The organism is Flavobacterium sp. XS2P24, assembly GCF_030010285.1.
Taxonomy (GTDB): domain Bacteria; phylum Bacteroidota; class Bacteroidia; order Flavobacteriales; family Flavobacteriaceae; genus Flavobacterium; species Flavobacterium algoritolerans.
In genome coordinates this window covers 230,686-402,764 of the sequence record NZ_JASCRU010000001.1, presented here as the reverse complement: position 1 = coordinate 402,764, position 172,079 = coordinate 230,686, and the positions used below count along the sequence as shown (strand labels likewise).

At 34.7% G+C, this 172,079-nt stretch carries 158 protein-coding genes, 1 tRNA gene and 1 pseudogene (1 of these 160 running past the window's edge); 78 read left to right on the top strand and 82 right to left on the bottom strand.

Annotated elements, in window-relative coordinates; all coding sequences use genetic code 11:
- Positions 1-139 precede the first annotated feature (139 nt).
- A complete protein-coding gene (gene dusB / locus QLS31_RS01835) occupies positions 140-1,132 on the bottom strand; it encodes a tRNA dihydrouridine synthase DusB (protein WP_282742143.1) in 993 nt (330 codons plus the stop codon).
- Positions 1,133-1,314: 182 nt separating this feature from the next.
- On the opposite strand from dusB, the gene QLS31_RS01830 reads away from it, so the two are divergent.
- From QLS31_RS01830 to lepA, 5 genes are all read left to right on the top strand, one after another.
- Positions 1,315-2,520 (top strand): helix-turn-helix domain-containing protein, encoded by a 1,206-nt coding sequence (locus QLS31_RS01830; protein ID WP_282742142.1) that lies wholly within the window; start codon positions 1,315-1,317, stop codon positions 2,518-2,520.
- A 120-nt stretch (positions 2,521-2,640) separates the two neighbouring features.
- Positions 2,641-2,997, top strand: coding sequence for a hypothetical protein (locus QLS31_RS01825; protein ID WP_282742139.1), 357 nt, complete (start codon positions 2,641-2,643; stop codon positions 2,995-2,997).
- Between the two features lie 44 nt (positions 2,998-3,041).
- A complete protein-coding gene (locus QLS31_RS01820; protein WP_282742137.1) occupies positions 3,042-3,524 on the top strand; it encodes a DoxX family protein in 483 nt (160 codons plus the stop codon).
- A 2-nt stretch (positions 3,525-3,526) separates the two neighbouring features.
- Positions 3,527-3,886, top strand: a complete 360-nt coding sequence (locus tag QLS31_RS01815; protein WP_282742135.1) for a hypothetical protein — start codon at positions 3,527-3,529, stop codon at positions 3,884-3,886.
- 111 nt (positions 3,887-3,997) lie between these two features.
- On the top strand, positions 3,998-5,794 hold the full coding sequence (gene lepA, locus QLS31_RS01810) for a translation elongation factor 4 (protein ID WP_099714145.1): 1,797 nt from the start codon (positions 3,998-4,000) through the stop codon (positions 5,792-5,794).
- A 78-nt stretch (positions 5,795-5,872) separates the two neighbouring features.
- On the opposite strand, the gene QLS31_RS01805 is transcribed toward lepA, so the two are convergent.
- On the bottom strand, positions 5,873-6,805 hold the full coding sequence (locus QLS31_RS01805; RefSeq protein ID WP_282742132.1) for a 1-phosphofructokinase family hexose kinase: 933 nt from the start codon (positions 6,803-6,805) through the stop codon (positions 5,873-5,875).
- 108 nt (positions 6,806-6,913) lie between these two features.
- On the opposite strand from QLS31_RS01805, the gene thiL reads away from it, so the two are divergent.
- Positions 6,914-7,960 carry a thiamine-phosphate kinase gene (gene thiL / locus QLS31_RS01800; protein WP_099714143.1) on the top strand — a complete coding sequence of 349 codons (1,047 nt, stop codon included), beginning with the start codon at positions 6,914-6,916 and terminating at the stop codon, positions 7,958-7,960.
- A 60-nt stretch (positions 7,961-8,020) separates the two neighbouring features.
- Here thiL and QLS31_RS01795 read toward each other — a convergent pair whose 3' ends face one another.
- The 5 genes from QLS31_RS01795 to QLS31_RS01775 form a co-directional block, all read right to left on the bottom strand.
- Positions 8,021-8,707 carry a response regulator gene (locus QLS31_RS01795; RefSeq protein ID WP_282742130.1) on the bottom strand — a complete coding sequence of 229 codons (687 nt, stop codon included), beginning with the start codon at positions 8,705-8,707 and terminating at the stop codon, positions 8,021-8,023.
- A gap of 19 nt (positions 8,708-8,726) precedes the next feature.
- Positions 8,727-10,490 carry a tetratricopeptide repeat-containing sensor histidine kinase gene (locus QLS31_RS01790; protein ID WP_282742128.1) on the bottom strand — a complete coding sequence of 588 codons (1,764 nt, stop codon included), beginning with the start codon at positions 10,488-10,490 and terminating at the stop codon, positions 8,727-8,729.
- 365 nt (positions 10,491-10,855) lie between these two features.
- Positions 10,856-11,140, bottom strand: coding sequence for a 3-oxoacyl-ACP reductase (locus QLS31_RS01785; protein WP_282742126.1), 285 nt, complete (start codon positions 11,138-11,140; stop codon positions 10,856-10,858).
- 177 nt (positions 11,141-11,317) lie between these two features.
- Entirely contained in the window at positions 11,318-12,130 is an 813-nt protein-coding gene (locus tag QLS31_RS01780; protein WP_282742123.1) for a LytTR family DNA-binding domain-containing protein, read from the bottom strand.
- 362 nt (positions 12,131-12,492) lie between these two features.
- Complete coding sequence (locus QLS31_RS01775; RefSeq protein WP_282742121.1) at positions 12,493-14,034, bottom strand: glycine--tRNA ligase; 1,542 nt, start codon at positions 14,032-14,034, stop codon at positions 12,493-12,495.
- Between the two features lie 97 nt (positions 14,035-14,131).
- Here QLS31_RS01775 and QLS31_RS01770 point away from each other — a divergent pair, with 97 nt between their 5' ends.
- Positions 14,132-14,815, top strand: a complete 684-nt coding sequence (locus QLS31_RS01770) for a ComF family protein (protein WP_282742119.1) — start codon at positions 14,132-14,134, stop codon at positions 14,813-14,815.
- Between the two features lie 285 nt (positions 14,816-15,100).
- On the top strand, positions 15,101-15,709 hold the full coding sequence (locus QLS31_RS01765) for a superoxide dismutase (protein ID WP_282742116.1): 609 nt from the start codon (positions 15,101-15,103) through the stop codon (positions 15,707-15,709).
- 298 nt (positions 15,710-16,007) lie between these two features.
- On the opposite strand, the gene QLS31_RS01760 is transcribed toward QLS31_RS01765, so the two are convergent.
- The 4 genes from QLS31_RS01760 to QLS31_RS01745 form a co-directional block, all read right to left on the bottom strand.
- Positions 16,008-17,906 carry an amidophosphoribosyltransferase gene (locus tag QLS31_RS01760; protein WP_099714135.1) on the bottom strand — a complete coding sequence of 633 codons (1,899 nt, stop codon included), beginning with the start codon at positions 17,904-17,906 and terminating at the stop codon, positions 16,008-16,010.
- A gap of 130 nt (positions 17,907-18,036) precedes the next feature.
- Positions 18,037-18,960, bottom strand: a complete 924-nt coding sequence (locus tag QLS31_RS01755; RefSeq protein ID WP_099714134.1) for a PfkB family carbohydrate kinase — start codon at positions 18,958-18,960, stop codon at positions 18,037-18,039.
- Between the two features lie 105 nt (positions 18,961-19,065).
- The gene (rnhA, locus tag QLS31_RS01750; protein ID WP_099714133.1) at positions 19,066-19,545 is read right to left on the bottom strand and encodes a ribonuclease HI; all 480 of its coding nucleotides are present in this window, start codon (positions 19,543-19,545) and stop codon (positions 19,066-19,068) included.
- Between the two features lie 121 nt (positions 19,546-19,666).
- On the bottom strand, positions 19,667-20,239 hold the full coding sequence (locus tag QLS31_RS01745; RefSeq protein WP_282742114.1) for a phosphoribosylglycinamide formyltransferase: 573 nt from the start codon (positions 20,237-20,239) through the stop codon (positions 19,667-19,669).
- A 176-nt stretch (positions 20,240-20,415) separates the two neighbouring features.
- On the opposite strand from QLS31_RS01745, the gene QLS31_RS01740 reads away from it, so the two are divergent.
- From QLS31_RS01740 to QLS31_RS01715, 6 genes are all read left to right on the top strand, one after another.
- Positions 20,416-20,652 (top strand): acyl carrier protein, encoded by a 237-nt coding sequence (locus QLS31_RS01740; protein WP_007137004.1) that lies wholly within the window; start codon positions 20,416-20,418, stop codon positions 20,650-20,652.
- Between the two features lie 181 nt (positions 20,653-20,833).
- Entirely contained in the window at positions 20,834-22,087 is a 1,254-nt protein-coding gene (fabF, locus tag QLS31_RS01735) for a beta-ketoacyl-ACP synthase II (protein ID WP_099714131.1), read from the top strand.
- Between the two features lie 9 nt (positions 22,088-22,096).
- Entirely contained in the window at positions 22,097-22,837 is a 741-nt protein-coding gene (locus QLS31_RS01730) for a ribonuclease III domain-containing protein (protein ID WP_099714130.1), read from the top strand.
- Positions 22,838-22,951: 114 nt separating this feature from the next.
- Positions 22,952-23,440, top strand: coding sequence for an IPExxxVDY family protein (locus QLS31_RS01725; protein ID WP_282742112.1), 489 nt, complete (start codon positions 22,952-22,954; stop codon positions 23,438-23,440).
- Between the two features lie 5 nt (positions 23,441-23,445).
- A complete protein-coding gene (gene pyk, locus QLS31_RS01720; protein WP_099714128.1) occupies positions 23,446-24,876 on the top strand; it encodes a pyruvate kinase in 1,431 nt (476 codons plus the stop codon).
- A 176-nt stretch (positions 24,877-25,052) separates the two neighbouring features.
- Positions 25,053-25,823 (top strand): Bax inhibitor-1/YccA family protein, encoded by a 771-nt coding sequence (locus QLS31_RS01715; protein ID WP_282742109.1) that lies wholly within the window; start codon positions 25,053-25,055, stop codon positions 25,821-25,823.
- 56 nt (positions 25,824-25,879) lie between these two features.
- Here QLS31_RS01715 and QLS31_RS01710 read toward each other — a convergent pair whose 3' ends face one another.
- The 3 genes from QLS31_RS01710 to QLS31_RS01700 all read right to left on the bottom strand — a co-directional run bounded on the left by QLS31_RS01710 (position 25,880) and on the right by QLS31_RS01700 (position 29,718).
- Positions 25,880-26,395: a PAS domain-containing protein gene (locus QLS31_RS01710; protein WP_282742107.1), complete on the bottom strand. Its 516-nt coding sequence runs from the start codon at positions 26,393-26,395 to the stop codon at positions 25,880-25,882.
- A 95-nt stretch (positions 26,396-26,490) separates the two neighbouring features.
- Positions 26,491-27,573 carry a DNA polymerase IV gene (gene dinB / locus QLS31_RS01705; RefSeq protein WP_099714125.1) on the bottom strand — a complete coding sequence of 361 codons (1,083 nt, stop codon included), beginning with the start codon at positions 27,571-27,573 and terminating at the stop codon, positions 26,491-26,493.
- 54 nt (positions 27,574-27,627) lie between these two features.
- Complete coding sequence (locus QLS31_RS01700) at positions 27,628-29,718, bottom strand: recombinase (RefSeq protein ID WP_282742104.1); 2,091 nt, start codon at positions 29,716-29,718, stop codon at positions 27,628-27,630.
- Between the two features lie 429 nt (positions 29,719-30,147).
- Here QLS31_RS01700 and QLS31_RS01695 point away from each other — a divergent pair, with 429 nt between their 5' ends.
- A complete protein-coding gene (locus QLS31_RS01695; RefSeq protein WP_282742101.1) occupies positions 30,148-30,615 on the top strand; it encodes a CYTH domain-containing protein in 468 nt (155 codons plus the stop codon).
- A gap of 1 nt (position 30,616) precedes the next feature.
- Here the strand turns inward: QLS31_RS01695 and QLS31_RS01690 are convergent, their stop codons facing one another.
- From QLS31_RS01690 to uvrC, 11 genes are all read right to left on the bottom strand, one after another.
- On the bottom strand, positions 30,617-31,099 hold the full coding sequence (locus QLS31_RS01690) for a septal ring lytic transglycosylase RlpA family protein (protein ID WP_282742099.1): 483 nt from the start codon (positions 31,097-31,099) through the stop codon (positions 30,617-30,619).
- A gap of 81 nt (positions 31,100-31,180) precedes the next feature.
- Positions 31,181-31,615 (bottom strand): hypothetical protein, encoded by a 435-nt coding sequence (locus QLS31_RS01685; protein WP_282742097.1) that lies wholly within the window; start codon positions 31,613-31,615, stop codon positions 31,181-31,183.
- 93 nt (positions 31,616-31,708) lie between these two features.
- On the bottom strand, positions 31,709-34,951 hold the full coding sequence (locus QLS31_RS01680; RefSeq protein WP_282742095.1) for a carboxypeptidase regulatory-like domain-containing protein: 3,243 nt from the start codon (positions 34,949-34,951) through the stop codon (positions 31,709-31,711).
- Between the two features lie 374 nt (positions 34,952-35,325).
- On the bottom strand, positions 35,326-36,969 hold the full coding sequence (pgi, locus tag QLS31_RS01675; protein WP_282742093.1) for a glucose-6-phosphate isomerase: 1,644 nt from the start codon (positions 36,967-36,969) through the stop codon (positions 35,326-35,328).
- Between the two features lie 187 nt (positions 36,970-37,156).
- Positions 37,157-38,377 (bottom strand): peptidoglycan DD-metalloendopeptidase family protein, encoded by a 1,221-nt coding sequence (locus QLS31_RS01670; protein ID WP_282742091.1) that lies wholly within the window; start codon positions 38,375-38,377, stop codon positions 37,157-37,159.
- A 20-nt stretch (positions 38,378-38,397) separates the two neighbouring features.
- Positions 38,398-39,333 (bottom strand): tryptophan 2,3-dioxygenase family protein, encoded by a 936-nt coding sequence (locus tag QLS31_RS01665; protein WP_282742089.1) that lies wholly within the window; start codon positions 39,331-39,333, stop codon positions 38,398-38,400.
- Entirely contained in the window at positions 39,333-40,103 is a 771-nt protein-coding gene (locus QLS31_RS01660) for a DUF3108 domain-containing protein (protein ID WP_099716243.1), read from the bottom strand. Before QLS31_RS01660 ends, QLS31_RS01665 begins: the two co-directional genes overlap by 1 nt.
- Positions 40,104-40,398: 295 nt before the next feature.
- Positions 40,399-41,559, bottom strand: a complete 1,161-nt coding sequence (gene hppD, locus QLS31_RS01655; protein ID WP_282742086.1) for a 4-hydroxyphenylpyruvate dioxygenase — start codon at positions 41,557-41,559, stop codon at positions 40,399-40,401.
- 204 nt (positions 41,560-41,763) lie between these two features.
- On the bottom strand, positions 41,764-42,921 hold the full coding sequence (locus QLS31_RS01650; RefSeq protein WP_282711061.1) for a homogentisate 1,2-dioxygenase: 1,158 nt from the start codon (positions 42,919-42,921) through the stop codon (positions 41,764-41,766).
- 188 nt (positions 42,922-43,109) lie between these two features.
- Positions 43,110-45,308 carry a patatin-like phospholipase family protein gene (locus tag QLS31_RS01645; protein WP_282742084.1) on the bottom strand — a complete coding sequence of 733 codons (2,199 nt, stop codon included), beginning with the start codon at positions 45,306-45,308 and terminating at the stop codon, positions 43,110-43,112.
- A gap of 74 nt (positions 45,309-45,382) precedes the next feature.
- The gene (gene uvrC, locus QLS31_RS01640; RefSeq protein ID WP_282742082.1) at positions 45,383-47,182 is read right to left on the bottom strand and encodes an excinuclease ABC subunit UvrC; all 1,800 of its coding nucleotides are present in this window, start codon (positions 47,180-47,182) and stop codon (positions 45,383-45,385) included.
- Positions 47,183-47,309: 127 nt separating this feature from the next.
- On the opposite strand from uvrC, the gene QLS31_RS01635 reads away from it, so the two are divergent.
- The 5 genes from QLS31_RS01635 to QLS31_RS01615 all read left to right on the top strand — a co-directional run bounded on the left by QLS31_RS01635 (position 47,310) and on the right by QLS31_RS01615 (position 51,086).
- The gene (locus tag QLS31_RS01635) at positions 47,310-48,293 is read left to right on the top strand and encodes a succinylglutamate desuccinylase/aspartoacylase family protein (protein ID WP_282742080.1); all 984 of its coding nucleotides are present in this window, start codon (positions 47,310-47,312) and stop codon (positions 48,291-48,293) included.
- Positions 48,283-48,861 carry a 5-formyltetrahydrofolate cyclo-ligase gene (locus QLS31_RS01630; protein ID WP_282742078.1) on the top strand — a complete coding sequence of 193 codons (579 nt, stop codon included), beginning with the start codon at positions 48,283-48,285 and terminating at the stop codon, positions 48,859-48,861. Before QLS31_RS01635 ends, QLS31_RS01630 begins: the two co-directional genes overlap by 11 nt.
- Before the next feature lie 43 nt (positions 48,862-48,904).
- Positions 48,905-49,099: a hypothetical protein gene (locus QLS31_RS01625; RefSeq protein ID WP_099714110.1), complete on the top strand. Its 195-nt coding sequence runs from the start codon at positions 48,905-48,907 to the stop codon at positions 49,097-49,099.
- 293 nt (positions 49,100-49,392) lie between these two features.
- Entirely contained in the window at positions 49,393-50,883 is a 1,491-nt protein-coding gene (locus tag QLS31_RS01620; RefSeq protein ID WP_282742077.1) for an RHS repeat-associated core domain-containing protein, read from the top strand.
- A complete protein-coding gene (locus QLS31_RS01615; protein ID WP_282742075.1) occupies positions 50,883-51,086 on the top strand; it encodes a hypothetical protein in 204 nt (67 codons plus the stop codon). The genes QLS31_RS01620 and QLS31_RS01615 overlap by 1 nt, the downstream gene beginning before the upstream one ends.
- Before the next feature lie 30 nt (positions 51,087-51,116).
- Here QLS31_RS01615 and QLS31_RS01610 read toward each other — a convergent pair whose 3' ends face one another.
- A complete protein-coding gene (locus QLS31_RS01610; protein WP_282742073.1) occupies positions 51,117-51,338 on the bottom strand; it encodes a hypothetical protein in 222 nt (73 codons plus the stop codon).
- 274 nt (positions 51,339-51,612) lie between these two features.
- Between QLS31_RS01610 and QLS31_RS01605 the strand changes: the two genes are divergently transcribed.
- A complete protein-coding gene (locus tag QLS31_RS01605) occupies positions 51,613-51,873 on the top strand; it encodes a hypothetical protein (protein ID WP_282742070.1) in 261 nt (86 codons plus the stop codon).
- Positions 51,860-52,402, top strand: coding sequence for a hypothetical protein (locus QLS31_RS01600; RefSeq protein WP_282742068.1), 543 nt, complete (start codon positions 51,860-51,862; stop codon positions 52,400-52,402). Before QLS31_RS01605 ends, QLS31_RS01600 begins: the two co-directional genes overlap by 14 nt.
- A 377-nt stretch (positions 52,403-52,779) precedes the next feature.
- Here QLS31_RS01600 and QLS31_RS01595 read toward each other — a convergent pair whose 3' ends face one another.
- The 8 genes from QLS31_RS01595 to gdhA all read right to left on the bottom strand — a co-directional run bounded on the left by QLS31_RS01595 (position 52,780) and on the right by gdhA (position 63,061).
- Complete coding sequence (locus QLS31_RS01595) at positions 52,780-53,379, bottom strand: lipoprotein signal peptidase (RefSeq protein WP_282742066.1); 600 nt, start codon at positions 53,377-53,379, stop codon at positions 52,780-52,782.
- 85 nt (positions 53,380-53,464) lie between these two features.
- Complete coding sequence (locus tag QLS31_RS01590) at positions 53,465-53,845, bottom strand: TraR/DksA C4-type zinc finger protein (protein ID WP_099714108.1); 381 nt, start codon at positions 53,843-53,845, stop codon at positions 53,465-53,467.
- A gap of 7 nt (positions 53,846-53,852) precedes the next feature.
- On the bottom strand, positions 53,853-57,323 hold the full coding sequence (gene ileS, locus QLS31_RS01585; RefSeq protein WP_282742064.1) for an isoleucine--tRNA ligase: 3,471 nt from the start codon (positions 57,321-57,323) through the stop codon (positions 53,853-53,855).
- 253 nt (positions 57,324-57,576) lie between these two features.
- The gene (locus tag QLS31_RS01580; RefSeq protein WP_282742062.1) at positions 57,577-57,783 is read right to left on the bottom strand and encodes a helix-turn-helix transcriptional regulator; all 207 of its coding nucleotides are present in this window, start codon (positions 57,781-57,783) and stop codon (positions 57,577-57,579) included.
- On the bottom strand, positions 57,773-58,234 hold the full coding sequence (locus QLS31_RS01575; RefSeq protein WP_282742060.1) for a hypothetical protein: 462 nt from the start codon (positions 58,232-58,234) through the stop codon (positions 57,773-57,775). The genes QLS31_RS01580 and QLS31_RS01575 overlap by 11 nt, the downstream gene beginning before the upstream one ends.
- A gap of 110 nt (positions 58,235-58,344) precedes the next feature.
- Positions 58,345-59,058 (bottom strand): DNA repair protein RecO, encoded by a 714-nt coding sequence (recO, locus tag QLS31_RS01570; RefSeq protein ID WP_282742058.1) that lies wholly within the window; start codon positions 59,056-59,058, stop codon positions 58,345-58,347.
- A 73-nt stretch (positions 59,059-59,131) separates the two neighbouring features.
- Complete coding sequence (locus QLS31_RS01565; RefSeq protein ID WP_282742056.1) at positions 59,132-61,420, bottom strand: T9SS type A sorting domain-containing protein; 2,289 nt, start codon at positions 61,418-61,420, stop codon at positions 59,132-59,134.
- Between the two features lie 297 nt (positions 61,421-61,717).
- Positions 61,718-63,061: an NADP-specific glutamate dehydrogenase gene (gene gdhA / locus QLS31_RS01560; RefSeq protein ID WP_099714104.1), complete on the bottom strand. Its 1,344-nt coding sequence runs from the start codon at positions 63,059-63,061 to the stop codon at positions 61,718-61,720.
- A gap of 276 nt (positions 63,062-63,337) precedes the next feature.
- Here gdhA and QLS31_RS01555 point away from each other — a divergent pair, with 276 nt between their 5' ends.
- Positions 63,338-64,141, top strand: a complete 804-nt coding sequence (locus QLS31_RS01555) for a glutamate dehydrogenase (protein ID WP_282742053.1) — start codon at positions 63,338-63,340, stop codon at positions 64,139-64,141.
- A gap of 80 nt (positions 64,142-64,221) precedes the next feature.
- Here QLS31_RS01555 and QLS31_RS01550 read toward each other — a convergent pair whose 3' ends face one another.
- Complete coding sequence (locus QLS31_RS01550) at positions 64,222-65,367, bottom strand: cystathionine gamma-synthase (protein WP_282742051.1); 1,146 nt, start codon at positions 65,365-65,367, stop codon at positions 64,222-64,224.
- A 103-nt stretch (positions 65,368-65,470) separates the two neighbouring features.
- On the opposite strand from QLS31_RS01550, the gene QLS31_RS01545 reads away from it, so the two are divergent.
- A complete protein-coding gene (locus QLS31_RS01545; protein WP_282742049.1) occupies positions 65,471-66,214 on the top strand; it encodes a DUF3298 and DUF4163 domain-containing protein in 744 nt (247 codons plus the stop codon).
- A gap of 161 nt (positions 66,215-66,375) precedes the next feature.
- Here QLS31_RS01545 and QLS31_RS01540 read toward each other — a convergent pair whose 3' ends face one another.
- Positions 66,376-66,834 carry a DinB family protein gene (locus QLS31_RS01540; RefSeq protein WP_282711074.1) on the bottom strand — a complete coding sequence of 153 codons (459 nt, stop codon included), beginning with the start codon at positions 66,832-66,834 and terminating at the stop codon, positions 66,376-66,378.
- A gap of 77 nt (positions 66,835-66,911) precedes the next feature.
- Between QLS31_RS01540 and QLS31_RS01535 the strand changes: the two genes are divergently transcribed.
- From QLS31_RS01535 to nadD, 5 genes are all read left to right on the top strand, one after another.
- Positions 66,912-67,268: an ArsC/Spx/MgsR family protein gene (locus tag QLS31_RS01535; RefSeq protein ID WP_282711075.1), complete on the top strand. Its 357-nt coding sequence runs from the start codon at positions 66,912-66,914 to the stop codon at positions 67,266-67,268.
- The gene (locus QLS31_RS01530) at positions 67,261-68,148 is read left to right on the top strand and encodes a DMT family transporter (protein WP_282711076.1); all 888 of its coding nucleotides are present in this window, start codon (positions 67,261-67,263) and stop codon (positions 68,146-68,148) included. Before QLS31_RS01535 ends, QLS31_RS01530 begins: the two co-directional genes overlap by 8 nt.
- A gap of 175 nt (positions 68,149-68,323) precedes the next feature.
- Complete coding sequence (locus QLS31_RS01525; protein WP_282742047.1) at positions 68,324-69,184, top strand: YicC/YloC family endoribonuclease; 861 nt, start codon at positions 68,324-68,326, stop codon at positions 69,182-69,184.
- 116 nt (positions 69,185-69,300) lie between these two features.
- A complete protein-coding gene (gene gmk, locus QLS31_RS01520) occupies positions 69,301-69,873 on the top strand; it encodes a guanylate kinase (protein ID WP_282742045.1) in 573 nt (190 codons plus the stop codon).
- A 77-nt stretch (positions 69,874-69,950) separates the two neighbouring features.
- The gene (nadD, locus tag QLS31_RS01515; protein ID WP_282742043.1) at positions 69,951-70,562 is read left to right on the top strand and encodes a nicotinate (nicotinamide) nucleotide adenylyltransferase; all 612 of its coding nucleotides are present in this window, start codon (positions 69,951-69,953) and stop codon (positions 70,560-70,562) included.
- Here nadD and QLS31_RS01510 read toward each other — a convergent pair whose 3' ends face one another.
- A complete protein-coding gene (locus QLS31_RS01510) occupies positions 70,563-71,459 on the bottom strand; it encodes a LysR family transcriptional regulator (protein WP_282715287.1) in 897 nt (298 codons plus the stop codon).
- 86 nt (positions 71,460-71,545) lie between these two features.
- On the opposite strand from QLS31_RS01510, the gene QLS31_RS01505 reads away from it, so the two are divergent.
- From QLS31_RS01505 to QLS31_RS01490, 4 genes are all read left to right on the top strand, one after another.
- A complete protein-coding gene (locus tag QLS31_RS01505; protein ID WP_282742040.1) occupies positions 71,546-72,310 on the top strand; it encodes a type 1 glutamine amidotransferase domain-containing protein in 765 nt (254 codons plus the stop codon).
- 4 nt (positions 72,311-72,314) lie between these two features.
- A complete protein-coding gene (locus tag QLS31_RS01500) occupies positions 72,315-73,478 on the top strand; it encodes an iron-containing alcohol dehydrogenase (RefSeq protein WP_282742038.1) in 1,164 nt (387 codons plus the stop codon).
- Positions 73,479-73,789: 311 nt separating this feature from the next.
- On the top strand, positions 73,790-74,785 hold the full coding sequence (locus QLS31_RS01495) for an NAD(P)H-dependent glycerol-3-phosphate dehydrogenase (protein WP_282711083.1): 996 nt from the start codon (positions 73,790-73,792) through the stop codon (positions 74,783-74,785).
- Positions 74,786-74,822: 37 nt separating this feature from the next.
- On the top strand, positions 74,823-75,041 hold the full coding sequence (locus QLS31_RS01490; protein WP_121343036.1) for a hypothetical protein: 219 nt from the start codon (positions 74,823-74,825) through the stop codon (positions 75,039-75,041).
- Positions 75,042-75,264: 223 nt separating this feature from the next.
- On the opposite strand, the gene QLS31_RS01485 is transcribed toward QLS31_RS01490, so the two are convergent.
- From QLS31_RS01485 to QLS31_RS01475, 3 genes are all read right to left on the bottom strand, one after another.
- Positions 75,265-75,672: a hypothetical protein gene (locus tag QLS31_RS01485; protein ID WP_099714088.1), complete on the bottom strand. Its 408-nt coding sequence runs from the start codon at positions 75,670-75,672 to the stop codon at positions 75,265-75,267.
- Positions 75,673-75,778: 106 nt separating this feature from the next.
- The gene (pheS, locus tag QLS31_RS01480; RefSeq protein ID WP_099716240.1) at positions 75,779-76,798 is read right to left on the bottom strand and encodes a phenylalanine--tRNA ligase subunit alpha; all 1,020 of its coding nucleotides are present in this window, start codon (positions 76,796-76,798) and stop codon (positions 75,779-75,781) included.
- 160 nt (positions 76,799-76,958) lie between these two features.
- Positions 76,959-77,315 (bottom strand): hypothetical protein, encoded by a 357-nt coding sequence (locus QLS31_RS01475; RefSeq protein ID WP_282742036.1) that lies wholly within the window; start codon positions 77,313-77,315, stop codon positions 76,959-76,961.
- A gap of 142 nt (positions 77,316-77,457) precedes the next feature.
- Between QLS31_RS01475 and QLS31_RS01470 the strand changes: the two genes are divergently transcribed.
- Entirely contained in the window at positions 77,458-77,961 is a 504-nt protein-coding gene (locus QLS31_RS01470; RefSeq protein ID WP_282711085.1) for a CvpA family protein, read from the top strand.
- A 21-nt stretch (positions 77,962-77,982) separates the two neighbouring features.
- On the opposite strand, the gene QLS31_RS01465 is transcribed toward QLS31_RS01470, so the two are convergent.
- The 9 genes from QLS31_RS01465 to QLS31_RS01425 form a co-directional block, all read right to left on the bottom strand.
- Positions 77,983-78,726 carry a tetratricopeptide repeat protein gene (locus QLS31_RS01465; RefSeq protein ID WP_282742034.1) on the bottom strand — a complete coding sequence of 248 codons (744 nt, stop codon included), beginning with the start codon at positions 78,724-78,726 and terminating at the stop codon, positions 77,983-77,985.
- 79 nt (positions 78,727-78,805) lie between these two features.
- Complete coding sequence (locus QLS31_RS01460) at positions 78,806-80,560, bottom strand: BatD family protein (RefSeq protein WP_282742033.1); 1,755 nt, start codon at positions 80,558-80,560, stop codon at positions 78,806-78,808.
- A 20-nt stretch (positions 80,561-80,580) separates the two neighbouring features.
- Complete coding sequence (locus QLS31_RS01455) at positions 80,581-81,312, bottom strand: tetratricopeptide repeat protein (RefSeq protein ID WP_282742031.1); 732 nt, start codon at positions 81,310-81,312, stop codon at positions 80,581-80,583.
- A gap of 71 nt (positions 81,313-81,383) precedes the next feature.
- Positions 81,384-82,421 carry a VWA domain-containing protein gene (locus QLS31_RS01450; RefSeq protein WP_282742029.1) on the bottom strand — a complete coding sequence of 346 codons (1,038 nt, stop codon included), beginning with the start codon at positions 82,419-82,421 and terminating at the stop codon, positions 81,384-81,386.
- Between the two features lie 99 nt (positions 82,422-82,520).
- Positions 82,521-83,522, bottom strand: a complete 1,002-nt coding sequence (locus tag QLS31_RS01445; protein WP_282742027.1) for a VWA domain-containing protein — start codon at positions 83,520-83,522, stop codon at positions 82,521-82,523.
- Entirely contained in the window at positions 83,522-85,153 is a 1,632-nt protein-coding gene (locus QLS31_RS01440) for a hypothetical protein (protein ID WP_282742025.1), read from the bottom strand. Before QLS31_RS01440 ends, QLS31_RS01445 begins: the two co-directional genes overlap by 1 nt.
- A gap of 103 nt (positions 85,154-85,256) precedes the next feature.
- Positions 85,257-85,616: a four helix bundle protein gene (locus QLS31_RS01435; protein ID WP_282742023.1), complete on the bottom strand. Its 360-nt coding sequence runs from the start codon at positions 85,614-85,616 to the stop codon at positions 85,257-85,259.
- 96 nt (positions 85,617-85,712) lie between these two features.
- Entirely contained in the window at positions 85,713-86,576 is an 864-nt protein-coding gene (locus QLS31_RS01430) for a DUF58 domain-containing protein (RefSeq protein WP_282742021.1), read from the bottom strand.
- Positions 86,577-86,657: 81 nt separating this feature from the next.
- Positions 86,658-87,662, bottom strand: coding sequence for a MoxR family ATPase (locus tag QLS31_RS01425; RefSeq protein WP_282714165.1), 1,005 nt, complete (start codon positions 87,660-87,662; stop codon positions 86,658-86,660).
- Positions 87,663-87,874: 212 nt separating this feature from the next.
- On the opposite strand from QLS31_RS01425, the gene QLS31_RS01420 reads away from it, so the two are divergent.
- The 4 genes from QLS31_RS01420 (at position 87,875) to QLS31_RS01405 (ending at position 91,188) form a co-directional block, all read left to right on the top strand.
- Positions 87,875-88,747 (top strand): aldo/keto reductase, encoded by an 873-nt coding sequence (locus QLS31_RS01420; RefSeq protein WP_282742019.1) that lies wholly within the window; start codon positions 87,875-87,877, stop codon positions 88,745-88,747.
- Positions 88,748-88,796: 49 nt separating this feature from the next.
- Positions 88,797-89,549 (top strand): SDR family NAD(P)-dependent oxidoreductase, encoded by a 753-nt coding sequence (locus QLS31_RS01415; protein WP_282742017.1) that lies wholly within the window; start codon positions 88,797-88,799, stop codon positions 89,547-89,549.
- Between the two features lie 46 nt (positions 89,550-89,595).
- Positions 89,596-89,814 carry a four helix bundle protein gene (locus QLS31_RS01410; RefSeq protein WP_282742015.1) on the top strand — a complete coding sequence of 73 codons (219 nt, stop codon included), beginning with the start codon at positions 89,596-89,598 and terminating at the stop codon, positions 89,812-89,814.
- A gap of 234 nt (positions 89,815-90,048) precedes the next feature.
- Positions 90,049-91,188, top strand: coding sequence for an ATP-binding protein (locus QLS31_RS01405; protein ID WP_282742012.1), 1,140 nt, complete (start codon positions 90,049-90,051; stop codon positions 91,186-91,188).
- 20 nt (positions 91,189-91,208) lie between these two features.
- Here QLS31_RS01405 and QLS31_RS01400 read toward each other — a convergent pair whose 3' ends face one another.
- Complete coding sequence (locus QLS31_RS01400) at positions 91,209-92,000, bottom strand: alpha/beta hydrolase (RefSeq protein WP_282742009.1); 792 nt, start codon at positions 91,998-92,000, stop codon at positions 91,209-91,211.
- 404 nt (positions 92,001-92,404) lie between these two features.
- On the opposite strand from QLS31_RS01400, the gene QLS31_RS01395 reads away from it, so the two are divergent.
- Both QLS31_RS01395 and QLS31_RS01390 read left to right on the top strand, forming a co-directional pair.
- Positions 92,405-93,130 (top strand): metallophosphoesterase family protein, encoded by a 726-nt coding sequence (locus QLS31_RS01395; RefSeq protein ID WP_282742007.1) that lies wholly within the window; start codon positions 92,405-92,407, stop codon positions 93,128-93,130.
- A gap of 43 nt (positions 93,131-93,173) precedes the next feature.
- Entirely contained in the window at positions 93,174-93,671 is a 498-nt protein-coding gene (locus QLS31_RS01390) for a DUF6646 family protein (RefSeq protein WP_099714072.1), read from the top strand.
- A 92-nt stretch (positions 93,672-93,763) separates the two neighbouring features.
- Here the strand turns inward: QLS31_RS01390 and QLS31_RS01385 are convergent, their stop codons facing one another.
- The 3 genes and pseudogenes from QLS31_RS01385 to QLS31_RS01375 form a co-directional block, all read right to left on the bottom strand.
- Positions 93,764-95,311 (bottom strand): aldehyde dehydrogenase family protein, encoded by a 1,548-nt coding sequence (locus tag QLS31_RS01385; RefSeq protein ID WP_282742005.1) that lies wholly within the window; start codon positions 95,309-95,311, stop codon positions 93,764-93,766.
- A 232-nt stretch (positions 95,312-95,543) separates the two neighbouring features.
- Complete coding sequence (locus QLS31_RS01380; RefSeq protein WP_282742003.1) at positions 95,544-96,083, bottom strand: 3-hydroxyanthranilate 3,4-dioxygenase; 540 nt, start codon at positions 96,081-96,083, stop codon at positions 95,544-95,546.
- A 40-nt stretch (positions 96,084-96,123) separates the two neighbouring features.
- Positions 96,124-97,233 (bottom strand): annotated as a pseudogene (locus tag QLS31_RS01375) (endonuclease/exonuclease/phosphatase family protein).
- A 267-nt stretch (positions 97,234-97,500) separates the two neighbouring features.
- On the opposite strand from QLS31_RS01375, the gene QLS31_RS01370 reads away from it, so the two are divergent.
- The 3 genes from QLS31_RS01370 (at position 97,501) to QLS31_RS01360 (ending at position 99,599) form a co-directional block, all read left to right on the top strand.
- On the top strand, positions 97,501-98,397 hold the full coding sequence (locus tag QLS31_RS01370) for an LD-carboxypeptidase (protein WP_199074826.1): 897 nt from the start codon (positions 97,501-97,503) through the stop codon (positions 98,395-98,397).
- A gap of 69 nt (positions 98,398-98,466) precedes the next feature.
- Positions 98,467-98,826 carry a YraN family protein gene (locus QLS31_RS01365; RefSeq protein ID WP_099714068.1) on the top strand — a complete coding sequence of 120 codons (360 nt, stop codon included), beginning with the start codon at positions 98,467-98,469 and terminating at the stop codon, positions 98,824-98,826.
- Between the two features lie 116 nt (positions 98,827-98,942).
- Positions 98,943-99,599 carry an aspartate kinase gene (locus QLS31_RS01360; RefSeq protein WP_099714067.1) on the top strand — a complete coding sequence of 219 codons (657 nt, stop codon included), beginning with the start codon at positions 98,943-98,945 and terminating at the stop codon, positions 99,597-99,599.
- Between the two features lie 102 nt (positions 99,600-99,701).
- Here the strand turns inward: QLS31_RS01360 and QLS31_RS01355 are convergent, their stop codons facing one another.
- The 5 genes from QLS31_RS01355 to QLS31_RS01335 form a co-directional block, all read right to left on the bottom strand.
- Positions 99,702-100,469, bottom strand: coding sequence for an SDR family oxidoreductase (locus QLS31_RS01355; RefSeq protein ID WP_282742000.1), 768 nt, complete (start codon positions 100,467-100,469; stop codon positions 99,702-99,704).
- Between the two features lie 101 nt (positions 100,470-100,570).
- On the bottom strand, positions 100,571-101,500 hold the full coding sequence (locus QLS31_RS01350; protein ID WP_282741998.1) for a helix-turn-helix transcriptional regulator: 930 nt from the start codon (positions 101,498-101,500) through the stop codon (positions 100,571-100,573).
- An 86-nt stretch (positions 101,501-101,586) separates the two neighbouring features.
- Positions 101,587-101,946, bottom strand: coding sequence for a VOC family protein (locus QLS31_RS01345; RefSeq protein WP_121343057.1), 360 nt, complete (start codon positions 101,944-101,946; stop codon positions 101,587-101,589).
- Positions 101,947-102,037: 91 nt separating this feature from the next.
- Positions 102,038-105,430, bottom strand: a complete 3,393-nt coding sequence (gene mfd, locus QLS31_RS01340; RefSeq protein ID WP_282741995.1) for a transcription-repair coupling factor — start codon at positions 105,428-105,430, stop codon at positions 102,038-102,040.
- Positions 105,423-106,028 carry a hypothetical protein gene (locus QLS31_RS01335; RefSeq protein ID WP_282741993.1) on the bottom strand — a complete coding sequence of 202 codons (606 nt, stop codon included), beginning with the start codon at positions 106,026-106,028 and terminating at the stop codon, positions 105,423-105,425. The genes mfd and QLS31_RS01335 overlap by 8 nt, the downstream gene beginning before the upstream one ends.
- A 313-nt stretch (positions 106,029-106,341) precedes the next feature.
- Here QLS31_RS01335 and QLS31_RS01330 point away from each other — a divergent pair, with 313 nt between their 5' ends.
- Positions 106,342-107,280 carry an L-threonine 3-dehydrogenase gene (locus QLS31_RS01330; RefSeq protein ID WP_282741992.1) on the top strand — a complete coding sequence of 313 codons (939 nt, stop codon included), beginning with the start codon at positions 106,342-106,344 and terminating at the stop codon, positions 107,278-107,280.
- 72 nt (positions 107,281-107,352) lie between these two features.
- Here the strand turns inward: QLS31_RS01330 and QLS31_RS01325 are convergent, their stop codons facing one another.
- The 5 genes from QLS31_RS01325 to QLS31_RS01305 all read right to left on the bottom strand — a co-directional run bounded on the left by QLS31_RS01325 (position 107,353) and on the right by QLS31_RS01305 (position 114,071).
- A complete protein-coding gene (locus QLS31_RS01325) occupies positions 107,353-109,227 on the bottom strand; it encodes a M1 family metallopeptidase (RefSeq protein ID WP_282741990.1) in 1,875 nt (624 codons plus the stop codon).
- Between the two features lie 62 nt (positions 109,228-109,289).
- Entirely contained in the window at positions 109,290-110,918 is a 1,629-nt protein-coding gene (locus QLS31_RS01320; RefSeq protein ID WP_282741988.1) for a S8 family peptidase, read from the bottom strand.
- A 75-nt stretch (positions 110,919-110,993) separates the two neighbouring features.
- Positions 110,994-111,854, bottom strand: coding sequence for an MBL fold metallo-hydrolase (locus QLS31_RS01315; protein ID WP_282741986.1), 861 nt, complete (start codon positions 111,852-111,854; stop codon positions 110,994-110,996).
- Between the two features lie 185 nt (positions 111,855-112,039).
- Positions 112,040-113,107, bottom strand: coding sequence for a M48 family metallopeptidase (locus tag QLS31_RS01310; protein ID WP_282741984.1), 1,068 nt, complete (start codon positions 113,105-113,107; stop codon positions 112,040-112,042).
- 4 nt (positions 113,108-113,111) lie between these two features.
- The gene (locus QLS31_RS01305; protein ID WP_282741982.1) at positions 113,112-114,071 is read right to left on the bottom strand and encodes a DUF898 family protein; all 960 of its coding nucleotides are present in this window, start codon (positions 114,069-114,071) and stop codon (positions 113,112-113,114) included.
- Positions 114,072-114,254: 183 nt separating this feature from the next.
- On the opposite strand from QLS31_RS01305, the gene QLS31_RS01300 reads away from it, so the two are divergent.
- The 5 genes from QLS31_RS01300 to sufD all read left to right on the top strand — a co-directional run bounded on the left by QLS31_RS01300 (position 114,255) and on the right by sufD (position 118,762).
- Positions 114,255-114,584: an iron-sulfur cluster assembly accessory protein gene (locus QLS31_RS01300; RefSeq protein ID WP_099714058.1), complete on the top strand. Its 330-nt coding sequence runs from the start codon at positions 114,255-114,257 to the stop codon at positions 114,582-114,584.
- A gap of 79 nt (positions 114,585-114,663) precedes the next feature.
- Positions 114,664-116,112 carry a Fe-S cluster assembly protein SufB gene (gene sufB / locus QLS31_RS01295; RefSeq protein ID WP_282741980.1) on the top strand — a complete coding sequence of 483 codons (1,449 nt, stop codon included), beginning with the start codon at positions 114,664-114,666 and terminating at the stop codon, positions 116,110-116,112.
- A gap of 69 nt (positions 116,113-116,181) precedes the next feature.
- Positions 116,182-116,571 (top strand): four helix bundle protein, encoded by a 390-nt coding sequence (locus QLS31_RS01290; RefSeq protein ID WP_282741978.1) that lies wholly within the window; start codon positions 116,182-116,184, stop codon positions 116,569-116,571.
- 40 nt (positions 116,572-116,611) lie between these two features.
- Positions 116,612-117,364 carry a Fe-S cluster assembly ATPase SufC gene (gene sufC / locus QLS31_RS01285; protein ID WP_282711122.1) on the top strand — a complete coding sequence of 251 codons (753 nt, stop codon included), beginning with the start codon at positions 116,612-116,614 and terminating at the stop codon, positions 117,362-117,364.
- An 81-nt stretch (positions 117,365-117,445) separates the two neighbouring features.
- Positions 117,446-118,762, top strand: coding sequence for a Fe-S cluster assembly protein SufD (gene sufD, locus QLS31_RS01280; RefSeq protein WP_282741976.1), 1,317 nt, complete (start codon positions 117,446-117,448; stop codon positions 118,760-118,762).
- A gap of 53 nt (positions 118,763-118,815) precedes the next feature.
- Here sufD and QLS31_RS01275 read toward each other — a convergent pair whose 3' ends face one another.
- The 3 genes from QLS31_RS01275 to QLS31_RS01265 all read right to left on the bottom strand — a co-directional run bounded on the left by QLS31_RS01275 (position 118,816) and on the right by QLS31_RS01265 (position 121,365).
- Positions 118,816-119,412, bottom strand: a complete 597-nt coding sequence (locus tag QLS31_RS01275) for a mobile mystery protein B (protein WP_282741974.1) — start codon at positions 119,410-119,412, stop codon at positions 118,816-118,818.
- The gene (locus QLS31_RS01270) at positions 119,403-119,864 is read right to left on the bottom strand and encodes a helix-turn-helix domain-containing protein (protein ID WP_113636259.1); all 462 of its coding nucleotides are present in this window, start codon (positions 119,862-119,864) and stop codon (positions 119,403-119,405) included. Before QLS31_RS01270 ends, QLS31_RS01275 begins: the two co-directional genes overlap by 10 nt.
- Positions 119,865-120,012: 148 nt before the next feature.
- The gene (locus QLS31_RS01265) at positions 120,013-121,365 is read right to left on the bottom strand and encodes a serine hydrolase (RefSeq protein WP_282741971.1); all 1,353 of its coding nucleotides are present in this window, start codon (positions 121,363-121,365) and stop codon (positions 120,013-120,015) included.
- A gap of 232 nt (positions 121,366-121,597) precedes the next feature.
- On the opposite strand from QLS31_RS01265, the gene QLS31_RS01260 reads away from it, so the two are divergent.
- The 8 genes from QLS31_RS01260 to QLS31_RS01225 all read left to right on the top strand — a co-directional run bounded on the left by QLS31_RS01260 (position 121,598) and on the right by QLS31_RS01225 (position 126,889).
- Entirely contained in the window at positions 121,598-122,812 is a 1,215-nt protein-coding gene (locus tag QLS31_RS01260) for a cysteine desulfurase (RefSeq protein ID WP_282741969.1), read from the top strand.
- Between the two features lie 96 nt (positions 122,813-122,908).
- Positions 122,909-123,343 carry a hypothetical protein gene (locus tag QLS31_RS01255; RefSeq protein ID WP_282741967.1) on the top strand — a complete coding sequence of 145 codons (435 nt, stop codon included), beginning with the start codon at positions 122,909-122,911 and terminating at the stop codon, positions 123,341-123,343.
- Positions 123,344-123,763, top strand: a complete 420-nt coding sequence (locus QLS31_RS01250) for a SufE family protein (RefSeq protein ID WP_282741965.1) — start codon at positions 123,344-123,346, stop codon at positions 123,761-123,763.
- A gap of 71 nt (positions 123,764-123,834) precedes the next feature.
- Entirely contained in the window at positions 123,835-124,242 is a 408-nt protein-coding gene (locus QLS31_RS01245; protein ID WP_282741963.1) for a GxxExxY protein, read from the top strand.
- A gap of 128 nt (positions 124,243-124,370) precedes the next feature.
- Positions 124,371-124,694 carry an SUF system Fe-S cluster assembly protein gene (locus QLS31_RS01240; RefSeq protein ID WP_282727672.1) on the top strand — a complete coding sequence of 108 codons (324 nt, stop codon included), beginning with the start codon at positions 124,371-124,373 and terminating at the stop codon, positions 124,692-124,694.
- A gap of 67 nt (positions 124,695-124,761) precedes the next feature.
- Positions 124,762-125,274: a DUF2480 family protein gene (locus QLS31_RS01235; RefSeq protein ID WP_282741961.1), complete on the top strand. Its 513-nt coding sequence runs from the start codon at positions 124,762-124,764 to the stop codon at positions 125,272-125,274.
- A 48-nt stretch (positions 125,275-125,322) separates the two neighbouring features.
- Complete coding sequence (locus QLS31_RS01230; protein WP_282741959.1) at positions 125,323-126,171, top strand: DUF3078 domain-containing protein; 849 nt, start codon at positions 125,323-125,325, stop codon at positions 126,169-126,171.
- A 328-nt stretch (positions 126,172-126,499) separates the two neighbouring features.
- Complete coding sequence (locus QLS31_RS01225) at positions 126,500-126,889, top strand: hypothetical protein (RefSeq protein ID WP_282741956.1); 390 nt, start codon at positions 126,500-126,502, stop codon at positions 126,887-126,889.
- A 263-nt stretch (positions 126,890-127,152) separates the two neighbouring features.
- Here the strand turns inward: QLS31_RS01225 and QLS31_RS01220 are convergent, their stop codons facing one another.
- The 3 genes from QLS31_RS01220 to hflX form a co-directional block, all read right to left on the bottom strand.
- Positions 127,153-128,052 carry an alpha/beta hydrolase gene (locus QLS31_RS01220; protein WP_282741954.1) on the bottom strand — a complete coding sequence of 300 codons (900 nt, stop codon included), beginning with the start codon at positions 128,050-128,052 and terminating at the stop codon, positions 127,153-127,155.
- Positions 128,053-128,254: 202 nt separating this feature from the next.
- Complete coding sequence (locus tag QLS31_RS01215) at positions 128,255-129,154, bottom strand: DUF6602 domain-containing protein (protein ID WP_282729449.1); 900 nt, start codon at positions 129,152-129,154, stop codon at positions 128,255-128,257.
- Positions 129,155-129,517: 363 nt separating this feature from the next.
- The gene (gene hflX, locus QLS31_RS01210) at positions 129,518-130,768 is read right to left on the bottom strand and encodes a GTPase HflX (RefSeq protein ID WP_282741952.1); all 1,251 of its coding nucleotides are present in this window, start codon (positions 130,766-130,768) and stop codon (positions 129,518-129,520) included.
- A gap of 313 nt (positions 130,769-131,081) precedes the next feature.
- Here hflX and QLS31_RS01205 point away from each other — a divergent pair, with 313 nt between their 5' ends.
- Positions 131,082-132,728, top strand: coding sequence for a DUF6377 domain-containing protein (locus QLS31_RS01205; RefSeq protein WP_282741950.1), 1,647 nt, complete (start codon positions 131,082-131,084; stop codon positions 132,726-132,728).
- A 314-nt stretch (positions 132,729-133,042) separates the two neighbouring features.
- Positions 133,043-135,160, top strand: coding sequence for a glycoside hydrolase family 97 protein (locus QLS31_RS01200; RefSeq protein ID WP_282741947.1), 2,118 nt, complete (start codon positions 133,043-133,045; stop codon positions 135,158-135,160).
- Positions 135,161-135,218: 58 nt separating this feature from the next.
- On the opposite strand, the gene QLS31_RS01195 is transcribed toward QLS31_RS01200, so the two are convergent.
- From QLS31_RS01195 to QLS31_RS01170, 6 genes are all read right to left on the bottom strand, one after another.
- On the bottom strand, positions 135,219-135,680 hold the full coding sequence (locus QLS31_RS01195) for an FKBP-type peptidyl-prolyl cis-trans isomerase (RefSeq protein ID WP_282741945.1): 462 nt from the start codon (positions 135,678-135,680) through the stop codon (positions 135,219-135,221).
- 60 nt (positions 135,681-135,740) lie between these two features.
- Positions 135,741-137,090 carry a DUF5689 domain-containing protein gene (locus QLS31_RS01190; protein ID WP_282741943.1) on the bottom strand — a complete coding sequence of 450 codons (1,350 nt, stop codon included), beginning with the start codon at positions 137,088-137,090 and terminating at the stop codon, positions 135,741-135,743.
- A gap of 10 nt (positions 137,091-137,100) precedes the next feature.
- Positions 137,101-139,938, bottom strand: coding sequence for a carboxypeptidase-like regulatory domain-containing protein (locus QLS31_RS01185; RefSeq protein WP_282741941.1), 2,838 nt, complete (start codon positions 139,936-139,938; stop codon positions 137,101-137,103).
- A gap of 483 nt (positions 139,939-140,421) precedes the next feature.
- On the bottom strand, positions 140,422-141,633 hold the full coding sequence (locus QLS31_RS01180) for an MFS transporter (RefSeq protein WP_282741939.1): 1,212 nt from the start codon (positions 141,631-141,633) through the stop codon (positions 140,422-140,424).
- A 181-nt stretch (positions 141,634-141,814) separates the two neighbouring features.
- Entirely contained in the window at positions 141,815-142,855 is a 1,041-nt protein-coding gene (locus QLS31_RS01175) for a Gfo/Idh/MocA family oxidoreductase (RefSeq protein WP_282741937.1), read from the bottom strand.
- Positions 142,856-142,959: 104 nt separating this feature from the next.
- The gene (locus tag QLS31_RS01170; RefSeq protein ID WP_282741935.1) at positions 142,960-144,030 is read right to left on the bottom strand and encodes an NADH:flavin oxidoreductase/NADH oxidase; all 1,071 of its coding nucleotides are present in this window, start codon (positions 144,028-144,030) and stop codon (positions 142,960-142,962) included.
- Between the two features lie 231 nt (positions 144,031-144,261).
- Here QLS31_RS01170 and rseP point away from each other — a divergent pair, with 231 nt between their 5' ends.
- The 4 genes from rseP to QLS31_RS01150 all read left to right on the top strand — a co-directional run bounded on the left by rseP (position 144,262) and on the right by QLS31_RS01150 (position 147,466).
- A complete protein-coding gene (gene rseP / locus QLS31_RS01165) occupies positions 144,262-145,605 on the top strand; it encodes an RIP metalloprotease RseP (protein WP_282741933.1) in 1,344 nt (447 codons plus the stop codon).
- Positions 145,606-145,744: 139 nt separating this feature from the next.
- A tRNA-Asn gene (locus QLS31_RS01160) sits at positions 145,745-145,818 on the top strand.
- A 211-nt stretch (positions 145,819-146,029) separates the two neighbouring features.
- Complete coding sequence (locus QLS31_RS01155) at positions 146,030-146,362, top strand: type II toxin-antitoxin system RelE/ParE family toxin (RefSeq protein ID WP_282741932.1); 333 nt, start codon at positions 146,030-146,032, stop codon at positions 146,360-146,362.
- A 12-nt stretch (positions 146,363-146,374) separates the two neighbouring features.
- Positions 146,375-147,466, top strand: a complete 1,092-nt coding sequence (locus tag QLS31_RS01150; RefSeq protein WP_282741930.1) for an ImmA/IrrE family metallo-endopeptidase — start codon at positions 146,375-146,377, stop codon at positions 147,464-147,466.
- A 311-nt stretch (positions 147,467-147,777) separates the two neighbouring features.
- Here QLS31_RS01150 and QLS31_RS01145 read toward each other — a convergent pair whose 3' ends face one another.
- Complete coding sequence (locus tag QLS31_RS01145) at positions 147,778-148,122, bottom strand: helix-turn-helix domain-containing protein (protein WP_099714018.1); 345 nt, start codon at positions 148,120-148,122, stop codon at positions 147,778-147,780.
- Positions 148,123-148,220: 98 nt separating this feature from the next.
- Between QLS31_RS01145 and QLS31_RS01140 the strand changes: the two genes are divergently transcribed.
- The 8 genes from QLS31_RS01140 to QLS31_RS01105 all read left to right on the top strand — a co-directional run bounded on the left by QLS31_RS01140 (position 148,221) and on the right by QLS31_RS01105 (position 156,671).
- Entirely contained in the window at positions 148,221-148,742 is a 522-nt protein-coding gene (locus QLS31_RS01140; RefSeq protein WP_282741928.1) for a DinB family protein, read from the top strand.
- A 9-nt stretch (positions 148,743-148,751) separates the two neighbouring features.
- Positions 148,752-149,858, top strand: a complete 1,107-nt coding sequence (locus tag QLS31_RS01135; RefSeq protein WP_282741925.1) for a hypothetical protein — start codon at positions 148,752-148,754, stop codon at positions 149,856-149,858.
- Positions 149,859-150,719 carry an alpha/beta hydrolase gene (locus QLS31_RS01130; RefSeq protein ID WP_282741923.1) on the top strand — a complete coding sequence of 287 codons (861 nt, stop codon included), beginning with the start codon at positions 149,859-149,861 and terminating at the stop codon, positions 150,717-150,719.
- A gap of 11 nt (positions 150,720-150,730) precedes the next feature.
- Positions 150,731-151,426, top strand: a complete 696-nt coding sequence (locus QLS31_RS01125) for a hypothetical protein (RefSeq protein ID WP_282741921.1) — start codon at positions 150,731-150,733, stop codon at positions 151,424-151,426.
- Positions 151,427-151,687: 261 nt separating this feature from the next.
- Positions 151,688-152,746 carry a histidine kinase gene (locus QLS31_RS01120; protein ID WP_282741919.1) on the top strand — a complete coding sequence of 353 codons (1,059 nt, stop codon included), beginning with the start codon at positions 151,688-151,690 and terminating at the stop codon, positions 152,744-152,746.
- Positions 152,743-153,495 carry a LytTR family DNA-binding domain-containing protein gene (locus QLS31_RS01115; protein ID WP_282741917.1) on the top strand — a complete coding sequence of 251 codons (753 nt, stop codon included), beginning with the start codon at positions 152,743-152,745 and terminating at the stop codon, positions 153,493-153,495. Before QLS31_RS01120 ends, QLS31_RS01115 begins: the two co-directional genes overlap by 4 nt.
- 149 nt (positions 153,496-153,644) lie before the next feature.
- Positions 153,645-156,131 (top strand): TonB-dependent receptor, encoded by a 2,487-nt coding sequence (locus QLS31_RS01110; protein WP_282741915.1) that lies wholly within the window; start codon positions 153,645-153,647, stop codon positions 156,129-156,131.
- Between the two features lie 147 nt (positions 156,132-156,278).
- Positions 156,279-156,671 carry a Dabb family protein gene (locus QLS31_RS01105; RefSeq protein ID WP_199074759.1) on the top strand — a complete coding sequence of 131 codons (393 nt, stop codon included), beginning with the start codon at positions 156,279-156,281 and terminating at the stop codon, positions 156,669-156,671.
- Positions 156,672-156,774: 103 nt separating this feature from the next.
- On the opposite strand, the gene QLS31_RS01100 is transcribed toward QLS31_RS01105, so the two are convergent.
- The 3 genes from QLS31_RS01100 to QLS31_RS01090 all read right to left on the bottom strand — a co-directional run bounded on the left by QLS31_RS01100 (position 156,775) and on the right by QLS31_RS01090 (position 159,125).
- Positions 156,775-157,842, bottom strand: coding sequence for an SDR family oxidoreductase (locus QLS31_RS01100; protein ID WP_282741913.1), 1,068 nt, complete (start codon positions 157,840-157,842; stop codon positions 156,775-156,777).
- A gap of 95 nt (positions 157,843-157,937) precedes the next feature.
- The gene (locus tag QLS31_RS01095) at positions 157,938-158,501 is read right to left on the bottom strand and encodes a Crp/Fnr family transcriptional regulator (protein ID WP_282741911.1); all 564 of its coding nucleotides are present in this window, start codon (positions 158,499-158,501) and stop codon (positions 157,938-157,940) included.
- A 204-nt stretch (positions 158,502-158,705) separates the two neighbouring features.
- Positions 158,706-159,125, bottom strand: coding sequence for a DUF2452 domain-containing protein (locus QLS31_RS01090; RefSeq protein ID WP_282741910.1), 420 nt, complete (start codon positions 159,123-159,125; stop codon positions 158,706-158,708).
- A 581-nt stretch (positions 159,126-159,706) separates the two neighbouring features.
- On the opposite strand from QLS31_RS01090, the gene QLS31_RS01085 reads away from it, so the two are divergent.
- From QLS31_RS01085 to QLS31_RS01065, 5 genes are all read left to right on the top strand, one after another.
- On the top strand, positions 159,707-160,339 hold the full coding sequence (locus QLS31_RS01085) for a hypothetical protein (RefSeq protein ID WP_282741908.1): 633 nt from the start codon (positions 159,707-159,709) through the stop codon (positions 160,337-160,339).
- A gap of 173 nt (positions 160,340-160,512) precedes the next feature.
- Entirely contained in the window at positions 160,513-161,253 is a 741-nt protein-coding gene (locus QLS31_RS01080) for a DUF1080 domain-containing protein (RefSeq protein WP_282741906.1), read from the top strand.
- Between the two features lie 324 nt (positions 161,254-161,577).
- Positions 161,578-163,908 (top strand): glycoside hydrolase family 3 N-terminal domain-containing protein, encoded by a 2,331-nt coding sequence (locus QLS31_RS01075; RefSeq protein ID WP_282741904.1) that lies wholly within the window; start codon positions 161,578-161,580, stop codon positions 163,906-163,908.
- A gap of 207 nt (positions 163,909-164,115) precedes the next feature.
- Entirely contained in the window at positions 164,116-165,240 is a 1,125-nt protein-coding gene (locus QLS31_RS01070) for a PQQ-dependent sugar dehydrogenase (protein WP_282741902.1), read from the top strand.
- Positions 165,241-165,243: 3 nt separating this feature from the next.
- Positions 165,244-165,687: a cytochrome c gene (locus QLS31_RS01065; protein WP_282741900.1), complete on the top strand. Its 444-nt coding sequence runs from the start codon at positions 165,244-165,246 to the stop codon at positions 165,685-165,687.
- 22 nt (positions 165,688-165,709) lie between these two features.
- On the opposite strand, the gene QLS31_RS01060 is transcribed toward QLS31_RS01065, so the two are convergent.
- Positions 165,710-167,788, bottom strand: coding sequence for a TonB-dependent receptor (locus QLS31_RS01060; protein WP_282741897.1), 2,079 nt, complete (start codon positions 167,786-167,788; stop codon positions 165,710-165,712).
- A 296-nt stretch (positions 167,789-168,084) separates the two neighbouring features.
- Between QLS31_RS01060 and QLS31_RS01055 the strand changes: the two genes are divergently transcribed.
- Together QLS31_RS01055 and QLS31_RS01050 are read left to right on the top strand one after the other, a co-directional pair.
- On the top strand, positions 168,085-169,107 hold the full coding sequence (locus tag QLS31_RS01055) for a hypothetical protein (protein WP_282741894.1): 1,023 nt from the start codon (positions 168,085-168,087) through the stop codon (positions 169,105-169,107).
- 14 nt (positions 169,108-169,121) lie between these two features.
- The gene (locus tag QLS31_RS01050) at positions 169,122-169,970 is read left to right on the top strand and encodes a polysaccharide deacetylase family protein (protein WP_282741892.1); all 849 of its coding nucleotides are present in this window, start codon (positions 169,122-169,124) and stop codon (positions 169,968-169,970) included.
- A 194-nt stretch (positions 169,971-170,164) separates the two neighbouring features.
- Here QLS31_RS01050 and QLS31_RS01045 read toward each other — a convergent pair whose 3' ends face one another.
- Together QLS31_RS01045 and QLS31_RS01040 are read right to left on the bottom strand one after the other, a co-directional pair.
- Entirely contained in the window at positions 170,165-171,382 is a 1,218-nt protein-coding gene (locus QLS31_RS01045) for a peptidoglycan DD-metalloendopeptidase family protein (protein WP_282741889.1), read from the bottom strand.
- Between the two features lie 59 nt (positions 171,383-171,441).
- A protein-coding gene (locus QLS31_RS01040; protein WP_282741887.1) for a DUF4292 domain-containing protein crosses the window boundary here: on the bottom strand, positions 171,442-172,079 show its 3' portion. It continues 151 nt past the right edge of the window; only the last 638 of its 789 coding nucleotides appear in the window; the start codon falls outside the window, past its right edge — the gene reads right to left on this strand; the stop codon is at positions 171,442-171,444.

The window sequence follows — 172,079 nt, the reverse complement described above, 5'->3', positions numbered from 1 at the left end:
TCTATTATAACAACGAAAGAATTAAATCAAATTTAAACAAAATGAGCCCGATAAAATATCGAGCTCATTATTATCAAAATTAATTATAAATTTGTCTAACTTTTTGGGTGCAGTCTACAATTGTTAGGCCTTTTTTATTTTAAACAACTTCATATCCTGCATACGCTTCTTCAATCTCATTCAAAGCAGCAAATAATTCTTCAGGACGATCCAGCGTTACTAATTTTTGTTTGTAAGGTTTAAAAGAATGAATTCCTTTAAAATAATTGGTATAATGAGGGCGCGTTTCAACAATTCCTAGTCTTTCGCCTTTCCATTCCATTGCCCATGTGAGGTGATTTCTGACAGCTTCAACCCTATCAATAACTGTAGGTTTTGGCAAATGTTCTCCTGTTTTGAAATAATGTTTGATTTCATTAAAAATCCAAGGATAACCAATAGCAGCGCGACCAATCATGATTCCGTCGATACCATATTCATTTTTGTATTGTAATGCTTTTTCCGGAGAATCGATATCGCCGTTACCAAAAATTGGCATTGTGATTCTTGGGTTATTTTTTACTCGGGCAATGTGCGACCAGTCGGAATGACCTTTATACATTTGGGCACGGGTTCTGGCGTGGATGCTTAAAGCGGCTACACCAATATCTTGCAAACGCTCCGCAACCTCATCAATATTAATGGAATTATCGTCCCAACCCAAACGCGTTTTTACGGTTACCGGCAAATGGGTACTATCAATTACAGCCTGAGTCAAACGAATCATTAAATCTACATCTTTCAAAACACCTGCACCGGCGCCTTTGCAAACGACTTTCTTAACGGGACAACCAAAATTAATATCTATTAAATCTGGGTTTACTGCGGAAACAATTTTGGAGGACATGGCCATTGCTTCTTCGTCACCACCAAAAATTTGGATTCCAACTGGTCGTTCGTAATCGAAGATGTCTAATTTCATTCGGCTTTTGATAGCGTCACGAATTAATCCTTCGGAAGAAATAAATTCCGAATACATTAAATCAGCACCATGAGCTTTACACAATCTGCGGAAAGGCGGATCGCTCACATCTTCCATAGGTGCGAGAAGTAAAGGGAATTCGGGTAATATTATGTTGCCAATCTTGACCATCAATTTATTTTTTTGCAAAGATAGTTAAGAAAGTTCGGTTATAAAATTGCTACTAATCAAAAGTTGTGGCAAATAAACGCTATTTAGAAAATTAAAGCCTAAACAAATAATTTTTATGAAAAATTCAATCTCATGAATAACAATCATTTAAAATTAATAATTATTTTTACGAAAACTTAGTAATGCTTTTTCAATTTGGGTTTTATAGTTCGGTTTTACTTATTTCTTTTACACAAGGAATAATTTATAGTGTTTTGTTACTTGCAAAAGCAGTTAAGACTGAAAACAAATCTAATTATTGGTTAAGTATTTTTGTATTTCTTTGTTCTCTTTATATTGCACCTTGGATGCTTGGTTTTGCTGGCTGGTACGACAATCAACCTTATAGAGATTTATTATTTTATACGCCTTTTCAGCATTTGCTTTTTGTTGGTCCGATTATCTTTTTTTACACGCAAAGTCTTTTAAATCCATCTTTCAAATTTTCAAAAAAAAAATCACTTCATTTACTTCCTGGGGGTTTTTACCTTATCTATATTGTAGCCATTTGGATTTATGATAAGTTCATTTTAGGCGAAAATTATTTCTATAAAAACGGAATGGACAAGGATTTTGACGAATGGTATCAAAAGCTGGGTTTACTTTCTATGATTGTTTATTTTATTTTGAGTATCCGATATTATAATGTGTACAAAAAACTAATGTTTCAAGTAGTTAGTTATGCCGATTCTATTTTATTTAAATGGGTAAAAACCTATCTGATGGCTTTTTTAATTATGCTTCTTTTACCAATTTTTTTTGATATTATAGGCATTTTATATCCCGAAATAAAATCCTATCAAGGCAGTTGGTGGTTTTTTCTTTTCTTTTCAATTATTATGTATTATATAGCAATTACTGGATATTCAAATCCTATAAATGCTACAATACCATTTAAGATGTCTTTTTTTAATAAAAATCCGATGTTATTATTGAATGAAAATCCAACTAATGAAACCGAAAATTGTATTGACATTCAACACGAAACATTTGAAGAATCAAATTCGCCAGAAATTGAATACTGGAAATCTAAAATTGAAACCTTAATTCAAGAGGAGAAATGGTATCAAAATTCTGAATTGACACTTCTAGATTTGGCAAAAAAATTAGGAACAAATGTTTCTGTAATTTCCAAAACTATCAATCAAGGTTTCCAAATGAATTTTAATGATTGTATTAATAGCTACCGAATTGAAGCTGTGAAAAATAGTCTTGTGGGTGGTGAACATAAAAATTCTACCTTGTTAGGAATAGCCTTTGATAGTGGATTTAACTCAAAAGCCACTTTCAACCGAGCTTTCAAAAAAAATACTGGAAAAACGCCAAAAGAATATATCGAAACGATTTAACTTACTAATCTACAATACTTACCAAATACAAAATAGTTAGTCTCAAATCATAATTTGAAGCGATTAGCTGTAATTTATAGCGCAATTTTGCCCTGTTATTAATCCTTTAAAAACAGCAACATGAAAACAATCATTGCAATTTTCGCTATTTTATTTATTACCACTTCCTGTGGTATTATTGGCTCTTTGAATTCTAATACCTCGATTAAGCCTAAAGAAAGTTTTGTTCTTGGCAACAATAAGCACGGTTCTTTTAAAACCCATTTAAAAAATGAAGGCGTAACGATATTAAAAGTATATCAAGCACCAATTGATGGCGGAACGCATTCTCCAGTTTTAATAAACCCGCAAGAATCAGTAACGGTTAAAACCGAAAAAAATACCGCTTTAATTATAGAAAACACAGGAGGTGAATATGCTTCTGTAAGTTTAAAAGTAAAAGGCGATTTAAACTTAGGCATGACATACAAGAACTAATGCAGATTTCAATATTGGAATCCATTTTTAAAAATCAAATTATTATGAAACTGACAATCAAAATCACAAAACCAATTTTGTTGCCACATTGGTCACAAGATTTATGTATCACTATTCCGCGAATCGTTTGTGGCTATCTACTCGCATTTAACTTTGGGGCTGCAAAATTTGGAATGCCTTGGTCGCCAACCGATGCTAATTTAGGATTTTTTGAAGTCGCTTTTTGGTTTCCAAATGATGTTGCTCACTATGGTGGAATTTTTGCAATTACTCCGGGATTTTTTGCTTGGATGGGTGCCTTTTCAGAAGCCATTGGCGGATTATTGTTATTGTTTGGATTTCAAACTCGAATTGCTTCTTTTCTTATTATTTGTACTATGCTGGTTGCTATTTTTATGCAACAAATCAACAACGGATTATGGAATTGTCTTGCCGCCATGGGATTTCTTTGGGTAGCAATTTTCTATTTAATTCTAGGCTCAGGAAGATTTGGAATTGATTATCTACTAACTAAAAACAAAATATAATTATGAAAACCCCAGTAGCAATAATCGTATTATTACTTACTTTATTAGTAACAAGTTGCATGCAGAAATCGTATAAAAAGACTATTGTTTTTACTTTGGATACATCCGAATTAAAAAATAGTAAAAAAGTGGGAATAAGAGGAAACGACAAACCTTTATCTTGGGATTATAACACCAAAATGAAAGAGATTAAAAAAGACAGTCTTTATGAAATAGCAGTAACTTTTAAAACTGGATATAAATTTACCGAAGTGAAATTTGTCGTAAATGACACTATTGAATTTAAAGATAAAGACAACAGAAGGATACTATTTTCTGAAAAAGACACCACTTTTTACAATGCAAAATATAATATGAGGTAAAATATAATTTTTTAAAATATCTGAAAATGAATTCCAATTCAACTGTCAAACTTTTACCCTATATTTGCAGATTAAATGCGAAAGCATTAGTAAAATTGACAGATACAGAAGATGAAGCATATTAGAAATTTTTGCATTATTGCACATATTGACCACGGAAAAAGTACGCTTGCTGATAGACTTCTTGGCGCAACACAAACTGTTACCGCTCGTGAAGAAAAAGCGCAATTGCTTGACAACATGGACTTGGAACGTGAACGTGGGATTACAATTAAGAGTCACGCGATTCAGATGGAATACACGTATAAAGGACAAGAATATATCCTGAATTTGATTGATACTCCGGGACACGTGGATTTTTCGTATGAAGTTTCTCGTTCGATTGCAGCTTGTGAAGGCGCACTTTTGATTGTAGATGCAGCGCAAAGTATCCAGGCACAAACGATTTCGAATTTATATTTGGCTCTTGAAAATGACTTGGAAATTATTCCAGTTTTGAATAAAGTAGATTTACCAAGTGCCAATCCCGAAGAAGTAAGCGATGATATAGTGGACTTATTGGGATGCAAATTAGAGGAAATTATTCATGCATCAGGTAAAACTGGTTTGGGTGTAGAAAATATTTTGGCAGCCATTATTGAAAGAATTCCTCCTCCATCAGGAAATGTTGACGAACCTTTACAAGCCTTAATTTTTGACTCGCATTACAATCCGTTTCGAGGAATCGAAGTTATTTTTCGTGTGAAAAATGGACAGATTAAAAAAGGTCAGAAGATAAAATTCATGGCTACCGGAAATGAATATTTTGCAGATGAAATTGGTACTTTGAAATTAAACCAAGTTCCGAAACAAGTTATTTCAGCTGGTGATGTTGGGTATTTGATTTCGGGAATTAAAGAAGCAAAAGAAGTAAAAGTGGGTGATACGCTAACCGATGCGAAAAACCCAACTACCAATATAATTACTGGTTTTGAAGATGTGAAACCAATGGTTTTTGCGGGAATCTATCCTGTAGATACCGAAGATTATGAGGAGTTGAGAAACTCTATGGAAAAACTGCAGTTGAATGATGCTTCGTTAGTATTTTTGCCGGAAAGCTCAGCAGCTTTAGGATTTGGTTTCCGTTGTGGATTCTTGGGAATGTTACACATGGAAATTATTCAGGAGCGCTTGGAGAGAGAGTTTAACATGACTGTGATTACTACCGTTCCCAACGTTTCATATTTAGCTTACACCAAAAAAGATCCTACAACACCGCTTATCGTAAATAATCCTTCGGACTTGCCGGAGCCTTCTCGTTTGGATCATGTTGAAGAACCTTTTATAAAAGCAACTATCATTACCAAATCTGATTATGTTGGAAATGTAATGAGTTTGTGTATCGAAAAACGTGGATTGATTACCAATCAAACATATTTGACTACAGAACGCGTAGAGTTGACTTTTGACATGCCGTTGGCAGAGATTGTATTTGATTTTTACGACCGTTTGAAAACAGTTTCTAAAGGATATGCTTCCTTTGATTATACGCCTATTGGAATGCGAACTTCTAATTTGGTTAAAGTTGATATCTTATTGAACGCGACGATTGTTGATGCTTTGTCATCCTTAATGCATGCCGACAATGCGTATTCTATTGGAAAAAAAATGTGTGAGAAGTTGAAAGAATTAATACCACGTCAGCAATTTGACATTCCTGTTCAAGCAGCAATTGGGGTAAAAGTAATTTCACGTGAAACGATAAAAGCGTTACGTAAAGACGTTACCGCTAAATGTTATGGTGGAGATATTTCCCGTAAACGTAAATTATTAGAAAAACAGAAAAAAGGTAAAAAACGTATGAGACTGGTTGGAAATGTTGAAATTCCACAAGAAGCATTTATGGCTGTTTTGAAATTGAATGATTAATTTTTTTAGAGAACAGAAGAAAGAACAGAGAATAAAGAGAAAACCTGACGATGTAAAAATTGTCAGGTTTTTTTGTTTTTATTTATTCTTCAACCACTCGAACAATCGTTTTGCATCTTCGAATTTAAACAATTGGGTTCCTTCATTCATTGTTGCTGCCGATCCACAGGCAACGCCCCAACGAATAACTTCTTTCAGGCTTTTATTTTGCGAAAGTGCCCAAACCATCCCACCAACCATACTGTCACCGGCACCAACAGTACTTTTTTTGGCTACATTGGGAGCTGGGACAAATTCATAGGAATCTTTGGTAACCAAAACTGCGCCTTGCGGACCAAGTGAAACAACTACGATTTCGGCTCCGCCTTTTGCAATGATTTGTTTTGCAGCTTCGTTTACTTCTTCCAGTTCCAATCGCTCCACACCTATTAATTTTGCCAATTCTCCAACATTGGGTTTGATCATATAAACACCAATTTCTAATGCTTTTTTTAAGGATTCACCAGAGGTGTCCACAATTAACTTAGCATCTGATTTTTTTGCGATTTCAGCAATTTTTTGATAAAAATCTATTGACAAACCTTCATTCAAACTTCCACTGGCTACTAGAAATTTTAGATCAAAATTAGCTATGGTTTCTAATATTCTTTTGCTTTCTTCTTCTAAAATTTTTCCGCCTGTAAATCCAAATCGGTATTGTGAATTGGTATTATCATCCACAGCGACGAAACTTTCTCTCGTCCAAGTTTGGACTTCGATTGCTTTAAATTCAACAGATTCTTTACTAACCAATTCCTCAAGCATTTTACCCATTGGTCCACCTGAAGTAAATACCGCTAAAGATGACCCTCCTAGACGGGAGATTGCCTTAGAAACATTGATTCCTCCTCCTCCCGCATCATAACGTGGTTCATTACATCGTATTTTTTGTTCCGGGACTAAGCCTTTAAAATGCGTGCTCTTATCTAAAGCCGGATTAACTGTAAGCGTAACTATATCAAATGATTTCATCTTTCACAAATTTTACTACTCTAAAGGTCGGATAAAATTCATAAAAATTGGTACAAATCAAGGCGAATATTTCTTCGTATATTTGCAACCTCAAAAACAATTAAAATAATGATTGAAGATAAAAACCCACAACGAACAAGTATTGCTCAATTAGGAGAATTTGGATTGATAGACCATTTGACAAAAAACTTTGAAATCAACCAACCTTCTACTTTAAAGGGAATTGGGGATGATGCTGCCGTTTTGGATTTCAAAGATAAAAAAGTAGTTGTTTCTACAGATTTATTGATAGAAGGCGTACATTTTGATTTGGCTTACATGCCCTTAAAACATTTAGGCTATAAAGCAGTCGTAGTCAATGTTTCCGACATTTGTGCCATGAATGCCAAACCAACGCAAATCACGGTTTCTGTTGCAGTATCCAATCGTTTCCCATTAGAAGCATTAGATGAATTATTTGCAGGAATTACACATGCAGCGCGTGAATATAATGTAGATGTTATAGGTGGCGATACTACGTCATCGCAAAAAGGATTGATCATCAGTATAACTGCTATTGGTGAAGCTGATGAAGAGGAAATCGTGTATAGAAATGGCGCTAAACAAACTGATTTATTAGTGGTTACTGGCGATATCGGAGCTGCTTATATGGGATTACAAGTTTTAGAAAGAGAAAAGCAAGTTTTTCAGGTTAATCCAAATTCACAACCAGATTTAGATGCGTATACCTATTTAATTGAACGTCAATTGAAGCCGGAGGCACGCAAAGATGTCCGCACTTTATTACACGCTTTAGAAATAAAACCAACTTCAATGATTGATATTTCTGATGGATTGTCATCGGAAATTATGCATTTATGCAAACAGTCCAAAGTGGGTTGTAATTTATATGAAGACAAATTACCAATCGATCCAACATTTATTAATGTTTGTGAAGAATTCAATATCGATAGCACAACGGTTGCCATAAATGGCGGAGAAGATTACGAATTACTCTTCACTATTGCCATGGAAGATTTTGAAAAAATCAAAGCAAATCCAAATTTCACTATTATTGGTCACATGACACAAGAAAGTGAAGGCATTCATTTAGTAACTCGTGCCAATACAAAAATTGCTTTAAAAGCCCGTGGCTGGGATGCTTTGACACAATAAAATTTCTTTAAATAAAACAAAAAATGACACTTAATAAGTGTCATTTTTTATTTAAGAAATTTAAAAAAGTAATCCTTTGTTTTTGGCTTCTCGGACTAAGTCGATATCGCTACCTTCTTCTATCTTTAATAGTTCTTTTAATTTTATTTTTCGCCTCTCAATTGCTCCTAATGAAATTGGAATGTATTGAGGAATATCACTTAGCTTAGTTCCTTTAGAAATATGAAATAAAATTTCTTTGTCAAATTGATCAATTTCTATACTATCTACCTCGGATTGGTTTAGCATTTTTAGAACCGACTGACTATAATATTTTTCATTTTTTATAACTTTATCAAAAGCGAAAAGTAATTCATCAAATGTTAAATCATTTTTTATGACCAATCCATTAGGATTTATAGTTTTGATAATGGTTTTTATTTTTAATAATTCTGTATACATTGTAAGCAAAATTATTTTACAGTTTGGCATAAATTCCGATATTAATCTTGCCAAATCCTCCCCTGAATAAATATTTTTTTCTTCATAAGGCGGCATACTAATATCTAAAAAGGCAATGTCAAACAACAAAGCATCCGGATTTGTAATAATGCCATAAGCCGATTCACAGTCTTTAGCTTGTGTTATAAAAAACTCAAACTCATTAGGATTATATCTAGTAATTGCATTTTTGTATCCTTCTATAATAAAAGGGTGGTCATCAACGATTAATATATTATTTTTTTTTGTTGATTGGTCAATTATCATTTCTGTATAAGTTTTTTTATTATTCTATTGGGACTGTAATTGTTATAATTGTGCCTTCTCCTTTTTTTGATTTTATATCAACAACTCCATCACATTCATTGGTTCGAAAAAATATATTCTGCAAGCCAATTCCTTTTTTAGCTGTCTTAACATTGAAGCCAACTCCATCATCACTCATCATTAAAATGAGATGATCATCTTCTTTTTTAAGTTCAATTTTAATATTATCTGCTGTAGCATATTTATTGACATTTTGAAGTACTTCCTGAAGAATTCGATATAAATTAATTTTGACTGAATTACTTACCAATTCCCATTTTATACCCGAATCAATAATTGAAACTAATTTTGATTTAAATGTCTTTTTTTGATCCTCAAACAGATTGTCAACAATAGCGACGAAGTTATTAATTAATTCTGATTTTTCTCTATTTAAATCATGAGAAATTTCACGAATATCCTGCTCAATACTTTTTAACTCTGTTAAGTAATTATTTCTTTTTTCAACAGCAGTTCCATCATCAATTTTATTTAAGCTGTCTAAGTTAATTCGAACACCAAACATCCTTCCTAAAACTCCATCGTGTAATTCACGAGCGACTCTTTTTTTCTCCTTAATTCTAATCCCTTCAATCGTATTCTGTTGTGAAATCATTAAATTATAGATTTCTTCATTTGCTTTTTGCTGCTGTTGTTTGAATAACAACTCTCTATTTTTAGCTTTTTGAGTTTTAATTACAAATGTAAACAAACCTAACATTGCCAATCCACTGAAAATATAAACTAAATTCCTGTTTTGCTCTGTTAAACTAGTATTCTCCTCTTGTATCTTATCTGTTTCATACTCTATGCGTAAGAATTTCTCCCCCATTTTTCGTTCGCCTTTCTGCAGACTGTCGTTGATATGGATGTATTGTTTGTTATAAACAGCTGCTTTTTTTGGTTCTATCACGGCTAATTGCTTAAGGGAAGCTAAGACATTTCGGGAGTTTTTGGAACTCCGGGCTATTGTAAGAGCTTCCTTGGAATATTGTACCGCTTTTACAGTGTCCTTTCTAGACGCAAAATATTCTGACAGATGGATTTTATTAGTAATAATGCCAGCCGTCAATTGCAAACTATCTCTTAGCTTCAATGATTGATAAAATAGCTCGGGCAGCTCCTCAGATTCACTCAGCTTAAATTTTGAATACGCTAAATTATCCAAAATCATCGCATATAATGATGGCTTATCAATTAATAAATTTTTTTGATCCAGTCCTTGTCGAAAATAAGACATTGCCTGTTTGTGATTGTTCATGTTTTGATAAACAAACCCAAGATTGTTCAATGATGTAGCCTTCGACTGAAATACAGATGGTAATACCTCATTATCTATACTAGCTAAGGCTTTAGTGTGAAATTCTACAGCCCTGTCATATTCTTCCCGTTCATTATATAAAACCCCTAAAAAGTTATAGGAATCGTATAGAATATCATTGGCCTTTTCCCCTTTTATAACACGTAAAGCATTAAATACAGCTATTTCGCTACCCGAAAAATCACTTTCACTGTATTGCAATAGTGCTTTATTTAATCGTGTTTTAGCTAAATTGTAATTATCGTGGCTATACATTTTTTCTGCTTTGGAATAGTATAGGAAAGCACTATCCGAAACAGCTTGAGCACCGTAATAATCTCCCAGATAAGTGTAAGCTTTAGCCATGTTTACACTGTCTTTACTACTTTTTGAATTTTCTAAAACAAGGTGTACAGTTTCTTTGTACCCATTCCAATCATTCATGTTATAATACCGATTGGCAACTCTGAACAAATTCACCTTATTCATCGAATCATTTGGCTGATTAATGATAATGGCAAACGCTTTTTGGTTGTATTCTTGTTTTTTGATAAGTGGTAGAGTATCTTCATTTGCTAGCAAAAGATATGAAGTCAAACTATCCTTTGAAGATACTTCATCAGGATTTACTTTTGTTTTCTTGGTGCAACCAAAAAACACAAACAATATAAAAAAAAATATGTAGTAAATGTTTTTCAATAGGTATTCTTAAATTTTACCAAAAATAGTAAAATAAAACTATTAACATAAAAAAAGGCTATCAAAAATTTGATTGCCTTTTTTTTGAAATATCCTAAATATTAATTTACTTAGTCAACTTTCTTATTTCCTCCTACTGATTGATTACCATTCAAGTCAACTTTCTTATTTCCTCCTACTGATTGATTACCATTCAAATCAACTTTCTTATTTCCTCCTACTGATTGATTACCGTTCAAGTCAACTTTCTTATTTCCTCCTACCGATTGATTACCATTCAGTTCTACAATTGTGTTGTTATCACTTCTAAGTACTTTAGAAGTCTCAGGTGTAGTAAAAGATGTTAATATCATTACTAAAGAGAATAATCCGATTGTTAAGATTGCTTTTTTCATAATTTGGGGTTTTTATGTTGTTGTTTTGTTTTGTCTTATTTTGGAACCACATCTACATGAGATTCTTTTGTAAAACTACAGAGACAACTTCAAAAATTCCTACAAAAAAAGGCATTTATGGTAGAATGTAGCAGTTTGATAGTGAATGACCATCAAATTAAAGTGAATGACTGTTTTTTAAATTTCCAGATAATTTCCATTGGAAAAATCAGAAATAATTAGGTCGATATTTACTTTATATGATTTAGAGAAAGGAAGTTTTACAGCACTGTTTTTAATATAACACACTGAATTCCCACTATGAATCCTAGAAATATAATTACGATTGACTATATAACTGTTATGGATTCTAATAAAAGGAAACGATAAGACGCCTTCAAAATGCTTCAATGTTTTGAAAGCAGTTATCATCTCACCATTATTTAGATATATATCCGTAGAATTATTATCGGCTTGAAAATAGCAAATATCTTTAGCATCAATATATCTGTAATCACCATAGGATTTGATACACAGAATTAGAGGCTGATCTTGATTTTGGATTTCTTGTCTGACTAAAACTGTCGGTTCTTTATCAGCAACTGATGACTGCTCTAAAAAAATTTCTTTCGGAACAATTGATTTGTTTAATTTTAAAACCGATTTTACAACATCTATTCGTGCCAATGGTTTTATTAAATAATCAAAAACCTCATACTTTATAGCATCAAAAGCTAAATCTTTCCTAGCCGTTGTGATGATAATTTTAGGAATTACTTTCAAATATCTGTATAACTCATTAATTAGAGTCAACGACAAATTACTGGCCGGATTAACTGGGTCGATTTCCAAAAAAATTATTTGTGGAGTATGTTCTAATATTAGATTTAAACCCTCTTCATAATTATTAGCCGATGCTACAAAATCAAGTTCTGAAAAACTATCAGCTATGGCTTTAGTTTTCAAAACACTTTCTTGATCGTCGTCAATAATAATGTACGAATAATTCATCAATGGTTTTTCGTGGAATTGTTAGGCATTACATTATACGTCCAAAGTAAAACATACTTCAAATTATTAAGTAACAATGGTAGTTTTGGGAAACTAATTAAACAAAAAATGCTTATTTAACATTCTAAAAATAAGCATTTAACCTTTTTTCCATATATGTTGTTAATATGTTCTTAACAAATGTTGACATGTTAAGATGAAGTGCAAATAAATCCGATAAAGAGCGCAAATCTATCGCGCAAAAGAAACTAATAACTCCGTTTATTCTAATTAATTGCGTATCAAAAAAAATCATTTGATACTATCCTAAAAACAAAAAGCCTTCCTATTCGGAAAGCTTTTCTTATATAAAAATTTTTTAATTACATTTTCATCAACCAATTTTTCATCGAAACTTCATTCTCTATTATTGATTTCAAATCACTAATATTTACACGATCTTGTTTCATCGTATCTCTATGACGAATTGTTACCGTTTGATCTTCTATTGTTTGATGATCGACTGTAATACAAAACGGAGTTCCTAGTGCATCTTGCCTTCTATAACGTCTTCCTACCGCATCTTTTTCATCATAGGCAACATTGAAATCCCAACGCAAATCATCAATGATTTTATGTGCTATTTCTGGCAATCCATCTTTTTTTACTAATGGTAAAATTGCTGCTTTTGTTGGCGCTAAAACTGCTGGTAATTTCAGCACTGTTCTTGTAGATCCATCTTCTAAAGTTTCTTCTTTTAATGAAGTAGCAAAAACAGCTAAAAACATTCTATCCAATCCTACTGAAGTTTCCACTACATAAGGAACGTAATTCTGATTCAATTCGGCATCAAAATACTGTAATTTTCTACCTGAAAATTGTTCATGTGCTTTCAAATCAAAATCAGTTCTTGAGTGAATTCCTTCCAATTCTTTGAACCCAAAAGGGAAATTAAACTCAATATCAGCAGCTGCATTCGCATAATGTGCTAATTTTTCGTGATCGTGAAAACGGTAATTTTCTTTTCCTAAACCAAGTGACAAGTGCCAATTAAGTCTAGCTGTTTTCCAATGTTCGTACCATCTCATTTCATCGCCTGGACGTACAAAAAATTGCATTTCCATTTGTTCAAACTCACGCATACGGAAAATAAATTGTCTCGCAACAATCTCATTTCTGAAGGCTTTTCCAGTTTGTGCAATTCCAAAAGGAACTTTCATTCTTCCTGATTTTTGAACATTCAAGAAGTTAACAAAAATACCTTGAGCTGTTTCCGGACGCAAATATAAATCCATTGCAGAATCCGCTGAAGCTCCAAGTTTTGTTCCAAACATCAAGTTGAATTGACGTACTTCGGTCCAGTTTCTTGAACCTGATTCCGGGCAAGCAATTTCTAATTCTTCAATTAATGCTTTTACATCTTCCAAATCTTCGTTACCAAGAGAGCGAGCCATTCTTTCGAGAATTTCTCTTTCTTTGGCTTTGTACTCCATCACACGGGCATTTGTTGTTACAAATTCCTGTTCGTTGAATGCATCTCCAAAACGAGCACGCGCTTTTTCGATTTCTTTGATTGCTTTTTGATTTAGCTTTTCGGCATAATCTTCAATCAAAACATCCGCTCTATATCTTCTTTTTGAATCTTTGTTATCAATCAATGGATCATTGAAGGCATCTACGTGACCCGATGCTTTCCAGGTCGTTGGATGCATCAATATTGCCGCGTCAAGACCAACAATATTATCGTTCATTTGAACCATTGCTTTCCACCAATATTCGCGTATGTTCTTTTTTAATTCTACTCCGTTTTGTGCATAATCATAGACTGCACTTAAACCATCGTATATTTCGCTTGACGGAAAAATAAATCCGTATTCTTTTGCGTGCGAAACTACATTCTTAAATAAATCTTCTTGTTTTGCCATAATGATGCAAAAATATAAAAAGTGAACTTAAAAAAAAGAAAATTGTTAAAGATTGAAGCATTGATTTGTCTATTTTTATAAATAAATCCCTGATTACATGTTTGAAAGCATTATTAATCTGTTTTTTCCAAAAGTCTGTTCCGGTTGCAGCTCGTTTTTATTGTCTAATGAAAATGTAATTTGTACGGTTTGCAGACACGATATTCCATTGACGAACCATCATTTGAATCCAGAGAATGATGCTTTCAAAAAGTTTTATGGGCGAATTCCCGTACTTCATACATCGGCATTATTTTATTTTCATAAAAAAGGAATTGTACAGGAGCTCATTCATAATTTAAAATACAAAGGACATGAGGAAATAGGGGCAATTCTTGGCGAATGGTACGCAGAAGATTTAAAAACCATCAAATTATTACAATCTGTAGATGAAATTATTCCGGTTCCATTGCATCGAAGAAAACTAAAAGAAAGAGGATACAATCAAGTTACTGCTTTTGGAACAGCACTTTCATCGAGTTTAAATATCGATTATAATGATTCGCTTTTGATTCGGAATGTGTATTCAAAAACGCAATCCAAGAAAAACTTATTAGGAAGAACAGAAGGAATTGAAAGCACTTTTGATGTTTCCTTTACTGAAAAAGACCACAACAAACATTTCCTTTTAATAGATGATGTTATCACAACAGGATCAACACTGGAAGCTTGTTCCAGAGCTTTACTAAAAATTCCCGGTTCAAAAATTAGTATTGTTTGTATGGCAATGGCGCAATCATAATTTGGATATTTCGGCTACAAAACTGGTAATTAAAACAGAATGGTAATTTAAAGCACAGCCGTTTTTTAGCCCTGATTGAAGTGGAAATCCTTTTTATACGCCTTTTCGGCGGATAAAAAGATTATAACGGAAAGCAGGAAATAGCTCCTGAAAACAAGTCTGTTACAATCCCAAAGAGCACACTATCAATTAATTTAATGAAATTATAACGAAATAGAATTTCCGTTTCCAAAGTTTAATGTTTAAATTTGAATAAATATTTATAAATCATTAAACAATCATATTATGGCTTTTGAATTACCACAATTACCTTATGCGTACGACGCATTAGAACCTTATATTGATGCGCGCACGATGGAAATTCATCATACGAAACATCACAACGCTTACATTACCAACGTGAACGCTGCAATTGCAGGGACGGATCTGGAAGGTAAGACGATTGAAAATATTTTGATTAATCTTGATATGAAAAACATGCCAGTTCGTAACAACGGTGGTGGTTTTTACAATCACAACTTGTACTGGACTGTAATGACACCAAACGGTGGCGGACTTCCAACTGGAGATTTATTGGCTGCGATTGAAGCTGCTTTTGGAACTTTTGAAGAATTTAAAGCAAGTTTCAGCAAAGCTGGAGCAACACAATTTGGTTCTGGATGGGCTTGGCTTTGTGTTCATAAAGGTGGAAAAGTAGATGTTTGCGGTACTCCAAACCAAGATAATCCATTAATGCCAGGTGTAGGCTGTGGCGGAACTCCAATTTTAGGAATGGATGTTTGGGAACATGCTTATTATTTAAATTATCAAAACAGAAGACCAGATTATATTGAAGCTTTTTTCAATGTAATTAACTGGACTGAAGTGGCAAGAAGATACGCTTTAGAGAAATAAAAAGAGAGTCAGATGAAGAATAAAGACTTCAAAAATTACTGTTGTCTTTATTCTTATTTCTTTTATCTTAAACAAAAGCGCCGATTTCTACGTTTAGAAATCGGCGCTTTTTTATGTCATTTTTTCACTTTATTCCAATAAAAAAGGTGGAATCTCTTCCACCCTTTTTGCCCCAAATCTACCATAAACTTAACCTACTAATGTTATGGTGATTCAAATTTATGCTAGTTCTTCGTTGCCACCAAATAAATTAGATGAACAACTTAGAAAACCGATTAAAAACCCATAGACTCAATTATTAGTATGCCCTGGCATCTTTTCCTTCATAGAAATTCATGAATGCTCGGTTTACTACTCGGTTACCTCCAGGTGTTGGATAGTCTCCGGTAAAATACCAATCTCCTAGATTTTTAGGACAAGCAATATGCAAATCTTCTACCGTTTGAAAAATAATTTTCACTTCGGCTTTTATCTCCGGAGAACTCAACATTTGTGCTATTTTATCTGAAATCTCTTGTGGTTGAAAAGGCGCATATATTGCCGTTACGTAATTTACAACTTCGATGTCCTTAAAGTTTTCCTGTGCTTTACATTTCAGATATACTTCATCAACAATATGATATAAATTTCTTTCTTTAAGCAATTCTAATGCCGCTTTAAAAGCCACTAAACCTTCCAGTTTAGCCATGTCAATTCCGTAACAATCCGGGTAGCGTATTTGTGGTGCCGATGAAACGATAACTATTCGCTTTGGATTCAAACGATCCATCATTTTGATAATACTCATTTTCAAGGTAGTACCTCGAACAATACTATCATCTATAATTACCAAATTATCCGTCGGCTTTATAACACCATACGTCACATCGTATACGTGAGCCACTAAATCATCTCGGCTACTATCTTCTGTAATAAAGGTTCTTAATTTAGCATCTTTGATGGCTACTTTTTCGGTACGTATTTTTACTGAAAGCAATTCTTGCAACGATTCCTTTGTTAAGGTATTTCTATTTTGAAGAATGTAATTATTCTTTCTTTGATTCAAGAAATCCTGTGCCGCTTCAACCAATCCGTAAAATGAAGTTTCAGCTGTATTTGGAATATAAGAGAAAACGGTATTGTCTGTATCTTCGTCTATTGACTCTAAAACGGCAGGCAAAATAAGTTTTCCTAAATTTTTTCTTTCTTGATATATTTCGGCATCACTTCCTCTGGAGAAATAAATTCGTTCAAAAGAACATGCTTTTTTAACCGTTGGCGGAAGAATTTCCTGCATAGAAACCGTTCCGTTTTTCTTGATGATTAATGCATTTCCAGGTTCAATTTCTTGAACTTTTTCGAAAGGAACATTAAAAACAGTTTGGATTACCGGTCTTTCTGAAGCCACTACCACTATTTCATCATCTTGATAAAAATAAGCGGGACGAATTCCTGCCGGATCTCTAAATACAAATGAATCACCATGACCCAGAAGTCCTGCCATAGCATAACCTCCATCTAAATTTTTAGACGCACGAGTCAAAATCTTAGCAACATCCAGCTTTTCAGCAATTACAGGTGATGCTTCTCTTTTTGTCAACCCATTAATTTTACATTCTTGGTACAAATCAGTTACTGCACCATCCAGAAAATGACCAATTTTTTCCATTACGGTAACTGTATCCGCCATTTCTTTTGGATGCTGACCTAGTTCCACTAAACTTTGAAAAAGTTCTTTAACATTCGTCATGTTAAAGTTTCCTGCCAAAATCAAGTTTCTGTGCATCCAGTTATTCTGACGTAAAAAAGGATGAACACTTTCAATACTGTTTTTTCCAAAAGTTCCATAACGAACGTGTCCTAAAAACAATTCTCCTAAATAAGGAATCTTCTGTTTTTGTAAAGCAACATTGTCAGCATATTCTGGATGAGAAGCCATTTCCTCATTTATTCTGTCGTTTATTTGGGCAAAAACATCTTGAATGGGTTGTGCATGATTCGAACGCACTCTACTGATGTAACGTTCTCCTGGCTCTACATCTAATTTTATGCTTGCAAAACCTGCTCCGTCCTGCCCGCGATTGTGCTGCTTTTCCATAAGAAGATACATTTTTTGTATTCCGTAGAAAGCAGTTCCGTATTTCTCTTTATAAAATTCAAGCGGTTTGAGTAGTCTAATTAAGGCTATACCACACTCGTGTTTTAAAGCATCGCTCATTGTAAGGTTGTTTGTGTTGTTGTGTTATTCTAAAAATAAATTGAACTGATTTAAAAAAATCGATAAATCAGATGTAATTCCCTGCTAATTTTATTTAACAAAAAAACCTCGTTTCCGAGGTTTCAGTGCATTATAATTCTATGTCGAATTGTGTCAGTGATTTGAATTGTTGTAATCTGGACACAACTTCCTCTTTATCTAAATTAACCATCCTTTCTGTTCCAAATTTTTCCACACTGAATGAAGCTAAATTAGAACCGTATATAACGGCATTTTTCATGTTCTCAAAAGAGATGTTTTCACTCTGGGTTATAAATCCGGCAAATCCGCCTGCAAAAGTATCTCCAGCTCCTGTTGGATCAAAAACTTCTTCTAATGGTAATGCTGGCGCAAAAAACACTTCTTTTTTATGAAACAAAAGTGCTCCGTGCTCTCCTTTTTTTATCACTACGTATTCTGGTCCCATTTCATGAATTTTAGCAGCTGCTTTTACCAAAGAATACTCTCCGGAAAGCTGTCTTGCTTCTTCATCATTAATCGTGATTACATCAATACGTTTCATTACATCAAGTAATTCCGGTAAAGCGCAATCCATCCAAAAATTCATAGTGTCTAAAACTACTAATTTTGGCTTACTTTCCATTTGATCCAAAACACTGCTTTGTACCAATGGATGTAAGTTTCCTAACATCACTACATCAGCATTTTTAAAATTTTGAGGAACTTTTGGTTGAAAATCACCCAAAACATTAAGTTCTGTAGCCAATGTATCTCTTGAATTTAAATCATTATGGTAAAGACCGCTCCAGAAAAACGTTTTCCCACCTTTAACAACTTCAAGTCCTGAAATGTCAATATTTCTTGCTGTTAATAAATCTAAATATTCTTGTGGAAAATCATCGCCAACTACAGAAACTATGGCAGATTGTAAATTAAAAAAAGAAGCCGAAAGTCCTATATAAGGTGCAGCTCCACCTAAAATTTTATCAGTTTTGCCAAAAGGCGTTTCTATGGCATCAAAAGCAACGCTTCCAACAATCAATAATTTATTCATTTTCTGAGTTTCGAATTAAGGCGCAAAGATAGTTTATAACTTGTAAAGTTGCAAAGGGTCTTTATTGTAAAGTTTTGCCAATTTATTTCACTGAATTACATCGTTTTACAACAATTTTTCTTCTTCCTTTTCGTAAAAAGCATCAACTGAAAGTTGCTTTTGCATCGAAGCCATAACGGCTAATTCATCACATCTTTCATTTTGGACATGATTGTTATGTCCTTTGATCCATTTGAAATTAACTTTATGCTTTCTATACACCACTAAAAAACGTTTCCACAAGTCGGAATTTTTCCTGTCAACAAATCCTTTTTTCTCCCAACCTAAAACCCATTTTTTCTCTACTGAATCTACCACATATTTAGAATCCGAAACAACCAGAACTCTAGTGTTTGGATTTTTTAATTTTTCGAGACCTACAATAACCGCCAACAGTTCCATTCTATTATTAGTCGTACGACGAAACCCCTCATAGAATTCTTTCTTATACGGTTTTCCTACCCATTCCATAACAACGCCATAACCACCGTTCCCAGGATTCCCCTTGGCAGCACCATCAGTATATATATGTACGTCGTGTTCCATTTTAGATTTCTTAGATTTTTGGATATTTTAGACTGGTTAGAGAGATAAAACTATAATTGATTTAGGCTTTTCTAAAATTTTAAGTATTGAACAAGTTTTATTTTATGTACAACAGAAAAATCTAACTCATCTTACCTTCTAATAATCTCTCAATTACTTCCGGGAAATGTTTTTGTTCTAATTCATGTATTTTACCGGCCACTTCTTCTGGAGTTTCATCACCCGATAAGGCTACCTTTTTTTGAAAAATAATATTCCCTTCATCATAATTTTCATTAACGAAATGAATGGTAATTCCAGTTTCTACTTCTTTATTCCCAACAATTGCTCTATGAATATACATACCATACATTCCTTTTCCACCGTATTTTGGCAACAATGCCGGATGAATATTTATGATCTTATGAGGGTAGACTGCAATGATATTTTCAGGAAATTTTAATAAAAATCCTGCCAAAACAATCATATCAGGTTGGATTTCATTTATTTTTTGTAATACAATTCCCTCAATTAATTCTTCTTTTGAGAAAATAACCGATGGAACTCCATAGTTTTTTGCTCTTTCAATCACTTGAGCACTTTGGTTATTTGTAAACACCGCTTCGACAGTTCCGATTTCTGTTTTTGCAAAATACTTTATGATATTTTCAGCATTAGTCCCCGATCCAGAAGCAAAAACCACAATTTTTTTCATAACCTATCCTATTTTAATTGCACAAAAAAAGGCATAAAAATTGAAAATAAATAACATTGCGACAGCTTTGTTAAAATAAATTTCATAAATTAGATGTCACATTTATTAACTTATTCGTTGTTTTAAAATAAAGTTTTTTATTTTTGCCAACAAATTAAATTCTAAAATTAAAGATTATGTCAGACATTGCATCAAGAGTAAAAGCGATTATCGTAGACAAATTAGGTGTTGACGAAAACGAAGTTGTAACAGAAGCAAGCTTCACTAATGATTTAGGAGCTGACTCATTAGACACTGTTGAGCTTATTATGGAATTCGAAAAAGAATTTGACATTCAAATTCCAGACGATCAAGCAGAAAACATCGCTACTGTAGGTCAAGCAATCTCTTACATCGAGGAAGCTAAAAAATAATAAATTACACACCCGTTTGCAATCTTGCTTACGGGTGTTATTATTTTTTTTAAAATTAAATTCGAGATTGAATTTCAATCAAAACTATATTTATTGTAATACCCATGGCTCTTTCGTAATAGTAATACAGTAAAGAAAGCATGGGTTTTATTTGTTTAAAGATAACAAAAATAAAGAATTTATGGTATTAAGACGAGTTGTTGTAACAGGTTTAGGCGCTCTTACACCCATTGGAAATAACATTGAAGAGTATTGGAACGGACTTATTAACGGCGTTAGTGGAGCTGCTCCAATCACTTATTTTGACGCTTCAAAATTTAAAACTCAATTTGCATGCGAATTGAAAAATTTTAATGCTGAAGATTTCTTAGACAGAAAAGAGGCTAGAAAAATGGACCGTTATGCACAATACGCAATGGTATCATCAGACGAAGCTGTAAATGATGCCGGTTTCAATTTTGAAAAACTAGATAAAGACAGAGTTGGTGTAATATGGGGATCTGGAATTGGAGGATTAGAAACTTTTCAAATAGAGGTTCTTAATTTTGCTGCTGGTGACGGTACCCCAAAATTTAATCCTTTCTTCATTCCTAAAATGATTGCCGATATAGCTGGTGGTCATATTTCAATAAAATATGGCTTTAGAGGACCAAATTTTACAACTGTTTCAGCTTGTGCTTCTTCTACAAATGCTATTATTGATGCTTTCAATTATATCAGATTAGGTCATGCAGATGCTATGGTAACCGGAGGATCTGAAGCCGCTGTAACTATAGCAGGTATGGGTGGATTTAATGCCATGCATGCTTTATCAACAAGAAATGACGACCCAAAAACAGCTTCCAGACCTATGGACAAAGACCGTGATGGATTTGTTTTAGGAGAAGGTGCTGGTGCTCTTGTTCTTGAAGAATACGAACATGCAATTGCTCGTGGCGCAAAAATATATTGCGAAATTGGTGGTGGTGGTATGTCAGCAGATGCTCATCATATAACCGCTCCACATCCTGATGGATTGGGTGCTAAAAACGTAATGTTGAACTGTTTGAGAGACGCTGGTTTAAAACCAACTGATGTAGACGGGGTAAATATGCACGGAACTTCAACACCTTTAGGTGATATGGCAGAATCTAAAGCAATACTTCATGTTTTTGGCGAACATGCTTATACAATGAATCTAAATTCAACTAAATCAATGACGGGTCATTTACTTGGCGCAGCAGGTGCTGTTGAAACAATTTCTTCTATTCTTTCCATGAAACATGGAATTGTACCACCTACAATAAATCATTTTACAAATGATGAAAGCATTGATGCTAAATTAAATTTTACTTTCAACAAAGCTCAAAAAAGAGAAATGAATGTTGTTATGAGTAATACTTTTGGTTTTGGCGGTCACAATGCTTGTGTATTGGTAAAAAAATTAGAAATCTAATACTTATATATGCGTATAATCAGAAAAATATTTTCAAAATCCCGTTCTCCAGAAGACGGGATTTTTTTTGATTCTATTCAGAAAATATTGGGTTTCAACCCAATAAACTTAGATTATTACAAGAAAGCCTTTACGCATCGTTCCTCAAATCGCTTGGATGTTTTAGGAAATCCAATTAATTACGAACGATTAGAGTTTTTAGGTGACGCTATGCTGAGTTCTGTAATTGCAGCACATTTATTTAGCAAAGCACCTGCTGGAGATGAAGGTTACCTAACTAAAATGCGTTCAAAAATTGTAAGCAGAGAACATTTGAACGAATTAGGGAAAGACCTAAATTTAGTACAATATATTGAAAGCAAAGTGCCGATACAGCATTTTGGAGAAAACATACATGGCAATATCTTTGAATCACTCGTAGGAGCAATTTACCTGGATAGAGGCTATATCTATTGTGAAAAATTCATTCAAAAAAGAGTTATTGTTCCTTACGTAGATATCGCAAGACTCGAAGGAAAAGTAATAAGTTATAAAAGTTTGGTAATAGAATGGTGCCAAAAAGAAAAGAAAATATTTCATTATGATATTTTCGAAGACAACGCAATTGACGGGCAACGTTTGTTTGGCGTAAAACTAAGTATTGATGACAAAGTGATTGCAAGAGCAAGAGCAACCTCAAAGAAGAAGGCGGAAGAAAAAGCGTCCCAACGCGCTTATTTTGCATTTCAAGAAAAAATGGACCGAAAATAATATCAATTTTCATAAAACTATAACGTTTTCGTTCATAAATTAACAAAAACATCTTATTTTGAGAGGTCTACGCTTCAATAGAAATACTATATTTACATCTTATTTTTTCATGAAATGGCAATTCATAAATTGGATCTTGGCGAATTTGACGAAATAGATTACTATCTCATCGCAATTCATACTTCATTAGAAGACTATAGATTGGCTTATTTTATTAATCAAAAGCTGCCTATAAATTTGAGTAAAAGCAAAAATGAAATTCAAATTAATATAAAAGAAGGAGAAACAAATTTTTCGAGATTCTACTATAATGACGCCGAAAAAGAGATCTCTTGGAATTTGATTCAAAATAAAAACGAAGTAATTCAATATAAAAAAGGAAGTACTCAAAATTTATTTTCAAATGTAACAATGGAAGTTTCAACAAAAGTTTTTTTGCTTCCAGAATTTAAAAAAGTAGATTACTTTTTAAAAATAGAAAATAATGAGGATACTATGAATGTATCAAAAATACAGATACTATTAAATACCATAGATAACGTATCAACAGTTTATACAGTAGATACAAATCGAATAAAATCAAAAAACAATTTAATTTTTTAATACAAATGCTTACAAACAAAAAAACAAAAATTGTAGCCACACTTGGGCCCGCATGTAGTACAAGAGAAATCATAAAAGACATGATTGATGCCGGTGTAAATGTATTTAGAGTGAATTTTTCACATGCTGACTACAATGATGTAAAAGAAAAAATTAATATCATACGAGGTCTTAATGAAGAATTTGGCTATACAACTGCAATCCTAGGTGATTTACAAGGACCTAAACTTCGTGTAGGAGTTATGGAAGAAGGCGTAGTTGTACATGACGGTGATTTAATTACATTTACGACTGCCGAAGACATTCTTGGGACAGCAAAGAAAGTATTCATGAAATACCAAAACTTTCCAAATGATGTAAATCCTGGAGAAAGAATTTTGCTTGATGATGGAAAACTTATCTTTGAAATCGTTGAAACTGATAAAAAATCAGAAGTTATAGCAAGAGTAATTCAAGGTGGTGAATTGAAATCTAAAAAAGGAGTAAATTTACCTAATACAAAAATTTCTCTTCCTGCAATGACTGAGAAAGATATAGCAGATGCTATTTTTGCTATTGGACAAAACGTTGATTGGATTGCATTATCTTTTGTGAAAACACCAAGAGACTTACAAGATTTACAGGAATTAATTGCACAACATTCTGAATATAAAATTCCAATTGTTGCCAAAATAGAGATGCCGGAAGCATTAGAAAATATTGACAAAATTGTTGCGTATTGTGATGCGTTAATGGTTGCCCGTGGAGATTTAGGAGTTGAACTTCCTGCACACGAAGTACCTTTAGTTCAAAAAGAATTGATTCGTAGAGCTAAAACAGCTCGTATTCCTGTTATCGTTGCTACGCAAATGATGGAAACAATGATCACAAGCTTGACGCCAACTCGTGCAGAAGTAAATGATGTTGCGAACTCAGTTATGGATGGTGCAGATGCTGTAATGCTTTCTGGAGAAACTGCTACTGGAAATTATCCTGTTCAAGTTATCCAAAAAATGACTCAAATCATTGAAGCAGTAGAAGATTCTCCGCTAATTCAAGTACCACAAAACACCCCACAAATTAAAACAAAACGTTTTATCACTAAAACAATTTGTCACCATGCTGCAACTATGGCTAACGTTATCAAAGCAAAAGCTATCTGTACATTGACAAATAGTGGTTATACTGCTTTCCAAATTTCGGCTTGGAGACCTAATGCACATATTTTAGTTTTTACCTCTAATAAAAGAATCCTTACACAGCTTAATTTATTATGGGGTGTAAAATCTTTCATGTACACTAAAGATGTAAGCACAGATGATACTGTAACTGACATAAACGAAATTGTAAAACAAAAAGGTTTTGTACAAAAAGGAGATTTCCTTATCAATTTAGCAGCAATGCCAATTAAAGATAAAGGAATGGTTAACACCTTGAGAGTATCCGAAATAGAATAGTTTAAAACTACCTAAAATACTTATCCGTCTTGTCTCGTTTTTAAAACGAAATAAGACGGATTTTTTTATGCATCAATCAATGTAATAGGATTTTTCTCTTAAAAAATTTTAAGACTATTTAAACAATCTTCTGCAAAATAAAATTTATATTTGAGCAACAAATAACCCTACAAATTATGAGTTTCAATTCTAAAAATCCATTTTTAAACAACAAAACTTTTTCAACTGCAGTTTCAAAAAATGACGAAGTACATCAAGCTACTATCATTGACTATAACGATGAGATGACTTTGTCTGGCACCATCAATAAAAGTTTAATCTTGTTTTTACTCCTTACCGCTTCTGCTACAGTAATCTGGTGGTTGACATTCAACGGAATGAATCCGATGGTTCCTGCAATTGGCGGTGCTATTGTTGGATTAGTTTTAGTGCTTATTTCTGCTTTCAAACCACAATACTCTCCATATTTAGCTCCTGGATATGCTTTGTTCGAAGGACTATTTATCGGTGGAATTTCAGCAATATTTGAAGCAATGTATCCTGGAATCGTGATTCAGGCAGTAGGTGCAACTTTTGTTACTTTTATGGTTTGCTTGGGATTGTATAAATATAAAATTGTAAAAGTAACAGAGCAATTCAAATCGGTTATTGTGGCAGCGACACTTGCTATAGCAACATATTATCTTATATCTTGGGTATTTTCTATGTTTACGAGCTTTGTTCCCGTGCATTATGGGAATTCAATGATGAGCATTGGAATCAGTATTTTTGTTATTGTAGTTGCTGCTTTAAATTTATTTTTAGATTTTGACCGAATAGAAAAAGGAGCAGAACAGAAAATGCCAAAATACATGGAATGGTATGGCGCAATGGGATTAATGATTACACTTGTTTGGTTGTATATCGAGTTTTTAAGATTGCTGTCTAAATTGAACAGTAAAAATTAAAACCATCTAAGTTTTATAAAAGAGAAAACCTTTCCAAATTGGAAAGGTTTTCTCTTTTATGCCGCTTTCTCAAAAGCTATATAGTGGCTTAATTGCCCTTTAGTATTGAAGACTGGAAATCCTTTGATCAAACAGGCATAAACATCTCCATTTTTTTTATAATTCATTACCGTTTTTTCAAAAGGTTGTTGAAGCGATATAGCAGTACGTATTTCACTTGAAACCGTTAAATCGGTTGCATCACCTTGAAAAATCTTTGGGTTTTTACCTAAAACTTCTGCTTCAACATAACCATTCATCTTTATCATATTATGCGATGCAAAAACAATATTCAATTTAGTGTCTGTCAAAATTATTACCTCTTCCCTCAATCGAGTTTTTAAATCCCAATTATTTTGAATCCATTTATTTTGAGAAGATAACGCATGCAACTTGCTTAAATCCACAAAGATATTCTTCATCAATCCTAAAAAATCATTATGGAAATTCCAAGATGAAACGGGAACCGTCTTTACACTTAAACCGTTGTGATACTTGGCAATAGCCTCTTCATATTGTCTAAAATTATTCATGCCCTTTTGTATTTAAAACCAAATATAATTTTATTTATAAAAAGAAAACAACATATTCCAGACTTTAACCATTGTTGAACGAGTGAATTAGCTCATCAAAAATCAAATTTTAACTGCACAACAACAAACTTTTTCTCTTCAGTGTTTAAATTACTGAGTGAAATTCCAAGTAATCTCACAGAATCCTTCATGCGTTCTTGATACAACAACTCCTTTACAATTTCTACAATCAAACCTTTATCTGAAATAAAATAAGGCAACGTCTTACTACGAGTTTGTTGTGTAAAATCACTGTATTTTATTTTTAAAGTAATTGTTTTACCGGCTACATTGTATCTTTTTAGTCTTTTTTCCAATGCAGCGGCAATAACCTCTAATTTCTCAATCATGAAAATTTCTGAAGACAGATTGACGTCAAAAGTATGTTCGGCAGCAACTGATTTTGTAATTCGGTTTGATTTCACTTCGCTGTTATGAATTCCTCTTACAACATTGTAATAAAAGTTTCCCGATTTCCCGAAATGTTTCTCCAGGAATTCCAATGTTTTGCTTTTCAATTCCACTCCCGTAAAAATCCCCAGTTGGTACATTTTTTCGGTGGTTACTTTTCCAACACCATGAAATTTCCGAATAGGCAATTCTTCCAAAAAAGAAATAACTTCATCTGGATTCACCGTTTTTTGACCATTGGGTTTGTTGTAATCACTGGCAATTTTAGCCACAAACTTATTCACTGATATTCCTGCCGAAGCTGTCAAGCCCACTTCATCAAAAATACGCTGTCTTATTTCCTGTGCCAATAACGTAGCACTGGGATTCCCTTTTTTATTATTGGTTACGTCTAAATACGCTTCGTCAAGGGACAATGGCTCAACTAAATCCGTATATTCATAAAAAATCTTTTGAATTTTACTCGAAATTTCCTTGTATCTGTCAAAACGTGGTCGTACAAAAATAAGTTCCGGACAATTTTTTTTGGCCATAACACCACTAATAGCGCTTCGAACTCCAAATTTTCTGGCTTCATAACTTGCCGCAGCAACAACACCTCGGTTTTCTGAGCCACCTACAGCAATAGGCTTCCCACGCAATAATGGATTATCCATTTGCTCTACTGAAGCATAGAAAGCGTCCATGTCAACGTGTATGATTTTTCTATTTGGAATTAATTCCTGCATCTAAACTGGTTGAATAAGCACTATTTTTTTCGAATGATTTAGTAACGCTAAAAATTATTTTTGATCTTCCACATGTAAATAGTTTTCTACAACTTCCGATTTATTTTTCTTTTCTGTTGGAAAAAAGAAACTAATGGGCCTCGACTTGAAATGATTCCAAATGGAAACTGTGACAAATCGCAATTCGAATAATGAAATAGCTCTAGAACGAAATGCAAGCCCTAGTGAAAGACTAAAACTTACTATAAAGTTAACCAATCCTATAATACCAATCCCAAAAATACCCCAAAATAACATGGAGTTACTTACCGCATAATTAGCACCGTATAAAGCCAGAGCGAGATTTCCGCTTCCAAAAGTGATGTGTCGAATATCAAGATTCAATCCTAAAAACAAACCTATAGAGGCAGTACTTCCCATGAATATTCCAAACCAGAAATTTGAAATAATCCCAGCCCATCTTTTTCTATATAATTTGGCTAATTTAACCGTTCTTTCTTTTCCAAAACTCCTTTTCAGCAAAGGATGTTCTGTGATTCGGAAATATACTTGGTTGTGTTTGTCCCTGTTTGCAATACTTCCGGAGATGATTCCTGATAAAAATAAAAACACTCCGGCAATAGCCGCATGAAGTATGGCTAACGAGTGAATAGGGCTCAAATCAATAAGCAAACCTTCCCATTTAGTTGCAGCAATATTGTATTGTAATGTATAATCAATAGCCCAGATTCCAAGTAGCGAAACCGGAAAAGCCATAATTACATTCCCCACAAAAGCGATAAACTGAGAACGAAATACACGTGCAAAAAGAATAGCAAAAGCTTTGTACTTTTCAGTATCTTTCCCTTTTTTCATAACACCTTCCTCCAGTGCTTTTATTAAAGCTGAAGCTGTCATGGCCGGTTGTTTTGTCGCCAGCGTAAAGCCTAAAAGATAAATTGCAATGAATCCAAAAGCATAATTCATGCTATAAAGAAAAGCATGTCCAAAAAAACTGGTATCAGCTTTAGAAAGCAAAACTTTAATAATGCATAAAATCCCTACTATAAATCCTCCTCCTAAAGCAGTTCTAAACATTTTTAAATACTCCTTACGGCTTTCAGTAATATAATGCTCACCCGTTTTAGCGGTATGTTGCGTTATTTCATAGGAAATGAGTTGGGTGCTTTCGCCAATGAATTTCCTGACATTATTCTTATAGCAATTGTACTTAATTAAGTGTAGAGCCAATGCAATTCCGTTATTTTTTTTATCATTCCCTTTTTCTATAATCAACAACGAAATTAAAAACTTAAGCCGAACTAATTGCTGTCTAATTTTTAATAAATTCTGATTTACACGAAGCGAAATTCCATATTTTGAACTGTTATGAAATGCTTTCTCCACAAAGTCTTCGCATTGCTTATGCAAAACCAATACCTGAGCATAGGACAAATCATCAGACTTAATAAAATGGTTTTCGGAATTTCTAATTCTGTCTTCAATTAGGAATAATTCCTTTTCAAAAGCCGTAAAAGGACTTTCATAATCATCAAATTCCGGCACCATTTTGATAACATCAGTTTCCAAGGCTCGACCACTAATGCGTTGCGTGATTAAATCCATTGCAACTAATACTTCCGATAAAACTGAATTAGGTTCAACACTTTCATAAATTGATTTAAATTTTAAAAGTCCGTATAATTCTTCCAATTGATTAGATGGAATTTTGTTAATCCAAATGGTATCATTCGCTAAATGGAAAACCTGATTCAGTATGTATTCTAAAGTATCTTTTTGAGGCTGGTAGGGTAAAAATTTAGCGAATATTCTTTTTTTTACTTCAAAAATAAAGTCCACATCCTGCAGAATAGCTGCGTCAGAAAGTATTTTATTGAATTTTTTGTCTTTTACTATTTCTTTGAGATAGATTAAAAATTGTTCTCTGCAAGAATCATTTTCATTAAAAAAGGAAATGATTTCCTGTAAATCAACCGTTTCCAGATTTTTAATTTTCAAAGGTCTAATCAGCCTGATTAATTCGATTAAAGGTTCTAAGTTATCCTCTGTTTCACGCCAGGATTGGCTTTCTCCGAAAAACTTAATCAGTAGTGTTGCAGGTGTTGGCTTAGATTTTACTTTGAAAATTGGCATATTAAAATTCATTCGGTTTTTGTAAAAATACAAATCGACGCAATAACTTCCATTAACTTATTCATAAAATAACTGTCATATCGTTTGAACATAGAATTTACTGGATTCCGTTGTTGTGGTTTTGTCATTTCGACGAAGGTGAAATCTCATTAGTTGCTCTCGTTGTGTGATTTCTCCTTCGTCGAAATGACAAATAGACACTGTTTTTATTTCATTACAAAGAAAGCTTAAATGGCATAAGCACGAAAAATAGAAATATTTGATACCTTTGAGTTTCTGGATTAGCCCAGATAGAAGTGGAAATCTTCGATTGAAAAAAACTATTTTTTCTTTTTAAAAAAGAGCGACCCAAGAAGCTCCTTTTTTAAAAATAGGAAAAAAGTTATATGATTGAGAAATTGAAACGAATAGCTGGATAAAGCTCCAAAATATTTATAAAAAATGATTGAAATAGAAAGAAAATTTTTGGTTTTAAACGATTCATTCAAAGCTGAAGCTTTTGCACAAAATCATATTGCGCAAGGGTATTTGAGTTCTGCACCAGAACGCACTGTGCGTGTACGCATAAAAGGCGACAAGGGATATTTGACCATAAAAGGGATTTCGAATGATTCCGGCATGTCCCGTTTTGAGTGGGAAAAAGAAATTCCTGTTGCTGAAGCAAAGGAATTACTATTGTTATGCGAGAAAGGTGTTATTGCTAAAACCCGTTTTGAGATAAAGCGAGGCGAACATATTTTTGAGGTTGATGAATTTTATGGCGAAAATGAAGGCTTGATTGTCGCTGAAATTGAGCTTGATTCTGAAATAGAAACTTTTGAAAAACCAAGTTGGCTAGGTAAAGAAGTGACAAATATCAACCGTTATTACAATGCTTATTTAAGCACTAATCCATACAAAAATTGGTGATTTAATTACTTAATACCGCTATTGTCACTTGCATTCCTCCACTACTTTTATTGGAGGCTATATCCATAAATGCTCGTTTTGAAAGATCAATTTCTCTAGATTTTACAAATGGTCCTCTATCAGTAATTTCCACAATTACAGACTTTCCATTTTTTTCATTGGTCACTTTTACTTTTGTACCAAAAGGAAGTTTTTTGTGTGCTGCAGTATATTTATTATTATCAAATTTCCTCCCGCTTGTAGTCCGTCTTCCATTAAATTTATCAGCATAATAAGATGCATGTGCTTCTTTTTTATAGATTTTAAATTTTCCTAATGAGGTTATTAAAGAATCTATTTTATTTTCTTGCAATTCAATAGTTGCTTTACCCTTCTTGAGTGTATCTTTTTGTGTTGCTGCTTTTTGTTTTTCTGTGATTGAACTTTGGCTGCTGACTAAGCTAATAATTGCAAGTAAAAAAAATAATGTTATTGCTTTTTTCATATATATCGTATTAATTAAATCTATTTTACAAAAACCATACCTAGATAAAAAAAGCCCTATTTCTAGAGCTTTAATTGGTTTTTAAAACCAAATTTTCCATGGAATTCTACTTAAAATAAGCACTAATCCTAAACCATAAAAAATAGAGAAAGTTTTGAATTTTGATTCACTAGCTATTAATTTTTTATGTTTTGACCAACCTATAGTGATTAAAACTATTGCAATAATATTTATTAAAGGATGCTCTAGAGCCAGTAATCTGCTCTCAGTTGTTAATCCTCCCATTCCAACTGCTTTTATCATATTTAATCCATTAGGAGACACGAAATATAAAATCAACCCAACTAATAATTGAGTATGTATTGCTATTAATGCAAACAATGCAATTTTCCTGTCTTTTGAAGTAAAATCTTTTTTAAAAGACATTCCAATAAAGGAATTAACAACTGCAATCACTAATACTAAAAGTGCTAAATAAGCCCAACCTGAATGGAATTTTTGAATAAAATCGTACATAAATAATGTTTTTGTTTTAACAAATATAAGAAAAAAAGGCATAAAAAAAACCCTCATTTCAATGAAATGAGGGTTCCAATATTTTAAACTAAACTAGTTGAACGTATAACGAACACCAGTTTGCATTTGCCATCTTGAAGAGTTAAGACCAACATCATCAACTTGGTTAATACTATTTCCTACAGTAGGATTATAACTAAATGTAGGAGTGTTAGTACCTGTTAATAAACCAACTTGTGTTAACAATTGTACTTGGTCATTACTTGTAAAATATCTTTTACCCCAATTTTTATTTAAAAGATTGGTGAAGTTAAAAATATCAGCAGTAAACTCTAATGTATGTTTCTTTTTACCAATGTTAAAAGTAAATTCTTGAGCGAATTTTAAATCTACAACATGGCTTGTTTTTAAACGGTCACCATTACGCTCAGCATAACCACCTTTTCTACCTCTTAAATACTCATTCCCTTCAATAAAAGCACTTAAAGCATCCCATTGTTGTTGTGGAGTTAAAGTATTTGCAGTAGTAGAAACAAGTCTAATTTCACTTTGAGCAGCTGGAATATAAATTAACGCTGAATTAGAGAAAGTATCCTGCAATAAACGACCAGAATCATTATAAACATAACTGATTGGAGTTCCTTGAGCACCCTCGTAGAATACACCTAATCTAGACTTAGTGAATTTACTCCATTTGAATGTTGCATTACCGTTAGAAATAACTCTTCTTCCAGGATCGAAATCAGATCTTGAGAGCGCTAAATAGTTTGCACCATTAACTGTTTCAGTATTATTCCATTGTGAACTGTTTTGAGAAGAAGTTGCATCAAGTAGAACAGTAGATTTACCGTAAGAATAAGTTCCAGAAATGTTAGCATCAATGAAATCAGATCTGAAGTTTTTAGATAATGTGAAAGCAAGATTGTAAGCAGTACCTTCATCTGTATTTGAAGCAAGATATATTCCTAAATAAGAAGGATCTACTCTGCTGTTTCCATTATAACGAGGTCTTGTATCTGCTCCTGTTAAAGCGCTTGAAGCAGCTTTAATGTTCAAGTTCTCATAAGTGATTGCACTAATGTTGTCATTGTAAGTGATTTCAGATGTCAAAACAAAACCTAATGGTAATTTTTGATCAACAGCAAAACTTGCTTTGAATACCTGAGGTAATTTGAAATCTTTTGCAAATAAATCAACATTACCTCCAGTACGTCCTGAACCTGGACGTGGGAATGATGCCGGAAGCGGTGCAATTTGACTAGCAACACTTGGATTTGGATTGAATGTAGGCATTCCTGTAGGACTTGTTATAGAAATAGCTCCCTGAGAAACACCATTGTTATTGTAAGTACCACCTGGCCACACTAAAGGTAGTCTAGAAGTAAATATACCAAATCCACCTCTAAACTGAGTAGATTTTTTCCCATTAAGGTCGTAATTAAATCCAAAACGAGGTGCAAAGTGAGCAGAATTTCTGATTCCTTTTCCAACAGTCGCTCCTTGTAAATTTTTACCAGCAGCCTGTAACAAAGGTATTGTTCTGTTATTAAAATCAACATTTCCTACTCCGTCTTCCCATACCGGAATATCTACCCTAACACCATAAGAAACTCTAAGACTACTGTTAAGTTTCATATCATTTTGAATGTAGAATCCGAATTGTTTTGTACCAAATTCAGCTGCTCCTTGAGAATCATCACCTTCACCACCAATTAAAGAATAGTTTAATTGAAATCTATTCGGTTTTGCATTGTTTAAGAAATCATTTAAAGTTGCATATCTGTATGATCCAAAATTGTTACCGAAGAAAACATTTCTAGAAGATGAAAATTCATTGTGAGTACCAATAGTTATTTTACTCATTCCAGCATTAATTTCAAAATTATCTGAAATAGTCAATGTTTTTTGACTTAAGAAATTTGCTGTTGAAAAACCTTCAGCTCCAAAGAAAATACTTTGATTAGCACCATCAAAAATCTGTACAGAAGGAAATGGATCTCCAGCTGCATCTCTATCGTCGATTACATTAGTGTAAGCAACAACTAAATTATTTGAAAATTTATTCCCAAATCTTGAATTTAATTCTAAAGCTGTAGAATTAGTTGTAGAATTAAACAACTGACTACCATTTATAAAACTTATTGAAGTTGCAGAAGATCTATTTGGTGAAAAATTCTCCGCCTTTACATAACTGTGTTTTAAAGACAATTTGTGATTGTCATTAATATTCCAGTCTAATTTACCAATGATTTTATCACTTACAAGTGTTCTTACATTATTCTCAAAAGAACCCGGATCATAGCCATAAGAAGCTAGTTTAGTTCTTAATTCTCCAAGTCTATTTAATGATAATCCTGTATAAGTGGAAGGATCAAAAGGCTGTGGTGTTTCATTGTCTTGTTTTTCATAATTGATGAAATAAAACAATTTATCTTTTACTATTGCTCCACCTGCACGAACTCCATAAGTCTGTGCTGAGAAATCAGCTAATTTTTGTCTTCCATTTGCTCCCGCTAACGAAGGAGGTGTTTTTGCTGCTAAATTTTCGTCTCTGTTAAAAAAGTAAGCAGATCCTTCAAAATTATTAGTTCCTGAACGAGTGATGGCACTAATTGCTCCACCAGCAAAACCAGATAATTTTACATCATAAGGAGCAACACTTACTTGAAATTGCTCAATTGCATCAATAGAGATTGGACTTACTCCTGTTTGACCTCCATTAGTTCCATTTGCAGCTAATCCAAAAACGTCATTACTTACAGCCCCATCAATGTAAATAGCATTGAATCTGTTGTTTTGACCTCCAATAGATAACACATCATCACCTCTTAATTGAGCTTGTGGTGTTAGTCTGGCAAAATCTGAAATATTTCTAGATAAAGAAGGCAATGCTTTAATTTTATCTGAATTAATTACTGTTTGAGCTCCAGTTCTTTGTGAATTAAAAGTATTATCTCTTGAAGTTCTTACTACAACTTCTTGTAATTCATTTGACTCTTCTTGCAATACAACTTTAAAATCTTTAGTATCACCTAATTGAAGATAAACATCACTATCTTCAAAAGTTTTAAATCCAACAAAAGTAATTACAATTTTGTACGGACCTCCAACTCTCATATTCGAGATTCTGAAGTTACCTGTACCATCTGTAGATGCAGTGTATCGAGTACCTGATGGAGTGTGGGTTGCAAGAATTGATGCTCCTGGTAAGGTTTGAGAGTCCTTATCATAAACATTACCACTAATAGAAGAGGTAGTGTTACCCTGAGCATAAGCTCCAGAGTTAGCAAACATTAGTACAACTAGAATTAAAAATAATTTTAATAATTTTTTCATATTGTTTAGTTTATTAATATTTGGCAAAAATATAACATTTTTGGTTTAAAAAGTTAACACAACGTTAAGAAAAGCATCTTTTCAAGTAGGATTTTTTGCTTAAATTTATTTTGGGTTTTTTTTAATAAAAAATGTAATTATCATTTATTTTATTAGTTTTTTGTTAATATTTTAACAAAAAAGGCAGAAATAAATTTGAGCAAAAAATAAGGCTATTTTTTAAAAAATTACTAAAACAGAGTAACTTATAAACAAAAAGCCCTGATTTAGGTAAAATCAGGACTTTTGACTTCTTTTAAATATTAAAAAAAGCAATAAATTTTTAAACTATAAAAAATCTTATGAAATTGTAAAAACAAACAGCATAATTTACTCTATTTATTCATCAGAAAATGATTCAATAAATAAGTGGTTGAACTGTCATGATTTTTGACTGTTTTTGTATTAATTTCATCCAAAATAGAATTAGCTAATTGTTTTCCTAATTCCACTCCCCATTGATCAAAACTAAAAATATTCCAGATAATTCCTTGTACAAAAATCTTGTGTTCATACAAAGCAATCAAAGAACCCAACGTTTTTGGAGATAGTTTCTGGATTAAAATGGTATTGGTAGGCTTATTACCTGTAAAAACTTTAAACGGTAAAAGAAATTTAGCTTTCTCCTCTGAAATACCTTGTTTATCAAATTCAGCTTGAACTTGTTCTCCATATTTTCCATGCATCAACGCTTCCGTTTGTGCAAAAAAGTTAGACATTAGTTTATCGTGATGATCATTATCACCATATAAAGGAGTTATAAACCCAATAAAATCTGCAGGAATTAATTTTGTTCCTTGGTGAATTAACTGAAAAAAGGCATGTTGCGCATTCGTTCCAGGCTCACCCCAAATGATAGTTCCTGTTTGATAGTTTACCGGCTTTCCATCACGACCCACACTTTTACCATTGCTCTCCATTGTTCCTTGCTGTAAATAAGGAGCTAATTTCTGCAAATATTGCGTGTAAGGAATTAGAGCTTCACTTTCGGCACCAAAAAAATTATTGTACCAAACGCTCAATAAAGCCAATGTTACCGGCATATTTTTGTCGAAATCAGCTGTTTTAAAATGTTCATCCATTTCATTGGCTCCTTGCAACAATTCATCAAAATTATCGTATCCAACAGCTAAGCTTATTGTAAGTCCAACAGCACTCCACAAAGAGAACCTTCCACCAACCCAATCCCACATAGGGAATACATTATTTGGATTTATCCCAAACTCTGTTACCTTTTGGATATTGGTTGAAACCGCAACAAAATGTTTAGCAATATCTTCTTGAGTAGCTGATTCTAAAAACCATTTTCTGATAGTTTCAGAATTAGTAAGCGTTTCTTGTGTTGTAAATGTTTTAGAAACAATCACAAAGAGAGTCGTTTCTGGATTTAATTTTTTTATAATCTCATTCACATGATCGCCATCCACATTTGAAACAAAATGAACGTTAAGATGATTTTTATAAAATTGTAAAGCCTCAACAGCCATAGCAGGACCTAAATCAGAACCTCCAATACCTATATTAACAACATCCGTGAACGGTTTTCCCGTGTAACCAGTTCTTTCACCCGAAGTAACTTCATTAGTAAATGCTTTTATTTTACTTTTTACTTCATAAACTTCAGAAACCACATTATCTCCATCAACATTAATAACTGCTGATTCTTTGGCTCGCAATGCAGTATGAAGCACCGCTCTATTTTCGGTTTGATTGATTATTGCACCATCAAAATAATCAGCAATAGCACTTTTAAGTCCCACCTCATCCGCTAATTCTAATAATAACTGAAGCGTTTCTTGAGTGATAATATTTTTTGAATAGTCAATTAAAAAATCATTCCATTTCAAATTGAATTTTTCAGTTCTGGTTGCATCCAATTGAAATAATTCTTGCATTGAAGCTTTTTGCATTTCGTTGTAATGCATTTCAAGTTTCTTCCAAGCGCTCGTTTCTGTTGGGTTTATTGTATTTAAAGCCATTTATTAGGTAGTTTGTAGTATTATTTGAATTTGGCAAAAATACTGAAATTAGTTTTAATGCTAAATGAGTTTACGATTATATAACAATTTAGCAGGAAAAACACTAAATAGTGACCATCCCACAATCACCTAAGTGTTTCTATTTTACTGTCAAATAAGTCTTTTCAACTTATTTATAGTTGCAGAATTATAAATTAGCAACACTATCCAATTGAAATTTTAACGGAGTTATCGTTTTAATGTATCGCTCTTTATTTCTTCCGCTCATGGGTTCTCCGGTAGGCAATTTTAATCGCAAAGCATCAACCTGAACACCATTTTTCCAAAATCGATAACATACATGCGGGCCTGATGCCAAACCTGTGCTTCCCACTAAACCGATAACCTGTCCTTGACTTACACGTTGCCCTCGTCTCACTAATATTTTAGACATGTGCAAGTATTGTGTCGAATAGGTTCCGTTGTGTTTCACTTTTACAAAATTCCCGTTTCCGGCAGTAAAACCACTTTGCTCTACAACTCCGCCAGCCGTTGCAGAAATTGGCGTACCGCGTGGCGCTGCATAATCCGTTCCTTTATGCGCTTTCCATCTGTGTTGAACAGGATGAAATCTACTGGTTGAAAATCGAGAGGATATTCTGCTGAATTTTATTGGAGACTTAAGAAAGAAATTTTTTAAGGTTTTCCCATCTTCATCGTAATATTCTATTTTATCTGAGTCTGGATTTTGGGCAAAAGGAAATGCATAAATAATTTTCCCCTTGTATTCAAAAAAGGAAGCTTCCAGTTCTTCCACACCGTCATAAACAGTATCATTTATGAATCGTTCCGTAAAAGTTATCGCAAAACGATCTCCTTTTTTGAGTTTCATAAAATCGATGGAGTAGGCGTAAATTTTAGAGATTTTACTCGCCAATGCTCCTTCAATCTTGGCATTACCTAAGGTTTCTGACAATGACTCTTTCAAAACTCCGCCAATGGTGCGTCGTTTAATCGTAATGGGTTTCGTTTTTTTATAAACAACAACAGCCGTATCACGTAAATCAACTACATAATAGTTTAATGCATCCGGCTGATAGATAAAAACCTGTAAATCATTCTTCTTATTTTTTGACCGAAGCATTGTAAAAGGCTTATCTATTCTGATGGTTCTCACATCAAAAGTATCTTTTACTTTAGCGATAATATCATATACTTCTCGCTCTCCAATATTTTGTCCTTCTAGTAAAGTCCCAAAAGTGTCTCCCTTTTTTATAGTATCCTGAACAACATTAAAATCAGAATATTTAAACCCAAACTCTATCTTTTTAACTGCTGGTTTAATAATTTCTTTTTCTAGAATCTCATCAGATTTATTACAAGAAATCAAAGAAAATAATACTATAATTGCTAATAATACTTGTTTCAAACTATGTTTTTTTATTCAAATTATTTTCCTCCTCCCCAATGCGCCAGTTCTTCTGCCGACCATAATTCCGGAAAAAATATCCTGCGTTGGTATTTTGGATGCATGTACTTTTTCCAGTCACTTCCTCCTGTCGCTTCACCATCACCTTTACCGCTCTGATCTATATATTTCTTTGCAGTATTCAAATGTTGCATTACCCAAGTAATATTCACCGTATGGTCATAATGACGCATTGCTAAAATTAACTCTGGATTTTTTTGATCTAAATCTGGAAGTTGTTTGAATTTTTGCCAAATGTTTATGGTGTTATATTCTTCCATATGATTCAGAAACATCTTCTTATATTTTCTTTCGAATTCCTCTAATAAATACGATTTTTTACCCGTATGATAATCTTTTCCGGCTGCTTGCCAATACAAATGCTCCAATGCAAATTCATAAGGTGTATTCCTGTCTATTGACTCTCTATAACGGTGATCGATAAGATTTATTAGGTCTGTAGAGGAAAATTCTATTAAACGGTATTGTGCGCTTTGAAAACCACTGGCAGGAGTTAGCGTATTTCTAAATTTCATATATTGATCTACTTCCATTCCATCTCCCATAATGCTGAAAGAAGTCGTTAGCATATCAAAATATCGGCTGATTCTCATTAATCTTTCAGTGAAAAAATCAGTTTGAATATTTTCACAATAGGAAATTTGGCGCATTTCCCAAAGTATCATCTTAAATATCAATTCATTCACCTGATGGTACATAATAAAAACCATTTCATCAGGAAGTGTTGTTCTTTGAACTTGAAGACTTAACAATGCATCTGTTTGTATATAATCCCAATACGTAATTGGTTTTGACCATAATAATCCTTCCAGTTGCGTCTCTGTTTTTTGATTTATTGCTTGGTATTTTATTTCAATTTCTTTTAAAATCGCTTCTGAACTATCAATATTATTCATTATTTATTTGTTTTAAAAGGATACTTCAATCCTCTATATGCATCTATATCTGCTTTTATAGAACCTACTGCCAAGCTGGCTTTTATTCTGATTGGTAATTTATTATCGTCATCTGAAATCCAAACGGTAAGACTTTCTTGTTCTTTAAAAACACGTCCCGATTGTACCAAAGGTCTAAAAACCATCGTTGACACCACCCCAAATTTAGTGGTAATATTTTCACGGCCCATAAACTTTAGCTTGAATTTAGTAGTTTCATCATCAAAAAACATATCAATCGCAACTGACTCTCCTATTTTTAACTTATCAATTCCAGGATAATTCCTTAGATAATAGAAAGTAGACAAAATGTCTTGTGTGTTTTTAGGAACGTAAAGTGTTTTCTCTGTTTTATGCTTGTAATCTTTAACAAGGACTTTATTTGTAGACTGATTAAAAAAGCCTTCTTGGTTTTTAGTATACCCGCCTTCATTAATTTTTCGGACAAACTGGTATGGATTTCTGGTATCCTTATCAATATAGCTTTCGTATAAGTCATCTACTTTAAAGAAAAATCGAGACATTCCGGTAGTATATCCTCTACCTACGACATGAAACGTCTTTCTGTTATTTACTGTGGCGTCTTTTACTTCCAATGTGGCATAGCCGGCATTTACTATTCCATAATGAATTCGAAATTTAAACCACTCCCCCACATCATAAGCATCCTCTTTTGGAGAATCAAAACTTACGGTCAATATCACTACAAAGAATAGTATTATTTTTTTCATCATTACTTTATTCGTCAATTTATTGACTCTAATAGCAAATTTTGTTCCAAATATATTAAAACAAAAAAACTCAGTCAAATAATGACTGAGTTTTTATGCTATTAACTAACCAAAAAACTATAAACTATGAAATTTATATGAAATCAGGAAGGAAACCACCCCTTCCCTTTTTGCGAGTGCAAAGGTAGCTAACAAATTCAGTTATTTTAGTGAAAAATAAAGTTTAACACAACATTTACAAAAAAACACGCTGTTCATCGGTTATTTTTTCACAATATGTAAAAATAATGCTTTTTTACAGCGTTCCTCGTAATTGCTGTTCTCTCTCGATTGATTCAAATAGCGCTTTAAAGTTACCTGCACCAAATCCTTTGGCTCCCATTCTTTGAATAATTTCAAAAAACAAGGTTGGTCGGTCTTGTACCGGTTTTGTAAATATTTGCAGTAAATATCCTTCTTCATCGGCATCAACCATAATGGCCAGTTTTTCTATTTCGTTTAGATCCTCTTTCATCATTTTCATGTGGTCTCCCAATCTTTCCGGAATTGCTTCGTAATAGGTATGCGGAGGAGCAGATAAGAATTCGATTCCTCTTGCTTTCAATTGCGATACGGTTTTGATAATATCATCTGTTGCAATAGCGATATGCTGAATTCCAGGTCCGCCATAAAAGTCCAAATATTCCTCTATTTGTGATTTTTTCTTTCCTTCAGCAGGTTCGTTGATTGGAAATTTGATTCTTCCGTTTCCATTAGACATCACTTTACTCATCAACGCTGAATATTCGGTATTGATTTGTTTGTCATCAAAAGAAAGGAAATTCACAAATCCCATGACGTCTTCATAGAACTTAACCCAAGTATTCATTTCGTTCCAACCCACATTTCCTACCATGTGATCTATGTATTTTAAGCCAGTTGGTTCTGGATTGTAATCAGATTTCCACTCCTTATAACCAGGCAAGAAAACACCAGTATAGTTTTTGCGCTCTACAAAAATGTGAACTGTTTCGCCGTAAGTATAAATCCCCGAACGTATCACTTCTCCAAATTCATCTTTCTCCACTGTAGGTTCCATGAAAGAACGGGCGCCACGTTTCATTGTTTCTTCGTACGCACTTGTGGCATCTTCTACCCAAAGTGCCGCTACTTTTACTCCATCACCATGTTTTCTCAAATGATCCTGTATAGGAGAATCTTGTGTTAATGGCGTGGTTAATACGATGCGGATCTTATCTTGTTTTAGCACATAAGATGTTCTGTCTTTTACTCCTGTTTCTAATCCGGCATACGCCAATGACTGGTAACCAAAAGCAGTTTTATAATAATGTGCCGATTGTTTTGCGTTTCCTACGTAGAATTCTACATAATCGGTTCCTAATAACGGAAGGAAATCTTGTGCTCCTTCAAATATTTTTTCTAGTCCGTATTCTACTGATTTTACTTCTTTTGACATGGTATTTATTTTTTGATTCGGTAACTCTAATTCTGTAACGCCGTTGGTGGTACTACATTAGATTTACGCGGATTTATTAATTTTAAAAAATATTGTTATTTACTCTAAAGTCCTAGCCCTGATAGAAGCGGCATCCTTTTTCTGGTCTCGTTTTTTTAACCAGACCAGAAAAAGATAAAGCGTACAGCAGGAAATAGCTCCTTATTACTCTACCCAAGATTTGTAATACTGACCATCGTCTAATCCCATAGCTTCTTCGGTTACCATTAATGGGCGAAAAGTATCGACCATTACGGCTAATTCGTGAGTTTCTGTATGACCAATGCTACGCTCCATTGCTCCAGGTGCGGGTCCGTGCGGAATCCCTTTTGGATGCAATGTAATGTGTCCTTGCTCGATATTGTTGCGGCTCATAAAATCGCCATCTACGTAATACAAAACCTCATCACTATCAATATTACTGTGATTATAAGGTGCCGGAATTGCTTTTGGGTGGTAATCATATAATCGTGGACAGAACGAACAAACTACAAATGTTGACGTTTCAAATGTTTGATGAACCGGCGGCGGCTGGTGCACGCGGCCTGTTATAGGCTCAAAATTGTGAATGCTGAATCCGTAAGGAAAATTATATCCGTCCCAACCTACTACATCAAAGGGATGCGTGGCGTAAACGAATTCATGAATCATTCCTTCTTTTTTGATTTTGATTAGAAAATCTCCTTTTTCATCGTGCGTTTCTAATTCTGTTGGCAAAATAAAGTCGCGCTCGCAAAATGGTGAATGCTCTAAATGTTGACCTGATTCATTCTTATAACGTTTTGGCGTATAAAATGGCGCAAATGATTCGACATAGAAAAGTCTGTTCTCGGTTGTTTCAAAATCAATTTGATAAATCATTCCGCGAGGAATAATCAAGTAATCCCCATATTCGAAAGGAATATTTCCCATCATGGTACGCAATTTTCCTTTTCCTTTGTGAATGAAAATCATTTCATCGGCATCGGCATTTTTATAGAAATAGTTGCGCAACGATTGTCTTGGCGCAGCCAATCCTATCGTACAATCTTTATTGACTAACATCGGTTTGCGACTGTCCAGAAAATCATCTTCGGGTTTTAACTCAAATCCTTTTAATAACAATGATTTTATGTTTTTCCCAATAGCAATTTTCGGCTCAACCGAATAGGATTTTAGAATTTCCTTTACCTGTGTTGGTCTGTGAACATGATATAATAATGAGGAATGGCCGTGAAAACCTTCTGTTCCAAAAAGCTGTTCGTAGTATAAACCGCCATTTGGTTTTTCAAATTGTGTGTGTCTTTTTTGGGGGAAATTCCCCAATTTATGGTATAAAGGCATGATTTTTTTGCTTAAAAGTTAAAGTTTAAAAGTTTAAAGTTGTATTGAACTAAACTTATTTAATTAAATCAAAAAAATGCAATTTATTCAGGATTCCTCTTGATGAGAAATTGCAGATATCCTAATAAACCGCTCCAAGTTGTTTTCATGATAACAAATATCGGAATTATTATTGAATTAAATTACAATTAAAACATAAACCCAATGCTAAACCAAGTATATCCTTTTGCGTTTTCCGGAGACCAGGAATGTTTTATTTCTATAGGCCCAATTCTTGTTTCTAAACCATAACCTACTGCATAACCTGAATATTTTGGGATTGAAATCCAATCTACCGTTTCGAAAATCCTGTCTCCAACATTAGCAAAGTTTGCCGAAAAATTGAAATGATTGTTCTTATAAAATTCATAATCAATAGTTCCTGTTGATTTTATATAGCTGTTCGCCGCAATGCTCAAATAATCATACCCATAAAAATATTTGAAATTATTTATAGGATTGTATCCGTAACCTCCCAAAATAAAATTAAAAAAAGAAACACTTTCATTCCCAAAAGAGAAACCAGCATCTGTATGAAATTTAACCGTTGCATTTTTAAAAAGTGTCGCAGCTACTCCAAAATCAGCTTTTGCAATAGAAAAAGGCTGAAAATCTCCTGTATAATTTGAAGACACCAAATACGATTGTATATCTCCTGAAAAATACCATCCTTTTTTGGGGAAATATTTGTTATCAAAAGAGTCAAATTTCATATAACCAAAAAGACTTAAGTAATTACTGTTGTCAATTATTGGATTTGCATTCGCTAATGTCTCGGACTTTATTTTTAGATATTTCAATTCAATTCCTCCTCCAACTAAAAATTTCTGAACAAACAGCGATTGAAAATAAGCCTGATTTGTCAAGTCGTGAAAATCTACATTAATCGCATTTATACCCAAAGCGCCTAAATCTAAACTGCTTATTTCTTTGGCAACATTTCTATTAAATTGATTGAACTGCGATTTGAAACCAAAACTCAAATTAAATCCATTCTCTATATAATAATCTAAATTATACCTGATATTATCTCCCAAAACTATATCCAGCGAAGTTCTGTCATTCTTGAAAAACGTTTTTTTATGGGTTAGATTAATCAAAACGGCACTCTTGAATAAATTGTCATAATGCAATCCAAATTTCAAATACGTTTTTGAAGGGTTTTCTTTTAACGTTAAATTTAAATCATCCCCATTTTTATTTTCATCTAATGAATAAGATATAGCACTGAAGTTTTGAGTTGCGTTTATATTATTTATTCCCTTCAACAAATCATTGTAACGGGTTTTTACACCTGGCTTAAACCTTAATTTACCAATCACATATTCTTTGGTATAATTATCTAATTCATTGCTATTGATATCTACAATCTGCAAGCTATCTGATGCTAGTTTTAGATTCGGTTTCCTGTACGGATTGGAATCATCAACCAATAATTTAATTTTTTCATAAACGGAGAATGTAGCTTCTTCTCCTTTTCTAATGATTTCCTTTCCTTTATCGAAAGATACTACGCCATAATTTTTAATATCCGGCTTAATATAGACGTCAGTTTCTTTTACATTTTTCTTCATCCTTTCAATAGATTGAAGATTTGTAATTTGAACCAAAATTCTCGTTGCATCTTTGAGTTGATTTCTGTCTAATAAATCGTCTTGAACATCAACTCCTATGATAATATCCGCGCCTAATTTTCGAACCTCCTCAATTGGATAATTATTAATGACACCACCATCCACAAGCAGTTTTCCGTCAATTTCCACAGGAGAAAATAAAGATGGAAATGCGGAACTGGCAATCATTGCTTGCGCCAAATTCCCTTTATTCAACAGCACTTGTTCTCCGGTTTCAATATTAGTTCCAATACACAAAAAAGGAATCGGAAGCTTATTGAAATCTTTGATATGCCTTACGTTTCTAGTAATCCTGCTCAATAAATTATAATTGTACATTCCTTTAGACAATGCTTCCGGAATTCCAATTTTCATTTTATTAAACGGCAAAACGAGCGCGTATAATTCGTCATTTCTTTTTTCGTAAAAATTTTTAGAAGATCTGGGAATGAAATCGTTTAGTAATTCATTGAAATTTGTGGCTTGAAAAATAGAATCAATTTGACTGGCATTATAACCAGAAGCATAAAGACCACCTATAACGGCTCCCATACTTGTTCCGCCGATGTAATCAATCTTGACACCAGCTTCTTCCAACACTTTCAAAACTCCAATATGCGCAAATCCTTTTGCTCCGCCACCACTTAAAACTAAACCAATTTTTGGTTTCTTTTGCTCCTGCGAAAACACAGTCAAACTAGCAAAAACAAGGAGTAACAGCGCAATTTTATTCATAAACAGCAATTTGGTAGTAATAGAATTTGGCAAGATCAGATAGTATTTGCCCAAATATCAATAATCTAAATTAATCATTCATTTGTAGCCTTGTAAAATTCGGTAATTTTTTTGGCTTTAGACATACCTATAACGTCCGAAATTTCTTTTTCTGTCGCTAATTTCAATCTTTTAACACTTTTAAAATGTTGAATCAGAGTCAACATGGTTTTTTCTCCAATACCAGGAATGGATTCTATCGAGGAATTCAGCGCTGCTTTACTCCTTTTATCTCTGTGATGCGTAATCCCAAAACGGTGTGCTTCGTTTCGCAATTGCTGGATAACTTTCAGTGTTTCTGATTTTTTATCTAAATATAAAGGAATAGAATCGCCCGGATAAAATAGCTCCTCCAGTCTTTTTGCAATACCAATTATTGCAATTTTTCCACGAAGCCCTAATTCATCAATACTTTTTAATGCTGATGATAATTGTCCTTTTCCACCATCAATAATGATTAAATTCGGCAGCGGTTGATTTTCATCCAGCAATCGTTTGTATCTTCTATAAACTACTTCGGTCATCGATGCAAAATCATCCGGTCCTTCGACCGTTTTTATATTAAAATGGCGGTAGTCTTTCTTGCTTGGTTTCCCATCTTTAAAAACCACACAAGCTGCCACAGGATTTGTTCCCTGGATATTTGAGTTATCAAAACATTCTATGTGTCTAGGCTCCACCGGCAATCGCAAATCTTTTTGCATTTGCGCCATAATCCTTTTCGTATGTCGATCCGGATCTACAATTTGCAGTTGTTTCAACTGTTCGATTCGGTAAAATTTAGCATTCCGAATGGACAAATCCAAAATTTGCTTTTTGTCTCCCAATTGTGGAACGGTAATTTTTATGTTTTCACCCAAATCAACGTGAAACGGAACAATCACTTCTCGTGACAACAATTGAAAACGTTCTCTCAATTCGACAATCGCCAATTCTAATAATTCTTCGTCGGTTTCGTCGAGTTTCTTTTTGATTTCCATCGTGTGCGAACGAATAATCGAACCGTGAGAAATTTGCAGGAAATTCACATACGCCGCACTTTCATCTGAAACTATCGAAAAGACATCAATATTGGTGATTTTTGGATTTACTATTGTAGAACGCGATTGGTAGTTTTCAAGAACTTCTATTTTCTCTTTTATTTTTTGGGCTTCCTCAAAATGCATATCGGCGGCCAAATTCGTCATGACACGCTTGAAATCTTTCATGCTTTCCTTGAAATTCCCTTTGAGAATTTCGCGAATCGCATCAACTTGCTTTTGGTAATTTTCTAAGGTTTCGTGACCTTCACAAGGCCCCATGCAATTCCCAATATGGTATTCGAGACAAACCTTGAATTTCCCACTTTCGATATTGCTTTTACTCAAATCATAGTTGCAAGTTCGCAGCGGATACAACTCTTTAATCAATTCTAAAATAGTGCTTACCGTTTTAAAACTGGTGTACGGTCCAAAATATTCCGAGCCGTCTTTGACCATTCTTCGGGTAGCAAAAATACGCGAAAAAGGTTCTTTCTTGATACACAACCACGGATAACTTTTATCATCCCGCAGTAACACGTTGTACCGCGGTTGCAAGGTTTTAATCAGGTTATTTTCCAATAAAAGGGCATCTGTTTCCGTAGGAACCACAATATGTTTTATAGAGACAATTTTCTTTACGAGCACATTAGTTTTGGCCGTATCATGAATTTTATTAAAATAAGAAGAGACTCTTTTTTTTAGGTTTTTGGCTTTGCCTACGTACAGAATTTTTCCTTCCTTATCGTAATATTGATATACGCCGGGACCATCAGGCAAGGTTTGGATTTGTAAGGCTAAAGTAGTTGGATTCATGTAACAAAGTTAATCTCAAAAATCACGAAATACAAATCAATACTCTTGAAATCTTTCTTGCGAAATTTTTATCAGAATTTTAGTTTCTAATTCGTTATTATCGTTATTTTTATCTTTTCAAGAATCTATGATAAAAACCAATACCACACCAATCGTAATTTTCGGCGAAAGCATTATTCCCGGAGAGAGCAAAACTATCAATGTCGAAATTGCCAGACTACACACCACAACAAAACTGAACATCCCCGTTATTGTTAGACGGTCTAAAATTGATGGTCCCGTGGTACTTTTCTCAGCAGGAATTCATGGAGATGAAATTAACGGCGTCGAGATCGTAAGACAACTCATTCACAAAAAAATAAACCGACCAAAAAAAGGTACAATCATTTGTATTCCAATAATAAACGTGTACGGATTTGTCAACAAATCAAGAGAATTTCCAGACGGTCGGGATTTAAACCGAGTTTTTCCGGGTAGTAAAACCGGTTCATTGGCCAGTCGATTTGCGTTCCATATTTTAGCCGAAATCATGCCAATTGTGGAATATGCCGTTGACTTTCATGCCGGTGGCGCAAGCCGTTTCAACGCACCACAAATTAGAATAGCTCATAGCAATGCCGAATTAAAAATACTGGCAGATGTATTTAATGCTCCATTTACCTTATATTCCAGAAATATAATCGGGTCATTTAGAAGTTCCAGTGAAAAATTGAATGTAAAAATGCTGCTTTTTGAAGGCGGAAAATCACTTGACATTAATAATTCCGTTGCAGATGAAGGGGTTAATGGCGCAAAACGCCTATTGTCTCACCTTGGTATGTTAGATCCAAAACATACTGTAATCAAACCAAAATCGCCTTCCATCTATATTGAAAAATCAGGCTGGATCAGAGCCAAATGTTCCGGATTGTTGCACGATTATAACACTATTGGTAATTTTGTAAAAAAGGGAACAATTCTAGCCACCATAACTGATCCATACGGAAAGTTTGAGCGAAAAGTTAAAGCGCCAAATGATGGTTACGTAATTAACGCCAATCATTCCCCTATTGTTTACGAAGGCGATGCTATTTACCACATGTCAAACACTAATGAAGAGGATGAAGAATAAAAAAGAATTGCGGCTCAAATCCAAAACCTTACGAAATGCACTTTCCGAAAATGAAATTGAGGAAATGAGTTTGGCTGTAGCCAATAAAATACTGACACTGCCTATTTGGGAGAAAACCTATTTTCATATTTTCTTACCTATTACAGAACAAAAAGAAGTCAATACCGAATTCATTCTTCACTTATTATCCGGAAAAGACAAAGAGATTATTGTTTCCAAAGCTGATTTTGAAACCCGAAAGATGACTCATTTTCTATTGACTGACAACACCCGAATCAAGAAAAACGCATATAATATCCCAGAACCCATAGACGGTCCCGACGCTTCGGGAGAAGTTCCTTCGCATAAAATTGATGTGGTTTTTGTACCGCTTTTGGCTTTCGACAAAAAAGGACATCGCGTGGGGTACGGCAAAGGATTTTACGATAAATTTTTATCAGAATGTAAACCGGATGTAATCAAAATTGGTCTTTCCTTTTTTGACCCCGAAGAATTGATTACTGATGTTTTTGAAGGTGATGTAAAACTGGATTATTGTGTGACTCCGAATGAAGTTCACTCATTTTAATTTTTAATCCGTACTTTAGTAACAGATAAAATCTAATCAAGTTATGAGAACATTTAAAAATTCAAGATTTGCCGTAAGCGTTATGGTTATTCTATTTGCAGTTTCATTTTCAAACTGTAGCATTCACACCGGAACCAGCAGATCTACTTATAAAGCTAAAAAACTTCCTCCGGGTCAAGCTAAAAAAATATACGGCGGAAAAAGCGCTAAACGTTATGCTCCTGGGCAAAACAAATAAATCCAATAAAAGAAAAAGACCTGTTCAAATTATGAACAGGTCTTTTCCCGCTCCTGTGCGAAGTCTCCCGATTTCGTACCCATTCCTAAATGCCATTACAACTTTATCAGACTCAATATTCATTATATCTAGTAAAATTATTCATATTCAAAACATCAACAATTGGAATATCTGCTTTTTTCGATTTTTAACAAGCCTGTATCAGAAATCCAATTCCTAATTATCTCGTAAAACAATACTTTATTTGATTCCAAATAGGTTATTAATCCCCGCCTCCTACACAGATAGACGATTTGACCTATACCTACAAACCCAACTCTAACCAATTGCTAAAAGTTGCTGACAATCCAGTAACAGCAACCAGCGGTTTTAAAGATCGTACAAATACTGGCGATGATTATACCTATGATGCCAACGGGAATTTAGTAACAGACAAAAACAAAAAAATCACCGCCATAATTTACAACCACCTCAACTTACCTACCAAAATAACATTTGGTGCAACAGGGAACATTGTGTATATTTACAACGCAGTAGGTCAAAAATTAGAAAAAATGGTCAACCAGTTATTGCCAACAGCAACCGTTACTACTACCAATTATTTGTGTGGTTTTCAGTATCAAGGTGTGGGTGCAGCAACACCAACATTACAATTTTTCCCAACGGCAGAAGGATATGTAAAGAATACGGTAGTAAATAGTACAAACAATTACAGTTACGTTTTTAATTATACGGATCATTTGGGGAATGTACGATTGAGTTACAGCGACAATATAACTAAAGATGGTATAATTACCAACAATGAAATAGTAGAAGAAAACAACTATTATCCGTTTGGACTAAAACACCAAATGTACAATAATACTAATTCGCAACCGAATTACAAGTATAAGTACAACGGAAAAGAACTGCAAGACGAGAATATTGGAGGGCAGCAGCTAAACTGGTACGACTTCGGCGCAAGAAATTACGACCCTGCTTTAGGGCGTTGGATGAATGTGGACCCACTAGCGGAGAAAACACCAAGCGTTAGTCCTTATACTTATGTACTTAATAATCCTGTAGGAATGATTGACCCAGACGGTAGATATGCTGTATCTGTACATTATCGTATTACAGTTAATGCAATGCTGAAAATGGGTTACAGTTCTGCTGATGCACAAAGAATTGCACACGGGGCAAGTGTATATGCAGATCACCCTACATCAAAAGTATTAAGTATGGATAAGTGGTTTCACGGAGGAATAGTGGAAAATCATTACAGAGATGATATTGATTATTCAGCTACTGCGGGATCTCAAGATGAAAGTAATAGTCAATGGCATTCAATGATGTCAAATGCCGAGCAAAAAAAAGGTATGAAGCATTCCTATGCAATGGGAAGAGGGTTGAAATTTGGATGGTCAAACATTATGAGCCAACAAAACGGATTAAATGAAGGCACGCTAGAACAAGGTCTTCACGCATTGCAAGACGCTTATGCTCACAATGGAGCAAGTACAGACGAACACATTGCAGTCAATTTGTCATCAGTTCTTATGCTTAAAAATGACTTATATGGAGATACCTCTAAAGCAGAACTGATTACAGATTCAGCAGTTACTGTTTTGAGTTTGTTTAATAAAAGTAATAATGGTGCTAATCTAAAGAACGGTATGCAATTAGACTTTAGTGGTATGTCAAAAAAACAATTATCAACAGTTGGTGGATTATTCTATGATAACGGATTTACACTTCAAGCATCGAAAGAAAAAGGACATTATACTCTTAAACAAAATTTCTAATGAAAATATTAATTTATATATCAATAGTAACTTTTTGTATATTATTTATTGCTCTGTTTTTTATTTGGGGAATGTACTATGCAAGTGGACATAATATACCAGTTAGTATTGATAGATGGTTTTTATCTGCAATAATCATAGACGTTGGAATAATTGGCATTTTAATATTTATACTAAAGAAAAAATATAAAAAAGAAAGTTAAGAAAAGCAAAAGCCCGATTTGGGGCTTTTTTTATTGTGCTAACTGCTGAATTTTCTTTTTAGTAATAAAGGCATCAATCAAAATTTTAATTACAGATTTATCATTTTCCTGCATTTTTTCGATGGCTTTAAATTGATTGAGTAGTTCTTTGTCGGTTAGAGAACTATCTGCTAAACCCGCTCTCCGAAGTGTTCTGAAAAAAATGTTGTTAGATACTGGATGCTGTGCGAAGTCTCCCGACTTCGTACCCATTCCTAAATGCCATTACAACTTTATCAGACTCAATATTCATTATATCTAGTAAAATTATTCATATTCAAAACATCAACAATTGGAATATCTGCTTTTTTCGATTTTTAACAACCCGACGTACTAGATATGCAATAAATATCTCGTTTTGGATAGCGCAGTTTTGCAAACTGTGCCCACAAAGTTGGGCAGGTAATACAAGTCAAAAAGAGCTATATCAATAAAAAGGGAGGGCTTTTTTTGTGTTTTAAAGAATGGTTTTGTTAGATTTGTTTTAGTGGCTCATTGGAATGGGCACAGTTTGCAAAACTGCGCTATCCACACAAGGAGATTTGGTTATATCAGCGCGATCGGGTTAAATTTAAGTGAAGGAGATATCAAGAATTTAGTATTTTCTGGTCAACAAAGTTCAAAAGAATTTAAAAGCTATATAACTGATTTAGCCAAAAATAATAATTCAACTTATGAAAAAGAAAAATCTAATTACGATACAAGAGTTTCTAATTTAATTTATCAAAAAAAAGATGAAAAAAAATAATTTAATAATATTAATCCTTTTATTTAATTCTATAGTTTACTCTCAAAATACCGTTCAGTATAATTATATAATTAGCAACAAGCCTTATAAAAACAAGCCGTATGTTGGAATGGAATTAGAATTTTCTGCTCAAAAAAAATGTTTAAGCGAATTTGAGTTTAGTATTTCAAGATTATTTACAGGAAATCAAAATTTTATAGATTTCAAACAAAAGAATCAAGTTCTTTATTATAAAAACAAAAAAAGATGGGTATTGTTTTATGACTTTGAAACAAAAAAAGGAGGAGATATATCCATTTCAGGAATCAAATATCATTTGTTTTTTAAAGAAAAAATAAAAATTAGGAATATCACTTTAGATAAGATTTATTTAAAAGCTACTACAGTTACTCAATTACATCAGAGATATTATTACATTAATAAAAATGAAGGTGTATTGGCTATCAAAACTAGTATTGGCAAGATGTTAATTCGGGATGATTTTTTTAAAGAGCCTCTTTCAGAAGAGGAAGAGAAACTTTTAAATTGAGAAGGCGCTAGTTGTTTTTTACCTGTCTACCCGCTCTCCGAAGTGTTCTGAAAAAAATGTTGTTAGATACTGGATGCTGTGCGAAGTCTCCCGACTTCGTACCCATTCCTAAATGCCATTACAACTTTATCAGACTCAATATTCATTATATCTAGTAAAATTATTCATATTCAAAACATCAACAATTGGAATATCTGCTTTTTTCGATTTTTAACAAGCCTGTATCAGAAATCCAATTCCTAATTATCTCGTAAAACAATACTTTATTTGATTCCAAATAGGTTATTAATTCTGATTTTGTAGCCCTGATTGAAACGGCATCCTTTTTCTTTTTTCTTTAAAAAGAAAAAGATATAGTGTAAAGCAGGAAACAGCTCTTAATGATGCTGATGAAATGCTTTTTTATTGAAAAAAATTAAGATTCCAACTCCTGTAGAAATTGCCATATCGGCAACATTGAAGATAGCGTTGAAGAAAGTAAATTCTTTTCCGCCCCAAATTGGCAACCAACTTGGTAAAGTTCCATGCCAAAAAGGGAAATAAAGCATATCAACTACTTTTCCGTGAAACCAAGTCCCATAAGGTTGATCCGAAAACAAAGTAGCTAATTGTTGTTGACTGTCATCAAAAATAACTCCGTAAAAAACAGAATCGATGATGTTCCCGAAAGCTCCAACAAGAATTAAAGAAATAGCAACAATTAAATAATCTGAACTCTTCTTTTTCACTGAATCCCACAACCAATATCCAATTCCACCAACAGCGGCGATTCTAAATAGAGTTAAAAACAACTTTCCATAAGCTCCCGGGATTTGAACCCCCCAAGCCATTCCCTCATTTTCAATGAACAGAATTTTGAACCATTTGAATACTTCAACTTCTTCTCCTAAAATAAAGTTAGTTTTAATGTAAATTTTAGAAACTTGATCAACAAGCAATAAGATAAAAATAAGGAAATAGGCTTTTCGTAATGACATTTTATAAATTTTAATGGCGCAAAAATAACAATTTAATCAAAAAAAACGCTCCCAATGGAGCGTTAAATCTTGTTTAACAAGAGGTTTATCGTTGCAAGTTCTTTGCTTCGATACTCATCGTTGCATGAGGAACTATTTTTAATCTTTCTTTCCCAATTAATTTGCCTGTAACTTTACAAACTCCGTAAGTTTTATTTTCTACACGGAAGAGTGCATTTTTCAAATCACGGATAAACTTCTCCTGACGAATCGCCAGTTGTGAGTTTGCTTCTTTAGACATTGTTTCGCTTCCTTCTTCAAAAGCTTTGAATGTTGGCGAAGTATCGTCAGTTCCGTTATTTAAATCATTCATATACGCACTTTTTATCAAATCTAAATCTAATTGTGCTTTTTGAATTTTGTTAAGGATTATCTCTTTGAACTCTGCTAAATCAGCTTCAGAGTATTTTGTAGCTTCATCTACCATCTTTGTATTATTTTGAAATTAATATCATTGTTTTTATATCGTCAAACTCAATTTCTGTACCGTTTTCTATTTCATCTACAAAAACCAAATCGCTGGTTAATGTTTCTGATTTTATATACGCTTCATTTTTAAGAATCGCCTCTTCTAGAATTCCATTTCTTTTCAATTGAACTTTAATTTTATCAGTAACTTCAAATCCGGAATCTTTACGGATATTCTGAATTCTGTTTACTAATTCTCTGGAAATTCCTTCTTGTTTTAATTCTTCAGAAATTGTAATGTCAAGCGCAACCGTTATTCCGTTTGAATTAGCCACCAGCCAGCCTTCAATATCTTGTGATGTAATTTCTACATCTTCTAATGTTAAAGTTACGTTATTTCCTGCAATTACAATATCCAGGCTTCCTTCCTTATCCAGCTGACTGATTTGCTCTTTCGAAAACCCTTGTATTTCCTTAGAAATCAAGCCCATGTCCTTTCCAAAACGGGGCCCTAGTGTCTTAAAATTAGGCTTAATCTGTTTCACCAAAACACCGGAAGCATCGTCCAAAAGTACGATTTCTTTCACGTTTACCTCTGCTTTTATAAGGTCAGAAATAGCCTCAATTTCAGCTCTTTGATTGTCGTCAAGTACTGGAATCATTACCTTTTGCAACGGTTGGCGTACCTTTATCATTTCCTTTTTTCGGAGTGATAAAACCAATGATGAAATGGTTTGTGCTTTCTGCATTTTGCTCTCTAACATTTTATTAACATAGTTTTCAACCGAAATTGGAAACTCCGCCAAATGTACACTGTCATATTTTTCCTCCCGAAGCGTCGGGAGTGTTGCTAAAGTTAAGTCTCTGTAAAGTTTGTCCATAAAGAACGGAGCGATTGGCGCACCTAGTTTACTTATGGTTAACAAACAGGTATATAAAGTTTGATATGCCGCGATTTTGTCTTGTGCATATTCCCCTTTCCAGAAGCGTCTTCGGCACAAACGAACGTACCAGTTACTCAAGTTTTCCTGTACAAATTCAGAGATTGCACGAGCTGCTTTTGTTGGTTCGTAATCCGCGTAATAACTGTCAACGTCTTTTATCAAAGTATTCAATTCTGAGATAATCCATTGGTCAATTTCCGGTCTTTCGTTTAACGGAATTTCCGCTTCTTCAAATTTGAAACCATCAATATTAGCATACAAACTAAAGAACGAATACGTGTTGTATAAGGTTCCAAAGAATTTACGACGAACCTCAGCAATTCCTTCTAAGTCAAATTTCAAGTTGTCCCAAGGATTCGCATTGGAAATCATATACCAGCGCGTCGCATCTGGACCGTATTCTTTTAATGTTTCGAATGGATCTGCTGCATTCCCTAAACGTTTGGACATTTTTTGTCCGTTTTTGTCCAAAACCAGTCCATTAGAAACTACATTTTTATAAGCGACTTTGTCAAAAACTAATGTTCCAATAGCGTGCAAGGTATAAAACCAACCACGTGTTTGATCTACTCCTTCTGCGATGAAATCCGCAGGAAAATCTTTGTTTTGATCTATTTTATCTTTGTTCTCAAAAGGATAATGCCATTGTGCATACGGCATGGAACCTGAATCAAACCAAACATCAATCAAGTCCGCTTCACGCGTCATTGGCTTTCCAGAAGCCGAAACCAAGGTGATTTCATCAACTACATTTTTATGTAAATCAACTAAATCATAATTGGATTCTGCCATATTTCCAATTTCAAAACCTTTGAAAGGATTTTCTTTTTGGAAACCTGCAGCGATTGATTTTTCAATTTCGTTGTATAATTCTTCTACTGAACCAATCAGAATCTCTTCGGTTCCTTCTTCAGTTCTCCAAATTGGCAATGGAATTCCCCAATATCTTGAACGCGATAAATTCCAGTCATTCGCATTTTTCAACCAATTCCCAAAACGTCCTTCTCCAGTCGCTTTTGGCTTCCAGTTGATGGTTTCGTTCAAGTCAAACATTCTGTCTTTAACTTCTGAGATTTTTATAAACCAAGAATCTAAAGGATAGTATAAAATAGGTTTGTCTGTTCTCCAACAATGCGGATAACTGTGGACATATTTCTCTACTTTAAATGCTCTGTTTTCTTCTTTTAATCGAATGGCGATTTCAACATCTACGGAACGTTCCGGAGCTTCACCTTCGTTATAATATTCATTTTTCACATATTTACCGGCATATTCCCCTACATGCGAAGTGAATTTTCCTTGTAAATCTACTAACGGAACCGGAGTTCCATTTTCATCAAGAACTAACATTGGCGGGACTTCTGGTGTAGCTTCTTTAGCCACTTTTGCATCATCAGCACCAAAAGTAGGTGAAGTATGCACGATTCCCGTTCCATCTTCCGTAGTTACAAAATCTCCTGAAATTACTCTAAAAGCATTTTCAGCATTTTGATAGGGAAGCACTAAAGGCATTAATTGTTCGTAACGAATGTCAACCAAATCAGCTCCTTTACATTCAGCCAAAACCTGATACGGGATTTTTTTATCACCTTCTTTGAAATTTTCAAAATCAGCAGGTTCTGTACTTTCGAAGAAACCTTTCCCGAATTGTTTTCCAACTAAATTCTTAGCTAAAATCAATGTTGCCGGACGAAATGTATATTGATTGAATGTTCTTACTAAAACATATTCGATTTTTGGACCTACTGTCAAAGCCGTATTACTTGGCAATGTCCAAGGTGTTGTTGTCCAAGCCAAGATAAAAACTTCGTCTAAATCCAAAGTTTCTAACTTATAATGCAGTAAATTATTAGAACTGATGTAATCATAAAACTTAGAGAACAACAATTCTTTGTGTGCATCAATCACTTTAAATTGTGCCACAACCGTCGTGTCCGTTACATCTCTATAACTTCCCGGTTGGTTCACTTCATGTGACGATAAACCTGTTCCTGCTTTTGGAGAATACGGCTGAATCGTGTAGCCTTTGTACATCAAATCCTTGTTGTAGATTTGTTTCAAAATCCACCAAACCGTTTCCATGTATTTGGATTTGTACGTCACATACGGATCTTCCATATCTACCCAATACCCCATTTTTTCGGTCAAATCATTCCATACGTCCGTATAACGCATCACGGTTTTTTTACACGCTTCGTTATATTCTTCGATGGAAATCGATTTTCCAATATCTTCTTTGGTAATTCCTAATTCTTTCTCGGTACCTAATTCCACAGGCAAACCATGAGTGTCCCAGCCCGCTTTACGCTTTACTTGAAACCCTTTTTGAGTTTTATATCTGCAAAAAATATCTTTAATCGCACGCGCCATTACGTGGTGAATTCCAGGCAATCCATTTGCCGAAGGCGGCCCTTCAAAAAACACGAATGGTTGGTTTCCTTCGCGAGTGGTTACGCTTTTCTCAAATATATTTTCTTTCTTCCAAAAATCAAGTACTTCTGACGCTACAGTTGGTAAGTCAAGTCCTTTGTATTCAGTAAATTTTGTGCTCATTTTATCCTTTTCTAAATCGAGGTGCGAAAGTAAGGAATTTTGAATAAAAGAAAGAAAAGAAGAGAAAAAATAGACGAAATTGGGCAGATAATTCGATAAAACGGAATCAAAATATCCTTTTATTGCTTTCTAAGAGAAAACTTCTTTCAAAACGTCTAATGATTTTGGTTTTTTAAATTTTCATTTCTATTAAATTTTCTAAAATGACTTTGTTTTTAAAGACTTTGCATTTAGTGCAATTTCTTACAAACTCCTACTTTTCATCATCATCATCCAGCTCGAAAAAATCATTAACTGATTTTCCAAACAACCTTGATAATTTTAATGCCAGAACTGTTGATGGCACAAAACGATTGGTTTCAATTGAATTTATCGTTTGCCTAGAAACGCCTATTTTCTCCGCTAATTCCTCTTGAGTTAAATTTAAAATGGCGCGTTCTACTTTTAGTCTATTCTTCATTATACGCTTTTTTTAACTTGCGAAAAGTAAGAATTTGCATGAACAATAAAATCCCAAATATTGGAATATCCTTAACACCTTCCATTTTTGGGGCATCAGAAAAACTAAAGGAAATTATATAATTAACAAATGGCAGTGATAAATAGCCTAATACCGTTCCAATAACAGCGTAATGGTAGGATTGCATCCTAATCTTTGCGATTAACTCATCTTCTACTTTTTCCTTAGAAATTGCAATCATGAGCAAACTTAAAATAGCTAGAGTAGAACCTATCCTTTGAAATAAATCTTGGTATTTATTATTTTCTAAATAAATTGACATCAGTGGAACTGAAATGAATGATATAACAAACAATATTAATCCAACAATTTTAAATTTATTAGGTAATTGATAACCTGTAAACTTATCAATTTTTTCAATATCTCCTTCTTGTTTTGCTTTTGGTTCCATAATGTTAATTGGTTAAAGCTTGCTTTCCATAAAGAACAACAAACTTGATTAAAAGACAAATATACTTTACTTTTTGATGCAAAATTAAATTATGAATAAATTTTTTCCTTCTATGAGAAAACTTCTTTCAAAACGTCTAATGATTTTGGTTTTTTAAAGCCGTCCAAGTGAAAACTATAGTAATCAATAAGTATTCTTAAAACAATTTGTCTTTCAATGACATGGAATATTTTTTGATTGTTATCGAATTTCAAATCGATCAGTTTTTTGAACAAATTGCTTTCATGTTCCGTGAGTGAACTGATGGCATGAAAGGGTGCAAAAATACCTTCAGTCATTTCAAAAAAAGGCATATCCATATCAGAAATATCAGGATAAAAACCCAAATATTTTGTGGTTTCCAATAATAAAATCAGATGAAAATTAGCAATTTCATCATGATTATCGAGCCAGTGCAATGCTGTTTCCAGAAACGTAAACAAATGCTCATTCGTTTCTTCTTCGTGAATAGAATGGTGCAACATTTCCGAAATGAACATCACAATTGTACTTTTATAAATATCCGAATGTATCGAATGAAAAGCTGAGGCAATTTTTATTTCCTTGAAATTTTCTAAAGTTCCTTTATTTTTGTGAACCGCTTCAATTTCGAGAATGGTCAACGGCTGAAAATAGGCGATTTTCTGATTGGCTTTTCGGCTCGAAAAAGCATCCCGAACGAAATACGATTTTAAACCATGAGACAGCGTAAAGCATTTCACAATCAAGCTTTTTTCTTGAAATTTTAAGGATGAAAGGACAATGGCTTTTGTTTTTACGAGCATTTTTTTTGTTTAAAGTTTAAAGTTTAAAGTTTCGGGTTGTGACGACAAACCAAACTCAAAATCAAAAAACAAATTACCTTATTATCATTACTTTTTTAACTTTGGTTTCCACTCCGTCTTGTGCCGAAATAAAAATCATATACACGCCCGAAGCGACTTTATATTTCCCAAAAGCGGTGGTATCCCATTCTATTGTTCCGCCTTCGGAAATGGTTTCATATACCAGATTTCCTTCGATATCGGTAATTTTAACATTGGCTTTATCCAGTAATCCGGCAATTTTAACCGTTCCTTGGTATTCCGGCCGCACTGGATTTGGATATACATACGCGTTACTTAAATCATCATTTGGCGCAGTCGCAGTTCCTTTGAAAGAAACCAAACCTTTGGCAGTAGCTATAAAAACTTCGCCCGTAGCGCTATTAATACCAATATCATTTATAACATTGCTGGGCAACGGCGAATTATTTATCGTAAAATGATATTTGGTTTCCTGACCGTTTGGCGAGACCAAAAACAAACCCGAATCGGCAGTACCAATCCATTTATTGTTTGCTCCATCAACAGCAATATCAGTAATAAATTGTTCGTACAAGAGCTCTTGCGCCAGATTATCCTCTAAAATAATGATGGGATTCGTGGTCATTTGGTCTTCTGTTTGAAAACTGCCTACATTCGGCAAAACCCGCAATCCTTTTGTGGTTCCTATCCAAAGCTGGTTTCTATTATCCACCGCAACTACTTTTACATTTGAAACAGGCAAATTCCCGGCATCAGAACCAGTTGTTATTTTCTTGAATACATTGGTACTTTCATTAAAACCAACAACCCCATCTTCACTTGTAGAAAGCCATTTCGTTCCATTTTTATCAATGGCAATTGTACCAAAATTATTATCAATAGCCGAATCCAGTATATTTTCCATAGCATAACTTTGCCATTGACCATTGGATTTAAACACTTTTAGTCCATTTTTTATTCGGCTGGTGGTAACCCAAAGATTTCCTGATTTATCAAATGCCGTTCCATTAACCCTTATGTCTATATAAGTAGGGCCCACAAAGGTCAAAGACTCTAAGCCACTATTGGTCTGATTGTATAAAATTGTAGGGATGTCATTTTCAATTTTTAGTAAACCCGAAAAAAAAGAACTCGCATATACTTCGTTTTCATTGCTTGGATTTACCGTAATTCTGGTCATCGATTGTGCTCCTAAAACTTCTTCATACGGAATATTCAGCCATCCTGTTTCACTAAATTTACTGATACCGTAACTGTCTAACGGATACGGATTATAATCTGCTGTATAATCCCCATAAACTGCCCAAAGTACACTTGTCGTGGCTTGAAGCGCAAATATATTGTTGCGCGAAGGACCAATAGGCGTTATGTTTTCAAAAGTTACTGTCGAAGAAAGCGAAGCAGTAATCAATCCATTTTCTTTTGTTCCAATAAAAATTGCATCCCCTATTATTGTGGCACACGTAAAACTTGGGTTACTGTCCGGGATTTGATTTGTATTTATTTGGCGTACCAATGCCATTTGATTGTTGTAAATATAAATGCTGCTTGAAGTCGTTACAATTACATAATCTGCTGTTGCTCTCATATCCAATGAAGGCTGAGAAAGCTGGATAAATCCTGTAAAGGAATTAGACCCAGAATTAAATTTATGAATGTATCCCGCAGCATTAATGGCATACAAATCTGTACCAAAAGTCACTACACTTGACCAGTTTCCCGTAGCAATTGTTCCCCATTGATTGTAATCGATTAGGTTTTTATTAGAAATATCGGCTCTTCTTATCCCGTTATTTGTAGCGGCATAAATGAATCCGTTAAAAAGTGCTGTTTGGTTCACTCTGATTTCGGCTCCATTGTCGCCAATAAAATAAGTGTCTCCAAATTGCATGGTAGCCAGATTAAATTGAACAATCCCAAAATCACAGGAGACATAGGCAATACCCTCAAACTCTATGAAGTGATTGACTTTTTTTATATTCGGAGGAAGTTGTTTATTGATAATATCGACTACATTCAGGATGCTTCCATCGGCTTCGTTAATCACGATTATCAGTCCGTTTTCGTATCCTACAATTGTTTTATTGAATGTTGTACTATAGTATAGCGCCGAAATTGTTTGTCCGGAAAGCCCGTCAATGGTATTCGTTGTTTTAATTACGTTTGTCGCTAAATTTTTTGAAAACAATGCATTTTCGGAAGCAGCAAAAACAGCCGTTCCAGATTCTGATACATCTTTAATTTCATTGTAAGAGAAATAACCTTGCCACGACAAGTTGCTTTGGGCAAAACCCATTTGGATAAAAAGTAAAAGCAAAAAATATAAAACACTCTTTTTCATTATTTGCATTAATATTGGTTTACAAATATAGAACAAACGAAAGTCTTAGCATTTTGTTACGCAAAAAAAAGCCTTTCATCCAATCCCGAGCTTCGGGATGGTGAAAGGCTTTTAAGTAAGAGATTTTTGAGTGATGATTAACGATTTTTGATTTCAGATTTATTTTAAAATTAACGAGCCATTTTATTATAAAAATTAAATTTTTAAATAATTTCATCTTTTTGCAAATCTGAAATCAAAAATCGTTAATCAAAAATCTTAAATATAAAGTATCAAAATTCCTTAATCAAAACAATATTACACCACTCCTTGAGCAAGCATAGCATCAGCTACTTTTACAAATCCGGCAATGTTTGCACCTTTTACATAGTTCACATAACCTTCTTCGTCAGTACCGTATCTTTTACATTGATTGTGTATTCCAACCATGATTTCTTTTAATCTGGAATCCACTTCTTCACTGGTCCAGTTTAAACGAATCGAGTTTTGTGTCATTTCTAATCCTGAAGCTGCAACACCACCTGCATTTGCGGCTTTACCAGGAGCAAAAAGTACTTTAGCTTTCAAGAATAATTTGATTGCTTCTAAAGTACATGGCATATTTGCCGCCTCAGTTACACAAATTACACCATTAGCAATTAAATGTTTGGCGTCTTCCTCGTTCAACTCATTTTGAGTAGCACAAGGTATTGCAACATCAACTTTTACTTCCCATACGCTTTTCCCTTTGTGGAAAACTGCGTTTGGATATTTTTCTAAATAAGCTTCGGCTCTATTATCTCCTCTTGCTCTTAATTCAAGCATAAAGTCAATTTTATCTCCTGAGATTCCTTCTTCATCATAAATATAACCATCAGGACCAGAAATAGTAACTACTTTCCCTCCAAGATCATTTACTTTCAAGGCTACACCCCAAGCAACGTTTCCAAAACCAGAAATAGATACTCTTTTTCCTTTGATGTTTTGACCAATAGTATTCAGCATTTGTTCTGCAAAATAAACTACTCCGTAACCTGTTGCTTCCGGTCTGATTAAAGAACCGCCATAAGCCAATCCTTTTCCAGTTAAAACTCCGGTAAATTCATTTCTTATTCTCTTGTATTGACCAAATAAATATCCAATTTCTCTGGCTCCAACTCCAATATCTCCAGCAGGAACGTCTAATTGTGGACCGATGTGTCTGCACAATTCAGTCATGAAAGACTGGCAAAAACGCATTACTTCTCCATCCGATTTTCCTTGTGGATCAAAATCAGATCCTCCTTTTCCTCCACCCATTGGCAAAGTAGTCAAACTGTTTTTGAATACTTGTTCAAAGGCTAAAAATTTAAGTACTGATAAGTTTACAGTATGATGAAAACGAATTCCACCTTTGTAAGGTCCAATTGCTGAATTCATCTGAATTCTGAAACCTCTATTTACCTGAATTTCTCCTTTATCGTCTACCCAAGGAACACGAAAAATAATAGAACGTTCCGGCTCCGCTATTCTAAGAAGCAAATTTTTTCCGTCGTATTTTTTTTGCTCTGCAATAAATGGAATTACAGTCTCTGCAAATTCCCTAACAGCTTGAATAAATTCAGGTTCATTTGGATTCTTGGCCTCAACTTGAGCCATAAAATCATTTATTTTTAGTAACATAGATTATAAATAATTAATTAAGAAAACGATTTCGTTATAATGTACAAAGATACATTTTATAAAAATATTCGGACTCTGTTTTTTCTATTTTATAAATAGAATTATCTTTTTATTACCCATTTTTAGACAATAGTGTTTATCATATCCTCATTTAAACCAAATGACTACCACTTTCGTAAGTAAATAAGAATTTGTCTGATTATTTTTAATTTTATTTTTATTTTTATATGTGTATGATGTTTTTATATATTTGTCAAGATTAGAAAAACAAGCCTAATGGTCAAACAAACAATCCTTTTATTATTAATCTGTTTTGGATTTTCACCTGATTCTAATGCGCAATTCGGTGGTTTTTCGCATGAAATAGGGATAATAGCGGGACCAGTTGCTTTTCAATCTGATTATGGGGAACGTCATGATCTTACTACAAACTCCGGAAATACAGGAATTGGAATTGGAATTATTCATTATCTCAACTTTTCGTACAAAGCAGACTGTAACTGCTACACACCTGAAACTTATTTTAATGATCATTTTAAATTAAGATCTGAACTCTCTTATAATAAAACCGAATTACAACATTTTGGGGAATGGACTGAAGGCAAACCTTCGCTAGGAAAAGAGCAATTGAAAGCAATGACTGGGAGTACGGCCGTAACTAATATCGGGATGCAACTTGAATTTTTCCCTTGGAGTATTCGTGATTTCACTGCAAGAACAGGAAGTCTTGGGCCCTTTGTCAGTCTTGGAGGACAGTTCAGTTATTACAATGCTCAAGCTTCATCAACACTAGGTCCATTAGGAACTCCATTGACTACCTTCCCAAAATATTTAACTCCAACGGACGGACGTCCTTATGGTTTTTCTACCGAAAGCGGAACCGTGTGGTCTGTAATAACCAGTGTGGGAACTCGCTATAAATTAAGTCCATTACGAGATTTAATGGTTGATTTAAGATTTCAATATTTTTTCTCCAATTGGGTAGATGGTTTAAATCCTAACCCCGAAATTTACAAAGAAAACAAAGCAAATGACTGGTTAGTCTGGTTTAATGTGGGTTATATTTATTACTTGCAATAGCATTTAAACAACAGTACATATAAAACCCGAATTCTAATCTCGACACTTCGGGATAGAATTGGGGGTTTTGTTTTATTAATTTATGCTAATGCTTGTTTCAAATCTTCTATCAAATCCTCAGCATCTTCTATACCTACGCTTAATCGAACCAAATCATCAGTGATTCCAACTTCCTTACGTTTATCTTCCGGAATAGATGCATGTGTCATCAAAGCCGGATGATTCGCTAATGACTCCACTCCGCCTAAAGATTCAGCCAAAGTGAAAACTTTTAGTTTTTCCAGAAAATCAATTGCATCTTCTTTTTTCCCTGAAACAAAAGTAAAGGAAACCATTCCTCCAAAACCGCTCATTTGCTTTTTGGCAATTTCATGATACGGATGGCTTGGTAATCCCGGATAATATACTGTTTTAACTTTTGGATGATTATTCAAAAACTCCACCACTTTTCCTCCATTCTCACAATGTCTTTCCACGCGAAGATGCAAGGTTTTAATCCCTCTTAACACCAAGAAACTGTCCATTGGTCCCAATGTTGCTCCTGTCGCAAATTGTTGAAAATGTAATTGTTCTCCCAGCGCTTCATCTTTTACAATCAAAGCACCGGCAATAACATCAGAATGGCCTCCCAAATATTTTGTCGCCGAATGCATCACAATATCAGCTCCTAAGTCTAATGGTTTTTGTAAATAAGGTGTTGCAAAAGTATTATCAACTGCAAAAAGGATTTTATTTTCCTTTGTAATTTTGGCAATTTCTTGAATATCTGCCAATTTCATCAAAGGATTCGTTGGTGTTTCTACCCAAACCAGTTTCGTGTTTTCATTAATTAATGACTTGAATTTCTCGATGTCATTCATATCCACAAAATGGAATTTTATACCTGAATTTTTATAAATACAGGTAAACATTCGATACGTTCCACCATACAAATCATCCATAGCAATGATTTCATCACCCGCTTTAAAAGAACGCAAAACACAATCTGTAGCTGCTAATCCTGATGAAAAAGCCAATCCTCGCGTTCCATTTTCAATACTTGCTAATGCATTTTCAAGCGCGCTTCTGGTAGGATTTGCAGCTCTACTGTACTCATAATCTGGATTTATAGGTTGCCCAGGACTAGTTTGTACAAATGTTGACGTTTGATATACTGGTGGCATAACTGCTCCCGTACTTGGATCATGATGCTGACCTCCGTGAATAACCTTCGTATTGAATTTCATATCTTTTTAATTTTAAATGCTAAATAACTTCACAAATTTACCCTTTAATTTATTTTAACCAAGCCACAAGTTGATACCTTTGTATATAATTAACAATTTTGAGATGAAACACTTTATAATTTTTGCAGCATTCCTTTTTTTACTAACTGGTTGTTCGAACGAATTGGCTTTTAAAGACCAATCTTTTCAGAAAAAAACAACGCTACCCTGCAAAGAAAATTGTCCTGAAATATCCGTAAAAATTCCTGTTGCAAAAAACGATCCTATTGTAGCGGACAGCATCAATAAAAAAGTGTTTTCAGTATTGAAAGAGATTATTTATTTTGGCGAAAAACCATATACATCAACAGATTATAATGGATTATTAACCTCCTTTATTGATTCCTACGAGAAACTCCAAAAAGAATTTCCGAATGACACCTTTGGCTGGGAAGCGAAAATCAAAGGAAGCATAAAATACCAGTCCGAAAGTGTTTTGAATATAGAAATCAACCATTACACCTACACCGGTGGCGCTCATGGATACCAAGGATTGCGTTCACTACTTTTTGACCCAACTACCGGAAAATCTATTCCGAATGCCGAATTATTCAATGATAAAGAGGCTTTCAAGGCTTTCGCCGAAAAAAAATTCAGAGCCAAATATAAAATCCCTGCAAACAAATCAATCAATGCAACCGGATTGATGTTTGAAGACGAGAAATTCAGTCTCCCCCAAAATATTTTTTATACCGATAAAGGATTATTGCTTTATTACAATTCCTATGAAGCCGCATCGTATGCTGACGGACCTAAAGAATTGTTATTGCCTTATACTGAAGTGAACGAATATTTGGCGGTTAAATAATAGATGGTCTTTAAAAAATGAAACGTTATTTAAAGACCAAATAATTTTTTAACGAATCGATAGCCCCGATGGAAGCGGATATCCTTTTACTTTTTTCTTTAAAAAGGAAAAGATATGAGCAAATAGCGGGATTAAGCTCCTAAATATTTATAGGCATTAACCTAAATAAATTTTCGGATATTCATCATAATCCCAATGTGAAGCCCTTCATGAAAATTACTGAAAGCCATTGCATCCTCGGCGGTTCTTAAAACGTGATTGCCAGTTGAAGTGGTATATTCCATATAATTTTTGAAAATTTTATTGTCATAATCTACTTTGGTCTGGCTGATTGTTTCAAACAACAACGATTTTATTTCGTCCACTTCGGCTTGTGTGGCAATGTGTTCCGGCTTGGTTCCCTTTTTGTATTTCTCTACCAATTCATCAGAAACCATCATGGGCAAACCAGAAAGCTTGTACACTAACATTTGTTGTGACACGATAATATGCCCGATGTTCCAAATCAAATTATTGCTAAATCCTTCCGGAATCGTGTTGAGTTGGTCAAGATTGTATCCCGATAGAAATTTTGAAACCATATTTCTGCTTGTAGTGCTAACGTCGAATAATTGATTCATTTTTTTATTTTTTTTGATAAAAATAATCATTTTCCGTGTCAAATGAATTTTCTTTGCACAAAGAAATCGTTATTTACATGGACAAAATATACTATCTCGCTTCTTGCGATACCTGCAGAAAAATCATAAAATCATTACCAAAAGATCATAACTTGAAGTTTCACGACATCAAACAAGATCCGATTACTGTATCAGAATTAGAGCAAATGCGCGAACTTTCCGGAAGTTACGAAGCGCTTTTCAGCAAAAAAGCGCAATTGTATAAATCGATGGATTTGAAAAATAAATCGTTAACCGAAGACGATTACAAAAAATACATTTTAGAACATTACACGTTCTTAAGTCGTCCCGTTTTTATCATTAAAGGCAAAATTTACATTGGCAACACACAACAAAACATGCATCAGGTAATGCTTGCTTTTGCAAATGTCTAGAAGGAATCTTGCACTTATTGCCGCCACAATTGTCTCCATAATTTACGGAGTTACGTTTACCATTGCCAAAGATGTCATGCCATTGTACATTGACGCCTATGGTTTTATCTTGTTGCGCGCCGGCGGTTCGATGATTTTATTTTGGCTGGTTTGGTTGTTTACACCGAAAGAAAAAATTGCGCTGAATGATTTTCCTCGAATTATTGCAGCTGCTTTCTTTGGCGTGGCATTTAATATGCTTACATTTTTCAAAGGATTAAGCCTCACTTCTCCCATTAGTGCCGCGGTAATCATGGTTTCAACACCCATGATTGTTTTGACGCTTTCGGCATTAATCATGAAGGAACGCATGCAAAAACGAATGGTTTTTGGGATTATCCTTGGATTAATCGGGACTGCTTTTCTCATTCTGTATGGAAAATCCATTGGCAGCGCCACAAACGCCGGATTAGGAAATTTTCTGGTTTTGGTCAACGCCATTTCCTATGGATTTTACCTGATTATCGTCAAGAAATTAATGGACAAATACAATGCGTTTACGTTTGTAAAATGGATCTATTTGTTTGGATTTATTATGGTTTTGCCTTTTGGCTGGAGCCAATTTCAAGCTGTTGAATGGGCTTTGGTACCCGTTGATATTTGCTGGAAAATAGGATTTGTGGTTGTTTTTTCGACTTTCCTGACGTATTTGCTGAATTTGCTTTCGATGAAAGAATTAAAACCAACTACGGTTGCTGTTTTTATTTATTTACAACCGCTATTCGCCACTATTTTTGCGATAAGCTTGGGCAAAGACGAATTGAGCTTGGTGAAAATTGGTTCGGCAGTTTTGATATTTATCGGCGTTTATTTGGTGACACAGAAGAAGAGTGTTCGGTAATCAGCTAGTAGTGTTCAGCGCACAAATCGTAGATTGTAGTATTCATTAAACTTATTATTAGGAATGCAAAAATTAAAATCTGATTACTAAACATTTACTTATACCGAGTCACTGAATACTAAAAACGGACCACTGACCACTTTTTTATTATCTTTGACCTCTTTTAGAAAATTATATGATACAATCAATGACGGGTTTTGGTAAAGCGACTTTGCAATTACCAACCAAAAAAATCACGGTAGAAGTAAAATCTTTAAACAGTAAAGGTTTAGATTTAAATGTGAGAATGCCTTCGCTGTACCGCGAAATGGAATTGGGTTTACGCAACCAAATTGCACTGAAACTGGAAAGAGGAAAAGTAGATTTTTCTATTTTTATCGAAAGTACCGCCGAACAAACTTCTACGAAAGTGAACGTGCCGATTGTAAAAGCATACATCAGCCAGTTAAGAGAAGTCTATGCTGATGCCGATGAAACTGAACTTATGAAAATGGCTGTTCGCATGCCGGATACCCTGAAAATAGAACGTGATGAAATCGATGAAAACGACTGGGTACAAATCCAAACCGTTATCGAAGAAGCGTTGCAAAACATCCTGAACTTTAGAAGAGATGAAGGCGCTTCACTTGAAAAAGAATTTCAATTGCGAATTGGTAACATTCGCCAATACATGACCGAAGCTTTGGCACTTGATCCAGAACGCGTTCAAGCGATAAAAGACCGTTTGCAAACTGCAATTTCAGAACTTAAAGTGAATGTAGATGAAAATCGTTTTGAGCAGGAATTGATTTATTATTTAGAAAAATTAGACATCACCGAAGAAAAAGTTCGTCTAACCAATCACTTGGATTATTTCCTGGAAACCATCAACGGAACCGAAGCTAACGGTAGAAAATTAGGTTTTATTACCCAAGAAATGGGACGCGAAATCAACACGATGGGTTCTAAATCCAATCACGCACAAATGCAAAAATTAGTCGTTCAAATGAAAGACGAATTGGAGAAAATCAAGGAACAAGTATTAAACGTATTGTAATTATCAACCTGCACTGTTTTTAACTTTGCAGGTTTATTAATTTTACAACATACCTACAAGATTTTTGAAACCTTGCAGGAAAACATAAACAGATACTGAAATAAATTCAGCATAAAATGAGCACAGGAGGAAAATTAATCGTTTTTTCGGCACCATCAGGATCAGGGAAAACTACTATCGTTAGACATTTATTAAACAAAGAAGATTTAAATCTTGAATTCTCAATTTCAGTAGCTTCCCGCGCACCAAGAGGCGAGGAAGTAAACGGAAAAGACTATTATTTCATGTCTACCGAAGAATTTAAAAAACACATCAAGAACGAAGACTTTTTGGAATGGGAAGAAGTATACCGCGATAATTTCTACGGAACTTTGAAAAGTGAAGTAGAACGTATTTGGGCCAAAGGCAAAAATGTGATTTTTGATATTGATGTATCTGGCGGATTGCGCATCAAACATAAATTCCCCGAAGAAACTTTAGCCGTTTTCGTGAAACCCCCAAGCGTGGATGAACTGAAAAGACGTTTAAAGGAACGCTCTACCGAAAGCGACGACAAAATCAATATGCGTATTGCAAAAGCTTCTGTAGAACTGGCAACAGCACCACAATTTGATGTGATTATAAAAAACTACGATTTGCCTATAGCTCTTGAAGAGGCATATCAATTGGTAAAGAATTATGTGAAATAAAATATTGGCTTTAGGTTTTAGGTGTTGATTTTCAGTTAGAATCAACACCTAAAATCCAAAACCTAAAACCTTAACAAATGAAAATAGGTTTGTATTTCGGAACGTTTAATCCCATACATGTTGGCCATCTCATCATTGCCAATCATATGGCGGAGCATGCCGATTTAGACCAAGTATGGATGGTCGTTACGCCTCACAATCCTTTGAAGAAAAAAAGCACATTGCTCGATGATTACCATCGCTTGCAAATGGTACATCTTGCCTCAGAAGATTTTCCAAAAATCAAACCTTCGGATATTGAGTTTAAATTGTCGCAGCCCAATTACACCGTGAATACTTTAGTTCACTTACAGGAAAAATATCCAAATTACGAGTTCTCCTTAATCATGGGCGAAGACAATCTCAGATCGTTGCACAAATGGAAAAACTACGAAGCTATTCTGGCGCATCACGAGATTTATGTGTATCCACGACTCGAGACCAAAGGCCGAACAGGTGAAGCAATTGTTTCGGAAACAGAAAATGCAACTTTCAATAATCACCCAAAAATTCATATGATTGACGCTCCAGTTGTAGAAATATCGTCGACATTTATTCGGGACAATATAAAAAAAGGAAAAAATGTGCAACCGTTATTGCCTGCAAAAGTTTGGGAATACATTGATCACAATAACTTTTATAAGAAGTAATTACGCCAAAATTCTTTTCAATTCTACTTCAATATTCTCAAAAATAGTATTCAAATTATCGTTTTTACCGGATAATAAAAACACTTCAGTACTTGGCATTTGCTTGCTGTTCCACAACAATTGGATTTTATTTTCTACTATTAAACTTTTTGAATTGCAATCCCAAACGACAGCGATTCCGGTGTTTTTCGAAATTATTTCGAGCATTTCATATTCAGATGGAATGATATAATTCGGAATCATCGAAGGTCGTTTTTTATTAAAAACATGCAGCCAGAACAATTTAATATGCGGAATCTGCGCATTGTGGCTGAACCATTTTTGGTCGTTTAACCAATGCTCAATTGCTGGGAAATCTTTTATTTTTATATTGGATTTTAATTCGGATGCATCGATAGTGTTTGAGCCAATAACAACTTGCTTAATTTCTCCTACCTTTTTTTGAATGGTGTCAAATGTATCGTATTGCTTGGTAACAACTGCAAAATCTAATTTTTTAGAATCCACCAATTCAAAAAGTGTATCATTTTCATGAAAACTAAAATCGATAAATTCAAATTTTGAAACCAAGGCACTTCCCAAACTACTCATCAAGTGTTTTGAAAGTCCAATTGAAATTAATCGATTCGCATCAAACGCTTTCGCACGGAAACCATTCTCCACATTTTCCAATCGGTCTAAAGCCTCAATGATTAAATTATTGAGTAACTTAGCATATTCCGTTGGTTCTACACCTTTTGACTTTCGATTAAAAAGCTTATACCCTACATGCGCTTCTAACATAGATATTTGCTGACTTACAGCAGGTTGACTGATAAATAACTCTTTTGCAGCCAAAGAAAAATTACCATTTTTATAAACGGATTTAAACGTTCGATACCATTCGAGATTGACCATGATATAAATATATTTATTACAAACATAATTTAAATTATTTTTACTAATAACATATTCGCCCTAAATTTGTACAAACAAAATTAGAAATGAAAAAAATCGCACTATTTGCCATTATAGCATTAACCGTTAGTTGTATTACAGCAACTGCACAAAATAAAAAAAACATGAAAAAAGTATTATTTGTTGTTACCAGTCACGATAAATTAGGTGACACAGGAGAGAAAACAGGATTTTGGACAGAAGAATTTGCTGCGCCCTACTATGAACTTTTAGATAAAGGAGTGACTATTGACGTCGCTACTCCACTAGGTGGCCAACCCCCGATTGACCCAAAAAGTGAAGATCCTTCAGCTGCAACTGAAGATACTAAACGATTTGATGCTGATACTGAGCTATTGGCAAAACTAAAAAATACAAAAAAATTAGTCGATGTAAAAGAGTCTGATTATGATGCTGTTTTCTACCCAGGAGGTCACGGACCGTTATGGGATTTAGCTACAGATGCAACTTCAAGTGCTTTGATTGAAGCATTTTATACCAATAATAAACCCGTTGCTTTTGTGTGTCACTCACCAGCTGTACTGAAAAACGTAAAAGTAAATGGCGAATTTTTAGTAAAAGGTAAAAAAGTAACTGGATTCTCAAACACAGAAGAGGCAGCGGTAGGTTTGACTGACGTAGTTCCTTTTTTATTAGAAGATGCTTTGCAGGCCAATGGCGCAACGTATTCAAAAGGTGCAGACTGGCATCCTTATACCGTCGAAGATGGTTTATTGATTACAGGTCAAAACCCAGCTTCGTCTAAATTAGTTGCCGAAAAATTATTAAACCAATTGAATTCAAAAAAATAAAAACATGTTAAATTTCGAATTATACAATCCTACCAATTTAGTTTTTGGAAAGGGGCAAATTGAAAAACTTTCCACTTTAGTGCCAAAAGGAGCAAAAATTCTTCTCGCGTATGGTGGTGGAAGTATTTTTAAAAATGGAATTCACGAACAAGTAATCAATAACCTAAAAGGTTTTGATATTGTGGAATTTTCAGGAATAGAAGCAAATCCTCATTTTGAAACATTGATGAAAGCAGTTGCGGTTATCAACGAACAAAAAATAGATTTTATTCTTGCAGTAGGAGGAGGATCCGTAATTGATGGGGTGAAATTTATTTCAGCTGCAGCTCATTTTGATGGAAATCCAATAGACATTCTTCAAAAAAGAATAATGACTACTGATTTAACTAAGATAATTCCTTTTGGTACTATACTTACTTTACCGGCAACAGGTAGCGAAATGAATTCTGGTGGAGTAATCACTATAGAATCCACTCAAGAAAAATTATCCTTTGGCGGTAGTGCCTTGTTTCCAAAGTTCTCTATCTGTGACCCAACCGTAATTGAATCTTTACCAAAAAGACAATTACAAAACGGAGTTGTTGATGCCTATACTCATGTTTTAGAACAATATTTAACGTATCCGCATGAAGGGTATCTTCAAGATAGAATTGCCGAAAGCATTTTACTAACCTTGATTCAAGTAGGTCCTGATGTTGTTGAAAAACCAACTGATTATCCTTTAGCGTCTAACTTTATGTGGAGTTGCACCATGGCTTTGAATGGGTTAATCCAAAAAGGAGTTCCTTCTGATTGGGCAACACACATGATTGGTCATGAATTAACGGCTTTGTATGGAATCGATCACGCCAGAACATTAGCCGTTGTAGGGCCAAATTTATACCAAGTAATGTTTGAAACCAAAAAAGGAAAGTTAGCACAATATGGAAAACGTATTTTTAATTTAACCGGAACTGAGGACGAAATTGCAAACGAAGCTATTAGCAAAACAGTTGAATTTTTCCATACTATGGGAATGGAAACTAAATTATCTGATTATACTAAAGAGTTTGATAAAACAGCTGATTTCATTGTAAACCGTTTTGAAGAAAGAGGTTGGTTAGGTTTAGGAGAAAAGCAAAATATCACTTTAGAAAAGGTAAAATCAATTGTTGAAATGAGTTATTAATTCAGATAACTGGATGACTGATTATAGCTGTTAAAATAAAAAGGCGTTCCCAAAAATGAGAACGCCTTTTAAAATTCTAAATTATAACTAACTAACTCAATTCTCATTATTTTGTTAAATTATTAAACAATAAATAACAAGAACGAAAAAGTGATGTTTATATTGTGTTAAAAAACAAAAAAAATTAAAATTATTTTTTATCCGCTTCCATCACAGGGTTTCCAACATATCTAAAAATCAACCTACTCGTTCTAATTTTATTTGTATAATCAGTACTTTTTTAAGTACTTTTGATTAAATTCAATAAAAAAATGGCTGAAAATATAAAATTTGCAGTAATAGGTGGTGGAAGTTGGGCAACAGCAATAGCAAAAATGTTATGTGTAAATCTTACTGAAATCTCATGGTATATGCGCAATGAAGCTGCTATAGAACACATTAAAACATACAAACACAATCCAAACTATTTAAGTTCCGTAGAATTCGACATCAATAAGCTGAAACTGACCAGCGATATCAATGAAGCTGTAGCGTATGCAGATTATATCATTTTTGCTATTCCGTCTGCTTTTCTAGGTGGTGAATTAGAAAAATTAACGGTTTCATTAAAAGATAAAATCATTTTTTCAGCGATTAAAGGAATTGTTCCAGAAACAAGCTTAATTGTAGGAGAGCATTTCCATGTAAAATATGACATTCCATATTACAACATCGGTGTAATCACTGGTCCTTGTCACGCAGAAGAAGTAGCTATGGAGCGTCTTTCTTACCTTACCATTGCGTGTGGCGATCCCGATAAAGCAAAAACTGTAGCTAAAAATTTATCCGGAAATTATATCAAGACTAAAATTACAGATGATATTATAGGAACGGAATATGCGGCCATGCTTAAAAACATTTACGCTATTGCAGCGGGAATTGCTCATGGCTTGGGCTATGGCGATAATTTCCAGTCCGTATTGATGAGTAATGGGATTCGAGAAATGAAAAAATTCATCAAGAAAGTTCATAGAATGAAACGCAACATCAATGATTCCGCTTATTTAGGTGATTTATTGGTTACCGGTTATTCTATATTTTCCAGAAATAGAATGTTTGGAAATATGATTGGTAAAGGCTACACCGTTAAATCAGCAATGATGGAGATGAGTATGGTTGCAGAAGGATATTATGCCGCAAAAAGTGCGTATAAACTCAACCAGGCTTATGGTGCCAAAACACCAATTATAGACGCTGTTCACAGTATTTTATACGAAGGACAGGATGCTAAGTCCGTATTTAAGAAACTTACTGATAAACTGGATTAATTCAGCTACAGATTTAATAACCAAACACAATCACTTCATGAGCGAAAGATGGAAATACCAAATTAAAACTGGTGGAATTTGGGGTCTATTTATGACGGTTTTCAATGTATTATTCGACATTAAAGAAATTCCTTTTTCAGAACAGGTTGCTACACCTAATTTTTATATTCGCGCAGCTGCTTATATCCTTGTAGGGATATTTGTTTTAGGGTATTTTACCTGGAAATCCAAGGTTAAACAACAAGCCGCTAAATAATTTTATGAGTGAAAGATGGAAATACCAGCTTAAAATAGGATCAATTTGGGGGGTATCATTTTCTGTTATCATACAAATATTTGACTTGTTAGAGATGTCATTTTCACAAGCCTTTTTATCCAAAAGAAGTTTACTACGAATGCTGTTTTTTATTGTAATCGGGATTTTTATAGTAAGCTATTTTTCTTGGAAGCAAAAAACAAAAAGAGAAACTAGTATTGAATTATCTCACGATAACCCCGTCAACAAATAGAATAGGCACTTCTTCAACGAAATCCTCATGGATGGAATGTGCTTTGAAAATGAACTTTTTATCGTATAATTTGTCTCCAATAAAAAACGTTAGCATGAACTCATTGTTGAGCGCCAAAACACTTTTTTCAATCATTTCAATTTTCACCACTGAAACTGCTGGCACTTCTACAAAAGCGTGACGCAAAAGCGATGTTTTCTTCATTTCGCCATCAATAGTCCCAAAAGCTTTGGAAACCACCATAACACTTTCGATTAAGTAATCGCTATCATTTACTAAATAAGCATACCACACTTTTTCCATGAAATCGTCACTCCATTCTTGCACTACAGCAAGAAATACGTTTTCTACTTCGGGGATGATGATGTCGGCTTTCATTTATTTGATTGTTTGATTGATTAACGATTTTTGATTGCAGATTTAAACTTCTAAAATGCTTCGCCAGTTCGCTTTCGCTCGGGTCAAAAATCGCTAATCTTAAATTTTATATGCTTGATTTGAATTGCTCTAAGAAACGAACGTCATTTTCGTAGAACATACGGATATCGCCGATTTGATACAACAACATGGCAATTCTTTCGATTCCCATCCCGAATGCAAAACCGTTGTATTCATCAGGATTGATGCCACAGTTTTTCAAAACATTAGGATCTACCATTCCGCAACCCATGATTTCTAACCAACCAGTTCCTTTGGTAATTCTATAATCGGTTTCTGTTTTCAGACCCCAATAAATATCAACCTCAGCACTTGGCTCAGTAAATGGGAAATAGGACGGACGCAAACGGATTTTTGATTTTCCGAACATCTCTTTGGTGAAATATAAAAGCGTTTGTTTTAAGTCTGCAAAAGAAACGTCTTTGTCAATATACAAACCTTCCACTTGGTGAAAAATACAGTGTGAACGGGACGAAACAGCCTCGTTACGGAATACTCTTCCCGGAGAAATGGTACGAATAGGCGGTTTGTTGTTTTCCATGTAACGCACTTGCACTGATGATGTGTGCGTACGCAACAAAATATCAGGATTCGTTTGAATGAAAAACGTGTCTTGCATGTCACGTGCCGGATGGTATTCCGGTAAGTTTAATGCGGTGAAATTATGCCAGTCATCTTCGATTTCCGGACCTTCAGAAACGTTGAAACCAATGTTTGAAAAGATGTCAATAATTTGGTTTTTCACCAATGATATAGGGTGACGAGAGCCAATAGTTATTGGTTCAGCCGAACGCGTCAAATCACCATAAAAACCTTTAATTTCTTCTTTACTTTCTAAAGCTTCCTGTATAGTTTTTACTTTGTCTTCGGCAGAAGTTTTAAGCAAATTGATTACTTGTCCAAATTCCTTTTTTTGGTCGTTAGGAACGTTTTTAAATTCAGCAAAAAGGTCTTTTAAAAGTCCTTTGCTTCCCAGAAATTTAATTCGGAATGTTTCTAATTCTGCAGCATTTTGCGTTGAGAAAGCTTGTGCTTCGCCAATATATTCTTTTATCTTATCTATCATTTTCATCCAATAATTGAGAGTGCAAATTTAGGGAATTTGTTCCAAGTATACTCTTTAAAGTTTAAAGTTTCCATTCTAAATTGTTAGATTCCTTTTTACAGCTGTTCTGCTTCTTTTTAAATCCTAAAAGTTCGTTTAAGCCGAGTATTTTTACTGAACACTATTCAATAAGTTCTCTTTCCAAGAAATAATTCACAATAGCTTCTTTCATTAAAACCGACTGTTCTCCAGCTTTTAAAGGTGGTAATTCCTCTTTTACTTTGTAATGTGGCCAACCATCTTCATCAAAAAACTCAAATTCATAGAAACCATAAGGCTCTAATAACCTGCAAATCGCGATATGCATCAGGTTTAATTTCTCGTCTTTTTTGTATTCACTATGAACTTTTCCAAGTTCTTGTACGCCAATTAGATAAATAATAGCGTCAAGATCTAAATCCTCACCTTGAGAAAATTGATTGGAAAGTATATTTACAAGCTGTTCCCAGCGTTCTTTAAGTTGTGTGTCTCTTGACATTTCTTTAATTATGAGTGACAAATTATGAACTATGAGTACATAATCTATGAAATTATTTTGAGCAAAGATAAGAACTTGAAAATTGGCAATGGTAAAGAACAATTCTTTTATATTTGTACTTTTATTTTATTAATTAAGTATCATGGGATTTTTGGATATTGTTTTAGGCGTATTACTTGCTTTTGCTTTATATAAAGGCATTAGAAATGGTCTTTTTGTGGAATTAGCTTCTTTGGTTTCGCTGTTGGCAGGGATTTATTTTGCCATAAAATTTTCGTCATTTATCAAAGAAATCTTAGCCGGATTTGTGAAATGGAATCCCAATACAATCCAGGTAATTGCTTTTATACTCACATTTATACTCGTAGTAATTGGAATATCCCTTTTGGGTAAATTCCTCACCGGAATCGCTGATTTTGCATTTTTAGGATGGCTAAATAAACTAGGTGGCGGCTTCTTCAGGGTGCTAAAAACAATTTTGATAATAGGAATTGTTTTCAAGGTTTTCGAAAAAATAAACTACCATAATTTTTTAGCCAAAAAAGAAACCTTAGACAAGTCTCTTTTTTATAATCCAATCCAAAAAACAGCAGGATTCATGTATCCTTCGATAGAAAATTGGTATGATGATTTGAAGAAGAAGTAATCAGTGGTCAATTGAACACTATTATTTCACTTCTTTAATTGCATTGCTTTCAATCCAGCCTTCGGTTCCATCCGTTAGTTGTACTTTTTTCCATTTTCCAATGGTTTCCCCCACATAGACTTTTGTTCCTTCGTGCAACACAAATATTGGCTGACCGCCATTTCTGGGTTCGCTCTTTACATTGGCCATTTCGGCAAAAACAATAGCTGGTTTTTCAGTATCAAAATGACTTTTTTCAAAAATGGTAGACGAAACACTGATTAGAATTAGAAAAAAAAGCACAAACATTCCAAAAAAGAAAATCCTTTTTGAAAGTGTAATTTGTGAAAAATAATACCCGATAAAAAACAACAGGAACGCCGTTGCCAGTCCTACAGAAATCCATGCCCACGTATTGTAATGATAGATTCCCGTAAAATCACGAATTAGCTTTGCAAAACCTACTTTTGGGATTACTTTGATTTCATCGATAGTTCGTTTTTGAGCGAATTTCAAGTTGTTAATCGCATCGGTATTATTTGGATTTAACACCAATGCTTTTTCATAATTATAAATAGAAGGTGCTACTTTATTCAATTTATAATACGCATTCCCTAAATTAAAATACAATTCAGAAGAGTGTTTGCTCTCTGTCAAAACACTTTCATAAGCCGCAACCGCTTCATTATATTTCCCTTTTTGATAATACTCGTTTCCTTTTTCAAAGCCACTTTGGGCAAAGAAAACTTGGGTTGTCAATAATAATATATAAAGTATGTTTTTCATTTTAATGTTATAAGTTGTCGATTAACCATTCTTGCAAATCTACATGAGATTGCTTCGTTCATCGCAATGACATCGTTGGTTAAGCAATTTGTTTTTCTAAATCTGAAATAATCACTACCGCTTTATCAAAATCCTTTTGTATCGTAACACTTGATGATGGTGCATATCGAGCGATTTCACAGTTTTCCGTAAGTGCAATAAAATCAGTCACCGCTTCAGGATTTGCATTTCTTGACAATAACAATTCTTGAATATTATCTTTACTCATTTCTGAAGTTTCAATATGCAACTTGGCTTTCAAGAAATTATGCATCGCTTTCTCCAACGCAATGTAAAACAGTTCTTTGTTATTGATTTGTTTCTTGGCTTCCGATAAATATTTCTTCGCCAATCTATTATTCATTCGAATTCTGTTTCCTGTAATATCACCATCAATAGCTTCTTTTTTCTTTTTGAATAATACAATTAAAGGCAACATTAAAAATGGAAAAAAGAACAATCCGTAAAATAAATTAGACCCAAAGAAGTCTTTCTTATTCATTGTCAAAAGATTGCTTTTTAACTTTATGAATTTGAATTGCTCTACTTTGTCTATTTTATTCTTGTTTGTATCCGCCCCAGAAGCTACTGTTGCATCAGTAGGCGAAGGACCGTCAAGAACATTAATCATGATCTCTTGAGAACTTAGCGTTTTATAGGTTTTGGAACCCAAATCAAAATAGGTAAATTTTAATGGTTTTATTGGGTAATTCCCTTTGTACTGTGGAACGATGGTGTAACTGTCCGAAATTTTTCCGGTCATTCCTGAAAGTGGCGTGTTTACTTGTTCGCTATGAACAGCTTCATACATTTCCAGCGCATTGGGAGCTATCGGTTTTGGTAAACTGAATAATTTCAGATTTCCTTTTCCGGTTACACTTACTACTAAGTCCAGGCTTTCTCCGTTTTTTAAATTAGTTTTGGTTGGTGTTACTTTGAAATCAAAATTCCCAACAGCACCCGAGAAATCTTCCGGTTTCCCAGCTTCGGGAAGAGCCTTTACATTTATGGTTTTAGCTCCTGCAGAAACTCTCTTGCTGCCCTCGGTGACAACCATTCGACCAAACATATCCCTGCGATTCGACGGCAATTGAACATCAATATCTAATGACAATGGTTCAATGACCAACTTTCCTGATTTTTGAGGGTACAAAACTATTTTTTTAAGCACAATAAAACGGTATTGTTCCCCTTTAAACATGCCTTCTTCAGCAACAAATCGTTTTATATCAATGTTCTGACTCCAGAAATCATTGTATTTTGGCTTACTAACTTCGTTAGAATTTGTGATTCCGATATTGTTAAAATACAATTTATAAACCACCGTAATGGGCTCGTTTATATATGGATTTGTTTTAGAAATATCGGCAACTAAATAGAGATTTCCATCTGCAGAAACACTGGTATCATTTGGATCTCTAGGCTGTTCCGTTGCTGCGGTAACATTTATTTTTATAGGAGCTGTTTTATAGATTTGCCCGTTGTATTCTATAGCGGCTTGCTTGATAACCAACGTCCCTTTTTGATTTGGCAAAAGAAAATAAGAATATATTTTCTCAAAAGAACTTCTTCCGTTCACCCAAGATTGACTCACTTGCTGGCTTGGTCCGGCAATAATTCTAAATCCTTCAAAAGACGGTTGGACAAAATTATCTCCGTCTACATTCATCATAAAATCGATACGAAGTCTCTCGTTTATACCTAGCGTAGCTTTACTCACTCTAGCCTCAAATTGTACTTGAGCACTAAGTAAATTGCACACCATTAAAACTAGTACTGCTATAAATTTTTTCATTTTCAAATTATCTAATTCAACTACCAATCTTTCTCCGTCTTAACTGGTTTTCCTTGTACTTTTTTGGCGTTTACTTTATCCTGTACCTTCTTTTCTTCTTTATTCACTGCATTCAACAAGTTTTCCAGACGTTCTTTAGAAATTCCTCCGGGAGCTGGTTTTGGCTCTCCATTTTCATTTGGTTTAGGGTCTTTATTTTGCTTGTCTTTATCTCCCTTATCGTCTTTCTTTTCTTTATCCTTTTTATCTTTTTCTCCGTCTTTCTTATCGTCCTTCTTGTCTTTATCGCTCTTTTTGTCGTCTTTTTTATTGTCATCCTTTGGAGGATTTTCTTTCAGCATTTTTTTTGCCAAAGCATAATTATAACGCGTTTCCTCATCTGTTGGATCGTTCCTTAAGGCATTTTTATAGGCTTCAACTGCTTGCGTATAATCCTTTTCATTCATGAAAACATTTCCTAGATTATGAAAGGCTCTGTGTTTTTGCGGTCTTGTCTTTGAATTTTTTAAAGATTTAGCGTATGCAAATTTTGCTTCTGAAGATTGTTTCTGCTTATAAATAGTATTTCCAAGATTGAACGGTGCAGTTGCTTTATTTGGAAATTTTGAATCCGAAATTCTATAATTAGCTTCGGCATCTACAAATTTATTTTCAGCATATTCCTCGTTCGCTTTAGGCAATATTCTATCTTTCTGTTGTGCGTTTGCAACAAAAGAAAAAAGCAATAACAGATATAAAATTATGTTTTTCATTGTATTTTTAAATGTAAGTGTCAAAGTATACTTAGTGTTTTTGTTCCAATAATGGAGCGCAACTTTATACTTTAAACTTTTTTATTCTCGTTAAATAAATTCAATTTGTTTACCCAACTTGTTTTTCTTTCCAAAAGGAAAATATCCAGAAATAAGAAAACAAAAGCAAAACCTAAAAACCATTGAAATTGCGATTGAAAATCAGCCATTTCTGTCGCCTCAAATTCTGTTTTTTGAATATTATTCAATGCATTCTTAATATATTCAAGTACTTCTTTAGTGTTGTTTCCGTTTACATAACCGCCTTTTGTCGCTTTAGCAATCGCTGTCAGGCTTTCTGGAACTCGTTTCGTTATAACAACCTCATTGTTATTATCTCTTTTAAAACCTTCGACAATTCCATTTCTTTTCAATGGAATTGTACCTCCTTTTTCAGTTCCAACACCAATTGTAATGATTTTAATTCCTAGTTTATTGGCCTCTTCCGCTGCTTCTTCTGCACCTTCATTATGGTCTTCACCATCAGAAATCATAATCAAAAGCTTACTCGTTTTTTTATCATCAAAATACGTTGATGATAATTTGATGGCCTCGTTGAATGACGTTCCTACCGAAGAAACCATATCCGTATTCATGCTTTGCAAAAACATTTTTGCAACACTATAATCCGTAGTAATTGGCAATACCGGGAAAGCGCTTCCGGCATACGCCACAATTCCTATTCTGTCGCTTCCCAATTGATTGATAATTTGCGCAACAATTTGCTTGCTTTTATCCAAACGATTTGGCGCTACATCTTCGGCCAGCATACTTTTGGACACATCCACTGCGAAAACAATGTCGATTCCTTCCCTTTTTACGGTTTCCATTTTGGTACCAATTTTTGGATTTACCAATCCAAGAATTAATCCGGTCAATGCCAAAAGCAATACTCCTAATTTCAAAACTGGTTTAAAAACAGAACTTTCCGGGCTCAGTCTTTTTACCATTTCTAAATCTCCAAATTCGCGTTGTTTTTTTCTTTTCCAATATAAATTGGCCAAAAAAACCAACACCAAAAGTGGCAGTATAAAAAGGAGGTATAAATATTTTTTTTCGTCTAATTCCATAATTTTTTTTAACCGCTAAGTTCACAAAGAAGGCGCAAAGTTTACTAACTATCTAAACTCATTCCCTTAAAGACTTCTAATCTTTTGTGTTTTTAAATATTATATAAAGCTTTTAAAAACTGTATTTCGCAATCCTAATTCAAACAATAATAAAAAACCGGCTAACCATACAAATGGCCTAAATTTTTCATCATAATCATAAAATTTCAATTCTTCGATTTCAGTGGTTTCTAACTTGTTTATTGTTGCATAAATTTCAGCTAATTTGCTGTTGCTCGTTGCTCTAAAATATTTTCCACCCGTATTATTAGCAATTTTTCTCATCATTTGCTCATCAATCTCCACTTTCATCATTTGGAAAAGAAATTTTCCATTTGGCGCAATAGCATAAGGAAACATTGCCATTCCGTTTGTTCCTATTCCTATTGTATATACTTTTATTCCGTATTGTTTTGCAATGTCAGAAGCTGTATCCGGTTCAATAAATCCGGCATTATTTACCCCGTCAGTCATCAAAATAACCACTTTACTCTTTGCTTTACTGTCTTTTAATCGGTTTACGGCAGTGGCCAATCCCATTCCTATTCCCGTTCCGTCCACTAAAACATTATCGTATTTTATACTTCTGATAGCATCCAGAATAACCGCTTTATCGCTGGTTACCGGTGTTTTTGTATACGCTTCCGAAGCATACACCACAAGCCCAATTCTATCGTTTGGTCTTTCTTCAACAAAGTCTGACGCCAATTTTTTAAGTGCTTGCATTCGATCCGGTTTCAAATCTTTAGCAAGCATACTTCCAGAAACGTCAACTGCCATAACAATATCAATTCCTTTGGTCGTTTTTGTTTTATTACTTACATCAACTGTTCTTGGTCTCGCCATAGCAGTAATCAAAGAGCACAAAGCCAAAATTCTAAGTACATTCAACATCGGCTTTAGCTTTGTCAAATACGACTTGGAACCTTTAAATCCTTGTAACGAACTTATTTTTAATGTGGCTGATTGATGGTTCTTTTTCCGTAACAACCACACAATTGCTACTGGAATCAGAAGAAACAACCAAAAAAACTCTGGGTTTAAAAAAGTTACTTTAGTCATTATTTACTTGCTTGTTTTAATTCGACAGAGTTCAAAACTCGTTCTGATATTTCATTTGCATAGGTATCTCCTTCTTCATGAAAAAGTAAAATCTGTTGTAATCCACCTTCCTGACTAAACAGTAATGCTTCATAATACATTTTTGCACTTGACTTATCATCTCCATTAATTTGCGAAAAAGTACCATAGGCTTTAATTCCTTTAACCCCTTCTTTGGTTTCAAATTCCTCTTGCTTCACAATCATATTTTGGGCGCCTTGAGCTTCCATTGATTGCAATATTCCATCCATAGATTTAGCCAAATCTATTTGTGTCTCCTGTTTAAATTTTAAAGTAGAAACCATCAGATAAAAAGGATCCAAAGCACTTCCATACGCAAAAGACTGCATTTCTTTGATCAAAGCCATTCCATCTTTAGGAAGTGTTTTTGTCAAATCTACTCTCTTAAGCACTTTTGGTGTTTCTATAATAACTCCCGGATTTCCATAATCACTTTTTACCCACTCTCCTTCCAATAATTCTTTGGTAGGATGCCCAATGATATTGTCTTTTACATAACTAAATCCTTTGGTTACAATGAAAAAAGTTGTGGTCGCTGCCAATAAAAAAACAACAGATGCTACGGCAGTAACAATACGTTTATTTCTTTGTTTACGCAATTGAATTTGTATCTGCTTTTGTCTTTGCGCTTCATTCAACAACACATCTTCTTCAACTGGTACTTCCACAGGAATTGAATTGTCTAATGTCAGAATTGCTTTTTGAATCTTATTTCGATCCTCGGTAATTTCAAAATCCAGTGGTTTTGACTTGGCAAATTTTACTAAATCGGCTTGTTTCAAAACACGCTCCAGATTTTCGATGATTTCCTGTGAAAGCGTCATTTTCTTTTTGACAGAAGCCGCTCTAAGTCCTTGAATCAATTCTGAAGTTGTACTTTCCATTGCTGGAATTTCTATCGCTTCTTCTATATAATTTCTGGCGATATCCGTCAATTCACTATAATAGGCTTTGACTTGCCCTTTTTGCCAAAGTTCTTTTTTCTCTAAAGTATCCAGCAAACTAGTCGCTTTCTCGATTGGCGTTTTATAAATTTCTTCCTGTAATTTCTTTTCTTGGCGGTTTTTAATAAACCAATAAATAAACGCTCCGATACCAATAATCAAAGCCAAAATCAACAGGTATTTCCACCAGTCGCCTATCGGGTTATCTGCTGGAGCAATGTCCTTAATGTCGAACATTTTTTGTTTCAAAGTATCCACTTGAACATTTGCCACTTCAACCAATAGTGAATCCGTCAAAAACGGTTTGCTGTCGATAAAAATCTTGATACTTGGAACAACATATCTACCAGAATCAAATTGGGTTAAACCGTATTTTTTGATTAACTCATAACGGCCATCCATTTTTACAGTATCAATAGGATACGACTGAATCACCTCTAAAGCACCAAAGTTTTTTAGTTTTGGAAAAATCACTTTAGACGAAGTATCAACAGTAGTTTTTATAGACAATTTAAATTCGGCACCAATTTTATTTTTAATCGTGTCAATACTTGTGACTACTTGCTTTTGTTGTGCAAAAACAGCCGTAGAAAGCAGCAATAGTAGTAGGTATAATTGTTTTTTCATCTTTTATTATTGAACCTCTTTCGATTTTTGACTGAGGATTAACGATTTTTGATTTCAGATTTGATCCCGAAACTTCGATTCGCTTTTCATCAAAAATCTAAATTTATTTCAGATTTGTTTTAGCTGTTTTAATACTTGATACGAAAATAGAAATTAGCTCATTAGCCTCAGTTTTTGCAATAGTTAGATTTGTTAAATCGGACGTTAAATTTGATTTTTCAATAATTTTTAAACAAACAAAGCTTTCTCTTAATTCTTTTAAACAAATGCCCATTTTATGAATAAAATCTTTACTGCTTTCTGCACTTTGTGCCTCTCCATAATTTAAAGCAGGAGAAGTTCCAGATCTAATTATTTGCCCAGCAAGATGATTCCCAGCATAGTTTTTTTCAAATTTGCTTGCAACGATTATTATTGTTGCTGCAAAATCTATCAATCTATTTTCTAATTCTTGCTTATTCACTTATTAAGTTTATATTTTTATTTTACCCGTTTAAAATCTATTTCCCATTTCTACAAAATCTGAAATCAAAAATCGTTAATCAAAAATCTGAAATCATCATCTCGATTTAAAGTAACTCAGCAATTTCATCACATAACTTTCGTCAACTCTTGTGTTTACAACACCTGAACCTGATTTGCTGAATGTTTCTTTAAAATAGTTGACTTTATCGTGGTACTGTTTTTCATAATTCATTCGCACTGCTTTCGAACCGGTATTTATCAATTCGATTGCTCCGGTTTCGGCGTCAAGCATAGAAACCATTCCTAAATCCGGCATTTTTTCTTCTCGAATGTCGTACACGCGAATCCCAGTTATATCGTGTTTTTTAGAGGCTATTTTTAATGTTTGCTCGTAATCTTCCGACATGAAATCAGAAATTACAAACACAATCGCTTTCTTTTTTTGAGTTCCCGATAAAAATTTCAAGGCTTGAGCAATATCTGTTTTTCGACTTTTAGGCTGAAATTCTATCAATTCCCGGATGATTCGCAACACGTGTGATCTTCCTTTTTTTGGCGGAATGTACAATTCGATTTCATCTGAAAACAAAATCAAACCTATTTTATCATTGTTTTGAGTTGCCGAAAAAGCCATCGTTGCAGCAATCTCCGTAACAATATCTTTCTTGAATTGATTTTTTGAACCAAAACTTTCTGAACCCGAAATATCAACCATTAACATCATGGTCAATTCGCGTTCTTCCTCAAAAACTTTTACGTGCGCTTCGTTGTAACGCGCGGTTACATTCCAATCAATCGCACGAATATCATCTCCGTACTGGTATTGACGCACTTCACTGAAAGTCATTCCACGCCCTTTGAAAGACGTATGATACTCTCCCGAAAAGATGTGATCGCTCAATCTTCGGGTTTTGATTTCTATTTTCCGTACTTTTTTTAAGAGGTCTTTTGTATCCATTTCTAATTTGTTTAAAGTTTAAAAGTTTAACGTTCCAAGTTCGTAATCCAACTACTTGAAACTTTAAACCTTAAACAAACTTTAAGGTACTTCTACTTCGTTTACGATTTTGTTTATGATGTCTACAGAAGTAATATTTTCTGCTTCTGCTTCGTAGGTAACTCCAATTCTGTGACGCAACACATCATGAACTACAGCACGAACATCTTCTGGAATTACATAGCCACGACGTTTGATAAAAGCGTAGCATTTTGCGGCATTCGCCAAATTGATACTTCCACGTGGCGACGCTCCAAAACTGATTAATGGTTTCAAATCAGCTAATTTATATTTCTCTGGGTAACGTGTGGCAAAAATGATATCAAGTATGTATTTTTCTATTTTTTCATCCATATAAACCTCACGAACTGCTTCTTGAGCGCGTAAAATTTGTTCTACTGAAACCACAGGATTTACTTTTTCGTAACTTCCTTTTAGGTTTTGACGAATCACTAAACGCTCGTCTTCCATTTTTGGATAATCAATAACTGTTTTCAACATGAAACGATCGACTTGAGCTTCAGGCAATTGATATGTTCCTTCTTGTTCAATTGGATTTTGAGTCGCCAAAACCAAGAATGGTCGGTCTAATTTGAAAGTAGTATCACCAATAGTCACTTGCTTTTCCTGCATGGCTTCCAGTAATGCCGATTGTACTTTGGCAGGCGCACGGTTAATCTCATCGGCAAGGACGAAATTAGCGAAAATTGGTCCTTTTTTTATCGAGAATTCATTTGACTTAATGTTATAAATCATAGTCCCCACAACATCGGCTGGCAATAAATCCGGGGTAAACTGTATTCTGCTGAAAGATCCGTGTACCGCTTGTGAAAGAGTGTTTATCGCTAATGTTTTTGCTAATCCGGGAACTCCTTCCAATAAAATATGTCCCTGACCCAAAAGTCCAATTAACAAACGCTCCACCATGTGCTTTTGACCTACGATAACCTTGTTCATTTCCATTGTGAGAAGGTCTATAAAAGCACTCTCTCTTTCTATTTTTTCATTGATTGCTCTGATGTCTAAAGTCGCTGTATTTTCTTCCATTTTATTATTTTTAAAACCTTGAATTTAATGCCTTCGTTTTGATGGTGCAAATTGAATTTTTTTTTAGAAGTAAGATGTTAAAAAATGGTTAAAACTTCGACAAAAGCCCTAAATTTAAGGACGAATTATGATACAATTTTTATATTTTTAAGAACTTTGAAAAATATACCTTGAAATAGCAGATTAATGAATTTCAATAAAAAATAAAAACCATGAATAAAACAAAATTATCGCCTATTGTAGCGGGTGTCATGAATTGGGGAATATGGGATAAAAATCTCAATACCAAAGAAATGGAAAACATGATTAATGTATGTTTGGAAAACAAAATTACCACTTTCGATCATGCCGATATATATGGTGATTACACCACCGAATCTGATTTTGGAAAAGCCTTTGCTTCTAGTAAAATTGCCCGAGGAAAAATACAATTAATATCCAAATGTGGCATCCAAATGGTGACGGAAAACCGCATCAACACAATAAAACATTATGAATATTCCAAAGATTATATTATCTGGTCCGTTGAAAACTCCTTAAAAAATCTACACACTGATTATCTGGATGTTCTTTTACTCCACAGACCCAGCCCGTTAATGCAAGCGGATGAAATTGCCGAAGCAGTTTTGAAACTAAAATCAGATGGTAAAATCATTGATTTTGGTCTTTCTAATTTCACTTCCACACAAACCGAATTGATTCGTCAAAAAACAGAAATTTTGTACAATCAAGTGCAGTTTTCGGCAACGAGCTTCGAACCTATGGTGGATGGAAGTTTTGACTATATGCAAGCAAACAACATTCGCCCGATGTCATGGAATCCGCTGGGATCCGTTTTTAGAGAGGACAATCCACAAACTAGACGCTTAAAAAAATTACTGGCGACCTTAGTTTCAAAATACCATTTGGGTTCTGATACGATTTTGCTTTCCTGGATTTTAAAACATCCCGCAAAAGTAATTCCTATTGCAGGAACAGTAAACGTGGCCCGAATCCAATCGTTGATGAAAGCAGTCGAATTAGAACTAGACAAAGAAGATTGGTTTGCCATTTGGTCAGCAAGTATGGGGAATAATGTAGCCTAGAATTAGTGTTCATTTCAGCAACTTTAGAATCTAAAACAGAAAAAGACTCATGACTAAAACAGCCTTAGTGACTGGAGCAACCAGCGGAATTGGTAAAGCGACTGCACAAATATTAGCTAAAAACAATTATAAAATTATTCTTTGCGGACGCCGTGAAGATCGGTTAATCGCTCTTGAAAAAGAACTTTCAGCATTTACTGAAGTACATTCTTTGACCTTTGATGTTCGGGATAAAAAAGCGGTTTTTGAGAGTATCAATTCCATACCGGAAGCTTTTTCTAAAATTGATGTTTTGATTAATAATGCCGGAAATGCCCATGGTTTAGATCCCATTCAAAACGGAGATTTAGACGATTGGGATGCCATGATTGACATCAATGTAAAAGGGCTTTTATATGTTTCAAAAGCTATAATCCCACAAATGATTGAACGAAAATCAGGTCATATTATCAACATTGGTTCCATCGCCGGAAAAGAAGTATACCCAAACGGAAACGTTTATTGCGCCTCCAAACATGCTGTTGATGCCTTGAACCAAGCCATGCGCATGGACTTAAATCCTTATGGAATTCGGGTGGGAGCAATTCATCCCGGCGCAGTAGAAACCGAATTTAGCGAAGTGCGTTTTAAAGGCGATGCAGACAAAGCGGCCAATGTTTATAAAGGTTTTGAGCCATTACATCCAGAAGATATCGCTGATATTATTCATTTTGTAGTTTCCAGACCATACCATGTAAATATTGCCGATTTGATGATCTTGCCAACAGCACAAGCCGCTGCTACAATTTTAAAAAGAGATTGATTATTGTTAATTTTTTATTTCTATTATTATTTATAAACCTTTAAATATGGCGAATTACAATTCTTTTGAGGAAATGGGAATCTATCAATTAGCTAGAGAACAAAGTAATCACGTTTGGCATTTAATTCAAAACACAACTCTTGGTCAAGATTATAAATTAAGGGATCAAATCAATGGTTCTTCTGGGTCAGTTATGGATAATATTGCTGAGGGTTTTGGCCGGGGAGGAAATAAGGAGGAAATAAAGAATTTATTACTTTTTTGAGTTATTCAAGAGGTTCATGTTGTGAAACAAAAGCACAATTACAAAGGTCCTTCGATAGAAAACATATCAACGAAGAAAACTATTTGGAGTTAACTTTAAAATCTCAAATTATAATCGACCAAATTTCAAAATTCATGAATTTTTTAAAAAGTTCTGATAGAAAAGGATCAAAATATGATTAATAAATGAGCCTTAACAACAATAAAAAATAGAAATAAATAATAAACAATACCAATGATCAACAAACGCATTCTTATTAAAAACCTGCTCGCTCACAATGATGAGAGTAGTTTTTATGATAAAAAGCGCCAGTTGAATTTGCATACACGGGAAGGAAAAGCAAAGTTTTTAAAACACATTTGCGCGCTGTCCAATTCAAATCCCACGAACAATTCCTATATCGTTGTGGGTGTTGAAGATCAAGACAATACTATCGTGGGCGATGACTTTTTTGACGATAGTCGGATTCAGAATTTAGTGAATGCCTACCTGGAAAATCCTCCAAAAATTCAGTACGAAAACGTGCCTTTCCCAAACTTGCCGAAAGATAAAGTTATCGGGTTGGTAACGGTCAAGCCAAAAAGCAAAACTTCCCATTTCAAAAAAGGAATTCACACGATTCCTGCCAACAGTATTTTTATACGGCGAGGCAGTAACACGATGCCTATTGAAGGCGAAATTGAGAAGAATTACCAGAATACGGAAACCGTAATTGGCATCGAAAACAACTCTCGAAACAGCATCGAATACACACTCGATGGCGTGATTGATTTTATGAATTTTCGCCACAAGGATATGGCGCCAAAGTATAAAGTATTTAAGGAATTATTTGTGATTTGCTGGGCAGGAATTGCAAAAAAATCGCGGGACAAAACCTATTTATCACGTGTGGATATTGAATTGATCAATGAACAAATCAAGCTGTTTTATTCGGCTCAGGATGTGGTCGAAATTGTTTATAACGAAGACACTTTCACCATTATTGAATATGTTCCTTTGGGTTTGAATGACAAAACAAGCTATTATCCTTTAGAAAAACAAACGATTCATTTTCATGATAATGGCTATTATAAAATAGAAAGAGAGATGCTTTTTCAGCCTCCGGAATTCAACAAAAAAATGTTATTTCATATTTACAATGCCAATATTACTTTGCTGAACAAACTCCAAAAAGGACTTTCATTATCTGAGCGGGAACACAAAGATTTAGAAAACTTGCCCTCAACATTTATGATTTGTTACCTCAACGGTTTTGAAGAAGCCAAGCAAAAACTGATAGATGCAAAAACACTGTTGAAACCTTTCAACCAAGTGTATTTATCGTTTAAAGAAGCGTTACGGATTTTGAGAAAGATGAAATATGATGTACAGTAACTACACTTATTTTATAGGTTTTACTCGGCAAGAAAATCCAATATATAAGCATTAATTTCTTTTTTCTGTCTTTTATTTCCTCTGTCATTCATGTCATTATGAATGGTATTGGGGAGTTTAATAATTTTTATTCCGAACTTTTTCTGCTCTTCAACAGTAGGTAAAACTCCCTCGTCAGCAGGCTGGTCGCTGGAACGAAGCGAGTAGATTTTAGGCTGAAAAGTTCTGGGTAATTCCATTCTGCGGTTGTCCAATGAAATTATTTTATTGGCCAAATTTGGGTATTTATGAGCAAATAAAACCGTCATATCGCCTCCATTGGAATGTCCAACTAGGTTTACATATTTGAAATCTAATTCTGGTTTTATTCTTTTCAATTCATTAAGAACAAACAGGATATTCTCTGCTCCTCTTTCCCAATTTGATCGTCGTACCACTTGAGGAATTCCTGTCAAAGGCAATAAATCATCGGTTGGTAATTCATGCTGAATACTCACTACAAAATAGCCTTTGGACGCTAATTTTTTCGTCAGATAGGAATACGATTTATTCGCACCCGGTTTATTTTCTGCATAACCGTGACTTACAATTACCAATTGTTGATTTAAAATTTTATCCTTTACAATTTGGGAATAAAACGCAACCGGAATCAACCTGTTTCTAGAACTGTCCAACCAATTGGCACTATCTGATTTGACCTCAAATGCTTGGTTATTGACTTCAGCATTGGTTGTGTTTTTATGGGATGTACAACTTAACAAAAAGAAACAAAACAGTATTTGCAGGTATATTTTCATGTGAATTTGGAGCATTTATCTGATTGAAAAATGGTTTTTAAAATGACAGTATTGATTTATTATTCTAAATCAAAGCCAACAATTCTTTTAAAACCTGACAGATCATTTTAGCCAAAAGTAACGATAACGCAATAAGTGCACTCATTTTATAGCGGTTTATTTTTTGTAAAGTTAATCTTAAAAAATAAAAAAAACATCACCTAAAACAGTGATATTTTGTTCCCTGATTAAAACAGCATTCTGAAGAAATTCCTATTCTGTTTTTCATAAAAATTACAATCTTTAAAATACCGTTTCTTTTAATTTATTTAAAAAAATAAGTTAAAGTAGCATACTTCATCACTCTTTTACTTAATTTTATGACTTGGAAACAGCGTTATTTTTTGGCTGTTTTTACACTAATAAAGAACATTCAGTACATGAGAACACTTGTTATAGGCGATATCCACGGTGGTTTACGAGCATTGCACCAAATTATGGAGAGAGCCAACGTTACTAAAAACGACACTCTGATTTTTCTGGGAGATTATGTTGATGGCTGGAGCCAATCCCCTCAGGTACTCGATTTTATAATTGATTTAAAAACCAAACAAAATTGCGTTTGCATTCGCGGGAATCATGATGATTTATTGCTGGAATGGCTTGACGAAAGTAAAGACAATCTGTTGTGGTACAAACATGGTGGTGAAGCGACTGTTTTGGCCTACGAATCCGTTAGCGCAGAAACTAAGCAAAAACATATTGAATTCTTGAAATCATTAGAAAATTTTTATCTGGACGAGCAACGCCGTTTGTTTGTTCATGCTGGTTTTACCAATATGAACGGTGTTGATTTTGAATATTTTCCAGGGCTTTTTTATTGGGATAGAACCTTATGGGAAACAGCTTTGGCATTAGACAAAACCCTGAAAACGGATGACATTTTCTACCCAAAACGCCTTACGCTATACAACGAAATTTATATTGGTCACACGCCCGTTACGCGAATAGGCGAAACAACCCCAATTCAAAAGGAAAATATTTGGAATGTGGATACTGGCGCTGCCTTCAAAGGTCCATTAACCATTATGGATGTTGACACCAAGGAATTTTGGCAAAGCGAACCCTTGAATCAATTGTATTTTGACGAAAAAGGAAGAAATTAGGTTTTATTGCGCTACTTTTGCACCCACTTAAAAAATTAAAAGTATGAAAAAGATTACCACATTAGTATTGCTATTGACAGTTGGTTTGATCAATGCACAGGCTTTCAAAGGAAAAGGAGATGTTAAATTTGATGTTGGAGGTAACTTTCAAAACGGAGGATCTGGAATTCGTGTTTCTTCTGATTTTGGAGTTGGAGAAAACATGTCTTTCGGATTTGTTACTTCTTATTTGTTATCCGTTTCTAATGATGATTTAGGAAACAAACCTGATTTTGGAGACAGAGTAGATATTAAAGGACGATTCAATGCAAACTTGGGAAATGTTTTTCAATTTGATCCAAAGATGGATATTTACCCGGGATTGGATTTAGGGTTACGAAATTTTGGTGCGCATTTAGGATTCCGTTATTTCTTTACCGAAGGTTTTGGTATTTTCTCCGAAGCTGGGATTCCAATCGCAACTTATAAAACGGATGCCGTAGGTTTTGATAAATTGAACAACCAGTTTACGTTTAATATTGGCGCCTCTTTCAATCTGTAAAAAGATTATTTGCAACGTTTACGAAGCAATTTGAATAAAAAAAGGCAATTTGAATGTTCAAATTGCCTTTTTTAATTTGTTCTATTTTGTTGTTACAAATCAAATTTGATTCCTTGTGCCAATGGCAATTGGGTTCCGTAATTGATCGTATTAGTTTGTCTTCTCATGTAGGCTTTCCAGGCATCAGAACCAGATTCGCGTCCGCCACCAGTTTCTTTTTCACCACCAAAAGCACCACCAATTTCTGCTCCTGAAGTACCAATATTTACATTGGCAATTCCACAATCAGAACCCGATTGAGAAAGGAACAATTCCATTTCTCTCATGCTGTTTGTAAAAATAGAAGATGAAAGTCCTTGTGGAACTCCGTTTTGCAATGCAATCGCTTCTTCAATTGTGCTGTATTTCATTACATATAAAATAGGGGCAAAAGTTTCTGTTTGAACGATGTCAAAGTGATTCTCAGCTTCAATGATACATGGTCTCACATAACAACCACTTTCATATCCTTCGCCTTCAACCAATCCGCCTTCAACGATGATTTTTCCGCCTTCTTTTTTGGCACTTTCAATCGCATCCAAATAATCCTTAACAGCTCCTTTATCGATAAGTGGCCCAACGTGATTATTCTCATCTAATGGATTTCCTATTTGCAATTGACCGTACGCGTTTTTCAATACGCTGATGGTTTTGTCATACACACTTTCGTGAATGATTAAACGTCTGGTTGATGTACAACGTTGTCCTGCTGTTCCTACCGCTCCAAAAACGGCTCCAACCAATACCATACTGATATCCGCATGTTCCGAAACGATAATTGCATTGTTTCCTCCTAATTCAAGGATGGTATTTCCAAAACGTTCTGCAACGGTTTTTGATACGTGACGTCCTATTCTAGTTGATCCTGTAAAAGAAACCAATGAAATTCTTTTGTCATTATTGATTAAATTTCCTGATTCGTTTCCAGTTACCAAACAACTAACACCTTCAGGAACATTATTTCTTTTTAAAACTGTTTTGATAATATTTTGACAAGCCACTCCACACAAAGGTACTTTTGAACTTGGTTTCCAAATCGCAACATCACCACAAACCCAAGCAATCATTGCGTTCCAACTCCAAACTGCTACCGGAAAGTTAAACGCCGAAATGATTCCAACTGTTCCTATTGGATGGTATTGCTCATACATTCTGTGCAAAGGTCTTTCAGAATGCATGGTTAATCCGTACAATTGACGGGATAATCCCACCGCAAAATCACAGATATCAATCATTTCTTGTACTTCACCATATCCTTCTTGAAGACTTTTTCCCATTTCATAAGAAACTAGTTTTCCAAGAGGCTCTTTGAATTTTCTTAATTCATCTCCCATCTGACGAACGATATCACCTCTTTTAGGAGCTGGAACCATACGCCATTCTAAAAACGCTTCCGAAGCTTTTTGCATTGCTTTTTCATAATCTTCTTTAGAAGACGTTTTTACTTTTCCAATTAAAGTCCCATCTGCTGGCGAATAACTTTCGATGATTTTTCCGTTGGCAAAATTAGCTGCTCCAGTTGATGTTCCTTCATTTATCTCCTCAATCCCTAATTGCTTAAGGGCTTCTTTGATTCCGAATTGATCTGCCATTGTTATCATTGTAACTTTTTTATTAAAAATTGTTATATTTTTTTACAAATATATTGATTTAAGGTGAAAAACTAAACATTGCTACTTTTATTTTACGCTTTTTAGTCCCGATAAAAGTTGCGTCCTTTTGTAGTCTCGTTTTTTTTACAAGACCACAAAAGATAGAACGAATAGCGGGGCACGAGCGAAGCGAACTAACGAAGTAAATAGCTCCTAAAACTGAAATAAATTCAGCATTAAATTATTTCTTGGCAACAAATCTTGGGTCTGTTTCCATTACACTGCCACATTTTTCGCAGGTTCTCAACTTTTCTGAATTGTAAAAATGTTCAAAATGAGGCAAGAAATCATTCTCGATATTATGCAGTTCAAAATAAACCTCATGTAGCTTGTGATTGCAGGTATCACAAAACCACAATAACCCATCCTTATATCCTTTTCCAGCTCTTTTTCGTTCGATGACAAGTCCTATAGAACCTTCGGAACGTACAGGAGAATGCGGAATTTTAGCAGGATTAAGGTACATATCACCGGCACGCAATTCCATTTCTTTGCGCACACCATCTTCTTGAATAATCACTTTGATGGTGCCTTCAAGTTGGTAAAATAACTCTTCGGTTTCGTTGTAATGATAGTCTTTTCGGGCGTTTGGACCCGCAACAATCATAACGATATAATCACCGGATTCCCTGTACAAGTTTCTATTACCAACTGGTGGTTTTAGGAGATGACGGTTTTCGTTAATCCATTTATTGAGGTTGAAAGGTTTTGCAATTGCCATGATTTTTATTTTAAATGTAAAGTTATGAAATAATAAATCGTTATTTTTTTTCCTTAATCAAATAAATATATACCGGAAAATGGTCGCTAAACCCTATTTCGGTGTTAGAATGTCGCAACGGATACCCTTTATATTGTCCGCTGGTTTGTATCAAAAATGACTTATTATAAATTCCGGCTTTCCAATATCGAAAGCTCGAATAATCTGATTGCAGTAAAGTTTCGGAAACCATTATTTGGTCAAAAACATCCCATGCATCCCGAAATGCGATAGTTCCAAATCCTTTTTTGGCCATTTCTTCGAATGGATTGTAAATCCCAAAAGGAAGTACTTCTGCCTTTTTGGCTTTGGCTCCAAGCCCAAATTTGACACTTTTATTGTACGGACCGTCATTTAAATCGCCCAAAGTAATCACTTTTGCATTTGGATTTATCCGTTGTAAAGAGTCTATTATTTTTCGGTTTAATGCTCCGGCGGCTTCCCGAAACGGACTTGATTTTTTCTCTCCGCCAGAACGGGATGGCCAGTGATTGACAATAATATTGATTTCCTCACCGTCCAGGAATCCGGTTACCAACAATTAATCTCGTGTATAAACCCGATAATTTTTGGTGCTTATTTGCAATTCATCATCTGTTTTTTCTTCAAAACTGGCTTTGGAACTTTCATTCGTATTTCCGCTTTCTTTATAAATGTATAACGGGATATTGCTGTAACTCGTGGGCTGAAATTTCTTTTTTTGATACAACAGCGCCACATCAATTCCTCTTTTGTCGGGCGAATCAAAATGGATGATGCCGTAGTCTTTCTCGATTAATTTGGGTTGCTTGACTAAATCTTCCAAAACGCTTCTGTTCTCAATTTCGCAACCGCCAATAAAAGTGGGCGAATCAGTATTTTCAGCAGAACCTATTTCAGATAAAACGCGGGCTAAATTCCCCAGTTTCTTTTCGTACTTATCAAATGTCCAACGTTGCAAACCGGTTGGCGTCCATTCTTCATCAAAAGTGGCAGGATCATTTATAGTGTCAAAAAGGTTCTCGAAATTATAAAATGCGACGGTATGAATGACGTATTTTTTCTGTTGCGCAATAGATTTTGCTATTGGAAAAAATAAAAAAAGAATAGGAATCCAGTACGTAATTCTCATAGGCATCATTTATTTCCAGTGGTTGATTAGATTCTTTTTTGAATCTGTTTATTGTAAAAATAGTCATTTGGTCGTGAACTTAAAATTATTTTCTAATTGTCTATCTTTGTTTTTGTCTTTTAAGACTCCATGATTCCAATTATTTTAGAAAAACAATAAAACATGAATGCAAACCGATTTACTTTTACACTACACCATTCTGTTTTATATAAATTTCTATTCCTTATTTTTGTTTTACAATCTTTCAACAGTCAAGCCCAATACAAAATGATTACACCACCAAGTTTACAAAAAGGAGATACCGTAGCAATTTTGGCAACAGCCAGAAAAAATATAGATGACAACCTGAAACCCGCTATCGATTTGTTGCACAGTTGGGGACTGGAAGTTGTTATTGGCAGCACCATAGGTTTAGACAACGATCAATTGGCTGGAACTGACGAACAACGCGCTGCCGATTTTCAGCAACAACTGGACAACCCAAATATCAAAGCCATTTGGTGTGTAAAAGGCGGATATGGAACCGTACGCATGATTGATTTATTGGATTTTACTGCGTTCAAAAAAAATCCAAAATGGATTGTTGGGTTTAGCGATGTCACCGTTTTACACAATCATTTGAATACTATGGGTTACAAATCCATTCACGGAATCATGCCAATAACCGCTCCTAGAGCAACTCCTCAAGCCATAGAAACACTGCGAATTGCGTTATTTGGTGAAAAATTGTCGTACGAAATAGATCCTTTCCTGATGAACAGACCCGGAAAAGCTACCGGAGAATTAGTGGGCGGAAATTTATCGATTCTATACAGTTTGTTTGGCTCACCATCAGCGATTGACTGCGCTGATAAAATCTTGTTTATAGAGGATTTAGACGAATATTTGTATCACATTGACCGCATGATGATGAATTTAAAACGAAACGGTTGTCTCGAAAGTATCAAAGGAATTGTTGTGGGTTCCATGACAAAAATGAAGGATAATGATATTCCATGGGGGAAAAATGCCATTGAAATTATCGAGGATGTTACCAAAAAATACAATATTCCTATCTTGTATAATTTTCCAGCCGGTCATATTCAAGACAATAGAGCTTTAATTTTAGGGAATAATGTCACTATTAATGTCAATGAAAAATGCAGTACGCTGGTTTTTGAATAAAGGCAATTTAATTTTTGATTGCAGAAGTTTATAAACTGAATACTGCAACTGAACACTGAAAACTTTTTTATGGCGGAACACAACGAGCTCGGAAAACTTGGAGAAGAAATGGCAGTTGAATTTCTTAGGAAAGACGGCTATACTATTTTAGAAACCAATTGGACCTTTCAAAAAGCCGAAATAGACATTCTTGCCCAGAAAGAAAATACACTCGCCGTTGTTGAAGTCAAAACGCGTTCCTCTTTGGAATTTGGTTTGCCTCAGGATTTTGTAAAACCAAAAAAAATTCAGCTACTTGTAAAGGCCGTAGACGCTTTTGTAAACGAAAGAAATTTAGATGTTGAAGTCCGTTTTGACATAATTGCCATCCATAAAGAAGGTAAATCTTTTGTAATTGAGCACCTTATAGATGCTTTTTTTCATTTTTAAGTAATTTTTTGAATGTTATATTTGTAACAAATTGTTTTTTTATTTACATTTGCCATGTTTTTAACACACAACTAACTAAACTTACAAATCTAACTAACTAAAAAAACTTAGAAATTATGAAAACTGTTTCTTCTATTGTAGAAAATTACATCAAAACAAAGCCTTTCTTGTTGAATGCGTTATCACTTGGAATTATCAATTTAACGTCATTATCCCGAAATATAATGACCGAATTAGAAAGTGAATTTGGCAAAGAAGTAAAACAAGGCGCTGTTGTAATGGCTTTAAAAAGATTAACGGAAGAATTAGACTTCAGGTTAAACCATAAAATTAATAAAGTCATTAAAAATATTGGGGAAATCACCGTTCGTTCTGCTTTGACTGATTATACTTATGCTGCATCAGAAACCGTTTTGAACAAGCAAGCCGACTTAATTACTGACATCAATGCTTTTCCGGATATTTTTTACACTTCCTCCAGAGGTGTGAATGAAACTAATATCGTGGTAAGCAATAGCATCAATCATTTAGTTGACAAGCATTTTGCCAATGAAAAATTGATTCAAAAACTAGACAACCTGGCTTCGATTACGGTAAAATTACCTAAAGAAAATATTGTAGTTCCAGGGATTTACTATTTCATTTTTCAACGTTTGGCTTGGGAAGGAATCATCATCAATGAAGTAATTTCGACTTCTAATGAGTTTACCATTTTAGTGAGTGAAGAACAAGTAGATGTAGCTTTCAAAGTTATTAAGGATTTGAAGAATTAGAAATCTCATATTCTATAATTTTAAAGCTTCCATCCTACTAGGACTGGAAGCTTTTTTATAAAATAATATTCTGTTATTGTATTTCTAAACAGCAGTTTAAAATTACAAATTCGTTCCTCCCGAAACTTCTAAGCGTTGTCCATTCACCCATTTAGCATCGTCTGTACACAAAAATGCTACAACGCTTCCAATGTCATCCGGCAAACCTACACGTCCTAAAGCTGTTAATGAAGCAATCAATTGATTTAATTGTTCGTTATCACGAACGGCACCTCCGCCAAAATCAGTTTCTATTGCACCCGGAGCCACAATATTGACTCTGATTTTTCTTTCGCCCAATTCCTTTGCCTGATATTTCGTCAAGGTTTCCATTGCTCCTTTCATACTTGCATAAGTTGAATATCCCGGAAATGAAAAACGGGTCAATCCTGACGAAATATTTACAATTCCACCACCATCATTCAGTACTTCCAAAGCTTTTTGAGTCAGAAAAAAGGGTCCTTTGAATTGAATATTAACCATATCATCAAATTGAGCTGTACTTGTTGTCGCAAAACTTTCGTGAAGACCAACACCCGCATTGTTGATTAAAAAATCAATTTTTTCGACACCAAAAGTGCTTTTTAAAGCGCTCGCTACATTTTGAAAAAACAAATCAAAACTATTCACATCGGCAACATTCAATTGAATGGCTGCTGCTTTTTGTCCTAGTTTTTCGATTTCGGCAACAACATCATCCGCTTCGGTTTTTTTGCTGTTGTACGTTAGGATTACATCAAGCCCTTTTTTGGCAAGATTCAAAGCCATATCTTTTCCTAATCCACGGCTTCCTCCGGTAACTAATGCTATTTTATTGTTCTTGATTTCCATGTTTATTATTGTTTTAAATTAATACCACAAAATTAATTCAGATGTAAAGCTTACCAATTGTAAATATCAATCCAGAGTTTGCAAAATTCAAATCAATCTCTTTATACTCGAAAAGCGATAGGTGTCAACGTTGTTTGTTTTTTGAAAAAATTAGAAAAATGTGCCAACTCTTCAAAACCGAGTGAATACGCAATTTCCGAAATATTCCAATCGGTTTCTTTTAAAAGAATCTTGGCTTCATGTATTAATCGGTCACTGATTAATTCAGTAGTCGTTTTACCTGTGTTCTCTTTTAAAACTTTATTCAAATGGTTGACATGAATGGACAATCGAGTGGCAAAATCTTTGGCAGATTTCAATTCCAACCGTTGTCGAGGCGACTCTATCGGGAATTGTCTTTCGAGTAATTCCACAAATAAGGAAGAGACTCTGGCTGCCGAATTGTGTTTTGAATATAAAGCAGTTACGGGTTGTAGTTTCTGTCCAAAGTGTATTAACTCCGCTACATAATTCCGAATCAAATCGTATTTATATACATAATCAGAATTGATTTCTTTATGTATCTTTTTGAATATCAAATCAATTTCTATTGCCTCTTCATCAGAAAGCTCAAAAACAGGATAGCCATCTGATTTAAAAATAGGAAGTTCGTCAAGTACAATTCCGCTTTTATCTTTTGTTAAAAACTCGCTCGTAAAAACACAAAAATTTCCAGATTGCTGCGTGTCTTGCGGTACATAATGATACGGAATTTTTGGCGTAGCAAATAAAAGAGCATTCTTTTCAATGTCAATTACTTTATCTGCGTATTCCGCTCTGTTTTTTCCTCGTATCAAGCTTATTTTATAATACGCTCTCCGGTCATAAGGCATAAAAGACTTGTCCTTTAGCCTTTCATAAAGTTCTTTGATATTAAAAACATTGAAATGACCAATCTCTTTTTGGATTCCTTTAGGTAATAATGTATTTGGTTCTGTACTCGAGTTTCCAGAGATTTCCTGGTAAAACTCGTCTATTGATTTTAATTTCATTGGGAATGAATTTGTAAAAATCAAATATACAAATTAAAACCAAAGCCTTCATCCTTTAAAAGGTTGAACGCTTTCGCCAAAATAATTTAGTATATACTCTGCCCGAAAGTCAGCAGATTATTGTCTGGATCAAGTAATGAAAATTCTTTTTGTCCCCAAGGTTTAATCTCTAAAGGTCCATTTGGGTGGATGCTTGTTTTTTTGTCCAATAATGATTGGTACAATTTGTCAATATCATCCGTTCTGATATAAACTTGTCCGTAATTTTCTTTTGGATCAAGTTCTTTAAATTCAAAAAAATGAATTTGAATACTGTCTTTTTGCACCATAAGGTAGCCGTCAAAATCAGCATTCCCATATTCCTCAAAACCCAATTCATTCAAATAGTAGTCTCGCGTAATCGCTTTATTACGCATCGGCAGTTTTGGATTAATATCTGTAAGCATATCTATTTGGATTTAATTTGTTCAATGCAAGTCAAATTTAAAAATAACTCTTCTTTTAATCTCAGTCACTGTCAAATTGAATATTTATCCTCTATTTTCCCAACAACTCCATCAATTCCAAAGCAGTTCTGGTATTCTTTACATTGTCAAAAGTCAACAAAAGTCGTAACCCTGCTGGCGTTTGTTTTTCTTTCATTTTACAAATAGAACTGTGTTTTTGCACAAATTGTAGCACCTGATGAAAACGATTGGACTGGTAATAATCTGATTGTTGATCAGACACAAAATAACCAATCATCTTGCCTTGTTTCATCACTAACTTCTCGATTCCAATGCGAGTCGCAATCCATTTGATACGAATGCTATTCATCAAAGCATTGGCTCGTGGTGGCATTGGACCAAAGCGGTCAATCAATTTATTTTGGAAAATGATGAGTTCTTCTTCATTTTTTACAGCACCTAATTCATTGTACAAACTCAATCGTTCCGAAACGTTATTGATGTATTCATCTGAAAATAATAACTCAAAGTCGGTGTCAATTTGCAGATCTTTTACATATTCTTTGGTCTCCAAATTGTTTTCCTCCGGATACAAATCCTTAAATTCATTTTCTTTCAATTCATCGATGGCTTCGTTCATGATTTTTTGGTACGTATCAAAACCAATTTCGTTGATGAAACCACTTTGTTCGCCTCCCAATAAATCTCCGGCACCACGAATCTCTAAATCTTTCATTGCAATATTGAATCCACTTCCCAGTTCACTAAACTGTTCCAAAGCTTGAATTCTTTTTCTGGCGTCATCTGTCATGGCAGAATACGGCGGACAAATAAAATAGCAAAACGCTTTCTTGTTGCTACGCCCCACTCGACCGCGCATTTGATGTAAATCAGACAATCCAAAGTTATTCGCATTGTTGATAAAAATCGTATTGGCATTAGGAACGTCTAAACCGCTTTCGATAATGGTTGTTGCCACCAAAACATCAAATTCTCCGTTCATGAAAGCCAACATTAATTCTTCCAATTTCTTGCCGTCCATTTGGCCATGACCAATTCCAACTCTGGCATTTGGCACCAAACGCTGAATCATTCCGGCAACTTCCTTGATATTTTCGATTCGATTATTAATGAAAAAAACCTGTCCGTTACGCTGAATTTCATACGAAATCGCATCCCGAATCAACTCTTCACTAAAACCTACTACATTCGTTTCAATAGGATATCTGTTAGGCGGAGGCGTTGTAATTACTGATAAATCGCGCGCTGCCATCAACGAAAACTGCAACGTTCTCGGAATTGGCGTTGCCGTCAATGTCAATGTATCGACATTGGCAGCTATGGTTTTGAGTTTGTCTTTTACATTGACTCCAAATTTTTGTTCCTCATCTACAATCAGCAATCCTAAATCTTTGAAAACTACATTTTTATTTACTAATTGGTGTGTTCCAATCACAATATCGAGTTTCCCTTCGGCTAATTGTTTTAAAGTTTCCGCTTTTTGCTTGGCCGTTCTGAAACGGTTCAAATACCCAATAGAAACCGGCATATCTTTCAATCGTTCCGTAAAAGTGCGGTAATGTTGGTATGCTAAAATCGTTGTTGGTACCAGAATAGCAACTTGTTTACTATTATCCACTGCTTTAAAAGCGGCACGAATAGCGACTTCGGTTTTACCGAAACCTACATCACCACAAACCAAGCGATCCATCGGGCGGTCGCTTTCCATATCAGCTTTTACTTCTGCAGTTGATTTGGTTTGGTCCGGCGTATCTTCGTAAATAAAGGAACTTTCCAGTTCGTTTTGCAAATAACTATCAGGCGCAAACTGGAATCCTTTTTCCAGTCTTCTTTTGGCATACAATTGAATCAAATTGAACGCAATATGTTTGACTCTAGCTTTAGTTTTTTGTTTTAAAATCTTCCAAGCATTCGAACCCAATTTGTAAATTTTGGGTGGCGTTCCGTCCTTTCCGTTGTATTTTGAAATTTTGTGCAGCGAATGAATACTCACGTACACAATATCATTATCGGCATACACGAGCTTTATGGCTTCTTGTGTTTTGCTTTCGACTTGTATTTTTTGTAATCCTCCAAAACGTCCAATTCCGTGATCGATATGCGTCACATAATCCCCAACAGAAAGTGTCGTGAGTTCTTTTAAAGTGATATTCTGTTTTTTCGAATAGCCATTTTTGATGCTGAATTTATGGTAGCGCTCAAAAATTTGATGGTCGGTGTAACAGGTTATTTGGTTTTCCTCGTCGATAAATCCTTGGTACAAAGGCAAAACAACGGTGTGATATTGCTTACGGATATTCTCAGAATTTGCTTCGTCCAAGGTTTCGAAAATATCATGAAATCGTTTGGCTTGAGCATCATTGGAACAAAACAAATAATTTTTGTAGCCGTTGAAATGATTTTCATTCAGATTATTCAACAATAAATCAAATTGTTTGTTGAACGACGGTTGCGGCTGAATGTGAAATTCGAATTTTTTGTTAGTTCTAAAAATAGGTTTACTTCGTCCGTTCGCATCCGCTCGGGTCGAACTCAATTCCACAATGGAGAAATCCAACGCTCTTTTTATAAATTCGGTTTGATTCAAGAACAATTTTTCTGGAGATGACCGTTTTATTTCCTGCGACAATTTTGCGAAAGCTTCTTCGGCTTTGCCAAATTGTTTGTCTAATTGTGATAAAAAATCTTCGGTGTTCTGAATAAAAATTACCGTTTTTTCCGAAATATAATCCAAGAAACTTTCTCGGTTTTCCTGAAAAACTTTATTTTCCACATTGGGAATTATCGTAATCTTTTTTTGCGTTTCAATGGACAATTGCGTCGCTACATCGAAGGTACGAATGCTCTCTACTTCGTCTCCAAAAAACTCAATTCGGTACGGATTATCATTCGAAAATGAAAACACATCAACGATTCCTCCACGAACCGAAAATTCTCCGGGTTCTGTAATGAAATCAACTCTTTTAAATTCATATTCGAACAAAACTTCGTTGATAAAATCGATGGAAATCTTGTCACCAACAGCAACTTTCAACGTGTTTTTATCCAATTCTTTTCGGGTAACCACTTTCTCGAATAAGGCTTCGGGATAGGTGACAATAACGGCCGGTTTTTTACGGGAATTGATTCGGTTTAACACTTCGGCGCGAAGCAAAACATTAGCATTATCAGTTTCTTCAATTTCGTAAGGGCGACGAAATGAACCGGGATAAAAGAGCACATCTTGTTCCCCAATCATTTGTTCCAAATCATTCAAATAATACGCCGCTTCTTCTTTATTGTTTAGAACAATCAAAAAAGGAAGTTCTGCTTTCTTGAAAACAGATCGAATTACAAACGAAAGTGCAGAACCCAAAAGTCCCGACAGTTGCATTTTGACTTGGTTGTTTTCCAATAAACGAGCAACAATTTGCTGGGTTTTTGGCGAATTATCGTAGGTATTGTATAAGGCTGTTTTACTCAACGCGTGGCAGATTTGGGTCGATAACTGGTGTATTAGGAATGGCTCTTGTGGTGTCCATCATTTTCAATAAATCAGATTCCCCTTCTTCAAGCGGAATTCTACTTTTCTCCACAATTTTGTCCATTTGTCTTTGTAACGAAACCAATTCCAAGTTGATTTCTGACACTAATAATATCACTTTTTTATCCGGAATATTATCCAAATGAATGAATAAATCCAACAAACGTACTTTTGTGATTAAAGTCGAAATTCTACTTTTTATTTGAGGTTTATTGTATTCATACGGAATATTGGTGTTCAAAGCCATTACTTTTTTAGAAAGTGCTTTCGATTTTTGCTGAAAAGCGCCAATGGATTTTTTAGGTTTCAAGGCTAGTTCAGCCAAAAAAATACGCCATTCATTCCAGGATGCGATGCTTTTTTCAGAGGCTTCCGTTACAGGCGTGTCATAAAAAACCCAACCTTTCTCTATGTTTTTGAAAATGACTTCTCTTTTTTGCATCTCTTTTTTATTTTCGGCAATACGTTTTTGATTGTCATTTTTACAGGACAACAAAAGAAAAACCAGAGAAAAGAAAACTGCTATTTTATATTTCATGTGTGGCTATTTATCGTTTTTTTAATGGCTGAATGTAATTCACACAGGATCTTAATTTTGTACACTAGAACCAGTTATGCTCCTTTAAAAACTTCCATCAATTAAGGTACAAAGTTACAAAGTAAATTTACAATTACGAATTACAACATAGGAATAACAATCTAATATTGCTAAAGCTATTTTTATGCTTAAAAAATCATAAATTAAGAAACACAACTTCTTTTTAAATGCTATTTTAAGAAATCTATACCCTTTTTCATCAAAATTATGTTATTTACGAAAACGTTATCTTTGTTTTTCAAAACAGACAAAAATGAGTACTAAAATATTGATTATTGGAGCTTGCGGACAAATTGGAACGGAGCTTACCCAAAAGTTGCGGCAACTATACGGAACAGAAAACGTAATTGCTTCGGACATCCGAAAGTTAAATATTGATGTTGTCAATTCCGGTCCATTTGAAGTGGTGAACGCTTTAGATTTCAATCAAATTGAACATTTGGTAGAATTACACCAAATTGACGAAGTGTATTTGATGGCGGCATTATTATCGGCTACAGCCGAGAAAAACCCGGCATTTGCTTGGGACTTAAATATGAATTCGTTGTTTCACGTTTTGAATTTGGCGAAAGCCGGAAAAATAAAAAAAATATTCTGGCCTTCGAGTATTGCGGTTTTTGGACCAACAACTCCTAAAGAAAATACGCCACAATACACGATAATGGAACCTTCAACGGTGTACGGAATCAGCAAACAAGCAGGCGAAAGATGGTGCGAATACTACCATAATATCTTTGGTGTAGATGTAAGAAGCATCCGTTATCCGGGTTTAATCAGCTGGTCATCGCCTCCTGGTGGCGGAACTACGGATTATGCAGTAGATATTTTTCACAAAGCACTTTCGGATAAAACATACGAATGCTTTTTATCTTCAGAAACTAAAATGCCGATGATGTATATGGATGATGCCATTGCTGCGACCATTCAAATTATGCAAGCGCCGGTAGAGCAAATAAAAATTCATTCTTCGTATAATCTAGCTGCAATGAGCTTTACGCCAACGGAGATTGCTGCCGAAATCAAGAAACACATTCCTGAATTTACAGTTACTTACAAACCGGATTTCCGTCAAAAAATAGCCGACAGTTGGCCAGCGAGTATTGATGACGCTGAAGCCAGAAAAGACTGGAACTGGAAACATGAATTTGATTTGGAATCAATGACAGTGGATATGCTGGAGCATTTGAAATAATTTCCTTAAAAATAAAACCAAAAAAAAGTCTAGTTCAAGAACTAGACTTTTTTTATGGAGTTTAGATAAATTTTACTTTATCTCATAAGTGTTATTTTCCATTTTTAAATCGGCCATTAACCCACTTGGATCAATCGTTATTTTCTTGATAGAAGCTTTCGATTTAGCAATGTTAAATTCAAAAGTTGGATACGCCCAAGCCCAATCATTCAAAACCGTTCTTTTTACTGTAGGATTTGGATTTTCTTTTTCAAAACTCATCATGCGCAACGGGATGTAGAAACTTTCTGTTGTTCCGTCTGTATATTCCACTGTCAAATCTATCGGCATTGGCATTCTTCCAATTCTTTCTAGAGTAACGGTTGTTTTATCCGCATTTTCCTTTACTTCTTTGATACCATAATCAATAGTATTGGTAGTTTCAGTCCAATCCACTAAATACCAATCCAGATTTGCTCCAGAAACTCTTTCGGCAGATCTTTTGATATCATTTGGCGTAGGATGTTTGAATTTGAAATCGCTATAATATTTTTTCAACGTTTTAAATAAATTTTCTTTTCCTATTAAGTATATCAATTGTGCTAAGAAAATTTCACCTTTACTGTAGGAAGTAACGCTGTAGACTCTGTTTTCATCAAAACGATCCGCATGAGTTCCTTGTGGCAATTCTTTTCCTGAATTTACCATTGCAAAATACCCTTTATAAGCTGCTGCAAATGGGTTTTCTACTTTTTTATCGGCAATTTCATTAAGTCCAAAATCTTCCAGGAATGAGGTAAATCCTTCATCCATCCATCCGTGTTTTGATTCATTGGAAGCCAAAATATGCTGGAACCAAGAATGTGCCATTTCATGTGCGGTTACTCCTAGCAACCCATCAAACGTACCTTGACCCAAAATCAACGTACACATGGCATATTCCATTCCACCATCGCCACCTTGAATCACAGAATATTGTTTGTACGGATAATCACCAACCGTTTTGTTGTAAATTTCCATTAACTGAACCGTTTTTGGTTGCAGGTTTTTCCAGTTTTGAATGTATTTTGGATTGTTTTTATACAAGAAATGCAAGTCAACACCATTAGGTGCTTTTACTACATCATGAATATAATTCTTATCAGCAGCCCAAGTAAAATCATGAACCATTGGCGCATTAAAATGCCAAGTCAATGTTTTTGTTTTCTTTGGAACAGACACAACAACACCTTGGTCTTGATAACCGTGACCAATTTCGTTTTTATTTTGCAAATAACCGGTACCTCCTAAAACATAATCTTTATCAATAGTAATGTTTACGTCAAAATTTCCCCAAACGCCATGAAATTCTCTTGCTATATAAGGATCAGCATGCCAACCTTCAAAATCAAATTCAGCCAGTTTTGGATACCATTGCGCCATTGATAATTCTACGCCTTCGGCATTATTTCTTCCGGAACGACGAATTTGAATGGGAACCTGACCATCAAAATCTAATGTGAATGTAGTTTTTGAATTTGGTAGAATTGGCTTAGCCAAAGTCACTTCAAGGATAGTCCCAATCTCTTTTGCACTAGCAACTGCTCCGTCTTGCTTGAAATTAGAAATTCGCAAGTAACCAATTTCATTTGGTTTCAAATTTTTAATGCGGCTTTCTTTGACTTCTTTATCACCAACTTTTACTTTGGTGACCATTCTGCCATCTGGATCTTTGATGCTTTGGATTCTGGCATCCATTTCGCTTCCGGGCTGAAAGGCATTATTAAATAGGTGATAATATACTTTTCTCAAAGAATCAGGAGAATTATTGGTGTAAACCAATTCCTGTTTTCCTTTGTATTGGTATGTTTTTACATCCATGGACACATCCATTTTGTAATCGACATGCTGCTGCCAATACGTACCGTTTTGAGCCAAAAGACTTCCAAAACTTAAGGATAAAATAGAAACTAAAAGTAATTTTTTCATGTAGGTTAAAATAAAAATGGAAGGGCAAATTGCCCTTCCAAAAGTAATGAATTCTTAAAATATTATTTAGACATTTTTTCTGCCATCAGTAAAGCGTTGTATGCATTTACTATTTTTCCTGATTTAGACAGAGCAGTAAAAGAACGTGTGTCATTTGCTTTTCCTCCTACAATAACATCCGTTGTAATTGCAACTCCTGAATCCATCAAAATATGCTTCACTTGTTGAGCAGATAATTTTGGATAGTACGAACGAATTAAAGCGGCAACTCCGGCAGCATTTGGTGCAGCCATTGAAGTCCCTTGTAAATATTTATAAGTATTGTTTGGAGTTGTAGCGTAGATTTTTACTCCAGGAGCAAAAACGTCTACATTAATTTTTCCAATGTTAGAAAAACGAGCCACCACTTTATTTCCGTATTCAAAATTCAATGCACCAATTGTGATTAAATTATCTGCAAACTCTGTTACTTTATCTTCAGAATCGTTAGGGAAGTTTTCTGTATAATCAATATCCTTAGCATCATTACCTGCTGCGTGAACAATCAATACATCTTTTTTCTCAGCATATTTTATCGCATCATAAACCCATTGTTTATGTGGAGAGAAGCTTTTTCCAAAACTTCCGTTGATTACTTTGGCACCATTATCTACTGCATAACGAATTCCAAGTGCAATATCTTTATCATATTCATCACCGTCTGGCACGGCACGAACGGTAAGAATCTGAACATTATTAGCAACACCATCACCCCCTAATACGTTGTTTCTAGTTTGAGCAACAATTCCGGCAACGTGCGTTCCATGAAGAATCTCGTTCTTGTCTGGCCCCATCACATTATTGTTTCCGTATTTTGTATCAGTGATATCATTTGGATTATCTCCTACTACTTTACGGTAATCTGTTTTCAGATTGTCTCCGTTTATAAGTGCAACCTGATCCTCTAGTTGTTTTTGAACAGCAACTTTTAGTTCCGCTATTGGCAATCCATAAGAAAGCATTTGTTGCATAGCTGCTTTGCTCTTTTGTGTTGCCGGTTCTTGCGAAACAATTGCATTTACCTCCTCAATTGTGTAAACTGGTTTACCAAAATGTTTTGCCAAAACAGCATCACTTGCAGCAATAGTTTCTAACATTTGCTCTGAGCGTGTTTTTCCTGCAACTGCATCAGCAATTTTTTTATCATTCAATGCTTTAGCCTCTTGATACGTAGCGCCATCAACTAAGGTTTTATCTTTAATGATTCTTTCATATTCCAGATTCTCTTTGGTACTATCTCCAAGAAAATTCCATCCATGAATATCATCGATATATCCGTTTTTGTCATCGTCAATTCCGTTTCCGGCGATTTCTTTTGTATTGGTCCAAAGTACCGATTTCAAATCTTCGTGTTCGATATCTACACCAGAATCTACAATTCCAACAATAACTGGAACGCCTTTTTTGCCTTTCAATAATTCAGCATAAGCCTTGTCAACACTCATTCCAGGAATAGTATCAGTTACGATATCCAGATGACTCCATCTTTTTAAGTCATTTTCAGCAATTGGTGCCTTTTTTTTAATGTTTAAAGGTGCGCTTATGGCAACTAGATCAGAATTAGTGGTATTTGAAACTTGTTTTGAAGCACCACATCCTACTAATGCTAAAAGAGCAAAAGCAGAAATGTAAATAGGTTTAATGGTATTCATCGAAAATGTTTTTGTTAATTTTGAAATATTTGTCTAAAATAATTTTTTTTGTTACAAAAGGAGTTATGATTAACACTATGTTAAGATTTGTTCGCAAGTAAAAACTTCAGCCAACCGAACGCCTTTTTCTGTTTTTTGTACGGTTATTATTTCATTATGCGCGTCGTGCTCCAAGAACAAATAATAATTATTATCAGCCGCCGCATTCATGAATTTTTCTTTTTCTGGCATGGTCAATAAAGGTCGGGTGTCATATCCCATCACATACGGAATTGGAATATGCCCGGCTGTTGCCAATAAATCAGCGCAAAAAACGATTGTCTTATCCTTATATTGAATGTGCGGAATCATTTGCTTCTCGGTATGTCCATCAGCAAAGAAGATGCCAAAACCCAGTTCTGATGTTGCCAAAAAATCTCCTTCCGGTTTTTGGATGAAATGCAGCTGCCCACTTTCCTGCATCGGCAAAATATTTTCGGATAGAAAAGACGCTTTTTCTCTGACATTGGGTTTTGTTGCCCATTCCCAGTGATTTTCATTAGACCAGAATTTAGCATTTTTAAACGCCGGTTCATAACCGGTTTTATCAGCGTTCCATTGAACACTCCCGCCGCAATGGTCAAAATGCAAATGCGTCATAAAAACATCGGTGATATCGTCACGATGAAAACCATATTTTGCCAACGATTTATCCATGGAATGTGTTCCCCAAAGCGAATAATAACCAAAAAACTTCTCTGATTGTTTGTTTCCCATTCCGGTATCAATCAAAATCAATCGGTTGCCATCTTCAATCAATAAACAGCGAGCTGCAATATCAATCAGGTTATTTTCATCGGCTGGATTGGTTTTATTCCAAATAGTCTTTGGCACTACGCCAAACATTGCGCCACCATCAAGTTTAAAATTTCCGGTTTCTATAGGGTATAGTTTCATAAGAATTTAATTAATTACAAATAAACTCAAATATAAAGGATTTGATGCTAAAAGCGAGTTAAAAGCATCGTTTTGAAGTAGAATTTGTAATAAATAAAGAATATTCTGCTGATACTAAAAAAAAACCCATTCGGAACGTAATTTTATGTTCTGAATGGGTGGTAATGAGGTTTTATAATGATTAATTACTCTTTTATCTGTTGAAACAAATCGTATAATTTTGAATTTTCGGCAGACTGAAAAGATTTCGTTTTTATCATTTTATTAATATACTGAATCCTATCTATAGTTACTGGATGTGAACTTAGGAATTCAGGAATTGAAATAGTATTTTCTCTCTGTAAACGTTTAAAAAGAGTTGACATTCCTTTTGGATTAACACCATTGGAAGTTACTATTTTAAATCCTTCAATATCAGCTTCCCGTTCAAATTCTCTCGAAAAGGAGAGCGACTGTAATGTATTTACATTTTCCCCGAGTACAGCCATGACTCCATTTGCATCACCTAAAACGGTTGAAATAAACAAATAGCCTGACAAATTTCTGCACAACATTTTCATCGAATGTCTATGATTTACATGGGCAACTTCGTGACCGATTAAGCCCGCAAGTTCATCGTAATTTTTCATAGAATTAATAATTCCGGTATAAACAACTATACTACCATCAGGAAGCGCAAAAGCATTCATAATATCCGAATCAATTACGGTGAATTTTAATTGTTTGGTATTTTTTAGCTTCAATTCTTTGGCAAACAAATTCAAAGCTTTTGTTTTCTTTGTGTTAATGGTGCCTAAAAATGTGTTCTCTTCAAAAAATGTATTTCCTAATGCATCATCATAGCTATCCGGAATTAAAAACACTGATTTTTCACCTACCCAAGGGATTGCATATAAATAGCACAAAGCAACAAATCCAATAATAAATACAGCTATCCCCAAATGTATTTTAGTACCAAGATCTAACATTTTTTGGTACCAGCCAAGATGTCCATTTGTGTTTCTAAAAATAGTTAATTCACTAATGAACTGAGCATCTTCAATCTTTAGAATCTGAACGGGATCGTTTCCATGTTGAAGTTCTAATAGGGCTCTTCTTTTATTAAAAGTTACAGCTGCTAATTCCCAAGTATACGTTTCGTTATTGAGGTTTTCAAAAATAAAAACCTCTTTTTGTGTATCAAAAATTAATACAACCTCCTGTGAAACAGAAGATGCACCATCATAAAAGACTCCAATTATTTTTTTCTTCATTGGTCTACATTACAAAATCTAAGTCTAAGAAGTCACTAATGTCTTCTCCAGTAGCATCTTTGAAATTTTCTTCAGTTTGATGAATAGTATTCAAATCAATAGTTCCTTCTAATTCAATATTTTCAAAAAGGTATTTCAGAGTTCGGGTAACAACCCATGCATAGCCAAGTCCAAGTGTAAAGATGATAATTAGTATATTTATAATGGCTAATTTGAAAAATCCACCACCTGTTACAGTTGAATTTAAGTTAATTTCTTTGCCGTCTTTATTTAAACTTAAATTATCAATGTAATATTCAAATAATTCTTTCTGCCACCAAAAAAGATAAATACCAAGGGTGAAAATACTTAAAAAATAACCTTTCAGATTGAGCATGAAATAATCACCTCCATCACCATTATACTCAAATTCAGCATCGCCAAAGCGAACATTTCCTAATAAATATTGTCTTAAATTCATTGTCATCCAAGAACCATAAATTCCGAATGTGATAATGGTAAAGAAAATCCATTTGAAGAAATTCACGGTAAGTTCTTTTTTGTCTCCTCTATAACCAAATCGGATACCTCTCCAAGAAGTTCTTGACATTCTATATCGGTATGAACCATGAATAGCTAAAGGTAAAATAGCCAAAAATCCCAAGTAAAACAAAAGCAATCCTACGAATGGAAATTTCAGATATAAAAACAAAAACAATAAGCCGTAAAGCACTAAGAAAATTAAGATTGCTTTTATAAAACCTTTAAACATTTCTTTACCGGTACCGTGAAAAGAAAACGAATCTCCGTTTAAAGATGTCGCTCCATAAAGGAACTGTAGTTGTTTGGCTTTGGCCCATGGATAATAAATTCCCAGAGTAACAATAGTCAATAACCAATTGACGATTACCACGCCAAAAAAGTCTTTGCCATTTCCTTGAAATTCTAGTTTATAAGTAGGACGAGATTCTAAAGGATTTTCCATAATTTTTATTATTAGTAATTTGGTTACAAGTAAATATTTTTTAAATATAGATTTAATTTTGATAATCAGGATATAAAATAGCTTTTTTCTATTTTTGCATTAGTTATAAAAATGTTATCAATTATGGAAAAAGCTTTTTATACACTATCTTTGTGCTTAATTTAGACAAAATCAATATAAGCTATGATAAAAGTTTCTGACACAGCAAGAAAAAAAATCATCGATTTAATGAAAGATGATGGTTTTGATGCTGCAATTGACTACGTAAGAGTAGGTGTAAAAAGCGGCGGATGTTCTGGATTGTCTTATGATTTAAAATTTGATAAAACAAAAAGCGACGACGATAAAATTTTTGTAGACAACGATATCACTATCGCTGTAGAAAAAAAATCTTTTCTATACCTAGCCGGGACAATTTTAGAATTTTCAGGTGGAATAAACGGAAAAGGATTTGTTTTCAATAACCCAAACGCAAACAGAACTTGTGGTTGCGGAGAATCATTTTCATTATAGTCGAATGTCGAAAGTCATAAAGTCGAAAGACTTGCAATGACTTTAAAACTTTAGACTTTAAAACTTTAAGACAAAAAATATGTCAAAATACACAGAAGACGACTTAAAAATCGAACTCGAAAATAAAGAATACGAATACGGATTTTACACCGAATTAGAATCAGAAACGTTTCCTATTGGTTTAAATGAAGATATCGTTCGCGCCATTTCGCACAAAAAAGGAGAACCACAATGGATGACCGACTGGCGTCTGGAGGCTTTTCGTGCTTGGGAGCTAATGACAGAGCCAGAATGGGCAAATGTGCATTATACCAAACCTGATTTTCAGGCCATTTCCTATTATTCCGCTCCAAAAGCGGTAGATCCTAATAAGACATTGGACGATGTAGATCCGGAACTTTTAGAAATGTACAAAAAGTTAGGTATCTCTGTCGATGAGCAAAAGATGATGAATAATGTAGCGATGGACATCGTTGTTGATTCGGTTTCAGTAGCGACTACTTTCAAGAAAACATTAGGAGAAAAAGGAATTATCTTCATGAGTATTTCTGAAGCCATCAAAGAGCATCCAGAATTGGTTCGTAAATATTTAGGAACGGTTGTACCACAAAAAGACAACTTTTATGCAGCCTTGAATTCGGCTGTTTTCTCTGATGGGTCTTTCTGTTATATTCCAAAAGGTGTTCGTTGCCCAATGGAACTTTCGACATATTTTAGAATCAATCAAGCAGGAACAGGACAATTCGAAAGAACATTATTAGTTGCCGATGAAGGCAGTTATGTTTCTTACCTTGAAGGTTGTACTGCTCCAAGTCGTGATGAAAATCAATTACACGCTGCTGTAGTGGAACTAATCGCTTTGGACGATGCCGAAATCAAATATTCAACCGTACAAAACTGGTATCCTGGAAACAAAGAAGGAAAAGGTGGGGTTTATAATTTTGTGACCAAAAGAGGAATCTGTGAGAAAAACGCAAAAATCTCTTGGACACAAGTTGAAACCGGTTCAGCGATAACTTGGAAATATCCTTCGGTTATATTAAAAGGAGATAATTCAACAGGAGAATTTTATTCGATTGCGGTTACCAATAATTTCCAACAAGCCGATACGGGAACAAAAATGATTCATTTAGGTAAAAACACTAAATCGACCATTATTTCTAAAGGAATTTCGGCCGGAAGATCACAAAACAGTTATAGAGGTTTAGTTCGAATTTCACCAAACGCAGATAACGCCAGAAACTTTTCACAATGTGACTCGTTGTTAATGGGGAATAATTGTGGCGCACATACTTTTCCTTATATCGAAAGTAAAAATCCATCGGCAAAAATAGAACATGAGGCTACGACAAGTAAAATTGGCGAAGACCAAGTTTTCTATTGCAACCAACGTGGAATTCCAACTGAAAAAGCAATCGCTTTAATTGTAAATGGTTTCAGTAAAGATGTATTGAATAAGTTACCAATGGAATTCGCCGTAGAAGCACAAAAATTATTAGAAATTTCGTTAGAAGGATCTGTAGGATAAAATTTGTTTAAAATTTAAGGTTTAAAGTTGAGCAACTTATGATTAACTTTAAACCTTAAACAAAAATAAATGGCGACAATAACTAGGTTTGAAGATTTAGAAATTTGGAAAGAGGCTAGAAGACTCGCTAAAGAAATTCATATTATTGCTGTAGAATCAGATTTAAAAAATGATTTCAGATTTAAAGATCAAATAAAAGCATCATCAGGCTCAGTAATGGATAATATTGCTGAAGGTTTTGAGAGAAACGGAAATTTAGAGTTTAGACAGTTTTTGTCTATCGCAAAAGGATCCGCTGGAGAAACCAGGTCGCAATTATACCGAGTTTTGGATTATAAATACATCAATGAAGAAAAGTTTGAAATTTTAAAAACTGACTTCGAAAATTTAAGTGGAAAAATAAACAATTTTATATCATATTTAAACAAGAAAGATTTTAAAGGCACCAAGTTTCAGTAAACACGAGAACTTTAAACTTTAAACTTTAAACAAAGAAAACATGTTAAGTATAAAAAATTTACACGCCTCGATAGGTGACAAAGAAATATTAAAAGGAATCAACCTTGAAGTAAAAGCAGGAGAAATTCATGCGATTATGGGACCAAACGGTGCTGGAAAAAGTACGCTTGCTTCTATCATTGCTGGAAACGAAAACTACGAAGTAACCGAAGGTGAAATCTCTTTAGACGGAGAAGACCTTTCTGATTTGGCACCAGAAGAAAGAGCACACAAAGGTGTTTTTCTTTCGTTCCAATACCCAGTGGAGATTCCAGGAGTTTCAGTAACGAACTTCATGAGAACTGCCATCAACGAAACGCGTAAAGCAAACGGTCAGGAAGAAATGCCTGCAAACGAAATGCTAAAAGTGATTCGTGAGAAATCAGAATTATTAGAAATTGACCGTAAATTTCTTTCTCGTTCTCTAAACGAAGGTTTTTCTGGTGGAGAAAAAAAACGTAACGAAATTTTCCAAATGGCGATGTTGGAACCAAAATTGGCTATTCTTGATGAAACCGATTCTGGACTTGATATTGATGCCTTACGAATTGTTGCAAATGGTGTTAACAAACTAAAAAGTGACAAAAATGCAATCGTAGTGATTACGCACTACCAAAGATTATTAGATTATATCGTCCCTGATTTCGTTCACGTTTTATACAACGGAAAAATTGTAAAATCCGGTGGAAAAGAACTAGCACACGAACTGGAAGAAAAAGGATACGATTGGATTAAACAAGAACAAGAAGCTTAAAAATTTGTTTGAAGTTTAAAGTTTAAAGTTGCCTCGAGATAACTTTAAACATTTAAACCTTAAACTTTAAACAATATAAAAATGGAATTGAAAGAAAAATTACTATCGTCTTTTATGGCTTTTGAAGAGCGTGTAGATGTTCACTCTGAACTTCATGACGTGAGAACTGCCGCCATAAAAAACTTTGAAGATAAAGGTTTCCCAACCAAAAAAGACGAAGCTTGGAAATACACTTCGCTAAATGCCATCTTAAAAAATGACTTTACCGTTTTTCCAAAACAAGAAAATGCTGTTGAATTCAACCACGTAAAAAAATACTTTTTACACGAAATAGACACCTATAAAGTAGTGTTTATTGATGGTGTTTTCAGTTCGCATTTGTCGTCAACAACACACGAAGGAATTGATGTTTGTTTGATGTCTTCTGCATTGACCAAACCAAAATACAAAATGGTTATTGATACTTATTTTAACCAAATTGCCAATAAGGAAGAAAGTTTGACTTCATTGAATACGGCTTTTGCTATTGAAGGAGCGTATATCAACATTCCGAAAAGTAAAGTAGCGGATAAACCAATTGAGATTATGTATTTCTCAACAGGAAATGAAGCGTCACTTTTGGTTCAACCAAGAAACTTGGTGATTGTGGGTGAAAATTCACATGTTCAAATTATTGAGCGTCATCAAAGTTTAAACGAAAACCCGGTTTTAACAAATTCTGTTACCGAGATTTTTGCTCAAAAACGCGCGATTGTTGATTATTACAAAATTCAAAACGATACGCTTGAAGCGAACTTAATTGATAACACTTATGTTTCCCAGCAAAAAGAAAGTCACGTTTCGGTTCATACCTTCTCTTTTGGAGGAAACTTAACGAGAAACAACTTGAATTTTTATCACTTTGGCGAACGATTGACAAGCACCTTAAACGGAATCACAATTATTGGCGAAAAGCAACACGTTGATCATTATACTTTAGTGAAGCATTCAGCTCCAAATTGCGAAAGTTTCCAAGATTATAAAGGAATCTATGCTGATCGTTCTACAGGAGTTTTCAACGGAAAAGTGTATGTGGAAAAAGACGCTCAAAAAACGAATGCGTTCCAAAAAAGCAATAATATTTTATTGAGCGACAAAGCGACAATAAACGCAAAACCGCAATTAGAGATTTTTGCTGATGATGTAAAATGTTCTCACGGTTGTACTGTTGGACAATTAGACGAAACGGCAATGTTCTACATGCAACAACGCGGAATCCCTAAAAAAGAAGCCAAAGCATTATTGATGTATGCATTCTCGAATGCTGTTATCGAAAACATCAAAATACCGGAACTTAAAAAACGAATTACCACCATCATCGCCACAAAATTAGGTGTAAAATTGGGGTTTGATTTGTAATATAGTTCAAAACAAATATAAAAAACCGTCTTGTTTAAAAAACAAGACGGTTTTTATTTTCTTGCAAAATCTAACAATTTTGAAATGTCTTCATTATCTGCTTCTTTTAAAGCAGTAATGTAATTATATCTGATTTCATCTGCTTGAAATCGATTTTTAAAGCCCCAAGTAAAAATTTCCTTGTCAAAAATAGTTTCTATAATAATATCTGCCATAATCCTTGAGTGGCGACCATTACCATTAGGAAAGCAATGAATTTTTACAATCCTATGTTTGAATCTAATCGCTATTTCATCTGGAGAATATGTCTTATTTTCAATCCAATATTTAGTATCATCTAATAAACAACGGAGTTCAATACCAATTTTAATCCAAGATACACCAATGTTTTTCTCCGATTTTCTGAAATTCCCAGCCCATTTCCAGACTCCACCAAACATTTTTTTGTGAACTTGTTTTACAAATTTCTCAGTTAATATATTTTCGGTTTTAAATTTACTTCTGATTGTCCATTCAATGGCTTTTTCGATATTTAGCTGTTCAAATTCATCTAATTCTTGTAAAGTACCAATTGTTTTTATTAAAAGCCCGTCTTTCTCTTCTTCATTTAAAGGAGTTTGCCCATTCTGGTACTCTAAATTTAATCCCATAAGCTTCTGCGCATTTCTTGTTTGATTTCGAATGCTAAATCTTCAATAGCCTTTTGAATTATTATTTCCCTATTACCTTGATTTTCCAATTGCATAGTTTGATGAGTTCTCATTACAATTCTCTTTGCTAATTCTTTTGATTTATCTTCAACATAGCTGCTAAAAGAACCCTTATTAGGTACAAAACCATAAACTAATTGCATATCTAAAACCTTAGCTACTTCTTTTAAAGATTTTATCGAAATAGAACCATTAGTTTCACTCTCCTCTATACTCCGAACACCTTGTTTGCTTATACCTAGTTTATTACCTAATTGTTCCAATGTCATGTTTAATCCTTTTCTTATAGAAAAGACCCAACCATTTTCAGAAACTGGATTTTTCATTGCCTCTACTAACAAACTGGATTTCTGATCTAATTGTTCTAGTATTATTTGTTTATTTGTTCTCATTTTTAAGTGATATTAAATAATAAGTAAACTAATTAGTTTACTATAAATAACAAAAGTAAACAAATATATTTACTATAAGTAAATAAAGTAAACTTATTAGTATACTTATACAACACTTAAATACATAAAAAATTGACTAGAAACATCTTTAATCGACACCCTCCAAACTCCCTACAATTCCTTTCAACATTCCATTGAAATCAAAATTAGATTCTTCTTTCAAGCCCATTCTTACAATCACTAAATCAAGTGACGGAATAATCGCTACCATTTGCCCCTGAAAACCGCTACAGTAATACATATCTCTTGGAACATCCGGAAAATGTCCGCCGGCATTGAGCCAAAAGTGTCCGCCATATCTTCCATTGGAAGTATTCGTGGGGGCTGCAGTGTATTTCGCCCAGCTTTCGTTAAAAATTTGTTCTCCGTTCCAATTGCCTTTGTGCAAATACAATAACCCAAATTTTGACCAATCGCGTGTTGTAGCCCAACCGTACGATGAACCTACATAATTTCCCACCATATCCGTTTCGATTACCATCGAGTTCATTCCTATTTTATCAATCAAAGCCGAATACCAAAAATCTAAATATTCCTGATGCGTTTTGAACTGCTTCCGCAAAATTCCGGAAAGTAAATTTGTCGTTCCAGATGAATAATTCCATCGCGTGTTCGGTCTATGCTCTGCCGGTTTTTCTAATTGCGCGCTGGTCATATCTTCGGCCTGAAAAAGCATTTTGGTAGCATCAGAAATAGTCGCGTAATCCTCTACCCATTGTAAACCAGAATTCATGTGCAGCAAATCGCTTGTTGTAATCAACTTTCGGTTGTCATTCGCCCATTCTGGAATTGGCGCAGGATCATCAATGTCAAATTTTCTTTGTTTCTCCAAAATTCCAAACATGGCGCTAGTGATACTTTTAGTCATAGACCAACCTAATAATTTACTGTTTTTATCGAAACCGGTATCGTATTTTTCAGCAATGATTTTGTCTTTATAAATTACTAAAAGGGAGCGCGTTCTTTTGTTAATAATGCCTTTTTTATCAAAAGCATTGGCCACAGCCGCATTCAATTTAGTATAATCAACGTTGCTAAAAACAGTGTCTTTAGGTTCGTTATTTCCATACGGAAAAGGTAAATCATTGTTCAATTTTGTTCTTTTGGGAACCAAATACGGTTTTGTCACATCAAAATCATCGTTGATTAAAGTCGCTCCCAAACCTTCGCGGTAAATTGCTTTTCGTTCCTTCAAACCATAAACCGAAGCAACGACAAACTTTCCGGCGTCTTCAATTTTATTTTTGGCCAAATCAATCATGTCGATGTCATTGTCACCTTTCTCAATCATTTCCTGCGAACGATTATCAATAAAATGTCCCGAAGCGATACTTTTGGCTGAAAAGCCAGAAATTAAATCCAGTTTTGGATAAGTGGTGAAACCAAAATAAGAAACACCAATGAAAGAAACGAAACCAAATAATCTGAAAACTTTTTTCATAGAGAATTAATTTGAAGCAATTTAATAAAAAAGAAGCATACATTTTTTGAACTGTTACCACATTGATTATTATTAACAAGTGTTTGCCGAAAATTAATTTCAATTTCATTACTTTTGTATTTAGAAAAATTCTAAATAATGAAGCCCAAACAACAAATTGGGTTATCTAAAAAATGTTACTTATTGGCGTTCTATCTAACCAATAAAAAAACAATAAAAACAGGCAGATTACATGTTAGATATCAATAAAATTAGAGCCGACTTCCCTATTCTTTCCCAGAAAGTAAACGGAAAACCATTGGTTTATTTCGACAACGGGGCTACTTCGCAAAAACCACAAGTGGTGATTGATGCAATTTCAAAATATTATCAGGAAATTAACGCTAATATTCATCGTGGCGTGCACACGTTGAGTCAACTGGCAACTGATGCGTATGAAATTTCCCGAGGTAAACTTCAAAATCACATCAATGCAAAATTTGCCCACGAAGTACTTTTCACTTCGGGAACAACGCATGGAATTAATTTAGTTGCCAATGGATTTGCTTCGATTTTGAAACCAGGCGATGAAGTTTTAGTTTCGGCATTGGAACACCACAGCAATATTGTGCCTTGGCAAATGTTATGCGAGAAAACGGGAGCGACTTTGCGCGTAATTCCTATGAATGAAGATGGTGAATTGATCATGTCAGAATATGACAAATTGCTTTCGGATAAAACGAAGATTGTAACCGTAAATCATATTTCGAATGCTCTGGGAACTGTCAATCCAATTAAATACATGATTGACAAAGCGCATGAAGTTGGCGCGGCGATTTTGATTGACGGAGCGCAAGCCGTACCGCATTTGAAACCAGATGTTCAGGAATTAGACTGTGATTTTTATGTTTTTTCAGGACATAAAATGTGTGGTCCTACAGGAACTGGAATTTTATACGGAAAAGAAGCGTGGTTGAATAAATTACCGCCGTATCAAGGTGGAGGCGAAATGATCAAGGAAGTGACTTTCGAGAAAACTACTTATGCTGAATTGCCTCATAAATTTGAAGCTGGAACACCAAATATTGCTGGAGGTATTGTTCTGGGAACTGCGGTTGATTATATGAATGAAGTTGGTTTTGAAAACATTCAACAACAGGAAAAAGAATTGTTGGAGCATGCAACTTCACGTTTATTAGAAATTGAGGGTTTGAAAATTTTTGGTACAGCCAAGGAAAAAACTTCTGTAGTTTCGTTTAATATTGAAGGCATTCATCCGTACGATATTGGTACGATAATTGACAAATTAGGAATAGCCGTAAGAACTGGTCACCATTGCACCCAGCCTATCATGACTTTCTTTTGTATTCCGGGAACACTACGAGCATCGTTTGCTTTTTATAATACCAAAGAAGAAATTGATATTATGGTTGAAGCCATTAAAAAAGCGCAACTCATGTTGTCGTAAAAATTTAAAATTATGACATCGCCATGATTCAAAATCGTAAATGGTACTATCGAATGGCGATACCATGTTCCTATAAAAAACAAATATTATCTACACATGAAAATACTATCTTTATTGTTTCTGACCATTTTTCTTGGAAAAGGGTGTAACAGTGCTCAAGCGCAAGAAATCAGCAATGCTGTAATTGAATATGAAGCCAACACCAGAGGTTTTTATCAAAAAATAACGGTGAAGAATCAGATGGTTACTATTTCTAAGGATAGGGATGGAAATGACAAACCGACACCAACAAAAATATCGGATGCCGACTGGAAAGAACTCGTAGACTGTTTTGAAACGATGGAATTGGATAGTTTGTCCAAATTAAAAGCACCTACCGAAAAACGTTTTCATGACGGTGCGGCTATTGCCAATTTGAAAATCACCTTCAAAGACAAAACCTATGAAACGACTAGTTTTGATCATGGTTTTCCACCAAAGGAAATTAAGAAATTCGTAAATAAAATAAATTCATTTGCTAAAAAAGAATAAATGAAAATTAAGGACATACAAGAAGAAATTGTTGATGAGTTTTCTATGTTTGACGACTGGATGGAACGTTATGAATACATCATCGAATTAGGAAAAAAGCTTCCTATGATTAAAGAAGAATTCAAAACAGAAAACAATCTGATCAAAGGCTGCCAATCAAAAGTGTGGTTGCAGGGAGAACAAACGGATGACAAAATTGTTTTCACTGCCGATAGTGATGCCATTTTGACAAAAGGAATTATTGCGATATTAATTCGTACTTTTTCCAACCAAAAAGCGTCTGATATTCTCGAAGCTGACATGGGTTTTATTGACGAAATAGGCTTGAAAGAACATTTATCGCCAACACGCGCCAACGGATTGGTATCGATGATAAAAAATATTAAAATGTATGCTTTGGCATTCAATGCACAGAATTGATTTCAAACTAATTCGTTTAACCATATAAGACATTTAAGGTCATATAAGTCAGAATAAAAAACGGAAAATTTATGACCAAAACATCTTTAAAAGATTTAATTTATCAGGTTAATGGTTGTGCTATAGAAGTACATAAACATCTTGGTCCCGGTCTTTTAGAAAGTGTTTATCATACATGTTTAAAAAAAGAATTGACAATTAGAGGTTTTGAATTTCAAACTGAACTTACAATTCCTGTTTATTATAAAGGTTTAGAACTTGAAACAGGATTAAGATGTGACTTATTGGTTGAAAAAAGTTTAGTAGTTGAACTTAAAGCAGTCGAAAAAGTTTTACCAATACATGAAGCCCAAATTTTAACCTATATGAACCTTTTAGAAATTCCTATAGGATTAATGATAAATTTCAATGTAACACATATTTTTAAAGAAGGACAAAAAACATATGTCAACGAAAGATATAGATATCTGGATGAATAAAAAACAAAAATAGCAGACTTTAAATATGATTTAATCAAGCTAAATAATAAAAAAAAGTACAAATATAATATTCAAAACAAAAACCTTAAATGACCTTCAATGTCTTATATGGTTAAAATACTCAAACAATGGAACAAGAAATAGACACAAATGAATTAGGAGAATCTATCGTAAAAATATTAAAAACTATTTACGATCCAGAGATCCCTGTAGATATTTACGAATTAGGACTGATTTATGACGTGATGGTTAACACCGATTACGAAGTAAAAATCCTGATGACACTTACCTCTCCAAACTGCCCGGTTGCAGAAAGTTTACCAAGAGAAGTGGAAGAAAAAGTAAAATCATTAGAGAATGTAAAAGATGCTGAAGTAGAAATTACTTTTGATCCGCCTTGGAGTAAAGATTTAATGAGCGAGGAAGCAAAATTAGAATTGGGAATGTTATAAAATTTGTTTCAGGTTTAAAGTTTAAGGTTAAGCAACTTTAAACTTTAAATCTTTTAAACTTGTTCAAATGGAAGAAATAATAAATAAAGTTGCGAATAGTGTTTTGGAAGTTTTCGATCTCGAAGATTATTATCCAAAAGGAATTCGTACGCAAATCGATATTTCGCAATGGCTATTAGAAGGCTTTTTATTGAAAGAAAAAGACTTTAGAGAAGAACTGAAAAATCAGGATTGGTCACAATACCAAGATCAGTATGTTGCTATTCATTGCAGTACCGATGCTATTGTTCCGGCTTGGGCTTCTATTTTGGTGGCCATTCAATTAGCGCCATTTGCCAAGAAAATCATCAATGGAACTTTAGAAGATTTAGACGCTTCGCTCTATGAAGAATTATTGCCTAAAATTGACTATTCGGTATATGAAAATAAGCCTGTTATCATAAAAGGATGCTCCAGAAAACCGGTTCCGATGCGGGCTTATGTATTAGCAGCACATTACTTGCAACCTTTTGCTCGAAGTATTATGTATGGCGAAGCATGCTCAGCCGTTCCATTGTATAAAGCACCGAAAAAGGGATAATATATTTACGTTTAGTAATAGTTTAAAGTGTAATTCAAAATATAAAACATGAAAAAAATAGTTTTTTCTGTAGTGTTTCTTTTTGCAATGCTTTCTGCTGCTGCACAAGAAACGGCAACAGACACGATAAAGTATTGGACCAAAAAAGGGAATATCTCACTGCTTTTTAATCAATCGGCTTATAATAAACAATGGCTTGGTGGCGGAACTTCAAATATTGCGGGGAATTTTGGACTGAATTATGACTTCAATTATAAAAAAGAAGATATCGTTTGGGATAACAAATTTATTTTAGCGTACGGTTTAACCAAAATAAAAGGAGACGAAAAAACCGCAAAAACGGACGATCGTTTAGAACTGAACTCTCTTTGGGGAAAGAAAGCCAAAGGACAATGGTACTATTCGATGTTTTTCAATTTCAAGACTCAAATGGACACCGGATTGGACAAAAATGACGAGAAAATTTCTCATTTTTTCTCTCCGGCATATTTCCAGTTGGGACCAGGAATGCTGTGGAAAAAAAGCAATAATTTGAGTGTCAATTTTTCTCCGGCAACAGCAAAACTAGTTGTTGTTCATCCTCATTTTACTGAATTTGGACCTTCTTTTGGAGTATTGCAAGGCGACTCTACTCGATTTGAGTTTGGAGCCAGTATTACGGCATACTATAAATTCAATATCATGACGAATGTATCTATAGAAAACCGACTGAATTTATATTCCAATTATTTAGACAATCCACAAAACGTGGATGTTGATTACCAAATGAATGTCATTATGAAAATCAATAAATACTTGTCGGCAAATGTAGCGGTACAAGCCATTTATGATGACAATTCCGTAAAAGCTGTTCAGGTGAGAGAAGTATTTGGTTTAGGCGTTACTTACGGTTTCTAGAAAACACATTTTCAATCACTTTATATTGACAATCAGATACTTGTAAAAAATATTTATCAGAAAAAATCGCAAACGCACTATCTTTTTTAGTACATTTATTCTCCTATTTAACCTACTAAGACATAATGGTAAGCATTTTAAACTAACACTAATTGTTTTAAAACTTCACCTTATGAAAAAATTACTTTTATTCGTCCTGTGTGCGACCCTTTTTGTAGCATGCAAAAAAGAAGCTACACCAAAAGCAGTATCAACTTCTGAAACACCTGATACACCAACACCTCCAACAGAATTTGCCGATAGCAAATATTCCGATATCGGAAAAAAAATGTTAGCAGATTTATCGAAAAGCGACATGGATTCCTGGACAGACAGCTTTGCCGAGGATGCCAAGTATTACTGGAATAGCGGAGACAGTCTGGTAGGAAAACCAGCCATAGAAAAATACTGGAGAGACCGAAGAGGTAACGTTATTGAAACCATCACTTTTGAAAAAGAAATTTGGTTGCCAGTCAAAGTAAACGAGAAAGGCAACATTCCGATGGATGGCATCTGGCTTCTTAGTTGGTACAAAACCACCGCAAAATACAAAGGAGGCAAGAGCATGACACAATGGATTCATTCCACGTATCATTTTAATTCGGAGGATAAAATTGATATGGTCAACCAATACCTGGATCGAGTGCCTATTATGGAAGCAATGCCACCGAAGAAATAAATTTTTAAGTCCCAGTTTGCAGAACTCCGAATGTATCTCATAAAAAAACGGCACTCATTTAGGGGTTCGTTTTTTTATGGTTTTTATTTAAGTAGATATTTGTCGCAGACTAACACCAGAGATTTAATACTAAATTAAGCCCTATTTTCGGATTTGCAACCCGAGCGATAGCGAACAGGCGAAGCAAATTATCCCAAATACAAACCAACTTTCCATTAAGCCAATTGCCCAAATCCGTTGTAGTAACTGTTCTAGGCAGTGCTTTATTTTGATGCTTTAGACTTCTTAATGTTCAAAGTTTTCTGTTTTATCCATTGAATTGAAATGTCAACAGGTCCTGTAAAATTGTCAGAAACAGTATTGTGTCCTAATGTTGAAAACAAGGCATATTCGAAAGGTTTGCCTTGAGCTTTCAATGTATTTAATTGCTCCATGCACAACTTTACTGGAATCTGTATATCTTTCTCACCAAAAAGCCAAATTCCTGGAATTGAAAGTGTATTCAAGGAATTTTTTGGGTCAGTAGCTGTAAATTGATACCTGTCAGAATCATTTTTGATATGTTCACGAGCTTCTGATTCTGTATGATTTTCCCAAAAATTATTGTTTCCATTAGTATAAAACTGAAATCGAAGTTGTTCTAGGGTTGTAATTGTAGGGCAACTAAATAAAACCATAAATTCAATTTGTGGATTTTTACTTGCAGCAATTGGGATTATCCATCCTGCTTGACTGAAGCCAACTAATCCTATAGGTGTTTTTTTATCTTTCAAATAGGTTCGAAATGTATTTACTGCTGCACTTGCATCATGAGATAATAAATTAAGATTCGTAGTGTCAATATTATTCGTGCCAACAGATGGCCCTACATATAAACCACCAGATTCTCCAACTCCACGTTTATCATATGTCAATACAGCAATACCTTCTTTGGCAAGACGTTTAGCGAACTCCATTTCTCTTTTTACAGGATCAGACCCATGAACAATTACAACTGCTGCCAATGTTTTTTTAGGTGTTAAAATTGAGCCTGCAAGAGTGATGCCCTGACTTTCAAACTTTACATCTTGAATGGTAAAGTCGGTCGATTGAGAAAATACCATTTCTGGTAAAGCTATTAATAATAACCAAAGAGGTGAATTAGAAAAAAAGTTAATATTCATATTAGTATAATATAAAAAATTGTTTTGAATGGTCATCGTTAGCATTACTACTAACGTCTTGGTACTACAGCGGGTTTGGAACTAAATTAAGCTCATTATTCGGATTTGCCACCCGAGCGATAGCGAACAGGCGAAGCAAATCATCCCAAATACAAAACCAACTTTCCATTAAGCCAATTGCCCAAATCCTTTGTAGTAGCTGTTATGCATCGTTTTTTATACTAATCATTTCACTTTTTCTTCCAACGAATAAATCATTAAAATAAGGCATGAGATTTACTGGTTCTAGTAAACTTGAATTCATATGTTCCAATAAATTGTAGTAAAGAAAACCAAGATGATTTCCAGCTTTTTCTTTCTCTTTATCTGCTCCAAAAGCGGATAACGTCCATTCGTTTTCTTGATTCTCAGCATATTCAGGATATCTTTCAAATACCATTTTCGTTTCAGTAATTCGTCCGTAAAATATAACGCCTTTGTCTAATAAAATAATATGATTTGGAAGATATTTGTTTCCAAATTCCTTTTGACAATCTTTAAATTCATTTATGTCGAATTGTTCTGAATCTACAAAAATCATAAATGAATAGATTGCATTTAACACTTTGTTATTTCTCTGCAAAATCATATCACGCATCAAAGTAGAATTTTTAATTTCTCCATTATATGCAGTATTGAAAACTATTTCTCTACTCATTTTTTCTTTTACAAGTTTTAAACTTTCGCAGAATGCTTTAATTGGTTTTTTGTATTTTTCGTATGTCGATTTAACTTCTCCAATTGCGTAAAGTGATTCAGAAGGAAAATATTCTGTAGAATCATTTGCTCTTAAAAGAATTGGAATGAATGTATTGTCAGATATTAAGATATCAAATTGAGGGCTTGTTTGTCGATTGTTGTCAACAATATGTCCATGTCCAACATAGTAATTACTAGGCATTCTACTTCGTAAAAAATCCCGTACTGCATTTTCCACTTCATTCCCAGAAGCTTTAATGTCGCTTGAAGCATGAATCACTTTTGAACGCTTTCTCGCTTCAATTATTTTTTGTGCGTCTTGTCTGAATATTTCTTCAATGTCGAGATTTGATAATTTACTCATAATTTGTTTTAAAATGATGCATAACTTGTATGTATGTATGACAAAATCATACAAAGCCACCCAATTTTAGGTAGATAGGTATGACAAAGGTCAGACTTTATTTATTTTCAAATATATTTAATTTTTCTTACAAAGTGACAATGAATAACAGAAAAGGAATTAATACCACCAGAGCCCGCATGAAGGATAGCAGTGAAAATCCTTTTATGTAGTCCCGATCCCGAAGCTTCGGGACGGGACTACATAAAAGATTGTAACGCATAGCCTGACGCAGCTGTAACGCAGAGGAAGCTGGGACATGCCCAAAAAAAATCCCTCTTGAGAATGTCAAAAGGGATTGTGTATTTTATGTTTTAGAGAGAATTATTCAGTTTCTTCGTCGTCTTTGTCTTCTTTCTCCACTGCGTCTTTATAATCCGGATATAAAAACTTATTGTACGGAAAACGGGTGATGTGAATGTGTCGTACGGCTTCGTAAACGCGTTCTCTGAATTCCTCGAAATTTTCTTTGTTGGTAGCCGAAATAAACAAGGCATTTTGCTCTCCTACTCGGCTCATCCAAGTCGATTTCCATTCTTCCAGCGTGTAATGTCTTGGCGTTTTTTCGGTCATTAAATCATCTTCATCAATAGTCAAATGCTTGTAAGCATCGATTTTATTGAAAACCATAATAACGGGTTTGTCATTAGCCTTGATGTCCAATAACGTTTGGTTTACGGATGCAATATGATCTTCAAATTCAGGATGCGAAATATCGACTACGTGCAATAACAAATCGGCTTCGCGAACCTCATCCAGCGTACTTTTGAAAGAATCAACCAGTTGCGTTGGCAATTTCCTGATAAATCCTACGGTATCCGAAAGCAAGAAGGGCAGGTTTTTAATCACTACTTTTCGAACGGTGGTGTCCAATGTTGCAAAAAGTTTGTTCTCTACAAAAACATCACTTTTCCCTACGGCATTCATCAAAGTCGATTTCCCCACATTTGTATATCCCACCAAAGCCACACGAACCATTGCGCCACGATTACCGCGTTGCACACCCATTTGCTTGTCGATGGTTTTTATTTTTTCCTTCAATAAGGCAATTCGGTCACGAACAATACGTCTGTCAGTTTCAATCTCCGTTTCCCCAGGTCCACGCATTCCAATTCCCCCTTTTTGACGTTCCAAGTGCGTCCACATTCCGGAAAGTCTTGGTAATAAATATTGGCATTGTGCTAATTCTACTTGCGTTCTTGCATACGAAGTTTCGGCGCGTTGCGCAAAAATATCCAGGATAAGGTGCGTTCTGTCCAGAATTTTACATTCCGTAATGATTTTAGATATATTTTTTTGCTGTGAAGGCGATAATTCATCATCAAATACCAAAGTTGAGATATCATTCTCTTTTACAAAAAGATGAATCTCTTCAATTTTTCCCGTTCCAACAAAAGTCTTGGGATTAGGGCGTTCCATTTTTTGCGAAAAACGTTTCACCACTTCTCCACCTGCGGTAAAAGTCAAAAACTCCAATTCGTCAAGATATTCGTTAAGTTTCTCTTCACTTTGGTTTTGAGTTACAATACCAACAATAGTCGTTTTTTCGAAATTTATTACTTCTTTTTCTAACATGTCTTTGAATAAGCTACAAATTTAATGATTTGTCAGGGACTTATCTAGTTCTGGGTTTATAAAAAATTAGAAGCCGTGAATAATGATAGTTTTTGGGTCGAGACGGAAATAAGACCAAAGAAAAATTTTGCCACGGGTTAATCTTTACTTTTTAAAAAAATTAGTTAAAATTCGGGTAATTCATGGCTAAAAAATTTATCCAACAGAAATCAGCAAATTTGCGGTTATTTTGAAAACTCTTGCTTTTGCACGAACGACTTTAGGAGTTCCACTGGATTTTTAATTATTTTTACACCAATATAATCCCATTTGAATGAATCGCTTTTTGCCATTTCTCATTGTATTCTTGCTTCCCGTTTTTCTTTTTGCCCAAAATAATTCTAAGGAATTATTGGATGAATTGGATCAAGCGGTAGCTGATTATGCTGTTTATTCCAATAAAAAAGAAGGCGAAATAAACAAACTCAAGGAACAGCTTTCCTACACTTCTGCCGATATTCAAAAATACGACATCTATGGAAAGTTGTATGCGGAATATAAATCGTACCAGTCGGATTCAGCATTGATTTACGCTCGAAAGAGTTTTCAAATCGCCGAAAAACTAAATGACATTCAAAAGCTAAATCACGCCCGATTAAATCTAGCTTCCATCATGGGAACATTAGGGATGTACAAGGAAGCAACCGATATTCTTAATCAAATAAACATCACTACTTCGCCCGAACTAAAAGGTTATTATTTTACGGTAAACAGTGTCGTTTATGGGTATATGTCAGATTATGCAGCTTCGCTTCAGGAAAAAGAAAAGTATATTGTACTGACCAAAAAGTACCGTGATTCCTCCTTAAATTGCTACAAACCGCAATCAAGTGCTTATATTATGGCGAAGTCCAGCACGCTTCTTGATGCCGGAAAACACGATGAAACACTGGCTTTGTTGCTGAACTATTTTCCGAATATTGCTCAGAACAGTGATGATCGAGCGGTGATTGCCTATATTATTTCGCAAGCATATCGCCAAAAAAAAGACCTTGAACAGGAGAAAAAATGGCTGACCATTTCTGCTATTTCCGATTTACAATTGGCAAAAAAAGAATATATTTCGTTGCGCTCGTTGGCTTTTCTAATGTACGAAAGCGGTGATATCGACCGCGCTTATACCTACATAAAACGCTCGCTGGAAGACGCCCTTTTTTGTAATGCACGCTTACGAACCTATGAAATATCGAAGATGCTACCCATTATCAACGAGGCGTATCAAAAACAAAATGAAACCAATCGATTTCAGTTAATTCTGTTTTTGATAAGTGCCAGTATATTATCCGTGTTCTTGTTGGCGGTGCTTTTTTTACTTTTTAAGCAAATGAAAAAATTGTCTAAAGCAAAGCAGGATTTAAGTTTGGCCAACAGCAAGCTTTCGGAACTGAATACAGAATTAAATACTTTCAATGAAAAATTGAATGAGACTAATTATACGCTGACCGAAGCCAATCTTCTGAAGGAAATATACATTGGTCGTTACATGGATCAGTGTTCCGATTATTTAGGCAAGTTAGACGAATACCGCCGAAAACTGAACGTCATGGCAACGACAGGAAAAATGAACGACCTCATCAGTGCCGTAAAATCGAAACAATTTGTCGAAAATGAGCTTAAGGAATTCTATACTAATTTCGACAAAACATTCTTGCAACTCTTTCCTAACTTCATACCGGAATTCAGGGCTTTGTTGCTTGATTACGAAGCAACACAATTGAAGGAAGGCGAACTGCTGAATACGGAACTAAGAATCTTTGCACTCATCCGTTTGGGCATCAAGGACAGCGCAAAAATTTCGACTTTTCTTCGGTATTCGGTATCTACAATTTACAATTACCGCTCACAACTTAAAAATAAAGCAGCAGGTCCACGAGAAGATTTTGAAGCTAAAGTAATGCGGATTGGAACCAATTTAAAATAGAAAAATTCTGTTTTTAAAGGAGGTGTTCGGGATTAAAACAATCTCGAACACCTCTTTTTTATTATAAATTTACCACTTTTTTTAAACGATAAATTTACACAATACACAGTTATTCAGTATCTTGCATGTAAAAAAGAGAAACACAATCTACTTTTTTAGAATGATAAAAATATGTAGTGTGTAAAGCGTTTACTTTTACTTCCTCGAAATCTGGAAAACTTTGGTTTTTTCAATAAATCGATTTCGTGAAAATCATGTTTATCACAATCTATTACCAAACCTGAAAAATTAATTTATCAAATTCTATTTAAAAAATGAAGCAATTTCTTTTCACAGCCCTAATGTGGCTCGCGTTTTTTAGCCCTGCAAAATCGCAGCAGTTAAAATCACCAAATGGAAAATTTGTAATGGAGTTTACATTACAAAATGACGGAACTCCAAGTTACAGTTTAAATTACAAAAATAAAGCAGTTGTAAAACCAAGTAAATTGGGTCTTGAGTTAAAAAATGACAAAAAATCACTGTTAAATGACTTTACGGTTGTTGACTCGAAAGCGACAACTTTTGATGAAAACTGGCAACCAGTTTGGGGAGAAGTAGCCTCCATTCGCAATCATTATAACGAACTCGCAGTAACCTTAAATCAGAAAGAAACTGATAGAAAAATTCTTATTCGCTTCCGCTTATTTGACGATGGTCTAGGATTTCGCTATGAATTCCCTTCGCAAAAAAACCTTACTTATTTTGTAATCAAAGAAGAAAGAACCCAGTTTGCAATGACTGGCGATCATACTGCGTTTTGGATTCCGGGTGATTATGATACCCAAGAATACGATTATACTACCTCAAAATTATCTGAAATTAGAGGGTTATCAGAGAAAGCTACTACTGCAAATGTTTCTCAAAAGTCTTTTTCTACAACAGGAGTTCAGACTTCGCTAATGCTAAAAACAGCGGATGGATTGTATATCAATTTGCATGAAGCGGCATTAATTAATTATTCCTGCATGCATTTGAATCTGGATGATGCAACCATGGTATTCGAATCTTGGTTGACACCAGATGCCAAAGGCGACAAAGGATATATGCAGGCTCCAAATCATTCGCCTTGGCGTACCATAATTGTCAGTGATGATGCAAGAGAAATTTTGGCTTCAAAAATGACCTTAAACTTGAATGATCCGTGTAAAATTGAAGATACTTCATGGATAAAACCGGTTAAATATGTAGGTGTTTGGTGGGAAATGATTACTGGAAAAAGCTCATGGTCGTACACGGATGAATTTCCAACGGTACAACTTGGCGTTACTGATTTTGCAAAAGCGAAGCCTAATGGAAAACATGGTGCAAACAACACTAATGTGAAAAAATACATTGATTTTGCAGCTAAACACGGTTTTGATGCCGTTTTGGTCGAAGGCTGGAATGAAGGTTGGGAAGACTGGTTTGGTCACTCCAAAGATTATGTTTTTGATTTTCTGACTCCTTATCCTGATTTTGATGTCAAAGGATTGCATGAATATGCTAAATCAAAAGGCGTAAAAATGATTATGCACCATGAAACTTCGGGTTCTGTGCGTAACTACGAACGTCACATGGACAAAGCGTATCAGTTTATGAAAGACAATGGTTATGATGCCGTGAAAAGTGGTTATGTAGGAGATATTATGCCAAGAGGCGAAAACCACTACAGCCAATGGATTGTCAATCATTATCAATATGCTTTAGAAAAAGCTGCTGATTATAAAATTATGCTGAATGCGCACGAGGCGGTTCGTCCAACAGGAATTTCCAGAACGTATCCGAATTTAATTGGTAACGAAGCAGCAAGAGGAACAGAATATCAAGCTTTTGGAGGTTCTAAACCAAATCACGTAACGGTATTGCCTTTTACACGTTTAGTAGGTGGACCGATGGATTACACGCCGGGTATTTTTGAAATGGATTTAAGCAAATTGAATCCTGATAATAATTCTCATGTGAACAGCACAATTGCAAATCAATTGGCATTGTATGTAACGATGTACAGCCCGTTACAAATGGCAGCTGATTTAACAGAAAACTATGACCGTTTTCCGGATGCTTTTCAGTTCATCAAAGATGTAGCAGTAGATTGGTCTGACAGTAAATACCTTGAAGCTGAACCTGGTCAATATGTTACCGTTGCGCGTAAAGCAAAAGTGACGAATAACTGGTTTATCGGTAATGTAAACGGAGACAATTCTCGTACCTCAACAATCAAATTTGATTTCTTGGAAAAAGGAAAAAAATATATAGCCACGATTTATGCTGATGCCAAGGATGCGCATTATAAAACCAATCCGCAAGCCTATACGATTCGCAAAATGACAGTGACTAACAAATCCAAACTGGCACAGCTGAGTGTTCCGGGAGGAGGTTATGCCATTAGCATAGTTGAAATCAAAAAGTAAATAACTAAGAAAGGCTGTCCAAATAGACAGCCTTTCTTGATTTTATCATAGCCTTAAACTAATTCACTGAAATAAGTTTTACCTCAAAAATAAGTACAGAACCTCCGGGAATACTACTGTAATCATTACTCCCATAACCAAGATGAGAAGGTACCAAAAGGATTCCGCTTCCGCCTTCTTTAAAATAAGGGATTCCTTCCGTCCATCCTTTTATCACTTGGTTTAAACCAAATGAAATTCCTGAAGCATTACTTTCATCAAAAACATTTCCATTAGTAAAATACCCTTTGTACGCCACTGTCACATTAGAGGTTGCGGTAGGTTGTTCTCCATCACCAGCTTCATTAATCACATAATACAATCCTGAATCGGTTTTTGTGGCAGTCAATTTATTTTTGGCAATGTAATCCACGATTTCTTTTTCGTTTTGAACGGTGTAATCAACAGATTTAGATGATTCGTTATCTGATAAACAAGAAACAAATAATAAAGAAATTAGGGCTAATAAAGTAGATTTCATAATTTAATTTAAATGTTAAGGCTGCAAATATAGTAATTCAAGTAAAGCCTTTAATAAAAATTATTTGTCTCCAAAAACCTGAACATCATCTACTTGAAAAGCACCATCCAAAGCCAGATTTTTACCGGAACCCGTATATTTAAAAGCAATGTTGATTTTACCTTTATACGAAGATAAATCTACTGCGCCACTTCCTACAAATTGATACCAAGGCGTAGCTTGTTTGGGTAAATTAACAACTAACGGAGTCCAAGTTGCGGTAGTAATATTCAACCCGTCAAAATTACTGGAAACATAAACTTCCAAAGAATTTAACTGGGAATCAACATCTAAGTGATGCTGAGCCGTTCTAAAAGTCAAGACTTCTTTCGTATGAACCTCCATATCTATTTTTGGCGAAATCAACCAAGCCACATTCGAAACGACTTTGGTTCCTGTAATATTAAATTCGGCATAACCGTTTCCGGAATAAACAGTGCCTTTCCAGAAAAGCGTTCCTTTTTGGACCATATTCGCCCAGCCGGGAAGATTTAGTTTAACATTGTTTTCAACCGTTTCAAAATCTTGGGAGAAAAAAGGAGTTGCTCTGCTTCCGGACATCACCACATCTTTTTCGGAACGGGGCAATAATTGGTAATCACTTCCATATTTCGTCAAAATTCCTCTTACTTTTCCACTTCCATTAGGGACTAATTTAGTCGCAAAATCAGAAAAACTGCTCGTTCTAAAATACACTTGATTCCCTAGTTTATCCACCAAACTCCAATTCGTCGCACCGCCAACATTATTCGTTTCTTCAAAATAATGGCGTCCTATTGCGGCAGCTGAAAACTGAACATCAGACAACTCAACCAACGTATTCAAGTTAGAATCATTCAGTAATTCTGACATGGTCAGAGACCGAACTAAAACCTCTTCCTTTACATTCGTACACGACGCATTCAGCACTTTTTTATACTCATTTTGAGAAAGTCGTCCTACTCCGCCTTCATTATAGGAATTCACAAAAATGCTTCCTATGCGCATCCCTCCAAACGAAATATCCGTGTATTGGTCTTTCAACTTTATGTATACTTTATTGCCCAATCTGTAATCAATGTACAAATTTGTAGCATCCACGGGAACACTAAATCCTATGGCAGGTGTTGTGGCTGTTGCCAAAGTCTGAAAGGAAATCGACTTGAAAAAATTCCCCGATTCATCACTGGAAACCACATACGCCTCGATAATGTCATCGTATTTATACTGGGCTACAATCGCATTTGCAACCGAGTGAACTTCGCTTACCGTTGTATTAGTAATTAAATCCGGTTGCGTACAAATGAGTTTTGGAGCGGCAACCTCATCCGTTACGCAACTGCTGAAAGTAATTGTCAACAGTAAAAATAATTTGCAGAATGTTGATTTCATATGCTTTAATTTAAAGATTGATATAAAGATTCACGAAATACGTTCTTCCGTATCCGTAGAAATATTTTGGTCCAAAAGAAGGCGTACCACTGGAAACATCCTGATTGATTTGTCTGAAATTAGCATTTCGGGCTTGTTCATAACCGCCTGTTTTATAAGTAACATCCAGCACATTATTGATACTGGCAAAAATTCCAACATTCTTTCCATAAATGCGCCATGATTTTCCACCAACAAGATTGAGCAACATCGTTGGGTCAAATTCTTCTTGTTTTAATAGTGTTGCTGCACGTTCCTCGGTTGCCTCCGGAAAATTAAAACCGCTTGCGGGATTTTTATAAAATATTTCAGTTCTGGAAATAGGCGAAATATCAATGTAACTATTGGTGAGGTAATTCATGTTGGCACTAATCCACCAATATTTTGGATCTCGATATTCAATTCCCACGGAATACGCTCGCTGTGGCATTCCTGCTTGTTTGTAATTTTTGAGTGAGGCTGTTCCAAAATCAAAAACCGGACTGGTGTTTTCCAATGACGCTTCGGCATCGTTTGTCAACGTCACATGTGGATTACTGTCATACGTATATTCCCCAAAAGCCGCTGAAAAAGTAGTTTTAAACGTTTGGCTTACTTGGTATTCCAAACTGAATTCTGCACCCATATTTTTCTTGTTCAATTGCGTTAACGTCTGACTCACAAAAGCATCGGTATTTAAATAACCCGCGCCATCATCAAAAATCCCTTCGGCATAAAAAAAGGAAATTTGAGTCGCATTTTTAATTAGAGAATAATAGGCTGTCAGTCGGGCTTTTAGTTTTGGAGAGCGATAGACATAACTGGCATCCAAACTGCTGATGTTCTCACTTTGGAGTCCGTCAACAATTGAATTATTCAATCGGGAATTTGCAAAAGTATTTCTCAGAGAAGGTGCTTTGGTCAAATGTGCCACATTGAAAGTCACCAACTGTTTGCCGGAAATTTTCAAATTTAATCCGGCTTTGAAGCCAAAGTTTTCAAACGCTACTTTCTCACTTTTCCCGAAGGAATTAGTTTCGTAGATTCCGTTTTTGTATAAACCTTCCCTTTGGTAACTTGCAGTTGAAAAATTCTGAGCCAGATAAAAGTCTACTTTGTTATAGGTGAGTTTAAATTGGGTAAATGCTTCTACAGTATTGGCTAAATAATTATAATTGTATCCATACGTATCCCCAACAACTACTTGGCGGTCTGGATTATTCAAATCAGACTGGGATTGGTTTCCGCTGTAAAAAGCGTCGATATCTTCAAAATAGGAACCACCAAGCAAGTCCAAAAGCTTTTGAGAATTATGTGATTTCAATTTTTTGAATGATGCTCCGGCATTCAAAAAAATATTTTCTGACAGTTGCGCACTCAAATTTGTTGTGGCTGCCGCCATTTGGTCTTCTACTTGATCTTCATACAAAACGTACTTGCTTTTTGTGGGTTCATAACCTGAAATTGTACCGTTGGAATCCAAAACTGGATTTTGATTGGCTTGGTACAAAGCCGTCCAATCAATTTGAGGATTCGCTAAAAATTCTGCTTTGCTTTTGGCTGCATTTTCATAATCCGGAGTAAATACACCAGAAAATTCTCCATTATCCGGCGCATAAAGCGAACTGTAATAACTGGGCATTTTTCTGTAATACGTTGGATCCGGACTATTGGCATTTTGATAATCGATGTTGCTGTTGGCAATTTTTCCAAATTGATACATCACACTCGAATTCAGACTGGTTTTATCATTGATTTTAAAATAATGATTTAGCATTATTGTGGGCTCTTCAATGGTTTTTATGCGGGCATTTCTCTTTTCACCATCTTGAAAACCCCAATACGAATTGTATTTCACACTGGTCAATTGCATAACTTCGGCAGTGTTTGGAGAGTTTTTGGCTCTGGAATTGGGAGTATACATTGCCGTCAGATTCAACGAATGATTCTCGTTTAATTTTTTTTCGAGACTTATAAAAAAGGAATTCGCATCATAATTTGTCCCTTCAAAGTAGCCTTCTTGCGCCCAGCGCTTTCCTGCCGAAACTACAAAAGCCCAACCGCGGGAATTCATTCCGGAAGCATGCGTTGCCATGGTACGCCAACTGTAATTAGTATTGGTTGATGAAAATGAAATTCGGGAACCCGGTCTGTAAATAGAAGCCCGCGTGTTGATTTCCTGCGTTCCTAAAATACCACCAAAGGTATAATCCGAAGGAGTGGTCCCGAGTGTGAATTCCTGATTGCGAAGCGCATCATTCAATCCGCCCCACTCGCCCCATTGCGGTCTTCCATCATAAATTTTATTCATGGAAACGCCATTAATCATCATCGTGGAATGCTCGCTATCTAATCCGCGAACTCTAAAACGGGCTTGTCCCCAATTGAAAGCGGCGGCTTGCAAAAAAGCATCTCGGGACGATTGTAACAATCCGGAAGTACTTTCGGAACTGCTGTTGTCATCGCTAAAATCACTTTCGATAAGTGTGATGATACTATTTTGTTGTTCTGTGGATTGATCTTCTTCTAAAGTTATGGTTCCTAAATCCAGCATTTTTCCTTCGATAATTTCTATAGGATACAAGGCATCTTTGAATCCTTGACTATGAATAAGCAGCAATATATTTCCCGAAGGAGCGGTTTGAAAACTGAAATTACCATCGGCTTTGGTGAGTTGCATTAAAGTAGTGTTTTGAACACTAACGACTACAAACCCTAACGGATTTTGCGTTTTGGACTCGATAACTTTACCGAAAAATCCCGTATTATTTTGTGCTATAACGCATCCTACTTGAACGATAAAGAAAAAACCCATGTAAAATTTATTCATATATTCAAATGTATGGTGATGGTATATAGTCACTAAAATTGCGGTCGAGAGGATTTCTTTTTATTATTTCTAGCAAGAAGTTCAACCGTTAAAAACAAATTTCAACGGTTGAACAAAAAGCATAGAAAGCGTCATCCAAAATGAGACAACAGCTTAAAATAATTAAAAATGGATTTTGGAAATATGGGACGTAAATCCCAATGGGTATACTTATAAAGAGTGGTATTTGAAATTTCTTATTGAAAGAATTATAATGTTAAATATACAAAAAAATAATATACAATTGAATTTTAAATAAAATTTTTCTTATAAAAACAAAAAAGCAGTAATTAGCCCCGATGGAAGCAAGTATCCTTTTTTATAAACGCTTGGAATTTATTCATCGTTTGGAATGCGAATGGGTTGCGTTTAAAAAAAGATACTGCGCACAGCGGGAGGATGTGTTGTTATGGAAACAAAATGTAGTGCTCCTAATACTTCTATTTACTCAATTGCTTTGATTCGGGAAACCATAATTGCGATGAGAATCCCAAAAATACCAATAAAAGCAAATGAAAATCGTAGACTTGATAACTCAGCGATGTAACCGATAATAGGCGGTCCCATAAGAAAACCCAAGAAACTGACACTGGAAACTGTCGTTAACGCTACACTGGGAGAAACGTTTGGATTTTTTCCGGCAACGCTGTAAACGGTAGGCACAATCGTGGAAACTCCCAAACCAACAAACATAAATGCAATGGTTGCGGGGATGACGAACGGGAAAAATACCGCTGTAAAAAGTCCTGCCGAAATCATGATTCCGCTGATTTGCAAGACAGTTTTTCGACCAAATTTATGAATAAGACCATCTCCTAAAAATCGTCCGCCCGCCATCATAATCATAAAGGAAGTGTATCCCAAAATCACTAATGGTCCGGGTGCTTTGATGACATCTTTGAAATATACACCGCTCCAGTCAAACATAACCCCTTCACTTGCCATGCAACAAAAACCAATGATACCAAGCCAAATTAAGGCACTATCCGGTTTTGAAAAGAGTTTTTTCTTTTCGGTTTTGACGGTTTCTTTCGCTTTTATTAAAAATTTATAATTGAAAGCAATCATCAAAAGCACGATTCCCGCAACGATTAAAAAATGTTGGTATGGATTAAGTTCCAAAGCCAGCATTCCTAAACCTACTAAAGCTCCCGTGAATCCGGCAAAACTCCACATTCCATGAAAAGAAGACATGATGGTTTTTTTGAAAAGGACTTCGGTATAAACACCTTGTGTATTGACAGCGATATTCGATAAATTACCAAAAATCCCAAATAAAAACAAGCCCAATGACAGTTGCCAAGCCTGAGCAGCCAAGCCCAAATTAGTCAAGCATAAAACATAAAAAAGTAAGGATGTTATCAGAATACGGTGGCTCCCAAAACGAGTGACCAATTTACCGGAAAAAGGCATAGCAACCAATTGCCCTAATGGTAATGCAAATAAAATACTTCCTAAATCTCCTTCACTTAACTGTAATGCTGTTTTAATATCCGGAATGCGGCTTGCCCAAGTGGCAAAACACAAACCCATTGCAAAATAAAACATAGAAACTGCCCAACGCGTTCTTTTCAAATAGGAAATCTTAGCGTCTTTATATGTTTTTTTGAATTTTGCTTTGGTTCTAAATCGGGATATAAAATTTAAGTCTATCAAGATAATTGGATTTTGAAATTTGATTTATCAAAATTACAAAATCCAATCATTGGTTGTGTCAAAACAACACATAAGAAAAAAAATACATCGTTATTGTTTATAAAAATACAGATTACTGCTATAAAAAGTGATGGCCGCGAATTCGCGAATTCCTTTTATACTTGGTAATTGATAGTTGATTTTACAAATCAATCCCTTTTTTCTGGGCACTGCTTTGAATTGCGGCTTCAATAATTTGCATCACATGAACGCCATCTTGTGCCGTTACCGGTTCTATAGCATCTTGTGCAATTGAATTGTAAACGCCGTCAAAAAAGGCATAATAATTCCCCTGAAGAGTTGGGATATATTCTTTTACTATTTCGCCATTTATTTCTGTGTGTAAAAGTCCTTTTTTATCTGAAGATTCCGTTCCCCAAGTATCCAAGTTCGGTTTCATTCCTAATTTTAATTCGTCTTCTTGTACATCGCCACGCGCTTTTAGGAAAGAGCCTTTCTTACCATGAACCACAAAAGACGGAATGGCTTCGCGAACAAAAAAACCAGCTTTTAATCGGACACGGAAATGGGAATAATACAATAAAATATCAATGTAATCATCTACCAAAGAATGTTCTCGTGTGATGCGAATATCCGCAAAAACCGATTGAGGCAAACCAAACAAGCACAATGCCTGATCAATTAAATGTGGTCCTAAATCCTTCAGAATTCCAGCACCAGAATTCGCCGTTTCTTTGTGTTGTTTTGGACTTAAAATCGGATTATAACGATCAAAATGGAATTCGGCTTCCACAATTTCGCCAAGGACATTATCTGAAATGATTTTTTGTACCGTTTTGAAATCACTGTCCCATCTTCTATTTTGGAAAACGGACAGTTTCAATCCTTTTTCTTTGGCCAAAGCCGCTAATTCCTGCGCTTGAGCAACAGTTGTGGTAAATGCTTTTTCGACCAAAACATGTTTTCCAGCCAACAGCACTTTTTTAGCATATTCGTAATGTGTATCTACGGGCGTATTTACGACCACCAAATCGACATCATCTTGCAATAACTCTTCAATCGTGGCGTAACTTTTCACCGAAGGATAATCCTGATGAATTAATTTTTTAGTTCGTTCCCAAGAACCTAGTAGTTCAAATCCGGGATGAAAATTTAAAAAAGGAGCATGAAATACTTTTCCGGACATTCCGTAGGAAAGCAAAGCAGTTTTTATTTTTTGCATGGTATTATTTTATAAAATACGAATTTATACTTTTTAATCTTAAGACTTATTATTCAAATTTTAATCACTTAACGAATATAAGTTCATCGAAAAGATGGGTTTTGTTATTTAATTTTAGCTCTTTCGTATTGTTTAGGCCATTGAATATCCGCCTGAAGTTCCTCGGCAAATTTCAATCCTAAATTTGGATTTCTAAGTGATTCTCTAGCAAATAACACTAAATCTGCTTTTCCTGAAGCAATAATTTCCTCGGCTTGAGCGGCTTCGGTGATTAAACCAACTGCGCCTGTAAGGATTCCAGTTTCTTTTTTTATACTTTCGGCAAAAGGAACTTGGTAGTTTGGGCCCAACGGAATTTGTTGGTGCGACACTAATCCTCCCGAAGAAACATCGATCAAATCCACTCCTTTTTCTTTTAATATTTTCGAAAGTTGCACTGATTCTTCAGCATTCCATCCGCCTTCTGCCCAGTCTGTTGCCGAAATTCTAACAAATAAAGGTAAGTTCTCCGGCCATTCCGATTGAACTGCATCCACAACTTCGAGTGTCAAACGGATTCGGTTTTCAAAACTTCCACCGTAAGTATCCGTTCTAAAATTGGACAAAGGCGAAAGAAACTGATGCAACAAATAGCCGTGAGCTGCATGAATTTCCAGCACTTGAAAACCAGCTTGAACCGCTCTTTTAGTAGATGATTTAAAGTCGGAAATTACTTTTTCAATTCCCGTTTTATTTAATGCTATAGGTGTTTTTTCGTTGTCATGGTACGCTACAGCACTTGGCGCAACAGTATTCCAACCACCTTGTGAATCGTCTAGTTTTCTTCCGCCTTCCCAAGGAGCCGCAGCGCTTGCTTTTCTTCCGGCATGCGCCAATTGGATTCCTGGAACGGATTTCTGACTGATAATAAATTGATTAATCTGCTGCATTTTTTCGATTTGTTCGTCTTTCCAAAGTCCTAAATCTCCGGGAGAAATTCGACCTTCGGGAGAAACTGCAGTCGCTTCCTGAATAATTAATCCTGCTCCACCGGTAGCACGACTTCCCAGATGTACAAGATGCCAATCATTGGCAAAGCCATCTTGAGCAGAATATTGACACATGGGAGAAATTGTAATTCTATTTTTGAGCGTAATGCTCTTTATTTGGAGTGATGAAAACAATTGAGATGACATACCTTTTATTTTAATATAATTTAAGTGAAGATAAAGGAAATTTCCTTTTTGGAAAAGTAAAGTTAAGGGACAACGACGAAACTAGGAATTGAATTTCTATTAATTAACAAACATTTAAAATGGTATGGAACAATTATTGTAAAATAAACAAATAGAAAACCTTACTTTTGTGAGTTAAAAATTAAATTAATAAGAGGATTAGATTGCTTCGTTCCTCGCAATGACAAATAAATGGACATAGTTATCAAGCTTTCTCAATTTTTATTGAGCTTATCATTACTTATTATACTTCACGAATTAGGACATTTTATTCCTGCTAAACTGTTTAAAACCAGAGTCGAAAAATTCTACTTGTTTTTTGACGTTAAATATTCCCTTATAAAAAAGAAAATTGGCGAAACTGAATACGGTATCGGTTGGTTGCCTTTGGGCGGTTATGTAAAAATTTCCGGAATGATTGACGAGAGTATGGACAAGGAACAAATGGCTTTGCCTCCGCAACCATGGGAATTTCGTTCTAAACCGGCTTGGCAACGTTTGATTATTATGTTGGGTGGTGTTACCGTCAATTTTATTTTGGCTTTCATTATATATATAGGAATGGCATTTGCTTATGGCGATACTTATATTGCTAATGAAGATTTGAAAGACGGACTTTTGATTGAGAATCCAGCGATGAATAAAGTAGGTTTTCAAACTGGAGATAGAATTATTGCTATTGATGGTGAAAAAATCATCAAGTATGACAATGAGATGAATATCAAAATCATCATGGCTAAACAAGTCTTGATTGAAAGAAACGGAATAGAACAAACTATAAAAATACCGGTTGATTTTGTGGATCAATTGTCTAAGTTAGAAAAAGGTACTTTAGTTTCGATTAGAAAACCATTTGCCATAACTTCAATTTCTGAAGGTTCATTGAATACTAATTTACAACCAAAAGATATTATTTTGTCTTTAAATGGACAATCGACCAAATATTATGATCAGGTAACTTCGGTTTTGGAAAAGAATAAAAACAAAACTATTTCGGCTGTTGTTTTAAGAGATGAAAAACAAGTTCCGTTGCAACTTATTGTTTCTAAAGATGCAACATTAGGAATTGGCATCGGAAGCTTAGGAATGGAATCATTAGAGAAACTGGGATACTATAAAATCAGCAAACAGGAATTTAGTTTCATGGAATCTATTCCGGTTGGTATTACTAAAGGAAAAGATCAATTAGTAGGATATGGAAAACAATTGAAAATGATTTTCAGTCCAAGTACGGGTGCTTACAAACAAGTAGGTGGTTTTAAAGCGATATTTGATATTTTTCCTAATACTTGGAGCTGGGAAGTTTTCTGGAACATCACCGCTTTATTATCCATTATGCTTGGTGTAATGAACTTATTACCTATTCCGGCACTTGATGGTGGGCATGTAATGTTTTTATTATATGAAATCATCAGCGGTAAAAAACCAAGTGATAAATTCTTAGAGAATGCGCAAATGGTTGGTTTCGTATTACTTATAACACTGTTGTTATTCGCTAACGGAAACGACATTTACAAGTCAATTGTAGGGAAGTAAAAAAAATTAATTTTTTTTTAATTTTTGCTTGCGAAAATCAAATTAAGCCCTATCTTTGCACCGCTTTACAAGTGAAACACACTTCACCAATAAGCAACAAAAAAACGTTCATTCATTATCAGAATAAAAATATACAGTTTCCTTCTTAGCTCAGTTGGTTAGAGCATCTGACTGTTAATCAGAGGGTCCTTGGTTCGAGCCCAAGAGAGGGAGCTTTTTAAAAAGACTTTACAGCAATGTAAGGTCTTTTTTGTTTTTACTAAATACCTCTACTTTCTCCTCTACAATTTTTACATATATTTGTTTTTAAGATTAATCCTATAAAAGAGATTTGTAATTTACTTTTAAAAGTATTTACAAAATAAGCATTAACAAAAAATAATTTTTATTAACACTTTCTGTTAACAAAAAAATATATATTTGCATGAAAATTACGTTTGATGATAACAAATTAAGAAAGTATGCTAATGACGACCGATTAGCAGAAAATAAACTTGGAAAACGAGAAGCTGGACTCTTCAAACAGCGACTTGATGATTTAACAGCAGCACAAACTTTAGAAGATGTTAGAAATTTACCTGGCAATTACCATGAATTAGTTGGGAACAGAAAAGGACAATGGGCTTGTAATTTAGTCCATCCTTATAGATTAATTTTTGAGCCTCATGAAGACCCAATCCCTACCAATGAGGACGGTCAACATCTCTGGATAGAGGTAAAAGGAGTTGAAATAATTGAAATTGAAGATTATCACTAACAAAAAAAACAAATGGCAACAATTACCCAATATTATCCTCAAACAGTTTCACATCCTGGAACAACTTTATCAGAAATTCTAACTGAAAAAGAAATGGGAGCAAAAGAATTTGCAGTGAGAACTGGAAAACCTGAAAAAACAATTTCAGATGTTTTGAATGGAAAAAGTAGCATTACGCCTGAAATGGGAATTTTATTTGAACAAGTATTAAAAATTCCTTCTCATTTTTGGATTAACAGACAAAGAACTTATGATGAATATTTAGCACGAATTGAATATCAAAAAACAATAGAAGAAGGTATAGAATGGTCAAAAACTTTTCCTTATGCTAAAATGGCTTCATTGGGGTGGGTTGAACCAACCACAAAAAAAGAAGAAAAGGTTATTAATTTATTTGAATATTTTGAAGTTTCTAATACTAAAGGATATTATGATTTTTATCATAATCAAAAATTATTAGTCAATTTTAGAATCTCATTAAAAGAAAATGAAAACGCTGGAGCTATTGCAGCTTGGTTAAGACAAGGAGAAATTCAAGCGGATGCTTTTACTATTCCAGAATTTGACAAAAAAAAATTAACTAAAATTTTGCCAAAATTAAAAGCAATTATGGCATCGCAACCAACTGATTTTTTTAGTCAGATACAAGTATTGTGTAGCTATGCTGGTGTAAAAGTGGTTCACACACCTTGTTTGCCAAAAGCACCAATTCATGGTTCTACAAGATGGTTAAATGATGTTCCTTTAGTACAACTAAGTGGTCGTTACAGAAGAAATGATATCTTTTGGTTTACCTTTTTTCATGAAATTGGGCATATTTTGCTTCACGGTAAAAAATATATTTCAATTGAAAATATTGAATATGATGGAGAAAACCAAATTTATGAAAATGAAGCAGATATATTTTCGGCAGATTTACTATTGAATAAAGAGCAAGAAAATGAAATAACCAATAACGCTATTTTAACAGAAAATGATGTTGTTGAATATGCTAAAAAATTCAAAACGCATCCTGCAATTATTATAGGAAGATTGCAATATTTAAAATTAGTCCCTTTTGGTCTAGGTAATAACTTGTTTAATCCTATTGATTTTTGTTCTTAATACAAAGTAAAATGTATTCATAGATTCCTATATACTTCATTGTTTATTTCTTCACCTATTTTTACCATAAATAAAATCAGGACTGTCAAAATTCACATCCCTAGATGTTGTCGAGGTGAACAAGAACAAAATGACAAATATTACTAAATAAAAAAAATGTCCGAAGTAGGATTGCATAATTTATTATATTTTTAATTTTATAGACTTTACAACAATGTCGAGCTTTTTTATGCACAGAAATTAGGAATTTCTGATTTTTCAGGGATTAAAATTTTAAAAAATTCGTTGACCGCAATTATGGATTGGGTTTTCTACTTCACCATTTCGGTAACAATCTTTTTTGCTTCATTCGAATTACCCCAGCTTGCGATTTCATGCAAAACAGGCATCAAACTTTTCCCCGAATCGGATAACGTATATTCTACTCTTTGCGGGCTTTCTTTAAACTCTTTTCGTTCAATTAATCCTAAAGTCTCTAATTCTTTTAATTCATTAGAAAGCACTTTGTTAGAAATAGCAGGCATTAATTGGTTCAGTTTCCCGAACCGCAATGAACTTTCACCAATACAATTCAATATTATAGGCTTCCATTTACCTCCAAAAATGGACATGGCTCTTGTTACAGGACAATCATAAGGGTTTTCTATATATCTCATATAATTTGTAGTAACCTACTGGTTACCGGTATTTAATTTGTTGGTTACAAATATACACTAATGATTGTAAATTTGTAAAAACTATAAAAACAAGAAACATGAAAAAGATTGTATTACTTCTGACCGTATTTTTATCTATGAGCAATTTGAATGCACAAACAACAACAGTAGATATTCTTAAAGACTGGGAAAGAGCCAAAGCGTATACTAAAGAATATCTGGATGCAATGCCTGAAAGCGGCTATTCCTTTAAGCCAACAAAAGAAATGCGTTCTTTCTCAGGTCAAGTTTTACACTTGAGCGATGCGATATATGGTTTTGTGGGTTCCGCAACCGATGAGAAACCCCCAGTAGGTTTCGGAGATTTAGAAAAATCCGGTGATGAGAACAAAGCAAGCGTTACCGCCAAAGTAATGGCTTCTTATGATTTTGCTATTAATGCTATCAAAAAATATCCTAATGCAAAACTTTCGGAGCCTATTAAATTGTTCGGACAATTTGATATGAACAGAGAGCAGGTTTTAAACAAATGTTTTGAACATCAAACCCATCATAGAGCTCAAACAACGGTTTATTTGAGATTAGTGGGCGCTACACCTCCAGCTGAAAAATTGTTTTAAAACCTACATATGAAAATCAATAAAAGGATTTGGCTGGCAATTATTTTGCTGGCTTCCATAAATATATTTGCTCAAGAAAATACTAGTGAGAAAAAAATTGGTATACATTTATATGTGAATCCAAATGTAGGAAAAGATGATTCCGATGGTACAAAGGACAAGCCGATTAAATCATTACCCGAAGCGGCGAAACGGGTCAACAAAATGATTGGAGAAGGGACTATTGAAGTGTATCTGTCATCCGGAACGTATGGCTTATCTGAAACAGCCGCTTTTAATCCCGTGAATTGGAAATTTTCAAAAAAGGATCGTTTGATTATTCGTGCTGAAATTTTACCTGATAGCACGGTTTGGAATCCAAGTAAAATGCCAATTATTATTTCAACAATGCCTTTTAACTTAGAAATAAATGATAAAAAGGAAGTAACAGGTGGTTCGAATTATGGCATTTTGATTGAAACCAGTCATGTGACAATTCAAGGATTACGTATATTGGGAGAACCAGTACACGAAAAACCTTCTGAAGGAGCATTAGTTCGAAATTATCCTATCGTTTGGGACGGTAAGAATTTAAGAGATTTGAGAATAACACAATGTTTGTTTTTAGGCAACAAATTTGCTTTGCCAAATCACTTAGGGATTCTAGCTAGCGGTAAAGAATTAGAGGTTGACCATTGTGTTTTTTATGGTGTTAAAGATGCTGTTGTTATGTGGAATACACCGGCAGATCAATGTACAATGCACCACAATTTGATTTTAAATAGTTATGGAGCCGTCGTATGGACGTGGTCCACAATGGAGGATTTTAAATTTTATAATAATGTAATCAGTGGTGCCAATGTATTGTGGGTTCTAGAAAAAGAAGCAAAAAATGCTTACACGATTCAAAATTCTATGTTGGTTGGCTATAATAAATTAGTGAATAAAGGTGGTGGTCCACAAGATTTTGGAATCCCAGCCGATCCAAAAAAATTAAAGTATAATTCAGATTTTAAGATTAAAAAAGCGGGAAGTTTGGCTGTTGAAGAAGATCAAACCAGTCGTTATTATTTACAATTGAAGCCGGGAACATTAGGAACTGCCTATAATGCAGGATTATTTTATAAAGTAAAGTAGATGAAAAAAGTAATAGTATTTTTAGTAAATGTAGTTTTTTGTTGTGGTGCGTTTGCACAAAAACCGTTACGACATTTTATACAGCCACCAAATGTAATTAATACCATTCCCTATGGTAATAATCCACAGGCAGGGCATTATGTACAATCTAAAGATGCCAAAATTTACTATGAAGTATACGGCAAAGGGCAACCCATTGTAATATTACATGGCGGATTGTTTGGTTCAACCGTAGAAATGGCAAAAATCATAGATAGTCTTTCAGTTGATTTTCAGGTAATCGCTGTTTCTACCCGTGGGCATGGGAAATCGGAAATAGGAACCGAACCATTGACATTAGAACAAAGAGCGAATGATGTACTGGCAGTAATCCAAAAAGTAACTTCAGAAAAAGTAATGATTCTTGGATTTAGTGATGGCGGATTTACCGCTTATAAATTTGGCTCGATGTATCCTGATAAAGTTAAAAAAATGATTGTTATAGGTGCCGGTATTTTATATCCCGGATTAAGGGATTTTAGTTTTAACTTCAATCAAGCGATGGAAATGGATGCGGAATTTTGGGCACAACAATGCGACTTAATGCCAGAACCGAATCGATTGAAAGAGGTGTTTCAGCAAATTGCAGCTTGTTATAGCCAACTTACCGTAGGCACCGAATTACTAAGCACCATTCAATGTCCCGTTTTAGTGATGGCGGGCGACCGAGATGAGGGCAACTCCGTACAAAATGTTTTAAATGCCGCATTGCTAATTCCCAATCATCAGTTAGCGATTATTCCAAATGCAGGACATCCTGCTTTTATTGTGAATTTTAACGCGACTTGGGCAAGTATAATTCCGTTCATAAAAGAAAACTAAATCCGTTCAAGATGAAAAAAGCACTTATATTGAGTATCCTTATTTTACAAATCACGGGACTATTTGCTCAAAAATTTATCTGGGATAAACATGAATTTGAAGCTGTAAATACCAAAGCAGAAATCGTAAATATGGACGGTGTTAAAGTCTTAAAAGTGGAGCGTGATTTAATTGCCTTTCCTTTTGACGAAAAAAACATAGACACTTCAACGGATGGTCCTACATACGTTAAATTAACGAATGTTGCTATGGAGAACGGGACGATTGAAGTTAAAATGTTAAGCCGAATCATGGAAAATTCCCCTTTTCCTGCTGCGCGCGGATTTATTGGCGTAGCATACCGCGTAAATCAAGAGAATAAAAATTTTGATGCTATTTATCTTCGTCCAAGTAATGGGAGAGCCGATGATCAATTGAGGCGCAACCACACCGTTCAGTATTTTTCCTATCCAGAAAATACCTTTAGCCGATTGAGAAAAGAAGCGAACGGTTTATATGAAACCTATGCCGATATTGGTTTAAACGAATGGATTGATGTGCGTATTGAGTTTCAAGATGAAAAGGCAGTTTTGTACATCAATAACCAAAAATCGCCTTCGTTTATCGTTACTAAAATGCTGGGGACTTCTAAAACTGGCAGTATTGCACTTTGGGTTGAAATAGGAACAATAGGATATTTTAAAGATTTAAAAGTGACGAAGAAATGATTGATTCTTAAACCTGATGATTTTTGGATAAAAAACCCGACAGTACTATCGGGCTTTTTTATGGCTGAAAATTTGCAATTGCTTTTTATGTTTTCCACAAATTCGTTGACCAGATTAAATTTGTACTTTTCAACTATTTATCTCAATACATTTATTTTTTCTCAGATGAACTAGAGCTATCTGTCGATATTCTATAGGAAACTGCCGATTTCGATTTTAGGACTTAATATATTCCGTACATTTATTTTTAAATTGTACCGGATGAAACCATTTTCAGTCAAAGACATTTCGATTTTTTCAAAAGCTTTACTCTTTCTTGGGTTGCTTATAGTTCAAAGTATGCCGCTATACATGAATATTAGTTTTCCAATGGAATTTTGGATCAAACAAATCTTCATGTATATTTTATGGATTTCCGTATTTTATCTTACCTATAAAATAATCATCCCTACTCTTTTATTTCAAGGCAAGAACGGCTTTTTCTTTATTGCAATATGTATTCTTATAGTATCAGTTCTTTACATTAGTGACACTTTCAACTCACTCATAAACCTTGATGCTATTTTAAATCAGCATTTTAAAATTTCGAAAAAAGATAACTTGCAAGGTGCTTTAATATCAAATTTAAGCGAAATCATAATAACCTTATTAATTGTAGGAGCCAGCACAGTAATAAGTGTTGCCAAAAAACTGCAAGTGGAAACCCAAGTGCGACAAAATCTTGAAAAGGAAAAAGTCACTTCGGAATTATCATTCCTGAAATCCCAAATCAATCCTCACTTTTTTTTCAATATTCTGAACAGTATTTATGCTTTGGCGGGTACCGAAAACCAACCGGCACGAGAAGCAATATATACTTTATCACACATGATGCGCTATGTGCTTTATGATACTAAAAACAACTTGACAACGCTAAGCAAAGAAATAGGTTTTGTAGAAGATTATCTTAAATTGATGGAACTCAGAATAACAGATAAAGTGCAGGTAATATTTGAAAAACCTACAAGTATCAAGGATGTGGAAGTAGCGCCAATGTTGTTTTTACCTTTTATCGAAAATGCCTATAAACACGGAATCAGCGGGATTTATCCAAGCTATATTTACATCGGAATTGAGCAGTCCGAAAAATTTCTCCAAATTGAAGTCCGCAATTCTATATTTGAAAATCAAACCCTAAGCAAAGAAGAAAGCAACGGAATTGGTTTAATCAATACCCGCCGAAGACTCGATTTGATTTATCCGGGCAAGTATGAATTGTCTACTAATGAAGATACCCTTCAAATGGAATACTCGGTAATCTTAAAATTACAAATCTCATGATATTAAAATGTATCGCGGTTGATGACGAGCCGCTGGCGTTACAAATTCTAGTTTCTTATATAGAACAAACACCCTCTTTATCATTAGTAGGACAGTTTTCGAATGCCATCGAAGCATTAAAAGCAATCCATGAACAGGATATTGACCTAATTTTTCTTGATATTCGAATGCCGGACATAAACGGAATTGAACTGGCAAAAATTGTCGAACAATACCGTGTAAAAGGGAATTTAAGAATCATATTTACAACGGCTTTTGACCAGTACGCGCTTGATGGTTACAAGGTAGATGCACTTGATTATCTTTTAAAACCTTTTAGTTTTGTTGATTTCAGTAAATCAGTTGCAAAAGCGCTGGGTTATTTTGAGCTCATCCGAAACCCGGAACAGGAAATACAGAAACTGAGTCCACCAATTCCCGAGACTGAAGTAGCTTATATTTATCTGAAATTTGAATACCAGCTCGTTAGAATCGCAGTCGATGATATCATTTATGTAGAAAGCATGAAAGATTATGTAAAAGTATTCCGCCTCAGCGAAGACAAGCCTTTATTGTCACTGACAAGTATGAAATCACTGGAAGAAAAGCTTCCTGAAAATAAATTTATGCGCATTCACAGGTCTTATATTGTATCGCTTGATAAAATAAAATCTGCTACAAAAAACTCCGTCCAAATTGACAAAATCACCATTGCTGTCACTGACCAATACAAAGATAATTTCATGAAATTTTTCCAAGACTGGGCTTAAAAGTTTGGATTGTAAAAATTCCGTCGACGTTCTCCGCCTCTCTGTCGAATGTGCTGGCATATGTTCCTCTTAAGATGTTGCTTTGTACCGTAATCCAAACGAATTTATTGAAATAATTCTAATGGATTTGGAACTTAAAATATCTTGAAATGAAAAAAATCATCCTTATTACCGTAATGCTTTTTGCTGTTTTATCTGTAAAATCCCAAAATTTTACTGGAACGAACAGTTTAAAAGGAAAAATTTCTGGTACCGTAATCGATTCGATAACTCAGGCACCGGTAGATTATGCTTCGGTAAGCCTTTTCAAAATTAACTCAACGAAACCAGTAACAGGCGTTTTGACCGATGCTACCGGAAATTTCAAATTGAGTGAAGTTGAAGCTGGAACCTATACTGTCACCATTTCGTTTATTGGCTACAATGACAAAACTATTAAATCCGTAATTACAACAGATGCAAAACTGGATCTTGAGATTGGGAAAGTAATTCTAAGTCCGGAAACAAACACGTTGAAAGAAGTTGTTGTGGTTGGAAAAACGCAACAAGTAACAAACAAGATTGATAAAATTGTTTACAACGTAGAAAAAGATTTGACGGCAGGTGGCGGTAATGCTACAGATGTTTTGCAAAAAGTTCCTATGGTAAATGTGGATATTGACGGCAATGTATCCATTCGTGGAGATGCAAATGTACGTGTGCTTATCAACGGAAAACCATCGGGAGCAACTTCTGCCAACCTTGCGGATGTGTTGAAAACAATACCGGCTGACCAAATCAAAAATATCGAAGTGGTTACTTCGCCATCTGCAAAATACGATGCCGAAGGATCTGCCGGAATCATAAACATTATCACCAAACAAAAAAGTGTTTCAGGAGTAAGTGGCTCCGTAAGTGGTGGTATTGGCACGAGACAAAATAACCTTAATGCCAACATTAATTATAACAAAAATCGTTTTAGCCTTTCGGCAAATGTTGGATTCAATAATGGTTGGCCACAAGAATCCGATTCCGAATCGAATCAAATTTTGAACAACAGCACCGCCAACAGTTTACAGACAACCAAAGGTACTAATGAAGTGCAACGTAGTGGCGTAGTAGCATCTGTAACGGCAGGATATGATTTTAATGCTTTCAACAGTTTAAGCACAACCTTTAGATATAATGACGGAGGATTTGAACGAACAGGTACAAATGAAAATCAGTTTACTGATTATATGAATCCTTCAAATAGTACTGTTTATACGGGACAAAGCAGCGCAAAAAACTCTTTTGGAGGATTTGACTGGAATCTGAATTATGCCCATAAATTTGCAAAGGAAGGACACGAACTTACCTTTTCATCACAATGGAGTCACAATATAGTGGAGACTAATTATCAAAATATTTACTCTGGTTTTTATACCAATCAAAAAGCAAATAATGACGGAAATAATGATGAATACACGCTTCAATTGGATTACACCTTGCCGGTAACTGAAAAATTCAAACTAGAAGCTGGAGGTAAAACAATCATCAGAAAGATTTCGAGTGATTTTCAAAATTACGTTCCTAATGCACAAAATGCATTTATGTTTGACCCAATCAGTTCTAATTTATACAATTACGATCAGGATGTTGCGTCGCTTTATACAGTAGGAACGGTTACTTTACCCAAAGGTTTTACTGTAATGGCAGGTGCGCGTTTTGAAAACACAGCCATCAAAGGTGATCCTACAAATGCGCTGCAAACCGATTTAAGTCCATTCAAAATTAACTACGGGACATTTATTCCAAGTTTTACCGTACAGAAAGCATTGTCAGCATCGTCTTCTTTAAAATTGACGTACAGCAAACGTATTTCAAGACCAAGCTTTACCTACCTCAACCCATTTATTAATAAATCAAATATTCAAGCACAAACACAAGGAAATCCAACCCTTGATCCTGAAGTTTCACAAACTGTAGAATTTGGATATTCCACATTTTCGCAAAAGCGTACGCTGAATATTTCGGCCTATTATAGATATACATCAGACTTAATTGAAGGTATTGCAACACCTTTGTCAGATGAGACAGGAACAATCACTAATTATCAAAATATTGGAAACAATAAATCGTTTGGAATGAGTCTTTTCGGTTCTGTAAATCCATTTAAAATATTGACTTTACGTGGAAATTTTAATGCCTTTACCTACAAACCGGATCCAACAGGATTATATAACCTGGAACAATCTTCGAATGGTACATCGATACAATATTCTGCGTTCGTGAGTGGGACACTTCAATTTAAAAATGACATTTCTGCGGAAGCTTTTGTAATCCAAAATTCTTCTAAGAAAACGCTGCAAGGCACCAGTCCAGCTTTTAATTTAATGGTTTTTGGAGTTAAAAAACAATTGTGGAAAAAAACGGCATCCTTTGGATTGAACATGGTATCGCCATTCAAAAAGGATTTAGAATTTAAACAAAATTCAAGTGGACAAGGCTTCAGCCAAAGCAGTACTTTTAAATTTCCAATTCGTTCTTTTGGAGTTACATTCAGTTATAATTTTGGTTCAATGAATTTCACTGGCGCTAAAAAGAAAGGGGTTAATAATGATGACCTTAAAGAAGGAGATCAAAACAATCAAGGTGGTATGCCTGCCATAAAATAAGACTGTAGAAATAGAATACTATTCCAAAAGGTTTCAAGAGAGTATCTTGAAACCTTTTTTTATGCAAGGCTATTCAAACAAATAAAAAGAGTTATTTTTCTTTTATATTTTTAAAATTTCGATATTTACCTTATTAAAAATAAATTAATGATGATACGAAGAAGATTTATTGGTTCCGCAGCTTTATTTGGAGTTGCCGGTATTATGGGCTTTGCAATGCGTCCAAAGAAAAAATTCTTGTTGCACCATGTATTTTTTTGGTTAAAGAACCCACAATCAGAAGCTGATAGACAACAATTGATTACTGGTTTGAAAACTTTGGCGGGAATTCCAACGATTCGTCAAATTCACGTGGGCGTTTTAGCTTCGACCGAGAAACGGGAAGTTGTAGACACTTCTTGGGATGTTTCAGAGCTGATGTTTTTTGATGATGAGGCCGGACAAAAAATATATCAGGACCATCCTATTCATCAGGATTTTATAAAGAACTGTTCTCATTTATGGGAAAAAGTAGTGGTTTATGATGCTATAGATGTATAAATATTGAAGGTGTTGGCTATTGCCAACACAAGAAAAACACAACTAAAAAGGGTTTCAAGAAATAAATCTTGAAACCCTTTTTTATGCGCACTACTTTAGGTAACTACGGAATTAATCGATCCCTACGAAGCTGTTCAAACAAATCGTAAAAGGAATCTTCCGTTCTTTGAAAAACAGGAAATCCGAGTTTACGACTTTTAGACATATCTGTCATGACTTCAATTGGTCGCCCTAAGTCAAGATCAGTATGCCACGCAGAAGCCAATTTATTTAAATCAGACTCTTCAAGAGCATATTGAACGGCAATATTTTTCCAAACGGGAGCTTCCTGTTTCATTTGTTCTTCTAGTGGATGAATTGTGCCATCAAACCCTATTGCTTCAATCCCGAATGATGCCGCTATTTTTTTCCAAAGCCATTTCCAACGGAAAAAATCTCCATTTACTACATTGAATGCTTCGTTACGAGCCGCTTCTGTAGTGGAAGCCCATATTAAATGTTCTGCCAATACTCTGGCATCCGTAACATCTGAAAGTCCATTCCACTGTGCTGCCGAACCCGGCCACTGAAATGGCTTTCCTGTTTCTTTACAAATGCTGGCATATACCGCGAGCGTAGTGCCCAGATTCATTAAGTTGCCTACCGCTTTTCCTATAACCGTATGCGGGCGGTGAATGCTCCATGTAAAACCATCTCGCGCTGCAGCGGCATACACTTCATCTTCTTGGGCATAATAAAAATTCTCTATTTCAAGACGCGGTTGCTCTTCTCTAAGTGGTGTTTCAGGCAAAAATCCTTCTTTGGCGTAAGCCTCAAACGGCCCAAGATAATGTTTCAGTCCTGTAACAAGCGCTACGTGTTGCACTGAATTTTTAGGCGATAATGCTTCGAGAAGGTTTCTGACCATTAAGCTGTTCACACGTATGTTTTCGGCTTCAGAGTCCTGGCGCATCCAACTTGTAATGTAAATGTGTGTGGGAGAAATATCTTTTAAAGCTATTTTTAAATTCTCCAAATCCAAAAGATCTGCAGCAACTGGCTGAAGGTTTTCTATGTCTTTTCTTGGGTTTCTGGCTAAACCGAAAGTCGTCCAGCCTTTGGCAATAAGTTTTTCTGCGAGATTGCTACCCGTTATTCCGGTCGCTCCAACTACTAACGCTATATTTTCCATAATTCTATTTTAAAATTTTATGAAGTACAAAATTCGAAAACATTCAATGGATTATAAAGGACATACCTCACAGAAAATTTGTGACCTATATCACATCAATGTGACAAACGACTCAATGTTTCTCTTGAAATACCAAGATAAGATGCTATCAAAGTTTTAGGAATGCGGTGAATCAAATCTGGATATAACTGGATAAATTGCGTGTATCGTTCCTCTGAATTCTTACTCATCAGTGATAGAATTCGGTTTTGAAGCGCAATATTACCAGCGGTCATTTTTTGCAAAAAGAAGAATTCCATTTTCTGCAACTCGGCACACAGCTTTTCTCTGTTATCAAGAGTGATATAATAGGTTTGCGCGTCTTCTAAGCAGTCAATATTGAGTGTGGCATTCTGGTTATTATAAAAACCCTGATTATCCGTTATCCACCAATCTTCCATGGCAAATTGCAAAATATGGCTTTTACCTGATTTGTCTATATAAAAAGATTTCAACAGCCCTTTTACAACAAAATGAACATACGGAACAGGATTTTCCTGCTGAACAATGTATTGATGTTTTTTATACTTACCAACAGAAAAGTGAGAGAGCACCAATCGAAATTCATCATCGTTTAATGGTACAATTTTCTCAATTTGTCTTCTTAAAATTTCTTCCATACCTCCTTTTGTTATTACACGGATAAAAATACAATTAAAAAGGGACGATTAGGATCTATTACCAATCTTGAATACATAAATATAAACCCTTAAGGCTAATACAAAGAAAAATAACCCTAAATTTTAGTATCAATCTGGCATCTCAATTCTATTTTTGAAATATGAAGAAACGCTCTATCTCCAAATTATTTCGATTATTTTAGATTAGTACAGCTGCGAATCATGTGCATTGAGTAGCATCCATTTTTTATCGCTATTTAATTTAAAAGTACCAATATGTTCTTTGTTCCATTCGTTAGGACCAATTAACGAAAGAAAATTTACGCCTTCAGCATCTCTGTACAAATGATAGATTTCCCCAATAACGGGTTCAAATAAAAATTTAGCACTGTATACTAATTCGTTCCATTCGTATTCCTGCATCAGTTTTTCATATTGCAGTTTCAGTTCATTAAATTTATTGCCTAGCTCTTTATTCACATTATCAATTCCTCTGCTTTTCCAGGAAACCACGTCATCAACTCTAATCACCGGTGCTCCAACTCCAGTTGCATAAGGCAGAACATTGGCATTATATCCTGCTTCGACTGTGTATACAACATTATCTGGTTTTTTATTTTCCATTTACTTTTTCTTTTATTTTAAGATAATTAATTAACCTGAGTAATTAATTAATACCGACTAGTTTCATGTATAATTTTTTAAAGATGAATTCGAAATATTTATTCGTTCAAAAGTATTCTTTGATTCCCAAATTTTGCTCAAAACAAAAGCCGACTCACAAATTTTAAAAAACGATTATTTTGTTTAAACATAACGACGCAAAGTTAAACAAAAAAACATAAATACTCAACACAATTTGAACCTTAAAAGGCAATAATTAATTTCGTTTTTGCATCATATTGATGGGCCCAAAAAATATTTTTTCAATGTATTTAAATAACACAATTGTTTTTTACATTTGGAAACTACAAAACGCTATTAGACTGATAAATAAACCATCATTAAATCAAAAATTCTTCTTCTTACGTCTTTATTGTTACTACCTGTATCATTGAATGCGCAATCCAAATAGACTCAGTTTTGTTTAAAAATATATGTTTCAAAGTATTTTTTGTGCTTTTTATGATTTCATTGCGTATAATTGACACGTTGTTCATATGTTTGCAATCTATTTTAAAGAAAAACCACAACAATTCCATTTTATGAATAAAACTTTACTTGTAATTATTGCCACTCTTTTTTGCACCTTTGCTCATGCTCAATCTGCCAGTTTTGAGGCGAGTACTGGGGGATTCTCTTTTATTCCTGCTTTTACTTCTGAAGATCCGCATTTAATAATTAATGCTGGAACAAATGAAAACAAAAAGCTTTCGTTTCACCTATTATCCACGATACGATTAAGCAATCTAATTCCCAGAAGCGTCGTTTTTATCTCCCGATATAAAATAATTGACAAAAAATTAAAAGTAAACATAGGAGTTCATTTACCTGCATTACAAATTAGTGAAGATTATCTTGTGGATACATTCTTTGCCCAAGAATTAATCACGAGTTATGAATTGTCCAAAAGAGTTTCGATAGGCACGTTCTATTTGCATGGCAATGGGAAGAACAATGATTTTGAGGCTAATTTTTTAGCTTTTAACACTACTGTAAACAAAGGCAATTTTAGTTTTGTATCTCAATTATACGGTTTGGATTTAGATAATACGTATGGTGTTTCTGAAACGATTACATATAAAATAAATAAAAATATTGCTGCCAGAGGATTTGTGAATAAGACAATATCTGATGGCAAATTCAATTGGACTTTAGGACTTAGGTATAACTTGTAAATCAAAAGTATTTTCAAAAACGGACCACATTAGAGTTTTTGTTCTTCTAAATCAAATCCGTAAGAAGCAATACCTAAATTATTGTTTTACTAAAGCATTGTGTTTCAGCGAGACTTTATTTGTTATATTTGAAATAGCTATTGCATTTTTTTTCATCAAAATTTACTATTTCTATGAAACAAAACCACTTTTCCAAATGGTGCATTATTTTAGTGTCCTCAATAAGTTTACTGTCTTATGCTCAAAAAACAGAGAGTCACAATACATTAACTGACGAACAGAAGCAAGAAGGTTGGTCATTGCTTTTTGACGGAACAACTACAGCGGGTTGGCACATTTATAATCAGGAAAATATTAAGTCCGCTTGGGCGGTTATTGATGGGGAGTTAATTTGTGATCCCAATACCCAAAACGTCCAACGCGGCGACCTCGTTTCAGATAAAGCATATGATAATTATGATTTGACTTTTGAGTGGAAGATTACCAAAGGGGGAAATAGCGGTGTATTTATCAATGTTCAGGAAGCGGCCGAATTTCCTACAGCCTGGACTACTGGTCCTGAATACCAACTGTTGGATAATGCAAATGCCTCAAGCCATAATTTGAAAGATGGAAAGCGCTTATCCGGTTGTATTTATAGTTTGTCTCCATTAAAAAATAAAGTACAGTCGAAAAAATTTGGCGAATGGAATACTTCTCGAATTCTTCAACAAAATGGCCAAATTACATTTTGGTTAAATGGTGTATTAACGGGCCAGGAAGATATGAAGAGCGGTCGTTGGAAGGAATTGGTTGCAGAAAGTAATTTGGGAAAATTTCCGTCTTTTGGAAAAGCAACTAGCGGTAAAATTGCATTTCAGGATTGGGCAAATGGAGTATCTTTAAGAAATATCAAAATAAAAGAGTTGGAGTAAGCATTCATAATTATAGAAAATAATACGTAAAAGACTATCGGTACTGATGGTCTTTTTTGTTTTTGTCTCATAATCAAAATGCCTTTTACTTATTATAACCATCGTAAAACCTATATTTTTAGTTAGTTATAGCTATATTTTAACAATGTTTTTTTATATCATTGTGTTGATGTGACACATTATTTGTTATATTTGAAATCGTTTTCGTAAATTTAACGGAAACAGAAAAGAGTGTCAATTACAATTTTGCCTTTTAAAAACAAGATTAAAAAACATAAACCACTATAATTTAGCTATTTAATTACCAAAAACAAGAACCAAGATATGAAAAAAAGAATTGTATTACCTGCGTTACTTTTACTTGTTGGAACGCAAACGTATGCCCAAAAAAAATGGACAGAAACGCCTAAAGACTCCCATAACATTGTTCAAAACCAAGGTGGACAAACATTAGGATATTCTCCAAAATCAGGAATTAAAATCATACAAGCAGACGGCTTGGCTTTTAAAGACCTCAACAAAAATGGGAAATTAGATATTTATGAAGATTGGAGAAAACCGGTAGCGGAACGTGCCAAAGATCTTGCCTCTAAAATGACGGTAGAACAAATGGCCGGGTTAATGTTATACAGCAGGCATCAAGCTATTCCAGCTCAGGAAGCAGGAATGTTTACCGGAACCTATAATGAAAAACCATTTTCTAAAAGTGGTGCAAAATCATCTGATTTGTCTGATCAGCAAATTGCATTTTTAACCAAAGATAATTTACGCCATGTACTAATGACATCTGTTGAAAGTCCAATAGTTGCTGCAACATGGAATAATAATATACAAGCATTAGTGGAAGGTATTGGAATGGGAATTCCTTCCAACAACAGTTCTGACCCAAGAAATGGAGCTAATAAAGACGCCGAATACAACGCAGGTTCGGGTGGAGCTATATCACAATGGCCGGAAGAACTAGGATTAGCTGCTACTTTTGATGCCGCTATCACGGAACAATTTGGTGCAATTGCTGCCAAAGAATACAGAGCCATGGGAATCACCACAGCGCTATCGCCACAGATTGATTTGGCAACAGAACCAAGATGGAATCGTTTTGTGGGTACTTTTGGCGAAGACCCAAAACTCGCGACTGATATGGCAAGAGCGTATGTAGATGGGTTTCAAACATCACCAAAATCGATTAATGCGTATGAAGGATGGGGAAATCAAAGTGTCAATGCGATGATTAAGCACTGGCCAAGTGGTGGTCCGGAAGAAGGAGGTCGTGATGGACATTTTGCTTATGGAAAATTTGCAGTATATCCAGGAAATAATTTCGAAACCCATTTAAAACCCTTTACAGATGGTGCTTTTCAGTTAAAAGGAGCTACTAAAAAAGCCTCAGCAGTCATGCCGTATTACACTATTTCGTATGGTCAGGATAAAAAATACGGTGAGAATGTGGGTAATGGATTCAGTAAATACATTATTACAGATTTGTTAAGAGACAAATACGGGTATGATGGAGTCGTTTGTACCGATTGGTTAATTACTGCAGATGAAGGCGCTAAGCCAGATATCTTTTCAGGGAAATCTTGGGGTGTTGAAAAATTAAGTGTTGCCGAAAGACATTATAAAGTCCTAATGGCGGGTGTAGATCAATTTGGCGGAAATAACGATATTAATCCAGTGCTGGAAGCATACCAAATGGGTATAAAAGAGCACGGAGAATCATTTATGCGCAAACGTTTTGAGCAATCAGCAGTTCGTTTGCTTTTGAATATTTTCAGAGTGGGATTGTTCGAAAACTCCTATTTAGATCCTAATGAGACCAAAGCTATTGTGGGAAAACCTGATTTTATGAAAGCAGGTTATGACGCGCAATTGAAGTCGGTTGTGATGATTAAAAACCAAAATAAAACGTTGCCAATTGCAAAAGGTAAGACGGTTTATATCCCGAAAAGAGTTACTCCGGCAGGAATCAACTTTTTTGGACAACCATCACCAGAAAAAATTGAATATCCGGTTAATCTAGAATTGATTAAAAAATATTATATGGTAACCGATGACCCAAATAAAGCGGATTTTGCTATCGTATTTATCAAAAGCCCGATAAGTGGCGGATACAGCAGAGCCGATAGAGAAGCTGGTGGAAATGGATATGTGCCCATTAGTTTGCAATTAAAAGACTATACCGCAGTCGATGCCAGAGCACAAAGTATTGCTGCCGGAGATCCTGTGATTGACCCAACGATTACCAACCGTTCGTATTTGAATAAAACGTCAAAATCAAATTCGTCCCCAGATTTAAACACCATTCTGGAAACGAAGAAAGCGATGAATGGAAAACCGGTATTGGTATCTGTGAATATTTCCAATCCGATGGTTTTTGGAGAATTTGAAAAAGAAGTCGATGCAATCGTGGGAGAATTTGGCGTACAAGTAGAAGCTTTATTGGATATTGTTTCGGGTAAAACAGAACCTTCCGGATTGTTGCCTTTACAAATGCCGTTGAATATGACTACCGTTGAAAAACAAATGGAAGACGTTCCTCACGACATGACACCCTATAAAGATGCTACTGGAAATGTGTATGATTTTGGTTTTGGATTAAACTGGAAAGGGGTAATCAAAGATGCCAGAACTGCAAAATACAGCGTCAAGAAATAAACAAATTATATTTAAACCACCTAGCTATTTAGGTGGTTTTTTTATGTCCAATTCCAAATTTGAATTTGAATTCTGACAATAAAAAAGAGTTCCAATCGCTTTGTTTTGTTAATTCTACGTAAAATTAAAGACTTATTTGTCTTTTTAAATCCGCTTTTACTACCTTTAAAAAAGATTTCTTTCTTTAAAAGATTAAAAATTATACTCATGAAAAAAATAATAATAGTCTCCCTCTCGATTCTTTCATTTCTCTCTTTCAGTTGCGAAGCACAAGTAAAGCCAAATGATATTTCTATAAAAGACGAGGTAAAAAATTATACCATTGAAATCGTAGCTTCAGATATTGCAATTCCGTGGGGAATGACTTGGTTGCCAGACGGAACAATGTTAGTTACTGAAAAAAGTGGTATTCTGTATCATATCAAAAACGGTATAAAAACCGAAATCAAAAATGTTCCAAAAGTATATTCTCGTGGACAAGGCGGATTGTTAGATATCGTTTTACATCCTGATTATGCTAAAAATGGTTGGATTTATATGACGTATGCTTCCGATGAAGGTGAAGGTACCGGCGGTAACACTAAACTTATTCGAGCAAAATTATTGGACGGAAGTCTGACACAAATCGAATCGCTTTACAAAGCCACTCCCAACACTACAAAAGGACAGCATTTTGGTTCCCGAATTGTTTTTGACAACGATGGTTATTTGTATTTCTCTGTTGGTGAGCGTGGCGAACATTTTGTAAATCCCCAAGACATTAAACGCGATGGTGGAAAAATATACCGTTTAAATGACGACGGAAGCATTCCTAAAGACAATCCGTTTGTCGGTCAGGCCGGAGCCAAAGAAGCGATTTACACCTACGGGAATCGCAATCCGCAAGGAATGGCAAAAAACCCCATAACAGGAGCAATTTGGGCACATGAACACGGTCCTCAAGGTGGCGATGAAATCAACATCATAAAAAAAGGAGTCAATTACGGATGGCCTATTGTTACTTATGGTATCGATTATGACGGAACAACCATTAGTAAAGAAAACGAAAAACCAGGTATTGAAAAACCCATTTATTATTGGTTACCTTCTATCGCTCCAAGCGGAATGACTTTTGTGACCGGTGATAAATATCCAGACTGGAAAGGACATTTGTTGGTTGGTTCTTTAAAATTCCAATATCTTGAATTGCTAAAATTGAAAGGCAATGAAGTTATAGGCAGACAAAAAATTGCAACCGATATTGGTCGTGTGCGTAATGTGGTGCAAGGTCCGGATGGCTATATTTATATGGGCGTTGAAGGAAAAGGAATACTCAAAATTATACCGAATTAAATTATGTTGACAACGAAATTATTTTTAGGATTTGGAATATTTATATTGGGAAGTTTCTCTTTCGAAAACCCATTTTCCCAAGACAACTATATTGAATTGAATAAAGAAACCGCTGTTGTTTCAAAACTTCAGTCACCGGGAAAAGAAATCTATGCTGATTTTTGCATGCAATGTCATGGTGCAAATGGCAAAGGAGATACTAAAAACTTCCCTCCTCTTGATGGTTCTGACTGGTTGAAAACCAAAAGAAATCAAAGTATTGCTGCTGTAAAATTTGGACAAAGTGGCGAAATTATTGTCAATAAAATAAAGTACAATAGCAGCATGCCAGCCATGGGACTTACGGATCAGGAAGTTGCTGATGTGATGAATTACATCATGACTTCTTGGAGCAATAAACAAACCAAAATCGTTACTGAGAAAGAAGTAGCAGCCATTAAAAAATAAAATTCAGGCTTAGGATTTCTATCTAAAAAACATACGATACCGAAAAACCACCATAAAAATTTACGGGATTTCCGGGGTAAAAATAACGTGGTGCAGCAGTGCCAAAACCAACTGCGTTAGGCAAAATATTAGCCGCATATTTGGTGTCCAATGCGTTATTGACCCCGGCATTCAGCTCTGTTTTTAGGATTTTAAGAATCGTAAAAACATACGTCGTTTTAATATCGAGCAACGAATAACGGTCGCTGTATTTTGTATTGGAATCATTTAACGGAATTTTACCCATGGTTCGGAAAGACGTGTTTACACTAAATCCATTTTTGGTATTTAAATCCACTCCAAAATTAAATTGCTTTTCGGGAACGCCTGTAAGTTGGTTTCCCGAATAATCAGCATCACCATCCAAGAATTCTTTGAATTTAAAATTATTCACCGCACCTGAAAAATAAGGCTTAATTTGAAGTTGGGTCAGTTCTAAAAGTGTATAATTAACCAAGAATTCTAAACCCGTATGCGAACTGCTGCCCGCATTAATCCCTACAAATTGATCATCGGCAGTGCGTCGTGCCACCAATAAATTTTCAATTTGTGTGGTGTAAAAAGTTACTTCGGTGTATACTTTATTTTTAAGCCAATTCCCTTTGAAGCCCAGTTCATAATTCCAACCTATTTCTGGTTTTAAATCGGTGTTTATTTGACCTTCGGGAGTCAATGTTTCTGCAACTGATGGAACCGAAAATCCTTTGCTGACGGATGTAAATATGTTTTTTCCATTGCTTATTTTATACGAGAAACCAACTCTTGGCGACCAAACATTTCCAAATGTAAACGGCATCTTTTTATCGCCAGAATTATTTTCGAAAACATCTTCTAACGAATATTTGGTTGTGTTTAATGCCACTCCGGTTTCCATATGTAGCTTTTCTGAAATCCAAAGTTCCATTTGTAAAAAGTAGTTGGTGTAATTCCGATTTTGTTTGATAGCGCTGAACTCGTCGCCTTTTATACTTCCTTGTCCCGGTTGCGATTGATATAAATTTTCAAAAAGCGAATACGCATACTTTTCCGTTAATAATTCGGTTCCCAAACTCAGTTCAAACGGCAAAGAAAACAATCGGTCTTTATAATTTACATTGGAACGAAAACCTGCTGCACTTGTTTTTTCATCCAAAATATCAAAAGGTCTGGGCTCATAAGCGTCTTTAAAATTAGAAAAAACACTAGTTTGCATGGACCATTTTTCAGAAAATTGATGGTCGTACCCTAATCCGAGCATGAATTTATCATACGACTCAAAACCTTGTGCCGCAGCCCAAGTAGCGGCTGCTTTCTCCGGATTATTTTTTAAATCCGTTTCATTGATAGAACTTGGGATATAAGCTTTCAATCGGGTGAAGGTTCCTAAAAATGACAAATCACCTTTGGAATTAATTTTTTGTTTGCCGTGGAGATTAAATGATTTTCTGTTGTAGGAACTATTGACTCTAAATCCATCGCTTTGTAAATCCGTATAACTTGTGAATACATTTGTTTTGGAATCGCTGTATCCAGCCGAAAGTCGGTTTTGCAACAACCCAAAACTTCCAAAAGTGACCGTAGATTTTCCAAATGATTCCAGCAAAGGAGTCTCTCTTGAAAACAGCTGAATCACTCCACCCAAACCGGAACCAAAACTGGTGGAATTTGGTCCTTTTATAATTTCTATTTTTTCGATTGAAGCCAAATCAATATCATCAATAGTAGTTTCGCCTTCACCGGAACTCAATGGAATCCCATCAAAATAGGCTTTTATTTTATTGGTTCCGTATTGAGATCGCGCGCCAATACCACGAATAGTAATCCTGTTGGTATTGAAAGCGCCTTGTTGCATCGTAACGCCAGGGATTTTGTTTAAAATTGGAGTCAATATAATTTCGTCACTTTTATTAATGTCAGCTGTAGTAATCACTGAAACGGAGGAAGCAACATTTTGAAGCACATTCTTGATAGGCGAACCTTTCAAAGTGATTTCTGAAAGTGCAATAGTATCTTTTTTTATTTGTCCAAAAATAGCAGTGGCACTGCATAAAAAAAGAAGAAAAGAAAGGAAATTTTTGAACAATTGTTTGGTATTTAGATGAGTGAAAACTTTTATAAAGTTAGCCTTTTCTTTGTATTTCCCAAAAGCTATTCTGAAATTCTGATAAAGGCAAATTGTCTTTTTATAAAAATTAAAAGCGAAACAATTAACCGAAGTACATTCCGTTTTAATATTAAACGGGAAGAAGATTAAAATTCAAGTCTGATAAATTAAAATCCGTAAATTATATAAAAAAAAGCCCCTTGAAACACTATTATAATTGATATCACACTTCTAAAATACTTTATCTTTACATTGAAAATAAATAGAATTAATTTATGAAAAAATCAGCTATTGCATTAATTGCACTTCCATTACTGCTTTTAACCATTTCCTGTGAAAAGGGAAAAGCGGCTGATGCTGCAAACAGTACAGAAAAATCAGATACCGTAAAAACGAATACAACAACAACAACAACCCTTGCCATTGATACTGTTGACTTCAACAAAAGAATGGTGGCATTAAGTAATAATGACACTACCGGCAGATGGCCTGTAAAAGCGCCCTATCCTTTGCCTGGCGCATTATTACCGTACAATAGAATTATTGCGTATTACGGAAATTTATATTCTACAAGAATGGGAATATTAGGAGAGCTTCCGCGAAAAGAAATGTTGGCAAAACTACAAGGAGAAGTAGCTAAATGGCAAGCAGCGGACTCTACTGTGAAAGCAATTCCTGCTTTACATTACATTGCTGTTACCGCCCAAGGTGCTCCGGGGAAAAATAATATGCACCGCATGCGAATGCCGTTTAAACAGATAGACACTATTATAAGTTGGGCTAAACCAATAAATGCTTTGGTTTTTTTAGATGTACAAGTTGGACACAGTACTGTTAAGGCCGAAGTGGAACAACTGGAACAATATCTTGCTCTACCGAATGTTCATCTAGGAATTGATCCTGAATTTTCGATGAAAAACGGAGAGCGTCCAGGTTCTAAAATCGGGTATTTTAATGCTGAAGATATTAATGATGCAATTGATATTTTGGCAAACATTGTGCGCAAAAATAAGTTGACTCCAAAAGTACTCGTAATACACCGCTTTACCCAAGGAATGGTTAAAAATTATAAAGCGATTAAAACCGTTCCTGAAGTTCAAATTGTAATGGATATGGATGGTTTTGGTAGTAAAATACTAAAAAAATCCACTTACTTGAGTTATATTTATAGAGAGCCCGTACAGTTTACTGGTTTTAAATTGTTCTATAAAAATGACAACAAAAAAGATTGGAAAATGTACAGCCCGGAAGAGTTAGTTAAATTTACTCCGAAACCAATTTACATTCAGTACCAATAATTACTATTTGATTTATGAAAAATATCTTATGTCTTATTTTTGGTGCATTTATAGTATTGGTCGGCTGTCAATCAGAACCTCGTAAAACAATCCCGGAAACACCACTTATTGCAGTGCCCCTAAAAAAAGTTGTGACCAAAAAAGTCATGGCAGATGCAGCGACTATTCTTTCGAAAAAAGAAGTACCCATTTTATGTTATCATAACATCAGAGATTTTAGTGCCAGTGCGAGCGGAAACATAAAAGTGTACACCGTAAAACCTTCAGCTTTTGCAGAACAAATGGAAGCTTTGGCCGATGCCGGTTACGAAACTATTTTGCCGGAACAATTGTATGACTACTTAGTCTATGACGGTCCATTGCCTGCAAAACCTATTATGATAACCTTTGACGACACCAGAGAAGAACAATTCAGCATTGGTGCAGCCGAAATGAGAAAATACGGTTTCAAAGGCGTGTTTTTTATCATGACCGTTTCTATTAACCGTCCCGGATATATGAGCAAAGAGCAAATTAAAAGCTTATCTGACAATGGACATCTTGTAGGCGCACACACTTGGGATCATCATATGGTCACAAAATACACCGGAGATGACTGGAATACGCAATTGGTAAAACCAAAAGCAAAATTGGAAGATATAATAGGAAAACCAGTTAAAGATTTTGCCTATCCGTTTGGTTTATGGAATACAGCGGCAATTCCTGAAATAAAAAAGAGCAATTATAAAATGGCTTATATCTTGTCTACCAAAAGGGATTCTATAGATCCATTGTACACCATCAGACGCATCATCGTTTCTGGAACTTGGTCTACTGAAGGGATGATGAAGGCTATAAATTCTTCCTTTAATAAAACAGAGTAATTGACAAACCAATATAATTTTAAAAATCAAAAGACACATTGGTTTCCTTAAATTAGGTTGGAAATGGCCTTTATAAAACCCATTAAACCGCCCTTATCCGTTAGTTATACGTATTTATAACTGGTCACCTTCCATAAAAAAGCACTATTTATTCCTTCGAATAAATAGTGCTTTTTTTATATAAAATAACCGTTTTATCTTGGTGATAACCAACCTTCGGGATTATTATAGGTTGTATTTTGAAGAATTAGGAATTTAATTACTGTTTTTCCTGTCTCGCCATTGGTTCTTACTTTTCCAATGCTTTGTTTAATGCTAACTTTATCACCTTTACTAACATTCACAGAACTCAAATTTTGATATACAGTGAAAAAATCCCCGTGTTGTATCATTACCGCTTTGTTTACAGGTGATAGAACAATAACACTAGTTACTTCTCCGCCAAAAACGGCTCTTGCGTTTGCGCCACGGTCTGTTGTAATTTCTACACCACTATTGTGAACCGTTATGGTATTGAATAACGGATGTGTTTGATTTCCATAACCAAGTGATATAAATCCTTTTTCCACAGGATAAGGCAACCTTCCTCTATTGGCTCTGAAATTATCTGCAATTATTTTAGCCTCTGGTGTTAATTCTATTTTTGATGATGAAACCGCAGCTTTTGAAACTGGAGCACTTGGATTTGCTTTTGCTTTTTCTAAAGCTGCTTTTCTATTGGCAGCCGCAATAGCTTCACGTATTAATTTATTGATCTGCCTGTCGATTGTTCTGTATTCCTGTTGTCTTTGCTTAATTTCTCGGGAAATCTTATTTTTGTCTTTTTTTATGGAATTGACTAGCTTTTGTTGCTCTTGCTTCTCTTTTTCTAATGCTAATCGCTCTTTTTCGTTCTCAGCTATCAGTTTTTGTTTCGCTTTTTTCTGAACATTTAATTTCTCGTTATAATCCGTAAGCTGATTGGATTTTGATTTTATTTCTTCGCCTTGCATTTTTCTGAAACCAGTATATTGTTTCATGTACTGCGCTCTTTTATACGCTTGCAAAAAATTCTCAGAAGACAATAAGAACATGGCACGACTTTCTTCGGAACGGCTTTTATATGATTTTACAATCATTTCAGCATAATCTTCCTTGAGTAAAGCCAATTCTTTTTTTAGCTTATTAATTTGCATTTGATTGATATACATATCATTTCCAAGCAATTTAGTTTGCTTTTCGGTAGTGTTTATCAATTTTTCTTTAAGCTTTATTTTAGTGCTTTGAATCACTATTACATTCACAGCAGATTTTTCTTTTTTCTTAACGGTTTGTAATAACCTTTCATTTTCTCTAATTTCTTTTTGAATTTGAGCTTTACGTTCTTCTAATTTTTCTTGTTGGGATTCCTGACTCCATAATAATGAAGTCATACAGATAAAGATTAGGCTAAGGAGAAATTTTGGCATATTAAAAAAATATTTTTGCTAATTTACTTAATTATAATTCTTTTGTACCCATTTGGAACACTATATGGAAAAGAAAGTTCTTCATTGAAAGTTACCGTGTTGTAATCCAGATTAATTTCGGTATTGCCTTTCTTCTGAAAAGTATTGATCAGAACACTTGTAGGCAACGTTGCCTCATTGTACACTTTACTGTCAGCATAAGCCACTTTAATCATTCGTTCTTCGGCAGTTTGTGTGATTTCTTGTTTTTGAACCAAAAAATTATCGGCATCTAAAAAGAACGATTTTTTCGTATTTGAATTCGAAGCATCATCTAATCGATACGTTTGTTCCAATAATGATTCAAGATATTTCCCTTTTGTCAAATCATCAATCGCTTGTCCCAATAACATGTTTTGAATTTTATTGTAATCCAAATCAGTTCCCAGCCATTGACTTAAACTGCTAAAATTCCCTTCAAAATAACTACCGTTTATCTTTTCATAATAGTTCACTGACTTTGGCGTAATCAATGCTTTCGCCATTGTAATTCCAAGAAAACGAATGCTTACCAAAATTTGTTCGTCCTTCTTAATCCTAATTTCGGCCGTAACATTTTGAGTTTGTTTGTTGTCAGCATAACGGGCGCTTGACTTAATATATAATGTAGAAAATTGATTTT

Excerpts from the sequence above, each read along its gene's own strand:
- QLS31_RS01755 (WP_099714134.1), bottom strand. The coding sequence starts at position 18,960 with ATGAATAAATTATTGATTGTTGGAAGCGTTGCTTTTGATGCCATAGAA.
- QLS31_RS01530 (WP_282711076.1), top strand. The coding sequence starts at position 67,261 with ATGTCTAGAAGGAATCTTGCACTTATTGCCGCCACAATTGTCTCCATA.
- QLS31_RS01140 (WP_282741928.1), top strand. The coding sequence starts at position 148,221 with ATGAAAAAGATTGTATTACTTCTGACCGTATTTTTATCTATGAGCAAT.
- QLS31_RS01050 (WP_282741892.1), top strand. The coding sequence starts at position 169,122 with ATGAAAAATATCTTATGTCTTATTTTTGGTGCATTTATAGTATTGGTC.
- QLS31_RS01110 (WP_282741915.1), top strand. The coding sequence starts at position 153,645 with ATGAAAAAAATCATCCTTATTACCGTAATGCTTTTTGCTGTTTTATCT.
- QLS31_RS01345 (WP_121343057.1), bottom strand. The coding sequence starts at position 101,946 with ATGCTTACAGATATTAATCCAAAACTGCCGATGCGTAATAAAGCGATT.
- QLS31_RS01500 (WP_282742038.1), top strand. The coding sequence starts at position 72,315 with ATGTTAAATTTCGAATTATACAATCCTACCAATTTAGTTTTTGGAAAG.
- QLS31_RS01385 (WP_282742005.1), bottom strand. The coding sequence starts at position 95,311 with ATGATAACAATGGCAGATCAATTCGGAATCAAAGAAGCCCTTAAGCAA.
- QLS31_RS01135 (WP_282741925.1), top strand. The coding sequence starts at position 148,752 with ATGAAAATCAATAAAAGGATTTGGCTGGCAATTATTTTGCTGGCTTCC.
- QLS31_RS01120 (WP_282741919.1), top strand. The coding sequence starts at position 151,688 with ATGAAACCATTTTCAGTCAAAGACATTTCGATTTTTTCAAAAGCTTTA.
- recO (WP_282742058.1), bottom strand. The coding sequence starts at position 59,058 with ATGCTCGTAAAAACAAAAGCCATTGTCCTTTCATCCTTAAAATTTCAA.
- gdhA (WP_099714104.1), bottom strand. The coding sequence starts at position 63,061 with ATGTTACTAAAAATAAATGATTTTATGGCTCAAGTTGAGGCCAAGAAT.
- QLS31_RS01765 (WP_282742116.1), top strand. The coding sequence starts at position 15,101 with ATGGCTTTTGAATTACCACAATTACCTTATGCGTACGACGCATTAGAA.
- QLS31_RS01760 (WP_099714135.1), bottom strand. The coding sequence starts at position 17,906 with ATGAGCGATGCTTTAAAACACGAGTGTGGTATAGCCTTAATTAGACTA.
- QLS31_RS01420 (WP_282742019.1), top strand. The coding sequence starts at position 87,875 with ATGAATAAAACAAAATTATCGCCTATTGTAGCGGGTGTCATGAATTGG.
- QLS31_RS01095 (WP_282741911.1), bottom strand. The coding sequence starts at position 158,501 with ATGGAAGAAATTTTAAGAAGACAAATTGAGAAAATTGTACCATTAAAC.
- QLS31_RS01315 (WP_282741986.1), bottom strand. The coding sequence starts at position 111,854 with ATGAAACTATACCCTATAGAAACCGGAAATTTTAAACTTGATGGTGGC.
- QLS31_RS01400 (WP_282742009.1), bottom strand. The coding sequence starts at position 92,000 with ATGCTCCAAATTCACATGAAAATATACCTGCAAATACTGTTTTGTTTC.
- QLS31_RS01425 (WP_282714165.1), bottom strand. The coding sequence starts at position 87,662 with ATGGAAGAAAATACAGCGACTTTAGACATCAGAGCAATCAATGAAAAA.
- QLS31_RS01330 (WP_282741992.1), top strand. The coding sequence starts at position 106,342 with ATGAGTACTAAAATATTGATTATTGGAGCTTGCGGACAAATTGGAACG.
- QLS31_RS01070 (WP_282741902.1), top strand. The coding sequence starts at position 164,116 with ATGAAAAAAATAATAATAGTCTCCCTCTCGATTCTTTCATTTCTCTCT.
- QLS31_RS01350 (WP_282741998.1), bottom strand. The coding sequence starts at position 101,500 with ATGAAATTAAAATCAATAGACGAGTTTTACCAGGAAATCTCTGGAAAC.
- QLS31_RS01090 (WP_282741910.1), bottom strand. The coding sequence starts at position 159,125 with ATGGAAAATAAAAAACCAGATAATGTTGTATACACAGTCGAAGCAGGA.
- nadD (WP_282742043.1), top strand. The coding sequence starts at position 69,951 with ATGAAAATAGGTTTGTATTTCGGAACGTTTAATCCCATACATGTTGGC.
- sufB (WP_282741980.1), top strand. The coding sequence starts at position 114,664 with ATGTCAAAATACACAGAAGACGACTTAAAAATCGAACTCGAAAATAAA.
- QLS31_RS01595 (WP_282742066.1), bottom strand. The coding sequence starts at position 53,379 with ATGTCATTACGAAAAGCCTATTTCCTTATTTTTATCTTATTGCTTGTT.
- QLS31_RS01080 (WP_282741906.1), top strand. The coding sequence starts at position 160,513 with ATGAAACAAAACCACTTTTCCAAATGGTGCATTATTTTAGTGTCCTCA.
- QLS31_RS01770 (WP_282742119.1), top strand. The coding sequence starts at position 14,132 with ATGTTTGAAAGCATTATTAATCTGTTTTTTCCAAAAGTCTGTTCCGGT.
- QLS31_RS01455 (WP_282742031.1), bottom strand. The coding sequence starts at position 81,312 with ATGAAAAACATAATTTTATATCTGTTATTGCTTTTTTCTTTTGTTGCA.
- QLS31_RS01170 (WP_282741935.1), bottom strand. The coding sequence starts at position 144,030 with ATGTCATCTCAATTGTTTTCATCACTCCAAATAAAGAGCATTACGCTC.
- QLS31_RS01635 (WP_282742080.1), top strand. The coding sequence starts at position 47,310 with ATGATAAAAACCAATACCACACCAATCGTAATTTTCGGCGAAAGCATT.
- QLS31_RS01795 (WP_282742130.1), bottom strand. The coding sequence starts at position 8,707 with ATGATAATTGACCAATCAACAAAAAAAAATAATATATTAATCGTTGAT.
- sufD (WP_282741976.1), top strand. The coding sequence starts at position 117,446 with ATGGAATTGAAAGAAAAATTACTATCGTCTTTTATGGCTTTTGAAGAG.
- QLS31_RS01625 (WP_099714110.1), top strand. The coding sequence starts at position 48,905 with ATGAGAACATTTAAAAATTCAAGATTTGCCGTAAGCGTTATGGTTATT.
- QLS31_RS01790 (WP_282742128.1), bottom strand. The coding sequence starts at position 10,490 with ATGAATGATTGGAATGGGTACAAAGAAACTGTACACCTTGTTTTAGAA.
- QLS31_RS01555 (WP_282742053.1), top strand. The coding sequence starts at position 63,338 with ATGGTCAAACAAACAATCCTTTTATTATTAATCTGTTTTGGATTTTCA.
- QLS31_RS01115 (WP_282741917.1), top strand. The coding sequence starts at position 152,743 with ATGATATTAAAATGTATCGCGGTTGATGACGAGCCGCTGGCGTTACAA.
- QLS31_RS01105 (WP_199074759.1), top strand. The coding sequence starts at position 156,279 with ATGATGATACGAAGAAGATTTATTGGTTCCGCAGCTTTATTTGGAGTT.
- QLS31_RS01540 (WP_282711074.1), bottom strand. The coding sequence starts at position 66,834 with ATGAATCAATTATTCGACGTTAGCACTACAAGCAGAAATATGGTTTCA.
- QLS31_RS01335 (WP_282741993.1), bottom strand. The coding sequence starts at position 106,028 with ATGAAATATAAAATAGCAGTTTTCTTTTCTCTGGTTTTTCTTTTGTTG.
- QLS31_RS01325 (WP_282741990.1), bottom strand. The coding sequence starts at position 109,227 with ATGAAAAAATTACTTTTAGTTTCTATTTTATCCTTAAGTTTTGGAAGT.
- QLS31_RS01055 (WP_282741894.1), top strand. The coding sequence starts at position 168,085 with ATGAAAAAATCAGCTATTGCATTAATTGCACTTCCATTACTGCTTTTA.
- pyk (WP_099714128.1), top strand. The coding sequence starts at position 23,446 with ATGCTTACAAACAAAAAAACAAAAATTGTAGCCACACTTGGGCCCGCA.
- QLS31_RS01745 (WP_282742114.1), bottom strand. The coding sequence starts at position 20,239 with ATGAAAAAAATTGTGGTTTTTGCTTCTGGATCGGGGACTAATGCTGAA.
- QLS31_RS01200 (WP_282741947.1), top strand. The coding sequence starts at position 133,043 with ATGAAGCAATTTCTTTTCACAGCCCTAATGTGGCTCGCGTTTTTTAGC.
- QLS31_RS01450 (WP_282742029.1), bottom strand. The coding sequence starts at position 82,421 with ATGGAATTAGACGAAAAAAAATATTTATACCTCCTTTTTATACTGCCA.
- QLS31_RS01695 (WP_282742101.1), top strand. The coding sequence starts at position 30,148 with ATGATTGAAATAGAAAGAAAATTTTTGGTTTTAAACGATTCATTCAAA.
- QLS31_RS01185 (WP_282741941.1), bottom strand. The coding sequence starts at position 139,938 with ATGAATAAATTTTACATGGGTTTTTTCTTTATCGTTCAAGTAGGATGC.
- QLS31_RS01780 (WP_282742123.1), bottom strand. The coding sequence starts at position 12,130 with ATGAATTATTCGTACATTATTATTGACGACGATCAAGAAAGTGTTTTG.
- QLS31_RS01045 (WP_282741889.1), bottom strand. The coding sequence starts at position 171,382 with ATGACTTCATTATTATGGAGTCAGGAATCCCAACAAGAAAAATTAGAA.
- QLS31_RS01300 (WP_099714058.1), top strand. The coding sequence starts at position 114,255 with ATGATAAAAGTTTCTGACACAGCAAGAAAAAAAATCATCGATTTAATG.
- QLS31_RS01250 (WP_282741965.1), top strand. The coding sequence starts at position 123,344 with ATGAAAATTAAGGACATACAAGAAGAAATTGTTGATGAGTTTTCTATG.
- QLS31_RS01405 (WP_282742012.1), top strand. The coding sequence starts at position 90,049 with ATGATCAACAAACGCATTCTTATTAAAAACCTGCTCGCTCACAATGAT.
- QLS31_RS01700 (WP_282742104.1), bottom strand. The coding sequence starts at position 29,718 with ATGAATTTTAATATGCCAATTTTCAAAGTAAAATCTAAGCCAACACCT.
- QLS31_RS01265 (WP_282741971.1), bottom strand. The coding sequence starts at position 121,365 with ATGAAAAAAGTTTTCAGATTATTTGGTTTCGTTTCTTTCATTGGTGTT.
- QLS31_RS01255 (WP_282741967.1), top strand. The coding sequence starts at position 122,909 with ATGAAAATACTATCTTTATTGTTTCTGACCATTTTTCTTGGAAAAGGG.
- lepA (WP_099714145.1), top strand. The coding sequence starts at position 3,998 with ATGAAGCATATTAGAAATTTTTGCATTATTGCACATATTGACCACGGA.
- QLS31_RS01370 (WP_199074826.1), top strand. The coding sequence starts at position 97,501 with ATGATTACACCACCAAGTTTACAAAAAGGAGATACCGTAGCAATTTTG.
- QLS31_RS01085 (WP_282741908.1), top strand. The coding sequence starts at position 159,707 with ATGAATAAAACTTTACTTGTAATTATTGCCACTCTTTTTTGCACCTTT.
- QLS31_RS01445 (WP_282742027.1), bottom strand. The coding sequence starts at position 83,522 with ATGACTAAAGTAACTTTTTTAAACCCAGAGTTTTTTTGGTTGTTTCTT.
- sufC (WP_282711122.1), top strand. The coding sequence starts at position 116,612 with ATGTTAAGTATAAAAAATTTACACGCCTCGATAGGTGACAAAGAAATA.
- ileS (WP_282742064.1), bottom strand. The coding sequence starts at position 57,323 with ATGAGCACAAAATTTACTGAATACAAAGGACTTGACTTACCAACTGTA.
- QLS31_RS01690 (WP_282742099.1), bottom strand. The coding sequence starts at position 31,099 with ATGAAAAAAGCAATAACATTATTTTTTTTACTTGCAATTATTAGCTTA.
- QLS31_RS01220 (WP_282741954.1), bottom strand. The coding sequence starts at position 128,052 with ATGAATATTAACTTTTTTTCTAATTCACCTCTTTGGTTATTATTAATA.
- QLS31_RS01630 (WP_282742078.1), top strand. The coding sequence starts at position 48,283 with ATGAAGAATAAAAAAGAATTGCGGCTCAAATCCAAAACCTTACGAAAT.
- QLS31_RS01815 (WP_282742135.1), top strand. The coding sequence starts at position 3,527 with ATGAAAACCCCAGTAGCAATAATCGTATTATTACTTACTTTATTAGTA.
- QLS31_RS01600 (WP_282742068.1), top strand. The coding sequence starts at position 51,860 with ATGAAAAAAAATAATTTAATAATATTAATCCTTTTATTTAATTCTATA.
- QLS31_RS01360 (WP_099714067.1), top strand. The coding sequence starts at position 98,943 with ATGAAAACTGTTTCTTCTATTGTAGAAAATTACATCAAAACAAAGCCT.
- QLS31_RS01775 (WP_282742121.1), bottom strand. The coding sequence starts at position 14,034 with ATGGCAAAACAAGAAGATTTATTTAAGAATGTAGTTTCGCACGCAAAA.
- QLS31_RS01430 (WP_282742021.1), bottom strand. The coding sequence starts at position 86,576 with ATGGATACAAAAGACCTCTTAAAAAAAGTACGGAAAATAGAAATCAAA.
- QLS31_RS01075 (WP_282741904.1), top strand. The coding sequence starts at position 161,578 with ATGAAAAAAAGAATTGTATTACCTGCGTTACTTTTACTTGTTGGAACG.
- QLS31_RS01535 (WP_282711075.1), top strand. The coding sequence starts at position 66,912 with ATGGACAAAATATACTATCTCGCTTCTTGCGATACCTGCAGAAAAATC.
- QLS31_RS01395 (WP_282742007.1), top strand. The coding sequence starts at position 92,405 with ATGAGAACACTTGTTATAGGCGATATCCACGGTGGTTTACGAGCATTG.
- thiL (WP_099714143.1), top strand. The coding sequence starts at position 6,914 with ATGATTGAAGATAAAAACCCACAACGAACAAGTATTGCTCAATTAGGA.
- QLS31_RS01410 (WP_282742015.1), top strand. The coding sequence starts at position 89,596 with ATGGCGAATTACAATTCTTTTGAGGAAATGGGAATCTATCAATTAGCT.
- QLS31_RS01245 (WP_282741963.1), top strand. The coding sequence starts at position 123,835 with ATGACCAAAACATCTTTAAAAGATTTAATTTATCAGGTTAATGGTTGT.
- QLS31_RS01785 (WP_282742126.1), bottom strand. The coding sequence starts at position 11,140 with ATGAAAAAAGCAATCTTAACAATCGGATTATTCTCTTTAGTAATGATA.
- QLS31_RS01525 (WP_282742047.1), top strand. The coding sequence starts at position 68,324 with ATGATACAATCAATGACGGGTTTTGGTAAAGCGACTTTGCAATTACCA.
- rnhA (WP_099714133.1), bottom strand. The coding sequence starts at position 19,545 with ATGGAACACGACGTACATATATATACTGATGGTGCTGCCAAGGGGAAT.
- QLS31_RS01390 (WP_099714072.1), top strand. The coding sequence starts at position 93,174 with ATGAAAAAGATTACCACATTAGTATTGCTATTGACAGTTGGTTTGATC.
- QLS31_RS01830 (WP_282742142.1), top strand. The coding sequence starts at position 1,315 with ATGCTTTTTCAATTTGGGTTTTATAGTTCGGTTTTACTTATTTCTTTT.
- QLS31_RS01680 (WP_282742095.1), bottom strand. The coding sequence starts at position 34,951 with ATGAAAAAATTATTAAAATTATTTTTAATTCTAGTTGTACTAATGTTT.
- QLS31_RS01485 (WP_099714088.1), bottom strand. The coding sequence starts at position 75,672 with ATGAAAGCCGACATCATCATCCCCGAAGTAGAAAACGTATTTCTTGCT.
- QLS31_RS01275 (WP_282741974.1), bottom strand. The coding sequence starts at position 119,412 with ATGGGATTAAATTTAGAGTACCAGAATGGGCAAACTCCTTTAAATGAA.
- dinB (WP_099714125.1), bottom strand. The coding sequence starts at position 27,573 with ATGCAGGAATTAATTCCAAATAGAAAAATCATACACGTTGACATGGAC.
- rseP (WP_282741933.1), top strand. The coding sequence starts at position 144,262 with ATGGACATAGTTATCAAGCTTTCTCAATTTTTATTGAGCTTATCATTA.
- QLS31_RS01575 (WP_282742060.1), bottom strand. The coding sequence starts at position 58,234 with ATGGAACCAAAAGCAAAACAAGAAGGAGATATTGAAAAAATTGATAAG.
- QLS31_RS01710 (WP_282742107.1), bottom strand. The coding sequence starts at position 26,395 with ATGAATAATTTTAGACAATATGAAGAGGCTATTGCCAAGTATCACAAC.
- QLS31_RS01685 (WP_282742097.1), bottom strand. The coding sequence starts at position 31,615 with ATGTACGATTTTATTCAAAAATTCCATTCAGGTTGGGCTTATTTAGCA.
- QLS31_RS01305 (WP_282741982.1), bottom strand. The coding sequence starts at position 114,071 with ATGGAAAATCCTTTAGAATCTCGTCCTACTTATAAACTAGAATTTCAA.
- QLS31_RS01510 (WP_282715287.1), bottom strand. The coding sequence starts at position 71,459 with ATGGTCAATCTCGAATGGTATCGAACGTTTAAATCCGTTTATAAAAAT.
- QLS31_RS01715 (WP_282742109.1), top strand. The coding sequence starts at position 25,053 with ATGAGTTTCAATTCTAAAAATCCATTTTTAAACAACAAAACTTTTTCA.
- QLS31_RS01545 (WP_282742049.1), top strand. The coding sequence starts at position 65,471 with ATGAAACACTTTATAATTTTTGCAGCATTCCTTTTTTTACTAACTGGT.
- QLS31_RS01415 (WP_282742017.1), top strand. The coding sequence starts at position 88,797 with ATGACTAAAACAGCCTTAGTGACTGGAGCAACCAGCGGAATTGGTAAA.
- QLS31_RS01260 (WP_282741969.1), top strand. The coding sequence starts at position 121,598 with ATGTTAGATATCAATAAAATTAGAGCCGACTTCCCTATTCTTTCCCAG.
- pgi (WP_282742093.1), bottom strand. The coding sequence starts at position 36,969 with ATGGCTTTAAATACAATAAACCCAACAGAAACGAGCGCTTGGAAGAAA.
- QLS31_RS01490 (WP_121343036.1), top strand. The coding sequence starts at position 74,823 with ATGAGCGAAAGATGGAAATACCAAATTAAAACTGGTGGAATTTGGGGT.
- QLS31_RS01365 (WP_099714068.1), top strand. The coding sequence starts at position 98,467 with ATGGCGGAACACAACGAGCTCGGAAAACTTGGAGAAGAAATGGCAGTT.
- QLS31_RS01820 (WP_282742137.1), top strand. The coding sequence starts at position 3,042 with ATGAAACTGACAATCAAAATCACAAAACCAATTTTGTTGCCACATTGG.
- QLS31_RS01660 (WP_099716243.1), bottom strand. The coding sequence starts at position 40,103 with ATGAAAAAAATAATACTATTCTTTGTAGTGATATTGACCGTAAGTTTT.
- QLS31_RS01550 (WP_282742051.1), bottom strand. The coding sequence starts at position 65,367 with ATGAAATTCAATACGAAGGTTATTCACGGAGGTCAGCATCATGATCCA.
- QLS31_RS01190 (WP_282741943.1), bottom strand. The coding sequence starts at position 137,090 with ATGAAATCAACATTCTGCAAATTATTTTTACTGTTGACAATTACTTTC.
- QLS31_RS01725 (WP_282742112.1), top strand. The coding sequence starts at position 22,952 with ATGGCAATTCATAAATTGGATCTTGGCGAATTTGACGAAATAGATTAC.
- QLS31_RS01475 (WP_282742036.1), bottom strand. The coding sequence starts at position 77,315 with ATGTCAAGAGACACACAACTTAAAGAACGCTGGGAACAGCTTGTAAAT.
- QLS31_RS01610 (WP_282742073.1), bottom strand. The coding sequence starts at position 51,338 with ATGGGTACGAAGTCGGGAGACTTCGCACAGCATCCAGTATCTAACAAC.
- QLS31_RS01740 (WP_007137004.1), top strand. The coding sequence starts at position 20,416 with ATGTCAGACATTGCATCAAGAGTAAAAGCGATTATCGTAGACAAATTA.
- hppD (WP_282742086.1), bottom strand. The coding sequence starts at position 41,559 with ATGTCAAAAGAAGTAAAATCAGTAGAATACGGACTAGAAAAAATATTT.
- dusB (WP_282742143.1), bottom strand. The coding sequence starts at position 1,132 with ATGGTCAAGATTGGCAACATAATATTACCCGAATTCCCTTTACTTCTC.
- QLS31_RS01155 (WP_282741932.1), top strand. The coding sequence starts at position 146,030 with ATGAAAATTACGTTTGATGATAACAAATTAAGAAAGTATGCTAATGAC.
- QLS31_RS01100 (WP_282741913.1), bottom strand. The coding sequence starts at position 157,842 with ATGGAAAATATAGCGTTAGTAGTTGGAGCGACCGGAATAACGGGTAGC.
- QLS31_RS01580 (WP_282742062.1), bottom strand. The coding sequence starts at position 57,783 with ATGAAGAATAGACTAAAAGTAGAACGCGCCATTTTAAATTTAACTCAA.
- QLS31_RS01205 (WP_282741950.1), top strand. The coding sequence starts at position 131,082 with ATGAATCGCTTTTTGCCATTTCTCATTGTATTCTTGCTTCCCGTTTTT.
- QLS31_RS01565 (WP_282742056.1), bottom strand. The coding sequence starts at position 61,420 with ATGAAAAAGAGTGTTTTATATTTTTTGCTTTTACTTTTTATCCAAATG.
- QLS31_RS01825 (WP_282742139.1), top strand. The coding sequence starts at position 2,641 with ATGAAAACAATCATTGCAATTTTCGCTATTTTATTTATTACCACTTCC.
- QLS31_RS01380 (WP_282742003.1), bottom strand. The coding sequence starts at position 96,083 with ATGGCAATTGCAAAACCTTTCAACCTCAATAAATGGATTAACGAAAAC.
- QLS31_RS01590 (WP_099714108.1), bottom strand. The coding sequence starts at position 53,845 with ATGGTAGATGAAGCTACAAAATACTCTGAAGCTGATTTAGCAGAGTTC.
- QLS31_RS01065 (WP_282741900.1), top strand. The coding sequence starts at position 165,244 with ATGTTGACAACGAAATTATTTTTAGGATTTGGAATATTTATATTGGGA.
- QLS31_RS01505 (WP_282742040.1), top strand. The coding sequence starts at position 71,546 with ATGAAAAAAATCGCACTATTTGCCATTATAGCATTAACCGTTAGTTGT.
- QLS31_RS01320 (WP_282741988.1), bottom strand. The coding sequence starts at position 110,918 with ATGAATACCATTAAACCTATTTACATTTCTGCTTTTGCTCTTTTAGCA.
- QLS31_RS01235 (WP_282741961.1), top strand. The coding sequence starts at position 124,762 with ATGGAAGAAATAATAAATAAAGTTGCGAATAGTGTTTTGGAAGTTTTC.
- QLS31_RS01290 (WP_282741978.1), top strand. The coding sequence starts at position 116,182 with ATGGCGACAATAACTAGGTTTGAAGATTTAGAAATTTGGAAAGAGGCT.
- QLS31_RS01125 (WP_282741921.1), top strand. The coding sequence starts at position 150,731 with ATGAAAAAAGCACTTATATTGAGTATCCTTATTTTACAAATCACGGGA.
- QLS31_RS01440 (WP_282742025.1), bottom strand. The coding sequence starts at position 85,153 with ATGAAAAAACAATTATACCTACTACTATTGCTGCTTTCTACGGCTGTT.
- QLS31_RS01355 (WP_282742000.1), bottom strand. The coding sequence starts at position 100,469 with ATGGAAATCAAGAACAATAAAATAGCATTAGTTACCGGAGGAAGCCGT.
- QLS31_RS01805 (WP_282742132.1), bottom strand. The coding sequence starts at position 6,805 with ATGAAATCATTTGATATAGTTACGCTTACAGTTAATCCGGCTTTAGAT.
- QLS31_RS01495 (WP_282711083.1), top strand. The coding sequence starts at position 73,790 with ATGGCTGAAAATATAAAATTTGCAGTAATAGGTGGTGGAAGTTGGGCA.
- uvrC (WP_282742082.1), bottom strand. The coding sequence starts at position 47,182 with ATGAATCCAACTACTTTAGCCTTACAAATCCAAACCTTGCCTGATGGT.
- hflX (WP_282741952.1), bottom strand. The coding sequence starts at position 130,768 with ATGTTAGAAAAAGAAGTAATAAATTTCGAAAAAACGACTATTGTTGGT.
- QLS31_RS01465 (WP_282742034.1), bottom strand. The coding sequence starts at position 78,726 with ATGAAAAACATACTTTATATATTATTATTGACAACCCAAGTTTTCTTT.
- QLS31_RS01145 (WP_099714018.1), bottom strand. The coding sequence starts at position 148,122 with ATGAGATATATAGAAAACCCTTATGATTGTCCTGTAACAAGAGCCATG.
- QLS31_RS01470 (WP_282711085.1), top strand. The coding sequence starts at position 77,458 with ATGGGATTTTTGGATATTGTTTTAGGCGTATTACTTGCTTTTGCTTTA.
- QLS31_RS01225 (WP_282741956.1), top strand. The coding sequence starts at position 126,500 with ATGTTAGCAGATTTATCGAAAAGCGACATGGATTCCTGGACAGACAGC.
- QLS31_RS01730 (WP_099714130.1), top strand. The coding sequence starts at position 22,097 with ATGCGTATAATCAGAAAAATATTTTCAAAATCCCGTTCTCCAGAAGAC.
- QLS31_RS01310 (WP_282741984.1), bottom strand. The coding sequence starts at position 113,107 with ATGAAGAAAAAAATAATTGGAGTCTTTTATGATGGTGCATCTTCTGTT.
- QLS31_RS01195 (WP_282741945.1), bottom strand. The coding sequence starts at position 135,680 with ATGAAATCTACTTTATTAGCCCTAATTTCTTTATTATTTGTTTCTTGT.
- gmk (WP_282742045.1), top strand. The coding sequence starts at position 69,301 with ATGAGCACAGGAGGAAAATTAATCGTTTTTTCGGCACCATCAGGATCA.
- QLS31_RS01460 (WP_282742033.1), bottom strand. The coding sequence starts at position 80,560 with ATGAAAAAATTTATAGCAGTACTAGTTTTAATGGTGTGCAATTTACTT.
- QLS31_RS01270 (WP_113636259.1), bottom strand. The coding sequence starts at position 119,864 with ATGAGAACAAATAAACAAATAATACTAGAACAATTAGATCAGAAATCC.
- QLS31_RS01645 (WP_282742084.1), bottom strand. The coding sequence starts at position 45,308 with ATGAATAAAATTGCGCTGTTACTCCTTGTTTTTGCTAGTTTGACTGTG.
- QLS31_RS01615 (WP_282742075.1), top strand. The coding sequence starts at position 50,883 with ATGAAAATATTAATTTATATATCAATAGTAACTTTTTGTATATTATTT.
- pheS (WP_099716240.1), bottom strand. The coding sequence starts at position 76,798 with ATGATAGATAAGATAAAAGAATATATTGGCGAAGCACAAGCTTTCTCA.
- QLS31_RS01175 (WP_282741937.1), bottom strand. The coding sequence starts at position 142,855 with ATGCAAAAAATAAAAACTGCTTTGCTTTCCTACGGAATGTCCGGAAAA.
- QLS31_RS01230 (WP_282741959.1), top strand. The coding sequence starts at position 125,323 with ATGAAAAAAATAGTTTTTTCTGTAGTGTTTCTTTTTGCAATGCTTTCT.
- QLS31_RS01240 (WP_282727672.1), top strand. The coding sequence starts at position 124,371 with ATGGAACAAGAAATAGACACAAATGAATTAGGAGAATCTATCGTAAAA.
- QLS31_RS01130 (WP_282741923.1), top strand. The coding sequence starts at position 149,859 with ATGAAAAAAGTAATAGTATTTTTAGTAAATGTAGTTTTTTGTTGTGGT.
- fabF (WP_099714131.1), top strand. The coding sequence starts at position 20,834 with ATGGTATTAAGACGAGTTGTTGTAACAGGTTTAGGCGCTCTTACACCC.
- QLS31_RS01150 (WP_282741930.1), top strand. The coding sequence starts at position 146,375 with ATGGCAACAATTACCCAATATTATCCTCAAACAGTTTCACATCCTGGA.
- QLS31_RS01650 (WP_282711061.1), bottom strand. The coding sequence starts at position 42,921 with ATGCCTTTATACCATAAATTGGGGAATTTCCCCCAAAAAAGACACACA.
- QLS31_RS01665 (WP_282742089.1), bottom strand. The coding sequence starts at position 39,333 with ATGAATAATATTGATAGTTCAGAAGCGATTTTAAAAGAAATTGAAATA.
- QLS31_RS01215 (WP_282729449.1), bottom strand. The coding sequence starts at position 129,154 with ATGAGTAAATTATCAAATCTCGACATTGAAGAAATATTCAGACAAGAC.